This is a genomic window from Pedobacter sp. 22163 (assembly GCF_052045595.1).
In the GTDB taxonomy this organism is placed as follows: domain Bacteria; phylum Bacteroidota; class Bacteroidia; order Sphingobacteriales; family Sphingobacteriaceae; genus Pedobacter.
This window is the reverse complement of record NZ_JBQEPM010000008.1, coordinates 1-230686: the sequence shown is the minus strand read 5'-3', so window position 1 is coordinate 230686 and position 230686 is coordinate 1. Positions and strand designations below refer to the sequence as shown.

198 protein-coding genes and 1 riboswitch (1 of these 199 cut by a window edge) are annotated in these 230686 nt (G+C 38.7%); of the genes, 93 read left to right on the top strand and 105 right to left on the bottom strand.

What is annotated here, in order from left to right:
* The 16 genes from ACTJKN_RS20715 to ACTJKN_RS20640 all read right to left on the bottom strand — a co-directional run.
* Window positions 1-12, bottom strand: partial view of a hypothetical protein gene (locus ACTJKN_RS20715; protein ID WP_440827642.1) — the 5' end (the start) only. The gene continues 1731 nt to the left of window position 1, outside the view; 12 of the gene's 1743 nt are visible here — the first part of the coding sequence; the start codon lies at window positions 10-12; its stop codon lies beyond the left edge, outside the window.
* 90 nt (window positions 13-102) lie between these two features.
* A complete protein-coding gene (locus ACTJKN_RS20710; RefSeq protein WP_440827641.1) occupies window positions 103-858 on the bottom strand; it encodes a hypothetical protein in 756 nt (251 codons plus the stop codon).
* Window positions 855-2357 carry a hypothetical protein gene (locus tag ACTJKN_RS20705; protein WP_440827640.1) on the bottom strand — a complete coding sequence of 501 codons (1503 nt, stop codon included), beginning with the start codon at window positions 2355-2357 and terminating at the stop codon, window positions 855-857. Before ACTJKN_RS20705 ends, ACTJKN_RS20710 begins: the two co-directional genes overlap by 4 nt.
* Window positions 2358-2366: 9 nt before the next feature.
* Entirely contained in the window at window positions 2367-2885 is a 519-nt protein-coding gene (locus ACTJKN_RS20700; protein ID WP_440827639.1) for a hypothetical protein, read from the bottom strand.
* A gap of 214 nt (window positions 2886-3099) precedes the next feature.
* Window positions 3100-6729, bottom strand: coding sequence for a hypothetical protein (locus ACTJKN_RS20695; RefSeq protein WP_440827638.1), 3630 nt, complete (start codon window positions 6727-6729; stop codon window positions 3100-3102).
* A 4-nt stretch (window positions 6730-6733) separates the two neighbouring features.
* Window positions 6734-8263, bottom strand: coding sequence for a hypothetical protein (locus ACTJKN_RS20690; protein ID WP_440827637.1), 1530 nt, complete (start codon window positions 8261-8263; stop codon window positions 6734-6736).
* A 10-nt stretch (window positions 8264-8273) separates the two neighbouring features.
* Window positions 8274-8657 carry a hypothetical protein gene (locus tag ACTJKN_RS20685; RefSeq protein ID WP_440827636.1) on the bottom strand — a complete coding sequence of 128 codons (384 nt, stop codon included), beginning with the start codon at window positions 8655-8657 and terminating at the stop codon, window positions 8274-8276.
* 5 nt (window positions 8658-8662) lie between these two features.
* The gene (locus ACTJKN_RS20680) at window positions 8663-10012 is read right to left on the bottom strand and encodes a hypothetical protein (protein ID WP_440827635.1); all 1350 of its coding nucleotides are present in this window, start codon (window positions 10010-10012) and stop codon (window positions 8663-8665) included.
* Window positions 10013-10046: 34 nt separating this feature from the next.
* On the bottom strand, window positions 10047-10346 hold the full coding sequence (yidD, locus tag ACTJKN_RS20675; protein WP_440827718.1) for a membrane protein insertion efficiency factor YidD: 300 nt from the start codon (window positions 10344-10346) through the stop codon (window positions 10047-10049).
* 5 nt (window positions 10347-10351) lie between these two features.
* Window positions 10352-10591: a hypothetical protein gene (locus ACTJKN_RS20670; protein WP_440827634.1), complete on the bottom strand. Its 240-nt coding sequence runs from the start codon at window positions 10589-10591 to the stop codon at window positions 10352-10354.
* Between the two features lie 187 nt (window positions 10592-10778).
* Window positions 10779-11117, bottom strand: coding sequence for a hypothetical protein (locus tag ACTJKN_RS20665; RefSeq protein WP_440827633.1), 339 nt, complete (start codon window positions 11115-11117; stop codon window positions 10779-10781).
* Window positions 11118-11712: 595 nt separating this feature from the next.
* Window positions 11713-12777 (bottom strand): type I restriction endonuclease, encoded by a 1065-nt coding sequence (locus tag ACTJKN_RS20660; RefSeq protein WP_440827632.1) that lies wholly within the window; start codon window positions 12775-12777, stop codon window positions 11713-11715.
* A gap of 11 nt (window positions 12778-12788) precedes the next feature.
* Window positions 12789-13121, bottom strand: coding sequence for a YegP family protein (locus tag ACTJKN_RS20655; RefSeq protein WP_440827631.1), 333 nt, complete (start codon window positions 13119-13121; stop codon window positions 12789-12791).
* A 327-nt stretch (window positions 13122-13448) separates the two neighbouring features.
* Window positions 13449-14114 (bottom strand): response regulator, encoded by a 666-nt coding sequence (locus ACTJKN_RS20650; protein ID WP_440827630.1) that lies wholly within the window; start codon window positions 14112-14114, stop codon window positions 13449-13451.
* Window positions 14115-14125: 11 nt separating this feature from the next.
* Complete coding sequence (locus tag ACTJKN_RS20645; RefSeq protein WP_440827629.1) at window positions 14126-15787, bottom strand: ATP-binding protein; 1662 nt, start codon at window positions 15785-15787, stop codon at window positions 14126-14128.
* Window positions 15788-15911: 124 nt separating this feature from the next.
* Window positions 15912-16103: a hypothetical protein gene (locus tag ACTJKN_RS20640; RefSeq protein WP_440827628.1), complete on the bottom strand. Its 192-nt coding sequence runs from the start codon at window positions 16101-16103 to the stop codon at window positions 15912-15914.
* 380 nt (window positions 16104-16483) lie between these two features.
* Between ACTJKN_RS20640 and ACTJKN_RS20635 the strand changes: the two genes are divergently transcribed.
* Complete coding sequence (locus ACTJKN_RS20635; RefSeq protein WP_440827627.1) at window positions 16484-17533, top strand: hypothetical protein; 1050 nt, start codon at window positions 16484-16486, stop codon at window positions 17531-17533.
* 93 nt (window positions 17534-17626) lie between these two features.
* On the opposite strand, the gene ACTJKN_RS20630 is transcribed toward ACTJKN_RS20635, so the two are convergent.
* The 13 genes from ACTJKN_RS20630 to thiS form a co-directional block, all read right to left on the bottom strand.
* Complete coding sequence (locus ACTJKN_RS20630; protein WP_440827626.1) at window positions 17627-18178, bottom strand: hypothetical protein; 552 nt, start codon at window positions 18176-18178, stop codon at window positions 17627-17629.
* 588 nt (window positions 18179-18766) lie between these two features.
* Window positions 18767-21487 (bottom strand): hypothetical protein, encoded by a 2721-nt coding sequence (locus ACTJKN_RS20625; RefSeq protein WP_440827625.1) that lies wholly within the window; start codon window positions 21485-21487, stop codon window positions 18767-18769.
* 1 nt (window position 21488) lies between these two features.
* Entirely contained in the window at window positions 21489-23864 is a 2376-nt protein-coding gene (locus ACTJKN_RS20620) for a hypothetical protein (protein WP_440827624.1), read from the bottom strand.
* A gap of 3 nt (window positions 23865-23867) precedes the next feature.
* Complete coding sequence (locus ACTJKN_RS20615; RefSeq protein ID WP_440827623.1) at window positions 23868-24572, bottom strand: hypothetical protein; 705 nt, start codon at window positions 24570-24572, stop codon at window positions 23868-23870.
* A complete protein-coding gene (locus ACTJKN_RS20610; RefSeq protein WP_440827622.1) occupies window positions 24569-25720 on the bottom strand; it encodes an AAA family ATPase in 1152 nt (383 codons plus the stop codon). Before ACTJKN_RS20610 ends, ACTJKN_RS20615 begins: the two co-directional genes overlap by 4 nt.
* Window positions 25717-26352: a hypothetical protein gene (locus ACTJKN_RS20605; RefSeq protein ID WP_440827621.1), complete on the bottom strand. Its 636-nt coding sequence runs from the start codon at window positions 26350-26352 to the stop codon at window positions 25717-25719. The genes ACTJKN_RS20610 and ACTJKN_RS20605 overlap by 4 nt, the downstream gene beginning before the upstream one ends.
* Before the next feature lie 728 nt (window positions 26353-27080).
* Entirely contained in the window at window positions 27081-28118 is a 1038-nt protein-coding gene (gene moeB / locus ACTJKN_RS20600; protein ID WP_440827620.1) for a molybdopterin-synthase adenylyltransferase MoeB, read from the bottom strand.
* Window positions 28112-29236 carry a 2-iminoacetate synthase ThiH gene (thiH, locus tag ACTJKN_RS20595; protein WP_440827619.1) on the bottom strand — a complete coding sequence of 375 codons (1125 nt, stop codon included), beginning with the start codon at window positions 29234-29236 and terminating at the stop codon, window positions 28112-28114. Before thiH ends, moeB begins: the two co-directional genes overlap by 7 nt.
* Window positions 29223-29993, bottom strand: coding sequence for a thiazole synthase (locus ACTJKN_RS20590; RefSeq protein ID WP_440827618.1), 771 nt, complete (start codon window positions 29991-29993; stop codon window positions 29223-29225). Before ACTJKN_RS20590 ends, thiH begins: the two co-directional genes overlap by 14 nt.
* A gap of 11 nt (window positions 29994-30004) precedes the next feature.
* A complete protein-coding gene (locus ACTJKN_RS20585; RefSeq protein WP_440827617.1) occupies window positions 30005-30640 on the bottom strand; it encodes a thiamine phosphate synthase in 636 nt (211 codons plus the stop codon).
* 11 nt (window positions 30641-30651) lie between these two features.
* On the bottom strand, window positions 30652-31254 hold the full coding sequence (locus tag ACTJKN_RS20580) for a thiamine phosphate synthase (protein WP_440827616.1): 603 nt from the start codon (window positions 31252-31254) through the stop codon (window positions 30652-30654).
* 6 nt (window positions 31255-31260) lie between these two features.
* A complete protein-coding gene (gene thiC, locus ACTJKN_RS20575; protein WP_440827615.1) occupies window positions 31261-33144 on the bottom strand; it encodes a phosphomethylpyrimidine synthase ThiC in 1884 nt (627 codons plus the stop codon).
* A gap of 168 nt (window positions 33145-33312) precedes the next feature.
* Complete coding sequence (gene thiS / locus ACTJKN_RS20570) at window positions 33313-33516, bottom strand: sulfur carrier protein ThiS (protein WP_440827614.1); 204 nt, start codon at window positions 33514-33516, stop codon at window positions 33313-33315.
* 64 nt (window positions 33517-33580) lie between these two features.
* Window positions 33581-33669, bottom strand: a riboswitch (TPP riboswitch).
* A 1102-nt stretch (window positions 33670-34771) separates the two neighbouring features.
* Here thiS and abc-f point away from each other — a divergent pair.
* Together abc-f and ACTJKN_RS20560 are read left to right on the top strand one after the other, a co-directional pair.
* Window positions 34772-36358 carry a ribosomal protection-like ABC-F family protein gene (gene abc-f, locus ACTJKN_RS20565; RefSeq protein ID WP_440827613.1) on the top strand — a complete coding sequence of 529 codons (1587 nt, stop codon included), beginning with the start codon at window positions 34772-34774 and terminating at the stop codon, window positions 36356-36358.
* A gap of 51 nt (window positions 36359-36409) precedes the next feature.
* The gene (locus ACTJKN_RS20560; RefSeq protein WP_440827612.1) at window positions 36410-37705 is read left to right on the top strand and encodes a leucine-rich repeat-containing protein kinase family protein; all 1296 of its coding nucleotides are present in this window, start codon (window positions 36410-36412) and stop codon (window positions 37703-37705) included.
* A 121-nt stretch (window positions 37706-37826) separates the two neighbouring features.
* On the opposite strand, the gene ACTJKN_RS20555 is transcribed toward ACTJKN_RS20560, so the two are convergent.
* On the bottom strand, window positions 37827-38489 hold the full coding sequence (locus ACTJKN_RS20555; protein ID WP_440827611.1) for a DUF1349 domain-containing protein: 663 nt from the start codon (window positions 38487-38489) through the stop codon (window positions 37827-37829).
* 181 nt (window positions 38490-38670) lie between these two features.
* Here ACTJKN_RS20555 and ACTJKN_RS20550 point away from each other — a divergent pair, with 181 nt between their 5' ends.
* Window positions 38671-39237: a Crp/Fnr family transcriptional regulator gene (locus ACTJKN_RS20550; RefSeq protein ID WP_440827610.1), complete on the top strand. Its 567-nt coding sequence runs from the start codon at window positions 38671-38673 to the stop codon at window positions 39235-39237.
* Window positions 39238-39268: 31 nt separating this feature from the next.
* Here ACTJKN_RS20550 and ACTJKN_RS20545 read toward each other — a convergent pair whose 3' ends face one another.
* From ACTJKN_RS20545 to ACTJKN_RS20535, 3 genes are all read right to left on the bottom strand, one after another.
* Window positions 39269-39694, bottom strand: coding sequence for a VOC family protein (locus ACTJKN_RS20545; protein WP_440827609.1), 426 nt, complete (start codon window positions 39692-39694; stop codon window positions 39269-39271).
* A gap of 560 nt (window positions 39695-40254) precedes the next feature.
* Window positions 40255-40686: a DoxX family membrane protein gene (locus tag ACTJKN_RS20540; protein ID WP_440827608.1), complete on the bottom strand. Its 432-nt coding sequence runs from the start codon at window positions 40684-40686 to the stop codon at window positions 40255-40257.
* A gap of 126 nt (window positions 40687-40812) precedes the next feature.
* Window positions 40813-41679 (bottom strand): aldose 1-epimerase family protein, encoded by an 867-nt coding sequence (locus ACTJKN_RS20535; RefSeq protein WP_440827607.1) that lies wholly within the window; start codon window positions 41677-41679, stop codon window positions 40813-40815.
* A gap of 151 nt (window positions 41680-41830) precedes the next feature.
* Here ACTJKN_RS20535 and ACTJKN_RS20530 point away from each other — a divergent pair, with 151 nt between their 5' ends.
* The gene (locus ACTJKN_RS20530; RefSeq protein WP_029277971.1) at window positions 41831-42160 is read left to right on the top strand and encodes a hypothetical protein; all 330 of its coding nucleotides are present in this window, start codon (window positions 41831-41833) and stop codon (window positions 42158-42160) included.
* Between the two features lie 76 nt (window positions 42161-42236).
* On the opposite strand, the gene pepT is transcribed toward ACTJKN_RS20530, so the two are convergent.
* On the bottom strand, window positions 42237-43490 hold the full coding sequence (gene pepT / locus ACTJKN_RS20525; protein ID WP_440827606.1) for a peptidase T: 1254 nt from the start codon (window positions 43488-43490) through the stop codon (window positions 42237-42239).
* Window positions 43491-43549: 59 nt separating this feature from the next.
* Here pepT and ACTJKN_RS20520 point away from each other — a divergent pair, with 59 nt between their 5' ends.
* The 3 genes from ACTJKN_RS20520 to ACTJKN_RS20510 are packed head-to-tail and all read left to right on the top strand — an operon-like array spanning window position 43550 to window position 46671.
* The gene (locus ACTJKN_RS20520) at window positions 43550-44281 is read left to right on the top strand and encodes a hypothetical protein (RefSeq protein ID WP_440827605.1); all 732 of its coding nucleotides are present in this window, start codon (window positions 43550-43552) and stop codon (window positions 44279-44281) included.
* Between the two features lie 30 nt (window positions 44282-44311).
* A complete protein-coding gene (locus tag ACTJKN_RS20515; protein ID WP_440827604.1) occupies window positions 44312-46051 on the top strand; it encodes a M14 family zinc carboxypeptidase in 1740 nt (579 codons plus the stop codon).
* A gap of 5 nt (window positions 46052-46056) precedes the next feature.
* Window positions 46057-46671 carry a rhomboid family intramembrane serine protease gene (locus tag ACTJKN_RS20510; protein WP_230143199.1) on the top strand — a complete coding sequence of 205 codons (615 nt, stop codon included), beginning with the start codon at window positions 46057-46059 and terminating at the stop codon, window positions 46669-46671.
* 137 nt (window positions 46672-46808) lie between these two features.
* Here ACTJKN_RS20510 and ACTJKN_RS20505 read toward each other — a convergent pair whose 3' ends face one another.
* Both ACTJKN_RS20505 and ACTJKN_RS20500 read right to left on the bottom strand, forming a co-directional pair.
* Window positions 46809-47792, bottom strand: coding sequence for a hypothetical protein (locus ACTJKN_RS20505; protein WP_440827603.1), 984 nt, complete (start codon window positions 47790-47792; stop codon window positions 46809-46811).
* A gap of 161 nt (window positions 47793-47953) precedes the next feature.
* Window positions 47954-49090 (bottom strand): hypothetical protein, encoded by a 1137-nt coding sequence (locus ACTJKN_RS20500; protein WP_440827602.1) that lies wholly within the window; start codon window positions 49088-49090, stop codon window positions 47954-47956.
* An 80-nt stretch (window positions 49091-49170) separates the two neighbouring features.
* On the opposite strand from ACTJKN_RS20500, the gene ACTJKN_RS20495 reads away from it, so the two are divergent.
* A complete protein-coding gene (locus tag ACTJKN_RS20495; protein ID WP_440827601.1) occupies window positions 49171-50202 on the top strand; it encodes a dipeptide epimerase in 1032 nt (343 codons plus the stop codon).
* A 119-nt stretch (window positions 50203-50321) separates the two neighbouring features.
* On the opposite strand, the gene ACTJKN_RS20490 is transcribed toward ACTJKN_RS20495, so the two are convergent.
* Together ACTJKN_RS20490 and ACTJKN_RS20485 are read right to left on the bottom strand one after the other, a co-directional pair.
* A complete protein-coding gene (locus ACTJKN_RS20490) occupies window positions 50322-50519 on the bottom strand; it encodes a DUF6358 family protein (protein WP_029277955.1) in 198 nt (65 codons plus the stop codon).
* A gap of 130 nt (window positions 50520-50649) precedes the next feature.
* On the bottom strand, window positions 50650-50967 hold the full coding sequence (locus tag ACTJKN_RS20485; protein WP_029277953.1) for a rhodanese-like domain-containing protein: 318 nt from the start codon (window positions 50965-50967) through the stop codon (window positions 50650-50652).
* Between the two features lie 127 nt (window positions 50968-51094).
* Between ACTJKN_RS20485 and ACTJKN_RS20480 the strand changes: the two genes are divergently transcribed.
* The 3 genes from ACTJKN_RS20480 to ACTJKN_RS20470 all read left to right on the top strand — a co-directional run bounded on the left by ACTJKN_RS20480 (window position 51095) and on the right by ACTJKN_RS20470 (window position 55580).
* On the top strand, window positions 51095-52222 hold the full coding sequence (locus ACTJKN_RS20480) for a DUF4407 domain-containing protein (RefSeq protein ID WP_440827600.1): 1128 nt from the start codon (window positions 51095-51097) through the stop codon (window positions 52220-52222).
* Between the two features lie 198 nt (window positions 52223-52420).
* Window positions 52421-54253: a M61 family metallopeptidase gene (locus ACTJKN_RS20475; RefSeq protein ID WP_440827599.1), complete on the top strand. Its 1833-nt coding sequence runs from the start codon at window positions 52421-52423 to the stop codon at window positions 54251-54253.
* 19 nt (window positions 54254-54272) lie between these two features.
* A complete protein-coding gene (locus ACTJKN_RS20470; protein ID WP_440827598.1) occupies window positions 54273-55580 on the top strand; it encodes a M20/M25/M40 family metallo-hydrolase in 1308 nt (435 codons plus the stop codon).
* A 305-nt stretch (window positions 55581-55885) separates the two neighbouring features.
* Here the strand turns inward: ACTJKN_RS20470 and carB are convergent, their stop codons facing one another.
* On the bottom strand, window positions 55886-58723 hold the full coding sequence (gene carB / locus ACTJKN_RS20465) for a carbamoyl-phosphate synthase large subunit (protein ID WP_440827597.1): 2838 nt from the start codon (window positions 58721-58723) through the stop codon (window positions 55886-55888).
* 210 nt (window positions 58724-58933) lie between these two features.
* Window positions 58934-59251 (bottom strand): carboxypeptidase regulatory-like domain-containing protein, encoded by a 318-nt coding sequence (locus ACTJKN_RS20460; RefSeq protein ID WP_057930814.1) that lies wholly within the window; start codon window positions 59249-59251, stop codon window positions 58934-58936.
* 435 nt (window positions 59252-59686) lie between these two features.
* Between ACTJKN_RS20460 and ACTJKN_RS20455 the strand changes: the two genes are divergently transcribed.
* From ACTJKN_RS20455 to ACTJKN_RS20430, 6 genes are all read left to right on the top strand, one after another.
* The gene (locus ACTJKN_RS20455) at window positions 59687-60217 is read left to right on the top strand and encodes an AAA family ATPase (RefSeq protein WP_440827596.1); all 531 of its coding nucleotides are present in this window, start codon (window positions 59687-59689) and stop codon (window positions 60215-60217) included.
* A 1077-nt stretch (window positions 60218-61294) separates the two neighbouring features.
* Window positions 61295-63739 carry a TonB-dependent receptor gene (locus ACTJKN_RS20450; RefSeq protein ID WP_440827595.1) on the top strand — a complete coding sequence of 815 codons (2445 nt, stop codon included), beginning with the start codon at window positions 61295-61297 and terminating at the stop codon, window positions 63737-63739.
* A 247-nt stretch (window positions 63740-63986) separates the two neighbouring features.
* Window positions 63987-64631 carry a thiamine phosphate synthase gene (locus ACTJKN_RS20445; RefSeq protein WP_440827594.1) on the top strand — a complete coding sequence of 215 codons (645 nt, stop codon included), beginning with the start codon at window positions 63987-63989 and terminating at the stop codon, window positions 64629-64631.
* Window positions 64632-64689: 58 nt separating this feature from the next.
* Window positions 64690-65982: a hypothetical protein gene (locus ACTJKN_RS20440; protein ID WP_440827593.1), complete on the top strand. Its 1293-nt coding sequence runs from the start codon at window positions 64690-64692 to the stop codon at window positions 65980-65982.
* Between the two features lie 64 nt (window positions 65983-66046).
* Window positions 66047-66607 carry a thiamine pyrophosphokinase gene (locus ACTJKN_RS20435; protein ID WP_440827592.1) on the top strand — a complete coding sequence of 187 codons (561 nt, stop codon included), beginning with the start codon at window positions 66047-66049 and terminating at the stop codon, window positions 66605-66607.
* Window positions 66604-67098, top strand: a complete 495-nt coding sequence (locus ACTJKN_RS20430; RefSeq protein ID WP_440827591.1) for a GNAT family N-acetyltransferase — start codon at window positions 66604-66606, stop codon at window positions 67096-67098. The genes ACTJKN_RS20435 and ACTJKN_RS20430 overlap by 4 nt, the downstream gene beginning before the upstream one ends.
* 158 nt (window positions 67099-67256) lie before the next feature.
* On the opposite strand, the gene ACTJKN_RS20425 is transcribed toward ACTJKN_RS20430, so the two are convergent.
* On the bottom strand, window positions 67257-69698 hold the full coding sequence (locus tag ACTJKN_RS20425) for an outer membrane beta-barrel protein (protein WP_440827590.1): 2442 nt from the start codon (window positions 69696-69698) through the stop codon (window positions 67257-67259).
* A gap of 320 nt (window positions 69699-70018) precedes the next feature.
* Between ACTJKN_RS20425 and ACTJKN_RS20420 the strand changes: the two genes are divergently transcribed.
* Window positions 70019-71620, top strand: a complete 1602-nt coding sequence (locus ACTJKN_RS20420) for a sensor histidine kinase (RefSeq protein ID WP_440827589.1) — start codon at window positions 70019-70021, stop codon at window positions 71618-71620.
* A gap of 7 nt (window positions 71621-71627) precedes the next feature.
* Window positions 71628-72374, top strand: a complete 747-nt coding sequence (locus tag ACTJKN_RS20415) for a LytR/AlgR family response regulator transcription factor (protein WP_440827588.1) — start codon at window positions 71628-71630, stop codon at window positions 72372-72374.
* 125 nt (window positions 72375-72499) lie between these two features.
* On the opposite strand, the gene ACTJKN_RS20410 is transcribed toward ACTJKN_RS20415, so the two are convergent.
* Complete coding sequence (locus ACTJKN_RS20410) at window positions 72500-74179, bottom strand: dipeptidyl-peptidase 3 family protein (RefSeq protein ID WP_440827587.1); 1680 nt, start codon at window positions 74177-74179, stop codon at window positions 72500-72502.
* 113 nt (window positions 74180-74292) lie between these two features.
* Here ACTJKN_RS20410 and ACTJKN_RS20405 point away from each other — a divergent pair, with 113 nt between their 5' ends.
* Window positions 74293-75129, top strand: a complete 837-nt coding sequence (locus tag ACTJKN_RS20405) for an N-acetylmuramoyl-L-alanine amidase (RefSeq protein ID WP_440827586.1) — start codon at window positions 74293-74295, stop codon at window positions 75127-75129.
* 214 nt (window positions 75130-75343) lie between these two features.
* Here ACTJKN_RS20405 and ACTJKN_RS20400 read toward each other — a convergent pair whose 3' ends face one another.
* The gene (locus ACTJKN_RS20400) at window positions 75344-76999 is read right to left on the bottom strand and encodes a glutamine--tRNA ligase/YqeY domain fusion protein (RefSeq protein WP_440827585.1); all 1656 of its coding nucleotides are present in this window, start codon (window positions 76997-76999) and stop codon (window positions 75344-75346) included.
* 316 nt (window positions 77000-77315) lie between these two features.
* Between ACTJKN_RS20400 and ACTJKN_RS20395 the strand changes: the two genes are divergently transcribed.
* The 7 genes from ACTJKN_RS20395 (at window position 77316) to ACTJKN_RS20365 (ending at window position 82393) form a co-directional block, all read left to right on the top strand.
* Window positions 77316-77735, top strand: coding sequence for a cobalamin B12-binding domain-containing protein (locus ACTJKN_RS20395; RefSeq protein WP_440827584.1), 420 nt, complete (start codon window positions 77316-77318; stop codon window positions 77733-77735).
* Between the two features lie 3 nt (window positions 77736-77738).
* A complete protein-coding gene (locus tag ACTJKN_RS20390) occupies window positions 77739-78518 on the top strand; it encodes an enoyl-CoA hydratase/isomerase family protein (RefSeq protein ID WP_440827583.1) in 780 nt (259 codons plus the stop codon).
* A 151-nt stretch (window positions 78519-78669) separates the two neighbouring features.
* Window positions 78670-80085: a sigma-54-dependent transcriptional regulator gene (locus ACTJKN_RS20385; RefSeq protein WP_440827582.1), complete on the top strand. Its 1416-nt coding sequence runs from the start codon at window positions 78670-78672 to the stop codon at window positions 80083-80085.
* A 64-nt stretch (window positions 80086-80149) separates the two neighbouring features.
* Window positions 80150-81199, top strand: coding sequence for an AI-2E family transporter (locus tag ACTJKN_RS20380; RefSeq protein ID WP_440827581.1), 1050 nt, complete (start codon window positions 80150-80152; stop codon window positions 81197-81199).
* A gap of 72 nt (window positions 81200-81271) precedes the next feature.
* Complete coding sequence (locus ACTJKN_RS20375) at window positions 81272-81538, top strand: YtxH domain-containing protein (RefSeq protein ID WP_025142262.1); 267 nt, start codon at window positions 81272-81274, stop codon at window positions 81536-81538.
* A gap of 53 nt (window positions 81539-81591) precedes the next feature.
* Complete coding sequence (locus ACTJKN_RS20370; RefSeq protein WP_440827580.1) at window positions 81592-81969, top strand: phage holin family protein; 378 nt, start codon at window positions 81592-81594, stop codon at window positions 81967-81969.
* Window positions 81956-82393, top strand: coding sequence for a hypothetical protein (locus ACTJKN_RS20365; RefSeq protein WP_440827579.1), 438 nt, complete (start codon window positions 81956-81958; stop codon window positions 82391-82393). The genes ACTJKN_RS20370 and ACTJKN_RS20365 overlap by 14 nt, the downstream gene beginning before the upstream one ends.
* Window positions 82394-82623: 230 nt before the next feature.
* Here ACTJKN_RS20365 and aspS read toward each other — a convergent pair whose 3' ends face one another.
* The 3 genes from aspS to ACTJKN_RS20350 all read right to left on the bottom strand — a co-directional run bounded on the left by aspS (window position 82624) and on the right by ACTJKN_RS20350 (window position 85461).
* Window positions 82624-84369 (bottom strand): aspartate--tRNA ligase, encoded by a 1746-nt coding sequence (gene aspS / locus ACTJKN_RS20360; protein ID WP_440827578.1) that lies wholly within the window; start codon window positions 84367-84369, stop codon window positions 82624-82626.
* Window positions 84370-84469: 100 nt separating this feature from the next.
* Window positions 84470-85045, bottom strand: a complete 576-nt coding sequence (locus ACTJKN_RS20355; protein WP_440827577.1) for a DUF6882 domain-containing protein — start codon at window positions 85043-85045, stop codon at window positions 84470-84472.
* Between the two features lie 11 nt (window positions 85046-85056).
* A complete protein-coding gene (locus ACTJKN_RS20350; protein ID WP_440827576.1) occupies window positions 85057-85461 on the bottom strand; it encodes a hypothetical protein in 405 nt (134 codons plus the stop codon).
* An 825-nt stretch (window positions 85462-86286) separates the two neighbouring features.
* Between ACTJKN_RS20350 and ACTJKN_RS20345 the strand changes: the two genes are divergently transcribed.
* The 6 genes from ACTJKN_RS20345 (at window position 86287) to ACTJKN_RS20320 (ending at window position 91013) form a co-directional block, all read left to right on the top strand.
* Window positions 86287-86796: an RNA polymerase sigma factor gene (locus tag ACTJKN_RS20345; protein WP_440827575.1), complete on the top strand. Its 510-nt coding sequence runs from the start codon at window positions 86287-86289 to the stop codon at window positions 86794-86796.
* The gene (locus ACTJKN_RS20340; protein ID WP_230151142.1) at window positions 86789-87316 is read left to right on the top strand and encodes a hypothetical protein; all 528 of its coding nucleotides are present in this window, start codon (window positions 86789-86791) and stop codon (window positions 87314-87316) included. Before ACTJKN_RS20345 ends, ACTJKN_RS20340 begins: the two co-directional genes overlap by 8 nt.
* Before the next feature lie 165 nt (window positions 87317-87481).
* A complete protein-coding gene (locus ACTJKN_RS20335; RefSeq protein WP_440827574.1) occupies window positions 87482-88771 on the top strand; it encodes a hypothetical protein in 1290 nt (429 codons plus the stop codon).
* A gap of 68 nt (window positions 88772-88839) precedes the next feature.
* Entirely contained in the window at window positions 88840-89385 is a 546-nt protein-coding gene (locus ACTJKN_RS20330) for a TlpA family protein disulfide reductase (RefSeq protein ID WP_440827573.1), read from the top strand.
* Between the two features lie 156 nt (window positions 89386-89541).
* Window positions 89542-90318: a TerC family protein gene (locus ACTJKN_RS20325; protein WP_440827572.1), complete on the top strand. Its 777-nt coding sequence runs from the start codon at window positions 89542-89544 to the stop codon at window positions 90316-90318.
* Window positions 90319-90383: 65 nt separating this feature from the next.
* Window positions 90384-91013, top strand: a complete 630-nt coding sequence (locus ACTJKN_RS20320) for a Pr6Pr family membrane protein (RefSeq protein ID WP_440827571.1) — start codon at window positions 90384-90386, stop codon at window positions 91011-91013.
* On the opposite strand, the gene ACTJKN_RS20315 is transcribed toward ACTJKN_RS20320, so the two are convergent.
* On the bottom strand, window positions 91010-91900 hold the full coding sequence (locus ACTJKN_RS20315; RefSeq protein WP_440827570.1) for a bestrophin family protein: 891 nt from the start codon (window positions 91898-91900) through the stop codon (window positions 91010-91012). The genes ACTJKN_RS20320 and ACTJKN_RS20315 overlap by 4 nt on opposite strands.
* A gap of 151 nt (window positions 91901-92051) precedes the next feature.
* Between ACTJKN_RS20315 and ACTJKN_RS20310 the strand changes: the two genes are divergently transcribed.
* Both ACTJKN_RS20310 and ACTJKN_RS20305 read left to right on the top strand, forming a co-directional pair.
* Window positions 92052-93575 (top strand): MFS transporter, encoded by a 1524-nt coding sequence (locus tag ACTJKN_RS20310; protein ID WP_440827569.1) that lies wholly within the window; start codon window positions 92052-92054, stop codon window positions 93573-93575.
* A gap of 11 nt (window positions 93576-93586) precedes the next feature.
* Window positions 93587-93838, top strand: coding sequence for a DUF6814 family protein (locus tag ACTJKN_RS20305; RefSeq protein ID WP_440827568.1), 252 nt, complete (start codon window positions 93587-93589; stop codon window positions 93836-93838).
* Window positions 93839-93867: 29 nt separating this feature from the next.
* On the opposite strand, the gene ACTJKN_RS20300 is transcribed toward ACTJKN_RS20305, so the two are convergent.
* Complete coding sequence (locus tag ACTJKN_RS20300) at window positions 93868-94659, bottom strand: rhamnogalacturonan acetylesterase (protein ID WP_440827567.1); 792 nt, start codon at window positions 94657-94659, stop codon at window positions 93868-93870.
* A 4-nt stretch (window positions 94660-94663) separates the two neighbouring features.
* Complete coding sequence (locus tag ACTJKN_RS20295) at window positions 94664-96307, bottom strand: glycoside hydrolase family 43 protein (protein ID WP_440827566.1); 1644 nt, start codon at window positions 96305-96307, stop codon at window positions 94664-94666.
* 291 nt (window positions 96308-96598) lie between these two features.
* On the opposite strand from ACTJKN_RS20295, the gene ACTJKN_RS20290 reads away from it, so the two are divergent.
* From ACTJKN_RS20290 to ACTJKN_RS20240, 11 genes are all read left to right on the top strand, one after another.
* The gene (locus ACTJKN_RS20290) at window positions 96599-97555 is read left to right on the top strand and encodes a pectinesterase family protein (protein WP_440827565.1); all 957 of its coding nucleotides are present in this window, start codon (window positions 96599-96601) and stop codon (window positions 97553-97555) included.
* A 159-nt stretch (window positions 97556-97714) separates the two neighbouring features.
* On the top strand, window positions 97715-99388 hold the full coding sequence (locus tag ACTJKN_RS20285) for a glycoside hydrolase family 28 protein (RefSeq protein ID WP_440827564.1): 1674 nt from the start codon (window positions 97715-97717) through the stop codon (window positions 99386-99388).
* 5 nt (window positions 99389-99393) lie between these two features.
* A complete protein-coding gene (locus ACTJKN_RS20280; RefSeq protein WP_440827563.1) occupies window positions 99394-101325 on the top strand; it encodes a glycoside hydrolase family 88 protein in 1932 nt (643 codons plus the stop codon).
* Between the two features lie 232 nt (window positions 101326-101557).
* On the top strand, window positions 101558-102592 hold the full coding sequence (pelA, locus tag ACTJKN_RS20275; RefSeq protein WP_440827562.1) for a pectate lyase: 1035 nt from the start codon (window positions 101558-101560) through the stop codon (window positions 102590-102592).
* Window positions 102593-102644: 52 nt separating this feature from the next.
* Window positions 102645-104156: a tagaturonate reductase gene (locus tag ACTJKN_RS20270; RefSeq protein ID WP_440827561.1), complete on the top strand. Its 1512-nt coding sequence runs from the start codon at window positions 102645-102647 to the stop codon at window positions 104154-104156.
* 1 nt (window position 104157) lies between these two features.
* A complete protein-coding gene (locus tag ACTJKN_RS20265) occupies window positions 104158-105804 on the top strand; it encodes a UxaA family hydrolase (protein WP_440827560.1) in 1647 nt (548 codons plus the stop codon).
* Window positions 105805-105993: 189 nt separating this feature from the next.
* Window positions 105994-107394: a glucuronate isomerase gene (uxaC, locus tag ACTJKN_RS20260; RefSeq protein ID WP_440827559.1), complete on the top strand. Its 1401-nt coding sequence runs from the start codon at window positions 105994-105996 to the stop codon at window positions 107392-107394.
* A 114-nt stretch (window positions 107395-107508) separates the two neighbouring features.
* On the top strand, window positions 107509-108564 hold the full coding sequence (locus ACTJKN_RS20255) for a PfkB family carbohydrate kinase (protein ID WP_440827558.1): 1056 nt from the start codon (window positions 107509-107511) through the stop codon (window positions 108562-108564).
* A complete protein-coding gene (locus ACTJKN_RS20250) occupies window positions 108557-109219 on the top strand; it encodes a bifunctional 4-hydroxy-2-oxoglutarate aldolase/2-dehydro-3-deoxy-phosphogluconate aldolase (RefSeq protein WP_209434947.1) in 663 nt (220 codons plus the stop codon). Before ACTJKN_RS20255 ends, ACTJKN_RS20250 begins: the two co-directional genes overlap by 8 nt.
* Window positions 109220-109241: 22 nt before the next feature.
* Window positions 109242-110681: an MFS transporter gene (locus ACTJKN_RS20245; protein ID WP_440827557.1), complete on the top strand. Its 1440-nt coding sequence runs from the start codon at window positions 109242-109244 to the stop codon at window positions 110679-110681.
* Window positions 110682-110798: 117 nt separating this feature from the next.
* Window positions 110799-112424 (top strand): NADP-dependent glyceraldehyde-3-phosphate dehydrogenase, encoded by a 1626-nt coding sequence (locus ACTJKN_RS20240; RefSeq protein WP_440827556.1) that lies wholly within the window; start codon window positions 110799-110801, stop codon window positions 112422-112424.
* Window positions 112425-112802: 378 nt separating this feature from the next.
* On the opposite strand, the gene ACTJKN_RS20235 is transcribed toward ACTJKN_RS20240, so the two are convergent.
* From ACTJKN_RS20235 to ACTJKN_RS20215, 5 genes are all read right to left on the bottom strand, one after another.
* Window positions 112803-113543: a rhamnogalacturonan acetylesterase gene (locus ACTJKN_RS20235; RefSeq protein ID WP_440827555.1), complete on the bottom strand. Its 741-nt coding sequence runs from the start codon at window positions 113541-113543 to the stop codon at window positions 112803-112805.
* 16 nt (window positions 113544-113559) lie between these two features.
* On the bottom strand, window positions 113560-114579 hold the full coding sequence (locus tag ACTJKN_RS20230; RefSeq protein ID WP_440827554.1) for a pectinesterase family protein: 1020 nt from the start codon (window positions 114577-114579) through the stop codon (window positions 113560-113562).
* A 257-nt stretch (window positions 114580-114836) separates the two neighbouring features.
* Complete coding sequence (locus ACTJKN_RS20225) at window positions 114837-116483, bottom strand: DUF4957 domain-containing protein (RefSeq protein WP_440827553.1); 1647 nt, start codon at window positions 116481-116483, stop codon at window positions 114837-114839.
* 13 nt (window positions 116484-116496) lie between these two features.
* Entirely contained in the window at window positions 116497-118341 is a 1845-nt protein-coding gene (locus tag ACTJKN_RS20220) for a RagB/SusD family nutrient uptake outer membrane protein (protein WP_440827552.1), read from the bottom strand.
* A 17-nt stretch (window positions 118342-118358) separates the two neighbouring features.
* Window positions 118359-121589 carry a SusC/RagA family TonB-linked outer membrane protein gene (locus ACTJKN_RS20215; RefSeq protein WP_440827551.1) on the bottom strand — a complete coding sequence of 1077 codons (3231 nt, stop codon included), beginning with the start codon at window positions 121587-121589 and terminating at the stop codon, window positions 118359-118361.
* Window positions 121590-121853: 264 nt separating this feature from the next.
* Between ACTJKN_RS20215 and ACTJKN_RS20210 the strand changes: the two genes are divergently transcribed.
* Together ACTJKN_RS20210 and ACTJKN_RS20205 are read left to right on the top strand one after the other, a co-directional pair.
* Window positions 121854-122864, top strand: coding sequence for a LacI family DNA-binding transcriptional regulator (locus ACTJKN_RS20210; RefSeq protein WP_440827550.1), 1011 nt, complete (start codon window positions 121854-121856; stop codon window positions 122862-122864).
* A gap of 152 nt (window positions 122865-123016) precedes the next feature.
* On the top strand, window positions 123017-124201 hold the full coding sequence (locus tag ACTJKN_RS20205; protein WP_440827549.1) for a class I SAM-dependent rRNA methyltransferase: 1185 nt from the start codon (window positions 123017-123019) through the stop codon (window positions 124199-124201).
* A gap of 110 nt (window positions 124202-124311) precedes the next feature.
* On the opposite strand, the gene ACTJKN_RS20200 is transcribed toward ACTJKN_RS20205, so the two are convergent.
* From ACTJKN_RS20200 to ACTJKN_RS20185, 4 genes are all read right to left on the bottom strand, one after another.
* Window positions 124312-124746 (bottom strand): carboxymuconolactone decarboxylase family protein, encoded by a 435-nt coding sequence (locus tag ACTJKN_RS20200; RefSeq protein ID WP_440827548.1) that lies wholly within the window; start codon window positions 124744-124746, stop codon window positions 124312-124314.
* 266 nt (window positions 124747-125012) lie between these two features.
* The gene (locus tag ACTJKN_RS20195; protein ID WP_440827547.1) at window positions 125013-125582 is read right to left on the bottom strand and encodes a Crp/Fnr family transcriptional regulator; all 570 of its coding nucleotides are present in this window, start codon (window positions 125580-125582) and stop codon (window positions 125013-125015) included.
* A 55-nt stretch (window positions 125583-125637) separates the two neighbouring features.
* On the bottom strand, window positions 125638-126420 hold the full coding sequence (locus tag ACTJKN_RS20190; RefSeq protein ID WP_440827546.1) for a GLPGLI family protein: 783 nt from the start codon (window positions 126418-126420) through the stop codon (window positions 125638-125640).
* 5 nt (window positions 126421-126425) lie between these two features.
* Window positions 126426-129230: an outer membrane beta-barrel family protein gene (locus tag ACTJKN_RS20185; protein WP_440827545.1), complete on the bottom strand. Its 2805-nt coding sequence runs from the start codon at window positions 129228-129230 to the stop codon at window positions 126426-126428.
* A 290-nt stretch (window positions 129231-129520) separates the two neighbouring features.
* Between ACTJKN_RS20185 and ACTJKN_RS20180 the strand changes: the two genes are divergently transcribed.
* Window positions 129521-130162, top strand: coding sequence for a GIN domain-containing protein (locus ACTJKN_RS20180; RefSeq protein WP_440827544.1), 642 nt, complete (start codon window positions 129521-129523; stop codon window positions 130160-130162).
* 179 nt (window positions 130163-130341) lie between these two features.
* On the opposite strand, the gene amaB is transcribed toward ACTJKN_RS20180, so the two are convergent.
* Window positions 130342-131883 carry an L-piperidine-6-carboxylate dehydrogenase gene (gene amaB, locus ACTJKN_RS20175; protein WP_440827543.1) on the bottom strand — a complete coding sequence of 514 codons (1542 nt, stop codon included), beginning with the start codon at window positions 131881-131883 and terminating at the stop codon, window positions 130342-130344.
* A 213-nt stretch (window positions 131884-132096) separates the two neighbouring features.
* Between amaB and ACTJKN_RS20170 the strand changes: the two genes are divergently transcribed.
* Both ACTJKN_RS20170 and ACTJKN_RS20165 read left to right on the top strand, forming a co-directional pair.
* Entirely contained in the window at window positions 132097-132975 is an 879-nt protein-coding gene (locus tag ACTJKN_RS20170) for a TraB/GumN family protein (protein WP_440827542.1), read from the top strand.
* Between the two features lie 108 nt (window positions 132976-133083).
* The gene (locus ACTJKN_RS20165) at window positions 133084-135594 is read left to right on the top strand and encodes a M1 family aminopeptidase (RefSeq protein ID WP_440827541.1); all 2511 of its coding nucleotides are present in this window, start codon (window positions 133084-133086) and stop codon (window positions 135592-135594) included.
* A 103-nt stretch (window positions 135595-135697) separates the two neighbouring features.
* Here ACTJKN_RS20165 and ACTJKN_RS20160 read toward each other — a convergent pair whose 3' ends face one another.
* The 3 genes from ACTJKN_RS20160 to ACTJKN_RS20150 are packed head-to-tail and all read right to left on the bottom strand — an operon-like array spanning window position 135698 to window position 141234.
* Entirely contained in the window at window positions 135698-136591 is an 894-nt protein-coding gene (locus ACTJKN_RS20160) for a DUF1735 domain-containing protein (protein WP_440827540.1), read from the bottom strand.
* A gap of 13 nt (window positions 136592-136604) precedes the next feature.
* Window positions 136605-138107 (bottom strand): SusD/RagB family nutrient-binding outer membrane lipoprotein, encoded by a 1503-nt coding sequence (locus tag ACTJKN_RS20155; protein ID WP_440827539.1) that lies wholly within the window; start codon window positions 138105-138107, stop codon window positions 136605-136607.
* Window positions 138108-138123: 16 nt separating this feature from the next.
* The gene (locus ACTJKN_RS20150; RefSeq protein WP_440827538.1) at window positions 138124-141234 is read right to left on the bottom strand and encodes a SusC/RagA family TonB-linked outer membrane protein; all 3111 of its coding nucleotides are present in this window, start codon (window positions 141232-141234) and stop codon (window positions 138124-138126) included.
* Between the two features lie 281 nt (window positions 141235-141515).
* Here ACTJKN_RS20150 and ACTJKN_RS20145 point away from each other — a divergent pair, with 281 nt between their 5' ends.
* On the top strand, window positions 141516-142163 hold the full coding sequence (locus ACTJKN_RS20145) for a hypothetical protein (RefSeq protein WP_440827537.1): 648 nt from the start codon (window positions 141516-141518) through the stop codon (window positions 142161-142163).
* 5 nt (window positions 142164-142168) lie between these two features.
* On the opposite strand, the gene ACTJKN_RS20140 is transcribed toward ACTJKN_RS20145, so the two are convergent.
* Window positions 142169-142624 (bottom strand): nuclear transport factor 2 family protein, encoded by a 456-nt coding sequence (locus tag ACTJKN_RS20140; protein WP_440827536.1) that lies wholly within the window; start codon window positions 142622-142624, stop codon window positions 142169-142171.
* A gap of 250 nt (window positions 142625-142874) precedes the next feature.
* Between ACTJKN_RS20140 and ACTJKN_RS20135 the strand changes: the two genes are divergently transcribed.
* The 7 genes from ACTJKN_RS20135 (at window position 142875) to ACTJKN_RS20105 (ending at window position 148973) form a co-directional block, all read left to right on the top strand.
* A complete protein-coding gene (locus ACTJKN_RS20135; RefSeq protein WP_029276917.1) occupies window positions 142875-144278 on the top strand; it encodes a tetratricopeptide repeat protein in 1404 nt (467 codons plus the stop codon).
* Window positions 144279-144338: 60 nt separating this feature from the next.
* Window positions 144339-145106: a phosphosulfolactate synthase gene (locus ACTJKN_RS20130; RefSeq protein WP_440827535.1), complete on the top strand. Its 768-nt coding sequence runs from the start codon at window positions 144339-144341 to the stop codon at window positions 145104-145106.
* A gap of 83 nt (window positions 145107-145189) precedes the next feature.
* Window positions 145190-145933 carry a shikimate dehydrogenase family protein gene (locus tag ACTJKN_RS20125; protein WP_440827534.1) on the top strand — a complete coding sequence of 248 codons (744 nt, stop codon included), beginning with the start codon at window positions 145190-145192 and terminating at the stop codon, window positions 145931-145933.
* A gap of 55 nt (window positions 145934-145988) precedes the next feature.
* Window positions 145989-146576 carry a gliding motility lipoprotein GldD gene (locus tag ACTJKN_RS20120; RefSeq protein ID WP_440827533.1) on the top strand — a complete coding sequence of 196 codons (588 nt, stop codon included), beginning with the start codon at window positions 145989-145991 and terminating at the stop codon, window positions 146574-146576.
* 52 nt (window positions 146577-146628) lie between these two features.
* The gene (locus ACTJKN_RS20115; RefSeq protein WP_440827532.1) at window positions 146629-147267 is read left to right on the top strand and encodes an MBL fold metallo-hydrolase; all 639 of its coding nucleotides are present in this window, start codon (window positions 146629-146631) and stop codon (window positions 147265-147267) included.
* 88 nt (window positions 147268-147355) lie between these two features.
* Window positions 147356-148591 carry an ABC transporter permease gene (locus ACTJKN_RS20110; RefSeq protein WP_440827531.1) on the top strand — a complete coding sequence of 412 codons (1236 nt, stop codon included), beginning with the start codon at window positions 147356-147358 and terminating at the stop codon, window positions 148589-148591.
* 1 nt (window position 148592) lies between these two features.
* Window positions 148593-148973, top strand: coding sequence for a hypothetical protein (locus ACTJKN_RS20105; protein WP_440827530.1), 381 nt, complete (start codon window positions 148593-148595; stop codon window positions 148971-148973).
* An 824-nt stretch (window positions 148974-149797) separates the two neighbouring features.
* Here the strand turns inward: ACTJKN_RS20105 and ACTJKN_RS20100 are convergent.
* The 3 genes from ACTJKN_RS20100 to ACTJKN_RS20090 all read right to left on the bottom strand — a co-directional run bounded on the left by ACTJKN_RS20100 (window position 149798) and on the right by ACTJKN_RS20090 (window position 154640).
* Window positions 149798-151474 (bottom strand): sodium/sugar symporter, encoded by a 1677-nt coding sequence (locus ACTJKN_RS20100; RefSeq protein WP_440827529.1) that lies wholly within the window; start codon window positions 151472-151474, stop codon window positions 149798-149800.
* Between the two features lie 284 nt (window positions 151475-151758).
* Window positions 151759-153090 (bottom strand): xylose isomerase, encoded by a 1332-nt coding sequence (gene xylA, locus ACTJKN_RS20095; RefSeq protein ID WP_440827528.1) that lies wholly within the window; start codon window positions 153088-153090, stop codon window positions 151759-151761.
* Window positions 153091-153155: 65 nt separating this feature from the next.
* Window positions 153156-154640, bottom strand: coding sequence for a xylulokinase (locus ACTJKN_RS20090; RefSeq protein WP_440827527.1), 1485 nt, complete (start codon window positions 154638-154640; stop codon window positions 153156-153158).
* Between the two features lie 190 nt (window positions 154641-154830).
* Here ACTJKN_RS20090 and ACTJKN_RS20085 point away from each other — a divergent pair, with 190 nt between their 5' ends.
* From ACTJKN_RS20085 to ACTJKN_RS20060, 6 genes are all read left to right on the top strand, one after another.
* Complete coding sequence (locus ACTJKN_RS20085) at window positions 154831-155166, top strand: tRNA-binding protein (protein ID WP_440827526.1); 336 nt, start codon at window positions 154831-154833, stop codon at window positions 155164-155166.
* A gap of 297 nt (window positions 155167-155463) precedes the next feature.
* Window positions 155464-155931, top strand: coding sequence for a nucleoside deaminase (locus tag ACTJKN_RS20080; RefSeq protein WP_440827525.1), 468 nt, complete (start codon window positions 155464-155466; stop codon window positions 155929-155931).
* 260 nt (window positions 155932-156191) lie between these two features.
* On the top strand, window positions 156192-156800 hold the full coding sequence (locus ACTJKN_RS20075) for a superoxide dismutase (protein WP_121285811.1): 609 nt from the start codon (window positions 156192-156194) through the stop codon (window positions 156798-156800).
* A gap of 97 nt (window positions 156801-156897) precedes the next feature.
* Complete coding sequence (locus tag ACTJKN_RS20070; protein WP_108201436.1) at window positions 156898-157359, top strand: hypothetical protein; 462 nt, start codon at window positions 156898-156900, stop codon at window positions 157357-157359.
* A 39-nt stretch (window positions 157360-157398) separates the two neighbouring features.
* On the top strand, window positions 157399-157638 hold the full coding sequence (locus ACTJKN_RS20065) for a hypothetical protein (protein WP_440827524.1): 240 nt from the start codon (window positions 157399-157401) through the stop codon (window positions 157636-157638).
* Window positions 157639-157973: 335 nt separating this feature from the next.
* Entirely contained in the window at window positions 157974-159077 is a 1104-nt protein-coding gene (locus ACTJKN_RS20060) for a hypothetical protein (RefSeq protein WP_440827523.1), read from the top strand.
* 2 nt (window positions 159078-159079) lie between these two features.
* Here ACTJKN_RS20060 and ACTJKN_RS20055 read toward each other — a convergent pair whose 3' ends face one another.
* Complete coding sequence (locus ACTJKN_RS20055; RefSeq protein ID WP_440827522.1) at window positions 159080-160012, bottom strand: LysR substrate-binding domain-containing protein; 933 nt, start codon at window positions 160010-160012, stop codon at window positions 159080-159082.
* 232 nt (window positions 160013-160244) lie between these two features.
* Here ACTJKN_RS20055 and ACTJKN_RS20050 point away from each other — a divergent pair, with 232 nt between their 5' ends.
* On the top strand, window positions 160245-161378 hold the full coding sequence (locus tag ACTJKN_RS20050; RefSeq protein ID WP_440827521.1) for a glycoside hydrolase family 130 protein: 1134 nt from the start codon (window positions 160245-160247) through the stop codon (window positions 161376-161378).
* A gap of 46 nt (window positions 161379-161424) precedes the next feature.
* Here the strand turns inward: ACTJKN_RS20050 and fcl are convergent, their stop codons facing one another.
* On the bottom strand, window positions 161425-162351 hold the full coding sequence (gene fcl, locus ACTJKN_RS20045) for a GDP-L-fucose synthase (protein WP_440827520.1): 927 nt from the start codon (window positions 162349-162351) through the stop codon (window positions 161425-161427).
* A 113-nt stretch (window positions 162352-162464) separates the two neighbouring features.
* Between fcl and trmB the strand changes: the two genes are divergently transcribed.
* Window positions 162465-163115, top strand: a complete 651-nt coding sequence (trmB, locus tag ACTJKN_RS20040) for a tRNA (guanosine(46)-N7)-methyltransferase TrmB (RefSeq protein WP_440827519.1) — start codon at window positions 162465-162467, stop codon at window positions 163113-163115.
* Window positions 163115-163447, top strand: a complete 333-nt coding sequence (locus ACTJKN_RS20035) for an MGMT family protein (RefSeq protein ID WP_440827518.1) — start codon at window positions 163115-163117, stop codon at window positions 163445-163447. Before trmB ends, ACTJKN_RS20035 begins: the two co-directional genes overlap by 1 nt.
* On the opposite strand, the gene ACTJKN_RS20030 is transcribed toward ACTJKN_RS20035, so the two are convergent.
* The gene (locus ACTJKN_RS20030) at window positions 163437-163796 is read right to left on the bottom strand and encodes a hypothetical protein (RefSeq protein ID WP_440827517.1); all 360 of its coding nucleotides are present in this window, start codon (window positions 163794-163796) and stop codon (window positions 163437-163439) included. The genes ACTJKN_RS20035 and ACTJKN_RS20030 overlap by 11 nt on opposite strands.
* Before the next feature lie 51 nt (window positions 163797-163847).
* On the opposite strand from ACTJKN_RS20030, the gene ACTJKN_RS20025 reads away from it, so the two are divergent.
* The 3 genes from ACTJKN_RS20025 (at window position 163848) to ACTJKN_RS20015 (ending at window position 165543) form a co-directional block, all read left to right on the top strand.
* A complete protein-coding gene (locus ACTJKN_RS20025; protein WP_440827516.1) occupies window positions 163848-164201 on the top strand; it encodes a carboxymuconolactone decarboxylase family protein in 354 nt (117 codons plus the stop codon).
* A gap of 236 nt (window positions 164202-164437) precedes the next feature.
* Window positions 164438-165001, top strand: coding sequence for a DNA-3-methyladenine glycosylase I (locus ACTJKN_RS20020; protein WP_440827515.1), 564 nt, complete (start codon window positions 164438-164440; stop codon window positions 164999-165001).
* Complete coding sequence (locus tag ACTJKN_RS20015) at window positions 165001-165543, top strand: GNAT family N-acetyltransferase (RefSeq protein ID WP_440827514.1); 543 nt, start codon at window positions 165001-165003, stop codon at window positions 165541-165543. The genes ACTJKN_RS20020 and ACTJKN_RS20015 overlap by 1 nt, the downstream gene beginning before the upstream one ends.
* A 20-nt stretch (window positions 165544-165563) precedes the next feature.
* Here the strand turns inward: ACTJKN_RS20015 and ACTJKN_RS20010 are convergent, their stop codons facing one another.
* Both ACTJKN_RS20010 and ACTJKN_RS20005 read right to left on the bottom strand, forming a co-directional pair.
* Entirely contained in the window at window positions 165564-166244 is a 681-nt protein-coding gene (locus tag ACTJKN_RS20010; RefSeq protein ID WP_440827513.1) for a hypothetical protein, read from the bottom strand.
* A gap of 47 nt (window positions 166245-166291) precedes the next feature.
* A complete protein-coding gene (locus ACTJKN_RS20005) occupies window positions 166292-167062 on the bottom strand; it encodes a hypothetical protein (RefSeq protein WP_440827512.1) in 771 nt (256 codons plus the stop codon).
* Window positions 167063-167218: 156 nt separating this feature from the next.
* Here ACTJKN_RS20005 and polA point away from each other — a divergent pair, with 156 nt between their 5' ends.
* Both polA and ACTJKN_RS19995 read left to right on the top strand, forming a co-directional pair.
* Window positions 167219-170026 carry a DNA polymerase I gene (gene polA, locus ACTJKN_RS20000; RefSeq protein WP_440827511.1) on the top strand — a complete coding sequence of 936 codons (2808 nt, stop codon included), beginning with the start codon at window positions 167219-167221 and terminating at the stop codon, window positions 170024-170026.
* A 153-nt stretch (window positions 170027-170179) separates the two neighbouring features.
* Window positions 170180-170518 (top strand): hypothetical protein, encoded by a 339-nt coding sequence (locus ACTJKN_RS19995; protein ID WP_440827510.1) that lies wholly within the window; start codon window positions 170180-170182, stop codon window positions 170516-170518.
* 144 nt (window positions 170519-170662) lie between these two features.
* Here the strand turns inward: ACTJKN_RS19995 and ACTJKN_RS19990 are convergent, their stop codons facing one another.
* The 5 genes from ACTJKN_RS19990 to ACTJKN_RS19970 form a co-directional block, all read right to left on the bottom strand.
* Window positions 170663-171340 carry a metal-dependent hydrolase gene (locus ACTJKN_RS19990; protein WP_440827509.1) on the bottom strand — a complete coding sequence of 226 codons (678 nt, stop codon included), beginning with the start codon at window positions 171338-171340 and terminating at the stop codon, window positions 170663-170665.
* Between the two features lie 78 nt (window positions 171341-171418).
* Window positions 171419-171724 (bottom strand): YbaB/EbfC family nucleoid-associated protein, encoded by a 306-nt coding sequence (locus tag ACTJKN_RS19985; RefSeq protein WP_057930731.1) that lies wholly within the window; start codon window positions 171722-171724, stop codon window positions 171419-171421.
* Window positions 171725-171747: 23 nt separating this feature from the next.
* On the bottom strand, window positions 171748-172731 hold the full coding sequence (locus ACTJKN_RS19980) for a hypothetical protein (protein WP_440827508.1): 984 nt from the start codon (window positions 172729-172731) through the stop codon (window positions 171748-171750).
* A gap of 5 nt (window positions 172732-172736) precedes the next feature.
* Entirely contained in the window at window positions 172737-173969 is a 1233-nt protein-coding gene (locus tag ACTJKN_RS19975; protein ID WP_426326598.1) for a serine hydrolase domain-containing protein, read from the bottom strand.
* 68 nt (window positions 173970-174037) lie between these two features.
* Complete coding sequence (locus ACTJKN_RS19970) at window positions 174038-174589, bottom strand: cupin domain-containing protein (RefSeq protein WP_440827507.1); 552 nt, start codon at window positions 174587-174589, stop codon at window positions 174038-174040.
* Window positions 174590-174880: 291 nt separating this feature from the next.
* On the opposite strand from ACTJKN_RS19970, the gene ACTJKN_RS19965 reads away from it, so the two are divergent.
* Window positions 174881-175150: a GxxExxY protein gene (locus ACTJKN_RS19965; protein WP_440827506.1), complete on the top strand. Its 270-nt coding sequence runs from the start codon at window positions 174881-174883 to the stop codon at window positions 175148-175150.
* The gene (locus ACTJKN_RS19960) at window positions 175095-175259 is read left to right on the top strand and encodes a GxxExxY protein (protein WP_440827717.1); all 165 of its coding nucleotides are present in this window, start codon (window positions 175095-175097) and stop codon (window positions 175257-175259) included. The genes ACTJKN_RS19965 and ACTJKN_RS19960 overlap by 56 nt, the downstream gene beginning before the upstream one ends.
* A 108-nt stretch (window positions 175260-175367) precedes the next feature.
* On the opposite strand, the gene ACTJKN_RS19955 is transcribed toward ACTJKN_RS19960, so the two are convergent.
* The 3 genes from ACTJKN_RS19955 to pdhA form a co-directional block, all read right to left on the bottom strand.
* Window positions 175368-177146, bottom strand: a complete 1779-nt coding sequence (locus ACTJKN_RS19955; RefSeq protein WP_440827505.1) for a DUF885 domain-containing protein — start codon at window positions 177144-177146, stop codon at window positions 175368-175370.
* A 146-nt stretch (window positions 177147-177292) separates the two neighbouring features.
* Window positions 177293-178984, bottom strand: coding sequence for a 2-oxo acid dehydrogenase subunit E2 (locus ACTJKN_RS19950; protein WP_440827504.1), 1692 nt, complete (start codon window positions 178982-178984; stop codon window positions 177293-177295).
* A 30-nt stretch (window positions 178985-179014) separates the two neighbouring features.
* Window positions 179015-180010, bottom strand: a complete 996-nt coding sequence (gene pdhA, locus ACTJKN_RS19945) for a pyruvate dehydrogenase (acetyl-transferring) E1 component subunit alpha (protein ID WP_029274973.1) — start codon at window positions 180008-180010, stop codon at window positions 179015-179017.
* A gap of 495 nt (window positions 180011-180505) precedes the next feature.
* Here pdhA and ACTJKN_RS19940 point away from each other — a divergent pair, with 495 nt between their 5' ends.
* From ACTJKN_RS19940 to ACTJKN_RS19930, 3 genes are all read left to right on the top strand, one after another.
* Entirely contained in the window at window positions 180506-181063 is a 558-nt protein-coding gene (locus ACTJKN_RS19940) for a C40 family peptidase (protein ID WP_029274974.1), read from the top strand.
* Window positions 181064-181253: 190 nt separating this feature from the next.
* On the top strand, window positions 181254-182354 hold the full coding sequence (locus ACTJKN_RS19935) for a CapA family protein (RefSeq protein ID WP_440827503.1): 1101 nt from the start codon (window positions 181254-181256) through the stop codon (window positions 182352-182354).
* 288 nt (window positions 182355-182642) lie between these two features.
* Complete coding sequence (locus tag ACTJKN_RS19930) at window positions 182643-182825, top strand: hypothetical protein (protein ID WP_086548182.1); 183 nt, start codon at window positions 182643-182645, stop codon at window positions 182823-182825.
* A gap of 128 nt (window positions 182826-182953) precedes the next feature.
* On the opposite strand, the gene ACTJKN_RS19925 is transcribed toward ACTJKN_RS19930, so the two are convergent.
* Entirely contained in the window at window positions 182954-183139 is a 186-nt protein-coding gene (locus ACTJKN_RS19925) for a hypothetical protein (protein WP_029274977.1), read from the bottom strand.
* Between the two features lie 113 nt (window positions 183140-183252).
* Complete coding sequence (locus ACTJKN_RS19920) at window positions 183253-185295, bottom strand: M13 family metallopeptidase (RefSeq protein WP_440827502.1); 2043 nt, start codon at window positions 185293-185295, stop codon at window positions 183253-183255.
* A gap of 89 nt (window positions 185296-185384) precedes the next feature.
* Between ACTJKN_RS19920 and ACTJKN_RS19915 the strand changes: the two genes are divergently transcribed.
* The 3 genes from ACTJKN_RS19915 to ACTJKN_RS19905 all read left to right on the top strand — a co-directional run bounded on the left by ACTJKN_RS19915 (window position 185385) and on the right by ACTJKN_RS19905 (window position 188338).
* Window positions 185385-186317 (top strand): SPFH domain-containing protein, encoded by a 933-nt coding sequence (locus tag ACTJKN_RS19915; RefSeq protein WP_440827501.1) that lies wholly within the window; start codon window positions 185385-185387, stop codon window positions 186315-186317.
* Window positions 186318-186515: 198 nt separating this feature from the next.
* The gene (locus tag ACTJKN_RS19910; RefSeq protein WP_440827500.1) at window positions 186516-187409 is read left to right on the top strand and encodes an SDR family oxidoreductase; all 894 of its coding nucleotides are present in this window, start codon (window positions 186516-186518) and stop codon (window positions 187407-187409) included.
* A gap of 8 nt (window positions 187410-187417) precedes the next feature.
* A complete protein-coding gene (locus ACTJKN_RS19905; RefSeq protein ID WP_440827499.1) occupies window positions 187418-188338 on the top strand; it encodes a helix-turn-helix domain-containing protein in 921 nt (306 codons plus the stop codon).
* A gap of 62 nt (window positions 188339-188400) precedes the next feature.
* On the opposite strand, the gene ACTJKN_RS19900 is transcribed toward ACTJKN_RS19905, so the two are convergent.
* From ACTJKN_RS19900 to ACTJKN_RS19885, 4 genes are all read right to left on the bottom strand, one after another.
* Window positions 188401-190566 carry a carboxy terminal-processing peptidase gene (locus tag ACTJKN_RS19900; RefSeq protein WP_440827498.1) on the bottom strand — a complete coding sequence of 722 codons (2166 nt, stop codon included), beginning with the start codon at window positions 190564-190566 and terminating at the stop codon, window positions 188401-188403.
* Between the two features lie 270 nt (window positions 190567-190836).
* A complete protein-coding gene (locus ACTJKN_RS19895) occupies window positions 190837-191526 on the bottom strand; it encodes a hypothetical protein (protein WP_440827497.1) in 690 nt (229 codons plus the stop codon).
* 29 nt (window positions 191527-191555) lie between these two features.
* Entirely contained in the window at window positions 191556-192398 is an 843-nt protein-coding gene (locus tag ACTJKN_RS19890) for an isoaspartyl peptidase/L-asparaginase (protein ID WP_440827496.1), read from the bottom strand.
* A 71-nt stretch (window positions 192399-192469) separates the two neighbouring features.
* Window positions 192470-193345, bottom strand: coding sequence for a cyanophycinase (locus ACTJKN_RS19885; RefSeq protein ID WP_108201357.1), 876 nt, complete (start codon window positions 193343-193345; stop codon window positions 192470-192472).
* A gap of 295 nt (window positions 193346-193640) precedes the next feature.
* Here ACTJKN_RS19885 and cphA point away from each other — a divergent pair, with 295 nt between their 5' ends.
* The gene (gene cphA / locus ACTJKN_RS19880; RefSeq protein ID WP_440827495.1) at window positions 193641-196256 is read left to right on the top strand and encodes a cyanophycin synthetase; all 2616 of its coding nucleotides are present in this window, start codon (window positions 193641-193643) and stop codon (window positions 196254-196256) included.
* A 261-nt stretch (window positions 196257-196517) separates the two neighbouring features.
* On the opposite strand, the gene ACTJKN_RS19875 is transcribed toward cphA, so the two are convergent.
* The 6 genes from ACTJKN_RS19875 to ACTJKN_RS19850 form a co-directional block, all read right to left on the bottom strand.
* The gene (locus ACTJKN_RS19875) at window positions 196518-196973 is read right to left on the bottom strand and encodes a PA2169 family four-helix-bundle protein (RefSeq protein ID WP_131029501.1); all 456 of its coding nucleotides are present in this window, start codon (window positions 196971-196973) and stop codon (window positions 196518-196520) included.
* Window positions 196974-197076: 103 nt separating this feature from the next.
* Complete coding sequence (locus ACTJKN_RS19870; RefSeq protein WP_440827494.1) at window positions 197077-197994, bottom strand: glycosyltransferase family 2 protein; 918 nt, start codon at window positions 197992-197994, stop codon at window positions 197077-197079.
* A gap of 107 nt (window positions 197995-198101) precedes the next feature.
* A complete protein-coding gene (locus tag ACTJKN_RS19865) occupies window positions 198102-198512 on the bottom strand; it encodes a GxxExxY protein (RefSeq protein WP_440827493.1) in 411 nt (136 codons plus the stop codon).
* Between the two features lie 257 nt (window positions 198513-198769).
* Entirely contained in the window at window positions 198770-199531 is a 762-nt protein-coding gene (locus ACTJKN_RS19860; RefSeq protein WP_440827492.1) for a class I SAM-dependent methyltransferase, read from the bottom strand.
* Window positions 199532-199759: 228 nt separating this feature from the next.
* A complete protein-coding gene (locus ACTJKN_RS19855; RefSeq protein WP_440827491.1) occupies window positions 199760-203857 on the bottom strand; it encodes a gliding motility-associated C-terminal domain-containing protein in 4098 nt (1365 codons plus the stop codon).
* Window positions 203858-204241: 384 nt separating this feature from the next.
* The gene (locus tag ACTJKN_RS19850; RefSeq protein ID WP_440827490.1) at window positions 204242-204385 is read right to left on the bottom strand and encodes a hypothetical protein; all 144 of its coding nucleotides are present in this window, start codon (window positions 204383-204385) and stop codon (window positions 204242-204244) included.
* Between the two features lie 308 nt (window positions 204386-204693).
* Here ACTJKN_RS19850 and ACTJKN_RS19845 point away from each other — a divergent pair, with 308 nt between their 5' ends.
* The gene (locus tag ACTJKN_RS19845) at window positions 204694-206073 is read left to right on the top strand and encodes a M57 family metalloprotease (RefSeq protein ID WP_440827489.1); all 1380 of its coding nucleotides are present in this window, start codon (window positions 204694-204696) and stop codon (window positions 206071-206073) included.
* 641 nt (window positions 206074-206714) lie between these two features.
* On the top strand, window positions 206715-207398 hold the full coding sequence (locus ACTJKN_RS19840; RefSeq protein WP_440827488.1) for an FkbM family methyltransferase: 684 nt from the start codon (window positions 206715-206717) through the stop codon (window positions 207396-207398).
* Here ACTJKN_RS19840 and ACTJKN_RS19835 read toward each other — a convergent pair whose 3' ends face one another.
* From ACTJKN_RS19835 to ACTJKN_RS19790, 10 genes are all read right to left on the bottom strand, one after another.
* Complete coding sequence (locus tag ACTJKN_RS19835) at window positions 207399-208724, bottom strand: flippase (protein ID WP_440827487.1); 1326 nt, start codon at window positions 208722-208724, stop codon at window positions 207399-207401.
* A 76-nt stretch (window positions 208725-208800) separates the two neighbouring features.
* Window positions 208801-209418, bottom strand: coding sequence for a hypothetical protein (locus ACTJKN_RS19830; RefSeq protein ID WP_440827486.1), 618 nt, complete (start codon window positions 209416-209418; stop codon window positions 208801-208803).
* Window positions 209419-209463: 45 nt separating this feature from the next.
* Complete coding sequence (locus ACTJKN_RS19825) at window positions 209464-209976, bottom strand: hypothetical protein (protein WP_440827485.1); 513 nt, start codon at window positions 209974-209976, stop codon at window positions 209464-209466.
* Between the two features lie 19 nt (window positions 209977-209995).
* Entirely contained in the window at window positions 209996-210694 is a 699-nt protein-coding gene (locus ACTJKN_RS19820; protein ID WP_440827484.1) for a DUF4476 domain-containing protein, read from the bottom strand.
* 77 nt (window positions 210695-210771) lie between these two features.
* On the bottom strand, window positions 210772-211461 hold the full coding sequence (locus tag ACTJKN_RS19815; protein ID WP_440827483.1) for a YjjG family noncanonical pyrimidine nucleotidase: 690 nt from the start codon (window positions 211459-211461) through the stop codon (window positions 210772-210774).
* 125 nt (window positions 211462-211586) lie between these two features.
* Window positions 211587-211904 (bottom strand): low molecular weight protein tyrosine phosphatase family protein, encoded by a 318-nt coding sequence (locus ACTJKN_RS19810; protein ID WP_440827482.1) that lies wholly within the window; start codon window positions 211902-211904, stop codon window positions 211587-211589.
* A 38-nt stretch (window positions 211905-211942) separates the two neighbouring features.
* Window positions 211943-212587 (bottom strand): uracil phosphoribosyltransferase, encoded by a 645-nt coding sequence (upp, locus tag ACTJKN_RS19805; protein ID WP_440827481.1) that lies wholly within the window; start codon window positions 212585-212587, stop codon window positions 211943-211945.
* A gap of 87 nt (window positions 212588-212674) precedes the next feature.
* Entirely contained in the window at window positions 212675-213943 is a 1269-nt protein-coding gene (locus tag ACTJKN_RS19800) for a DUF7033 domain-containing protein (protein WP_440827480.1), read from the bottom strand.
* A 135-nt stretch (window positions 213944-214078) separates the two neighbouring features.
* Window positions 214079-214585 carry a DUF6702 family protein gene (locus tag ACTJKN_RS19795; RefSeq protein ID WP_440827479.1) on the bottom strand — a complete coding sequence of 169 codons (507 nt, stop codon included), beginning with the start codon at window positions 214583-214585 and terminating at the stop codon, window positions 214079-214081.
* Window positions 214586-214634: 49 nt separating this feature from the next.
* Entirely contained in the window at window positions 214635-215300 is a 666-nt protein-coding gene (locus ACTJKN_RS19790; protein WP_440827478.1) for a class I SAM-dependent methyltransferase, read from the bottom strand.
* A 254-nt stretch (window positions 215301-215554) separates the two neighbouring features.
* Between ACTJKN_RS19790 and ACTJKN_RS19785 the strand changes: the two genes are divergently transcribed.
* Both ACTJKN_RS19785 and ACTJKN_RS19780 read left to right on the top strand, forming a co-directional pair.
* Window positions 215555-216139 carry a HupE/UreJ family protein gene (locus ACTJKN_RS19785; protein WP_440827477.1) on the top strand — a complete coding sequence of 195 codons (585 nt, stop codon included), beginning with the start codon at window positions 215555-215557 and terminating at the stop codon, window positions 216137-216139.
* An 11-nt stretch (window positions 216140-216150) separates the two neighbouring features.
* A complete protein-coding gene (locus ACTJKN_RS19780) occupies window positions 216151-218523 on the top strand; it encodes a M1 family metallopeptidase (RefSeq protein WP_440827476.1) in 2373 nt (790 codons plus the stop codon).
* Window positions 218524-218841: 318 nt separating this feature from the next.
* Here ACTJKN_RS19780 and ACTJKN_RS19775 read toward each other — a convergent pair whose 3' ends face one another.
* On the bottom strand, window positions 218842-220002 hold the full coding sequence (locus tag ACTJKN_RS19775) for an ATP-binding protein (RefSeq protein ID WP_440827475.1): 1161 nt from the start codon (window positions 220000-220002) through the stop codon (window positions 218842-218844).
* Window positions 220003-220282: 280 nt separating this feature from the next.
* On the opposite strand from ACTJKN_RS19775, the gene uvrB reads away from it, so the two are divergent.
* From uvrB to ACTJKN_RS19750, 5 genes are all read left to right on the top strand, one after another.
* On the top strand, window positions 220283-222325 hold the full coding sequence (uvrB, locus tag ACTJKN_RS19770; protein ID WP_440827474.1) for an excinuclease ABC subunit UvrB: 2043 nt from the start codon (window positions 220283-220285) through the stop codon (window positions 222323-222325).
* A gap of 77 nt (window positions 222326-222402) precedes the next feature.
* Entirely contained in the window at window positions 222403-223695 is a 1293-nt protein-coding gene (locus ACTJKN_RS19765) for a DUF3472 domain-containing protein (RefSeq protein ID WP_440827473.1), read from the top strand.
* A 56-nt stretch (window positions 223696-223751) separates the two neighbouring features.
* Window positions 223752-223949 carry a YwbE family protein gene (locus tag ACTJKN_RS19760; protein WP_440827472.1) on the top strand — a complete coding sequence of 66 codons (198 nt, stop codon included), beginning with the start codon at window positions 223752-223754 and terminating at the stop codon, window positions 223947-223949.
* A gap of 129 nt (window positions 223950-224078) precedes the next feature.
* A complete protein-coding gene (locus tag ACTJKN_RS19755) occupies window positions 224079-224333 on the top strand; it encodes a DUF4834 family protein (protein ID WP_440827471.1) in 255 nt (84 codons plus the stop codon).
* Window positions 224334-224784: 451 nt separating this feature from the next.
* Complete coding sequence (locus ACTJKN_RS19750; protein WP_440827470.1) at window positions 224785-225234, top strand: nuclear transport factor 2 family protein; 450 nt, start codon at window positions 224785-224787, stop codon at window positions 225232-225234.
* Between the two features lie 6 nt (window positions 225235-225240).
* Here the strand turns inward: ACTJKN_RS19750 and ACTJKN_RS19745 are convergent, their stop codons facing one another.
* The 3 genes from ACTJKN_RS19745 to ACTJKN_RS19735 form a co-directional block, all read right to left on the bottom strand.
* Window positions 225241-225690 carry an SRPBCC family protein gene (locus ACTJKN_RS19745; RefSeq protein ID WP_440827469.1) on the bottom strand — a complete coding sequence of 150 codons (450 nt, stop codon included), beginning with the start codon at window positions 225688-225690 and terminating at the stop codon, window positions 225241-225243.
* A 238-nt stretch (window positions 225691-225928) separates the two neighbouring features.
* Window positions 225929-226435 carry a GbsR/MarR family transcriptional regulator gene (locus ACTJKN_RS19740; protein WP_440827468.1) on the bottom strand — a complete coding sequence of 169 codons (507 nt, stop codon included), beginning with the start codon at window positions 226433-226435 and terminating at the stop codon, window positions 225929-225931.
* Between the two features lie 62 nt (window positions 226436-226497).
* On the bottom strand, window positions 226498-227583 hold the full coding sequence (locus ACTJKN_RS19735; protein WP_440827467.1) for an alginate lyase family protein: 1086 nt from the start codon (window positions 227581-227583) through the stop codon (window positions 226498-226500).
* Between the two features lie 129 nt (window positions 227584-227712).
* Here ACTJKN_RS19735 and ACTJKN_RS19730 point away from each other — a divergent pair, with 129 nt between their 5' ends.
* Window positions 227713-230376, top strand: a complete 2664-nt coding sequence (locus ACTJKN_RS19730; RefSeq protein WP_440827466.1) for a YfhO family protein — start codon at window positions 227713-227715, stop codon at window positions 230374-230376.
* Window positions 230377-230686: the final 310 nt, after the last annotated feature.

Here is a 230686-nt window from a genome sequence, read left to right as displayed (position 1 = left end):
ATATTTTAACATAACAATATTGAAAATTAGATAGATAGTAAAGCTTAAAGCATTTGGAATAATAAATTCGGATTTGAGAATGAACGATTTGGCATAATCCTATTAGTAGGTATCAATATTGAGCTCGCCCGTACAAAGCGATTTGGTAAATGGATTATTTGCCGACCGCGTTGCTTCCTGTTTTACTTCATAATAGTATTGAATACTATTTGTGATTACTTTACCTCTTTTTCCTGACAATGCATATTGCCCCGGTTGGGGGATAAAAATCGATTCCCAGTCGCTCCATTCGCCGTCTTTAATTTTTGCGGTCCTAAAAAAAAGTCTAACACTATCAGACTTTACGGTGAGACTTACCTGAGTAGTTTTATTAATGCAGTTGAGAACTGGTATTTCTTTTTTGATTTTTTTTTGTTGTGGCAGCTTTCTTTTAGGCGTAATGGCAAAGGTATCGGTAATGATTACTGCAGAATCTACTGTTGAAAGCTCTTCATCTGTTTTTGCCTGTAATTCTGTTCTGGGATAAATAGAAGATAACGGGCCTGCATTAACTAAAAACAGGATCAATATCATTGCGATCGGCAATGCTGCAAATAAGCTGATTTTACGGTTTAACTGGAATTTGCGGCAAGCAATAAAACTACCAATACAAATACCGATAAAACCTCCGGTAAACCACCATGTAAATATGGATGAGTTTGCCCCAGATGCTCTTAAAACATTGTCTATAATAACAAACGTATTGTAAGTAATCGCACCAAAAAAATTATGAAGAACAACAGAAAAAAAAAGCGCTGCAATTATATATTTCCAAAGATGGCTTTCCTGGGGCTTAATAGGTTTAAATGTGCTTTTCATATCTTTTCGATCTTTTTAATTTTTGGCCAAAGTAAAATGGGAATAGCAACAGAAAGGGTAAAAATGGCGATGTAAGCTACATGATTAGTTGGAACCTGGGCACTTATATGTCTCCACACAATTTCAGGTTTAAGCCAAGTATTACCACCATTTGCAGCACTGATGAGTATCCGGATAAACCCAAAGAAAACACTTGTAAAAAAAGCATATTTTAATAAGTAGAATAAAAATGTTTTTAACGGGAAAACAGTTTTAACTGAAATAGGGATGCTTAGTGTTTGATAATTGGTTTTAATATTAAGGTTTAAGGTATATAACCTATTCTTTACCAATTTTAACGGATCTATATTTAGATGAAGGGTTATCGATTTTGCGCGTTCTAAATCAAAAAAGCTAACATATCCTTCTTCAATTACAATTCCATCTATTTTTTGATCAAGCGATACAGTTGCTTTTACAAAGCCAGTATTACTTAAAGAAATTGTGATAGGCTGAAAAAGTGGTTTGGATTCAATACCTAGAAAGCTAAGTTGATCAACAGAAACAGCAAGACTTGGTAATTCAATTTCAGGTTGGATAATTTCTATCAGTTTTTGTATCAGGCCGCAGACCAGATCGTGTTGGTTTTTTTCCTGATCAATTAAAAGTTTAGTCTGCACTTGGTAATCAACAATTATGTTATTCCTGCCTGTTCTTTCCAACCAAGTAAATAAATGCTCATCCTGTATCGATTTTAATAGAACCGGCCAAAACCCACTTTCCTTTTTCGCCCTTACCGCAATATCTTCGGGTGTAAGGAATAACTCTTGCCCGATATAAAATGGGTATTCGGAATTAAATGAGTAAATAAAATATATAAAGTCTTTAAAAGATTTTCCTCTGGGCAAAACATCTGCCAGTTCAGGAAAGCATTGTTTAATCCACAACTGTAAATGCCCCGCTACAAACTTGTTATATATGGCCTCAAAGAAATCGTAATTGTGCCAACCTTTTTGGAGAAGATCGTTAAGTGTTGTAAAGCTTTCGTGCCCAACTTTAAATGGCAAACTTTTATTTAGCTGATAAACAATTTTCAGAAACCTTTTTTCTGGATCGCGTTCAGTACTATAGATATCCAAAAACCCCATAGTAAGGTCTACATTCTGGTTACTGAGGTAATTGATATTTTCTTTAAGAAAAATATGATCCTCCAAATACCGAAGCGCTTTGATCCTATCATTAAATAGAACTTCTCCCAACTTGTTCAAACTCTTTACCTGCTGTTCAAACAAATTAACTGGAAGGCCCATCACACGGTCCTTTCCCTCCTGCTCATCCCGAAGTTTGACCCAGTTGATGCTATTATGAACTTCTTGAAGTAAAAGACCAAATTGTTGGTTATCTAAACCAGTTTCTAGAGCCCGCTTTCTGATTAAAAAAAGATCAGCATCATTAACTTCTCCCATCCGATCTACTAGCAGATCATGGATAACCTTTTTTATTTCGTGCAAATCTTCCATTTACAGTATTTATTTAAAAGAGATTTTGGCCGGTTCGATAATTTCCCACTTCCCGCCGGAGAGCGATAGCTGTCCTTCCTTTTCCGTTATAATTTGTCCAAAAGGCACTACATCATACATACAGGTTTTTTGCAGAAAATAATCGGCATTGGTTAAGGCGTATTTTTGTGCTGCTGGATTTTCACTCACCTTAAAGAATGCCTTATTGGGTGATTGTAGCCTGATCTCGAAAATAGTTTCGTTGTTTTCTTCTTCTACCAACTCTGCTACAGAAAAGCCATCAATCAGATCGGCGTATTTAGTGTAAAAGTGTTCTGGTTGTTTAATTATTTCCGGTTTGTCGATTTGCCATTCTATGGTATTTACATTACTTGGTTCTTCTGGGACTAATTCTTTTAATGGTGTTTCTTCTTTCAACCTAATTAGATTCATTTCTTCTTCCAACTTACCGTTCTTGGCCTTTAAATCCTCCAATTCAGTTTTCAATTGGGCCTTCTCCCACGTTGTATTTGTGGTTTCACTTTTCAAAAATGCCAGTTCTTTTTGCCTGCTTTTCCTTTTCTTTAAAACAATAATTAGATAAATCAATAGACATAGAATGATGATAGATTGTAAGTATGTTATATTCGTTGGGGTAATAAGCTTTGTATCGCTAAGCCCAGAAGTCAGTGACTGCGCCTTTAACTGAAAAACAGATAATACTAAGATTAAAAAAAGGTAGATGGTTCTTTTATACATATCATTATAATGGGTTAGCTTCGGTTAATATTTTAGAAAGCCTGTAAAGTGAATCTTTAAACGCAAAGAAGAAAAGCGACTCGGAAAGTTGGTTTTCACCATCCTGCTTATGGAGATCTTTCAATACTTTTTTATAACTATCGTAAATAAGCCCTTCGCCATTAAAAATATCTCCGTTCCATTTTAGCGAATCGAGTACCAGCTTGGTATTCTTAATCTTAAAAGCATAGAGAAAATCTATAATCTGTTTATTACCAAAAGTGAGTTCTAAAAATCTGTTTACATTTTTTAAAACAGCTAAATTGATTTCACTATCCAGGTTCTGTGTATCTTTAACTGCAAATTCGTTGGGAGTAATCAAGTCATCGTTGCCTGAACCGGCGTGTACAAAGTCCTGGTATTTTTTTCTTTGATCATGATCTAAACTTTCGAAGGTTTCGCCTCTAGGAACTTCAACAAACTGATCCTGGATATCGGCTTTTGCATATTCTATAACGCCATTTGCTGTTATTACTTTAGGATCTTCATTAATGTGAACTTTAAAAGAAGTTGGTAGTACTTGATTGGAATAAGTACGAAGTAATAATTTTGTAAACTCATTTAATTCATTTTCACTCCCGTTGCAAAGCAATTTTAGGTATTGGCTGCCCTTGCCTGTAAAGGAAAGATAACGGGGTAAAGGATATTGTTTGGCTGTAATGATCTGACAGATGTGATAAACAATGGCGCTATAATGTAAATATAAGACGATTGAAAGATTAGTATTTCCATCTGTAATCGAATCGCTATATTTTGATTGCTTATCATATTTAAAAAGCAAGCTAATTAAATCATCCGAACTTAAATTGTTGTCATTTTCTGCATGTTTGAAATACCGCATTTCATCGTGCTCTATATTGTTGGCGGATTTGTAGAACAAATAGTTGTTAATAAAGCCATTATTTTTCAAGCTTCCCTTATAACCACTTCCCCAGATATCGTTTCCGGCAAACCTGAATGAGGTAGTAAGATATTTGTCTTTTCTATTGCCGGTTGCATCCATAAACATCATGATATCAGTAGTACCACCACCAATGTCGATATTGATGATATTTGTCTCCGCTTGAATTCCGCTGTCATTCTTGGTAAGAAAGAAATATGGTGCGATTGACTCTTTAGTTGGAAAGCCCAATTGTGCTAGCTTTGTTATGTCAACATTATCAAACACGGTAGCATACGCCTCCTTTATAATTTTAGTTAATTCGGCCGCTGTTTGTTTATCCATAGAAGATGGAATAGACCAAAGTACATCTACCTGCTCAGGCAAACAGAAATTGAGAATAGCTTTAGCTTTAATCTGCAGCATTAACTGTGTTAGAAAAAAGCGAACCCTCGATCTGTTTGATACACTTCTGCTTACATCCGAATTGTTTTCTAACAACCACTTAAGATTAGTTGTATAAATCGAATCACCACTAAATTCACGGTCGATGTTAAAACCAATGTTGATGTGGCTAAAAAGTTCTGCTTTTTCTTTGTCCAGGTTATTAAAGGTTGATACCTCGCAGGTAGCAGTTTTAAAAGGAAAAGATACAGTTGAGTGGCCCTTAGATTTAATAATCCTCGGCATAAACTCACGGTTAACTGTCAAGGCTGCTTCCGGCATCTGTCCGAAATGATTATAGCTGTTACCTAAATCCCCAGATAACAGCGGTTCATTTAACATTACCATCTGTTGATCTGCTTCATCAATCTCGAAAGGTAGCGGTAATGGGAAACCATTTTGTTTATAGGCTATGTGGGTGTTTGAGGTACCGAAGTCAATAGCAAATGTCATCGACTTATTGAGGTTTGACTTATTAAAAACCCTACCTTCAAAATTCGGGATAATGATACCTGATATTTCAAGCTGATCGCTTACATATTTAAGCTCTAAGTAATCGAAAGACTTTTTTATCTTATAATATTTAGAAGCGGCCAATGCTACTCCCTCTGCATCGGCATAAGTTGTTCGTTGCGTAGCGGTAGATTTAATCTTATCAGCATGGCTATTGTCGGTATATACTACTCCATCATAAGAATAAAAATTAAGTGCTTCTAGTTTAAGCGTATCATTACGTTCGGCCAGCAGTACCGTAAAATCGTTTAGAAAGTGATACTTTGGATCAGATTCGTTAATCTTATAAAAAGGAAATATACCAATATCAGCTTTGCATTTAATAATCTGGTTGGTAGAATACGTTTTTACAAAAGCAATTTCATTAATACCCTTTTTATTGTTTATTGGTACTTTTAAAGTTACGGTTACGTCGTTACTTACTATTTTGATATCGAGGTTTTTTTTTAGATCCTCGAAGTTGAAAAAGTTAAAATACTCCTTTTTGATGGGAAGCAAGTATTTAAAATCACCATTTACACCGGTAAAGAATTTAGTTTTATTGATTTTAAAAGGCATTTCCATTAGGGTGTCTTCTAAAAAATCATCAGTAGTGATAAACGGATAGTTTACTGTTAAAGAATCGCCCTGAGGGAGTTTTCGTTCGAATATTGGTGTATGCTGATGAAGATAGTATCTGATTTTGGTTGTAGAGTCCCAGGCTGCATTTTCCTCCATATAATCGCCTGGCAAATTCATCCCATCTACCAGTACAAGCGGTGCTTCTACCTTTATATTATTTCCCTCCCTATCTTTTTGACTGGCATATTTATTATTGGATGCCCTGATAACAAAATCGCTGATCAACCTGATTTTTTTACGTTTTACCTCTTCACTTTGGTGATAAAAGTATATACCATTTACGGTGAGGAGTTTACCACCGATATTGGTTTTAAGCGCCAAATATTCGTTATTCAGGCTGTTGGTTTCGTTTCTACCCCAGTCCATAAATTTATGCTGAAGATCTGGAAAATGGGTTTCGATGGTTCTGTTAATGTATTGTTTCAACCCCATACACTTTTCAAATCCTTGTGGATTTTTTAGCAATACCTTATATAAATATTCCACAAACGAGCGGTCGCGTTCGAATAAGGCCTTGTAATCATCGCTAAAAAAGGTACTTCCATCATTCCCTTTAGGAAGATGAGCAATCTGTTTATCTGTAACATAGCGGTCCCAGTTTGGCGAAGTAAAAAACAATGTAAGTGGCGAGGTGCCACCCATAAGCTTATTTTCATAATAAATCAGATAAATACTTTCGGTACCCGCAAATTCTGGCTGTGCCGAATGCCCATCAAAAACAAGCGAAAAAGCTTTAGCAAGGAGTTGATGGGGGTGGTTTTTTGCTGTTGCACTAAGCTTATTCAAACTTTCTTGTACACGCCATTCTTTAAACCATATTTTCTTTCCTGGCCCGATGTCTGATTCGTTGGTATTAAATAAAAGTTGCATCATATCCAGGCAGTCCGATACCAATTGATGATAGGTAGATGAGCCTTTTAGCGTGGTTTGGTTATCTGAAGAGACCATTTGAAAGGCCGTTTCAAAAAGTTCCATTCTGGCCATCGGGGATGGGATTGATGTTCCGACCTTGGATTTACCCCGCCTGGCAAAAGTTTCGCGGATTTCAAAGTGGTCTACTTTTATCTGATTGGTAAGCGACCAGCACTTTACCTCATTGGGATTAAAACCCCCGTATTTTCTAAATGTATATGCCATATCTTTATTCTGTCATAGTGGGTAATGAATCTAAAACCTTGTAGCAATCTTGTGCAACTTGATTAAGGAGCTGTAGCAGTCTTTTTTCCTTTTCGGGGTCTGGTATCGTTTTTTTAAGTTCGTCTTCTATTTTACCTAGCCTCTCTTTTATAAAAAGCTCGCTCAAGCCCGAGTTTATGGTCACACCCAGCACTTTTTTAATTGGTATAATCTTACCCGTTATGAACGAATTAAGCTCCTCATTTAACTGAAAGGGTTCAAATCTTCGCTCGTTATCTGCCATTTCCTTAAGCCATCCTTTAAAATGGGTGCCTAGAAATGTTGATAAAGTCTGATAAAAAATATCCGAATGGATTTTATCTGCCAAAAGATCTTTATAAAAGGCCATATCTTTAAACTTGGGAAAATAGTCTAGATAGATTTTCATGGCATAAGAAAATAAAGCCAAGGGCTCCATAATCTGCTTGGAGGACCACTCGTAAAAATGTCTAAAATCAACAGCAGCACTTTCCTGGATAATGCCATAATCAAAATATTTCGTTGTGCTATTTTGATTAAGCATTTCATCGGGTTTGTTGATAAAATCGATAACTGCAGTAGCACCTATCATTTCAACTAAGTGAGCCGGATCTAGCTGTGCATCACCACCTGCATTGTAATCGTATTGTTTAATCGGATTATCCCAAACATGGTAAAGCGCATTCAGTTTGCCTGCAAGATGCTTGGAGTAATAAGTTAATGCAGCTTCTGTTTTAGCATCAAAACTTCCTGATTTTATATTACCATCGCCACCAGCTTTGTTTTTATCGGCAATTTTATAATAGGGCATTACCGTTAGTGCACCAAGTTTGATATTACGTAATCTATCGTCCCCTTTTATCAACTTAATCAATTGCGGAAATCCTGAAGAGCCTGTTCCACCAAAAATTGAGCTTACAATAAATATCCTATCATCCGGGTTTATACTCTTAACTACAAACTGGTATTCTTTGAGGTTTGATAAACTATTAAAAACTACACATCCAATATTTGGATTTCCTTTAAAACCTTCATCTAAACGGAGATTAAGTTCGGTATTTTCGAAATTGGTATGGCTCGACGGTGTATCATCATACAATGCCCTTAAAAAATCCATTGTTACATCGTTAACTAGTTCCTCTTTTGGATCGATGTATTTGATAAAAGAAGTTTCTAGATTATCGAATTTAAGCTGAAAGGAATCATCAATCTTTTCGGCACCTTCGGTCTGTAATGAACTTAAGGTATTAAGGTTTGTGTTAAAAAAACCAGTTGCAATATCCGATCCATCAACATTTTTTTGAGTGATGTAAGCTTTTTTCCGAATGGTTTTATAGGCTTCGAGTGCTTTTAGCGTACGTGTGGTATCTGCGTTTTTTGCATCAACATCTATAATAACTGGAATAACCTTGTTTGTATCGTTAAGCTTTGTACCTGCTGCCAGCAACATGGTTAAAGAACGGACTACTCTTGCTCCTGTGCCACCAATACCGAAAATAAATGTATTTCTAATCATGTCTTTTTTATTAAAATGGAGTGCGTTTGGCAAAAATGGAAAGCCTTTTCAGGATAACTGAAAGGATAAAAAACAGGATAGCAGAGAAGATACCATTCATCAGGGAGAACCTAAACATGTAACTATCTGCTTCCCCTATTACTTTCATTGCACTTGCAAAGGCAAATGCTGCTGCAATTATTGCAGTAAGTAATAGCGTAAATACCCAATGGCCAGATTTAAAGAATATGGGCTTCCACCTGCCTAATAACAGGTAGAATATTGCTGTGATAATGGAGACGATAATTAGTGTAGGTACCCCTACATTATCGTAAACTTCATCCACATAGTCGGGAACGCTCTGATGAGCACCTGAAATGAGCTGATAAAGGTCTGAGAAAATACTTAAAAGCATATTTATTATTGGTTAATTTGAAATTTTAGATCAATGAAGTTTTTATCGACATTGTTATAGGCTTCCATAACGCCTTTAACCAAGTACTCGAAAGCAAAGGTTTTTTTACCCAAGGTTTTCACGTGCTTATCATCCATGGTACTCCAAACCTGGTACCAGGTATCGTATTGTAAGGGTAGGGTGAGCTGTAATAATGCCTTATCTAACTGGATATCTTTAATCTTTACTTTAATGATATGAGTTGCCTGCGCAAAAAACATTTTCTGTTTTTTGCTTTTCAATTTATCGCTATTACCCTTTATAGATACACTAACCTCTGCAGTACAGCCACTTTGATTAAGTTTCAGGTTTTTAGCGATATAATCTAGCTTTTGAGCGTAGGGTGGCAGAGCACTTAAATCAACAGCCGCATAAAATTCCTGAGGGTTATTCTTTTTTATGGTTACTTCTTCAATACCTATGTCGCCTTTCAGGGGATCGCTTTTAATCGGCGCCCAATCGCCGGTCATGCCAAGTTGAGTAAGAATATGATATTGGTTTACCTTATTATCCATCAGACCAAAATGTAGGGATTGTTCCGGTTTGAAATTTGGGATCTTTATGAGTTTATCATCGAAAATTGGTAAAATATTATTTTTTGCTATTACCCATATATAAAATGGCCTTAACGTGCCTGTAAGCTTTGTTTTTACATTCTGGTAATCGTAATAAGTGCCAAAAAACTGTGAGCTGAAAGCATACAAACTGGCAGCCTGTTTATTATTTTTGAAATCGATAAATGTGGCATAGATATTATTTTTTAAAGTACCATTTGCCGAGGTTTTGTTTATAGTGGGATTTGCTTTTATCACTTTATTTGGAAAAGAAAGAATACAGTCGGATATAAAAATTGAAATATCTTGATTTTTAGTGTTTAATGCGATCTTTTTGAAAATTTCATGAAGCTGGGAGCTTTTATCTATGGCAAGTTTTGTTGTTGCGATATGACTACTAAAAGCAGTAGCATTGTGAGGAAAACCCCTGATTGTATCCGATATAAAGCTGATGCTAACCGGAGAAATTTCTTTATCAATCTTTACAGCGAGGTCTGTCACAACCTGTTTATATTCTGCAACACCACCAAGGTACCCATTCATGCTTGCTGATGTTTCGAGATACAGCCTTACCTTTCCAATTTTAGGTGATATTGGACAGCCTTTCGGCTTTTTCCCTTTTACATTAATGCATTGATCAACCTGATCGTTTACTCCATCGCCGTCGGTATCTTCCGGTTTGCAACTGATACATAAACAAACAAGGAATGTGTAAAGAATAAAGGATTTTACTTTTCTATATTGGGATTGAGATTCATTCATTGGGATTTATTGAGTAATAGATGGATAGAATTAATTATTTCGATTTGGAAGTAAATAGTCGAGATTTGATAAACCTTTCCGAAATTTCACTTTCCATAAGTAACTGACCGCTGGGTAATATCATCATCTTACTTTCATCCACAGAATTTTCAAAAACGTGAAACCCACTTCTACAGTTCTGATAACGATATTTTAAGGCTATAAGACCTTTGAATAAGCCTTCCTCTTTGGTAACCTGATAAACATATTTGGAGCAACTTGTTCTGAAAATGCATCTTCGTCTTTTATCTTTAGGAAATATTACCCAATAAGTCTTGATAACCAAGAGTAGCATTATTTTCATATAGAACCTTTGCTAAAAACCATCATTTGGTAGGATGCTAGATAACCTGGTTTGGCACCTAAGCCAAAACATCCTGGATCAGGTTGCACATAGGTTGAAACACTTTCTAGTCTGATGTATTCCCAGCCCTGACCATGATATTGTTTGATTAAGTTTTCTAGTTGATTGGCGACCGCGGCAGTGGTTTCATTTTTTTGATTTAAGGTTGCAGTGAAGGGTACTACTTTATATTCCATGACAAGTTTGTTTTTAAGTTTATACTTCAAAAGTATACAAGCCCAGCTGCCATACCTTACGGGAAACCGTAAAGCCGACAATTATTTAAATAATGATTTTATTGGTGTAATTTTCAGTTAAATCAATTCATTACCAGTTATTTGTAAAGCTGATTTAATGTGGTGTAAGTTGGCAGATGTTCCTTTGTCAGTTGGTTTTTGGCTTCATATAATCTTCTGATTTTTCCTTTTTCCACCAGCTATTATCGAGGCGTTTAATGGAATAGAAAGCGCGATTTACGCCAGGTTTCATGGTTGCGGTATCAAGGTGTCTGCGCCATACGTGGATAATGGTATCGGTGCCGATTACTGCCCACCAGAAAGTTTTGCCATAACGTTTTGTAGTGTATACCTCACTAATGGTTCCTTTAATTACTTTGGTGTTAAAACCAGGCTCCATCAACTGATAGGTGATCACTTTTTGTTTTTGTGCCTGGGTGTTACCCAATGTGAACGTTAATAATAGCAGTACAACGAAATGTTTCATGCCACTAAGATATTTGGGCTAAAAACGGATTCCTTACGGCTAACCTTAAGGCAAGCATATTAGGTAAAACTTTAGATAGATCAGAGGAAAACAATTGGAGCAATGTCTTTTTATAACCAGGAGCACCTTGGCTCAACCTAATCTTCACAACTTTCGAAACCTACCCTTCGACTACGCTACCATTGACATTATTTTGCAATTACTTATTAATAAGATATTTGCGGCACTATACATTTTCACCCAGCTAGGCCACAACACCGCATCCCCGTTCCACTTAAATCCGGCCTAACAAATTTTTCGGGCTGCACTGCCCAAGCCTACCTGCTGGCTTCGAAAGAAAAATTTTCAGCCGGCAGTTTTTGTTTCTTTTTGATGCCAAAAAGAAAGAGCCCTTCGGCGGCGGCGAGCCGAGGCAAGAATGAGCCTCTGGGCGAAAAAAGGATATGCGTCATTCTATTGATTTTTATCCAATAAATTATCCCTCAGGATGACAGATCACCGAGGATTTTTCGTGTTTAAAATGAGAGATTGCCAAGTCTGCTCCCAACACAGACAATAAAGCAACCTCTACATTTTTTGAGAGATGAGCGGATAATTAGTAATTTTCTATAGTCTGATGCAGCTGGTTTCTGTAATCGTAAAGCTCGTCGAGGTTTAAAAGCTGCTTTTTCTCGCCGGCATCTTTCCCTTTCTCGAAAGTTTCGATGTATTTGTTAACGGTATTAAAATGGAATCTGCAAATTGGTTTACGGTTATTGTCATCCAGCAATACGCCAAAGTAAGATTGGGTATCTCGTGCAGCAATTCTGGCAGATGGAATCTTCTCGCGTAAAATGGCCTTTACAATTTGGAAGGCTTCTAATTCTTCTTCGGTAGTTACGATTTTAGAAACATCTGGATCTTCATTAACGGGCATCACTTTGCCCTCCTCTTTTTTCTCAATTTTCTCGTTAATATTCAATGCCGATTTTAAGCGATCGCTAATGGACTCGTTGATGGAAATGGTAAGGGCCTTTTTGGCATAATCTTTAAAAGCAACCATCCGGTTTGCGGTTAGGGGTTTATCGAAGAAACGGTTAACCAATAACTTCACCATTTCGTCGGAAGGGCTGTCTATTTCTTTTTCAAATTCCTTTCTGATGGCTTTGATGTATTTTAAACCTTCGGCCGAATCGAGAATCGTTTCTAAATTATATTCGTTTTTGGTAAAGCTTTCGAGAATTTTAATGGCGTTATCTTTCAGGTCTTCGATATCGATGGTTAAGAATGGTTTCTCGTCCATAATATTCGGTTTTTCCAGATCGGCGTAAAAATTGTAAACCGTACCGTTGGTTAACACCCCAAAACGCGCTTTAGACACATGGTAGTAGCGGTGTAATTGAGAATTATGGGCATCGGCACTTTCTTTCCAATGTTTACATTCGAAGATGAGGATGGGCTCGTTGTTTTTACGGATCACATAATCTACTTTCTCTCCTTTTTTGGTGCCGATATCGCAGATGTGTTCGGGTATAACTTCTGTAGGGTTAAAAATATCGTAACCGAGGATTTGAATAAAGGGCATTACAAATGCATTTTTTGTAGCTTCTTCGGTATTGATCTGCTCTTTTAATCCCACCACGCGCTGATGAAGTTGTTCTAACTTTAGTTTAAGATCCATAACTTTTTGCATTAAATGGTTTCATCTTTTACTGATGCATTCGGCCCATTTTCTTTGACCGATTCGATACCATTATCTCTGGCATCAGCAGTGGTATACATTTGGCTGGTACCGATAATTTCGCCATTCGCAGCTTTTAAATTGAAATAGTAGGCTCCGTTTTTGGCAATTTTTCTGTCGTACCTGGCATCTGTTGGTGCATTGGTTTTTACCGATTCGATACCTTTGTTACAGCCTGCTTTTGTGGCATAGCCCTCGCTGGTTAGGATAACCCTGCCGTTTGCTGCTTCGAGATTAAACTGGTATTCGCCGTTTGTTCTTTTGGTAATGATAAATTTTCCCATAGTTATTTTTTAAGCTGCTCAAAAGTATGAGAGGAATATGGTGCATCCTTACGGGAAACCGTAGGTTGGTTCATTAGTCACTAGTTCATTGGTTGATAGTCTTAACGATTATCCATGTTAAACACAAGCTTTTTTTAAAAGGTTCGCAACGACAAAAACAAGGAGAATGCAGCAACGCAAGAAGAACCGGTTGCAGATTCTGACCTGTAGCGAAGCGGAAAGCTACGCAGTAAAACAAGTTCAGAATGACTGATTTAGGGAGGATAACCAAGTGAGTGACTAAACGAAGTTAATCTATTTATGTTGGTAGGAGATACTTTAGGGTCATTAAATGATCCCGATATCTTTACAATAGGCGATAAGTTGTTCGTTTTTGGAGAAACCCAGCACTTCTTTCATCAGGTTAAGGCGTTTTTCGATACTGCTTAGACCTGAGGGTTTGATGTTGTTCTCCTGCAAATAGTAAGGGATATTTTTTTGTGGCATTCCATCAACCAGTTGAGAGATGATTGCAATATCGAGGTCGGTAAAATCATGAGAATTATTTTCTTTCCTGGCCTGTTTTAAATCGGGCGAAAGATATTTTTTATGGTTATGGATAGCAGATATGGCTAGTCGTAAGTACTGACCGTCATGACGGGCTTTTCGCACGTATCCATCAATATGTATTTCTTTAAATAACATGTCGATAACCGCGGGCCTGTTTTCTCCGGAAAACACTAGGGTTTTTAAGTTGGGCTGTACCTCTTTTGCGGCTTTGATGAGTTCGGCACCTCCGTCGATTTTTTGCGGATTATGATCTTCTTCGAAATAGAGGTCGGTGATTAACAGATCATAAGGCCGCTCTGCTTTAACGGCATTTTTGATCCACGTAAGTGCATCATCGCAATAATATACATATTCGGGTTTTTCGGCACCCATTTCGGCCAATGTTTTTTGTAGCGAAATATTCTGTGTTTCTTGATCTTCGGCAATAAGTATTCTTTTAAACATATTTAATACAATTAGGAAACCGGAAAAGAGATTTTGATTTTGAGTCCCTTTTCTATATTGGTATCAAAGGTAATTGTACCACCAATTGTTGCAATACGGGTTCCCGTATTCGTGAGCCCGTTATTGGGTTGCACTTTACCCGAAATGCCGATGCCGTTATCGGTATAATAAATATTTATTTTTTGCTGTGCCTGTTCAAATTTGATCACCACATCGCTTGCCTTGCTGTGTTTATCCATATTCACCATTAGTTCCTGAAGGATATGTTCAACTTCATCCTTCGCCTGTTCGGATACCATTTCCCATAATGGAGGAGAGTTTCCTACGAGGATAACTCTTGTACTTTCTGAGGCGAAAGACTTTAGGGTATCCGCTATTTTTTCGTTAAAAGCCTGATTTTTGGATTTTGGTTTTTCGTAAGAGAGGTCACGCGATTGTTCGTAAAGTTCTTCTATCTCGTTAACAATAGGATTGTCTTTTAGAGTTTCCTGATTATCGAGTTTGCTCATGATTCTGTACAATCCGTTGGCAACCACATCATGCACTTTTTGGGAGGTTTTAAGCTTGTTATCGCGGATGGTATTTTGAGCTTCGAGTTCTAATCTTTGTTTTCTTTTTTTGTACCAAAGGGTACCAGCAACAATTAATAAAACAATACCAAAGATAAGTATAATGATCTGGTATCTTTTGCCTTCATTGTCTTTTTGTAGAACAAGATTATCGGCTTTGCTTTTTTCAGTGTCGTAACGGATCAGTGCAAACTGGTTTTTTGCAGCACTGCGGGCGGTTTGTACACTATCATTTAATTTTTCGTAAACATTGAAAAAATGTTTAGTTTCTTTGGGTGGACTTAGTTTGATGAGTTTTTGTAAGGCCTCTATTTGATTGTCGGGACTTTTTATCTTTTGTGCGATATGATACATCTGAGTAGCATAAAAAAGAGCCGAGTCTGGATGGCTTTTTAGGTAATAATCTGCGAGATGTGAATAGCTTGAGTTTAAACCCCAGCTATCATTTTCTCTTTTTCTAATTCGTAATGCTTCCAATAGCTCTGGTACAGCATCATATTTTTCATTTTGTTCCCATTTAGCCGATGCCAAATTTGTTAATGTCATAGCATATATTTCTGGACTAATGATTTTTTGCTGTAAAACCTGCTGAAAAATCTTAAATGACTTTGCATATTCTTTTTTGTTCTTATATGCATTTGCAATATTGTTCTTGGTTGCTAATGTAGAAGCACTATCCGGAGCATATTTTAAAGACAGGCTATAATATTTTATGGCCTGATCATAATTTTTGAGATAAAAAGATGCCAGTGCAAGTTCATGTAGATTCGACTCTAAATATGTAAACTGCTTTTTCTCATTTACATTAAAATAATGTAAAGCTTCCAATGAAAATTCCTGACCACCAAAATAATCTCCTCTATCAATAGAAATCATAGTCATATTTACCAGACATTTTGCAATACCTAAACTATCATTTTGTTGCGAAAATAATTCTTTGGCCTTATTAAAATATCGAAAGGCACTATCAGGGATTTTCTTTTCTCTGAAGTCAAATGCCTGATCGTAGTAAGGATTAATTGTTTCCTTTTCTTTTTTAGGTCTATTTTGAGAACAAGAAAAAAGAATTAATGAAGAGACGAGCGTTAAATAGCAGTATTTCAATTTATTCGGTTTTACTCTAAATTATGAAATTAATCACAGTTATTCTGATTTAAAATAACCCATTAAAATCATTAGTAGTTTAAAAAAGAAAAAGGGCGACATCATTGTCGCCCTTTAATGCTTATTAATCTCCAATTTTTGGAGGAGGTAAGTGCCCATTGTCACCGCCTGTGTCGCCATCATCACCTGGGTCGGTATCGCCAGGATCGGTATCATTGGTGCTTACTGTTGTACCACCGTTGTGGCTGCAATTGTTATTTGTATTTGTAGGCGTTGCCAATCCTAGTAGGATAGCAATAAATAATGGTAAAAACATTACTCAAAAATTTAAAGTGTGAATACTGCGCAGAGTACCCGCGACACGTCCGCGGGCCTTTCTGCAGTTTGGTATTCAGAAGGCCTTCTGAAATTTTTGGGAAGTATTTGAGTGTCTGTCGCGGGAGCTAATAACTGCTTCCCTAACCAGCTAATAACGACCGCGATTTCTACTCGTTTTTAACATTTAGTTCTTGCTTGGATTATCGTTTAAATCGTTGCCTGAATTAATTGTTGGGACAAATATCTTAGCTTTAAACCGCTAGTTTTCAGATAATTCCAGAGATTCTAAATAATTCTTTTTAAATTCCAAGGAATTCCGGAAAACCGTAGGGATTCCAAAGATTCCATTTCTATTTTTACGCTTAAATTTTTTGAAGAATGCCTGAAGATTATCAAGACTTAGTATTAGCTGCCTATAAAAAGATGAGAGATAATGGGGAGCTTTACACAATTTTACCTAAAGAAACCACTACAAGATTAAGAACAGCTTGTTTAAAAGTTTATGATAGTAGATATATTCCCAAGGAAGCTGATGTACTACCAAATGATGCTGATATACTATCAGTGTTTTTTGAAATAGATAAGATGAAGTGCGATGATTATGGGAAGGTTATTAATGATTCAGAGCCAGATGATTTTAAGGCTTTATGCAATCACATTAAAGGTGAAACAGGAAAAACTAGTGAAGAGAATACTGACCTTTTAGCTTGGTTAATAGATTTGGAACCTAGGCCGAGAAGTTCTTATTATTTGAGTCCCGATAAAACAATTAAAATAGGTGGAAAACCTATCGATCTCTTTCTCCCCCCATCAACTCCACCGGACCAGCCAGAGCCACCAACTCCCTCTAAATCATTTTATATTCCGCGCTTCTCCCCTCGCTACATCATCCTATCCTGTATCATCTTACTTTTTGTTTGCACCGCTTCTTTTGCTGTTTGGGAACGTTGGGTCAAAATTGTTAGAATGCCCGAGTCGGGCGAGAAATACATGTACTGGGATGGTGACCATTATGAACCAGTAAAAGAAGGTGAACAAAAGGCTGGTGTTCCTATAATCAAATTAAACCTTCAAGCACTGAAACGGCAACGCAGAATTAATTTACATGATACGATGACGAATTATTCGGTAGGGAAAGTTTGGCATATTAAGATTGGAAATAATCCGGAGTTTTATACTGATAGTGGAATACATCCTGTAGATACAGCCAGGCGATTAAGGCCCATGAGTTCATATGTGCATACCAAATATAATTCTTACCCAAGATATATATTAACGCATTTAGTCTGGTTTATCTGCGCTGCCTTTCTAATAAGCATCTGTGGCTTTGGGGCAAGTAGAATGAAGAGAAAAATGAGCGCTCAAAAGAATGGACAAACAACTAATGATAGTTTGCTCCATTTTTCCAAAAGGAAATTAGCCCAATAATAGCTTAACTATTACTGGGCTATAAAGCGTATTTAGCCGCTAAGCGATGGTTTAAACCAAATGCATAACCACCTGAGTTAAACCATTACCTATTTATTTTCCCCAGTTTACCTGGATGTTGTTTAGTTGGGCATAGGTTTTACCTTTTTCCATTAGGGCATTAAAATTTTGCTCAAAACGGGCGCCATATTTCTGGTCGATGCTGTTGATGATTTCATCTTTGGCGCTTTGGCTGCCCTTGCTGTCGCACAGTTTGGCATAAGCCAGGTATTCGTTTTTATAAACGGGGATGACCAGTTCGTACAATTGCTGCGAAAGGGCTTTAATTTCTTTTTCTTCATCGCCAGAGGCAGAGAGCTTTTTTACCTTTTCGAGCGATTGCTCGAGGTATAATATTTTGTTGTTGAGGTTGGTGGCGGCTTCGTTGCCTTTCTTTTTGCTAGATGGGATATCGGGATATTCTTTGGTTTCGTCGTTGATGTGGCGGGCCAGATCGGCGCTGGCAAAATCGTTGATCATGTTGGTGTTTAAGATGGCGATATCGAAAAAATGTTCTGGTGTTTCGGAACAGGCAGAGAGGAAAAGGCTAAGCAGGATTAAAAGGGATACGAATGGTTTTGGGGATAGTGCTGGTAATTTGTTCATGATCTAAATGGGTTTTCCTTATAAAATTTAAGCTTCGGTAAGAGCAAAGATTGAGCCGAGTTTTTTAGTCCGAAGTCGTGAATTCGAAGTCGATAAAACGAAATCGGCAGGCTTTTTTGCCACGGAAACACGGAATGCACAGCGTTTTTGAGCGAACTTGTACTGAGCGGAACAGAAGTGAAGGATCTTTTTGATTAACCATAAGACATGGACGATCACATAAGCTCAGGGGGCTTATATTTTCTTATATTCCTTAAATGGCGTTATGCTTTAAGGTTCGCGCCTGCGCGGGAATGACGGTCGCTTTTTACACCCGACTTTGCGGCCTTTGCGCCTGCTCTTTGCGACCTCTGCGGTTAAAAATTAGTCGTAGTTGAAAGATCTCTCCACTCCGCGTTGCTTCGGTCGAGATGACGATTTTTCTATTGGAATGTTAGTCCGAAGTCGGGTAATTTAAACCATGTAAGACATATAAGGTCCATATAAGCTCAATGCCATTATTTTTACACCCGACTTTGCGGCCTTTGCGCCTGCTCTCTGCGTACTTTGCGGTTAAAATTAGTCCTTTGGTCTACTAACCTCATTCAATTATTCTTCTATATCGATGATGTGTACCGAAATCCGGTTATCGGCCTCGAGTAAACCAAAATGATGTCGTTTAGGAACGTTAAAAATACGTATAATAGCATGGTCGGTAATAACCTCAGATAGTAGCTGTGCCTTTTTTCCGCTGATATCGTATACCTGCGCTTTTTCGCTGTTGGCTACAACAAGGTGATTGTCTGGAAGTATCTGTATACAACGCGCACTTAAGTCTGCCGCGAAAAGCGGGATACTGATGGGCATTTCTTTTAGTGTAGGGCTAACAACCAGGCAGCCATCGTTGGTTAATACCGCTATTTTTAATGCCGTATGTACACTGCTTACCGAAAAGTTGATAATGGGCGATTCGACAAATAACATTTCGAGCATTCCGGTATCAGCCGTACGCAGCAACATATCGCTCCCCGTAAAGTAGAGGTGGTTTTTGCGCCAGTACATTTTGTTCTTCTTTGAGAAAATCTGATAGGCATTAATCGATGATTTATCCCAGGTACAAGTAACAGAAGTTAAGAATTCTCCTAATACTGTATAGCTATTTAACCGGATGTCTTCACCATGTGTTAAAAGAATAGATACTGTTTTTTGGTCTGTTGGCTCAATGGCACTAATCATATTCTGGCCTAACCAGCTGATTTGATGGAGATCAATTTTCCGCTCAAAATCGTCGGTTTTTGGCAATTTGCTGTATTTGTTTTCAACGGTATCCCCACTGATCAAAATGTGGTCCGATATACCCGAATCGGCGGTTAAAGTATAAGAATCGTTAATATTGGCTTTAAACAGGTATAAATAATCCATACAGTCTTCCCACTTCATGCGGAGCAACTGCATGGTTTCATTTTTGATCCCAATACCGATCAGCTGATCGTGGAAACTACAGAAATCGACCCACTTTATTTCACGGTCCAGTTGGATATAATAATCAGCCTGCTGCTGTTTAATCTCTTTATAATGGTTAATGGCATAACGGTTTATGTCCTGAACGATCATTGGATCCTGGTGCATGAACCGATCCATCATTTTTAAGGCACTAAAATCGCCTGCTGCGGTTTGTTGGCTTACAATTTCGTAACAGATGTTTAAGGCTGTTTCTCGAAAGCTTTCATCTTCACTGTTTTCGGCAAGATGGGCAAGTACCCTTAAAAAACCCGTGCTTTTGCCCTTGCTTAGCTGCGCTGTATAAAAGGTGTTAACTGTTTTATTTAAAGCGATTCCGTTTTGTGCCGTAATTTCGAAATAGTGTTTTAAACATTGTTCTGCCTGGTTGTTGTTGTGCCAGCCCTTAAGTAACACTTCTTCACTTCTTTTAGGGTCGCCAATTTTGAGTTCGATTAGGCTTGCAGCCTTTAAATGATCTCTGGCACCCAGCGATTGCAGCACTACATCTTCATAATATTTTAGGGCCTGCTGCTGTTGCCCCGTTTGCACATACAGATCGCCAACTTTCTCATAATTGGCCAGTTCTACATATAAATTTATGGCTTCGTTTAAAAGCCCGCCTTTTTCTAAACAGTCGGCTGCCAGGTTTTTATTGTTAAGGTGATCTTTATAAATTGCTGCAGCTTCGCGATAATGTTTGCCTTCACGCAGGGTTCTTGCTGCCCTGTCAAGATCGCCCAGCAGGTGGGCATAAATATAGGCGGCCTTTTTAAAATCGCCATCTATTACGGCCTGTGTAGCCGTTTTTTCGTAACGTTGCTGAAGTTCCCATCTGTAACTGCTCAGATCCCATAGATCGGCAGCTAATCCATTGCCAAAATTCTTAAAATTTAAGTTTAAGCTTTGCCTGCTTAATTTGCCCGATGGGGCTGCGGTACCACGGTTTAAATATGCACTATTTAATGGGATGGCATACTGTAAAGCAGTGTCTTTATCTTTATCGAATAGTTTTACCAGCCTATTGAGTTCGCTATCACGCTGTTTTTCGATGGAGGCCATTTTTTGATTGATCCAGGCATCTAATTGTTGTAGAAAGCCGGGGCTTTGCATATTGGCCATTTCAATGGCCTGTTTAGGAAATAGAAAGGCAATAATTTGGAGCAGAAATTTGCCGATAAAAGCAAAGCCTAACAATACCCAAAGCCCCAGGTTGCTTAAAGGTTTTAAAATTTTGCCCCACTTATTGTTATGCTTTTGATCTTCTTCTATTGCTGGGATATCGGATAGCGGCTGTGTATTGATCAACGCTTTTAAATCATCAATGGCATTGGTAATGTGCAGCGGTTCGATCATTACCGAGCGGAGCTGAGGAAGAGCGGGTGCCAGAGGCAAATTGTGGAGCCAGTGCTTTGCTGTTGTTTCTGGTGTTTCAATCAGATCTGCCAATTGGTAACGATCTTGTTGTTCGAATCCAACCAGGCCAATATTGGGATGAAAAAACTGTACATCCCATAGTTTTACTGCACTTAGTTCGCTGTTGAGCAGTTGGGGGAAGAGCTTGGCATTTAAAGGAATAAAAAAGCCCTCAGTGAGCTGGGTATAGGGATGCCTGATCTGATCGCTTTTCTCGATAGCGGCTCCAAAAACCACAAACAAGCCGGTACAGTTGTTTTTTGCCACACTTTCTGGCACGAGATAGGCCTTGATGGATAAAAAATCTACAGGCCAGTTGGCCATTTCTGCAAACCAATCGGCAGGGCTGCCTGGTAAATAAGCGCCCCAGATTGCATGAGTAGAATTTGCCTGATAGTGGAGTTGAAGTTTCATATTATTTTAGTCCATCTACAAAAGCCTGAATATATTTTTTATAAAATTCGCTGGGTTTTAATTTCCCCGCACTGGTAATCCCTGTAAAATAGGTTGAGCCACTAACCTGTCCATCGGCGCTCCAACAGGCAGTTGGCTGACCAACGATCATGATAATGCAAATTTCGGGAATATGCAGAATACTGCTTTTTAAATGGAGTATACCTCTCGAATCCATAGTGGCCGTGCTTCCGTCTTTCCATGTAAATTTGGTAAACCTGATAAAGGACAAATGATCGACCTTTAAAATGCGTTGCGGTGGAGAAGCTAACCAGTTAACCGTGGATCTTTGATTATCTTTCCAATAAAATTTATCATTAACCAGCAGGAATTCTTTCTTATCGGAATAAATTATTCCTGTGGCGTTTACATGGATATTTTTAACAGAATTAATGGTGCTATAGCCGTTGTTGAGGTGCCTTTTTAACTGGCTTTGAAAAACCCGTGAAGCGCTCTCCTGGCGCGAGATCAGCTCATTGGCCCTGTTGTTGGAGGGGATAACCGTTCCATTACGCGGATCGATAATGCTGAGTTGTGTTTTACTTTTGAAATAAAAATAAGGCCTGATAAACTGAATATCGGTTGCTGCTTTGTGCGGAACGTTTATTTCGGTTACACTATGGGAAAGTGTCTTTGCATCGATCCTGTATATTTCTATTGCGGTATTGTTTTCGGGAATGAGCATCATAAAAATGGTATTTTCCATCTCTCCGAAACAATATTTGCCCCGTACCAACTGCACGGTCAGTTCTTTTGCGCCGAGGTTTTTATCTGGCCAAAAAAGCAGGCGCGAATCGACTGAAACGCCAATTGCGGTGCTGTTTGCTAACATGTACAGGTTACTGAAGTTAACCCTGATCTTTGAAGTAGGGTAATAAAGTGGAAATTCAGGTTCGTACAGTACTGCAGGCAGATCGGCCTGGTTAATATGTTTAATCTTTTTCTCATAGTCGTGGCTTACAAGATCGGATAAATCGATATGCGCCGCTCTGATGAGTTTCGACTGGTTTTTACTGAACTGGAACATCTGTAGGTGTCCGTCGGCAGATATGGTGATGAGGTAATTTAACCGATCTCTGATTTTTAAAAAATAAGGTGCAGGAGCAGCATCTTTTAAAAAATGGGCAGAGGTGATTAATATATACCTGCCATTTTTTTCTGCATGTGTTGCGAAAGCTTTAAGCAGCGGTTCGCCGCAGTGCAGCGCCGGATCCATTTTTTCGAGTAAGGCCTCTGTATCTTTTTTGGTTTCGAGTTCGGCTATGCTGAGGTCTTTTCCGCCCAACGACCATACTTTTAACTGCTGGTTTTTTTCTTTACTTTCTCTAAAAGCCAAAGCGGCTGCAACAGCGAATACCCGTGCAGATCCCCACATTTTCAGGGTAGAATCGATAATTATACCCAATTGCTGTACCTGATGGTTTGGTGCTGTTTCGCGTTTTAAAAAAAGGGCTTCATTGTTGGCCAACCGGGCGGTGAGCAGAAGATCGTCTTGTGCGAGTTCGCTCAGTAATAGTTTATCGTAAGTGCCTTTGTTTGCGATATCAGAAATGCCGCCCAAACTTTGTTCGTTATTTCTGTTCAGGTACATCGGGATACTTAAAGCAGCCATAATCTTTCTGGCCAGCTGGCTAACTGTATTCGTTTTTTTATCGTTTTCCAGTTCGGCCAAAAGATCTTTGCCAACAGGTTCGGGCTGAGGAATATCAATGGACCTGGGCAACGCGATAAGGCCGGTACGCTGTTTAAGCACTAAGCTTTCTACATCTTCGAAAATAGCGAGTGCCGCTGCCAATGGTGCGAGATCCTGAACCAGGTTTGTCTGTTTAAGCACTGCCTGTTCGCCAAAAATATCCTCGTCCATTTCGCCACTGTTAAATTCCTTTAATATGGGCAAAAGGCCCATGTGGTATCCTTTAACGCTTAATGCATCAAAAATAGACTGGAGCAGGAGTGCTCTGTTCATTTCTGAACGGTACTGATGTGGCAATTGGTTAACAATGCATAAAAACTGGTAGGCCTGTGTTTTAAGTCCGTGGTCTGGATCCTCAATGGCGCTATTGGTATCCGTACTGCTGTAGCGGATATCGAACAAAGTTTTTTTGGCATTATAGCGGGTTTCCCAATCATCTTTACACGCGCACAAAATCAAAAGAATAGTGCCTAAAGAAAGCGAGGTAGTTTTAGGAAGGTTTTTTAAAATATTGGATAAGTCTTCCCGGTAGCAGATGGTTTTTTGGTTGGCAAATTCGATTACCTGCCCACGTTCTGCCCACCTCCAAAAATAATTTTGATAGGCCCTAAAATAGTCGACGGTATTTTGTGAGGAGTAAGCCATATGTTAAAATGAAACCTGCCTGATTACTGCCCGGTCAGCAGGTTTAAAAAGATCAATTGGGATGGTATTTTGCCTGCCACTTTCGTTAAAAAGGATGTATGATGGTGTAATTGCTTTAAGCTTTTGGTTAAGCAGATCGCCTAAAAATGGTGGGTCGAAATTGTACCCTGCCGGAACAAGCAGATTTCCGTTTAGCCAAAAAGTTTTGCCAGGTATGGGCGGAAGCGGATCGCCAATAATAAGTACTTCTTGCGCTGCTGATGCCACAAATTTTAGCTTCTGCAAACGCACCTGCGGAGCGCCATCTACATACTTTTTCCATGCTATAAAATTGGTTTGCAAGGCATATGCGGGGAAAGGATTTTGGCTGCGCAGCAGGTTTACAGGCATTAGTGTTGCCTGTTGCGCCGGAATTGCCGATACAGGCATTTCTAGAGGCATAAATTCAGGCAATGTTTTCCATTCCATAACCTCGAGCAGGGCAACGGGGGTTAACTTTCCATCAGGAAAAAGACGGTTTTGCCCATCGAGTTTATAGCTGGCCAAAATGGGCAGAGAATCGATCAATACCTGGTGGTGTTTATTATCCAAAGGTCCCTTCAGCCAGATCAGCTCATCCTGCCTGCAGGCACTCCAGCCCTCAACCGCCCTGATATTACCAATCTGATCTTGGTATTTGAGTTCTAAAACCAGTGCCCTCATGTTCATGCAGACTGCATAATCTGTTTCCAAAGCAGATCTATCGGCTCCTGTACATATTTGCGTTGCGCTTCGTTGCCAATCCACTCGCAACGGTTATTCAGGTGTACCAATCGGTCTTTAATTGATGATCTTTCTGCCATTGCAATTTCGGGCAATGCCCATTGCTCGGTTAAATGCTGTACCTCTTTATAAATTTCTTCTGCATCAGGTTTGGTGTTTTCCTTTACCCTGGGGTGCTGGTTTTCAGAAATATCGGTAACGATGATAACATTCACAATATTGGCGATAATTTCGCGCTGCTCTTCTGTATCCCAAATGTGCTTTAATATCCAAAGATCAGAAGGGATGGCTTTATTTCGTTTGCAGATCAATGCACTTGCGGCAATCATCCGTTGCAGTTTTACAGCCCGGCGGTCGGAAACCTGTAGTCCGGCATTACGCATTTTATGGATCAGTTCGATATAGGCAGGCCTAACTTCCTGAAGGTCTACTTTTGCGGTGAGCGCTTGTAAACTGGCAATTTCGGCTACCGAGATAGCAGGTTTATCACTTCCATGTTGCTGTTCGAGTACCCAGCCTGCGTTTAATACGGCATTAAGCTCTTGCGGATCAACATTATCTGATTTTACACGGATGAGAAAGCGGTCGAAAAGTGCTTGCAGGGCTTCATCTTCGGGCAGGTGGTTACTGGCGCCAATTACCATCAGTGCAGGTAGCTTACGGGTTTCTCTTCCACGCCTGAAAATCCGCTCGTTAAGTACCATTAACAAACTATTTAATATGGCGCTGTTTGCATTTAAAAGTTCATCTAAAAAGATGAGTGATGCTTCTGGAAGCATACCCGCTGTGTTGGTTACCAAATCTCCTTCCCTGAGCTTGCGGATATCGAAAGGACCGAAAAGTTCATTCGGCTCTGTAAAACGGGTAAGCAGGTATTCAAACGTCTGTCCGTCTATCAATTTGGAAAGCTCGCGTACGGTTGCACTTTTGGCAGTTCCCGGAGGGCCTAAAATGAAAAGGTTCTCTCTGCCCACCAGGCAAATGCCCATTAGGTCGATGATTTCATCTTTGCCTACAAAAACCTTTTTTAAATGCTGTAGTACCTGCTTCAGCTTATCGATGGTTAAATGCGTGGCTAGCTGGGTTTCGTTCATATTGTTTCTTCGTTAAGGATCAGGTTTAAACCGGGCCATAGTTTTGCCTGGTATGCGCCCAATGCTTCTTTCACTAATTTTAATTCATGTTTGCTATTGATCCTGCCCATATCCTTTTTCAATATAAGCCGGTCAATGTAAGCCACCCTAAGTGAGGAGTGATCGAGTATTGTATTTCCTATGGCCACGTTTATATCGGTTATGCCAATGGTTGAAAAAGGCCAATGCCGGGCTATTGCTTTAAGTTTGTAGATTAAAGGATCTTCTGGCGATAGGCCGCTCGCAAACCTGAAAATATCGGGCAGGAAACGCAGCATCAAATCTGCTGAATATACTGCTTCGGATGTATATTGGCCATTGTAATCGACTAGTAATTGATTTAATTTTTCTTCGCCGATATCTCTGAGCAGAACCAATTGTATGGTGCTGAAAATATATTTCGCAGCCCATAAAGCTGCTTCGGGGTCAAAATCTGGGGCAGTATAGGGCATAGTTAAGGCATCTGCCCGGTAATACTCCTCTAATAAGATAATTGCTCGATCCGAGGCATCAGCATCAAAATCTACAATTTGGTTAGGTACGGTTACCTGTCCGGTTTGGATAAGATCTATTAAAAAAAGGTCAAGCATCATCCTCGAGTATTGTTAATTTAGAAAAGCAAGATATAAAATTACCGAGACAATTTTTGGCTTTGCTTGGGAAACATAGAATTTTTAGTTTGAAGTCGGGTAATTTGAACCATGTAAGACATATAAGGTCCATATAAGCTCGATGGCGCTATTTTTACACCCAGCTCAGTGGTCTTTGTGACTTCTCTTTGTGCCCTCTGCGGTTAAAAATTTAGTTCTGGTTTAAAGATCTCTCCACTCCGCGTTGCTTCGGTCGAGATGACGATTTTTCTATTGGAATGTTAGTTCGGAGTCGTGTATTTTGAACCATGTAAGGCATAGAAGTTTCATATAAGCTCATGGGTCTTATATTTTCTTATATTCCTTAAATGGTGGCACGCTTTAAGATGCGTGAGAATGACGACTACTTTTTACGCCAGCGCTGTGGCCTTTGTGCCCTCTGCGGTTAAAAATTTAGTTCTGGTTTAAAGATCTCTCCACTCCGCGTTGCTTCGGTCGAGATGACGATTTTTCTATCGGAGTTTTAAGTCCGAAGTGGGGTGATTTGAACCATGTAAGACATATAAGGTCCATATAAGCTCAATGCCATTGTTTTTACGCTTACTTTGCGGCCTTCGCGCCTGCTCTCTGTGCACTTTGCGGTTAAAATATGGAATGATGATGGGGATGGAACCAGTCAGGTGTTTGGCCTACAATTAACCGAATAAACCATTGACTAATGAACAACTGAACTACATCCCCTCCTTCAAACTATATACTTCTCCTTCATAAACTCCAGACAATAACTGCACGGCCATTTTGCTCCTTTGCCCGGTTTGGCAATAACACACTACTTTTTTGTTTTTGGGGATAGCTGTAAGCGATGCCGTTAGTTCGTATAGTGAGAGGTTGAGGCCTCCAATATTGCCGTCTTCGTGTTCGTAATCCTCGCGTACATCAATTAAAAAAACTTCGTCAGCAATTGTTTCCAGCCAGCGATCTAATGTTGTTTTATCGATTTCTGGTAGCGCTTTATCGGTTTTGGCGGGCGCTGGTTTTGCGGGATCAGCTGGTTTTTTTGAGGCAATTTTAAATACCAGCATGGCATTGTTCAATGCATTAACGGTCATCAGTTTGCCCGCAAGTGTTTCGCCAATGCCGCAGATTAGTTTTAGGGCTTCATTGGCCATGTACAAGCCTATTAGGCCGGGTAAAATGCCAATTACCCCTCCTTCTATGCAGTTAATATTTTCAGTTGGTGGTGCCGGATAAAGGTCTCTATAGTTTGCACCGCCCTGGTGGTTAAATACCGCAACCTGGCCTTCGAACTGTAAAATAGAACCGAAAATAAGTGTTTTACCTAAAGCCACACAGGTATCGTTCACGAGGTAACGGGTGGTAAAATTATCCGAACAATCGATCACCAGATCATAATCCTGGCAAATGTTTAGGGCATTATCAGTCCTGAACCGCTCGTTATAAGCACTGAAGCCCACATGCGGATTAAGCAATTGGAGTTTTGTAGCGGCAATTTTTGCTTTAGGCTGTCCAATATCTGTATGATTATATAAAATTTGCCGGTGCAGGTTGCTCAGTTCTACCACGTCATCATCTACAATTCCGATTGTCCCTATACCCGCTGCGGCCAAATACTGCAATATGGGGCAGCCCAAACCACCAGCACCAATAACCAGTACTTTGGCTGCTTTTAGCTTTTCCTGCCCGGCGGGGCCCAGTTCAGGCAGGATCATTTGCCTGTTGTAACGGTTCAGTTCTTCTTTTACTAACATGATTTTTGGATCAAACTCATATCCCAATCTTTCCAAATAGGCTCGTAACCCTGTTTTCTGATCATGGCTGCAATTTCCTGGGCCGAGCGTTCGTCAGATATTTCGAACTGCTCCAGCGATTGAGGTTCTACCTGGTAACCACCAGGATTGGTTTTAGAACCGGCACTAATGGCGGTAATGCCCAACTTAATTACCTGGTTGCGGAAAGCTACGGTTTCGCGGGTAGAAATAGATAGCTCTACTTCACTGTTAAATAAGCGGTAAGCACAGATCAGTTGCACCAATTCCTTATCGTTCATCACCACTTTAGGCTCTAAGCCTCCGCTAAAAGGCCGCAACCTGGGGAAAGAAATACTGAATTTACTTTGCCAATACTGTTTTTCGAGATAAGAGAGGTGCAGGGCCGTAAAAAACGAATCTGTACGCCAGTCTTCCAGTCCAATTAAAACACCAAGCCCCATTTTATGGATCCCGGCCTGCCCTAACCGATCGGGGGTTTCCAAGCGGTACAGAAAGTTAGATTTTTTGCCTTTAGGATGGTGCTTGCGGTAATCATCCTGATGGTAGGTTTCCTGGTAAACCAATACCGTATTTAGCCCGTGCGGAATAAGGGTTTCATAGTCGGCTACATCCAGAGGCTGCACCTCCATGGATATATGGGAAAAATGTGGACTGATGAGGTCTAATACTTTTTTAAAGTAATCGGTGTGTACACTCTGGTTGGCTTCGCCCGTTACCAGCAGCACGTGGTCATAGCCCATACCCTTAATTACGGCCACTTCCTGCATAATTTCCATTGGGTTGAGCGTTCGCCTCCTTACCTTATTATCATAACTGAAACCGCAATAAGTACAGATATTATTACATTCGTTGGAGAGGTAAAGCGGTATATACATTTGTATTACCCGACCGAAACGGTCTAAAGTTAATCGCTGGCTAATCTGCGCCATATCTTCTAGATAAGGCAATGCAGCAGGAGAAATAAGCGCTTTAAAATCTTCCAGATCGCGCTGTGTATTGCGCAATGCCCGCTCTACATCTGCAGCCGTTTTATCGTAAATACTGGCCTTGGTATCGTCCCAATTGTAGGATTCGAATACTCCGTTAAAACTCTTCATCTAAAAATGCGGTTAGTGGACTGCTTGCTGCAGCATAATGTGTTTGGGCACCCAATTTAGACTCGAAAGCCATTCTGCCGGCTTCTACAGCCATTTTAAAGGCAATGGCCATATTGGTCGGATTTTTGGCTATGGCAATGGCGGTGTTCACCAAAACGGCATCGGCACCAATTTCCATGGCTTTGGCCGCATCAGATGGTGCACCTATGCCGGCATCAATAATTACGGGGACCCTGCTCTGGCTGATGATGATCTCTAAAAAATCGATGGTTCTTAATCCCTTGTTACTGCCAATTGGAGAGCCCAGCGGCATTACTGCTGCCGTGCCCACATCTTCCAAACGTTTACATAAAACAGGATCGGCATGGATATAAGGCAAAACCACAAAACCGAGTTTAACCAGTTCTTCAGTGGCTTTTAAGGTTTCGATCGGATCGGGCATGAGGTATTTCGGATCTGGGTGGATTTCCAGTTTGATCCAGTTGGTTTCTAAGGCTTCGCGTGCCAGCTGTGCAGCAAAAACGGCTTCTTTTGCATTGCGCACACCAGAGGTATTGGGCAATAAATTAATGTGCGGGTATTTGAGGTGATGAAGGATATCATCATCCTTGCCTTTTAAATCTACACGTTTGAGCGCTACGGTAACCAGTTCGGAGGCCGAGGCAATTAAGGCACTTTCCATCTCTTTGGCAGAGCTGAATTTTCCGGTACCGGTAAAAAGGCGGGAGCTAAAGGTTTGATCTGCTATGGTTAACATATCTGTAAGTTTTAAATCGAGTGAATACTGAACTTGCTGTTGATTTCTTCAAGAACCGCAGCCGTTTGTGTTTGGTTGGTGAGCGCTGCCGAGATGGCAATTCCGTAAATTCCGGTTTCGAGTATAGCCGGAATATCAGTTGCTTCAATACCGCCTATGGCAATAATGGGGGTACTGATTCCAGCTTTTCGCACTTTTTCCATCAATTTTTGGTAGCCCTCCAGGCCCACAACCGGGCTCAGGTTTTCTTTGGTCCGGGTAAACCTAAATGGGCCGAGACCAATATAATCGGCACCCTCTGCTACCCTTTGTTGTATATGTTCGAAGGTATTGGCTGTACCGCCGATAATCTGGTTTTTTCCGATAATTTTTCTGGCTTCCAGAATGGGCATATCCTGCAGGCCCAGGTGTACACCATAACTATTTACGGCTTTTGCCAGGTGCGGAAAATCGTTTACAATAAGCTTGGCGCCATATTTTTCACATAAGGCCTGTGCTGCTTTTGCAAAGGGCAGTATTTCCGCTTCGGCCTGGTTTTTAATGCGGAGCTGGATCCACTTTCCACCAGCTTGAAGCACCTGCTCAATGGCATCGATATGGGTGCCTGTTTGAGGTGCTTGCGAGATATATTGTAAGGGCTGAATCATTATTGATATTTTTAAAACGGTTGATGGTGCGCCAGGCAATGCTGCTGTGCTTTCTTAAAATTGATTAAAGCTTGAGTGGGATCGTTCCAGATGTAGCCCAGTAGCGCAATACCATCGAAATTCATTTCTTTTACCTGGTCGATCTGGCTGAGGCCAATGCCGCCCAAAGCAATTAATTTGGTATTGTTGTTAGGCTTGTTTAAATGAAAACCTGCAGGAATAACCCCCATGTAACCTGGTTTGGAAAGGCTGTTGAATATCGGGCCATAAAAACTGTAGTGATAGGCTGCAACAGCATCAATAGCCGATAATTGGTGGATGGAGGTGCTTAATACCTGGTTTTTTGGCAGTATAGCAGGTGCTAAATTTTTTCTGAAACTTTCGGTATGATGGATTCTATGGATATTATAATCGTTGGCCAGTGTATGGAAATGGTGTAAGGCAATGCGTGGATGATATTCAGGTAAAATCCCTTCTACAATTTTACGGTATCCGGCTTCATCGGCATTTTCCTTACGTAAATGAAAAACCTGTAAACCGGCTTCGAAAAGTTGATTTACAAGATGGCATTCTTCCTTAAAAAGGGTCGGCTTGGCAATTACAATCAGTTCCATAGCGGCTTAAGAATAAATTTCGCTTCCTTTCTGGGTAAACTCTTTCGATTTTTCCTGCATGCCCTGCGCTAAAGCTTCTTCTGCTTCTACGCCTTGTTTTGCGGCATATTCCCTCACATCCTGCGTAATTTTCATGGAGCAGAAATTCGGACCGCACATGGAACAGAAGTGTGCAATTTTGGCACCCTCTGCAGGTAAGGTTTCATCATGGAATTCTTTTGCAGTATCCGGATCGAGTGAGAGGTTAAACTGATCTTCCCATCTAAATTCGAACCTGGCTTTACTTAAAGCATTGTCACGGTATTGCGCACCTGGGTGGCCTTTGGCCAAATCGGCTGCGTGGGCGGCAATTTTATAGGTAATTACACCGTCTTTAACATCTTTTTTATTCGGCAGGCCCAAGTGTTCTTTCGGGGTTACATAACAGAGCATCGCTGTGCCAAACCAGCCGATCATGGCTGCGCCAATGGCCGAGGTAATGTGGTCGTAACCTGGTGCAATATCGATCGTTAGCGGGCCTAAAGTGTAAAATGGCGCTTCGCCGCAATGGTCGAGCTGTTTTTCCATATTGGCTTTAATCAGGTGCATGGGTACATGGCCAGGACCTTCAATAATCGTTTGTACATCGTGTTTCCAGGCTATTTTAGTGAGTTCGCCAAGCGTTTCGAGTTCCGAAAACTGTGCGGCATCATTTGCATCGGCGATACAGCCAGGCCTTAAGCCATCGCCTAAAGAAAAGGCCACATCATAGGCTTTCATAATTTCGCAGATCTCCTCAAAATGGGTATACAGGAAGTTTTCTTTGTGATGGGCCAGGCACCATTTGGCCATAATGGATCCGCCGCGCGAAACAATACCTGTAATCCTTTTAGCGGTTAAAGGCACATAACGGAGCAGTACACCGGCATGGATGGTAAAATAATCTACGCCCTGTTCGGCCTGCTCAATCAACGTATCGCGGAAAATTTCCCAGGTGAGGTCTTCGGCTTTTCCGTTTACTTTTTCTAAAGCCTGATAAATGGGAACGGTACCGATGGGCACAGGCGAATTGCGGATAATCCATTCGCGGGTTTCGTGGATATTTTTCCCTGTTGATAGATCCATAATGGTATCTGCTCCCCAACGGCAGGCCCAAACGGCTTTTTCTACTTCTTCTTCGATGGTAGAGGTTACGGCCGAGTTACCGATATTGGCGTTAATTTTTACCAGGAAGTTTCGGCCAATAATCATCGGCTCGAGTTCGGGGTGATTGATATTGCAGGGAATTACCGCTCTGCCAGCTGCTACCTCTGCCCTTACAAATTCGGGTGTGATGTAGCCTTTTGGTGTATTTGCGCCAAAGCTATTGCCCTGGTGCTGGTGGTTCATTACATCGTGCCGATCGCCCAATTGCGCATTTAACAGTTCGATCTGTTGGTTTTCCCTAATGGCGATATATTCCATTTCGGCCGTAATGATGCCTTTTTTTGCATAATGCATTTGAGATACATTGGCTCCAGCCTGTGCTTTATAAGGTTTATTGATGAAATTAAAACGTAGGGCATCAAGCTTCTCATCGGCCAGGCGCTGTTGTCCGTAAGCAGAAGATAGTTCAGGAAGTTCTATCACATCAAGCCTGTCTTTTATCCATTGTTCCCTTAGGCGTGGCAAGCCTTTTTTTACATCAATAACAGCATTTGGGTCGGTATAGGGTCCGCTTGTATCGTAAACGGTTACAGGTGGATTAGGCTCGGTTAAGCCAAAGCCATTATGGATTTTGGTTTCCGATAAACTGATTTCGCGCATGGCCACCTGGATATTGTGGATCTTTCCAGGCACAAAGATTTTGCGTGAGGCCGGAAAAGGACTGCGGCTGATTACCTCTTGGTTCGGTGTTTTTTCTTGTTTCATATTGGTAGAATCAATTATTGAGTGGTTGAATGAGAGTGGGATTGAGTTATTGAATGACAGAATGATTGAATGACAGAATGATTGAATGATTGAATGGCAGCGGGAGTGAATGGGCTATACTTTGCATTCAATCATTCTGTCATTCAATCATTCAAAATTCATTCATTTCTATCCTCCCTGCGTGGCTTTTATGAGTATAACCTGATCGGCCGGATTCAATACATGGGTTGCCCAGTCTGATTTGGGAATAATGGTTTGGTTTACCGCAATGGCAAGGCCATTTGTTTCCGTTGAAAGGACAGCAGCAAGCATCTGTTCGATGGAACAGGCTTCGTTAAGCAGATAGTTTTGATTGTTTATAGTTACTTCCATATTTTAAAAAATTGGAAAAACTATAGAGATTGCCCCAAAATGGAGATCGAAAAGACAGCAATGTAAGATTGCTTTCACTTTTCCCTTCGGCAGTACTAACTGCATCAGGTTCAAAGGGTATTTCTCAGCACGTAGGCACCCCTAAAGTTTTTTGTAAATATATGCGATAAAATTTCTAATGCAAATAAAAAAAATAAATCCGGCTATGTTGTTAGAAAAGATGCACTGGGTTTTATTGTTGCTGCTTAAGATGTTGAGGTAAAATATATATAGATGAAATCTATTTGATTTTGCTTGTAATATAGAGGGTTTCCTAATATTGATAGGAAGTCATGATCAATTCCATCAGCAGCCTTACATTTTCCCATCTTTTTAACCACAAAGTGCACAGAGTGAAGGTGCAAAGGTCGCAGAGCGTGGGCGTAAAAAGCAGTCGTCATTCCCGCGCATGCGGAATCTTAAAGCTCAATGCATTGCCATATAAGGAATGTAAGAAAATATAAGCTCCCTGAGCTTATGTGAATCTTCTATGTCTTATATGGTTCAATAAAAATATCGGTGAATAACACGTTGTTCGACTCATGCTTCAGACATAACCCTCCCCATCATCCATCTTACATTTTTCATCTTTTTAACCACAAAGTGCACAGAGTGAAGGTGCAAAGGTCGCAGAGCGTGGGCGTAAAAAGCAGTCGTCATTCCCGCGCATGCGGGAATCTTAAAGCTCAATGCATTGCCATATAAGGAATGTAAGAAAATATAAGCTCCCTGAGCTTATGTGAACCTTCTATGTCTTATATGGTTCAATAAAAATATCGGTGAATAACACGTTGTTCGACTCATGACTTCAGACATAACTCTCCCCATCATCCATCTTCCGTGTTTTTTTACCGCAAAGTGCACAGAGTGAAGGCACAAAGGTTGCAGCGCTGGGCGTAAAGTTTTTACCATTTAAGGGATTTAAGAAAATACAATGCTATTAAGCTTATATGAACTTTCTATATCTTATATAATTAATTAAAAAGATCCTTCACTTTCAACTCTGCTCAGTATAAGTTCGCCTACCGACTTCGGACTAAAGACTGTGGACTAATTAACCAATCAACGCCAACCGCTTTTCGCAAAATGTAAAAATTCCTTATCTTTGCACCATCACCAAATCACCCCATACATGTAAGATTCATTTCTTTTCAGAAAATAGATAACAAGCAGAGCGGTTCCGTTCCTGCAATTATTTACCTTAAAAAAGAAATTTATGCTTATTCTACAAGGGGCTAGCTATATCCATCCCAATGGAGATTTACTGTTTACAGATTTAAATCTTACCATCAATAAACACGAAAAAATTGCACTCATTGGCCATAACGGCACAGGCAAATCGACACTTTTAAAAATTTTGTCGGGCAAACTCAGGCCAACTGCCGGCTATGTTAAAACGGAATCGGTGCCTTATTATGTGCCACAGCTTTTTGGTCAATTTAATGATTTTACCGTTGCGCAGGCCCTCAAGATTGAAGACAAACTAAAAGCGCTGAACGAAATCCTCAACGGAGAAGTAACAGACGAAAATCTGGCCATGCTCAACGATGACTGGACCATTGAGGAACGTTGCGCGGAAGCTTTGGATTATTGGCAATTGGAGGGTTTAGACTTGAACCAAAAAATGGAAAGTTTAAGCGGTGGACAAAAAACCAGCGTATTTTTGGCGGGCATCGCGATACACCGTCCGGATATTGTTTTGATGGATGAACCGACCAATCATTTGGATCTGGAAGGTAGAAACAGGTTGTACGATTATATCCGATTGACCAGGAATACGTTGGTGGTGGTGAGCCACGACCGTACTTTATTGAACCAGATTGAGAAAATTTGCGAGTTAAGTAAGCGGGGAATAACCATTTATGGCGGAAATTACGATTTCTATACCGCGCAAAAGAAAATTGAAAATAATGCTTTGAACAATGATTTAAAAGCAAAGGAAAAAGCGCTGCGCAAGGCTAAAGAAGTAGAACGGGAATCGATAGAGCGGCAGCAGAAGCTTGATGCCAAAGGGAAGAAAAAACAGGAGAAAGCTGGATTGCCGACCATTTCGATGAATACGTTAAAAAATAATGCAGAAAAAAGTACGGCAAAATTAAAGGCTGTTCATACCGAAAAGCTCGATCATATTTCTGCTGAATTAAGCCAGCTCAGATCTGCGCTGCCTGATGCAGACAAAATGAAGATCGGTTTTAACCAAGCCAGGCTGCACAAAGGAAAAAGTATTGTCGAGGCTAGGGAGGTCAATTTTGCTTTTCAGGATGAGTTACTTTGGAAGGAGCCACTTAGTTTTCAGGTTTTTAGTGCGGAGCGGTACGTGATAAAAGGCCGGAACGGATCGGGCAAAACCACATTGATTAAGCTTATTTTAGGGCAGCTCCAACCCTCGGCGGGAAGTTTAAACAAAGCAGATATTAGCTCCATGTATATTGATCAGGATTATTCGTTGATTGATAATCAACTTACCGTTTACGAACAGGCCCAGCAATACAACTCGGGTGCATTACAGGAGCATGAAATAAAAATCCGTTTAAACCGGTTTTTGTTTGGCAAAGCCGATTGGGACAAACCTTGTTCAGCCTTAAGTGGCGGAGAAAAAATGCGGTTGATCCTTTGTTCGTTAACCATTGGCAACCAATCGCCCGACCTGGTTATATTGGATGAGCCTACCAATAACCTCGATATCCAGAATATAGAAATTTTAACGGCAGCCATTAATGAATATCAGGGAACGCTTCTGGTCATATCGCACGATGAATATTTTCTTAGCCAAATTTATGTGGAACACAGCATTGACCTTTAAAATAAATATATAGCCTTATCTTCGTTATAAATTATTAAAACCAGTACACCTATGCAAAACCTGTTAGCACTACAAAGCGGCGAACTTAAAGGAGCAGTATCGTTAAAACTTTCTGAAAACCTAACCGAGTTTCCAAACGAAATATTCGAGTTGGCCGATACTTTGGAAGTGCTGGATTTATCTTTTAATAAATTAAGTGCATTACCTGCAGATTTTGGCCGTTTAAAGAAATTGAAGATTTTCTTCTGTTCAGAAAACCTTTTCACGGTTATGCCTGAGCAATTGGCCGACTGCCCTTTATTGGATATTGCAGGTTTTAAGTCTAACCAGATTAAAACGGTGCCTGCGAAATCACTGAATCCTAATCTGCGCTGGCTGATTTTAACAAACAACAACATTGCCGAATTACCAAAAGAGATTGGGCAGTGTAAACGGATGCAAAAGCTGATGTTATCGGGCAACCGTTTGGTGCAATTGCCCGATGAATTAAGTAATTGCCAAAATTTATCGTTACTGCGGATTGCTGCTAATAAACTGCATGAACTGCCCCAATGGATTGCCAGGATGCCTAAACTTTCGTGGATTGCATTTTCGGGGAACAACTTTAGTAAAACACCGGCTGTAGAAACACTTTCGTTAATTAATTGGCACGATTTGGAGATTAACCATTTATTGGGTGAAGGCGCATCGGGTATAATCTCAAAAGCAAATCGGACCATTGGTGATGAAACCCAAGAGGTAGCCGTTAAAATATTTAAGGGAAATGTAACCAGTGATGGCTTGCCGGAAGATGAAATGACGGCCTACATTGCTGCTGGTTACCATCCCGGCTTGGTTAATTTAATCGGACAGATTACCCTGCACCCAGAGGATAAAAAAGGACTGGTGATGGACCTCATTCCTCATCATTTTTATAATTTAGGTCAGCCGCCGAGTTTGGAAAGCTGCACCAGGGATGTTTTTCCTGAAGGTATGCAGCTGTCGGAAAAACAGTTGCTGAGTATTGCCAAAACCATTGCCTCCTTAGCTGCACAATTGCACGAGGCTGGGATTATGCATGGCGATTTATATGCACACAATATACTAATTGATGATGAGGGCAGTACCTTGTTCGGCGATTTCGGCGCCGCAAGTTTTTATGATCAGGCTGATGATGCGCTCGCCTTTGCGCTGGAACGGATAGAAGTTAGTGCTTATGGTTACCTGCTCGATGATTTACTTTCTTTAAAAAACGAAACGGTAAGCAGCGCATGTTTGAATACTTTGAGCGCCCTAAGAGATGCCTGTTTAGTTGCATCGCCATTAAACAGGCCTGGTTTTCAGGATTTGGTTGAAGCGTTCCAATAGAAAAATCATCATCTCGACTGTAGCGCAGCGAAACGGAGAGATCTAAGTCAAAAAATACCCTCTATATAGATTCTCGGCTGCGTTGTACTTCGCTCGAAATGACGGCCACTTTATAAAAAAATTAATTCTGCTGTTTTTTTGCCCAATCTAACCTGCGCTGATCTGGCGTGGGTGTAACCTTGAAATTTTCAAATGTGGCGTTAAAACCCTTGCCATCAGGACAGGCAGCCACAAGGCCCACCATTACAGGCGCATTATCCTTAAAATAACACGTACGGATCATGGTATATTTTTTATCATCCAGGGAGTAAAAAATCTCAACTGCATCAAGTTTTCTAACAGCTTTCATCCAGATAGATACCGGCGCCTGTGCCAATTCTACTACGCTCCAGTCGCTTGTTTTATGCGTAACCACCGCACTTACATTTTGTTTGCCATTTACAAATTCTACTCCCGCCTTAATCCATTCTTCTTCATTAATTCGGAGCATAATACCCATCTGATCGAAAGTGGTTACATAGTTGCCGGTAATTTTTACTTTTACCTCAAATTCACCACCATAAGTGGCATAATAAAAAGGGGCATCATCAACGGTAAAGCCATAATGCGAAATTCGCCAGTAATCTGTTTTGGCAGGAACAAATAAGCTAAATGTATTTTTATCCTTGATTTCCCACTTTTCAGGTTCGTTAAACCAGTTCATTTTGGCAAGGCTCTGGGCAGCTGATTTTTGTGTGTTTAATATCGCCAGTAAGGCTATGGCGGTTAGTAATTTAAGTTTCATTTGTGTGTTAGCGGTTGGTTTTGCGTGTTTGTGTATTGCAAACTTAAAGCAAGCATCAGCTTTTGGAAAGGACATAGATCACTATTTTAGCGTGATTATTATCACGTTTGCCAGATAAGGACAATTGTCCAAGGTTCATAAATCTTCAATAAACAGTACATTTGTGCATTGTATCAGAAACATGGAAACAAATTTTTTAAGGGCGCATATTGATCAGATTGTTTGTTTAACAGATGAAGAATTTCAATATGCCGAATCTTTTTTTACCAAGCGGAAATATAAAAAACATCAATATATAATTCAGGCAGGTGATGTAGCCAGTTGCGAACATTTTGTACTGAAAGGAATTGTGAAGTCTTCTTATACCGACCATGAGGGCAAAGAATACATTTTACAACTTGCCATGGAAGAATGGTGGTTCTCAGACCCGAATGCTTTTAACACCGGAATGCCGGCAACCTTAAATGTAGATTGTATTGAAGATACCGAAACCCTTTCTATCTCTTTTGAGAACAAGGAAAAACTTTGTGCCTCTTCCCGGAAAATGGAATACTTTTTTAGGAAAAAGTACACCACAGGTAACATGGCTTTGCAAAAACGGGTATTGGCGCTATTGAGTAATAATGCGGGCGAGCGTTACAAACAATGGCGCAATCAATACCCATCTTTACAAAAGAGGATTTCGAAAACCCTTATCGCGTCCTATTTGGGGGTTACCAGAGAAACTTTGAGCCGTTTATCGCTCTAGTTATCGTAGGGGGAACAATAAGGGCTTTATTTTATTTTTGGCTGCTAAAATTAACCATCCATTGAATACCGAACCTGTCTTTAAAGCTACCGAAGTAATCGCCCCAGAACATATCGTCCATTGGCATTTCGATGGTGCCACCTGCAGAAAGTCCGTTAAATAAGCGATCGGCATCTTCGCGGCTCTCGGCATTAAGGTTAATGTACATGTTATTGCCTTCTTTAAGTACATGCCCTGCAGAAGGTACACAGTCTGACGCCATTAAAACCGTATGCTCATTAATGGGTAAGGCTACGTGCATTACACGGTTTTTTTCCTCATTGGTTAATTTATCCGATTCGGGTGCATCGCCCATTTTTGCAAAGAAGGTAAATTCTCCGCCAAAAACCGATTTATAAAAATTAAAAGCTTCTTCGGCCTTGCCGTCGAAGTTTAAGTAAGGGTGCATGGTAGCCATAATCTTATTTATTTTGTTTGCAACTAAGTTACTGCACCTTTTAAGGATAAAATGGGTGTACTTGAGACAAATGTAAGGGCGTTTTCGACATCCTCAAATAATAACCTTGTATGGTTCCACCTTGTTGCGACGAGCTTATATAGGGTGCCGATCTTGAGAAAACACTGTTTTTAAATAGACTAAAATGTTTTATTCATTTTATAATAGCATTTTGGATAAGTTATTCTTATACAGATGAATAAAACTGAACGGAAATAAATCCCTGATCTTTTTCATATTTGTATCAGGGTATTAAACATTTAATGAAATAATTCTCAATCGTCCCAAAATAATTTTAGATTTGAGTAGACACGTCCGCTTTTGAGGGCGTGTTTTTTTTTGCAAAAAAAAACCTTTCATTGCTGAAAGGTTTCGCGTTTTAATCTAAATCGTCCCGTTGATTTAATTTTAACATTATAAATATAGTTATCAACATGTTAACATCAAATTAAAAGGTAAAAATACCCCTTTATGGGTAGTGGTTTTCACCACACGCGAAACATAAATTTTAATGTGGATAATTATTTGTTTGCTTCAATACTCCATTTATAAGAAGGCAAGGTTGCTAACAACAAACTGGCGGCACTTACTACGAAAACAGAATAATTAAAAGGGGCCCTGTAATTTGCAAAGATGAACATAGAGAGGGCAAAGGCAAGTGTTAGTAAAAAACTACCCATAGCCGCCAACTTAATTTTGTACCCAACGATAAGCAATACCGCAAAAACCAATTCGCCGGCGGTGGCAATAATAGCCATTACATTGGCTGCTGGCCTTACTAAAAAAGGCATTAAAGTGTTGGTATAATCTAAAAATACCGACCAATTGCCCCAGCTAACTGTTGGCGAGCCTGGTGTGCCCAGCCAGCCAAAGCGATCCATAACGGGTAGAATAAAACCGATGCTTAGGGCTAGTCGAAGAAATAATTGTGCAAAATGCGGCGTATTTTTCATCTTGTTTTAACAGCTTATTGTTGTATTCAATGTACTGCAATTTAGTACTTATGTATTACAACTTTCTTAATGTGGATTAAGAAATGAAGGCTGCCGGGCTATTTTTCCTTACGCATGGTAAGCCACCTAGAAACACTCTACTTCCCAAAACCGCAACCAGTTTTCGCCTGCCCCGAGCTTTACTATTCCCTCTTTGCGTGTTAATTCCTGATCGTGGTTAACGCCATCGGCCACGCCACACCAGGGCTCTAAACAAATAAAAGGGGCATCGGTAGCTGCCCAAATGCCAAAGAAATGGAAATCTTCAAAATGGAAATGCAGGCCGTAATCGTTTTTGTTGTTGAGCAAGCTGATGCAATTGCTCTGCAGGGTTTTAAAAACCAGCGCATCGTTATAAAACAAATCGTGTTTAAGGTTTAACCTGTGGCCGCCAAGTTCAATCAGCGCTGTTTCGTCGGCCACTAAACCCTCTTCGAGTTTCCAGAAAGTTAATTTCTCATCGGCATTAAAAGCCAGATAATAATCTTCGTAAACAGTATTGGGGGTATTGGGCACCGCAAATGCCGGGTGTGCACCAATTGAAAACAAAAGCTCGGCAGTACCTGTGTTTATTACCTCGTAAGTTAAATTCAGTTTCCTGTCGATTAGCCGGTACCTCAGTTTCAGCTCAAAATAAAAGGGATATATTTTTAAGGTATCTTCATTTTGGGTTAAGCTAAAAATGGCTTCGGTCTCACTTATTTTTTCGATATTAAAAACATGATCGCGGGCGAAACCATGGCGTGGCAGCTCATAGCTTTTACCTTGATAGGTAAAACTGTTGTTTTTTAATGAGCCAACAATGGGAAATAAAACCGGACTGTTTTTTGCCCAATATTTTGGGTTGGCATTCCATAAATATTCCAGCTTGGTTTCTTTACTAAATAAGCCTTGAAGTTCTGCGCCTTTAGCCGCCAGGCTAACTTTTATATAATCGTTCTCGAGAGTTATCATTTGCAGTCTAAATTAACAAAAAGATGTATTTTAAAAATATCTTTTTTATTAATTTTGATCACTACTAAAAGCTTAAGCAAATGAAAGCTTAAAGCGTTATTTATTTTATTACCCGCGCATTTACTTTCGCTTAAAATAAAATCAGAAACCCATGGCGATAGATTTAACAAAATTATCAAATGCAAAAGTGAAGGCCGCTATTACCGCATTGCAAAAAGGCGATGAAAAAACATGGTTTCCTTTATTTGCTATCGATGTTGCCTTTTACGACGACGGAAACCAGATGAAATTTAATAACTTCTTTAAGAAAGCGCTGGGGCATGAGCGTTTTACCAGTATAGATAAAGTTGAAAACAACGGATTGGAGGTTTATGGCCATTTCCACTCCGACCAATGGGGCGATTTTAAAACCTGCTTTAAATTTAAGGTAAACAAAGAAGGAAAAATAGCGAGGTTGGATATTGGACAAGCCTCCTATTGAGTTTGGGGGCTGGAGTTGGGCGTTTGGAGTTGGATACGGCTCCGAACTCAAAACTGCCAACTCCGAACTGTTTCAACTACCCACGCTCTTCCCAAATACAGGCAATGTTAATAATGGTTTGTACCGCTTTTTCCATGTCCTGCACACTTACCCATTCCTGTTTACTATGAAAAGCATGTTCTCCGGCAAAAATATTGGGGCAAGGTAAGCCCATGTAAGAAAGTCGCGAGCCATCGGTTCCGCCACGGATACTTTGTTGTTTTGCCACCACACCTGCTCGTTCAATGGCTTCAATTCCGTATTGTACAATTTTAGGATGCTGATCCAACACCTGTTTCATGTTGCGGTACTGTGCTTTAATATTAATTTTATAGGTAGACTTTGGGTATTTAGCCATCACCTTTTTTACGGTTTCTTCTAAAAACTGCCCATGTGAGGCTAGTTTTTCATCGGTAAAATCTCTGATGATAAACTGTGCTTCTGCCTCTTCTACCTGTCCGTTCATGCTTACCGGGTGGATAAATCCTTCTTTTTGATGTGTAGCTTCTGGTGTGAGGGTATTTTTTGGCAGTGAATCTAAAATTTCGGCAAGGATCTTAATGGCGCTTTCCATTTTGCCCTTGGCAAAGCCTGGGTGAGTGCTTACGCCATAAATTTTAAGGGTGGCGCCATCGGCAGAAAAAGTTTCATCTTCGATTGAACCCAGCGTTTCCCCATCTATGGTATAGCCAAAATCGGCACCTAGTTTCTTTAAATCGGCTTTATCTACGCCGCGGCCTATTTCTTCATCAGGGGTAAAAAGTAGCTTTATGGTTCCGTGTTTTACATCAGGATTGCGCATTAAAAAGGCAGCCGCTTCCATAATTTCTGCTAAGCCTGCTTTATTATCGGCCCCCAATAAAGTTGTTCCGCTTGCCGTGATAATATTGTTGCCAATCTGGTGCTTTAGGTCTTTGTGCTCAGACAATTTTATGATAATATTGTTGTCATCTGGCAGAATTAAGTCTTGTCCTTGATAATTGTCATGAATAATCGGTTTAACATTTTCACCGCTACAATCGGGCGAGGTATCCATGTGCGAACAGAAGAAAATTACCGGCAACTGCTTGTTTGTATTTGACGGGATTGTACCATACACATAGCCGTTATCGTCCATTTCGGCATCAGTAACGCCAATTTCTAACAGTTCCTGAACCAATTCTTTACCTAAGTTTTTTTGTTTTAGGGTTGATGGGCAAGTTGGAGAATTTGGATCAGATTGGGTATCAATCTTCGCATATTTTATAAACCGCTGCTCCAGAGATTTGTTAAAGTTGGTGTATGTGCTCATAATTCAAAGGTAAAAGTTATGGATATTCGATAAACATATTATTTTTGTAAAAAAACGATATGATTTTTAATCTGCTGAGAGCTACATATATAACCCTTCTGCTTGTTTTTATAGGAAGTTTTTCTTTTGCCCAATCTAATTACTTTAAAATGTCGTATGGTTTTGGTGGAGGAATAAACAAATCTTATACCGATGTGTACAAAGGAAGTTTTGGTTACACAGCGTATGGCGTATTCGATTATCATATCACGCCATTTGTAACGCTGGGTTTAGAAGGGCAGTATGGTAGGATTCAAGGTGGAGATATTGAAACCGATCCGCACAACCGTCAGTTTATAAACCAATATACCGCCATTACAGCCAATGTAAAGCTAATGCTTGGTGAGGTGGTGAACTACGATAAAAGCGAGTTTTTATACAATTTAAGGGGTTTGTATGTGGGTTTGGGTATAGGGATAGTTAACAACAAGATTACCGATATTGTGCGGTACAAACCAAGCTGGGCAGCATACGATCCTGGCTATGGTCCTTTCCCTGGAAAAGATAAAGGCCTTAACATGGCGGTACCCTTAAACTTCGGATTTAACTATTTCATCAACGATGGTTATGGCTATATGAGGTACGTTATAAACATTAATGCACAGTCGAACTATACTTTTGGCGAAGGTTTGGATGGTTATAACGATTCGAGCGCCAAGTTCGCGAACAATTCGCCGGATGTTTACAACGTTTATACCATAGGCTTTAAATATATGTTGGGAACGATTAAATCTTATCGTAAAACCCTTTAATAACATCATTTCATTTCTTAGATTTAAGGCATGAAAAAATTCTTTGTGTTTTGTTTGCTTTCGATGAGATTAAAAGCTGACGCACAAAAAACACCTTTCGAGCTGAGCGGAAAAATTGAAACTTCCACTTACAATGCTGCTATAACCTATTACGAAAACCTGACCAAGACTTATCCACAGGCCAAATTGTTTACCTATGGAAGTACAGATTTTGGTAAGCCTTTACATGTATTGGTTTTGTCGCGCGATCGGGTTTTTGATCCTTTGGAGATTAGAAAGCAGAATAAAAGGATTTTATTGATCAACAACGGCATTCATCCGGGCGAACCAGAGGGGGTGGATGCATCGATGATGCTTGCCCGCGATCTGCTTAAGACAGGTAAACTGCCAAAAGATGTGGTGATCTGCATTATTCCCCTGTACAATATAGATGGCAGTTTTAACCGTAGCGGAACATCAAGGGCCAATCAGAACGGACCGGTTGCTTATGGTTTTAGGGGCAATAGCAAGAACCTCGATCTGAACCGTGATTTCATTAAAACCGATTCGAAAAATTCAGCGGCGTTTCAGCTCATTTTTAATACCTGGCAGCCCGAAATATTTATAGATACACACACCAGCAATGGCGCAGATTATCAATATGTAATGACGCTTATCCCTACACAAAAAGATAAGCTGAACCCGATTCTTTCGGGTTATTTAACTAAAACATTGGTGCCTGATCTATATAAGGGAATGGAGAAGATGGGTTACCCGATGATTCCCTATGTAAACTCGATAGGCGAAACGCCAGAAAGCGGAATAACCGGATTTATAGATCCCCCACGTTATTCTACCGGATACACCACGCTGCACAATACTATAGGTTTTATGCCTGAAACGCATATGCTAAAGGCATACGATTTGCGTGTGGATGCTACTTACAAGCTTTTGCAAACCTATATTCAACTTGTAGAACGCGATGCTAAGGTTATTGGAGAGAATAAGCGGAAGGCCGACGAACTTGTTGCTGCACAAAAGGAATTTCCTTTAGAATGGAAACTGAATAAAAGCGAGGTAAACGATCTGACCTTTAAAGGCTTTGAGGCCGGGCAAAAACCCAGTACGGTAAGCGGCGCTGATCGTTTATATTACGACCGCAGTAAACCTTACACCAAAACCATTAAAGAATGGAACAAGTTCGAACCTGCGGTGTCAGTTCAAAAACCGGTTGCCTACATTATTCCGAAAGCCTGGGACCGCGTAATTGCCCTGCTTAAACTGAATAATGTTAAACTGCGGGAACTTAAAGCCGATCAGAAAATTGAAGTAGAAAGTTATTATATCGGCGATTTTAAAACCGGAACAAGGCCCTATGAAGGGCACTATCTGCACTCAGCCGTAAAATTGAATACGCTAAAACAGAACCTTCAGTATTACGCTGGCGATTTTGTGGTTTATGTTAACCAGCCTGTTAACCGGTACATTGTAGAAACACTAGAGCCACAGGCTACTGATTCTTATTTCAACTGGAACTTTTTCGATTCAATTCTGGATATGAAGGAACATTATTCGGCATACGTTTTTGAAGATACGGCAACAGCGCTCCTGAACAATAATCCAGAACTAAAGCATAAACTGGAGGCGAAAAAAGCTTCAGACGCCGAATTTGCGAAGAATGCGGCCGCACAACTTGATTTTGTATATAAAAATTCTGATTATTACGAAAAAACACACAATAGATATCCGGTAGCCCGTTTGGTTACAGACATAAAACTCGATTTAAAATAACCCCCATGGAATACTTCAATATTGCACCAGTTGCCTCCGTAATTTTCGTTTTTACCATTATTACTAGCTTATATGCTTTTTACGATCACTCCATTTACGGAAAATTTATGCTGCATCCGTATAGTGTTTCGAAAGGACAGAATGTATATACTTTGATTACCAGCGGGCTTGTACATGCCGATTGGATGCACCTGTTTTTTAATATGTTTACCTTCTATGCTTTTGCCTTTACACTGGAAAGATTAATGGGGAGTTGGCAGTTTGGATTACTGTATTTTTTGGGGCTGGTGCTGAGTGATTTACCCACCGTTATTAAACATAAAGATCATTTTAACTACAATAGCCTTGGTGCATCCGGAGCGATTAGTGCAGTGCTTTTTAGCTATATTTTGTTTAATCCAATGTCTAAAATTTACATCATGTTTATTCCCATCGGCATTCCTGCTGTAGTTTTTGGGATTCTGTATTTAATTTATTGCGCTTATGCTTCCCGCAATTCAAGAGATCACATCAATCATGATGCACACTTTTTTGGCGCGTTAACCGGATTGATTTTTACGATCATTTTTGTTCCGGGCATTTTGCAGAACTTTATAACCATGTTAACTGGCGGGAGGTAGTTTTCGCATGCGACCGTCATGCTGAATTTATTTTACAAGTAGGATAGTGTTTTCAATTGTCTTGTAGCTACTTCGTGGTCAGCATCTTTCATGCAAGATAGGCCCTGAAATGAATTCAGGGTGACGACCTGAATTTATTACCCCGCCGTAGGCAAATAAGGCTTCTCGAAGAAACTCATCGGCTCATCAGGGTTTTTTATAATCTCGAATACCACATAACCCCATGGTTTCCAGAAGTTTTCCAACACCTGGGCATATACTTTATGTTGCCAAACATCAAAAAGGGGTTTGGTCATGTTGCCCCGTAAAGGCATAGCCTCGATGTAAGTGGTGCCTTCTACTGGCATAAAAGTATATTCTGGCAAGCGGTTAAACAGATAGGCAGAGTAATAAAAACGCGCACTTAGCTCTTCAAACTGTTCGGCGGTTAAAGCTTTTCCTTTTATTTCGTTGATGATATCCTGATGATAGCGTTTATTGGTGCCATTATCCTGTAAACAGGCGATGATACCAAAATCTTTCATTTTTAACGAGAAGGTTAAAGTGTTTATCTCATCACGGAAACTGAACGGTGTTTCTTCGTTTTCTAATTTTACGACCGTGATAGACCATGGCGAAAAATCTTCAAACTCCAGGCTGGTATACAGGTTCTGCATCATGAAATTCAGATTGGCAAATTTCATCATTAAAGATTGCGACATATTTAAACCGTCGGCAGTCATTTCTTTACGTAAGGCCGAATGCATTTCGATATAGACAAAGCCATATAAAAACTTGCCGATCCAGTTAAAAAGATCCAGTTCGGGCAATGCAGAAACGGCATCGTATCCAGTTGCAAAGGCCGTTTCGATCTTGTGTTCAAGCGGGGTTAAAAACTGCTCGTTTACCTCGCTGTTTACCGGGATAACCAAGGTGTTATACGAACGGATACTCTCATCCAAGAACTGGATCTGTTCTTCGCCGCTTAAACCAGCTTGCTCTAACAACCATTTTGGTATTAACGGCACCTGAACAACAGGCGAATTAAAAGTTTTGCCGCTTAGGAAGCAGATTTTGTATAAAAAATCGAAGTTTTGGAAAGGATTGTATAAGCCGGTATTCATCACTGCAATATTAGCCATTATATTTTTAGGGCTTTGCAACGATATTTTATTTTAACGCAGGGATTACAACCACCTCACCATGTTAGCAGTGGTAGTATAGCAATGTCCTCCGTTTCCCTCTCCTGCAGGAGAGGGATGCACAGGTAGTGCGCAAAGCAGTTCCTCAAATAGGGTGAGGTTTAGTAGTTGTTGTAATAATAACTGATATCATCAACCAGCTGGTTATAAATGGGTTTGGTAAATTCTAAAAACAAAGCACTTGGTGGTGGGGGCAGTTGCTCCCTCCTTCGGGTAATGGCCAATTGCTGTTTACTCAGCGCCCTGTCATCACCTTTATAGGTTGCCCAATTATCTCTCCATACATAAGTTCCAGGGAATTTCTGCTGGCGTACCAGTTTTTTTGTGCTCCAATCGGTAATGCTCATATCCAATAATCCCGATGAAGAGATGTTCTTTTCGAAAATGCTTAAGGTGGCTTTTACTGTACCGTAAATTGGTTTTTTTCCACGGGTTTCGCCGATTACTACGCTGTCGCGTTTCAGCTTTTCTACCCTTTCTTTTACATAGGTTTGGCCTACCACAAAATCATCAAAGTTTAAACTCAATACCTGATCGGGAACAATTTTTTGGTTGGTTGCCTGAGCCTCGCCATAAAATATCACAAACTTATTTCTTGAGTAATTTCCGATAAACTGATCAATCTGCTGCTGAAAATAATCAGCGCTTAATTTGTACATGCCGCTGTTTACAATAATCGGCTGAACAACAACCCTGGTTACCGCAGCCCAATAGGCATCGTCCATTTTAGCCTTTACATCTTTATAATTTGGCTGAAGATTCTGTGTTTTCTCAAATTCGTAATATGCCTTTTTAGCCGATTGGCGGTTGTTTTCTCTTAAATAGCCCAAACCTGAATTATATCTTGCGGCAGCTGCATTGTATTTACTATCAGCAAGTTCATTGATGTATTTTGTCGGACCTGGAACAACCGTTAAACAGGCTGGGCAGCTATTGATCTCATCAGCCAATTGATTGATTTTTTGATAATCGTACATCACCGATTCCCATCTGAAAAGGTCGTTAGATGCCTTTGCCTCTTCAATTTTTCTTAAATGATCCTGTAAGGCCAAATCGTATCCTGTTTTTAGCACCTGCATGGCTTCGCTGTTTTTTGGCGAGTTTTGCAATCTGCTTACTGCTTTAGCAACCGAAGCATCGTAATCACCTTTTTGTAAGGCTTTTTTTCCTGTGGTACATCCCCCAATAATTATTAAGGATAAATAAATAAAATACCGTAATCTTGAAATGTTTTTCATGGCAGTGGTAGTTGCGTTAATAAAAACAAAGATAATTTGCAAAGCGATAATTACCTTATTTATTTAGAAGACGATTGATAATGAAGATTAGTTGCAGACAATTTGAATTAGAATTAAAACATCCTTTTTCGATCTCGAAATTTACCCGTACCAGCACCCCCTTAATGCTGTTAAAGATCGAACATGAAGGTGTTACAGGTTATGGTGAGGCCTCTATGGTACCTTATATGGGCGAGAGCTATGAAAGTGCTGCGGCATTTCTTAGCCTTGTAGATTGGGATAAAATCCAGTATCCATTCGATTTCAAAGAAATGATTAGCTATCTGGATAGCCTTGCTCCAGGTCAACCTGCCATTAAAGCGGCAATAGATATTGCCCTTAACGATATCAATGGAAAGCTGTTAAATAAACCCTGTTATGAAATTTACGGCGCAGATCCTGTTAATATGCCGGTAACTTCTTATACCATTGGGATTGATACGCCTGAAGTAATCCGCGAAAAACTGAAAGATGCCGAAGCTTTTAAAGTGATCAAAGTTAAACTGGGGAGGGATAACGATCAGGAAATTATTGAAACCATTAGGAGTATGACCAATGTACCCTTATATGTGGATGCTAATCAGGGTTGGGCAGATAAAATTAAAGCAATTGATTTAATTTATTGGCTGCATAACCAGGGCGTGGTGTTAATTGAGCAGCCTATGGACAAAAACAACCTCGATGGGAATGCCTGGCTAACAGAGCGCAGTCCGATTCCTTTGTTGGCTGATGAAGCCGTACAGCGTTTAGCCGACATGGACAAACTGAAAGGCGCTTACCATGGCATTAATGTAAAACTGATGAAAAGCTGCGGCATGTATGAAGGGCATCAGATGATTTTGAAAGCCCGTTCTTTTGGGATGAAAGTGCTGATTGGCTGTATGAGCGAAACCAGTTGTGCCACTTTGGCCGCAGCGGCTTTGGCTCCTTTATGTAACTGGGCCGATTTGGATGGGCCATGGCTCACCAAGAATAACCCCTTTACTGATCCAGCTTTCGAAAACGGTAAGTATATTTTAAAAGAGTTGCCCGGTTTAGGCTTAGCAGGTGCTACTCCTGATCTTTTTCTTTAAAGTAGAGTTATTGAATGACAGAATTATTTAGGAGCCTGGGCGCGTATGATATATAGGTTTTAGATGTTATATCATAATATTCACTCATTCAAAAACTCACTCATTCTATCATTAAATTGCTACTTCTGATCTTTTTCTTTAAAGCTTTTTCTGATGTCTTTGGTAAGTTGGTACTTAAAGTAGAACAAACAAGCCGTTGTGCCTACCAAAAAGCCAGCTGGAAGATATTTAGCATTGTTATAACACCAAACCAATCCGAAAATAGAAAGGATAATGGCCAGGTTATAAAAGATATTTAAAGCAAATTTTTTACCCACGGTAGAAATGATTGAATGACGAAATTAGAGAATGATTGAATGACAGGCTGAAGGCAAAGAAAAGATATATGAATTTTGAATAAGCGTATGCTAATAACATTCACTCATTCAAAACTCACTCATTCTATCATTAGTAAACCGGCATGCTCGGATCAAAAGCTTCTTGCCAAGCTAAAATACCGCCTTTTAAGTTATAAAGATTATCAAATCCGTATTGTTGCTCCAACTGCATTACTGCTGCTGCGCTTCTTTTTCCACTGCGGCACTGAATAATTACCGGCTTATCTTTCGCAACTTTATCAGCCTCAATTAAAATTCCACCTAAAGGGATGTTCTCGCCTTCAAGATTGGAAACCTCATATTCGAATGTTTCACGAACATCAATCAATTGAAAATCTTCTTTGTTATCGATTTTCTCTTTTAGTTCTTGTACCGATATTTCTTTCATTTTATTAAATGTATTTATGCAAATATAGGAAAATGAACTTTACCCTCCCCATCAAAAAAAGCCATAAAATTTTGTGTGAAGCTGTAACAACTTTAACCCTTAGGCGTTTAATTATAAATAGTTACAAATGGACAAACTGAACCGTTTCTTTTGGTTTTGCTCTGGCGCTCATATCCCGACACTGGAAAAGTATCCTTCAGAACAAAATAAATATACTGGCATTGGTGCCACCATCTTTTTTACAGGCTTATTTGCTGCTCTTTCTGGAGGCTATGCTATGTATTTTGTGTTTAAGGGGGATGATCTGGCGGTAATTTTTGCCATTGTTTTCGGCTTTTTATGGGGAGCGGCCATCTTTAATATGGACCGCTATATCGTATCGAGCATTAACAAAAGCGCCAGCACCAATAAACAGTTGTTACAGGCAACACCACGTATTCTGTTGGCCATTATGATTGGTATGGTAATTTCGAGGCCAATAGAGCTTAAAATTTTTGATAAGGAAATTAAAGAACGCCTAAAAGTAAGTTATTTAAACGGCCAGCGTTCTAAAATCGATACCCTGAACAAAGCTTTTGAGAAAAAATATCAGGTAGAATTTGGCAGATTAAATCAACAGAAAGCTACCAGAGATTCACTTGAAAAAGGAATTAAAACGGATAGACAAAAGCTTAATTTCGAAATTTTTGGAAACAAAACCACCGAAACATCTGGGGTAATGGGCTACGGACCCTATGCCAAGCGCAAGGAAGCCGAAATTGCACAACGCACGGCAGAATTAGATTCGTTAAAAGCTGCCATCAATACATCGGAAGGTTTTGTAGATAAACGAAAAGAATTTGATGGGCTGTTTACCGAAAAGCTGTACACTAAAAAACAGTTAGACAGTTTATCGGATATTGCTGGTTTTGCCGACCGCAACTGGGCATTAGGGCAACTTAAATTTAATGTAGATGGCACACGGGATAACAATACGGCAATTGCGGTTACTTTTATCGGGCTGCTGTTTATCTTTTTTGAATGTTTGCCGGTGTTTGTAAAACTGATGAGTGCAAGAGGGCCTTATGATTATGCTATAGCGGATGGAGATGAAGTTTCGATTTATCATTCTAAAAAAGACAAGGATTTCCATTTTGAAGTAGCCGATAATATTCATGAAACTAGGGTCGATTCCGAATCATCTAAAAAGAAGGAAATTATAAAAGGAAAAGCTTACCGCGATCTCGAAAAACACGATTGGGATAGCGAGGGCTAAGGGAAAATGTAAGAAGGAAGTTGGGAGCGGATGGTTCATAGATCATGGCTTAAACTCCTAAACTATTAAACCGAAAAAAATCAACTGTGAACATTAGGCTATCAGTTATTGACTATCAGACCATCAACTATTATCCATCGTACATTTTACCTCAAACATCTTCCATTTTTATTAAATTGCCCTTATAATCCCGATTTTATGAAGAAATTTTTAGGTGCTGCGGTATTTGGTCTACTATCGTTTCAGGCTTTTGCCCAAAATGAGATCAGTTATACGGTTTCCTTCCCAAATGCTATCCATCATGAAGCTGAAATCAGCATGGTTGTCCCAAATGTTCCTATGGGAACGCTAAAGGTTAGAATGAGCAGGTCATCTCCGGGCCGTTACGCTACACATGAGTTTGGAAAAAATGTATATCACCTGAAAGCTTTCGATGCATCAGGAAAACAGCTGGTTATTAAACAAACAGCGGGCGATGTTTATGAAATTCCCAATCATGGTTCAAGCGTAAAAGTAAACTATACACTTTTTGGAAACTGGATTGACGGAACCTATGCTGGTTTTGACGAAACCCATGCACACATGAATATGCCGGCAACTTTTGCGTTTCCGGTAGGCATGGATAACAGGCCGCGACTGGTGAAGTTCAATTATGCCGAAAAACAGGACTGGAAAGTAGCTACACAGCTTAAGCCAATGGCCAATGGGACTTATTTTGCGCCAAATCTCCAATATTTTATGGATAGTCCTACCGAAATTGCCAATTATAAAACGGCAAGCTGGCAGGTTAAAAATACCGATGGTAAAGTACAGACCATCCATTTAATTACGCACGCTAACGACGATCAGAAAACCATCGATAATTATGCTGAAATGCTTAAAAAAATGGTTGATGAACATTTTGCCGTTTGGGGCGAATTCCCCACTTACGATTACGGTAATTATTATTTTCTGGATGATGTATATCCGGAGAATGCAGGCGATGGAATGGAGCATAGAAACTCTACTTCGATTGTGCAGCGCACACCAAAAATTGCGGGTTATGAATCAAACCTCCTGGGTACTTTTTCGCATGAATATTTTCACAGCTGGAATGTAGAACGTTTAAGGCCAAAAACCTTAGAACCCTTCAATTTCGAGCATGCCAATATGAGTGATGAACTTTGGCTGGCTGAAGGCTTTACCCAATATTATGGCAATCTGCTATTAACAAGGGCGGGTTTAAAAACTGCCGACAATGCCATACAAACTTTTAACGGCATGGTAAATGCTGTTTTACTGTCTCCCGGAGCAAAAAACTTTTCACCGATTGAGGCCAGTAGGTACGCGGTGTTTGCCGATGCTGGTGTGGCTATCGATCAGACCAATAAAGGCAACATATTTACCTCGTATTATACCTATGGTGCTGCAACTGCCCTTGCTTTAGATCTTCGCTTAAGAACCGAATTTAAACTCAGCCTTGATGATTATATGCGTGCGCTTTGGAAAGCCTACGGCAAGCCAGAAATTGCGTACACCGTACCTGATTTAGAGAAAACCCTCGCAACGCTGACTAAAGACCCTGCTTTCGCTGCCGGTTTCTTTAAAAATTATATTTACGGCACCGAAAAGAACGATTATGCCAAACTGCTTTTAAATGCAGGTCTTGTTTTGCGCAAAGCAAATCCTGGTAAAGCTTTTGCGGGCTTTGGCAAGATTAACCTGCTGGATGGGAAATTGATTGTAGGGCAGACGCTGATGGGTACGCCAGCATATGAAGCAGGTTTAGATGTTGATAATGTATTGCTAACCATCGATGGTGAGGTATTAAAAGATGTTGCTGCGGTTACGGCCATTACTGATGCCCACAAACCCGGCGATGTGCTGAAGGTTACTTATCTTTACCGTGGAGCGCAAAAAACGGCACAATTAACCTTAATAGAAGATCCGGCTTTAGAGATTGTTCCCATTGAAAAAACAGGAGGAGATTTAACACCAGCCATGCAAACTTTTAGAGATAAATGGTTAACATCGCAGGTAAAATCTAAATAGCAAAACTAATACTTATTATATGAAGAAAATGTTCTTTTTTACGCTTGTCGGGATGGCAAGTTTGCAGCTTAAGGCGCAAAACATAGATAAAATCATTACCCGCGAATACACCGATCACCTGATTAAAACCTTAAGTGCTGATGATATGCAAGGGCGTGCAACCTTTACGCCTGGTATTGATAAAGCGGCTACTTTTATCGAATCTGAGTTTAAAAAGATCGGCTTACAGCCATTAGCTGGTGAGAAAACTTTCCGCCAAACCTTTAACAAATATCAGGTTACCAATCTAAGTACAAGTGTTAAGATTGATGGACAAGAAGTTGCCGCAGAAAATTTAATCGTTTCAGGCGTAACTTCAGAAAGTGTTACCCTAGATAAATCGAACACCACTGTTGTTAAATTAGATCCCGATAAAGCATTTGTACCTCAGCTAAGGACAATGATGGGTGCTCAAAAAAATCAGATTGTTCTGGTTGACAATAAATTTGCTGATCTGTTTAACCGCTATAGAAGTTATTTCGGTAAACCGGCAACCGTTGATGAGAAAGACGTTAAAGCAACAACAAGCGCTGTACAGGTTTTTGTTTTGGGTAAAGATGCCGCAACAGATTTTTCGGCAACATTTAAAAGTAAGGTAGATAAAATGCCTTTATTTAATGTTGCAGGGGTAATTCCAGGTAAATCAAAAGCAAAAGAAATTGTAATTTTCTCTGGCCATTATGATCATTTAGGCTTTTTAAAAAGTGTTGATGGCGATAGTATTGCCAATGGTGCGGATGATGATGCTTCTGGTACAACCGCTATGATTGCACTTGCCAAGTATTACAAAGCGCAGAAAAACAATGAGCGTACTTTAGTCTTTGTTGCTTTTACTGCCGAAGAAATCGGTGGTTTCGGTGCAAAATATTTCTCAGAAAAACTAAATCCTGATGATGTAGTAGCCATGTTCAATATTGAGATGATTGGTAAGGATTCGAAATTTGGCAAGAATACTGCATTTATTACCGGTTATGAAAGATCTGATTTTGGGAAGATTTTGCAGAAAAATTTAGCTGGGACCGAATTTACTTTCCATCCAGACCCGTATCCAGATCAAAACTTGTTCTATAGAAGTGATAACGCAACTTTAGCTGCTTTGGGCGTTCCGGCACATACCATTAGTACCGATAAAATTGATATCGATAAATTATACCATAGTGTGAAAGACGAATATAGTTCTTTGGACGTAGAAAATATTCTTTCCACCATCAAAGCGATCGCAAAGAGCGCAATTACCATTGTAAACGGAACGGATACACCAACGAGGATTCCGAAGTTGAAGCAATAAAAGTGGTTAAATTGGAGCTTGTATCATATAGATTTGTCATCCTGAGCCTGTCGAAGGATCTGTTAAATACGCTTTAAGGTGTTTCGACAAGCTCAACATGACAGTATCTGAGGTTCAATCTAGATCGTCATTTCGACCGAAGTGGAGAAATCTTTTCCACCAGTAAAAAGATCTCTCCATTTCGCTGCGCTTCAGTCGAGATGACGAAACAAAAAATGGCCAGTGAAATCATCACTGGCCATTTTTATTTTTTGCAGACTTTCGAAGTTCTCCTAAGCTGAGCCTTTCGAAACTTCTTAAGTAGCTTACTTACTCAAATACATTGATTTGTCTTTGTAAAGCTTGCGGAAGTAAGGATCTTCCAAATCTTTGATGAAACGGATGGCCTCACCTGTAGATTTCATTTCAGGACCTAATTCTTTCGCTACCTCCGGGAATTTCTCGTAAGAGAAAACCGGCTCTTTAATGGCATAACCTTCAAGCTTACGAACAATCGTAAAATCTTTCAGCTTCGCTACACCCAACATAATTTTAGCTGCGATGTTAATATATGGAACATCGTAAGCTTTTGCAATGAAAGGAACCGTACGTGATGCCCTTGGGTTTGCCTCGATTACATAAACTTTCTCATCCTTAATGGCGAACTGAATGTTTAATAAACCACGTACATCTAATGCTTTTGCAATTTTGATCGAGTATTCTTCCATCGCTTTAGTTACCGTTTCTGATAAGCTGAATGTAGGTAATACGGCAAATGAATCTCCTGAGTGGATACCTGCAGGCTCGATGTGCTCCATCATACCAACAATGTGTACATCCTCGCCGTCAGAGATCGAATCAGATTCTGCCTCTTCTGCCCTGTCTAAAAAGTGATCGATCAATACACGGTTGCCCGGTAAATCGCCCAATAATTTTACTACTGCTTTTTCCAGGTCTTCATCGTTGATTACGATGCTCATGCCTTGTCCACCCAGTACATAACTCGGACGGACCAATACAGGATAACCTACTTCGTTTGCTACAACGATTGCTTCTTCAGCATTCTCTGCAACACCATATTTTGGATAAGGAATATCTAATTCTTTCAACAGGTCTGAGAAACGGCCACGGTCTTCAGCGATATCCATATTCTCGAAAGATGTTCCGATAATCTTGATGCCTCTTTCGGTTAATTTCTCAGCCATTTTCAAAGCTGTTTGTCCACCCAATTGAACGATAACGCCCACTGGTTTTTCCAGCTCGATAATTTCGCGAACATGTTCCCAGAAAACCGGCTCGAAATATAATTTATCGGCCATGTTAAAGTCTGTAGAAACTGTTTCAGGGTTACAGTTAATCATGATGGCCTCAAAACCTGTTTCTTTGGCAGCCAATAATCCGTGCACACAAGAGTAATCGAATTCGATACCCTGACCGATACGGTTAGGGCCTGAGCCCAATACAATTACCTTTTTCTTGTCAGATGGAACAGATTCGTTTTCCTCTTCGAAAGTAGAGTAGTAGTATGGTGTTTTGGCCGGGAACTCCGCGGCGCAGGTATCAACCATTTTATATACCCTGTTTATACCTAAAGCTTTACGGCGGTCGTAAACTTCATCTTCAGTAACATTGCCTAACAACCAGGCGATCTGGATATCAGAGAAGCCTTTTTGTTTAAGCGTTACGAAGAAATCTTGAGGGATATTGTTTAGCGAATATCTTTTTAGTTCAGTTTCGAGCAATACCAGCTCCTGAATCTGGTTTAAGAACCATTTGTCAATTTTGGTTACCTTACGGATAGACTCCAAAGGTACGCCCATTGCCATGGCATCTTTTATTAAGAACAAACGGTTCCATGAAGCGTGCTCCAAACCGTCCATAATCTCTTCAATATTGCGCACCTGTCTGCCATCTGCACCTAAGCCTGCGCGGTTAATCTCTAAACTCTGACAAGCTTTTTGTAGTGCTTCGATAAAAGTACGGCCAATTGCCATTACTTCACCAACCGATTTCATCTGCAAGCCAAGCTCTTTGTTAGCGCCTTTAAATTTATCGAAGTTCCAGCGCGGTATCTTAACGATTACGTAATCTAAAGTAGGTTCGAAATATGCTGAAGTGGTTTTGGTAATCTGGTTTTCAATTTCATCCAGGTTGTAACCGATTGCCAGTTTTGCTGCAATTTTTGCAATTGGATAACCAGTTGCTTTACTCGCCAAAGCTGATGAGCGTGATACACGTGGGTTAATTTCGATGGCGATAATTTCATCGTTTGCCGGGTTAACCGAAAACTGAACGTTACAGCCGCCGGCGAAGTTGCCGATTGCACGCATCATTTTGATCGCCTGGTTACGCATATCCTGGTAACAACGATCAGATAAGGTCATTGCCGGAGCAACAGTGATCGAATCTCCAGTGTGGATACCCATCGGATCGAAGTTTTCGATCGAACAGATAATGATTACGTTATCATTGCTGTCTCTTAATAACTCTAACTCATATTCTTTCCAGCCTAAAACAGCTTTCTCTACTAATACTTCATGTGTTGGCGAAGCCTCTAAACCACGTTTTAAAGCGGCATCGAACTCTTCTTTTTTGTGTACGAAACCACCACCAGAACCACCTAGGGTGTATGATGGACGGATTACCAATGGGTAACCGATTTCTTGTGCTGCTTCTTTACCTTCTAAAAATGAGTTGGCAATTTTCGATTCTGCAACACCTACACCGATATCAACCATTAACTGGCGGAAAGATTCACGATTTTCGGTTTTTTCGATTGCAGCAACATCTACACCAACTACTTTTACACCATATTTTTCCCAAACACCACGCTCTTCAGCTTCTTTACAAAGGTTTAATGCTGTTTGGCCTCCCATGGTAGGAAGTACCGCATCAATTCTAGGTAAATCTGCAGAGTCGATGTGCTCTTGTAAAATAACCTCTATTGAATCAACAGTTAACGGGCGCAAATAAACATGGTCGCCGATAACCTTGTCCGTCATAATTGTAGCCGGATTAGAGTTGATAATGGAAACGGTAATCCCTTCTTCTTTTAAAGAAAGAGCCGCTTGCGAACCCGAGTAATCAAATTCACAGGCTTGGCCAATAATAATTGGTCCAGATCCGATAATCAGTACTGAGCGTATGGAAGTGTCTTTAGGCATGATAAAGCTTAAACAATAATTAAAATTCTAAAGTGTTGGTTCTTTTGAAACCCTGAAAGCAACGAGATTTTGTGCTTGTAAGAAGAAAAATCCCAACTGTTCTGTCGGGATGCAAAGATACATCTTTAGCATGATTTTTAGGCGTTTTTTTTAAAATAAAAAAGAGCACTATTTAAGTGCTCTTTTTAGATTTTTCTTTTGCGAAATGAACTATTGCTGTAATTTAATTTCGCCTAAATCTGTGGTGGCGCTATCTTTTACGGCAACCTTTTCTATAACAGCATCTTTGTATGGTGCGTTGGCTTTTACAACGACAGTATAAACGCCTTCTTTGAGGTTAGTAAAAGTAAAAACACCTTGACTAATCTGCGCTTTTAGCGTGTCTGTCGCCGCTACAAGCGAAACAGCAGAAGCCGCATCACCCGGCGTAATTTTTCCGATTATTCCACCCAATTTAATATTAGTAAAGGCAATTGAGCCTAAAGCAAATACAATTAGAAGAGATAATACAACACATAACTTTTTCATGGTATAACGTTTTAGTTGTTGATGTCTTAAATAAATAACACCATTTAGTACAAATAGTTTTAAATAATGAACACTAATTTTCAGATTGTACTATAAATTATACATGGCTGTCAAAATCAAATATACGGTTTTATTGTAAATGTTAATTAGTGTTAAAAGAATTTCGTAAAAGTGGCGCTACACGTCAGAATTAAGTCACGAAGTTGTGATATTAAAAATATTGGCAATAATGTTGTAATAAGCAGAACATATATGCGTTTTGTATATACTTTAGACAATGATCTAAAGCTTCCTCCGCGGATTAGTTACCCGCCATGAGGATTTCTTCATAAATAGTTTGTTTGGTTTATTATCCGGTTAGAGGAGCCCTCCTCAACCGGATTTTTTCTTTTAAGGCTTTTTCTTTTACATTTGACCATATTCAGAAAATATATCGTGAATAAAAATATTAAAAAGATCGCTATTGTTGGCCCGGAAAGTACGGGAAAATCTACTATATCTCAATCGCTGGCAAAATATTATAAAGTTTCATGGGTGCCAGAATATGCCCGCTATTACTGCGAAAACCTGGTTGCCGATTATACGCTGCAAGATGAAGTGAATATGTATTACGGGCAGGTAGCTTTGGAGGATGCTATTTTAGTAACTACCGAAAGCGATTTTATTATTTGTGATACGACTTTTATTACGGTAAAGATCTGGAGCGATGAAGTATTAGGCGAAACACCACAGGTAGTGCTGGATGCACTGCCTAAGCGACCGTACGACCTGTATCTGTTAATGGACATCGATTTACCCTGGCAGGATGATCCGCTGCGCGATTTCCCCGATAAGCGCGAATATTTTATGCAGGTTTGGCATAAGGAACTGAAAGCACTAAATGCGAATTATAAGGTAATTGGTGGATTGGGTGATGACAGGTTAGAAAATGCAATTAAGGCAGTAAATGAATTTCTTGTTGTATGATAAAACATACGTTAATTGATTAAATTGACGACTTTATTTTTGGCGTTATCAAAAGCTCAGTGCCACTTATTTCCAATTAATAATAAAGTGTTTTTTCTTTTTAGGAAACGGAGCGGCAGTGTTTCATAGATGCTGTAGCCCCGCCATTCGCTTTACTTCGTTGCACTACGTGTTCGCTACTGTCGGGTTTAGGTACAAGGGTTTGTTTTCCAGGCACCAGCCTAAGTAAAATAAACCCGATTGTCGGGAAGAGCTTCCGATCCTTAATCGGAACTCGTACCAAAAGCGGGGCTGAAATTGCCAAAAGCTCGGAACCGCTCATTTCCGATTAATAATAAAAATGGTTTTTTTAGGAAATGAAAGGGTAGTATTTCATGGGTACTGTAGTCCCGCCATTCGCTAATTCCGATGAAGGATCGAAACCGCTACTGTCGGGTTTATTGAACAAGGGTTTGCTACCGTGGTGCCTAAAACACGAAATGTTCCTACGGAACGAAAAAATAAAACATTTTTTTTCTACCTAGGAGTCGTCCCGTAGGAACGTTTGGTGATCATCCAGTAAATTTATACCTGCCTGGCCATTTAAACCCGATCAAAGCGGGATGCTGCCGATTTAAGCACTATTTTTGCTTTTTATGGTGTGCTTGCTTGTTTCACAGGTTTCGTCTGCAGCAGAAGCGGGACTGAAGATACCAAGCACACAGAACCTTCATTTTCTAAACCTAAAACTGCACCAAATTCGTTAAATAATACTATAGAGTTGTTATTTTTTTGCCCAATTAACCCAGAATACATCAAACAACACACTTATTGTTAAATATTTTCTACATTTGCACCATCATTAGGGGTGCCTTGTTTAAATAAACACAAAAACAGGCTGAGATCATACCCATTTTGAGGTGAAAGGTAGAAGGTAAAAAGGTAGAGGGGTAATGCCATTCAACCTTAAAACCCTCCAGCCATCAACCTCGAATGCACCTGATCCGGGTAATGCCGGCGTAGGGATTGGAGTTATGGAAGTTTAACTGAAAATCGGCAATGCCCCTTTTCCGATGGGTTTAACTAAAAACAATAAAATTGAAAAATTTACTTTTTGCAGCGCTTGTTGCAATGTTGCCTTTCTTTGCATCGGCACAGATTACTGTTACCGGTAAAGTAACAGATCAAAACCAGCAGCCACTTCCCGGCGCTACGGTTAAATTAAGAAACCAAAAAACCGCAGTTGTAAGTGATGCCTCAGGAAATTACAGCATCACTAACCTCGTTAATGGAAAATACACGATTGTGGTAAGTTATGTAGGCTATAAAACAATCGAAAAAGCTGTAGAACTTAAACAGCATACCACGCTAGATTTTAGCCTTTCGCCTCAAAATTTCCTGGCAGATGAGGTGATTGTTCGTGCAACACGGGCAACAGAAAAGTCGGCTACTACATACAAGAACATCAGCAAGGAAGAAATGCAACAGAATAACTTCGGACAAGATCTGCCTTTCATCCTTCAGAACACACCGGGAGTTGTAGTTAATTCTGATGCTGGTGCCGGCGTAGGCTACACAGGTATCCGTATCCGTGGTAGCGATAATAGCAGGATCAACGTAACGGTTAACGGTATTCCAATAAACGATAGTGAAAGCCAAGGTACGTTTTATGTAAACATGCCCGATTTTGCTTCATCTGTGGATAACATACAGATTCAGCGCGGTGTAGGTACTTCAACCAATGGTGCAGGTGCATTCGGTGCGAGTTTAAATATCCAGACAACTGCCAGCGAAACGGAGCCTTATGCTGAAGTAAACAGCACCTACGGCAGTTTCAATACCTGGAAAAACACCGTTAAGGTTGGAACAGGTTTGATTAACAACCGCTTTAGCTTTGATGGCCGTTTATCAAGAATCAGTTCTGATGGTTATGTAGACCGTGGTTCATCACTGCTTAAATCATATTTTCTCTCAGGTGCTTACCACGGCAATAAAGACCTGCTGCGCGTAAATGTTTTTTCAGGGAATGAGAAAACCTATCAATCATGGAACGGTATTCCGCAATCACGTTTGGAAAATGATGTGGTTGGAATGAATGCCTATATTGCCAGAAACGGATTAGGAGCAGAAGATGCCGCAAATCTTTTAAACTCGGGAAGAACTTACAACAGTTTCTTGTACAATAACCAAACGGATAACTATACACAGAACCATTACCAGTTAATTTATGCCAGACAGCTTTCTGATGCGTTTTCTTTTAACGGCGCTTTACACTATACTAAAGGCGAAGGTTATTATGAAGAATACAGGGCACAGGATGAACTGAAAAATTATGGATTAAATCCGGTTGTTATTCCGGGAGGAGCACCAGTTACCGAAACGGATTTAATCCGTAGACGGTGGTTAGATAACGATTTTTATGGTGTTACCTATGCCTTTAACTACGTGCCTCAAAAGAATTTAAACTTTACTTTGGGCGGTGCGTATAACGAATATAAAGGTGCCCATTTTGGGCAGGTAATTTGGGCACAATATGCTTCAAATGGGAATATAGACAGGCATTATTATGATAACGATGGTTTTAAAACCGATTTTAACGTTTATGGTAAAGTAAATTATAGCCCCGTAGAATCGTTAAGTTTATTTGCCGACCTACAGTACCGCCGGGTATATTTCGATGTTGCCGGAACGGAAAACAAACTAAACACTTTGGCTATTAACGAAACCTTGAATTTCTTTAACCCGAAATTTGGTGCAACCTATTTTATCAATCCACAGAGCAATGTTTATGCCTCATTTAGTGTGGCCAACAAAGAACCTAACCGCGATGACTATACAGATGCTGCTGTTGGTATTTCCCCAAAACCTGAGCGTTTGAATGACGTAGAGTTAGGTTACCGTTTTAAAAACGATAAATTTAATGTCGGTGCAAATGCTTATGGAATGTTTTATAAAAACCAATTGGTAGTTACTGGGAAAATAAATGATGTGGGCGGAAATTTCCGTCAGAATGTAGACAGAAGCTACCGTTTAGGGATTGAGGTAGATGGTTCTTATACCATCTCTTCTCAATTTGTATTAAACGCCAATGCCGCATTGAGCAGAAACAAAATCAAGGACTTTACCGAATATTATGATGATTATGATAATGGTGGACAGGTAGTAAACAACTACAAATTGACCGATATCTCCTATTCTCCAAATGCTGTTCTTTTTGGGGAGTTGGTTTACAAACCTGTTAGTGGTTTTGCTGTAGCCTTACAGGGCAAATATGTAAGCAAACAATACCTGGATAACACGCAGAACAACGATAGAACCATTAACGGCTACTGGGCAAGCAATGCACGTTTGGGCTACGACTTTAAATTTGCAGGTGTTAAAAACGTAAACCTGGGCTTATTGGTAAACAATGTTTTCGATAAGAAATACGAAAGCAATGGTTATACTTATGGCTACCAGGCAGGTGGAAGCAGGGTAACCGAAAATTTCTTTTACCCACAAGCGGGAACTAACTTTTTGCTAAGCTTGAATGTGAAATTTTAATCTGTTATTCAGCGTTGACAACTTTCCAGGCAAATCGCCTAAAAGTTGTCAACTCTGAATCATTAATTGTTGGCTCACTAAACAAGATCCTATTCAGATGGTCTGTGCGCCATATAACATGAAACTGAAAAAAGATTAAAGCTAAAACAGGATCGTCATTGCGGAATATACTTGCAATGGCGATTTTGTTTATATTGCCCTCCTGACCTTAGAATCAAATCATTCTTAAAAATCCTGTTCACCCAGTATGAAATATATAGAGAAGCTTCATTACATTACGCACGATATCCCCTATTTAAGCCATATCGAACAGGCACAACAGGCCTGCGAGGCAGGCGCAAAGTGGATTCAATACCGTTGCATGAGCAAGAGTGATGAAGAACTCTTACAGGAAATTAACGCGATAGCCGAAATCTGTGATGATTGGGGTACCACCTTAATCGTTACCGACCATGTTCATTTAAATGGAAAGGCCGATATACAGGGTTTTCATATAGAAAATATGGAAGCCGATTTTATCGCCCTTCGCAAACTGGTTGGCAATGATATTACCCTTGGAGGATCGGCAAATACAGTAGAAAATTTAATCAGACTTGCCCAAGAAGGAGCCGATTATGCGGGCTACGGTCCATTTGCAGAAACTGAAACCAAACCCAACAATTATACGCTTTTAGGTATCGAGGGCTATCAACAGGTAATAAAAGAATTGAAGGCTCAGTCTATCAATATTCCGGTGTTGGCTGTGGGTGGGATAAAAACCTACGATGTAGAAGCTTTAATGCAAACCGGTATTTATGGTATAGCTGTTTCTGGAGCCATTAATTTTGCTGATGATTTTATTGAAGCCTATCAAGATTTTTACACGTTAGTTAAAGAAAGCGCTGTTAATTAACATTTTATAATTTGAAGCCCACCAGATAATATTTAGTTTTGGATAAACCCTAACTAATATGTCTGAAAACGCTCTTCAAACCAATGCTCCCTGGAACAGTTATAAAAAAATCTCTTTCAGGTTTTTTTTCCTCCTCTTGTCTCTTTTCATCATCTTGAATAACAATGGAGCCTTTACGTTCCTATCAAGTGTACTGCAGTTACCAAACCTGGTATTGCACGATCTTATTCCCTGGTTCTCTAAACACATTATCCACTATAATTACGATTTTACAATTTACACCAATGGCAGTGGCGACACCTCTTATGATTGGGTATTGCTACTCTTTATATTTTTAGTATCGGTAATCGGTAGCATTATTTGGTCAGTTTTAGACCGCAAACGCAAAAGCTATAATTCTGCTTATTACTGGCTTGTAATACTGGTAAGATTTTATTTAGCCTTTACCCTGATATTATACGGCGCTATAAAAGTAATCAAACTCCAGTTTCCTGATCCTTCACTAATGAGGTTGCTTCAACCTTTCGGAAATGCATCGCCAATGGGTCTTGCATGGACCTTCCTTGGCTTTTCTAAAGGTTACAATATCTTTATGGGCATTATAGAAGTTTCTGCCATCATGCTTTTGTTCCGTAGAACGGTTGTTGTGGGTGCCTTTCTATCCTTAGCTGCAACAGCGCATGTAATGTCGATGAATTATTTTTTCGACGTTCCTGTAAAACTACTCTCAACCGCACTTGTGGTGATGTGTGTTTTTATTTTGGCCCCACATTTCTTGAAATTATATCGCTTCTTTATCAGGTATGAAAGCCAGCAGCTTGAAAAAATGTATCGTCCAAAGTTTAAAAAGAGATGGCTTTACTTTACGGCTTATGGTGCAAAATATCTATACATTACTGCTTCGCTGGTATTCTTGATATCATCATTAATTGAACAGCGAAAAACTTATGGTAGTGCGGCACCCAAACCATTTATGTATGGTATTTATAATGTTGAAAGTATGAAAGTTAAAGGTGAAACTTTAGCACCTTTAACTACTGATAGTACGCGATGGAAACAGATGATTATTAATTATTCAGGGTATGTAAGGATAAAGAAGATGAACGATAGTTCCGCTAATTTTACTACTGTTTTTGATCAGAAGAAAAAAGAATTGTTGCTAAAATCAACCGGTAAAGACTCCACTAAATATGTTTTAAACTATAATGTTATTGGGCAAGATAGGCTGATTCTTTCGGGCCTAACAGAGAAAGATTCCATATTGGTAAGTTTTAAGCGAAAAGATCTTAAAGATTTTAAGCTCATCAACAGGGGTTTCCATTGGGTGAGTGAATATCCGTACAATCGTTAATCATTTTTACCCCTAGCTGATTCTTCCTATACGGTACTTAAAGCGAAATTTCTATATTCGCAGTATGTCTTCACACCATATTGTAAAAGAAAAACAAGAGCCAGCTTTATACATCGATGAGCTTGGGAATTTTAATGAAGAGCTTTTGGGGCAACTGCTCGAATGGAGCCCAACGCTTTTGGTTAACGGAGAAAATTATGATAAAATTTTTTCTTTAGGTTTAAAGGTAGATGTGCTTGTAAACGGGAATGGACAGGAAACACAAGAGGATACAAAAGTAATTCAAGGCCCTGTTGATGCTTTAATGGTGGCTATTAATTATTTGTACGAAGAGAAATATCCCGCGGTAAATGTAATTGCAAAGAAATTTGATCTGGAGAAGTTTGCCGGATTTGAAGACAAAATTAATTTGGTGGTATTTACCGAAAGGGCAAAACATTATGCAATAAAATCGGGTTTTTCTGTTTGGAAACCTGCAGGAAGTGAATTCCTGATCCATGGCAACCGATATATCGAAGTAACTAACCTGGTGCAGAATGAAGAAGAAATTTTTACTGTAGTTAAAGATGGCTTTGTAGAATTTACCTTTTCAGGACAACCAATTTTTATTAGCGAACCAATATGATTACCCTCAGAAAAGCAAAAGAAGAAGATATAGAAATCATCAGGGCTATTGCTGCGGCAACCTGGCCATCAACCTACCTCGATATTATCGGGCAGGAACAGATTGATTACATGTTGGATAAAATGTACAACAAAGGGGAGCTCCTAAAGCAATTTATGGAAGGGCATATTTTCCTGATTGCAGAGGAAGGCGAAAATCAGTTCGGTTTTGCAGGATATTCTATTATAGGGCACGAAGAGCGTATTTACAAACTGCACAAGCTTTATGTGCTGCCATCTGCACATGGTAAAGGTGTGGGGAAAATCTTAATTAACGAGGTTTTTAACCAGGTAAAAGACGCCGGAGGAAGTGCTTTACAATTGAATGTGAACAAACATAATAAAGCCAAAGATTTTTACCTAAAAGGAGGTTTTACCATTAAAGAATCGGTAAAACTTGATATAGGCGAAGGTTACTTTATGGATGATTATGTAATGGAATATAAATTTTAATTTTTGTAATGATTTGGTCTGTGGGGACACAGATCAAGGGCGAGGTATAGTCGGATTGTCATTTCGACTGAAGCGCAGTCCCGAAGCTTCGGGAGAGAAATCTTTTAACATAGTCCAAAGATTTCTCCACTACGGTCGAAATGACGATAAATCACCCCCTAATTTTTCATCCTACCTTGTTCTGCTTCGGTACCCGTTGCACGGCGGCGCGCCGGTTTAATTTCGTTTTTACCAAAACGATAGGTAAAACTGATTCTACCAATTTGGGTTTCATTTTTTTGATGTACTGAGTAAGTTAAACCTGGATAGGCGCTTGATAAATTGTTTTCAGATATATTAAATACATCAGATAAGGCCAGTTTTAAACTTGCTTTTTTGTTGAAGAGTGATTTGCTTAAACCCGCATCCACGTAATAACGGGCTTTTAAACTTAAGGTACCGTAATCAAGCGGTGATTCGTAGCTGCCGTTTATCTCTGCAGTAAAACCATCCATAATGGTAAAGGTTTGTTGCGATTTAAATTGGAAAGAGGTTTTTCCGGTTTTTAAAGCGCTCCCGGCCAAATCCGGCGATTTGAAACTGAGGTAAAAAACATTTAAGTTATTATTGGTCTGCCACCATTTTGTAATCTGAACAGGTACGTTTAAATTGGCGTTGTAGCTAATGTTGGTGGCAATATTTGCATTGGTTTGATATAAAGATTGATTCGCTGCGTCGGGCAAAATTACCTCTGCAATTACATCGTTAATTCTGCTATAGCCAATTGAGAGCATGTATTTTTGCAATAGTGTATAACTAAGTTCAAAATTGTGTGTATACTGCGGATTTAAAAATGGATTTCCTTTACTATAGGTGAATTCATCTAAGTAATAAATAAAGGGATTTAAAGCATCGTAACTTGGGCGGTCTATCCTTCTGCTATAAGAAAAGCCCAACTGATTGTTTTTTGAGAGCGTTTGTTGAACAAATAATGTTGGAAAGAAATCCCAGTAATTTCGTTCTACAACTGTGTTTTTGGTAATCAGATTTCCTTTCGAATTGGTTTGCTCAACCCTTAAGCCAATTTGTACGCTGGTATTTTTAAACTGCTTGTTTATATTGGTATAAGCCGCATTTACATTTTCATCGTATACGAACTGATTGCTTCGTTTTACATCGTTCTGCCAGGCATTGCTTACCAACTCTTCCGCCTGAAGGTCGTTATCGGTTTTAACCCAGCTGCTTTTAATCCCGGCTTCAAGTTTAACGGTTTTGTTTAACGAGACGTTATAGTCGACTTTAAATGCTTTGATATCAATTATCGATGGCGTGTTATTCCGGGTATACCTGATCGGGCGGATGCTGTTTCCATTGGGAAACCGATAATCGTTCTCATAATTAGAACCATCGTTTCCTTTGTATTTGGAATAATCTACATCTGCCGAGATTTCTGAACCCGCGGTATCCAGAACAGACTTATAATTTAAGTTATAAGAAACATTATTGTATTTGTTTGCCTGCAATGAATTGGTTATCAGGCTCGAATCTACCTGGTTAAAAGATGGGCCAATTAAAGTGTTGTTTCCCGCAGTTTCATTTCCATGGTTAAAATAGCCATTTACCAATATACCAATGGTGTTTTTCTTATCGATAAAGTAATCTAAACCTGCTTTAAGGTTATTGTTATATTGTTTTCTTTTGCTTTCACCTACCTGCATAAAGTAAATATCGGGTGTACCATTCGAAATCCGGTCGATAGCGATCAGGTTATCACGCTCAAACTTACCATAGTTGTAGTTACCAAAAAGATTAAGTTTCTGTGTACGGTGGTTCAGGTTTAAACCCGCATTTGCCCTTAGGTTTTTACCATATCCTAAAGATCCGTTTATACTGCCGTTTGTTCCGCCGTTTTTGTTTTTCTTCGTTTTGATGTTGATAATTCCTGAGTTTCCTGAAGCATCGTATTTTGAAGACGGATTAGTAATCAGTTCAATGCTCTCAATCTCTGAGCTCTGCATGTTACGCAGTAGGTTCGCCACATCGGCACTGCTCATATAGGTCTGTTTTCCATCCAGTTGAATTAGCACGCCTTGTTTACCCATCATCGAGATCTTATCATTCTGATCTACCGTTACACCTGGTGCTTTTTGCAAAACTTCCAGCGCAGTAGAACCTGTCATAACCGAACTGTTGGAAACATTCATCACGATCTTATCCATTTTTCTTTCGATTAATGGTTTAGTTACAGCTACATTCACTTCTTTTAAGTTTTGAGTGCTTGCAGTGAGCTGGGCCGTTCCGAAATCTACCTTTTGATTATCTTCTGTTAAAACGATGGTTTTACTTTTAAGCGTTTTATAACCCATATTACTGGCTTTATAAAAATAACTCCCCTTACCCGAAACATTAAAATTAAATGCTCCATTTGCATCGGTAAATGCCGTTTTAACTACGCTCGAATCGGATGCTTTAAAGAGCACAACGGTAACATAATCTGCAGGTTTTTTGGCTTCATCTAAAATTACCCCACTAATGTTTGGTTTAGGATTTGTTTGCGCAAAACCCGCCGTAACGGTAAAAAGGAAAGTAACGATAAGTAATATTCTGTATAATGTTTTCATTTTTAGGTGTTTATTCTTAAAAAAATAGGCAAAAAGATTTCTATACCGCATGTGCATGCGCTTTCAATTTAATTGCTTGCTTATTTTAAAGTTTAGCCCGGAAACGAAAGGTTTCCGCTTGTTTAGTTATAGGTAAGACGACCGTTTTTTAAAAAGGTTACAGGGAAAGTGAAAAAGTCCGGAGTCTGGTTATTTCCATTGATCATATTCAAATACTGCGCAAAACAATACATCTGCTATTTCAAACGCTACCTTTCCTGTTTTATGGTTTTAGTTTTGCTATTATTGCTAGAAGTTTGATGAAAATTAGACTTAACATTATGAAAAAGACAATCTTCATATTTCTCAGCCTCATTGTTGCGGTATCTACCGTAAATGCACAAAAAGGCATCAACTTTAATCTTATTTATGCTGCTGGCGGGAAAATGCTCATGTGTGTTGACAGCTCAGCTAAAAATGTTGTATACTCACTGGGATTTCCAAACCAACCCTATACATCCTTTAATTATTTGCCCGAAGTAAACAATGTAAGTATCTCGATTAATTTTAGAAAGAATATTAGTGTACAACACTATCGGTACACCATTTTAGTAGACAATAAACCAATTGTGCTAAATAAGTCGATCGACATGTCGCAACTGAAAGATACCCATGCAGGAGGGGATGAAGAAATATTCCGTTCTACAACTTTTGGTATCTTCCCTATAAAAGATAAAATCATTACAATAATAACTTATGACATCAAAAAGCCACAGGATGTTTACAAAAATATTTTTTACGGAAAACCAATTCCGAGAGCAAAGATCTTATCTTTTTCAAAGCGTTTCAAAACTGACCAAGGCGTTGATTACAAATGGATCATCAATCCAAAAGACAGAACAAGAATTGCTTTAACCGAAAAGGAAGATGAGCTAACCATTGTTAAGGACATATCAGATATTGATTATCTCTACTACACCACGATAAAAGACAAGCAAACCAATAAAATAATTTTTGAATCCACTATTTGGCGATATGGCGGCATAATTAGTAAAGAACATGAGCCTTTACCTGATATAAATATTGACAAAACTATTTTTAAAAAGTCAGGAGATTATGAAATTATCATTCAGCCGCGAATTAAATGGACTGTTTCGCCAAAGGAAATAGAAAAATATATTACCAGATATACACTTTCAGTCACTTTAGCTGAAGAAAATTATACCAAAAAAGAATTTTTTATTTATACGCTTATTGTAGCTTTTGCTATTGGATTAGTATTTCTTATTGTCCTTTACTTCGTCAAAAAAAGAAATAAGAAAAAGATTGTGGAACAGGAGCAGCAAAAAAACACGGCAAAACTTCAACTTAACTCCATCCGTGCGCAATTAAACCCTCATTTTCTGTTTAACGCACTCTCTGGCATTCAAAACTTGATGAATAAGAATGAAATAGACAATGCCAATAAATACCTGTCTAAGTTTGCCCGCTTAACCCGTAACGTACTTGATGATAAAGAACTGATTAGTTTATCACAGGAAAAAACGCTACTAGACGATTACCTGCAAATGGAGCAATTGCGGTTTGGCTTTAAGTACGAAATTAACTGTTCCGAAAACTTAGATTTGGATAACGTAGAAATACCCAGCATGCTGCTACAACCTTTTGTAGAAAATGCGGTGAAGCACGGCATATCGAAAAAAGCAACCGACGGAAAAATTGTAATCACATTTACCAAGCAGGCAAATGATTTGGTGTTAACTGTTATCGATAATGGAAATGGATTTGACACAGAAAAAAAGAACAATGGTTTAGGTCTTCAATTAAGTAACAGTAGAATAGCACTCTTAAATAGTATTTATAAGGAAAATCGCTTTACTTTAGCTATACAGCCAAGCACAAACGGCAGTAAAATAAGCTTAACATTAACCGATTGGCTATAACATTATAATGAAGGCAATTTTAATAGACGACGAAATTTCCAACTTACAAAACCTGCGGACTTTGTTAGAAAAGCACTGTCCGCAGGTAACTATAATGGCAACAGCGCAAAATATTAATGATGCGGTTAATATTATTGAAAAATATTCACCTGATTTGGTATTTCTGGATATTCAAATGGGCAAGCAAACAGGTTTTGATGTACTAAAGCTGCTTCCAACCCGTAATTTCGAAGTTATTTTTGTTACCGCATACGATCAATATGGGATACAAGCAGTAAAATTTGCCGCCTTAGATTATCTTTTAAAACCCGTTGATATTGAAGAATTGATAAAGGCAGTAAATAAAGCCGAACATAAACTGGCAACACAAATACAAAATCTACAGCTTGATTTTTTACTGCAACAATTAAAAAAGCCTGAAACGAATGTTAGCAAGATTGCCCTACAGATGCAAAGCGAAATAAGATATGTTGCTTTATCAGAAATTATACGTTGCGAGGCAGACAATACTTATACCCGCTTTTTTCTTTCAAGTAATGAAAAAATTTTGGTTTCCAAATCACTTAAAGAATATGCAGATTTACTGCGCCCCAGCGGATTCTTAAGAACTCACCAAAGCCATTTAGTAAATCCAAAATATGTAAAAAGCTGGCTAAAAGAAGACGGTGGTATTTTACTATTAAGCTCTGGGGAAAAGATACCCGTTTCTAAGCCCAACAAAGACAGTGTAAAACAAGCCTTGCAGCAGCTCTAGGAGAATAAAAGCCTTTATTATTAACCAGTTTCAGCAGTAAACCTAATTTATAAAGAAAAAAGCCGCAGATAAACAAGCTTACGCATGCATATCTATGGCCTTTTAATTCCTAAGTAAAAAATCTTTTATTTCACGCCAAGTACATCAACACCTTGTTCGAAAACAACATCAACCGGAATATTCTTTTTGGTTAACCGGTCCAGATCTGTCTGAAGTTCTGTATGAATAACCGCTTTTTCCTTTTGTGCTTTTTCTACCGCAGCTTTGTCGCCGTTACCCTGAAGGGTAAGAATGAATGCGCTTAAATCGTTCATGGCAGTTGCAAATTTTTCGAAGTTTACTTTATAAGTGCCTTTAGCGGTACGCTCAAAAGCACCTTTCTCCTGAAAATAATTAAAGCATTGCATATTGGCTTTTCCATGCGCTTCAGAAATACCGAAGCGAACAGAACGTAAAATACCAGCCATAAATGTGGTGTAATAATCTTTTATGTCACCTTTCAACTCCCCCTTTTTAAGTAAGCCTGTTACCATATACAAGCCTAAAATATCGGCTTTGCCTTCTTCCAACCAGCTATACTGTTCTTTTAATGCCGCACGTACAAAACCTTTTCCGGTAATGGTTTTTTTAATGCCTAAACCATGAGCTACTTCGTGAAACATTACGTTTGCAAAAAAAGCATCAAATTTAATGTATTGTTGCTGATCGGCTTCAATTAATTCTTTTGAAATCGGTACCAGGATCTTATCAAATTTCGCCTGCATAGCATTTTTCAACTGCGAACGGCGTGTACCTTTTTCCTGTTGAATTTTTTCGTCGTTCGGAAGATTAACGGCAATGGTTTTCGATCCGGCATTACAGTCCCCTGCATAATAAACCACATCATATGCATTTAACTCAGAGTCGGTTCCAGGTGTTTCGGTTTTGTATTTCGCCGCTACCGGCAGGTTTTTCTGTAATTCAGGAAGCATTTTTACATACTTTGCCAAGCGCTTGCTCCACTCTTTATCTTTGATTAAAACATAAGCTTCGTAACTGGTACGGGCATTAAACAGTTTATCCTCGTAATTTTCGATCGGGCCGATAATAATGTCCAAACCATTGGTTTTCATATCTAACCAGGCATAATCACTTGCGGTAAAATTATCCGTTACCAACGCATCGGCCCTTAAGTTTAAATATTTTTTTAAACCGGCATCTTCAGCAATTAAAGCGGCCTGTTTTAATAACGAGCTTGCTTTTTGTAATTCTGAAGCAAATAATACGTGATAGGGTACAGTTGATAATTTGCCAGTACTGTCTTTTTGAATAACCGAATATGCGCCAAACTTATCAGCAAGGTCCGATTGCTCTATGGCTTCTTTTGTAATACCGTACGGATAAAAAAATGCGCCCTCTGGTTTGGCGCCAACACCTTCAACAAAAGGTTTATCATTATTTAGTCTATCCCAGGGACCATAATTGATGTTAACAAATTCGCGTGTTTTTTCATCTTTAATAGTAGCGAGTAAGCTATCTCTTTGTGGGTAGGCTTGCTTCCAATATAATTGATCCATAATTTCTGCTGCCTGAATTAATAAAGGCAAAATTTTACGGTCGTTAACACTTAACTCGTTTATATTAGTGGTTAATTTTACCCTTTCGTAAATAGGCAGGCGTTGTGCAACATAATTGGTCAGACTATCTTTTTCTACTACTACAGCCTTTTCATCTTTAGATTTATTATTGCCGGTACAAGACGATAAGGCGCCTACAGAAATAGCTACTACCGATAAAAACAGGGTTGATTTGTATAAATTCTTCATATTAAAGTATATGGCTGCTAAATTAGTAAAATTTGAAAGCTTTGTATAAAGTTTGATGCATTGGGTGAAGTTTAAGATAACTTTGTAACTTCAACTTGCTAACCGTTCATACCATGTTATTTTCCAAGTCATCGAAATTATTATCTATTTCCGCTTTTTCTCTTGTCCTTATTTTATCTGCCTGCGGAAGCAGCAAATATGCTGCAACGGAAAAAATCTATAAAGAAAAGGCAAAGGATTTTTCGAAAATAATCAATGCCACGCCACCAGCTGGTCAACTTTACGATTCATTAGGAGCAACAAACCAGGAATGGATTGGTTCTGTAAATTTTGGGATACGTAAACCGAATTTTGTGGTGATCCATCATACGGCGCAAGATAGTTTGGCACAGACCATAAAGACATTTTTCTCCACTAAGGCAGGTACAAGTGCCCATTATGTGATCAGCCGCGATGGTAAAGTAGTGCATATGGTGAATGACTATTTAAGAGCAAACCATGCTGGCGTGAGTAAATGGGGGAAAGATACCGACTTAAACTCTTCATCGATAGGAATTGAACTGGACAACAATGGCTTGACTGACCCATGGCCTGATGCACAGATCAATAGCCTGCTAAAGTTGTTGGCCACTTTAAAGAAAACCTATGGTATCCCGACAGCGAATTTTATCGGTCATGCCGATATAGCGCCTAAGCGTAAAAATGATCCTAAAAATTTCCCCTGGAAAAAACTGGCGGATAAAGGCTTTGGCTATTGGTATGATGATGTGCTGAAAAACCCTCCGGTAGATTTTAATACCGAAATGGCCTTAAAATATATTGGTTACGATACCAGTAATCTATCTGCAGCAATCACCGCTTTTAAAATCCATTTTATCCAGAGTGATATTACACCAACTTTAACACCGGTAGACATATTGGTTTTGTATAATGTATATGCGAAGTATTAAGTGGAGGGATTTGGCGTAGATTACACTCATGCCGTCATCCTGAACTGGTTTCAGGATCTTTAAAAGTGGAATAAGCCCGAAGTTTATAGTGCAAAAAACAAATGCTAATATTTACTAGCCCATATTCTCTTCTCAGGCATTGGAATACAAATTGTAAAAAAAACACGGATAAATCTGTGTTCATCCGTGTTTATCTGTGGTTTAAAAACGCTAATTAATTTGGCTTTTTAAATGTATCTTTCAGTGTTACTGTTCTATTGAAAACCAATTTATCTGCAGTAGAATCTCTATCTAAACAGAAATAACCTTTACGGATAAATTGATAACGGCTTTCCAGATCTGCATCTGCCAGGGCTGGCTCGATATAAACGTTAGGTAAAACCGTTAAGCTTTCAGGGTTTAGGTAATCTTTAAAATCTCCTTCTTCAGCATCTGGTGTTTCAGAAGTAAACAACCGGTCGTACAAACGGATTTCGGCAGTTTTGGCATGTGGAGCACTTACCCAATGGATGGTTCCTTTAACATTTATGCCGCTGGTATCATTCCCACTTTTTGATTCAGGGATGTAAGTACAATGAATTTCGGTAACGTTTCCGTTTTCATCTTTCACAAAATCTTCACATTTAACAATGTAGGCAAATTTTAAGCGGACCATTGCACCGGGTGCCAGACGGAACCATTTTTTTGCGGGTACTTCCATAAAATCGTCACGTTCTATCCAAAGTTCGTTGCTGAAAGGGATCACACGTGTGCCACCACCATCTTCAGCCTCTGGATTGTTTTCGCCGATTAAATCTTCTGTTCCTTTTTCGTAATTTGTAATCACTAGTTTAATCGGATCTAAAACCGCCATTACACGGTTAGCCGTTTTATTTAAATCTTCGCGGATACAAAATTCCAGTAAACTTAGCTCAATTAAATTTTCGCGTTTGGCAATACCAATACGTTCGCAAAATTCGCGTACGCTCTTCGGTGTAAAACCTCTCCTACGCAAACCACTAATTGTAGGCATGCGCGGATCGTCCCATCCATTTACTAAGTTTTCGTTAACCAGTTGAAGTAACTTACGTTTACTCATTACCGTGCTGGTAAGGTTTAAACGGGCAAATTCATATTGTTTCGAAGGAAAAATCTCTAGTTTTTCGATAAACCAATCGTACAGTTCGCGATGTGAAACATATTCTAATGTACAGATAGAGTGCGTGATGTTTTCGATACTGTCGCTTTGGCCGTGAGCAAAATCGTACATCGGATAAATGCACCATTTGTTACCGGTACGGTGATGTTCGGCATGTTTGATGCGATAGATAATCGGATCGCGCATTAACATATTCGGACTGGCCATGTCGATTTTTGCTCTCAAAATATAAGCGCCATCGGCAAATTCGCCATTTTTCATTTTCGTGAAAATGTCTAAATTTTCTTCAATGCTGCGGTTACGGTATGGGCTATCCTGTCCTGGTTCTGTTGGCGTGCCTTTTAAAGCTGCAATTTCATCTGCAGAACTCTCGTCAACATAAGCCAAACCTTTTTCGATCAGTTTAACGGCAAAACCATACAGCTCATCAAAATAATCTGAGGCATATAATTCATTTTTCCAGTTAAAACCCAACCATCTGATATCTTCTTGCTGACTGTTTACATATTCTGTTTTTTCTGTTACCGGATTGGTATCGTCAAAACGCAGATTGGTATAGCCTCCGTATTTTTGTGTTAGTCCGAAATTTAAGCATATTGCTTTCGCGTGGCCGATGTGTAAATAACCATTAGGTTCTGGCGGGAAACGCGTAACCAAAGTTTCATACTTACCACTATTTAAGTCGTTCTCAACAATTTCTTCAATAAAGTTCAATGACTTCTCTTCACTCATAAAAACCTGTAAATTAGGAATGCAAATGTAAAAAGATTGAGCGGATTTATACAATGATTATAGGTTTATTAGCCCATAGTTGATAGCCGATAGCTTAAGCGTGCATTAATTACGATTAAAATACAGATAAACAGTGATTGAATAGTAAAATGACTGAATCATTGAATGGAAGAATTGGCTCATTCAGTAAAAATAACCATGGCTAATATCAATACTTTGCACTAATTAGCAAAGGCAGGCTCATTGCATGTTCCATCAACTATTACTTACATTGCTTAATAAATTCTATACATTTACGTCAACTTAATATTCATTTATGAGCAAAGTATTAAATCGGCCTATCCGCGTTTTAGTAGCTAAAGTTGGATTGGATGGCCACGACAGAGGGGCTAAAGTAATCGCAACTTCCTTACGGGATGCAGGCATGGAAGTAATTTATACCGGTTTACGCCAAACACCAGAAATGGTGGTAAACACAGCGCTTCAGGAGGATGTTGATGCCATCGGGATTTCCATCCTATCGGGCGCACACATGACGGTTTTTCCAAAGATTATTCATTTTATGAAAGAAAAACAGTTAGATGATGTGTTGTTAACCGGCGGAGGGATTATCCCGGAAACTGATCGGTTAAAACTGGCAGATATGGGTGTTGGGGAGCTATTTCCTCCAGGTACAACAATGGCAAGTATTGTAGAATATATTCAGAATTGGGTTACAGAAAATAGAAATTTTTAAGTTATGGCATACCAGAATTTAATCTCAGAGATAAAAGAAAACATTTTATACGTTACCATCAACCGTGAAAAAGCGCTGAATGCTTTAAACAAAGATACTTTGGCTGAACTGGCAGATGTAATTGCTTTCGCAGGTAAAACCGACGAAGTAAGAGGCGTTATCTTAACCGGAGCAGGCGAAAAAGCCTTTGTTGCAGGAGCTGATATTAAAGAGTTTTCTGATTATAGTGGTAAACAGGGAGAAGAATTAGCAAAACGTGGTCATGATCTGGTTTTTAATGCCATTGAAAATTCTTCAAAGCCATTTATTGCAGCAATTAATGGATTTGCTTTGGGTGGAGGACTGGAGTTGGCCATGGCCTGCCACATACGCATCGCATCAGATCATGCGAAATTAGGTTTACCTGAAGTTACGTTAGGTTTAATTCCCGGTTATGGCGGTACCCAGCGCCTTACACAGTTGGTTGGAAAAGGTAAAGCAATAGAAATGATTACGACTGCTAATATGATTACAGCTTCGGATGCAGAAAAAATAGGACTTGTAAACTATGTTGTTCCACAGCCAGATCTAATTAACAAGGCTGAAGAGCTGCTGAATGTTATTAAGCAACGTGCACCACTGGCTGTTTCGGCAGCAATAAAATCTGTAATTGCAGCTGTAAATAACAGCAATGGTTACGCTACCGAAATTGAAGAATTTGGCAAATGCTTCGAAACTGCCGATTTTAAAGAGGGCGTAACTGCATTTGTTGAAAAGAGAAAAGCAAATTTTTCTGGAAAATAGCATGCCCGTGTAGTATTAATCCGATATATGGTGTAACGAAAGTGTTGCAAAAATTTTTCAATGCAATTTATTTTGAGTAATTATGTTAATTAATTATTAACCCTCATGTGTTTATCACTACATATGGGTTTTTATAATAATAACGCTACTCATGAAAAAGATACTCATTGTTGACGATGAAATTAGCATCGGTTTATTGCTCTGCAAGTTTTTAACTAAAAATGGATTTGAAGTTTCGAATGTAACAACTGGTAGAACGGTTTTACAAATTCTTGAAAAAGAGAGATTCGATTTGGTATTATGCGATTATCGTTTGGATGATACGGACGGGAAAGAGATTTTAATCCACGTTAAAGAAAACTATCCGGCTACCAGTGTGATTATTATTACAGGTTATTCGGATATTAAGCTTGCCGTAGAATTGATAAAACTAGGGGCTTACGATTATATTGTTAAACCGCTCTACCCGGATGAAATTTTAAATACCATAAATAAAGCCCTTGAAACGCAAGAGGCTTTAAAATCACCTAAAAATTTTGAACGCGCTGATAGTAATGTTATTTCCGATTTTCTAAATGGTCCGGAATATATAAATGGAGAGAGCGATGCATCGGCACTTTTACTGAAACAAATCCAACTCATAGCACGAACAGGGTACACCGTCATTTTAACGAGGCAAAGTGGAACAGGGAAAGAATGTGTTGCTAAAACCATTCACCAAAATAGTTCGCGTAGCAGAGAACCTTTCATCGCCATGGATTGTGGTTCTTTAACAAAAGAATTAGCCGCCAGTGAATTTTTTGGACACGAGAAAGGGGCATTTACCGGAGCAGCCTTCACTAAAATCGGTCACTTTGAGCAAGCTAATGGCGGTACATTATTTCTTGATGAGATCGGTAATTTATCATATGAGATCCAGGCAACTTTACTCAGGGCCGTTCAAGAACGGAAAATAAAGCGGATTGGAAGTACGAAGGAGATTGATCTGGATGTGCGGCTTATTGTAGCTACAAATGAAAATTTAGTGGAAGGGATTCAAAAGGGTATATTCAGGGAAGATTTATATCACCGTTTTAATGAATTTTCTATACATGTTCCATCACTGAAACACCGGGATAATGATATCCTTATCTTTGCTGAACGTTTTCTGGCCGCAGTAAACAAAGAGTTGAACAAAAAGATTAAAGGCTTTTCTGATGAAGCGATGAAATGTTTATTAGCATACAATTGGCCAGGTAATGTACGTGAGCTAAAGAATGTTATCAGACGGATTGCTTTATTAACCGATGGTGATCGCATAGAAACGCATGTTTTACCATTGGAGCTTAGAATGACTGATTATCCTAAGACACAGCATGAAAAAAAAGCGCTTCCTTTGCAGCTAAAATTAAATAATGATCAATCACTTAATTTGCGAAATACGGCTAAAGAAGCCGAATATATGGCTATTTTAGAAGTGCTAAAAGCGGTTAATTTCAACAAAACCAAGGCGGCAAAAATATTAAATATCGACAGAAAAACACTTTACAATAAAATCAAATTTATCGAGGTTGATGATGGGATATAAATTTTAAATATAGAAAACAAAATCAGCCATTTTAGCATTTAAAGAATACCCTTATGATCTAAATATGTCAGTATTCTCTTATAAACAACGCAATAACATTAACCTGGTCATTATTATTGCGCTTGGGGTGTTAATTGCGTATTCTTTGCAAAGTATTTTTAGTGCTATTTTAAGTACTTTGGTGCTTTATACGATAATGCGGCCGGCCTATATCCATTTAGCAGAAAATAAGGGATGGAATAAAAGAGTAACGGCTATCTTTCTTATCACCATCAGTATCATACTCATCGTAATGCCTTTTTATGCATTAAGTAGTATGGTTATCAGTAAAATTTCGGAATTGCGGAACAATGAAGTGTTTTTCAGGAACCTATTGGTTAAATTACAGCATCTTATTCCGGTTAAAATTAATCAGGATCTTATTCAGGAAGGATTAAACCGCTTAGGGAATTGGGCCACTCAGCTTTTCCCATCCTTAATATCGAGTGCAGTAAATATTATATTAAGTTTATTGGTGATGTACTTTTTACTCTACTTTATGTTAATAGAGCGAAGAAAATTCGAATTTTCATTAATTAAATATGCGCCTTTCAGAGAACAGAATGCACTTCGTTTTGGAGATGAAATGCGAAATACAACTTACGCAAATGTATTAGGACAAGGGCTGATCTGCCTCGTTCAGGGTTCGCTTTTGAGTCTTTCTTTTTATGTTTTGGGCTATAAAGACCCTGTATTTTGGGGGGTAATTACAACATTTATTTCTTTTGTGCCCGTTTTAGGGCCACCTGTTGTTTTTGTTCCAGCTGCGATTTTGCAGATTGCGAACGGGAATAATTTTGCTGGCTGGGCCATGCTTATTTTTGGTTTTGTAGTTATCATCAATATCGATAATGTGCTCAGGTTTATTATTGCAAAAAAAGTTGGCAATATTCACCCTATAATTACAGTAATTGGCGTAATTATTGGTATCCCTTTATTTGGAATATTGGGCCTTGTTTTTGGCCCGCTACTGTTATCTTATTTTATATTGCTCGTTAAGATTTACGAAACCAGTACGCTTGCATCAGAAAGATTGGAAAGAATTAAAACAAATAACGAGCATACGGAGTTATAAATATAGCTTAACAATAAATAATGTAGTAGTTTTATATTGTACATAATTGTTAAACCCTTAAATACATTAATTATGAATGATAACTCAAAAGTTGTAGTTGCGCTTTTAGCAGGATTAGCTGCTGGTGCGGCGCTAGGAATTTTATTCGCACCAGATAAAGGTGATGAAACCCGCGATAAATTAAGCCAGTCGCTAAAAGACCTGGGCGATTCTATCAAAGATAAAGCTGCTGATGAAATTAACAACCTTGCCAGCTTAAAGGATAAAGTGGTAAGCTCCATCAAAACGAAATTAAGAAGCGTAGAAGAAGAATACAGTGACGACGTAGAACACGCGTAATAAAATAAATATTGCATAGCCGGGCAAAGCCCGGTTAAATATCAATCTGAATTATGCAGGAAAATAAAGATAAAAGCATTGAAGATCTTGTAGACGATGCCAAGGGGTTTTTAGAGGCCAGGGTTGAGTATACAAGACTTTACCTCGTAGAAAAAGTCTCTAAAGTTTTTGCCGATTTAGTAACCAGTACGGTAGTTATTGTTTGTTTTATATTGGCCTTTTTATTTGGCTCGGTAACTTTGGCGCTTTATCTGTCTGAGCTTTTGGGTAGCTATGCCGGAGGCTTTGGTTGCGTTTCCTTGTTCTATATTCTATTGGCACTGGGTGTTTATTTAACTAAAGATAAGTATATCGAAAAGGCAATTATTAATGTAGCCATTAGAAGATACTTTGATAAGCTTGCAGATAAGGAGGAAGATGAAAAGGTATAAAGACATCCGTAACCTAGAAGACCTGCAGGCTAGAAAATTAGAACTTAAGGTTGAGTACACCCTTAAGCAGAATATGCTTAAATCGGATACGAAAGCTTATTTTAAACAATTTACCTTAGGCGCGCTGATCAAGCGGTATGCTACGCCAAGTAACCTGTTTAAAGCCGATGAAAAATTAAATATTAGTGGAACCGCCATGTCGTTGCTTTTGCCAATGTTTATGAATAAAACCATATTTAGAGGCGCTGGTTTTTTAACCAAAGCGGCTGTAGGTCTGGTTTCAGGAAAAATTGGTAAATCGCTTGATGCGGAACATTTGTCGGCAATCTTTAATTCTGTGAAGAGCTGGTTGGGGAAAAAGAAAGAGAAAAAAGAAAAGAAATTTGTAGACTACGGCATCCCGCCTGATAGTGAAACTTACTAGTTAAATGGTTCATCATTCATTTGTTCATTAGTGAGCAAGGTGCGAAAAGGACCGTAAATTTAAAAGCCTCAGAATTTAAATCCTGAGGCTTTCTTATGTGTTGCGTCACCCTGTCCCGATTTAACATCGGGATCAGCGTCTCCTTAAAAAGATGCTGACCACGCAGTAGCTACAAGGCAATTGAAAATACTACTTCTACCTGTAAAACAAGTTAAGCATGACAGATCCGCCTATAAATCTGTTTTAATTTTTAATTCTTTCAATTGCTTCTCGTCAATAGTGCTTGGACTATCGATCATCACATCTCTGCCTGAATTGTTTTTAGGGAAAGCAATCACATCACGGATTGAATCTAAACCTGCGAAAATTGAAGTTAAACGATCGAAACCAAAGGCAATACCGCCATGTGGAGGTGCGCCAAACTCGAAGGCATCCATTAAGAAACCAAATTGTTTTTGTGCTTCTTCTGCACTGAAACCTAAATGTTTAAACATTAAAGCCTGTAATGCTCTGTCGTGAATACGGATCGATCCGCCACCAACTTCAGTTCCGTTGATTACCATATCGTAAGCATTGGCACGTACGTTTTTAGGATCGGTATCCAATAAGGCAATATCTTCAGGTTTAGGCGAAGTGAAGGGGTGGTGCATGGCGTGGTAACGCTCTGTTTCCTCATCCCACTCTAACAACGGAAAATCCAATACCCAAAGGGCAGAAAATGTGTTTTTATCGCGTAAACCTAAGCGGTTACCCATTTCTAAACGAAGCTCATTTAACTGTTTGCGCACTTTATCGGTAGCGCCAGCTAAAATCAACAATAAATCGCCTTTTTCCGTTTCAAAAACCTCACTCCATTGTTTAAGGTCTTCTTCGTTGAAGAATTTATCTACTGAAGATTTAATGGTTCCATCTTCGTTATGACGCGCATAAATCAAACCTGTAGCACCAATCTGCGGACGTTTGATAAAATCGGTTAATTCATCTAACTGCTTACGTGTATAATTTGCAGCGCCTTTTGCATTGATACCCACTACCAATTCTGCATTATCAAAAACTGGGAAGCCTTTACCTTTTACCAAGTGGTTAAGCTCTACAAACTGCATCGCAAAACGGGTATCAGGTTTATCAGAACCGTATAAACGCATCGCATCTGCATATTGCATACGCGGTACTTCCGGTAAGTCGTAATTACGTACTTCTTTAAACAAAGTACGGATCAAACCTTCGAAAGTGTTTAATATATCTTCCTGTTCGATGAAAGACATTTCACAATCAATCTGGGTAAACTCAGGTTGACGGTCGGCTCTTAAATCTTCATCTCTAAAACATTTTACAATCTGGAAATAACGGTCGAAACCTGAAACCATTAACAATTGTTTGAAGGTTTGTGGCGATTGAGGCAAAGCATAAAACTCGCCTTCATTCATGCGGCTAGGCACCACGAAATCTCTCGCACCTTCTGGTGTAGATTTAATTAAAACAGGCGTTTCTACTTCGATAAAATCTAAAGCATCTAAATAACGGCGAACCGATTGTGCCATTTTATGACGTAAAACAAGGTTATTACGAACCGGATTACGGCGTAAATCCAAATAGCGGTATTTCATGCGCAATTCATCACCACCATCAGTTTCGTCGTCGATCATAAACGGAGGTAATTTTGCAGCATTTAAAATCTCTAATGCAGAAATTTTGATCTCCACATCACCGGTTGCCATTTTTGGATTTTTATTGCTTCTTTCTACAACGGTACCAATTGCTTTAATTACAAATTCGCGGCCTAATGAACGTGCTGCTTCGCAAAGCTCACGATTATCGTCCATGTTAAAAACCAACTGAGTAATGCCATAACGATCACGGATGTCTATAAAAGTCATACCGCCTAAATCTCTTGATTTTTGTACCCAACCACATAGCGTAACACTTTCGCCTAAGTTATTTAGGTTTAATGCACCACAAGTTACTGTTCTTAACATATAATGTAATCTAAATTGAGCGGCAAAAATACCGATTTTGTTTTAAAGTTTAGAGTAGAAGATTTTATGTTTTTTCTATCAAATGAAAACATCTAAACTGCTATTTCTTTTTGGGTAAAGAATCTACGACAGTAATCTTTTTGAAAAGCATAAATGAAAACAACTTATTATCATGACTTGGAGTACGATAAACACCCTTAGCTTTCAAAATATATGCTGAAATTGCAGCCATATCCCAACCATCAACAATGTCAGCAGACCATTTGGCTTTTAAAAGACTTTCAAATCCTCTCTTAATACCATAAGTTCTAATGGTTGTGATTTCTTTTTTTACATTTTCTTCTATGGAGGAGTTACCCCAAGCCCACAACCATGTATTTGATTTTAACGAAACGGATCCGACTTCCTCATAGTCAATAATAACTTTCCGCACACCCTGATCACTAAATATGAGTTTACCGGTCCGTTGGTCGTAATCCCATCTTTCATATTTACCAATTTTATATTTTTCCATGCAATGAGCTTGCTGGTTTTTAAGATACTCACATGAAATTTTTGAAAGCTCTTCAAATGAAACCGTATCCAACAGTTCGATCTTTTTTGAAGAAGTTTTATTTTTGCAGCTTGCAAAGGAAACTGCTAGCACTAAGGTATATACCTTTAATATTCTTATCATTTAAACGAGCGCTAATATTTTTCCTCCAAGGTAATTTCAATAGCGATTACTTTCCATTCGCCTTTAATGTTTTTCCAATGGTAAATTTCCTCAGTTTGGATAGTTTGTTTTTTAGAAAAAATAAGCAGATTCGGCTTTAAAATAACTGATTTCCGGGCAATTTTTTCTGTAAAAACTTCGTTTTCAAAAGAAGATTTAATGCGGTAATGACTGGTATGGATTTCCTTAATATGACCAAAATATTTTTTTAAATCAATTGTATAATCGCGTTTATTAAGCGCTATACCTTCTGCAGGGGTATAAGTTAAGCTATCATCAAACATCGCAGTATAGGCAGTTATATCCTTACTTTCTAAAGCCTGATCTGCTTTTTTGTGTATCTCGTTTATTGCTGAAATGATTAAATCGGTTTCCATGGCATGAAGTTAATTGTTTGTATCAGGGATTTCAAATTTATGATGGTTAGCTAGCTGATTTTCCACAAATATCAAAACATGAAACTGCTTGTTTTGTATTGAGTATAAATTATTTTTAGGTTTTGGAAATGAAAGGTTAGTGTTTCATAGGTGCTGTAGCCCCGCCATTCGCTAATTCCGATGAAGGATCGGAACCGCTGCTGTCGGGTTTAGTTAACAGCGGTTTGCTTCAGGGCACCAAACTTTGTCAAATAAACCCGATTGCCGGGAAGAGATTCCGATTCTTCATCGGAACTCGTACCAGAAAGCGGGGCTGAAATTGCGAAAGGCACAGAACCAATCATTTCCAAATATTATTCAAGACTTTTACATTCTGGAAATGGAAAGGTAGCGTTTCATAGGTGCTGTAGCCCCGCTATTCGCTAATTCCGATGAAGGATCGGAACCGCTGCTGTCGGGTTTAGTTAACAGCGGTTTGCTTCAGGGCACCAAACTTTGTCAAATAAACCCGATTGCCGGGAAGAGCTTCCGATTCTTTATCGGAACTCGTACCAAAAAGCGGGACTAAAAAGCCAAAAGCACAGCACCAATCATTTCCTATTACATATAAAAACATTTTTTTACCGGAATGAAGAAGTCAATTTATGCTTCGCTCCTGGGCATAACCGCACATTTGATTCTATCTTAATACTGTATTAACATATTTTTAAACTTTTTTTCTACCTTGATGCAACGTTTTAAAATCCCTTATGTCTTATAATCAGAATATTCGAAATTTTGGAAGCCGTATACATCGATAAGAACCTAGAACTAGTAAAAAAATGCATGCAGGGCAGCCGCGCAGCACAGTTTGAATTGTACAAGCTGTATGCAAAGGCCATGTATAATGTAGCGCTGCGCATTTTAAATTACGAAGAAGAGGCAGAAGATGTTTTACAGGAAGCATTTTTAGATGCTTTTACCAGAATTGTAGATTTTAGGCAGGAAACCACTTTCGGACTTTGGTTAAAGCAGATCGTGATCAACAAGTCCATCAATTATTTACGTAAACGTAAGATGGAGTTTGTAAGTACCGATGAGGTATCGGAAGTGCCTGATGAGGATAGTTTTGATGACAGTGAAGTACGGTTGCAAGCTGATGAAATTAGAACAGCCATTACCGAATTGCCAGATGGCTATAGAGTGGTATTGAGTTTATACCTTTTAGAGGGTTACGACCATGAAGAAATTGCACACATTTTAAAAATAAGTGAAAATACAAGCCGCACACAGTACATGAGGGCGAAAAAGAAGTTAAAAAGTATTTTAGAACAGAAAGGGATGAGAGATGAATAACAGATTAGAAACCTTTGTAAAGGAAAACCGTAAAGCTTTCGATGTAATGGAGCCATCGGCAGGACTTTGGGCAAAGATTGAACAGGAATTAGACAACAAAAAGAAAAAAAAGCCGGTAAAGCTGTATTTATGGATGAGTGCAGCAGCAGCTATCGTGGTGGTTTTCGGTTTAGCCTGGTTATACGTAGGAAAATTACAAAACAAAGATTTAGAAATAGCCGACGTTAGTGCTTCATATGCAAAAAAAGAAGTGCACTTCGCTGGTTTAATTACCGAAAAAAGAGATAGTTTGGCCATTTTCGCTTCTGCGAATCCAGAGTTGTATAAAAAATTTACTGCCGATCTGAAAAAGCTTGATGAAGATTACGAAAGATTAAAAGCAGAGCTGCCAACCTCGCCCAACCAAACTTTTGTGGTAAAGGCCATGGTTAAAAACCGCGAAATACAACTGCAGTTATTAAAACAACAATTATTAATTATTAACCAGGTTGACGATTATAAAAGGGTTAACCAGATTTAATTTAAGAGGAATTTTACACCTAACGTAGAAAACGCAATAATAGTAGTCAATCGGTCTCGAAACCTGATTTAACATACTGATACAAATTAGGGAACGCTCACCACATTAAATTGCTTATTGCCGGCCGGCAGGTTTTGAGCTATTAAATGTTTAACAATTAACAACATGAAAACAATAAAAATATTTTTAGCCTTTATGGCTTTAATCGCCGTAAAAACCAATGCGCAAGAAATTGCGGTAAATAGTCCATCGGAGAAGGTAATTGTCGAAAGTGCAGCGAAATCTTCAACACTGGCGATGGTCGTAAATCACGTAAAACACAATCAAACAGGAAGTGATGCCGAACGTTCTAAATCTTTTAGCAAGAGTTTTAGTGTAGATAATAACGACAAAATTAATTTAAACAATCAATACGGATCGATGACCATTAAAACCTGGGATAAGAAAGAAGTACGTGTTGATGTAGATATTAAAGCTTACAGCAGTTCGGATAATGATGCGCAAAAACTGATTGATGGGATAAGTATTGATGCGAATAAAAACGGTGATGTAGTTACTTTTAGAACGAACATGGGCGATAGAAACGGACGTTATGGCCGTGGGATGAAAAATGGAGTGACCACCTGGCGGAGAGAAGTGAAAGTAAATTATGTGGTGTATATGCCAGCAGTAAACCCATTAACGGTTTCACAAGAATATGGCAACGTAGAATTGGGTAATTTTTCTGGTCCAACTTCCTTAAAGGTAGAGTATGGCAATCTGGTTGCTGGCAATTTAAGCAATGTAAATAACTACATCAATGTTCAATATGGTAAATGCGATATCCAGGATCTGAATGCTGCAGTGGTAAAACATGAATATAATGGCCCGGTAACCATTGGTGCTGTGGGCACTTTACAACTTGATGCCGAGTATGTTGCTGTAAATATCAATACCATCAGGAGATCAGCCGATATTAAGGTAGAATATGGTAAAGGTTTAACCATCGGCACTATTGGCGGCAATCTACTTTTAAATGCAGAATATGCCAAAGTAAACATCAATACGGTTAAAGGTAATACGGTTGTTAAACAAGCTTATGGTGATTTAAATATTGCATCAGCTGGTAAAATTGCAGTAAATGCAGAATATTCTAACGTTACTTTGGGTGCGTTAAATGGTGATGCCAACATCAACATGGATTACAACCGCCTTAGCGTAAACGAAATTACACCGGCTTGTAAAAACTTCACCTTTGGTGGCGAATATGTAAGCGTTGGATTGGGCTTTGCAGATCGTTATAATGCTAATTTTAATGTTTCTACTTCGTATGCCGGCTTCAAATATGGGTCAAACGTAACATCAAACCTGGTAAGTAAAGATGATGAAACCAAAAAATATGCTGGTAAAATTGGTAGTGGCGGTGCTGCAAACGTTTCCATTAAAACAGAATACGGTTCAGTTACCTTTAAATAAGATTTTCTAAACCAAACAAATCTTGAAGTCCTGCCATATTGGTAGGACTTTTTTTATATTTAGCGCTGATGAAAATTTACCTTATTCTCCTGTTTTTTGTTTTTTCTTTCACAGCATTAGCTCAAAATGCTCCTGTTAAATGGGCAACGCAGGAAACTTTTTTTGAAGATTTAATAGGCAAAGATTTACCTCCATTTAACGGTTTAACCATCAATAAAAAACAACTCTCCAATACCGATCTAAAAAACCAGGTAGTGGTGATTAACTTTTGGTTCGAAAAATGCCCGCCTTGTATAGCCGAAATGCCTGAATTAAATAATTTAGTGGCTAAATATGGTAAAAAGGCTGTAAGGTTTATCGGGATTACCCATGATAGCCCCGCCAGTGCAAGGCGCTTTCAAAAACGAAACGGTTACAAATACGAAATTGTATCATTAAGCAAAGATGAGATTCGGAAACTGAATATTAATCACGGTTTTCCATCGAATGTTTTGGTGGGAAAAGATGGAAAGATTATTTACGCCACAGCAAATATTTCCTTTTTTGACCCACAGTTTAAGGCTAAGTCGGTACTTTTCGAAGCGCAATTAATTGGAGCATTAACAAGAAATTAACTATCCAACACCGAACACAGTGGTTATTACCTTCGGATTTCAACAGGTAATGGGTAACATAACAATTTTCACCTGCTGCAAACTAAATCCCGAAGTAGCTGTTGTATAAATCATAATGCACTTTTATATCTTAATCCTTTCAGATAAATTAAAAATATGGATTTCTTAAGTACTCCGGAAGCTTGGATCTCTCTTTTAACGCTTACTGTGCTCGAGATTGTATTAGGCATTGATAACATTGTTTTTATTTCCATTCTTTCGGGTAAGCTACCAGAAAATAAACAGAAAAAAGCCCGGCAATTGGGTTTGGCTTTAGCCATGATAACCCGAGTATTGTTACTGCTCTCTTTAAGTTGGATTATGACATTAACTGCCCCTCTATTTAATATAGGTAGTTGGTTTGGAATAGTTGATGGAGGTTGGCTTGAAAAACTGGCTATTTCTGGGCGCGATTTGATTTTAATTATCGGGGGCTTGTTCCTTATTTATAAAAGTACCCACGAAATCCACAATAAACTGGAGGGCGAGGAAGACGAAGAGGGGAAAATTAAAGTCCATTCGTTTTGGGCTACCATTGTGCAGATATTGATTTTGGATATTGTATTCTCATTAGATTCAGTAATTACAGCTGTAGGTATGGCAGATCATATTGAGATTATGATTGCAGCTGTGGTAATTGCCGTTATTATTATGATGTTCTCTGCCAGTTCTATTAGTAATTTTGTAAATAAGCACCCAACGGTGAAAATGTTGGCTTTATCGTTTCTATTGCTGATTGGAGTTTCACTTTTAGCCGAAGGCTTAGATCAACATATCCCTAAAGGTTATATTTATTTTGCCATGGCATTTTCGGTATTGGTAGAAATGTTAAACCTTAAGATGAAAAATAATGACAAAAAACCTGTCAAGCTTAAAAACACACCTAAGAACTAAAGATCATTAAATTTTATTCATCCACATTAATTCCATATTTTTCTATCACACTTTAGTGTTAGCTTATGGATTTAAAAGAAAATTTCAGGCCCTTTGTTATTTGTGCCGCTATTGTGGTGTGGTTTTCCCTGGCACTGCAATTCCGAGTAAGCTTACAGCTTTTGAATAATGATTATGCTGCAACGCTTAAGGTATTTTTATCATACTTTACGGTATTAACGAATATTATGGTAGCCCTTTGCTTTACCTGCTTATCTTTTGTTAAACGAACTGAATCAGGGCATTTATTTACTCAGGCATCTACTTTAACTGCGATAACGATCTACATTGTAGTGGTAGGTCTAATTTACAATATCACATTGCGTGGTTTGGCATCGCCTGTAGGCTGGGCCAGGTTGGCCGATGAGCTTTTGCATGTGGTAAGCCCTTTGATCTTTTTATTTTTCTGGATTTTCTTCGTTAAAAAATCAACATTACAATACAGACAGGCCATCACCTGGTTAACTTATCCATTGCTTTATGTGGTATTTATTGTGGTTAGGGGTTATCTGATTAATAAATACCCATATCCATTTATCGATGTAGTACAGCTGGGTTATCCAAAAGCTATTCTGAATGCGATTGTGATCCTGTTTGTCTTCTGGCTTTTATCTCTTTTATTCATATTTATAGGGAAGAAAACAGTTAAAGCTTAAAGCACATATTCGTCATTAATCGGCTTAACAGGCTCCGGGATCTCGTCTTCATCGAGCATCTGCAAAAGATTGATCTCTATCGTTCTCGTAATCTGGTTAAGCGGAACACCTGCTGAATTGTTCTCGAAAGGATTAACCAGGCTCATTCCATTAATCTGTGTAGATACAAATACGAAACCAATTAACCAACCTAAAAATATGGCTGCAGGCCCTGCATCCTGACTGATTACCAAAGTAAATGTTACCACAAATAACCAGATAAACACTTTAGTCAAATAGGTATAGGTAGTAGGGAATATGGTGTTTTTAATGCGTTCACTCATGCCCATTGAATCAGAAAACCGTGTTAACATCTCGTTAATTTCGATAAAGCGAAAACCATCAATGGCATTGGCTTTTGATAATTTCTGTAAATCTCTCGATTGTATATTTAAAATCGCATTATGTGTATTGTTATGTTTATTTATTTCCTTTAAATCTGCCTCAGGTAAATATTTGGTGTAAATTTCGTCTACCGTTCCCCTTAAACTTGCCTTTAAAGCATATAAAAATGCAATATGCCTGCAAATCATACGTTTTACGCTTTCCTCATCCTCATCAACATAATTAATCAAAGCCCTTGCAAAAGAACGGGAATCGTTCACCAAAGCGCCCCATATTTTTCGGGCTTCCCACCACCTATCGTAAGCCTGGTTATTGTTAAAACCAATAAAAAAGGCGATAGCTGTACCTAAAACCGTTGGAATAATGGATGGAATGGAGAAATGATGCGCAATTAAATACTCGCGTACAAAGTAAGCCGCGGTGCAAGAGGCAATCATGATCAGATCAACGTGCCACGTATTTCTTAAAATTCTACTTAACCTGATGTTTTGTATTAAAAGCATATAATCAGAATGGGAAATAAATTCGTTACGGTTGAAAATACAAAACTAAAGCCAAAATGTTTGATAATGTAACAAATTAAATGACAGACAGTACAGGTTGCCGATTGTCATTCAAATGTTTATCTTGGGAAACCAAATATTCTTATTTCTTATGAGCGACACTTTACCCAAGAACAATATTTTTAAAGTAATCGGTGCATCATCGTTAGGCACGCTGATTGAATGGTATGATTTTTATATTTTTGGTAGCCTTGCAGTTATCATTGGTCACCAATTATTTCCAGAAGATGCAGGGGCATCCGCCCTGATCAACACTTTGGCAATTTTCGCGGCAGGCTTTATCGTTCGTCCCTTTGGCGCATTGGTTTTTGGCAGACTTGGCGATTTAATCGGCAGAAAATATACTTTTTTGCTCACATTGGTGCTGATGGGTGGATCGACATTTTTTATCGGCTTAATCCCATCCTACAAAAGCATTGGTTATGCCGCACCAATTTTGGTTTTAATACTAAGGCTGATTCAAGGATTAGCCCTTGGCGGAGAGTATGGTGGAGCTGCAACTTACGTAGCAGAGCACGCACCCAAAGATAAACGGGGCTTTTTTACCAGCTGGATTCAAACTACGGCAACCTTAGGACTGTTCCTTTCATTAGGGATTATCGTAATCACGAAAAATATTTTAGGCGCCGAGACTTTTGGCGATTGGGGCTGGAGAATTCCTTTCCTGCTGTCAATCGTGCTCGTTGTGGTGTCGATTTACATCCGCATGAAAATGCACGAATCGCCAATGTTTTCTAAGTTGAAAGCTGAAGGAAATATCTCAAAAAATCCTTTAAAAGAAAGTTTTAACAACAAAGCGAATTTTAAAATGGTACTGCTGGCTTTATTTGGTGCTACCATGGGGCAAGGGGTAATCTGGTATACAGGGCAGTTTTATGCACAATCATTTTTAGAGAACACCTGTAAATTAGATTTTAACGACTCGAGGTATATTTTACTTTGGGGAATCGCTTTTGCCACGCCATTTTTTGTGGTTTTTGGTGCCTGGAGTGATAAGGTTGGCCGGAAATGGATTATGCTAAGCGGTATGCTTTTGGGTATTCTTTTCTACCGCCCAATCTATCAAATGTTTTTAGATGATACCGATTATACAAAAATTGAACAAACTGATATTTTATCTGCTAGCCCAGCTCCGGTAACTTCTGTTTTAATTGCGAATTCGACTGATAGCTTGCGAACGGTTTCTACTAAAATAATGCTTAAAAACGGTGCATCCTTTAATAAGGTGCAAACCGATACGGTTTCTGCAACCAAAGGGATCCTCTTAGGTAAAGAAGTAATAAAAGATAAAGTTTTGCCTACGCCGATATTCTGGAAATTTGTCGGTTTAATCTTCTTCCAGATTTTGCTGGTAACGATGGTTTACGGGCCAATTGCGGCTTTCCTTGTCGAGCTATTCCCTACTAAAATCAGGTACACCTCTATGTCTTTACCTTACCATATCGGCAACGGCGTTTTTGGAGGGCTTGTACCATTTATTGCAACATTAATCGCAAGCTTTTCTGGTTCTACGCCACTATCAGGTCTTTGGTATCCGATAGGTATAGCGGCATTGAGCTTAGTCATTGGCACAATTTATTTATCGAATAAAAGAGACGAAAATATTAACGACTAGATACGAAGAAGATGAATACGTTAAAGAAATTTTTAGGCTTGGTTTGGATGGTTTTAGGACCATTAACAATGACATTTTTGTTTATCCAGGCGATAGATAAAGTGGGCTTGACCCATTCGGATATCGAACGTACCAATACCATTTTGCAATGGGCAATTATCCTGTTTATTTTCCTCCCGATCAGTTTGGGATTGATGATATTTGGTTTTTATGCATGGAAAGGTGAGTATGACCGCTTGCCGGAAAGTTCGGAGCAATTGTAATTTGTATGCTGTTAGATAATATCTTTTCCTTAATTAGCCTTGCGGTTGATGTTTTTTAGTTCATTGTAAACCAACTGCGCAACTGCTTTGGCTCCTTCTGGTTGGAAGTGGGTATTATCTTTTTGACCTTTTGGATAAGCCTCATATTTGGCTGAGTCTAAATTCATAAAGTAATGTTTGCTTACAAATTCATTGCCCTTTGTCGTGAAAAAGCTCGCCGAAAGTGAGGTTAGATCTATAATGGGTGTATTTAATTCTTTGGCAACATCTTTCACCGCTTGTGGATATTCGCCATGTGCACTGCCCAATTTACCATCTTTCCAGGGGTAATTGCGGGTAACTGGTGTAATCAGGACTGGTACAGCACCTTTTGCCCTTGTTTCTTTCACATACATCCTTAAAAAATCTTTATAGCCCGGAATATCAACATAACGTTCAGGTTTATCTTTTGCGGCATCATTGTGCCCAAACTGGATCAATACCAGGTCGTTCTTTTCCAGGGTTGATAAAACTTCTTTCCACCTTCCCTCTTCAAAAAAAGTTCTGGTACTTCTTCCCCCTTTTGCTTTATCAATAACCAAAGCGCTGTCGCTTTTAATCAGCCTGTTTAATTTTTTTAAACTGTCTTTTTTTAAGAATTGCTGAAAAACCTGTCCCCAGCCTGTAATGGGATACTTTTTCTGCAGATAACCTTCGTCTAAGGTATAATCTGCCACGGTAGAATCGCCTATTAAATAAACCTTAACAGGTTTGGGTTTTACAATGAAAGACATCAGTAAAACGGTGCCAAGGGCTGCGATAGGGTATTTATGTTTTTTCATCTTGTTATTTTAATGCTTGTACACGGAACCAATCATATTCGGCAATTCCTGAATCATTGGTTTGGGTATCTCTGGCGGCAAATAGTCCCATTTTTGCGCCGATCCACTGGCCTGCGGTGGCCTGGAACTCATCTCCTACATCCGTAAAACGGGTTCCATCTTCGCTGTAACTAAACTGGCATTTTGCACCAGTAGTAACTTTAACCCTGAAATATACCGAGCCCGATTTTAGTTTGGTAATTTCCTTTTCATTTTCGGTTTTTCCCTTGTCGGCACTTTGGCAAACACCGTACATCAGGTACAATCCGTCTTTTTTGCTTTTAATGCTAATCTGCGCATAACTTCTCCCCATTACTACCAAACCCGTTTTTTCGTTCTCCAATTTTGGGTTAGGTTTAAATAAGAGTTTTGTTGTTGCCATAAATTCATCGGCAGGGAATTTCTGCATCAACAGGTTCGGGACATCCCAAAGGTTTTTGGCATCATCAGGAATTTTCGAAGTGTATAACTTTAATAAACCCCTGTCTGCATCAGTAAATAACCAGGTTGGTTGTGGATTGGCCTGCCATTGCCATTGTAAGCCTAGTTTTGGCGTGGTAAATTCATCGCTTTCTTCAGGCGTTTCTACCGGATATGTTCTGCCCACGTTTGGTTTTTTATAGGTGATAACCGGTTCGCCTTTGCCGTCGCCATCTGCATCAAGCCCGATAACTGGCCAGTTATTGATCCATTTCATAGGCTGCAGGTGCACCACGCGACCATAAGCATCTTTATCCTGAAAATGAAGAAACCAATCTTCGCCTGTTTGCGTATTTACCCAGGCACCCTGATGAGGGCCATTTACCGAAGATTTCCCTTGATCCATCGCTACTTTCCGCTCATATGGGCCGTAGATATTTTTACTTCTCAAAATTAATTGCCAGCCTGTAGAAACTCCTCCTGCTGGTGCGAACAAATAATAATAGCCGTTGCGTTTATAAACTTTTGGACCCTCAATGGTTGGGTCGAGTTCGTGGCCATCGTATACAATTCTGCCGGACTCTGTAGCTTCTGATCCGTCGCTGCTTAATGGCATAATGGCCAACACACTTTCTATGCCTGCACGGCTCCCTGCGTATGCGTAAGCGAGGTAGGCCTTGCCGTCTTCATCCCAAAACGGACAAGGATCAATCAATCCTTTACCTGCAGCGACCAATTTTGGTGCAGACCATGCTCCGGTTATGGTTTTAGCTTTTGTTAAATAAATCCCAAAGTCAGGGTCTGGATAATAGATATAAAATTCGCCATTGCGGTAGCGGATAGAAGGTGCCCAAACACCATTGCCATGCTGGGTTTTTTCGAAATGCTCAAATGGAGGCTGGCGTTTTAAGGCATGGCCGATTATTTTCCAGTTCACCAAATCTCTCGAATGCAGGATCGGCAAGCCCGGAATGGCATCAAAACTAGAGGCGATCATATAAAAATCATCTCCTACACGGATGGCATCGGGATCAGAATAATCTGAGTTGATAACCGGATTTTTATAGGTTCCGTTACCTTGATCAGAAACCCAAACTTTAGAAATGTACCCACTTTTTTTTGGAGCCGGTTGGGCAAAGGTATTTATGCTAAAGCTTAAAACAAGGATTAAACAAAATAGATGTTTCATTATACAATGATGTTTTTAATATTTGGTCAGTAATAGCTCACAAACAAGATGCTGAAACAAGTTCAGCATGACGTTTTGGGTAATAACAAGGTTAAGTCTTTTTTTATTTTTAGGCAAGTTGTTATTGTGCAATCGTTCCCGACATCGTTTGCAGTGTTTAATCTTGAAAAAACTTCTTTCTGATGGATATTAATGTTTAAAATTGTTCATCATATATTTTAAAAACACGGCTGCGTTACAAAGGTTATACTTTTACGTGGCCGATTTTAATTTAAGCCTAACCAAATTGATATGAAAGCAATCATCTTATTTTTTCTGATAACCGTTTCATCAGCAGTTTATGCCCTAGATGTTAAGCCCGATTTTGTGGTAGCGGCCGATGGAAGCGGAAACTTTAAAACGGTACAGGAAGCGATACATGCTGTGCCTGATTTCAGGAACAAAACAACCATAATTTTTATCAAAAAAGGCATTTACAAAGAAAAGCTAATCTTGGCGGCCTCTAAAAAGAATGTGAAATTTATTGGAGAGAGCCTAAACGAAACCATATTAACTTATGATGATTATGCGCAGAAGAAGAATGTTTTTGGCGAAGAAAAGGGCACTTCGGGTTCTTCCAGCTTTTATATTTATGGCGAAGGCTTTTCTGCAGAAAACATCACCTTCGAAAATTCATCAGGTCCGGTGGGGCAAGCAGTTGCGGTTTGGGCCGGGGGTGATAAATTAATTTTTACCAACTGCAGGTTTTTAGGTTTTCAGGATACACTTTATACCTACGGAGGCAATAACCGTCAATATTATAAAAACTGCTACATCGAAGGAACGGTCGATTTTATTTTCGGCGCTTCTACCGCCTGGTTCGAAAGCTGCACCATTTTCTGCAAAAAGGCGGGTTATATCACCGCGGCATCAACTGCTGATACTACAAAATTTGGTTATGTATTTAATAAATGCAAAATCAAGGGAGATGCACCGGCCAATAGCTTTTATTTGGGTCGCCCATGGAGGCCTTACGCAAAGGTTGCCTACCTCAACTGCGAACTTTCTGATTTTATCCGCCCAGAGGGTTGGAACAACTGGGGCAAGGAAAGCAACGAAAAAACGGCCTATTACGCTGAATATAAAAGTATTGGAAAAGGAGCCGATCCAAAAAACCGGGTAAACTGGTCGCATCAATTAACAGACGAAGGGTATAAAAGTTACATTTTGGAAAACGTTTTCCGTGGGTGGAATCCAGAGGCGAAATAAGTTGGTTAAGTAATTGATATACAGGTGTTAATCGACTGTTTGATTGCGATTTTTTGTGTCGTTTTCCGGTAACGATTGCATAGATTTCTCTTCTATTTTAAGTGCAAACAACGTACACTTGTTATTACAATAACCAAGTATAATTTAACAGCACAAATAATGAAACATATTTCTGGTCGTTTATGCCGTATTAAAGTAGCGCTGGCATGCTTAATTTTATCTTCTGCAAGTGCTGCCATAGCGCAACAACAGCAAAGCCTTCCCATTATCCAGCAGGTTAAATTTAAAAAAGATACCACTAGCATTATCAGTTTTGGCGCAAAGGGCGATGGGATTACCTTAAATACGCAAAGCATCAATAAAACCATAGCCAGTGTAAGCCAAAAAGGTGGTGGTGTGGTTTTAATTCCATCAGGCTTGTGGTTAACCGGTCCTATTGAGTTAAAAAGTAATGTAAACCTACACCTTAAACGCGATGCAATTCTTCAGTTTACCGACGACTTTAACCAATACAAATTGGTACAGGGAAATTGGGAAGGTCAACCAGCGTGGAGAAACCAGAGTCCGATTTCGGGTGTTAACCTCGAAAATATAGCCATTACCGGAAGCGGGATTATCGACGGGAACGGTGGTGCCTGGCGCATGGTTAAAAAAGATAAACTTACCGAAACACAGTGGAAAACCTTGGTGGCATCTGGCGGCGTAGTGAGGGCTGACGGAAAAATGTGGTACCCATCTGAGAAAACCGTTAAAGGTTCGAATACTAAAAATGCAGGCGTAATTGAGGCTGGTAAAACAGCAGCCGATTATGAAGATATTAAAGATTTCCTTCGCCCGAATCTGTTGGTGTTAACAGGTTGCAAAAAGATTCTTTTAGAGGGTGTTACCTTTCAAAATTCACCAGCATGGAATTTACACCCTTTACTTTGTGAAGATTTAACCTTAAGAAACTTACAGGTAAAAAACCCCTGGTTTGCGCAGAATGGTGATGGTGTTGATGTAGAATCGTGCAAAAATGTATTGATTGAAGGCAGCACTTTCGATGTGGGTGACGATGGGATCTGTATTAAATCGGGAAGAGATGAAGCAGGCCGCAAACGTGGCGTACCTACAGAAAATGTAATTATTCGGAATAACGTGGTTTACCACGCCCATGGTGGTTTCGTAATCGGAAGCGAGATGAGTGGTGGTGCAAAAAATATCTGGGTATACGACTGTTCTTTTATCGGCACCGACATTGGCCTGCGTTTTAAAACGACCCGCGGCCGCGGCGGTGTGGTAGAAAATATTTACATCAACAACATCAACATGATCGATATTCCGGGCGAAGCGATTCTGTTTGATATGTATTATGCTGCGGTTGATCCGGTTCCTTTGGCAGGCGAAAAACGCGAAACCATTAAAACGGTAACGGTTCCGGTAACCGAAGCTACCCCTCAGTTCAGAAACTTTTACATTAAAAATGTGGTAGCCAATGGTGCTGAGAAAGCCATATTTTTCAGGGGATTGCCAGAGATGAACATCAAAGATATCCACCTGGAGAACGTAACCATAAAAGCGAAGAAAGGCATTGAAATTATTGAAGCCGCTGGAATTTTCCTTAAAAACATAAATGTAATTACTGAAGATACCAGTCCGGTTGTAATGATCCAGAATGGTTCGAATATCAATATCAGCAACCTAAAATACCCTGATAACAGCAAGGTTTTGTTTGATGTATCGGGAGAAAAAACAAAAGGTGTAAAAATTAGCGGAACAGATGTTTCTAAAGCAAAAATGGCTTCACTTTTAGGTATAGAGGTAGATAAAAAAGCACTGGAAATTTCAAAATAACAAACATGAAGAGATCAATTCTATATACAGCAGCTGCGCTCATCGGTTTCTCTATTTTAACACAAAGTGGATTTGCCCAAAAGAAATTGTCAGAACAGTTAACCTTAACTGCAATGGAAAAACTGTTTCAGGATACTACATTGTTAAAAGGTGCCAAAGGCCCTAAATGGACTTATGACATGGGTGTGGTACTGGAAGGTGCTGCAGCGGTTTGGCGGAATACCGGCGATGGGAAATATTTTAAGTACATCCAAAGCTCAATGGATGCCTATTTGGATAAAGAAGGAAATATCAATACGTATAAACCTGATGACTTTAATATCGATAACATTAAAAATGGACGTTCGTTATTATTGTTATACAAAGTTACCGGACAACAGAAATACCTGTTAGCGGCAACCAAATTATATGATCAGCTACAAAAACAGCCGCGTACCCAGGAAGGTGGCTTTTGGCATAAGAAAATTTATCCGAACCAAATGTGGCTGGATGGTTTATACATGGGCGAACCGTTTTACGCGGAGTATGCCAAGCTGATGAAAAAAGATGCAGCTTTCGACGACATTGCCAAGCAGTTTATCCTGATGGAGAAAAATGCCCGAGATGCTAAAACAGGATTACTTTATCACGGATATGATGAGAGCAGAGCAGAGCAATGGGCCGAAAAAAAAACAGGTCGCTCAGCAAATTTCTGGGGAAGGGCAATGGGTTGGTACATTATGGCATTGGTAGATGTGCTGGATAATTTTCCGGCCAATCATCCACAACGGAAAGAATTAATCGTCATTTTAAACCGTACAGCAACTGCTACCGTAAAATACCAGGATCCAAAATCGGGTGTTTGGTTCGATATTTTAGATATGCCAACCAGAAAAGGAAATTACCTCGAAAGTTCTGCGTCGAGCATGTTTGTATATGGCTTGGCCAAAGGTGTACGTAAAGGTTGGTTGGCACCATCATTTATGGCTGCTGCAAATAAAGGCTACGCAGGCTTAATGAAAGAATTTGTTGAGCAAGCAGGAGCAGAAAGAATCAACCTGACCAAAACCGTTTCAGTATCGGGATTGGGCGGAAAACCTAAATACCGCGATGGAAGTTTCGACTATTATATCAGCGAAAAAGTAATCACCAACGATCCGAAAGGTGTAGGGGCGTTTATCTGCGCCGCCTCAGAAATGGAAATTGCCGCGCTCCCTAAAACAGGTAAAGGTTTAACCGTTACGGTTGATAATTTCTTCAATAACGAGTATATAACCGGCCCAACCGGAGACAAAATTCCCTTTCATTACGTATGGGAGGAAGATGATAATAACGGTTTTTCGTTATTCGGTAAAGTATTTAACGATGCAGGAGTTAAAACCGCTACCCTTAAAACTGCACCAACAACAGCAAACTTAAAAGGAAGTAACATTTACATTATTGTAGATCCTGATACGGAAAAAGAAACTGCAAACCCAAATTTCATGAATGCTGCACACGCCAAACAGGTTAGCGAATGGGTTAAAGCGGGTGGCGTATTGGTATTGCTATTAAATGATGTTGGCAATTGCGAAATTTCAAAATTTAACGTATTGCCAGAAACCTTCGGCATTCACTTTAACGAGGATAGCCGCAACAAGGTTCAAGGTTCGAACTTTGAACAGGGCGCAGTAAAAATCCCTACCGGAAATTCAATATTCAAAACGGCTAAAAAGGTTTACATCAAAGAGATTTCCACTATTGTGGCAAAAAGCCCTGCGGTTTCGGCCTTAAAGGATAATGGTGATGTGCTTATTGCAACAGCAAAATATGGTAAAGGAACTGTTTTCGCGGTAGGTGATCCGTGGTTTTACAACGAATATATCGATGGCAGAAAATTGCCTGCAGATTTCGAAAACTTTAAGGCAACGAACGACCTAGTAAGCTGGTTGATTAAACAGGTGCCGGGTAAAAAGTAGGCATACATAAATTAATGTTAGCCACAGAGGCACGGAAAAGGATTTAACCACAGATAAGAGGATTAGCACAGATAAATAATATTGGCCACAAAACACAGAGACACAGAAATAGCTAATGGTCTGTGGGACACAGACCATGGATAAAGAGAGAAAAATACTCCGTGTTAGTCCGTGCTTCCGTGGCAAAAAATAAGATAATCAGTGTTTGCACTTGCAAAAACTAACAAACAAAATGATGAAAATAAAAATATTGTTAACCCTGATCTGTACAAGCTTAATGCTATCGTGTTATGCGCAGCAGCCTACCGATTCTACTGCAGAAAAAATGCTTGTATATCAACTCGGCAATGGCGGTTGGCCTAAGCAGTTGGAAGATAAAAGCGTGGTTAACTATGGTGCAACTTTAACACCTCAGTTGTTGGCTAAGATAAAAGCAACTACAGATCTTCATGCCACATTTGATAACAAAGCCACTAGCAGAGAAGTGGTATATCTGGTTAAAGCTTATAAAAAAACACAGAATAAGACTTATTTAGCTGCAGCTGAAAAAGGATTGGATTATATTTTAGCTGCTCAATACGCAAATGGCGGCTGGCCGCAGTATTATCCGGATAAAACTTTATACCGTTCAGAAATTACCTATAATGATGATGCAATGATCAATGTGTTAAATATCCTACAAGATATTGCTACACAGAAAAATGATTTTGAGGTCGTGAATCCAGCTTACATCAAAAAAGCAGAGAAAGCTATTCTTAAAGGAGTTGATTGCATTATTAAAACGCAAATAAAGCAAAACGGAACGCTAACCATCTGGGCTGCGCAATACGATAAAGACTCGATGTTGCCGGCAAAAGCAAGAGCATTTGAGCCGGCATCGTTAAGTACAAGCGAATCGGCAGGTATTGTCCGTTTCCTGATGAGGCTTAAAAACCCATCGCCAGAAGTAAAAAGTGCAGTTGCCGCAGCGGTTAAATGGTTCGATACCTATAAAATTGCCGGCTATCGTTTCGATAGGCCGAGTGATCCTAAAACCAATATTAAAACTGCGGCTTTGGTTGCAGATAATACAGCCAATACCTGGGCGCGTTTTTACGATATCGAGAAAAACATTCCGATTTTCGGTGATCGCGACAATACCATTAAAACAAAATTGGAAGAGTTAAGTCCTGAACGGCGAAACGGTTATGCCTGGTATGGTAACTGGGGACAGAAATTAATTGAAAAGGAATACCCGAAGTGGTTAAACACAAACGGAAATAAATAATTATAAAAATTGTCATTGCTAGGAATAAAGCAATGATGGAGATCGCAAGGATATGATTTTAAACAAAGAAAATTTAGCAAACATTAACGGCGACAAGGTTACTAAACCAAGTGCCGAAATTTTGGCTTTACCAGAAAAAGTAATTCAGTTTGGAACAGGCGTTTTATTGCGTGGTTTACCAGATTATTTTATTGATAAGGCCAACCAGAATGGTATTTTTAATGGTCGTGTTTTAGTAGTTAAATCTACTTCAAAAGGTGGTGCCGATGCATTTTCGAAACAGGATAATTTATACACGCTTTGTGTAAAGGGGATCGAAGATGGTGTTAATGTTGAAGAAAATTCAATCAACTCATCAATCAGCCGTGTTTTATCGGCTTCGCAAGATTGGGCCGAAATTTTGAAAGCTGCCCACCAGCCAGAAATGCAAATTGTAATTTCGAATACAACTGAAGTTGGGATTGTTAAAAGCGAAGATAAAATAACTGATAATCCACCGCAATCTTATCCAGGGAAACTACTGGCGTTTTTGCACGAAAGATACACTGCTTTTAATGGTTCGGCTGAAAGCGGAATGGTGATTGTTCCAACGGAATTAATCAGTGACAATGCCGATAAATTGAAAGAAATTTTATTGGATCTGGCGATCCAGAACAAATTGGGCTGGGATTTCGAAAACTGGTTAAAAACGGCTAATCATTTCTGCAAAACTTTGGTTGATAGGATTGTTCCGGGAAAACTTCCTGAGGCCGAACAAAAAGCGATTGAAAGTGAGCTGGGTTATGAAGATGAACTCATGATTATGGCCGAACCCTTCAGACTTTGGGCTATCGAATCGTCAAGCGAAAAAGTGAAGGAGATTTTATCTTTTGAAAAGGCAGATAAAGGGGTTTTTATTGTTCCATCGATCGATAAATTTAAAGAGCTAAAACTCCGTTTACTTAACGGTACGCACACCATTAGCTGCGGATTGGCCATTTTAGCAGGCTTTAATACCGTAAAAGAGGCTATGGCGAATGAAGATTTCTCCGCCAATGTGTTAAAACTGATGAAAGATGAAATTGCCCCTGTTGTGGTAAACGAAGATATTACCTATGATGAAGCAATTGCCTTTGCAGAAAGCGTAATTGACCGTTTTAGCAACCCATCCTTAGAGCACCAGTGGCAAGCCATTACGCTAAACTTCACCTCAAAGATGCAGATGCGTAACATGCCGTTAATCAGAAGGTATTATGCTTTAAAAAATGAAGTACCTCAACTTACCGCTTTAGGAGTGGCAGCATATATCCTTTTCATGAATGTGAATAAAGATGGTGATACTTACACGGCAAGTGCAAACGGGAAAACCTTTCCGATACAGGATGAATTTGCAGAAATTTTATACGAATACTGGAAAAACCCTGAAACGGTTATAGATAATACCCTTGGCGACAGACGTCTTTGGGATAAAAACCTGAATAACTATCCCGGCTTTAACGCGGCCGTAAAATCTTACGTTGATTTATTACAGAACAAGGGTGCAAAAGAAACTTTAAGTAACTTGCATTCAGAAAGAACAATTTAAAATGGTTACTAGAATTTTAAAAATCCATCCTAACGATAATGTACTTGTTGCCCTGCAAAACCTGGCAAAAGGCGAAACCGTTATTTACGATGGGCAGGAATATATTTTACAGGATGATATCCAGGCAAAGCATAAGTTTTTTATGCAGGATATGAATGCAGGCGATCACATTATTATGTATGGCGTACTGGTAGGAAAGGCACAGCATTTCATCCTAAAAGGTGGTTTAATGGATACTGAAAACACTAAACATGCCTCAGATCCATACGAATTCCGTCCGTACCATTACGAATGGCATGCACCAGATGTTTCTAGATTTGAAGGCAGAACATTTAACGGTTATATCCGTAGTGATGGCCGCGTAGGAACTGCAAATTACTGGTTGTTTATTCCGACTGTTTTCTGCGAAAACCGTAATCTGGATGTGATCCGTGAGGCTTTGCACAATGAATTGGGCTATGCAGTAACCGATAAATACAAATCTTACGCCCATGAGCTGGTTGAGGCTTATAAAAACGGCGAAATCCTGGAAGAAGCTTATCCAGGTTCAATTGGAATTGCAAATCCATCAGCCAACCGCGTTTTTAAAAATGTTGATGGCATTAAATTTTTGAATCACCAGGGTGGTTGCGGTGGTACCCGTCAGGATGCTGCTGTATTAAGTAAATTATTGGCCGCTTATGCCGATCATCCTAATGTTGCCGGTGTTACGGTATTGAGCCTTGGTTGCCAGAACCTACAGGTTAAAGATTTTATGGATGATTTAAAACACCGCAGTCCAAATTTCGATAAACCTTTATTTATTTTTGAGCAGCAACAATCGCAGAGTGAAGAACAACTGGTTAAAGAAGCCATCAGGAAAACCTTTATCGGTTTAACCGAGATCAATAAAATTGAACGTCAGCCAGCGCCATTAAGTAAACTGGTTTTAGGTGTTAAATGTGGCGGTAGCGATGGCTTTAGTGGAATCAGTGCTAATCCTGCAGTAGGTTATACATCTGATTTATTGGTGGCTTTGGGTGGTACTGTACTTCTTGCCGAGTTCCCTGAACTTTGCGGCGCTGAACAACAGTTAATCGACCGTACAAAAGACGAAACCGCAGCACGTAAGTTCATCCAGTTGATGACTGCTTACAATCAATCTGCAGAAAATGTAGGTTCTGGATTTTTCATGAACCCATCACCCGGAAATATAAAAGATGGTTTGATTACCGATGCGATTAAGAGTACCGGCGCAGCGAAAAAAGGCGGAACATCGCCAGTAGAGGATGTTTTGGATTATACTGAGCCTGCTACAAAACCAGGATTAAACTTAGTTTGTACCCCGGGAAATGATGTGGAAGCTACTACAGGAAAAGCAGCGTCTGGAGCAACATTAATCTTGTTTACTACAGGTTTGGGCACACCAACAGGAAACCCTGTTTGCCCCACTATCAAAGTTTCAACCAATAATGCATTAACCAAACGCATGGGCGATATTATTGATATCAACTGTGGGCCGGTAATCGAAGGGGAAAAAACCATCGAACAAATGGGGGAGGATATTTTGGAATATTGCATTAAAGCAGCCAGTGGCGAAGTGATACCCAAAGCGGTGTTGCTTAACCAGGATGATTTTATTCCATGGAAACGGGGAGTTAGTCTTTAGTGAGTCTGGAGTAGTGAGTCCCAAGTCGTGAGTCTTGGAACCGTATTCCGTGGTCTGTGTCCTCACAGACCACCAAGCGAATAAAACATAAATTGAGTTCCGATCTGTGAGGACACAGACCGGGATAAATAAAAAATGAATAGATAAGCGGTTTGATCATCTCAAAACTCTTATCTCAAATCACATAGAATGAAACCTTTTTTAGACGAAAATTTTCTTTTGCAAAGCAAAACTGCTGAAAAGCTTTATCACAATTTTGCAAAATCATTGCCGATTATCGACTACCATAATCACCTTATTCCAGAGCAGATTGCAAATAACACGCAGTTTGCCAACATCAGCCAGGTTTGGCTTGCCGGCGATCATTACAAATGGAGAGCCATGCGTGCCAACGGTGTTGATGAAAAATACATTACAGGTATAGGGTCAGATTATGAAAAATTTGAGAAATGGGCAGAAACCGTTCCTTACACTTTACGCAATCCTTTATACCACTGGACACATCTGGAACTTCAACGCTATTTTGGTATAACTGATTTACTTTCTGGTAAAACGGCACAGAAAATTTTCGACGAATGTTCTGCAAAATTGCAAACACCTGAATATTCTGTACGTGGTTTGCTGGCCAAAATGAATGTAGAAGCTGTTTGTACTACTGATGACCCTTTGGATAGTTTAAACTATCACCAGCAATTGGCAAGAGAAGGCGCTAACCTAAAAATGTTGCCGGCCTTCCGCCCGGATAAAGCGATGAACAGTGACGATATTGAAGGTTTAAATGAATATATTGACAAACTGGAAAGTGTTGTAGATAAAACAATCAGTAGCTTTCAGGATTATATCGATGCTTTAAAAAGCCGTCACGATTACTTTGCGGCAAATGGCTGTTCAGTTTCTGATCATGGTTTAGAGCAGATTTACGCTGAAGATTATACAGAAGCAGAAATCGCATCAATTTTCGATAAAATTCGCAGTAAACAACATATTTCTTACGAGGAGAACCTGAAATTTAAATCGGCCATGCTGATTTATTTTGCAGAATGGGATCACGAAAAAGGCTGGGTGCAGCAATATCACCTGGGTGCATTGCGTAACAACAATGCCCGGATGTTAAGACAATTAGGCCCAGATACCGGCTGGGATTCTATCGGCGATTTTAGTCAGGCCCGGATGCTTTCTAAATTCTTAAACCGTTTAGATAATCAGGATAAACTTGCAAAGACCATTATTTATAACCTCAATCCAGCTGATAATGAATTAATTGCAACCATGATCGGAAACTTTAACGATGGTTCGGTTGCGGGTAAAGTGCAATTCGGTTCGGCATGGTGGTTTTTAGATCAAAAAGATGGCATGATCAAACAATTAAATGCATTATCAAACATGGGGCTGCTAAGCCGTTTGGTGGGTATGCTTACCGATTCGCGAAGCTTCCTTTCTTTTCCCCGTCACGAATATTTTAGAAGGATCGTTTGTAACCTCTTTGGGGAAGACATTGAGAATGGCGAATTACCTAACGACTTGGAGTGGGTTGGTAAAATTGTGCAGGATATTTCGTACTTTAACGCAAAAAATTACTTTAAATTTTAACCAAAATAGGGCTTTAAAGAGGTATTTCGTTGGAATCAAATCATTTCAATCGTTTTCCTTCCATTTTCATACCGTTGCAGAAAACAGCATGAAATATGCCAATAAGATACAAAAATGAGCACCCAAATATTCGCTTCATCAAAAAAAGGAGAAAAAGTTTTAAGCTTTGGTGAAATACTTTTGCGCATCTGTCCCGATATGGACGGCCAGTGGTTAAAGGAAAATAAATTACCATTTTATGTAGGCGGTGCAGAGCTCAATGTAGCAACAGCGCTGGCACTTTGGAATGTTCCTTCAACTTACTTATCGGCTGTGCCTGATAATTCGGTAACCCGTGAGATTGTAGATTATCTGGATGCGCGGAACATTGATACTACGCCAATGGTTTATCATGGCGAGCGCTTGGGTTTATACTATCTTCCGAAAGGGAAAGACCTTAAAAATGCAGGCGTAATTTACGACAGGGCAAATTCAGCCTATGCAGATTTAAAAGTTGGCCAGATTAACTGGGATGAAGTTTTTGAAGGTGTGAGCTGGTTTCATTTCAGCGCCATTTGCCCGGCAATCAATCAATCTATTGCTGATGTTTGCTTAGAAGCTTTAAAAGCGGCAAGTGCGAAAAATATTACCATTTCGCTCGATTTAAACTATCGCGCCAAGCTTTGGAAATATGGTAAAGATCCGATTGATGTGTTACCCGAACTGGCTCAATATTGCACCCTGATTATGGGTAATGTGTGGGCCGCCAATAAAATGTTGGGCACTGCACTTCACGAAGATTTAACACCAACTGAGGGTTATGCAAAGGAAACGTTACTGCAACAGGCAACCGATACTTCTAAAGAAATATTAAGTTTGTTTCCGGCATGTAAGGCGGTTGCCAATACATTCAGGTTCGATCATGGCAAAGGTATCAGGTATTATACTGCCATTTATACTGCCAATCAATTAACAGTTTCTGAAGAATATGTTTCTGAAGAAATTTTAGATAAGGTGGGTAGTGGCGATTGTTTTATGGCTGGCCTGATTTATGGCTTTTACAACCAATTATCAGCCAAAGAAACCTTAAATTTTGCCACTGCAGCGGCATACGATAAATTATACATTCCAAGCGATGCTACAACCAGTACTGTAGCCGATATAGAAAAAAGAATAATACGCAATGATTAGCAATAAGCACAAAATTTTAGATGCCATTTTAGAGCAGGGCATGTTACCCCTTTTTTACCAGGATAGCGAATCGGGTAGTGTAGAAATATTACGCACTTTGTATAAAGCCGGTGTTCGTGTTTTTGAATATACCAACCGGGGTAAATCCGCCCTGCCAAACTTTAAAAAGTTAAAAGAAATCCGTGATGCCGAAATGCCCGATCTTTATTTGGGTATTGGAACCATTAAAACGCCTGCTGATGCAAATGCATTTATCGAAGCTGGAACAGATTTTATTGTGGCACCAATCGTAAATCCGGCAGTTGCCGAAATTGCAAACAAAATTGGTATGCTTTGGATCCCTGGCTGTATGACGCCTACCGAAATCAGCGTTGCGCAAGAGCACAAAGCCATGCTGATCAAAATTTTCCCTGCCAATATTTTAGGTCCTGAATTTATTTCATCAATTAAAGATCTTTTCGCCGGGCAGCTGTTTATGCCGACTGGTGGTGTAGAAATTAATGCCGACAACCTAAAAACCTGGTTTAAATCAGGCGTTTGTGCTGTGGGTATGGGCAGTAAATTAATCAGTAAAGATGTGATGAGCAAAGGTCTTTACGAGGAATTATTCGACAATACAAAATTAGCGCTTGACTTAATTCAGAAGAGCAAATAAAAATTTAACACACCCTAACCAAATGAACCAACCCAAAACAAGCAAATACAGATGGACCATATGTTTGCTGTTATTTCTAGCTACGACCATAAATTATTTAGACAGGCAGGTACTTTCTTTAACCTGGACAGATTTTATTAAACCAGAATTTCATTGGGATAATAATGATTATGGAAATATAACCGCCCTGTTCTCTATTTTCTATGCGATATCGATGCTTTTTGCAGGTCGTTTGGTTGATAAACTAGATACCAAAAAAGGTTTTTTATGGGCAATAGGCGTCTGGTCTGTTGGGGCCTGTTTACATGCCTTTTGCGGCATTGCAACTGCCGGGATCATCAATGGAAACTGGTTTGTAGGATTTGAGGGTGCTAAAGAAGTTATTGCCCGTGTTAACGATACCGGATTAATTGTTTCGGTAAGTGTTACCCTGTTTATTTTTGCCCGTTTTGTATTGGCTGTTGGAGAGGCAGGAAATTTTCCTGCTGCAATTAAAGCTACGGCCGAATACTTCCCTAAAAAAGACAGGGCATTTGCAACCAGTATTTTCAATGCAGGCGCTACTGTTGGTGCACTAGCTGCACCGATTACCATCCCTTTTATTGCAAAAGCTTATGGATGGGAAATGTCGTTCATCATTATCGGTGCACTTGGTTTTGTATGGATGGGGCTATGGGTGTTTGTGTATAACAAACCAGAGCTGCATAAAAGAGTTAGCCCTGAAGAGTTGGCCTATATTCAGCAGGATGTGATCAACGATCGTAAAATGGCTGACTATGTAGAAGAGACTAAAGAAAAAGTTTCTTTTATAGACTGTTTTAAATATAAACAAACCTGGGCTTTTGCTTTCGGTAAATTTATGACAGATGGGGTGTGGTGGTTCTTTTTATTCTGGACACCTGCCTATTTAAAATCTGTTTATGGAATGGATTCTACGCAAAGTGCACTTCCTTTATTTGTACTTTACATGATTACCTTACTGTCTATTATCGGTGGATGGTTACCAACCTATTTCGTTGATAAAAAAGGCATGAACCCGTATGAAGGTAGAATGAGAGCAATGCTGATTTTTGCATTTTTCCCGCTTTTAGCCTTAGCGGCACAACCTCTTGGGCACATTACCTATTGGATTCCGGTAATCATTATCGGTATTGCAGGTGCGGCTCACCAGGCATGGTCGGCAAATATATTTTCAACCGTTGGCGATATGTTCCCTAAAAAGGCAATTGCTACCATTACGGGTATTGGCGGTATGGCAGGTGGATTGGGCTCTTTCATTATCAATAAAGGGTCTGGTTTATTGTTTGATTATACAGGCAAAAACGAGATTGTTTTTATGGGCTTTAAAGGTGAAGAAGCAGGTTATTTTATCATCTTCTCTATCTGTGCGGTATGTTACCTCATCGGCTGGACTGTAATGAAAACCTTAGTGCCAAAATATAAAGTTATCGAACTAAAATAGACTAAAGGCCGGGGCTAAAGGAGCGTAAACTATCCTGATACCCGGCTTTTTTTAAAACAATAAATCTATACTTAAACCATAGACTTAACATTAATTTAACCCTAACAACAACCCAAATTGAGTACATCGCTAAACCTCGAAAGTATTTTCGTTGAAGAAAGCCAGATTCCAGATGAATTTAGGCTTAAGGAAGAAATCAATCAAAAAGAGTTTCTTTCAAATGGAGAGATGAAGCCATGGAATGGACCATTTAATGAAGTGTTTTCTCCGGTATGCATAAAAACCCCTGAAGGCCTAAAACGAAAGCGTATTGGTAGTTTTCCTGTTTGTACAGAAAAAGAGTCGACTGAAGCTTTAGATGCAGCTGTAGCCGCTTATGATAACGGCCGTGGGCAATGGCCAACCATGAGCGTTGCCGATCGGATTAGCTGTGTGGAAAACTTCACTCATAAAATGATTGAGCAAAAGGAAATTGTTGCGAAATTAATTATGTGGGAAATCGGTAAATCTTATGCCGATTCGGTTAAAGAATTCGATCGTACGGTTGAGTATATCTATGCAACCATCGATGCATTGAAAGATATCGATAGGCAATCGTCGCGTTTTGAAATTGAGCAGGGAATTGTTGCCCAGGTACGCCGTTCTCCACTGGGTGTGGTGCTTTGTATGGGGCCGTTCAACTATCCGTTAAACGAGACTTTTACTACGCTTATCCCGGCTTTGATTATGGGCAATACGCTTTTATTCAAACCACCTAAACACGGTACTTTATTGCACTATCCTTTATTAGAGGCTTTCCGTTCCAGCTTTCCTAAAGGGGTTGTAAATACCATTTATGGCCGTGGCAATACCATTGTACCGGGACTAATGAAATCGGGAAAAATTAATGTACTTACTTTAATCGGATCGAGTAAAGTAGCCAACGAATTGAAGAAACTGCACCCTAAAGTGAACCGTTTAAGGGCAATTTTAGGTTTGGATGCTAAAAATGCTGCAATTATTACTAAAGATGCCAATCTTGATTTAGCGGTTTCTGAAACGGTTCTGGGTTCGCTTTCTTTTAACGGACAGCGTTGTACTGCGATTAAAATCGTTTATGTTCACCGTAGTTTAGCACAGGAGTTTTTAAAACGTTTATCTGCCGAAGTAGAGAAACTGAAATTTGGCATGCCATGGGAGAAAGGCGTAAACCTTACACCACTGCCTGAGCTGAACAAACCTGAATACTTAAAGGAATGTATTGATGATGCAGTTTCGCATGGCGCAAAAGTGATCAATAAAAATGGTGGACAAACCTTAGAAACTTTTGTTTATCCAGCCATTATGTATCCGGTAAACAGCAATATGAAACTATACCGCGAAGAGCAGTTTGGTCCGATTGTTCCAGTTGTTCCGTTTGATGATCTGGAAGAACCTATAGAATATTTAATTGGTTCGCCACATGGCCAGCAGGTGAGTATTTTTAGCAACAACGCTGCGGTAATTTCTTCATTGATCGATCCTTTGGTTAACCAGGTAAGTCGTGTAAATATCAACTGCCAATGTCAACGTGGTCCAGATGCTTTCCCTTTTACCGGTCGTAAAGACAGTGCTGAAGGAACACTTTCTGTAGTGGATGCATTGCGTTCGTTCTCGATCCGTTCTTTGGTAGCAACCAAATTTACAGATGATAATAAAAAGTTATTGAACGAAATTGTTAAAGGAGATGATTCGAACTTTTTAAGTACGAAGTATATTTTTTAATAAGGATAATCGTCATTGCGAGGAGGAACGACGAAGCAATCTTAACACGAAGAATTAATTGTCAATTCTAGAAGATTGCTTCCTCGAAAGGTCTGGACAGGTTCTCGGCTGAAAAGCCTTTTCGCAATGACATTTTTAAATAGTTTTATATAGTCCTCGTTTGTAACGAGGATTTGCGAGATCCGCATTTGTAATGCGGGTAATGCGCTATTTATCGGCGATACAATCGCCTTTCTCATGCATCCTCGTTACAAACGAGGACGATTTTTAAAACACCCAATTCCGTGTGTTCTGTGCTTCCGTGGCAAAAGCGTGTACTATAAAACATCTGTGTTTATCAGTGTGCATCTGTGGTAAAATTCATTTGAAAACGATTATTTACTTCAAACTCTTCACCAAGCTCAACTTTAACTCTTTAATCCCTTTTACCACTAAACCTGCAACTTGTTTAGCCCCCTCAGGGCTTAAGTGTGTATTGTCTTTCTTGCCATTTGGGTAGTTCACATTTCCCGAATCAACGTAATTGAATAATTTAATGGATGGTTCTTCACCTAAGCGGTTTAATAAACTTTCTGTTTTCACCAGCATATCGATCAATGGTACATTTAACGAATCAGCTACCAGGCGGGTTATGCGTGGATAATCGCCATGTGAATCCATCAAAACTCCATTTTTAAAGCTTCTGCGTGAAATTGGCGTAAGTAAAACCGGGAAAGCTTTTTTGCTTCTGGTTTCTTTTACATAATTAACCAGATTGATCTTGAAATCTGCTAAGGATACACCGACAGCTGGTTTATCAACTTTCTCATCGTTATGCCCGAATTCGATGAAAACATAATCGCCTGGGTTTAACTCGGCCAATATTGGGTCCCAGCGTTTCTCTGCCCTGAAAGATTTTGTACTCCTTCCGTTTAAAGCCCGGTTATCAACAGTAACATCAGCCTTAAAATAAGATTGTAATGCCATGCCCCAGCCTGTTTCCGGATACGCCTTTTCTTCTTTATTTGCTGCGGTAGAGTCGCCAATGATATAGAGTTTTGTTTTCTTTGGGATGAATGTAAAAGAAAATAAAACGACTATAGTTCCTGCCGCTAAGATTTTAAAGAAATTCCTGTTCATGTTTTTATCAATTATTTTATTTGGCGGGATTCCATTGATCCATTCCACCTAGTATATTTTTTAAAGTGTAGTTTTTTGCCTCTTTATCTGTTAATTGTTTTGTCCAGGGCAACCTTGTTTTAGGTGATGCGCCATCGCCCTTACTTTTATATTCTGCATAAAAAACGGTCAATTCCTTATTTGGGAACATCAGATCGCCTTTCCATGGATTCCAACCTTCGGGTAAAATATGTTTGCCCAGATCGCAGCTGATGAATACCGTTTTTGCATAAGGCCTCCAGGGTCTGCCGAGATAAGCCTTTGTTACAGTTTCATCTGCAATGAGCGTACAATTTATAAAAACAAATCCAAACTTTTGTGTCGCTGAGGTTGAAGCTGCGGTAATATAAGAATCGCTTAGATTTTTGATAGTACAATTTTGAAAGACTACCGTAGCCTTGCCGAAAATAAAATCAGTTGTGCCCTCAATATAACAATCCTGATAGTATTGCCGGCTATTTTCAACCGCGGCATATAGTGTATCCTGATTACCTAAAAATCTGCATTTTTTTGCTTTAAAACGATCGCCTTCTACATGTAAAGCTACCGCCTGTCCGACTCTTCCTGATGAGTTGATAATGGTTAAATTTTCAAGCTGGATATCATTTCCCTGAACAAGTACTGTGAATGAGGTATAAGTGCTGAATTTAGCATTGCCAAAAGCATCCTTACCTGATGAATTGGACTTCCCTGAGTAATCATCAAAGGTGATGATGGTATTTTCAGTATCCTCTCCGATAATAGAAATTTTGATCTTCCAGGAGGGAATAATCAGCTTCTCTTTATAGGTTCCGTTTTTAACATAAATTTTAACTGCTTTCTCGCCTAAATCCCTCACTGAATTTACAGCTTCCTGGATGGTTTTGTAATTTCCGTTGCCATCCTGTGCAACGGTTATTTCGGAAGGGTATTTAGGATCTTGGGCATGGGCGTAAAGAATAGAAAAGGTACTTATAAAAAGTAGTGTGATCAGCTTAAAACAGGATATTCTTTTCATTTTGGTCAATAAAGATCTGAATTTAATTTTATTTAACAACTCCTGGATTGTCATTACCAAGAGTCTTCATCTCAAGCGCAGTGCAACGTAGCCGAGAGATCTATCTGGGCAGATCTCTCCTCCGAAGGAGTTCCTTAGGAACACTTCGCGATGCTCCGGTCGAGATGATGATTTTTCTATGGAATCTTTAGATATATATCCTATCGAGAGATATTCTCATTAAAAAGGGCAGATTAAAACCTGCCCTATAATTTTTGTTAGTATGTCCACCTTGGATCGCCGATTGGCCCTCCGGTGCTTCCCGCACTTCTTAAAGGTGAACCAGCAGCTAAGGTAAAATCAGTAGTTGTGGTTGTCCAGCCTGTGTTTATGCTTTGATTACTGGACAAAGTTGCTGTTCCAAAAGTTAGTGCTGTTCCGCCGGTTAGGGCGCTGAACAGGTTGAAGTAATTACTGTTCGAAATCTTTAATGTACTTCCTGCACCTGTGCCCCTGATGGCAGCAGCGTTAACCGTACCCGATTTTGGTGTATTGGCAAAAATGCTGTTTAAAATGGTAAAGTTAATCGGGTTTGCATTTGCATCTAACAGGGCGTACTTCGCATTGCCACCAAAACCATTAAAGGTCGAATTCGTGATCGCAACTGTCGGGGTAACATCTCCTGTGTAAGTGGTGCTCGCTGTAACCAGACCAGGGCCTGCATTGTAAAAAGTAGATTTAGATATGGTAAGGTTATTAAACTGCATTTTATTTAGGTGAAAAGTATAATATGCAGATGAACCATTTAAGCCCATGTCGTAAACAATTGAGTTATTAACCGTAATGCCTGTGATTTTAAAATCGCGGGCGGCCGTGCCCCTATCGCCTCTTAAAAACGACGTTACGGAGCCATGTGCAATACAGTTATCCACCACTACATTGGTAAAAGTTGCTGCTGCACCATTGGCTGCCTGTGTACCAATAAAATTAAGGAAATAAAGCGATGCGCTGGCTGTTCCATCAAACTCAATACCGGAAAGCGTTACGCCTGCACCAGTACCCTCTAAATCAATTTCTCTATAATTTACCTTTGTATCGGTTGGGTTGCCTGATATTGATTTTATGGTAATGGTTTTTTGGGTGATGAAAGTGGTGGCCGATAAGGTATAGGTGCCTGGATTTAAACCAATAATTGCGCCATTTGCCGCACTGGTAATCGCAGCAGCCAGGTCATCACCAGGATTTAATTTTACCGTATATGTGGTTGGTGAAAGAGTAGTAAAAGTGGCAATTCCTTTGCTTTTCGTTCCTGCAAATAGTTCGGCGGTATATTTTGTTCCTGCTGTTAATCCTGTTATGGCTTTTAATCCTGCGGAGGCATCGGTGCTACTCAAGGTTATTGTGGTTGCGGTTCCGCTTTCAGGGCTTAAAACAATGGATGTTAAACCAACGGTTGGGGTATAACGCAGTGTAATGTTATTCTCTTTAATTTCATTATCTCTGATTGCTGCAAAAAGTTGAATTCCGGTTAACTGAAAAACGCTGCTACGTATATATTTCGATTCAGGCTGGCTTTCGGTTGCGTTGGCTTTAACCCTTGCGTAATATTTGGTTCTTACCGCTAAATTCTCTTCAGTTACCGTTACACCTGCCGTATCGGCTGTAGTGGTGTAATTCACTGTAGCAAACAGCGAATCTGTTGAGAAATCGATACTGTATTTAAAGGTTTTTCCAGTCGACATTAAAGGAACTGTCCAGGTTAATTTCGCTGAAGTTTCGCCAGCGATAATTTTTACATCGCTTGGCTTAAATATCCGTGCTGGTTCTGTTGGAATATCTTCTTCCTTTTTGCATGAAGAAATTACCGCAACCATCAATAATAAAACGACGAATTTAAACCCTAATTGATTTATAAATGTTTTCATAATTAATATCTAATTAATAACCAAAGTTTTGAGCCATGCTCGGATTTTCGATCAATGTTGTTTTAGGGTATGGGAAAAGTTCCTTTTTATTTGCTTCGAAGTAAAAAGCAATTCCCGTAGAAGTGCTAGTTATGGAGTTTTCTTCTGTAACAGCCTTTCTCCAGTTTTTAGTGGTATATCCGCTCGGCGCTGTTGAGGTGTTTAATCCTGGTGAGGCAAACACATTATTTGGTACACCACCATAGAGATCGAGTGTGGCTACTTCGTTTACGCTCGTTCCCAACAAGTAATTCCCCTCTTTTGCATAAACATAATTTGGTACACTGGCATAATCGCCCGTTCCTGCAATCAAAGCACGTATTTTAGTGCGTGTTTCTTCAAATTTACTGCCCAATAAATTCCAGCGGATTAAATCATATTTACGGATACCTTCTCCTCCAAATTCCAATAACCGTTCTTTCACAATAGCAGTAAAAAAGTTGTTTTTATCCATTGGTGTTACCGGGATTTGACCTTCAAAGCCAGCATAAGCACGTTTCTGTACTTCTTGCAAGCCCGCAACCGCAGTTGCAGATGGCGCTCCGTTAATTTCATTATCAGCTTCTGCATACATTAATAATATATCGGCAAAACGTAACATTGGCCAGTTCACCCCGAAAGTTTGAGCAGCAGAAGAATTGTTAAAAGCTGTCCATGATTTACGGAATTTTCCATCGGTCATGTTAAACAGGGTATTGATAATTTTCTTTGATGTTGCGGTAATTTCGAAAACACCGATGGTTACATCCCTGCGGCAGTCTTTGGTTACATCAAATTCGTAAAAGTAAGTAGGGATAGCATTCATCCCACCGCCACCTGAACCAAAAGTTGAGGCAGAGTTAAAGCGGATACCATTATAATAGCCTAATTTACTATCAGTAGAAGCATTGCCACCAAAAGCACCCACCTCAAACATCAGTTCGTGGGCATCATCATACCGGGTTGTGGTATGCAAGGTTTTGAATACATTTTCATAAACCGGATTCAGGCTATGCTCCGAACGGTGGTTCATGATATCCAAACACTCATCAAAAGCAATTTTATAATAAGTTAAATAATCAGCACTGCGTTCCATAGTATGGTTGGCCGATCTTAAAGAATAACCACCTCGGGCTAAGGCGATACGGGCCCTTAAACCTTTAATTGCACCTTTGGTATAACGGAAACTGCCATATTCAGAAATTCCACTTCTCCATGGCACCAGGTCCTCAGCCATCTTTAAATCGGCGATGATCCGATCATAGGTTTTATTGCGGTCTACATTTGGGCCATACAATGTTTCGGCATCTGCAGAAGGCACGAAAGACGCAGGAACATCACCCCAGTTACGGATCAGCTCATAAAGAAACTGTGCCCTTAAAGTTAAAGCCTCGCCGTAATAGCGTTTCATAATTGTTTTGTCAGCCTCAGAACCATTGGTATAAAGATTAGAAGCCGGGATAAATTTGATGCAGATGTTTGCACGTTCTACGCCCGAATAGAGTTGTAAAAATGGATTGACCAAATCGGTATTGTCTGAACTTGCACCATACATGCTAATTCCCCTGCGATCGGAAGAGCTATAACTCCCCGAGGTTTTAAAATCATCAGCGGTTAAACCAAATAGTGTAGATATACGGCTTCCGTAACCATTATCACCGCAAAGGCGGTTGTAAACCGCAATAATTGCCGCATTGGTGTTGGCTGTACTTTCAAATACAACGTCCGGACTTGAAGTAGATGGCGATTGTACATCTAAATACTTTTTACAGGAAGTGGTTATGCTCAATGCTCCAACAGCAATTACCATTAAAGCCGATTTTATAAATTTATTGTTCATTTTCTTTAATGTTGAGGTTAAAATACCATGTTGATACCAGCAAGGATATATCTGCTGCGCGGATAGGCAGCGTAATCTATACCTGGCGTAAGCGGATTCGATCTACGGGTGTTTGCTTCAGGATCATACCCTGTATAGCCCGTTATCGTATATAAGTTATTAACTGTTCCGTATACCCTTAATTTGGATATAAACCCTGTTTTTTTGATTACACTTTGTGGTAGGCTATAGCCCAGTGTTACATTGCTGATTCTTAAAAAAGATCCGTTTTCGATGGCATAAGAGGTTAAGGCGTAATTTCCTCCAGTTGGTGTCCATAAGGAAGTATTAGCATTCATTGCAGTTAATACTGCCGGATCGGTTACTTTCACCCCGTTGGCATCAAAGTTCTGCCAGCGATCGTTCATCACCGCAAGTAAATTGTTGTCTTTTACGTTGTATTGAGAGGTAAACTCTATTTTGTTGGCGTTGTACACCTTGCTTCCATAGCTAAAGTTTACAAATACAGTTAGATCGAAATTTTTATAGGCAAATTGATTGTTGAAGCCGCCAGTGAATTTTGGCTGTGCTGTACCTAAAACCGTTCTGTCGTCATCCCCGATCATCATACTTGATGAAGACGATAATTTTTGAACCTTCATGTCGCCTGGCTGAGGATCACGGTTACCCAATAATACCCTGCTATTTGCAACAGTTGGCTTAAGTGTATAGGTATAAGCACCAGTAGTTGTATTTTGGACGTAGGTGAAATCATCAACAGTATATCGTCCGTCCGAAACAAAACCGTAAAACTGACCAACCGGCTGGCCTACTTCGACTTTAAAATCGCCTAAGCTGTTTACCCAGCCTGATTGTGTGATGTATGAATTTACGCCATTTTGCAGTTCGACAATTTTGTTCTTGTTGAATGAAATGTTGAAACTGGTATTGTAACTAAAGTTGCGTGTTTTAATCGCCTGGTAATTCAATTGCAGTTCGAAACCTGTATTTTTGGTTTTACCCACATTTTGCTGTTGAGTAGCGTATCCCGTAGTTTGTGGTACATTTGCATTTAAAAGCAGGTTTTTTGTTCTGTTGTCGTAATAATCCAAATTAAGCGATAACTTGTTTTTAAATAAATCGATATCAATACCCAGGTTTTTAGAAATATTGGTTTCCCAGGTAATGTTCGGGTTAGATAAAATATTTCCTGTAGCTGTACCTGAAATTAAACCAGTTGATACTGAGCCATCTGTATCAGCATAACCACCGGTGGTAGAACTTAGGTAAAACAAAGTTCTAAATAAATCCTGACCGATGCGGTTGTTCCCTGCTGCACCATAACTAAACCTAACTTTAAAGTTATCTAACCAATCGAGGTTCATATCTTTTACAAATTTCTCTTCCGTTACCCTCCAGGCAACCTGTGCCGATGGAAAATAACCCCATTGTTTCCCTGCCGCAAATAATGAAGAAGCATCTGTTCTGAAGTTTACAGTGGCCAGGTATTTATTTTTAAAGCCGTAAGAGGCCCTGCTAAATACCGAAAACTGTCTGGTGCCAGAAATTAGTGAAGTTGGCCTATCCTGAATGGTATTTGCCGGAGCGCTGCTCACAAAAGCATCATCAGGAGAAATGTTTATGGGTAAAAATTTAAGTACTGTTGTTCTCGAATCGATATCGACCATGTTGATTTCCTGGCCTACCAATAAATCTAAACTATGGTCTTTACCGAGATTTGGTTTATAGTTAATGGTGTTGGTATTGATAAAAGATTTTTGGGCTACCGTGTCTAGTTGGATGGCAGGTAAACCCGCATTGTTTCTCGCCACATTACTTACAGGGCCATTAAAGGTGTTAATATGCCTGTTGGTTCTGTTATAACCAACGGTACTCTTTATTGTTAAGTTTTTAAGAATAGAATATTGTACATAACCGCTCGAAATTAAATCGTTGCGGTAATCATATTTCAATTCCTGGTTGGCCAAAGTAATTGGGTTAGTTAATCCGGTGGTTAAATAATCTGCGTCAAACAGATCGCCAGAATCACTTCCGCCAGAGTAGGGTTGATAACGCACCGAATTTCTTAAACGGTTAGTACCTTGCGAACCCGTAGAGCTTGTTCCTACCCCATCAATACGCTGACCGCTGTAACGGGCATTTAGGCCTACCCTGAATTTGTCTGAAAATTTATGATCCAAACGCATCGAAGCAAAAGTTCTCCGATAACCAGAATTAAGCATAATGCCATCTTCTTTTGTATTATTTACCGAAACATTGTAAGTGGTTTTAGAAGTACCGCCTGATAGATTTAAAACTTCAGTATTGCTCCATGCCTGACGGCCGAAAACTTTGTCCTGCCAATCGATATTTGGAATATTTTTGTAAATGTCCAGATCTTCAAACGTGCCATATTTTTTGGTAAAAGTATCTTTTACATCCTGATTAGTGTTGTTGTTATAGAGTTCATATTGATATTTAATAAACTCATAAGGATTCATTACATCCAGCTCGTTTACAATCTGCCGCGCACCTGCATAAGCATCAAATGAAACAATCGGCCTTCCTTTTTTACCACTTTTTGTGGTAATGATTACTACTCCATTAGCACCCCTACTGCCATAAATTGATGTTGATGCCACGTCTTTTAACACATCAATAGACTGGATTTCGTTCGGTGATAAAATCGATAATGCATTTTCAACCTGGATTCCATCTACAATGTACAATGGCGAATTATCACCCGTAAGTGAGCTACCACCACGTACTTTAATTACAATTTCGGCGCCCGGGCTTCCTTCTGTTGTGGTAACCGATACACCTGCCAGTTTACCCGCCAAAGCCTGGGCTGCGGTGCTTACCGGGAACTGATCAATATCTTTTCCGGTAATGGAAGATACTGAGCCCGTTAAGGCTTCTTTACGCACAGATCCGTAACCGATGTTTACGGTAACCTCTTGTAAAGTGTTGGCATCTTCTTCAAGTGTTACGTCTATTTTGTTTTGCTCACCTACAGCAACATTTTTTGTTTTGTAACCTACATAGGTAAAAACTAGGGTGGCGCCTTTAGCCGGAATGGTAATTTTGTAAACTCCATTCGCATCAGTACTGGCTCCAATTTTCGAATCCTTTATCGATACACTCACGCCTATTAGTGGCTGCCCATCAGATTTATCCTTTACAGTTCCTGTTAATTGTCTGTTTTGTGCTTGAGCAACAGATAATCCAAAAAAAGAGAGAAGTGCTAAAAAGAGTAAAACTCTGCTCATAGTTATTTATTTATTTGAAGTAATTTGGTTTTTTAAGATGCTGCAATCGCTTGCAGATAGAATATAATTCTATTTCGGGGTGTTATAGTTAGTTTATATTTGGTTACGTTGATGTAACAATTTTACAAACTAAAAAGCAATTGAAACCAGATTTAACTAAAAAACTGTGCAAACGTTCCCAAAAACGTAGATGTGACGTTTATTAATGTTGCTCATCCAATCCCCTTAAAGAGATATTTTTTGTAACTTGTACGCACTACGAAAATGAGATTTGAAACATCTACCATAAAGGATATTGCTAAAGCGTTAGGATTGTCAACTTCAACAGTCTCCAGGGCTTTAAGAGACCGTTACGAAATTAGTGAGGAAACCAAAAAACTGGTTTTAGCTTATGCCGAAAAGGTTAATTACCGCGCTAATCCAATCGCCAGAAGTTTAAAGGAGCGCCGTAGCTATTCTATCGGCATTATTGTGAGCGAAATTGCCAACAACTTTTTTTCTCAGGTGATAAATGGTATTGAATCCATCGCTTATGATAAAGATTATCACGTTATCATCTCTCAAAGTCACGAATCTTATAAGCAGGAGAAACTGAATGTTGAGCACCTTGCATCACGTTCTATTGATGGCTTGTTGATCGCGCTATCGTCTGAAACGCAGGATATCGATTACCTGCGGAGTTTATATGCCAAGGGCTTACCAATTGTTTTTTTCGATCGTGTGCCTAAAGATTTTGAAACCCATAAGGTAATCGCGAATAATTTTAAAGGTTCTTTTGATGCCACAGAACATCTTATTTTATCTGGAAAAAGAACCATTGCCCATCTAACAAATTCCGAAAACCTTTCGATAACAAAAGAAAGATTAGAAGGTTATAAAGCGGCACTGGCTAAATATCATATCGAATTTAGACCTGAGCTGGTTAAATATTGCCAGCATGGCGGTATGCACAGTGCAGAGCTGGAACAGGCGGTTAAAGAACTTTTGCCATTACAGCCTGATGGGATTTTTATTTCGAGCGACCGCTTAACTACCGGTTGTATTATGGCCCTAAAGAAAACCAACCCTGAGGTGGCACATAAAATCGCAATTGCGGGTTTTACAAATTCTAACCTGGTCGAATTGTTTTCACCATCTCTAACCTCGGTTAAACAACCCGCATTCGAAATGGGGCAGGTAGCCACCGAACTGTTAATCTCGATGATAGAAGCTAAAAGACCCGTAACTGAGTTTGAAACCAAGGTTTTGGACACAGAGTTGGTGAAGAAACGCTGAGCGCCAAGCGGTTGGCGATTTGTGCAAGGCGTTTAGCGGTATGCGGCCGATGCATGGCACGCTAAACTTAACCCTCAACTCCAAATTTATCATCCTTCGCTTAGCGCCAAACGCGCTACACCAAACTCCCTACAAATTATTACCTTTGCAGTATGGTAGAAATCACATTAAAAAAGGGCAAAGAAAAAGCGGCATTACAGAGACATCCATGGGTATTTTCGGGAGCATTGGAGAAAGTTAAGGGCAAACCTGAAGATGGTGATGTAGTAAAAGTTTTTGCTTTCGACAATGAATTTCTGGCCTATGGTTATTACAACAGCAATTCGCGTGTTGCCGTTCGTCTTTTAGAATGGGATGAAGTGCAAACTATTGATAACAGCTGGTACCACAACCGCTTAAAACAGGCTATCGCTTCACGTCAGTTTATTTTAGGCGAACACACTAATACCTGCCGACTGGTTTTTAGCGAAGCCGATTTCCTGCCAGGTTTAATTGTTGATCAATATGCTGATTTTCTTTCTCTTCAGATTTTAAGTTCAGGAATCGAAAAAGTGAAAGCAGAAATCGTAGAAATTTTAAAAACTGAGCTAAATCCAAAAGGAATCTTTGATAAAAGTGACGCTACCGCGCGTACCCATGAAGGTTTACCCATCGAAAACGGATTGCTCTGGGGCGAAAACCCACCAGAATTTTTGGAGGTAAAAGAAAATGGAATTATTTACCACATTAATATCGCAGAAGGACAAAAATCAGGATTTTACTGCGATCAGCGAGATAACAGAAACATTTTAGCCAGTTATACAAAAGGTAAAAAAGTTTTAGACTGTTTTAGTTACAGCGGTGGATTTAGCTTAAATAGTTTGGCTAATGGTGCTGCAAGCATTACCAGTGTTGATAGTTCGGCTTTGGCTGTAGAAACACTAAAACAAAACGTAGCCTTAAACAAATTTGATACGGATAAAGTAACAGCCATACAATCAGATGTAAATAAACAGCTCAGGGCTTTCAAAGAATCGGGAGAATTATTTGATGTGATAGTGCTCGATCCACCTAAATACGCGCCATCGCGTTCGGCATTAGACCGCGCGGCAAGAGCTTATAAAGATTTAAACCGTTTAGGCATGTTATTGTTAGAAAAGGGGGGCTTATTGGCCACTTTTTCTTGTTCCGGAGCGGTTGATATCGAAACCTTTAAACAGATCATCGCATGGGCGGCACTTGATGCTGGCAAAGAAGTTCAGATTATTAAACAATTCTGTCAACCAGAAGATCATCCTGTTCGCATTTCTTTTCCGGAAGGAGAATACCTGAAGGGATTGTTGTTAAGGGTGCTATAAATTACCCCTTACCGGTCTACTTTAAAGCACAAAGACACAAAACACCAAGGTATTTTGAATATTAACCAGGTGTTATCGTGTCTTTGTGATCAGCTGAAATCAGCATCTGGTTATCCAACCATCACTTTAGCGGTAATGGCCAGCCTGTTCCAGGCATTAATGGTAACTATAGCCATAATAATCTGTGCTAATTCCTGCTCGTTAAAAAAGCTTGTCGCTTTTTGATAAGTTGCATCAGAAACGTGGTGGCTAATCAAGGTTACTTCTTCTGTTAAAGCCAAAACAGCTTCTTCTTGTGCCGTAAATAAGGTTGTTTCTCTCCAGGCATTTAATAAATACAAACGTTGTTCGGTTTCGCCTATTTTGCGGGCATCGGTTGAGTGCATATTTAAGCAAAATGCACAGCCGTTAATTTGCGATGCACGCATTTTAATCAGTTCTAAAAGAATTGGATCTAGTTTGCTGGTTGATAAATATTTCTCTAAACCGTACATGGCTTGGTAAGCTGCAGGTTCTACTTTTGGGATATCAATTCTACTTTCCATTTTATTTGTTTTTTGATTACGATGTAAAGGTCTGCAACTTAATGAGCAAAAAACTTAATGTAGTTTAAGAAATGATTAGCTAACGCAAAGGACACATTTTTTTGCTACGGAAGCACGGATTAACACGGAGTGTTTCCAGGGTCTTTGTCCTCACAGATCATATGTTTTCTTTTTCGATACCCGTACTATATTTATCCGTGTTTTCTGTGTCTCCGTGGCCCATGTTAAATGAGGTTAACGCTGTGTGTTCTGCGGTTAACAAACGATTATTTCTTAGCCCTGATTTTACTCAAAAATTCTGGTGTAAAGCCGAGGTAAGAAGCCAGCATATACTGTGGCACACGCTGTACAAATTCAGGGAATAAACTATTAAAATGACGGTATCTTTCCTCCGCTGTTTGGCTGTACAGGAATTTTATCCTCCGTTGTGAAGCTTGATGGTTTTTTTGCAAGATCAGTCTGAAGTACCTTTCCAGCTTAGGGAGTTTATGGAACATCTCATCATAATGGTGATGTTCGATGGCAATCACCTCGGTGGTTTCTGCCGCCTGGATATAAAATTCAGATTGCTCATGAAATAGAAAGCTGGTTAGATCGGTAATCCACCAGTTTTCGATGGCAAACTGTGTGGTTTGCTCAGCGCCCTTTATATCAATGAAATAAAGCCTCAGGCAGCCTTTTACTACAAAATAATTCGCCCTGCAGGTTTGCCCTTCTTCTAATAGAAAAGCCTTCTTTTTAACGGAAAAAGATTTGAGTAGCGATGCAAGGGTTTCTTGTTCATCGCTACTCAAATCTATAAATCTATTGATATGGTTATAAAGTGCACTATACATAGCTCTACTAATGATTAGCTAAAATAGGTATTATTATAAAAACGGAATCAATATCTTAAAGTGAAAAAGCCTTATATATCGGATGTGCATATTCGCCCCAGTTTTTCATCGCGCCAAGTAATATTGCTTTTAAACCTTTGTTATCAGTTGGCTTTCCTTTTGTAGGGGGTGCTAAATCTTTCTCTGGCACGGCAACTTCTGTTACTTTAGTTGCAAACCAGGTTACATTCTCGTGGGGTAAAGCTAAACCTAAAATCATACCAGGCAATCCGGTAAAAGATTCTGGACCGCCTGAAACTGCAATCTGATTCGAATAATAAGCCACAACATAAACCGAGTCCATAATGATTGCATTTGCCCTGCGGCATTCGTAACCTGCAATTTCTCTTGTTTCGTCGGTAATTTTCCAGTTAATTTTACGCACGCTATCTTTAACCAGATAAGTATCCTCGTAAACACTTTTTTGTGTAGTACTGGTTTGCGAATCGAAATTTGTAGCAATTGTATTTTTTAAATCAGCCAGCACATCTGTTGATAACCAGTTGTTATTTACAGTTTCTTCTATAGTGGGCCATTTATATAAACTTTTATCACTGTTAAAGCTAAGTGTGCTCTTGGCAACTTTAAATTGAGGATTATTCTTCTTGTATTGCTCAAAAGCCTCTTTCATATAAGTTTCATTGTCCTTATCAATCCTCTTTTTAATCAAAGCATACATATTAGACCTTTTCTCAAATTCGATCACCCCATTTTTTACGAAGTGTATATTTTGAGCGGATAAGCTCTTGCTGATGAAAATAACAGCAAATAAAATGATATATTTCAGTGTAGTTTTCATGATAATTATTTTTGTGTTTTAATACCGCCGCCCATTTTGCTAAAATCCCATGATACCGAGAACATTAAATATCGCCTTATAGTGGTATAACTGCTTTGGCTAATGGTTGTATTGTTGGCCGAACGGTTGAAGCCGATATTCTGGTTAAGAATATCATTTACAGTTGCTGAGAATCTTAAATTTTCTGCTTTGAAGAATTTTTTACTTACTGATGCATTCCAGATAAGTCGCTCAAAACTTTCGGCAAGTACTTGTGTTTTTCCGTTGTATTGGTATTCTGCATCTGTAGATATTTCAAATTTTCCTGGTAGTTGCACATTACCTGATGCATAACCAGTCCATCCCCATCCATCACTATTCCTACCAATACTTGCTCTTGCCATATTATACGATGGGCCAAAGCGGGTATAAAAACTATAACTTTTATCTTTGTATTTCGAAATATTGATGCCCCCATTGTAGGTATAGTTTTTGGTATTATTTAAGGTTCTGCCTAAATCGGTGGTAATAAAGTTATAAGAAGAACTCCCGTTTGCATTTGCATTTAAACCTATATTTATTTCGCCAAGTGTGTTTATTTTCCTGCTTATCTGTCCATATAGATAGAAATTTGTTTGCATTTTATCATTGTAATTGATGTAACGATAAGTGCTTTTACCAACACTATTAGTGGTTACATCACTAATAATTGGATTTGCAGTAAAGCTGTAGGAGCCGCTTAACCAAACCGATTGGTTAGTTAAAACTTTGTAAGCATTATAACTCGCATTAATATTGCTTCTGAATGATGGTCTTAAATCTTGATTTCCTTCCACAACATTAAATGGATCGTTATTTATTCTAACGGGCTGAAGCTGATCAAGTGAGGGCTGATTGGTATTACCATTATAACTAATCCGTAATGATTTTTGCTGAGAAAAACGATATTGGTAAGTTGCCTGGGGCATATAATTAATAAAGTTTCTTACATAGGTTTTGTTACGGTAAATATCATCCTGCTTAAAATTTACCCCACTAAATTTCGATCCAAAATTGATAACCGTTTTACCTTTTTTATAATTGAAAATTGCACCTGCCTGGTTGATGGTCTGATTCAGTTCAAAGTTGTTACTGTGGAGCGTATCTAAAATATCATATCTGCCACTTCCAGATTGATTAAATGATAACCGATCTGATTTTCCGTTCATTAAACTTAGGCCATAGTTAATAATTACGGTTAAGGTTTTTGAAAGGGGTTCAGTGTAAGCCGCATTTAACTTAAAGGCACTATTTGTGATATCGTTAGTCTTTAACTGATTGGTAAGACTATCTATTGTTCCTGTTCCAACTGTATCCGCTCTTTTATTAAAGGAATTTAAGTACCCTTCGCTATTACTTTTGTTGATCGATTGATTTAAGTTTAATGATAATGTACGCCCTGTTTTCTTTAATTTTTTGGTGAATAAAACGTTCATGTTAAAACTTTGATCATCTACCTCATTGCTTAGCGTTCTGTCTGATGAATTAAGGAATTTATCATTATCACCGGAAGTTGAAGTTACAAAATGGTTTGAGGTATTACTTTTTTTCAAAGCGCCATCAACATTAACTTTCATGGTTAGGGTAGTATCGATTTTTAGCTCATACATCACATCCAGTTTTTGTCTGAACATGTCATTGTCAAATGATTCATTTGAGGTGTTATTCTGTACTCCCGATTCTAAATTGTTCTGATTTATTGAGTTTTTATCACCCTGAACCCTGATTGATCCAATTTTATAATTGGTGTTTAACGATTCCTTGTCTTTGTTCCATTTGTTATCAAAATGCAAGCCCCCGGTTCTGGCTACAGGTAAACCCTGACCATTATATTGTCCGTCATAACTATCAAAATCATCACCTCCACTACTAAAATACATTCCACCGTCGTCACTCATCGTCAGGCTGCTCGATCCGCTGTATTTATCGCGGTCATCCCAACCTAAACCTACTGTTCCGTTATTGCCCAAAATGCCATAGGCCGAAAATTTCTTTTTGCCCCAGAATTTATTAAACATTCCCTGCCCCTGATAAAAATCTTTTGTTCCATAACCACCCTGGACTTTGCCAAAGTAGCCGTTCTTTTTATCTTCTTTAAGTTTAATGTTAAGTGTTTTGGTTTTTTCGCCATCATCAATGCCTGTAAAACTAGCCTGATCGCTTGCTTTATCATAAAGTTGAACAGATTCTACCATATCTGCCCGAAGATTTTTGGTTACCAGTGTTGGGTCGTCACCAAAAAATTCTTCACCATCTACCAATACCTTTGGTACTGTTTTGCCCTGAGCCGTAATTTTACCATCTTTATCTACCTGAAAGCCCGGAAACTGTTTAATGAGGTCCTCAACCTTTGAGTTCGGTTCGATATTATATGCTTTGGGATCAAACTCTGTCGTATCGCCTTTAATTTTTATGGCTGTTCTGTTTCCTTTAATAATTACATCGGCAAGAATTTTGGCCATCCCTGTTAGATTAATCTTTCCATAATCTTTAACCTGAGTGGTAGAATCGAGCGTAAAATGATCTACAAAATCTGCATACTTAGGGTAAGAAACCAATAAGATAAACTTCCCGTTTTTAATTCCGCTAAGCTCGAATGAGCCATTTTCTGCTGCCCGGGTAAATTTTACCAATGTAGAATCTTTTGCATTTAATACAGCGATGGAGGTTCCAGATAAAAGCGTTGTCGATGCAGTATCAATCGTTCGACCTTTAATGGTATGGAGGCTTTGTGCTTTAGAATAAGTGGAGATAAAAACAAAAAGACACAACGAGAGTAATAGGCGTTTCATAGATAGGATTTGGTTTTGTTTGTCGAATATAAAACTAATATGTTAGTTGTGCATAATGCTTTAACCTTTTTTAACATTATTGCCTAATACTCAATTCTTTTAATCTCTCAGGTTTTACAACAAATCGTTTTTCATATAGGTTAATTCGGCGTTCATCTATAAATACAAGCTCATGGTATAATAGCGGGTAACTCGCTGAAACGTTTTTGATAAACCACAGTCTTAATTACAAAATCACCTAGTAGTTAGGTATTTAAATAAAAAAATATCACAACATAAAATATAAAGTCATGAGAACTTCTATTAAAAATTTATTCGCAGCTGCATTAGTAATGGTTACTATAAGTAGCGCAACAGTAGTAGCAAACGCTACAGAAAACAATGCAAATTATACCGCGATAACTCAGGTTAAAAATATCGGTAAAATTGTAGTATCCGGAAACGTTAAATTGATCCTTGTTCAGGATGCCAAAGAAAGTGTTGAAGTTTATGATCAATATTATACCAAAAATGCCTTGGTACAACAGCAGGGAGGAGAACTTAGAATCAGTTCTTTTGAAAAAAATACCTTAACTGTAATTGCCCACGTGAATAATTTAACTGCCATTGAAGCATCAAACACAGCAACAGTAAATACAGTAGGGAACTTTAACCTGATAAATTTAAATGTTGTTCTAAACGACAAAGCATCAGCAGATATAACAGCCAATATTGTTAACCTATCTACTACGGTTAAAGATACTGCATCATTAAAGTTAACAGGTTTTTCTGAAATACATTCAGCATTAATTGGATCGGGTTCTGAAATTAAAATGGGCGATTTTACTGCCCAGCAAAGCACGATTAAAGTAACAGATAAACCAATTTTAGTAAACAACAATAAATCACGCTATGATGATTTGCAGGTAGATTTATTAGAAAGACTATTCTAATCCTCCATCATATATTTTACCACAAATGCGCTGAATTTAAGTTCAGCGCATTTTTTATTTTAAAAGATGGTCCTCGTTTGTAACCAGGATCTACGAGTCTGCGTTTGTAATGCAGGTAAGAAATCTGACTGTGATAAAATCGCTTTTCTCCTGCATCCTTGTTACAAACGAGGACGATTTTACAAATCAAATTTTATCCCTTGTGCTAAAGGCAGCGTGTTCGAATAATTGATGGTATTGGTTTGTCTGCGCATATAAGCTCTCCAGGCATCAGATCCACTTTCCCTGCCACCGCCTGTTTCTTTTTCTCCGCCAAATGCACCGCCAATCTCTGCGCCCGAAGTGCCAATATTTACATTGGCTATGCCACAGTCAGAGCCTTTAGCCGATAAGAATTGCTCTGCCTCTCTTAAATTCAAAGTCATAATGGCCGATGATAATCCTTGTGGAACAGCATTTTGCAAAGCAATGGCCTCATCTAATGTTTTGTATTTAATCAGGTATAAAATGGGGGCAAATGTTTCGTGCTGAACAATCTTAAAATCATTCTGAACTTCGGCAATACATGGTTTTACGTAACATCCGCTTGTATAGGCATCGCCCGATAAAACGCCGCCCTCTACCACAAAATTGCCGCCCTCTTCCTTACATTTTGCAATCGAATCTAAGTATGCCGCAACCGCATCCGTATCAATCAGTGGTCCTACATGGTTATTTTGATCTAAGGGATCGCCAATACGCAACTGTCCGTATGCTTTAACCAGTTTAGCGGTAAAGGCATCATATACACTTTCGTGGATAATCAGTCTCCTGGTAGAAGTGCAGCGCTGGCCCGCGGTACCAACAGCACCGAATACCGCACCGATTAAACTCATATCTAAATCGGCATGTTCTGAAATGATGATGGCATTATTGCCGCCAAGTTCCAGCAAGCTTTTTCCTAATCTTGCACCAACAGCAGCACCAACTGCTTTACCCATACGAGTAGATCCGGTGGCGGAAATTAAAGGGATGCGGCCATCATTTGTCATGAGTTCGCCAACTTCCCTGTCGCCTAAAACCAGGTTGCAAACCCCTTCGGCTATATCGTTATCTTTAAAAACCTTTGCAATAATATGTTGACAGGCGATTGCGGTTAGCGGTGTTTTTTCTGATGGTTTCCAGATGCAAACGTTACCACAAACCAATGCCAAAGCGGTATTCCAGCTCCAAACCGCTACAGGAAAATTAAATGCAGAAATAATACCTACAATCCCTAACGGATGCCATTGTTCGTACATGCGGTGGCTTGGGCGTTCGCTGTGCATGGTTAAACCGTAAAGCTGCCTGGATAAACCTACTGCAAAATCGCAGATATCGATCATTTCCTGTACTTCACCAAAACCTTCCTGCAAACTTTTCCCCATCTCGTAAGAAACCAGAGTGCCCAAAGCATCTTTATTTTGGCGTAGCGCATCACCAAACTGGCGCACAATTTCTCCTCTTTTTGGAGCCGGAACCGTACGCCATGTTGTAAATGCTTCCTGCGCTTGATGTACAACAGCATCATAATCAGCAGCACTTGCAACCTTTGCCGAAGCAATCAGTTTGCCATCAACAGGAGAAAAACTTTCTAATGTATTTACATTAAGTTCCCCGCCCCAATTGCTGCCTGTACTATAGGCGGCATTGCTTGTATTAATACCCAGTTTGTTTAAAATGGATTGAATATCTGTAGTCATATATCTAACGATTTACACAAAAAAACAAAAAATTAACAGAACGGAGGTCAAATTCTGGTCTTTAAATTATTTCCATAATCAATATTTCCCTTTAAGCATAATCAGGTGTAAATAAGGCTATAAATTGTGCTCTTTGCTTTGCAACATAAATAGCGTAGTTTGCCATAAGAATAATGATATCAATTTAGGCTTCAGTTGTTATAAAATAGAAAGATGAAAATAAAATTATTACTCGTTGCTTTTTTAGGGTTCAGTATTACCCTTTCGGCACAAACAAAAAAGGCAACTAACTCGCTCTTATGGGAAATTTCTGGTAATGGATTAAAAAAGCCTTCCTATCTATTTGGCACCCATCATTTAATAGGGGCCAAATTTGCTGATACGATGAAGGTTCTGCAGGAAAAATTTAAATCGACCGATGCAGTAGTGGGTGAGATTGTTATGGACAGTACTACGCAAACTAAAATGGCGCCGTTTTTAGTGATGAAAAATAATACGCTGGATAGTTTATTAACAAAATCAGAATACAAGGAAGTAGAGGCTTATTTTAAAAGTAAACAACCCGGTTTTGAATTAAAGCAACTGAACAATTTCAAGCCCGCAATGATAGCAATAATGATGATGCTTTTTGAGAGTCCAGATATGTTAAAAGATATAGGTGAAGGTATGGATGATAGCTTTCAGAAATATGCCAAAAAAAATGGGAAATCATTATATGGTTTGGAAACAGCCGAATATCAGGGCGCACTTTTATTTGACAGTGATCTGCAAAAACAAAAAAAAGCATTGCTGAAATCGATCCGGGAAGTGGATAAAAGCAAACAAAAAATGGAGGAACTGAAAACTTATTACATCACTCAGGATATAGATAAATTAACCGAACTCTTTAAAAATCAGGATGAAGAATCAAAAGAATTTATGACTGAGCTCTTAAAAAACCGAAATAAAAGATGGTTAGATCAGTTGCCGGCCCTAATGCAGAAGCAATCGTTATTTATTGTGGTTGGAGCGGGTCATTTAGTGGGTACTGAAGGTTTAATAAAAGGGTTGCAGCTTAAAGGTTACATTTTAAAACCGGTAGCGACCAATTAAATATTTCAATGTGTTTGTAAAAAACAAAAGAAAGGGAGCTACATTTGCGTTTTTACTTTAGCACAAACATCCGTGTTCAAAATAAAACTAATTTGTAAAAACATAAAAATGAATAAAAAAATTATTGCCTGTGGCTTGATGCTGGCTTCTGCTTTTATGGCTAATCCACTTTTTGCACAGGAACAGCCCGTAGAAAAATCGAACAACTTAAATGTTTACCGTGTAACTGCAACTAAAGTTAACGATCTGGTGCATACCAAACTCAATGTATCTTTTGATTATGCAAAGCGATACCTGTACGGTAAAGAATGGGTTACTTTAAAACCTCATTTTTATCCTACCGATTCTTTAACCCTCGATGCGCAGGGAATGGATATTAAAACCATTGCATTGGTTGGCGCAAAAGGAAATACCCCGCTTAAATATGTTTATAAAGATAATAAGCTTTACATCACCCTAAATAAAAAGTACACCAATACCGAAAAGTACACGGTGTATATTGCTTACACCGCTAAACCCGATGAATTGAAAGTAAAAGGGAGTGCGGCCATAACCGATGCTAAAGGTTTATATTTCATCAACCCAGATGGTACCGATAAAAACAAACCAACGCAGATCTGGACCCAAGGTGAAACAGAATCGTCTTCGGCATGGTTTCCAACTATCGATAAACCTGATCAGAAAACCACTGAAGAGATTTCGATAACGGTAAAATCGAAATATACAACGCTTTCTAATGGAAAACTAGTGAGCCAGAAAGCCAATGCAGATGGAACAAGGACCGATACCTGGAAGATGGATCTGCCACATTCGCCATATTTATTTATGATGGCAGTGGGCGAATTCAAAATCACAAAAGATACCTATAAAGGTAAGGAAGTGAGTTATTACCTGGAGCCAAAATTTGCGCCTTATGCCAAGCAGATTTTTGGTAAAACGCCTGATATGATCCAGTTTTACAGCAATCTGTTAGGAGTAGATTATCCATGGAACAAATATGCACAGGTGGTAGCCAGAGATTACGTTTCGGGCGCAATGGAAAATACTACGGCTACTTTACACGGCGAGCAGGTGCAAAAAACGGATCGTGAGTTATTGGATGAAAATGAAGAAGGAACCATTGCTCATGAACTTTTTCACCAGTGGTTTGGTGATTATGTAACTGCAGAGTCGTGGTCCAACTTAACCATGAACGAATCTTTTGCCACCTTTGGCGAAGTGATCTGGCATGGGCATGATGCCGGGCAGGATGCAGAAGATAAATCACGTTACGATAAATTACAATCTTATTTAGGATCGACCAAAAAAGGAGAAAGCCCTGTTTTAGCCCGTTTTTATTATGGCGACAAGGAAGATATGTTCGATAACATCAGCTATGCTAAAGGATCGATTATCTTATATGCCCTAAAAAATCAAATGGGCGATGCCGCTTTTTACAAATCACTTAACCGCTACCTCACCACCAATGCCTTTAAAAATGGCGAAACACATCAATTGCGTTTGGCTATGGAAGAGGTTACCGGGAAAGACTGGAGCCCTTATTTTAATCAGTGGTATTACAATGGTGGCCATCCGGTTTTAAGTATCGATTACGGTTACGAAAACGGCAAGGCAACAATTAAAATTAAACAAACACAGGATTCGGGCGTGCAGATTTTTACATTGCCGATCAAAATTGATATTTATGCAGGAGGCAAAAAAATCAGAAAAGAAATCCTGATCAATAGCCGAGAGCAGAACTTTAGTTTCGAGGTAAGTGCTAAACCCGATTTAATCGATTTTGATGTAGATAAAATTTTAGTTGGAGAAACCAACGACAATAAAACTGCTGAAAACTATTATTTCCAATACAAAAATGCGCCTAGTTATGCCAATAGAATTGAGGCCCTGCAATTTATTATGCAGAGCAAAGCCAAAAGTGGCCAATTGGTGTTGCTAGAGGGTTTAAAGGATAAATCTGCAGATTTACGGGCTTTAAGCGTTGATGGCATTAACCTGGATGATGCTCAGATTAAAGCAGCAGCTTTACCGGTTTTACTTCAGATTGCCAAAACAGATAAGAATACCGAAGCAAGATCAGCTGCAATTGTGAAATTAGCTGAAACTGGCGATCAGGCTTATAAAACTTTAGTGTTAGAAAGCTTAAAAGATCGGTCGTATAGGGTAATTGCTGCAGGTATTGATGGTTTGGCCAAACTGGCTCCACAAGAGAGCATTGCGGCTTTAGCATCGTTAGATGAAGATACGAAAGCGCATATAGCACCTTCTATTGCAACGTTATATATCAACGAACCAAAAGATGAGTATCAGGCATTTTATGATAACATTATGCTTACAGGTGACAGGAATAGGGTTTTTGCAGTAGTTGGTCAGTATTTTCAGTACCTGAGGGCCAATAATAATCCTGCAGTTACGGAAAAAGGCATTGCGAACATTGGTAGCGCCATTGAAAGATTAAAATTACAGACCTATTTAAACAAGCAACTTGCTGGTGCTTATACTGCAGCTGCGCAGGCTAAAACCCAACAGGCTGCCGCAATAAGCGGAGAGGTTAAAACAAAGCTGATCAAACAGGCCGAGTTATTTAAAAAAGGCGCGGCAGATTTAGTAAAGGAGTAATATTATTGCCGCAACCAGCCATTGTGTTTTAAATATAGGATTAAAGCAAGAGGCCAGTTTGATTTATCAAACTGGCCTCTTATTGTTTGTAATATGTTGCTAATTATCTGGCTGATGTATAGGTAAGCGTATCAGTAGCCGAACGGCTTATTGGACTTGCTCCCCATTTAAAAGAGATATAAAAGGTTTTGGTAGCTGGATCGTAGCGGTTATCATAAGCCGGATCATTAGCTAAAGTTGCATTACCCTTGCTTTTCATCGTTACCTTGTTGGTTGTGGGATCAACATTAATGGTTAATCCATCAATACCGCCAGCTCCACCACCGTCTGCCCAGATTTGAGCAAAATTGACAGCATTTGCACCATTACTTGACAAATCTTTACTTAAGCCTTTATAAAAGCCAGTTAAGCCGCCAGTGTCACCTTCTCTAAAAACATAGCCTTTTAAGGTGTATTTTCCATCATATTTGTTTCTAACCGCTACATTAATAACCACAGCGCCAAATTTATTACTGATTACTTCTCCAGAAGCATCTTTGATAATTACAGGTAAACCGTAACCAACAGCTGGATCAAGTGCCGTACTCACAAACTTTACCGGAACCTGTACCCTGCGTTCATTCGCAGGAATCGTAATTGTTGTTGGCATTATAAAAGCATTCGATGGCACTATTGTTAAAGGTGCATCAGTATGAGCCGCATTATAAGCAGCAAGTACAGTCGGATCAACCGATAAAGTTACCTTAATATCAGTAGGCTTCGTACTTGAGGCCGCGTAATTGATATAATAATAGTAGTCAGTAGGCGTATCTTTTTGAATAAGTGAAGTGCTCAACGAGTTGATTCCACCATCGCCAACGGGCGAACCAACAGGAATTTCTACAACAGGTGTTGTTGATGAGAAATCAGGTTGCTCATTTTTGTTCTTCAAACAAGAAGATAGACTAATTACGCATAATGCTGCAATAAATCCTTTGAATATATTTTTATTTTTCATTGTTCTAATTGTTTTATTTAACATCCCAGAAAACTCTAGAAGTAAATTGGTTAATTGTTCCTTCTGCAATTACATTTGCCGAGTTGGTGTTATATTCTCTTTGTGGATATAACATTCTTACCGGGATCTTTTTGGTAGTTACCGTAGAAGAAATAGATATTGGCATATCTGCAGGAAGCTCTAAACGTCTGTAATCTGTCCAGGGTTCAATATCATTTGTACCGTTCATTGCTGCCCATTTCTGTTTAATAATCAAGGCTATTTTATCAGTATTGCTGGTCCAGTTTGCAACAGGTTGATCATCAAGATAGGTGGTTGCTTCTGCTTCAGTTAACCCAAGGTAAACAAAGTTAGCTTTTACAGCGGCCTCATAATTTTCTTTTGCGCTGCTTGGTAGGTACCCTCTTTGGGCCGCTTCAGCCTGAAGGAATAAACTTTCAAAATCTGTCATGATGGGCTGAGATTGATCAAATGATTTTAGCACACCTTCACCAATGCCAGAAACTGTAGTAAGTGTTTGATCGAAATTTACATCCTGTCCCCAAACCAAGCTCACATAGGCGTTTCCTGCTCCATCATTAACTGTGCTGTAGAACTTACCTAATCTTGGATCACTATTATTCTTAAGGAAATCCATACCGTAAGTACTGGCCAGCATATAGGTGTGTGATGCAGTTTTGTCGCCATTGGCAGCATAACCATATACTCCCCAGAATGGATTTTGCTTGCCGGATGTATTTAAATATCCTGGATTGTTAAACATTCCCTCTCCAGCTCCAATATATCCAAATCCATTTGCCGTAATTTTTGCAATCTCATCTTTGATATATTGTTCCCTTCCAGGCATTTCCGATTGACGCAAAAGAATCCTAAGTTTTAATGTATTCGCAAATCTACCCCATTTTTTCACATCTCCTTTGGCGTAAATATCTGCTGAAATGTCCGATGGACTTACATTTGCTGTTTTAAATAAGTTTGCTGCTGTATCTAATTGCTTGACAAGATCTTCGTAAACAGCCTGTGCTTTGTCGTATTTTGGGTTAAGAAAGAGAACCGATTTTGATGCCTGCGTGTAAGGCACATTGCCATAAAAATCTACCAGATATTGGTAATCCCAGGCTTTCATTGTTTTGGCTACAGCCACAAAGAAATTTTGCCCTGTCGCTTTACCCTGTTTTTCCAGGGAGGCGTAATCGTTAAGGTTATCATAAAGATTGCCCCAAAGTGTTGTGGAACCACTCCAGTTGGTAGTAAAATTGTATGAACGCTCTTCATACCATCCAGAAACACCACCAGGTGTCATCCAATAATTCATCCATAAGGCTGCAAAACTGTAAAAAATAGAACCGCCAGTAGTGTACGCGGCAGTATTGTTTAAAGCACCCGTTAATATTAAAGGAGGCTTAACATTTGTAGCGTTGTTAGGATTGTCATTAATATCTAAAAAACCCTTTTTACAGGCACCCAGCATTAGTACTGCCGACACCATAAACACATATATTAATTTCTTTTTCATGTTTTTTTGTTAATTGTTAAAAGCCAATTGTAGCGGTAAAACCATAAATTCGCGTAGGAGGCGTTTGATTCAAATTATTCACACCCTGTGCATTTCCTGTTCCAACGTTAATCTCCGGATCTGTGTAAATGTTATCGCTCGGTCTGAACATAAATAAGTTTCTGCCTACAAAAGCAATGCTCGCATTTTTAATGAATTTGGCGTTGCCTTGTAACCACTGTGTTGGCACTTGATAAGCCAAAGAAAGTTCCCTGATTTTCCAGAATGCAGCACTCATTACATAGTTAGATGCTGTATTGTTACGGATACCATCAGCCCAAAAAGATCCATTACCCTGTATAGTTGTAGTATTGATATTTGGTACAAATACGCCTGGTGAAGTTTGAATTACTGAATTTGGATAAACAAAGCGCTCGCGTCCGGCCTGTGCAGAAGTATAACTAACACCCGCAAAATCTAGTGTACTTGCAAAACTATTATAGAAAACATTACCGCTACGGTATTCTGCTACACCCGAAAGGGTAAAGTTTTTGAAAGTAAAACTGGTATTAATTCCCAATACACTGCTTGGGTTGGTTTGTCCGAAGTCTTTGTTAATTGGGTTTGAAAGTGGTAAACCTGTGTTAGCATCTACAATAACACGGCCCTGAGGGTCTGTTTGGTAGCTGCTTACCTGTAATGAAGGGAAACTCTGGCCTACTACGATATAGTTGTTATCGCCAATACCCAATTGATTTTGACCTTGATATAGCGATAGAACTTTATTGGTGTTGTATGAATAGTTTACACCTACATTCCATCTGAATCCATTTGAAAAACCAATTACCGGTGCTGCGTTTAAGCTAAACTCAATCCCTTTATTTTGGCCTTCACCAGTATTAATTACAGCACTTGTATAACCTGTGGTAGCAGATAAATCTATCCCGTTGATGATTTCCTGATCTTTGGTATTCTGCAAGTAAGCCGAAGTTTCTAAGGTAATACGGTTATTTAAGAAACCGATATCCACCCCAATTTCTTTTGAAACCGTTTGTTCTGGCTTCAGGTTAGGATCATACACAGCGTTATCAATAGAATATCCTGCAGTACTACCATAAGGGAAGTTCCCTGCCGGACTGGTAGTAGAAAGCAATTTATATGGATCGATCTGTACCGCGTATACTTTAGAAATACCTCCACGGATTTTTAAGTTACTGATGATTTTGCTTTCTTTTAACGCAGGGATTGCATCTGTAAGTGTCAAAGCTGCATCAATGGCTGGATAAAAGAAAGAGCGGTTACTTTTCGCTAATCGAGAATCCCAGTCATTTCTACCAGAGATGTGAATAGTTAAGTAATCATGATAAGTAGCGGTTAAATCTCCAAACAAACCCAACTGACGGGAGTTGCGTTCGTTTTCAGAACCAACAATTTCACCCGAACGGTTATTAAGGTTAAAAAGATTATCTACCACTAAATCATTTCCAGCTTGAGTCATGTACTTATAGTTCTTCTGAATCACCTGCGCTCCACCAATTAACGTGAATTTAAATTGGTTAAACGTTTTAGTAGCTGTTGCAAGAAAATCACCTGTATACCTGCTTTCAAATTCATTGTAATCACGTACTGATGATTTTGTGTATTGGTTAGCTGCTATGCCTTTGCCAGAGTTATGTGCAAAATCCGAATAAGTGTAAGCATAGTTCTTGTCTTTACCTTGAGTATTTTTTGTGCTCAAACCACCTCTCGCCAACAGGCTTAACCAATCAACAGGCTTATAGGTGAATGAAACATTACCCAATAAATCATCTCTTCTTTCATTGTTGCGGTTCTGTTGCAAGCCGAAATAAGGGCTATTATAATAATCATTGTAGTAATCGTTAGGATTACCATATTTAGAGTTTAAATCACTATACTCCGTCAATGGTACGTTTCCCGGTGTATTAATTACGTTGTTATATACCTGATTAGTACTCTTATCGTAATTTCTCTGGGTATAGTTAAATGAATAATCAGCTAAAAATTTGTTCAGTTTACGGGTTCCGTTAATACGGATTGCTGTTCTGTTAGATTTATCTCCCGGTACATAACCTTTACTGTTCACACGCTGAAGGTTGATATAGGTTGTTCCGTTTTCATTTCCGCCAGAGTAAGTAAGGTCGTTCTGCTCATCAATACCTGTTTCGAAAAAACTTTCTTTCTCGCCCTCTTTGTAAGTATAGGGTACCATTTGGTAAGTGCCATCTTCTAAAATACGGCCCAATGGTCTGATAGATCCATCAAACCGCTCGCCAAAGGTTTGGTTCTCAAAAGGAGTATACAACCCAAACCCAAAATCATCCTGCGTTGTTCCGCCGCCAAACTCAGTTTGCAGCTTAGGAAAGTAACTTAAACGATTTAGTAAAGTGGAATTAGTAAAAGTTATGCTACCTCCATCAGCAGATCCCCTCTTGGTGCTCACAATGATAACACCGTTGGAAGCATCTGATCCATAAAGCGCTGCGGCATTTGCACCCTTTAAAATATTTACATTATCAATATCATTTGGGTTAATAGAGTTTAACTGACTTAAAGGCACAATTATACCATCCAATACCAAAAGCGCCTGGTTGTTTCCGGTAAATGATCTGTTACCACGCAATACCACCCTAACCTGGTCGCCGGCATCAATCTGATTATTCGCCTGATTAATCTGTAAACCTGCAACTTTTCCTGATAAACCAGTAGCCAAGTTGGTTGGCCTGCTCGAGGTTAATGCTTTACCCGTAACCTGTTGCGTGGCATAACCAATTTCTTTTGGCTTACGCTTAATACCAAGGGCAGTAGAGATGGTTACTTCGCTTAAACTTTTCGAGTCTGGCGCTAAGCTAATGTTAAGCGTAGATTGAGTACCTACGGCAACTTCTTTACTTACAAACCCAATATAGGAGAACTGAAGCACCTCGTTTGGGTTAACACTGATGGCGAATTTTCCATCCGACCCGGTTGATGTGGCCTTTTTCGTGTCTTTTACACGGACACTAACGCCTGGCAGAGGTAGCCCATCATTTGATGCAACTACTTTTCCGGTAATATTTTTACTTTGGGCATCTGCTTGTACAATGCCACAAAATAAAAATATGAATAAACACAGTACGAGTTTTTTCATAGTTTTTAATCTTGGTTTAAGTTAATAATTCCGCGAAGTAACAATCTTTTTTGTTAATAAATCAAAAAAAATAACGTTTATGTTAAAAATGTTATAAATTGCGTGTAAGCATTAACTAAAATGTTTTAGTAATTTGATTTTATCTTAAATTTTTATGGTAAAATCACCTTCTTTTTAGCTTGTTTTTCTATTTGTTTTAGTTTTGATTTTTGAATAGCGATTTGTCAAAAAGAAACCAATCGAAAAGAGCTTAATTTTTCTGATTTTTATAAAAAAACGCAATGAAAAAACTTTTCTTAGCCCTTTTTCTCTTCAGCATTTCCGCTTACGCTTTTGCCCAGAATGTTACCGTTGGTCCAGGTGCAAAACCTCTTTTAAAATCAATAATTAAAACCCCAGTAGAAGGAAGCCCTTATTTTAACACCAAGTATGTCAATGGAAGTATAAAAACCGTTAGCCAGAAATCCTTTGACATAAAAAATGTAAGATATAATTTGGAAAACCAACAATTGGAATACACCGAAAATGATAACATGTATGCCATTCAGGATTCTGTCCAATCATTCACCCTGCTCGATTCGGCAGGCAACGTGCACAATTTCACTAAACTGAAGTCAGATCAGTCAAACGGGTTTTACGAAACCATGGCCGATGGCAACGCTGCACTTTTAAAACAATACACTGTGAAAAAAGAAATAGTTGAAGACTGGTTTACAAAGAAGAAAACCAACAAGTTGATACAGCATACAGTGTACTATATCAGTAAGGGAGGTACATTTCAAAAATTCGTACCCTCAGCAAAAAACATTGCCACAGTTTTGACAGATAAAAAAGTGCTTATAACCGCTTATATCAAAAACGAACAGTTGGATCCAAAACAGGACGATGACCTCATTAAAGTGTTTAAATACTACAATACTTTAAACTAATACACTTAATTACACCCCGTTTTCCTTCTGGTGTCTATAATATAAACAATCTGCCAGCCCTTATCTCCTTTTACCAACTGAAAGGAATTAACCCCACAATGACTAAATTTTTCGCCCAGATAAAATTTATAGTCTGTCCAAACAGAAGCCAAAGGACCATCGATTAGTATTTTGGTAAACACAATACGCTCATCATATTTTTCCTGGTGCGGAGTGCCGATAAATTTGATAAAGTCGTTGACAGATTCTGTACGTATACCCGTTTTACCTTCTTTGTTCGTAATGGTTTGCATAATTGCTGCTGGTGCAAAAGCAGTTCGGGTTAAAGTGCTGTCTCCAGTCTTCATACCGGTAAAAAGGTTATTTATGGTTTCTTTGATGGCACTTTCTTCATCGCTTTGCGCAAAGGTGTTTGTAGCAAAACTTAGTAAAAACAGGGCAAAAATGACTAATCCTTTCATGACTTCTTAATTACGTATATACCATAAATTTATAGTATTTTTGTCAAAGAAGGGAAAAGGAACCGCGATGTTGCAAAAAATCTATAGATTATCCACACATCTTAATCACAGTCAATACGCTTTATAGTCAGTCATTTACGCTGTTTTAGCCTATTGATGTTAATAATTATTTTAAAAACGGATAATTAAAACTTGTAAACTTATAATGTGTTTTTCTGCTAATTGGCACGGTTCTTTAATAGTATAATATATGGAAGAAGAATTCTTTTTTGAATCCAACGAAGATGCACAACGCTCGGTAGAACGTTACGAAGAAATGCTCCGCAACCAGGATCAGTATTTCTTCGATGCAGGGGCATTCGAATACATTGTAGATTTCTACATTGAGAAAAATGATCCGGTCAAAGCTTTGCAGGTTGTTGATTTTGCAATCAGTCAGCACCCTTATGCAACAGTATTTTTAATCAAACAAGCTCATCTTTACATTTTAACCAACAACCACGAAAAAGCTTTTATTGCTTTGCAAAAGGCCGAGCTTTTAGAACCGTCAGAACCAGATATTTATTTGCTTCGCGGTAATATTTTTCAAAATACCGAACGTTTTGACGAGGCTTTGGAAAATTATGAAAAAGCTTTAGGGCTTGCAGAAAGTACAGATGAGATTTTATTACAGATGGCTTATGTTTATCAGAGCATGAGCGATTATGAAAGCGCCATTACCTATATTAAGCTTAGTTTAGAGCAGAATATGGAGAACCAGGATGGTTTATATGAGCTGGCTTTCTGTTACGATGTGTTAGATAAACAAGAAGAAAGTATCAAGTTTTATCAGCAATATATCGATACAGATCCGTATTCTTATGCAGCATGGTATAATTTGGGCAACAGTTTCCATAAATTGAATCTTTTCGAAAAAGCGATTGATGCTTACGATTATGCGATCCTGATCAAAGAAGATTTTAGCTCTGCATATTTCAATAAAGGTAATGCGCTGGTTCAGCTCGATAAATATGACGAGGCGATAGATGTTTATAAACAGACTTTCGAATACGAACAGCCTAACGCCGATACTTATTGTGCCATTGGCGAATGTTACGAGAAACTGGAGAAAATGGACGAAGCCCGTTCTTACTATAAAAAATCGGTAAAAATGGATCCCAAAATGGCAGATGCCTGGTTTGGGATTGGTGTTACGCTGAATTTTGAAGAACGTTATTTCGAATCGCTACACTTTTATAAAAAAGCAATCGATTTAGAGGCCGAGAACCCTGATTTCTGGTTTGCAATGGCCGATGCTTATTATAAATTAGGCCAGATTGATGAATCGATCGAAGCTTACGAAAAGGTATTGGAGTTTAATCCTGTGGATATCGAAGCCTGGTTAGATTTTAGTACTGTGCTTTATGAGCAGGGGAAATTGCTGGAAGCATCAGAAACGATGGCAGAGGCGATCAAGAACAATCCGGAAGCAGCAGAACTGTATTACCGGATGGTAGCCTATCTTTTTGCCCAGGGGAATTATAGCGATGCGCTGGGATATTTGGAAACGGCTTTAACAACCGACCCTGATAAACACTATATTTTATTTGAATATTTGCCACAATTGCAGGATAATAGTGCCATTTTGAACGTTATAAACAGATATATTAGGTAACGACCTTGTGAGAAAAATTTAACAAATAAATCTCAAAATTTTTTTCACTTTTGTACGCATATGAATTATCCATTATTAAACGTTCCCGAACGTCCAGCTAAACCACGCCAAAAAGGCTTAACAATGGTTATGGATAAGGGATTGAGCCTACGCCAGGTTGAAGATTTTATTGAAGTTGCCGGCGTACATACAGATATCGTAAAATTAGGTTGGGCAACATCACACGTAACACCAAACCTTAAAGAAAAATTAGCTTTATATAAAAGTGCAGGCATTCCTACCTATTTCGGAGGAACGTTATTTGAGGCCTTTATCATCCGCGACCAGTTTTCAGATTATCAACGTGTTTTAGACCAGTACGGGATGGAATATGCAGAAGTTTCTGATGGTTCTATTGAAATTGAGCACGATAAGAAATGTGAGTTTATCCGCGAACTTTCTAATCAGGTAACCGTAATTTCGGAGGTTGGAAGTAAAGATGCTGCTAAAATATTTGCCCCATATAAGTGGATTAAATTAATGCAGGCTGAAATTGAGGCGGGATCGTGGAAAGTAATTGCCGAAGCCCGCGAAGGCGGTAATGTAGGTATTTACCGTGGAAGCGGCGAAGTACGTGAAGGATTGGTTGATGAAATTTTAACCCAGATTCCTGAAGAAACCATTATTTGGGAAGCGCCTCAAAAAGAACAGCAGGTTTGGTTTATTAAATTAATCGGTAGTAACGTAAACCTTGGTAATATTGCGCCGGCAGAAGTAATTCCTTTAGAAACCATTCGTTTAGGTTTACGTGGAGATACTTTTGATTATTTCCTGAACCAAACTAAATAACTCAACCCGCTATTGCGGGGTGCATAGTTAAATAAACCTTGCAGGTTTCAGAAACCTGTAAGGTTTGCTTTTTTATATAAATAATGAAAACATACGGCTTAATCGGATACCCACTTTCTCATTCTTTCTCGAAAAAATATTTCACAGAAAAATTTCAAAATGAGGGAATAGCCGATCATCAATATGAGCTTTTTCCTATTGCCGATATTAAATCACTGCCCGATCTGCTGACTGAAAATCCATCACTTTGTGGGCTTAATGTTACGATTCCGCATAAAGTTAACGTGCTTTGCTATTTAAACGACGTAGATGAAGCTGCGGAAAAAGTTGGGGCCGTAAATTGTATTTCGATCAAAAGTTTTGAAGGTGCGACCTATTTAAAAGGCTATAACACCGATGCATACGGCTTTGAAGAATCGCTAAAACCATTGTTGGGGCCGCAACACACCAAAGCACTGGTTTTTGGTGATGGTGGGGCAGCGAAAGCGGTAAAGTACGTTTTAGAGAAATTAAATATCCAATATCAGGTTGTGGTACGAACGGCTGTTCCCGGTGCTATTCTATATTCGGAAGTTACGCCAGAAATTTTAGCCTCGCACCAGTTATTGATCAATACCACGCCCCTGGGGATGTCGCCAAATGTGGATACCTTTCCCGAAATTGATTACAGTTTAGTTGGGCCAGGGTATTTAGCTTACGATTTAGTGTACAATCCGCTGGAGACAGTATTTTTGGTTAAAGCTGCCGAGCGCGGTGCAGCGATTAAAAACGGTTTGGAAATGCTGTACAAACAAGCAGAAAAAGCCTGGGCAATTTGGAATAAATAATTTAACTTATCGTCATTGCAAGGAGGAACGACGACGCAATCTTTGATAAAATGTTATGAAACTAAAACAACTGATCTGCCTTCCCTTTGTACTGCTTTTGTGTATAACAGCTTGTCAGAACCACGATTATAGCCCAAAGCCCAAAGCTTATTACAGGATAGTATTCCCTAAAAAAGATTATACCACATTTATCAAGCCTGTTCCCTTTACCTTCAAATACCCTACTTATGCTGTGGTAGAACAAGATCAAAGCCGCGATGCCCAAAAGAACTGGTACAATTTGCACTTTAAGCAGTTTAATGGCTTTTTGCATTTAACGTATTACGATGTTTCGGGTAAAGGTGAATATGATGAAATGGTAGAAGATGCCCGAAAACTGGCTTTTAAACATACCATAAAAGCCAGTGCGATTGATCAAAAACTCATCAATTATCCCGATCATAAAGTTTATGGCATTTATTACGCTATAGAGGGGAATACCGCATCATCAGTTCAGTTTTTTTTAACCGATAGTGCTAAGCATTATTTCAGAGGGGCTTTATATTTTAATGAACGCCCACAATACGACTCTATCGAACCCGTTGTTAAATTTATTAAAAAGGATATCGATACCTTGATTTCTACCTTTAGGTGGAAAAATTAATTTATTATTTTGTCATCCTGCTCTTGGAAACAGGATTTTTTCTAAAATTTTTATGATTACAGTAAAAACCTTCACATTTAACGCCTACAGCGAAAATACCTATGTGCTTTTTGATGAAACCAAAGAATGTGTCATTATCGATCCGGGCATGTACGAAGGTTTTGAGCAAAATGAATTGGCAGCTTTCATAAAAAATGAAGGGTTAAAACCGGTCTTATTGCTCAATACACATTGTCATCTCGATCATGTTTTCGGCAATAAATTTGTGTTCGAAACCTATGGCTTAAAACCACAGTTTCATGCGGGCGAACTGCCAATTTTAAATGCAGTTCCCGGTTATGCACCGTCAATGGGTTTTACCCGTTATGATATATCTCCTCTGCCCGATACCTTTTTGTCTGAAACGGGGACAATTTCTTTCGGTAACAGTACACTGACCCTAATTTTTGCCCCGGGGCATTCGCCGGCACACCTGTGTTTTTACAGTGCGCCTGATCATATTTTAATAGGTGGTGATGTACTTTTTTATGGGAGTATTGGTCGTACCGATCTGCCTGGAGGTAATCATCAGCAATTAATCCAAAACATTTCCGATAAACTTTTTGTCTTACCTGATGAAACCAAAGTTTATCCTGGCCATGGACCAGCTACAAGCATTGGTTTTGAAAAACAACATAATCCATTTTTTTAGCAGGATTAAAGGTTCATAATTGTTAAAGGCTTTACAACCTGAAGCCTTTTGCCTTAAAACCCTAAACCTTTTATTTATCTTTGCCGCTGTGAATACATCGTTTTATATTGCCAAAAGGTATCTTTTTGCCAAAAAATCTACCAATGCCATTAACCTGATATCGGGCATATCCATGGTAGGTGTTATGGTTGGTAGTGCTGCATTGATTATTATCCTTTCGGTATTTAACGGTTTAGAAACGGTAGTATTGAATATGTTCGATACCATTACCCCACAAATTGCCATTACACCCGCTAAGGGGAAAACTTTTGATCCGAACACAGGCTATTTTAATCAGCTTAGAAAAAATAATGATGTTGCCGCTTTTACCGAGGTGCTGCAGGAAAATGCTTTATTAAAATACAACAACAAACAAGCTGTTGGAATGGTTAAGGGTGTAAGTTTAGACTATTTGAAGAACATCAAATTAGATAGTACCATAAAAGAAGGTCATTTTATCCTGCACAACAGAAGTGGCGACAATGCGGTAATTGGTTCTGCCCTGCAGAGTTATCTGGCCGTAAATACTGTCGATCCCTTTACAGAACTGGAAATCTATTCTCCAAAGAAGGATATCGCTGCAAATAGCTTAAACCCTGCCGACGATTTTGTGGTAAAGAACATTCGGGTAAGTGGTGTTTTTGAAGTGCAACAAGATTTCGATAATGGTATTATTGTGCCATTGAATTTTGCCCGCGAACTTTTAGGCGAAGAGAAAAATGTGTCTGCAATAGAGATCAATCTCCAGCCTGGTGTTGATGTAGATGATTTTCAAAAAGAGGTAATCGAAAAAGCTGGAAAAGATTATGAAGTCAGAAATCAGGCCGAGCAAAATAAATCACTCTACCACATTTTAAATACCGAAAAATGGGCGGTATATATTATTCTTACTTTTATCTTGATTATTGCTATATTTAATATCATAGGGTCGTTAACCATGTTAGTAATCGATAAAGTGAAGGATGTAGCCATTCTGAGCAGTTTAGGCGCAGGCAAGAAATTAATCAAACGTATATTTTTATTTGAAGGAATGATGATCACCATGTCTGGCTGTGTGCTGGGCTTAATTATCGGCCTTATATTTTATTATTTTCAGCACACTTATGGTTTTATCAAAATGGGTGATGAAGTAAATAAAACACTGGTAAGTTCTTATCCGATCGGATTAAAATGGAAGGATTTTGTTTTAGTTTTTGTTACAGTAGGCATCTTCTCATTTTTGGCATCTGCTTTGTCATCCAATTTAAGTGTTAAAAAGATAGATCAAATTAATCAAACTATATAAAATGAAGTTATTTAAACAAGCAATTGTATTTGTTGTGCTCCTTGGCGTAGCCGCTACAGCTTGTAGAAACGATAAAGCCGAGGGAGAAAGAAGTAATCTGAAAACAGTTAAAGGTTTGTATAGTTTTGGCCCTGAAATGAAGTCTTTTACCTTATGTGAGGATGGACGCGAGTTTTGGGTTACAGACAGTGTAAAAAACTTAGAGCTCTCTTACAGCAACCTGGGCTTCGAGAAGCCTTACGAGCCCGTATACGTAGAGTTAGAAGGTTATTTCGAAAAGTCTGATACCGCTACGGTTTCACCTGATTTCGATTCTACCCTGGTGGTGATGAAAGTACTTAAAATCAGTAAAGAAATCCCTGACGGGCCTTGTTCACAGTAATTTATTCAAAACCTACAGGTCGTCATGCTGTCAAGAATTTTCGGCATCAACCGCCTTGGTTCGTGTCTCCACGAACTAAACAAAAGATATAGATAAATATTATAAGATTGTTAGATTCAAAGGCTAGCGGTGAAATAATCCCCTTCATTTCCTGAAAAACGTTTTGTTATTAATGGGAAATGAGTGGTTCTGCGCTTTTGGCTTTTTCAGTCCCGCTTTTGGTACGAGTTCCGATGAAGGATCGGAAGCTCTTCCCGACAATCGGGTTTATTTGACAAAGTTTGGTGCCCTGAAGCAAACCGCTGTTAACTAAACTCGACAGGAGTGAACATTCAACGCCTTGGTTCGTGTCTCCACGAACTAAACCAATGGTATAGATAAAATAACTTATACAATTGTTAGATTGAAAGCCTAGCGTTTTAAAATAGTTTTTTCTTGAAGCGCAATTGCAATGCTAATCGTTTACGGCATTCTGCTTTCCGTTACAAGTCCTCACCCGATGAAGGATCGGGTTCCGGGCTTTACACTTCAATCAGGGCTAATTTTCAGCGCTTTTACCGCTATTAATGATTTGAAGCGCAATTTAGAATGCCCTACAACCACAAATAGTAGCACCTTCTCTGCCACCTAAACCTGATCGGAGTGGTTCTGATCCTTCATCAGAAAAAACGCAGAGCAGGACGATTTTCTCCTAGTTGCCACTGTATCTGCTTTCCAAAAAAGATAGCAATTTTATTTTCGGCACACGCTAGCCAAACTTGTCTAAACAAAAAAGCTTTCCTGTTTCCAGAAAAGCTTTAGAAATTATAATAAAAGAATATCGTCTACCAGTATATACTGTAAAGGGCTACCAATAAACCGATAATGATCAATGAACCAACAGCGAAACCTGTAGTGGTTTTGAACATTTTCGAATCAATTTCCAATCCTTTTGGATTAACACCGTTTTTGTTTTCGAACAAGCTGATAATTACCATACCGATAATACAGAACACGAATACAATACCCATTCTATCTAAGAAAGGGATTTCGTAAATACCAGTTGCATTTTTAACCGAGAAGCCTACTCCCGATAACCAGGAAAGATCGGTCCATGTAGGAAGAACCTTTAACAATAATGATAATCCGAAACCACCAATTGTTGCAAAAAGTGCTGCATTTGAAGTGGCTCTTTTCCAGAAGAAACCGAGAATGAACATGGCAAATATACCTGGAGAAACAAAGCCTGTATACTCCTGGATATATTGGAATCCGCCTTTTTTATCGATACCCAAGTATGGTGCAATAATAACGCCCAATACCATGGCTACAACTACCGCAATTTTACCTGTAAAAACAAGATTCTTTTCAGAAGCATCGGTTTTTAATACTTTTTTGTAAATATCCAGCGTGAAAATGGTTGCAATACTGTTTGCTTTACCGGCTAATGAGGCTACAACCGCTGCAGTTAATGCTGCAAACGATAAACCTTTTAATCCGGCAGGTAATAAATTTAACAGTACCGGGTAAGCACGGTCTGGATTAACAGCTCCGTCCTGCAGCATTTCCGATTGGAAAGCACCGTCTTTATATAGTACATAAGCCGCAATACCTGGCAATACCACAATAATTGGCATTAATAACTTTAAGAAAGCAGCAAACAAAATGCCCCCACGGGCAGTTTTTAAATCTGCACCTAAAGCACGTTGCGTGATGTATTGATTACAGCCCCAATAGTTAAGGTTTACAATCCACATACCGCCAACCAATACGCTTAATCCCGGTAAATCGATATAATTCTCATTTTCAGGTTTTAAGATCATGTGGAAGTGTTCTGATGCTTTTGAAGTCATAAGGCTATAACCTTCAAAAATGCCTGAGGTTCCATAATGGGTAGAAACCAGGTTTAACGCCAGGTATGTTGTGGCCAAACCACCCAGAATTAAGAAAAATACCTGAATAACATCGGTATAACCAATTACTTTCATTCCGCCCAGCGTAATTACAATAGCAAAAGCTGCAATGGCATACATACAGAAAGTTAAATCGAATCCAGAGATACTACTAACAGCTAAAGCACCTAAATAAAGAATTGATGTTAAGTTTACCACTACGTACAACAATAACCAGAACACAGCCATAATCATGGCAACGGTTCCGTTGTAGCGTTGGTGTAAAAACTGCGGCATTGTGGCGATCTTGTTTTTCAGGTAAACCGGAATAAAAAAAACAGCAACAATAACCAGGGTAAGGGCAGCCATCCACTCGTAAGTTGCAATTGCCAATCCCATCTTAAAGCCCGATCCGCTCATGCCGATAAACTGTTCTGCAGAAATATTCGATGCAATTAAAGATGCACCGATTGCCCACCATGTAAGTGAACCTTCAGCTAAGAAATAATCTTTTGAGCCTGTGGATGCGGATTTTTTCTTATTGTAGATGTACAGACCGTAAGCAGCCACAATAACGAAGTACACCGCAAATACAATGTAATCCTTCGTGTCCAATAAATTGTTTTTCATTAATATAATAGTGGTTATTTGGTTTAGAAATCTAAATGTAGTAAAATCATAAATTAATCTCTGCTTTTTTTTAAATTAAAAAGTGTTAAAGTAACGTTTATTAATTTGGGCTGCTAAAAATTAACAGCTATTCTACTTTCCACACGTAGCTGGGATGGTTAAATTAATGGAGGTCGCCCCGCTTCTCATCCATGGCCTGTGTTCTCCACAGATCATGCTAATTAAATCAAATGTAGTGGTCTGTGAAGACACAGACCACGGAGATTACATTTTATAAAAATACATTAAATATACCTGTTAATTAAGTTTTCCAGATATTCTTGCTTTCCGCTGCGTACCTCTGGTTCGCCGTTTTCTGCAGCGTAATTTCTCAAATCTTCCAAACTTAGTTTGCCTTGTTCAAATTCGGCACCCTTTCCACTATCAAATGAAGCGTAGCGGTCTGTTCTTATTTTTTTGTAATCAGATTTTTGAAGAATGGCATCTGCAGTGATTAATGCCCTTGCGAAGATATCCATGCCACCAACGTGTGCATAGAACAGGTCTTTGGGATCTGTAGAGTTACGGCGGATTTTCGCATCGAAGTTTACACCCCCGCCCTGTAAGCCACCACCTTCTAAAATGATCAACATGGTTTCCGTTAGTTCGTTAATATCATTTGGGAACTGATCAGTATCCCAGCCATTTTGATAATCGCCACGGTTTGCGTCGATAGAACCTAATAAGCCATTATCTACTGCAACCTGTAATTCATGCTGGAAAGTATGACCGGCCAAGGTAGCGTGGTTAACTTCTAAATTTAATTTGAAATCGGCAAGCAGATCGTATTGTTGTAAAAAGCCTTTCACTGTTGCCGCATCGTAATCATATTGGTGTTTAGAAGGCTCACATGGTTTCGGCTCAATGAAGAATGTTCCTTTGAAACCCTGTTTGCGTGCATAATCTTTAGCGGTATGTAAGAATTTTGCCAAGTGTTCCTGCTCACGTTTCATGTTTGTGTTCAATAAACTCATATAGCCTTCTCTTCCTCCCCAGAACACATAATTTTCTCCACCAAGGGCGATGGTCGCATCTAAAGCTGCTTTAACCTGTGCAGCTCCGTGTGCCAGCACATGGAAATCGGGATTGGTAGATGCACCGTTCATGTAGCGCTTATGGCTAAATAAATTCGCTGTTCCCCAAAGTAATTTTACACCGCTATCTGCTTGTTTTTGCTTGGCATATTCAACTAGGGCCTGTAATCTGCGCTCGTTTTCGGCAATATCGTCGCTATAATCTACCACATCCACATCATGGAAACAATAATAAGGGATCTGCATTTTAGTGATAAATTCAAATGCTGCGTCCATTTTATCTTTTGCCCTTTCTACTGCATCTTTTTTTTCATCCCAAGGGAAAATGTGCGTTGCGCCACCAAACGGATCTGCACCGTTGCCGTTAAATGAATGCCAATACGCACAGGCAAACTTAAAATGTTCGTTCATGGTTTTGCCTGCTACTACTTTGTTGGCATCGTACCATCTAAAGGCTAATGGATTGTCGCTTTCAACGCCCTCGAACTTAACCTGTTCTATGCCTTTAAAAAATTCTTTTGCTCCTGTTACTACTTTTGTCATGTTTTTTTGTTTTTTGGTTGGTGGTCTGTTGGTCAATAGTTCGTCTCAATATGAACGATCAACCATTAACCAGTTGCTAATTGTTTCTCTAATATTTTTTTCCAATCCTGATAAATGGGTTCGTATGCTGCCGAATGTTGCGGAATTAAAGTTTTAATTACTTCATGGTTGTTAAAAGCTTCTTCTGCGTTTTTAAAAATTCCGGCACCTATACCTGCACCTAAGGCTGCGCCAACACTACCGTCGTTTTCGTAAAGTTCTACCGGAATGCCCGTAACGTCAACAAAGGTTTGTGCAAATACATCACTTAAAAAGAGGTTGGCCCTCCCAGCGCGGATTACTTTAGGTTTCATGCCGTTTTCTCTCATAATATCCAGTCCATATCGGAAAGAAAAGGCAATCCCTTCTTGTACTGCCCTAAAAATATCTGATTGATTATGAAGATTTAAGTCGATGCCTAACAACTGGGCTCCGGTATATTTGTTGTTTAACATCCGCTCGGCACCATTTCCGAAGGGAATTACTTTTAAGCCATTGCTACCTATTGGCGCTTTTAAGGCCAGGTTATTCAGTTCAGGATATGTAGATTGTGGTGCGAAATTGTATTTTGCCCAACGATACATGCTGCCAGTGCCATTAATGCAAAGTAAAACGCCGGTGTGTTTTTTCTCCTCCGAATAGGTTACGTGGGCAAAGGTATTCACCCTCGACTGTTTATCGTAGGTAAGATCGTTGCTTACCCCGTAAATTACACCTGATGTTCCGGCCGTTGCAGCAACTTCTCCAGGCTTTAATACATTTAAAGAAAGGGCGTTGTTAGGCTGATCGCCGGATTTATAAGCTACAGGGATACCGGCTGACAGGCCTAAAGACGCTGCAACATCAGCTTTTAAATAACCGTGTTCGGAAAATAAAGCTTTCACCTGCGGAATAACGTTGCCTGAGATTCCGTAATAATCCATTACATCTTTGGAAATTTCATGATTTTCAAAATCCCAGAAAATGCCTTCAGATAGTGCAGAAATACTTGTTGTAATTTCTCCTGTTAATTTCATTGAGATGAAATCGCCCGGCAGCATTATTTTATCGATGTGGTTATAGATCTCTGGCTCATTTGCTTTTACCCAGGCTAATTTTGATGCAGTAAAGTTTCCGGGGGAGTTTAACAGGTGTTTTAAGGATTTCTCCTCTCCAATGGCCTCAAAAGCACCATTGCCTAACTCAACGGCCCTGCTATCGCACCAAATAATACTATCACGCAGTACGTTTTGGTCTTTATCTACTACAACCAGCCCATGCATTTGGTACGCAATGCCAATGGCTTTAATCTCTTTAGGGTCAAATAAGCCGGTGGCATTTAATTTAAAGATTGCCTGTTGAACATTTTGCCACCATTCATTTGGCGATTGCTCTGCCCAGCCCGATTGCAAAGATTTAATTGCTGTTTCCTCTTCCGGGTATTGTGCTGTCGCAATGTTTTTCTGTGAAGCTACATCAACAACTGCAACTTTTATAGATGAGGTTCCTAAATCAATCCCTAATAAATACATGGTTTTAAATTATTTTAATATTTGGTTATGCAAACGGTTGCATAAAGATAGTGCTTAAAATATAAAACGCAAATTTTTGTTACATTTATTCCTTTTTATGCAATCGGTTGAATTGAATTTTCTTTCCTAATTTAAACTGCAATCGAATTATTTTAATTTATATTTTTGCAACAACATTTAAAATTAAGTTATGGAAGAGATTACCTGGAATGATTTTGAAAAGGTAGAATTGAGGGTAGGCACCATTTTAGAGGCCTTCGAATTTCCTGGAGCCCGGCGACCTGCTTATAAAGTTAAGGTAGACTTTGGCGAATTCGGTATTAAAATGAGCAGTGCGCAGATTACCAAACATTATTCTTTAGACGAATTACCCGGGAAACAGATTGTAGGGGTGATCAACTTCCCTAAAAAACAGATCGGCAAATTTATGTCCGAATTTTTGGTAACAGGTTTTGCCGACGAAAATGGTGATATTGTATTGGCTGCCGTACAAAGTAAAGTTCCTAACGGGAGTAAACTTGTGTAAGGTTTGTAGGCTTCTGAAGTTTTGCTTGCCCCTCAGCCCTTGAAAACTTTGGAAATCTGCGCGTTATTTGTTTACCATTAGCACAGGTTTTGTTCGATAGCCCTGATTGACGCGTAAAGCCCGCATCCCGATTCTTCATCGGGAGAGGACTTGTAGCAAAAAGCAGGACTGAAGCAACCGATTAGCGCTGTAACTGCGCTCCAAAAACCTAATCAGAAAAAATTACCTACAGACTTCCGAAGTTTCGCCTGACTGTTACCTTTGGAAACTTCGGAAGTCTTACCCTATATTTGCCACATGAGTTTTTACAACTTCGAAAATACCGACCCTGAAGAAGAGGATATCCATTATATGAAATTGGCTTTGGAAGAAGCAAAAAAAGCTTTGGCTGAAGATGAAATTCCAATCGGCGCAATAGTGGTTAGTAAAAACAGAATTATTGGCCGGGGCTACAATTTAACTGAGCGCTTTAATGATGTTACTGCGCATGCTGAAATGCAGGCGTTTACCTCTGCAGCGCAAACGATAGGCGGGAAATATTTAAGGGATTGTACCTTATATGTAACCATCGAGCCTTGTGTAATGTGTGCCGGTGCAAGTTACTGGACACAGATTGGCCGCATTGTGTATGGTGCCAGAGAAGAAAAAAGAGGCTTTATCTCCAAAAACGCGAACCTGCTGCATCCGAAAACGGTGTTAAAAGGAGGAGTAATGGCAGAGGAATGTGCATTATTGATGAGGGATTTTTTTGCAAAGAAAAGGTAGAGGTGATAAATTAATGGCTCATGGTTTATAGTTCATTGGCTAGCGGCTATTTTACTATTGGCCATCAACTATTGACTAAATAGTAAATTTTTTCATTAAAACTGTTTGGCTATCGCCCTGAGCCTTACAACTTTTAAACCTTCCAACTTTACAACAACAGTACAGAAAACGATTTGATGATAATAACATGAACAAATCTTAACGTTCTAATGTTATATTTGCTACAAGAAACATTTTTAAATCTTTAAACATAAAACATTATGGCTTTTGAATTACCTGCGTTACATTACGCAACCGATGCATTAGAACCGCATATTGATAAAACTACCATGGAAATCCACCATGATAAACACCATCAAGCTTACGTTACCAACCTAAATAAAGCATTAGAAGGTAAGCCAGAAGCGAGTTCTAGCATCGAGGAAATTGTAAAAAACATTTCAAAATTCCCAGCTGCTGTGAGAAACAACGGTGGAGGTCACTATAATCACTCTTTGTTCTGGAACATTTTAGGCCCAAATAAAGGTGGTGAGCCAACTGGCGATTTAGCTAAAGCAATTAACGAAACTTTTGGTTCGTTTGCTGATCTTAAAACTAAATTACAAGAAGCTGGTGCTACCCGTTTTGGTTCTGGCTGGGCTTGGCTATCAGTAGGTGCTGATAAAAAACTTCAGGTTTCTTCTACACCAAACCAGGATAACCCTTTAATGGATGTTGCTGAAGTTAAAGGAACGCCAATTTTAGGTATCGATGTTTGGGAGCATGCATACTATTTAAAATACCAAAACAAACGCCCTGATTATTTAGCGGCAATTTGGAATGTAGTTAACTGGGATGCAGTTGCTGAGCTTTACAAAAAAGCTTTGTAAGCTAAACATTCAATAAAATTTAAGAAAGTCCCGATGCAAATCGGGACTTTCTTGTTTTAAGATAATTAAGTAACTTCGCAGATATAAAATGTTCGAAATGAAAAGGCTTGTAATTTTATTTTTAATTATTGTTGGTGTAAATGGATTGGTGCGTGCACAGCAAAATAAAGTACCTACTCCAGGGGAAATTGCACAGAAGAATGTGGAGGATCTGGATAAACGATTAAAATTAAATGGAACGCAAAAAAGCGTAATTTACAGCTTTACCTATAACCAGGCGAAAGAACAGGCTGATTTAATCAAAAGACAACAGGCAGGCAACTCGCGCGAAGAGGATGTAGATAAATTTTATAAGCTACAGAACGAAACCTCAAAAAACATCCGTAATGTTTTAAGGCCAGAGCAACAAACCGAATATGATAAAATTATCGAAGAGCGTTTAAGCGGTAAAGGCCTTAAAGCAAAAAATAAGAAAAAGAAAAAAGGCGAAGAGGAAGAAGTGGAGAGCGATATTAAAGGATTGTTATCAGCACCTCCGGTACAAAAACAAGATCTTTAAACAAGCTAGTGCTCTCGTAATCGATTAATTCAATAACAAATGCCAGAGATAATCGTAGGTACTATTGTACTCGGACTACTATTGTCGCCGCAGTTACTTGCAGGTTTTTTGGCTAAGCGAACAGGCCGGAATTTTTGGTTCTGGTTTTTTATTTCCTTTTTAATCCCCATTGTTTCATTAATTGTTTTGATCTTTTTAGAAGATAAAAATCCAGCTGCATCAGGCTATAAGTTGGCTGAGCATGTAGATAGAGACCGTGAGCTAATTCACGAAGTTTAAATGATTCTTTTATTGATTTAGGCTCTTACTGATTATCTTCCCAGCTGTTCCTGTTTTACATCTCTTTGTAATTGGCTTTAATTTGTTGGGCTGGTTATCGGAAAAAACTAGGCTTTGCATTTGTTGGTTGCCATGTACCCTTTTCTGTTAGACTATAATTGAGACCAATGGTTCGGTATTTACTATTGCCCATAACCGATTGGCCGTGGCAGATTAAATTTTGCAGCCAAATTTTTTCAAACTAATTTTAATGCAGATTTGATCAATGTGTTAACGCTCGACTTATTCTTAATTGCAATAGGCACTTCTGTGTGGCTAAGTTTTTTTAAAAGAAAATGATTAATTTCACACCTAATATGATGAAAAAAAGATTTGCATTATCGGTCGTTTTAACTTTATATACAGTATTTAGCTACTCTCAGGGCATAGCAGATGTAAAGGTAGAACTAACCCCTTTCATCTACGATAAAATCTTTGAAATCAATCAATACAAACCAGTGAAGTTAGTTACCTATCTTGAAAATGTTTATTATAATGATGCCATTGTAAAAAGAGATACCCTTTACCAAGAGCATTTAACGGCGGATAACAAGAGGCTTTCTTATACTAGTTTTAATAAGAACAAAACAAAGTTAACGGCATTATATAAATATTTTCCTGAAAAGCATTTTCAAGAATGGAGAGATCAGGATCTAAATGAAATTAACTATAATCGATTGATAAAAAATCGTTTAGGTAAGAATCTAACTTTATACCAAGCTAGAGTTTTTAAGGGCGATACCACTAGCCGTACTTACACTAAGTTCTCTTATAATTCTGATGGTTTACTTGTGAAAAAAAGCTTCGAAGGCAGCTACGGAGCTAATAAACTTGGAACATCAGCTACAACTTACGATTACGTAAATAAGAATATGGTTTTGACCAAATCTTATTATGATACAAGCAAATCTAGTTTTTATCAGGCGATTGCTTATAAATACAATGCTGAAAATCTACCAGTTGAAAAAAAAGCTTATCAGGTTCGTAATAATATGCCCGATACTCCGGCACTATACACTTATTATACTTATGATAGGGGGTTATTGGTAAATGAAAAATATGAAGATTTTAATGACAAAGCAAAAAAGATAGCAACAACTGTTGATTACTATTACAACTCAAACAAACAATTGATTAAACTCCATACCAAGTCAGACACTTTATTTAAAACTGTCGTTTATGAGTATGGCGGAGAAAAATTAAAAAAAGTAACCATTCAGACAAATACATTAATTGGACTTAATAGAGAGGAGCGCGTTTATGTATATGACAAATCCAAACTACCTCTTACCTTTGTAAGGCTATTTGAATATGATGAATTCGGAAATGTAATCAGATTAAAATATTTTCTAAATGGTCAACGTCAGCATGAGTTCGTTAAAGAGCTTGTGTATTATTAACTCTAGATTCCTACTACGTCTTTTTTCTTTTTTTGCTTCATGGCTTTTGGGATAATTTCTAAAATCTCATCTTTTAAAGCATTAAGCATCCGTTTTTTAATAAAGTTTTTATGGGTTACCAGGCTGATCTCGCGCACAGGCTCAGGTGATTTAAAATGTCGGATTTTACTAGTCTGTTTTGCATTTAATTCTGCTATGGCCAGCTCGGGCAATAATGTTGCGCCACCGTTTAAATCAACCATACGCACCAGGGTTTCTACACTGCCTGTATTGTATTCCAGTCCCTGTAATCTGTTGTTTTTTGTAGAGCGGCAAATGTTCAATACCTGATTGCGCATACAATGACCTTCGTTCAAAAGCCAGATGTTTTCATCGTTCAGATCTTCGGCATCAACGGCCTTCTTTTTATAAAGCTTGCTGTTTTTGCTGATATAGCTTACAAAGTTTTCGTAATATAATGGAAGTTCGGTAATGTTCGGATCGGTAAGTGGCGTGGCTAAAATACCACAATCCAGTACACCTGTTTTGAGGTGGTGAATAATATCTTCGGTGGTATATTCCCAGATTAAAAGTTTTAATTCAGGATATTTATCCAGCATAGCAGAAATTACTTCGGGAAGCAGGTATGGTGCAACAGTTGGAATAACGCCTATTCTTAGTTCGCCTAAAACATCCTGCTGCTGACTGCTGATCAGTTCTTTTATTTTTCCACTTTCCTGTAAAATAATCCTGGCCTGGGCAATAATCTGGGCGCCAATTTCGGTCGGGCTTACCGGTTGTTTGCTCCTGTCGAAAATTTTAACGCTGATCAGTTCCTCTAGTTTTTGCACCTGCATACTTAAGGTAGGTTGCGTTACAAAACACTTATCTGCAGCGGTAACAAAACTTCTGTAAGTATCTACAGCAACGATATATTCTAGCTGAACTAAAGTCATATAGTTAAAATTTATTTATAATACCAAATATATCAATTTTGACTATAATAGAAAAATATTTGAGACACTGATGGATGGGTAATTGAGCTGTGAATGATTTGGATGAATAAGATTCTCCGTTAAATGAGACATTTAAACAAAACGTTGAATAGAATATTTAAGTAGGATTGATTTAATTAGTGATAATCCAAATCATCACCGGTTTTCGAGATTAATTAGGTATTTTAGTTTTATGAACAGAATCGCTTTACGCTTTGTCCTTCTTGTTATTTCTCTTCCGCTGGCCTTTGCGGCAAATGCCCAAAACCAATTTCCCGATTGGGCATTAGGGCCATTTATACGACCGGAAAACGTTAATCCCATTATTTCGCCAAAAGCCCAAAGTGTTTTCTTCGACCCGATGAGTAAACAAAAAATAGCTTGGGAAGCAGGCGATGTATTTAATCCTGCTGCTACTGTATACAAAAATAAAGTATATCTGCTCTATCGTGGAGAAGACAGGTCAGGTAATGGAATTGGTATGCGGACTTCCAGAATAGGTATTGCTGAGAGTAGCAATGGCATTACAATGAAGCGGAATCCAGCGCCTGTGCTCTACCCTGATGAAGACAATCAGAAAGCATACGAATGGCCGGGTGGTTGCGAAGATCCGCGAGTTGCGGTTACCGCAGAGGGTATGTATGTGATGCTGTATACCCAATGGAACAGAAATATATTCCGCCTGGCTGTAGCCACTTCCAAAGATTTAAAACACTGGACCAAACACGGCCCTGCGTTTAGTAGAGCCTATAATGGTAAATTTCAAAATCTCAAATGCAAATCTGGTTCAATTGTAACCAAGGTGGAAAATGGAAAACAAGTGATCGCCAAAATAAATGGCAAATATATGATGTACTGGGGCGAACGTTTCATGAATATTGCGACCTCGATCGATCTTATCAACTGGGAACCAGCTTTAAATGCAAAAGGTGATTTAGATTTAATTGTGAAACCCAGGAAAAAATATTTCGATAGCGACCTGACCGAGTGCGGTCCGCCGGCAATTGTAACCGATAAGGGTATTTTAGTTTTATATAATGGTAAAAACAGGAGCGATGCAGAAAGAGATACCAACTATGTAGCCAACACCTATTCGGCCGGGCAGGTGTTGTTCGACCTGAAGCATCCTTCAAAAGTGATCGCACGGCTTGATCAACCTTTTTTCGTACCTACAGCGCCTTTCGAAAAAAGCGGACAATACCCCTCAGGTACGGTTTTTATCGAGGGACTGGTTTATTTTAAAGAGAAATGGTTTTTATATTATGGCTGTGCCGACAGCCGGGTAGCAGTAGCCATTTATGATCCTGCCGCTAAAAATAAGCCATAAATAAAATTGCGCAGGATAACATCCTGCGCACCATTGTAAAACTTATTTAGTAACGGCTTTCGAAATCCTGATAAGCCAGGGCAATACCTTCGCGAAGTTCTATTTTATGTTTCCAGCCTAAATTATGAAGTTTGCTTACGTCCATTAATTTACGCGGTGTTCCATCAGGTTTGCTGGCATCGAATACCAATTCGCCTTCAAAGCCCAATACATCTTTGATTAATAAAGCTAAATCTTTAATGGTTAAATCGTGCCCTGTACCAACATTGATCAAATGTGGTTCGTTGTAGTTTTGCATCAGGAAATAACAGGCATCCGCCAGATCATCTGCAAACAAAAATTCGCGCATGGGTGAACCGGATCCCCAAACCACAATCTCTTTTTCGTTATTTGCTTTTGCTTCATGTACCTTACGGATCAAAGCAGGTAAAACATGCGAATTTTGAGGGTGATAATTGTCATTAAAGCCATATAAATTTGTTGGCATTACCGAGATGAAATTACAGCCATATTGATCGCGGTAGGCATCGCACATTTTAATCCCCGCAATCTTTGCAATCGCATAAGGTTCGTTGGTATGCTCTAAGGTTCCGGTTAAAAGGTAATCTTCTTTCAAAGGTTGTGGGGCCATTTTAGGGTAAATACAGCTCGATCCCAAAAACATGAGTTTCTTAATGCCATTTACATAAGCATTGTGGATCACATTATTTTGTATAGCTAAATTCTCGTAGAGGAAATCGGCCCTGTATGTATTATTGGATACAATGCCACCTACCTTTGCTGCGGCAAGAAATACATAATCTGGTTTTTCTGCTGCAAAGAAATCGGTAACCGCCTGTTGGTTGCGTAAATCTAGCTCGCTCGAAGTTTTGGTTATAATATTCTCGTAACCCTCTTTTTGCAGTTTGCGGTAAATGGCCGAACCCACCATACCACGATGACCTGCAACATATATTTTAGCGTTTTTTTCCACGGTGTTTTTTATAGGTTACAAAAATACGATTCCTAAATAAGAATGACATTAATCTTTCTGGCAAAAGAAACTTCGATTATTGATTTAATTGTATTTTTGCAGAAAAAAAACTTTTGGGTAAAGATAAACTTAGGCGTTTTGCAGAAATTGAAACATTTGCAAACGTATATCAATTAGAACAAGGAAAAACTTTAAAGGGAAACTGGGCTTCAGAACATTTTAAAAATACGAATCCCATTGTACTCGAACTGGCCTGTGGAAAGGGCGAATATTCGGTAAACTTAGCCAGGTTATTTCCTGAAAAAAACTTTATAGGTGTTGATTATAAGGGTAACCGCATTTGGAGAGGTGCAAAAACAGCTATTGAAGACGGAATTAACAACGTTGCTTTTTTAAGAATCCAGATTGAAAATTTATTGGATTATTTCAACGAAGGAGAAATTGACGAGATTTGGATCACTTTCCCCGATCCGCAACCACAGGATAGCCGTGAGAAAAAACGCTTGACTTTCCCTGCATTCCTGAACCGTTATAAACTTGTTTTAAAACCAGGTGGCAATGTTAATCTGAAAACGGATAACGACCAATTGTATGCTTATACTTGCGAAAAGGTTGCAGAATTAGGATTGCCTGTACATAAAAATACCGATCATCTGTATACTTCTGAGCTGGTTGATGAAGTATTATCGATCAAAACCTATTACGAGAAAAAATACTTGTTACACGATAAAAATATTAATTATATTCAATTTTCTTTTGAATAATGGATACCAACTTTTACGAACAGGTTTATGAGATTGCCCGATTAATTCCGAAAGGGAGGGTTACATCTTATGGAGCTATCGCGAAAAGTTTAGGTGCAGCGAAATCATCAAGAATGGTTGGACATGCCATGCTCTATGCCGGAACAGCCCATCCTAATGTACCTGCCCACAGGGTGGTAAACAGTAGTGGTTTGCTTACCGGAAAGTTTCATTTCAAACCGCCTGAGCTGATGGAGGAGCTGTTAAGGAAAGAAGGTGTTGAAGTGAAGGACGATAAGGTTGTAAACTTTAAAAAAGTATTCTGGAATCCACTCGAAGAAATTACAATATAACGGGCAAACTTCGTTTATAATCAGTAAGGGTAAAAATAATCAGAATCAATAAGCCTAAACAGGCATAGAAAATTTCGTCAGTTAAATTGCCTTTAAAAATTGTAAATGCTAAAATAACAAGAACAATACTAACGAAAAACTCGATTAGACCGTGTAGTTTAAGATTAATGATTTTAAAAATACCACCGCTAAAACTTGTAGTTATCGTTAATAAAAAATGAATGATGCCCAATGCGTATGCCAGCGTTGAGGCGGTTTTAGAAAGGCCAAAAATATCAGGCGAAGCCAATAAAAGCATTACCAATAGGTAATCTAAAACGGCATGAAATTTTGGAGATATCATTTTCATAATTAAATGTTTATATCACTAACAAATAACAGTTAAAAAAGATTTTAAAATATGGGAAAGCTTGTAGAAGAATTTAATGGTTATCGTGAAAAAATGAACGATAGAATTATGGAAACGGCTAATACAAATATTAAACGATTTTTTGCGCTCGATACAACCTCCTATGCCGACGGAGCATTAGATGTTAAAACGAAAGAGATGTTAGGCCTGGTAGCCTCGATGGTTTTACGTTGTGATGATTGTATTAAATACCATTTGGGCAAGTGTTTCGATGCCGGTGTAAGCCATGATGAGATGAACGAAATTTTTATGATCGCCAATCTTGTAGGCGGTAGTATTGTAATTCCACATTACAGGAGAGCTGTGGAGTATTGGGATGAGTTGAGTTTGGAGGCGGGAGTTTAGAGTGATATTTCCTAGAACAATCACAATACACAAGCCGTCATTTCGAGCGGAGTGCAACGCAGCCGAGAACCACGTAGTGCTCAGCGAAGCTAAATCTGCCTAGATAGATCTCTCTCCCGAAAATTCGGGACTGCGCTTCAGTCGAGATGACGACCCCATTATATAAATCAGTCATTGTTAAATTATTTCAGCATCTTATCTAAAAATGTTGAAATAAAATCTCACTTAAATACCGTATGCAAGACTCAATAACCCGCTGCGCCTGGGCAGGATCCGATCCACTTTATATCAAATATCACGATGAAGAATGGGGAAAGCCTGTTTATGATGATAAAATTTTATTCGAGTTCCTGATCCTCGAAGGTGCGCAGGCTGGTTTAAGCTGGATTACTATTCTAAGAAGACGGGAAAACTACCGTAAAGCCTTTGCCAATTTTGAGGTTAACAAGGTAGCCGCTTTTACCGAAAAAGATGTAGAACGGCTGATGAACGATGAAGGTATCATCCGCAATCGTTTAAAAGTTAACGGAGCCATTACCAACGCCAAACTGTTTATCGAAATCCAGAAAGAATTTGGAAGCTTTTCTAAATACATGTGGAGTTTTGTTCCTGATGGTAAACCGATCCAAAATCAGATCGAAAAAATGAGTGATGTTCCGCCAAGAACCGAACTTTCCGATCAGATCAGTAAAGACATGAAGAAACGTGGCTTCAAATTTTTCGGCACCACCATCTGTTATGCACATATGCAGGCAACCGGCATGGTCAACGACCATTTATTAAACTGCTGTGCGAGGTAATGTTTGCTTCAGCTACAATACACACGGATAGATTTTTATTGAGGCAATTTTGTTCTGATGATCTGGCATTTGTTTTTGAAGGATTATCCCATCCGGATGTGATTCGCTATTATGGTGTGCGCTATGCAAGCCTGGAGGACACCAATGAGCAATTGGCCTGGTTCGATGACCTTCAAAAAAATGAAACAGGTATCTGGTGGGCAATCTGTGATAAAGAAAACCTTGGTCGCTTAGGGGCCATAGGGTTTAATGATTTAAGTAAAACGGATCAAAAGGCTGAAATCGGTTTTTGGCTGTTGCCCGAACATTGGGGAAAAGGCATCATCAAAGAAGTAGCAAATCCCATTTGCAATTATGCCTTTGAGAAATTAGGCTTAATAAAGATCGAGGCTATGGTTGAGACTCAAAATGAAAACAGCAAAAAGGTGCTGCAAAAACTTGATTTTGATTATCAGAAAACAATGGAGAACTGTGAAATTAAAAACGATGAGTTTATCAGTTTAGCCATTTATATAAAGTTAAAGCGTGAAGATATGAGTTAAACGATCTTGCAATCCTGATTCTATTTCTTTGTGGCGTTATATTCCTTAACCCATTCAATTACATCTCTGCTATTAAAATCTGTCCCGGCTTCAACTTTAGCTTTTAAAGTAGGTTGGTCGCCCATTTTTTGCAATAAAATATTTTTAACTTCAGTTTTTTTGGTGTCTTCGGTTATCGCTTTCATCGGCACTTCCTGTAAAGGACCAGCGCCTGGTTTTTCAATAAAGTAACGAACAATAGGCGCCCCTGCGGGTCTTTCTGGTGCAGCATTACGGCCACCACCAATGCTAATGCCTCCACCCATACCCATGCCGCCATAACCGCCGGTTCCTGTTCCAATACCAATTGATGGCCTGAATTTTACTTTTTTCTCTTTTACTGCAGGAACTAAGGTGCCTCCGCCAAAAGAATAAAGATTAACCGTTCCCATTTCGATTACTTTAACAAAACGGTATTCGAAATTGCGCCCATTTGCAAAACCCTTGCTCACAAAGCTATCACCGTTCCAGAAGAAGTTCTTAACATCCTTTGCCGGTAAAATCACATCGGCTTCATCATTGGCGCTAATAAAAACCGAAAAATAATCGGTGCCCTTTATCGTTCCACGGATGACATCATCGTTGTTTTTAACAATAAAATCCTGGGCTGAAAGTTGATTTAGCGTAAGTAAGAAAAGAAAAACAGATAATAGAAATTTCATATGCTCAATTGCTTTTCACAAATAACGTAACTTAATTCCAAAACATACTAATTCAAATTAATTTTGATATTTCCAGTCGCAACATCAGAATGTTCTTTTTGAAAATTGATAAATGATTCTTTCATTTTATTTAAAGCATAAGCCTTTGTATTGACAATATTCTTGCCCAATGCATAAAACTTATTCAAAACATAAAGCTTAAACAAATAATTCTTTAGCTCTGGATCAGCTTGGGTATCAGTCATCACTTTACGCAGATTTTCCCGATCAATAAAATTAACCAGTCCGATATTACTGGCAATGTAATTGGCGAGCTTGTTTATGTTTTCCTGCTCGTTGCTAAAAGCGTCTTTAGCGGCGTTAATATCTTCGATTGATTTTAGCTGTATTGCAATTTCTTTTGCCAAAACTTCTTTGCTGACGGCAACCAATCCCTTTGGAATATAAAATGTAGAATCGGTTTTATAAGGATCAACAAAGAGAAATAGCGTATCTTTTGTAGTTGGATTTATCAAAGTGTAGCGATCTACAATACCCGTACTCGAATGCTCACTACTTCTTTTCGTAAAGTCGATTTTTGATCCATCAGGCCAGCGGTAAGAATTTTCGAGTTTGGCCATTCTTACCCTTAAGTTATCCCGATCTGCGATGTTTTTAAAGGCACCACTACCTATTGGGCGATTAATTGATGCGCCATAACCATCATCAGATCCTTTTAGGTTTTCGAAAGTGATGTAGGTAATCAACGTATCGGATGGGAGCTGAGCCTTGGTTAAGCAGGCAGTCATGCAAAAAATTAAGGTAAAGAAAGTTTTCATAAAAGCGTTTTTTATAAATGATGCTTAAAGTAAGAGATTTCAATAAATAATTTATTTTTTTTGTTGATAAAGCATTTTAGTGATATGACTAACTTTGGTTACTTTTATCATCCGATAAATCTATTTGTCGGTATAATCATTAATCGGTGTAATCACATGAATAAAAAACTCTTTCTCCTAGATGGTATGGCGCTGATGTACAGGGCGCATTTTGCATTAAGTAAAAACCCTCGTTTCACCTCAACAGGCATTAATACATCGGCAGTAATGGGCTTTACCAATACTTTGTTAGATGTTTTGAAGAAAGAAAAACCAACACATATTGCAGTTGTTTTTGATACCGAGGCGCCGACTGAAAGGCATACTTCTTTCGAAGCATATAAAGCACACCGTCAGGCTATGCCCGAAGATCTGGCTGCTGCAATGCCTTATGTGATTAAATTAATTACAGGTTTTAATATTCCCGTAATTACCTCTGATGGTTATGAGGCCGATGATATTATTGGTACACTGGCTAAAAAGGCCGAACAAAAAGGCTATCAGGTTTACTGTATGACGCCAGATAAGGATTTTGCACAATTGGTTTCCGAAAATATTTTTATTTATAAACCTTCCCGCATGGGTAACGATATGGAAATACTGGGTGTAAAGGAAGTATTGGCCAAATGGGAGATCGAAAATGTGTTACAGGTAATCGATATTTTAGGATTATGGGGCGATGCGGTAGATAATATACCGGGCATCCCAGGCATAGGCGAGAAAACGGCAAAAGCTTTGATCAAACAATACGGCTCTATGGAGAATATTATTGCAAACTCCCATGAGCTAAAAGGAAAACAGCGTGAAAATGTAGAAAACTTTGCAGAACAAGGTTTAATCTCAAAAAAACTAGCTACTATTTTATTGGACGTTCCGGTTGAATTGGATGAAGCCAGTTTGGAACTCTGCGATCCAAGCCGCGATTTATTAGAACCGCTATTTACCGAATTAGAATTCAGGACTTTAGGTCGCAGGGTATTTGGCGATGAATTTTCGGTTACTACAGCACGCTTTCAGGAAGGTACGCAGACAGATTTATTCGGAAACCAAACTGGTGAAGCCATTCAATACACCAATACACTTGAAGAAGAACCAGCAGAAAAGCTTCCGGCTAAAACCATCGAAAATACAGAACACGATTATCAGTTGGTTGATACTGCTGCGCAACGTGCAGATCTGATTAAATTATTGCTTGCCGAGAAACGGATCTCATTTGATACAGAAACTACCGGTACCGATGCAAACATGGCCGATTTAGTTGGTTTATCTTTCTCCATAAAACCGGGCACAGGGTATTACATTCCGGTTCCGGCAGTAAGAGAAGAGGCTCAGCTTATCGTCGACGAATTTAGAGTTGTGTTGGAAAATGAAGAAATTGAAAAAATTGGGCAGAATACCAAATACGACATTTTAGTGCTGAAATGGTATGGCGTTCAGGTGAAGGGTAAACTTTTTGATACCATGCTTGCGCACTATTTAATCGACCCTGATACCCGCCATGGCATGGATGTTTTATCAGAGAACTACCTTGGTTATTCACCAATTTCTATTACCAAATTGATTGGTGCAAAAGGCAAAAACCAAGGCACCATGCGTGATGTGCCTGTAATAGATGTGGTAGATTACGCGGCCGAAGATGCTGATGTAACATTACAGTTAGCGCACATATTTGAACCAAAATTAAAAGAGCTAAATGCAGCGAAACTAGCCGAAGAGATTGAGAACCCTTTGGTTTATGTTTTGGCAGATATAGAAAAAGAAGGTGTTCGCATTGATATTGAAACCTTAAAAGCTTATTCCAAAGAGCTCGAAACTGAAATTATCAAGTTCGAACAGAATGTTTACGATAAAGCAGGAGTTAAATTTAACCTCGCCTCGCCAAAACAATTGGGAGAGGTTTTATTTGATAAACTTCAGTTAGATCCGAAAGCAAAAAAAACGAAAACCGGTCAGTATCAAACCGGAGAAGACGTTTTAATGGCCTTAGCAAGCAAAAGTGATATTGTACAGGATATTTTAGACTTCCGCCAGTTACAGAAACTTAAATCAACCTATGTTGATGCATTGCCACTAATGGTTAACCCTAAAACAGGTAGAGTGCATACATCCTACAATCAGGCTGTTGCAGCAACAGGAAGATTAAGTTCTAACAATCCGAATTTACAGAATATTCCGATCCGTACCGAGCGTGGCAGAGAGGTGCGCAAAGCCTTTATCGCAAGGGATGAAAACCACATTTTGTTATCTGCCGATTATTCGCAGATAGAATTGCGCATTATTGCCGAAATCAGCAAGGAAGAGAACATGCTCGATGCTTTTAACAAAGGGATCGATATCCACACCGCAACGGCAGCTAAAGTGTATGGCGTAAGCATCGAAGAGGTAGGTGGAACCCAGCGAAGAAATGCCAAAGCCGTTAACTTCGGAATTATTTATGGTCAGTCTGCTTTTGGCTTATCCCAAAATTTAGGTATTCCACGTAAAGAAGCTGCCGAAATTATAGAACAATATTTTGCACAATACCCAGGCATTAAACGCTACATGAGCGATACCATGAACTTTGCACGCGAGAACGGATTTGTAGAAACCATAATGGGCAGAAGACGTTATTTAAGAGACATTAACTCTGCCAACCAAACCGTAAGAGGTTTTGCAGAACGAAATGCCATTAATGCACCCATTCAAGGTTCTGCGGCAGATATGATCAAGATTGCGATGATCAATATCCATAAAGAAATGAAAGCACAGAATTTACAGTCAACCATGACCATGCAGGTACATGATGAGTTGGTGTTTGATGTAGTGAGATCGGAAAAGGAAGCGATGAAGGCAATTATTCAAGATAAAATGGCCAATGCCATTAAACTTGCTGTACCCATTGTGGTAGAAATTGGTGAAGGAGATAATTGGCTGGCTGCACATTAAAAAAATAAAAATATTCGTTATCTTCATTAAAACTTCATATCAATTAATCAATTTTATATCAACAAATAACGAGTAAACAAAAATTAAAGATTATGAAACCTCTGAGTGAAACGAAGAAGCTTCATGGTAATTAAAAAAACAAATCTAAAAAACATGAAAAAATTATTGAGTTTAATCGCAATCGCAGCATTTGGTTTAACAACAGCATTTGCTCAGACACCAGCTACGGCTACTAAAGCTAAAACTGTTGCTAAAAAAGAAGTAAAAACTACAACTGCACCAGTAAAAGCAGGTGTAAAACAGGAGGCTAAAAAAGTAGAAACTAAAACAACTACTACAGCTGCTAAAGTAAAAGCAGATGGTACACCAGATATGCGTTTTAAAGAAAATAAAGCAAAGGCAGTAACTAAAGTTGCTGGTCCAACTAAAAAAGACGGAACAGCCGATATGCGTTACAAAGCAAATAAAGCTGCTGCTGCTAAGAAGAATTAGGTTCAGGTTTATAATTTGAAGGGTCTCCAATGAAAATTGGAGGCCCTTTTTTGTTTTAATGGCTACGATTGATAGACTTCAATAAAAAAGTCGTCATTGCTTCGTCGGCTGAAAAAGCCTTCTCGCAATGACGACCTGTTGAAACTATAAACTTATCGTCTCACCAATTTCTGGCAACAATAAGATTTTGTTTTCTCGTTTAAATTTATCCAGGGCCACTTTGGTATCAATTTCGATTACCGGAAAAGTATTATAGTGTACGCCGATTACATTGTCACAGTCGAAATATTTAGTCGCAACCAAAGCATCATCAACATCCATGGTATAATTTCCGCCGATAGGTAAAATGGCATAATCCAGGTTGTAAATATCAGCCAAAACCTTCATCTCGATGGTTAAACCTGTATCGCCTGCAAAGTAAATCTGTTTGCCATCTACTTCAAGCACAAAACCTGCAGGGTTTCCACCATAACTTCCATCCGGTAAACCCGATGAGTGGGTTGCAGGCACCATGCGTACAGTTCCCCAATCGAAAGTAAATTTGCCAAAATTCATTCCGTGTACTTTTTCTACACCTTGTTTACTTGCCCAATCTACTACTTCTGGCATAGCAATAACAGTAGCTTGGGTTTGCTTTGCCAGCGCTACCAGATCGGCCACGTGGTCGCTATGGCCGTGGCTAACCAGGATATAATCGGCCTCAATGGCTTTAATATCTATATTTTTGGCTAATGGATTGTGTGATATAAACGGATCGAACAATAATTTTTTGCCGGCTGCTTCTAACAGGAAGCAAGATTGGCCGTAATAAGTGTATTTCATAATAATAGTATCAAGATTTGAATCTCAAGTAGCAAGATCGATTCTTCTTAAGATGAACAGTTTAGTTAACTAATGGTTTTATTGTCCAAACATACCGCCTAAGCCTCCAAGCATATCTTGCGCTGATGCCTGCATTTCGGCGGCACTAACTTGCTCAGCACTTGCCATAGCTTTATTAATAGCTGTTAATAAAAGTTCTTCTAATTCTTCCTTATCAGCATTTTTCAAAAACTCCTCATCAATAGAAATTCCGGTGATGGCCTTGTTTGCTGTAGCAGTGATTTTTATTGCACCATTTTCAACTTCGCCAAATACCGAAATGGTATCGAGGCGTTTTTTAATTTCTTCGGCTTTTTGTTGCGCCGCAAATAATTTATCGAACATAACTTGTTGTTTTTATTATAAAACTAAATCCGGCCTAAAATCGTATTGGCTTCATCAAGAAATCGCTCAATCCTTTTAGTACCTGTAAAGTGTTTAAGGTTTAAGGTGGCTGTTTTGTTTTTGGCTGGCAGTAAAATTTCTGCCCTAACTTCAGTACCTGAATAAATAAGATTGGTTGTTTTACGGATAATATGAAAACGGACCAGGTCATCAAACGGATATTCTTTTAACACGCGGCCAGCAAAAGTGGAACGGATAATTTTCCGCTGGCTTTTATCAAAACGGATGTTGGAGGTTGCTGCAAAAAGAAGTGCTAAACCAATAACCGCCGGAAAATAGGTGAGTAATATTTTTTGAAAAGAACCTTCGTTTGTTAAAAAATCTGGGTTAAGCAATATCGCAACGGTAACTCCTATCAAAATCAATCCAATGATTAAGCTGCCTATCTTATTATCGCGCAATAGGTACACGCCACCCTCTTCTTTAAAAAACTGAAAGTCGTAAATAGTTTGTTTAGGAATTACCGGTGCATTTGCAAAAACAAGTTCGTCGATTTTTGGAAGAACTTCCTGTTGAAATTGAATCAGATTCGGATTGTTGGCTTTGCTATAACCGCTTGAGACGATTACACCCCTGCCATGCCGGTTACTTTTTTTAAACAATCTGTAATTATATCCACTACCCATGATTTCATAAGCCTGTACTGAAGCAATATCCTCAAAGGGGATTGAACCTGTTGGCAAAAAACCGATCTTCTTATATAGAACCCTGCTGTTGCCATCAAAAATTACTTTTGTTTCAGCAATAAAAATCAGTAGTAATGGAATTAATAATAGGCAGCCATAATATCCAAGAGTGAAACCGGCAGAATAGCCCTGTACTGATCTCGATAAAAAGAAAATAAAGGCCGCAATTAATACAAAAAATATAACACCAACTATCCTTAAATTTCTTTTCGGATAGATAATCAACTTGCTTGGCTCAATAATCCATTTAGTTTTTGCCATAAAAATTAATCTTCATCAGAACCAGGCAAACTTCCGTTGCCATGGTAAGCCCCTTTACGGATAACCGGCATATTGAAATGTTTGTAAAGCTCATCAAGATGCATCAAACTTCCATTAGTAAGGTTACCTAAAAATATGATTACAATGTTCTTGTTTAAATCCCGCACATAAATATGGCGGAAACCATGCCACCAACCCGTATGATAAACTACTTTGTCCATATTTTCGCCGTCGAACATCCTCCAGCCATAGCCATAGTTAAAATGCCCGTTTATAGGTTTATTGCGACCTACATACGCTGAATCGAGACTCTTTTTGGTCAATAATCTTCCGTTTTTCAAGTATTTATCAAATAATACCAGATCGTGTACCGTGCTATAAATGCCTTTATCTCCAACAGGACCATCTAAAAAATTCTGCGCAACAGAATATCTGAAACTATTGCGGTCATGACCAACCACATCAACCGGAATTTTTTCATATTCAGTGGTGCTATACACATGCGTGTGCTTTAATCCAGCTGGTTTAAATACATGCTCCATCATGTATTGCGAGTAACGTTGTCCGGTTACCTTTTCTATAATGGCACCCAAAACCATAAAGTTTGAGTTATTGTAGTGAAAACGGTTATCGGGTTTAGTATATGGATTTGGTTTCCGCTCGGCAATAACATTCATTACTTCCTGATTGGTTACACCTTTTTTCATGTTGCGTTTTTCCTTACGCCAGATATCGTCAATGAAATAAACATAGTTCATCATGCCGCTGCGGTGAGAAAGCAATAATTTCACTGTTATGCCCTCGTATGGAAAATTAGGATAGAATTTCTTTACATTATCGTTTAAGGAAAGTTTTCCGGCTTCTACCAATTGCATAATGGCTGTACCGGTAAAAGTTTTGGTAATTGAAGCCAACTCAAATTCTGAGTTGATGGTTAAGCTATCGCGATGCAGGTAATCGGCCCATCCAACAGCTTTTTCGTAAAGAATTTTTCCGTCTTTAGCTACCAGCATATTTCCGTTGAAATTGAATTTCCGGTGTAGGTTATCTACAAAATCAGCAATCCATTTATCACCTTTTTGCGGATTATAAACCAATAAGAGGCTATCGGCTTTATCATCGTCTTTGGTGCGGATTTTTTTTTCAGCGGCCTTTTTCTCTTCAGATTTTTTGCTTGAACATGCGGTTAGTAAAGTTACAGAGAGGGCTAATGCTGAACATATATATCGAAAATTCATTTATATTAGGGATAGTGTATTTAAAACCCGAAAATTAAAGAATTTTAGACGGTTAAAACGAAAGAGTTTTACACATTTTCGCAATTTTGATTGTACCAGCACTCAAACAAGTGACCTTTACTTCCATAAACGGGATCGCTGTCTGGATTTTTCACTTTGGCTATGGTTTCATCTGCTTCAGGCCGCTCTTCGGCTTTGCCATATTTAATATCGTAGTCTGAGCCATTTGGATATGCACCAACAACAGTGAAGTCATCGGTTGAGTTCAGTTTTTTATGTGCTACACCTGCAGGGATGATAATTACATCACCTTTATCAAGCTCTATACAAACGCCATGCTCACCTCCAAACTGTACATCGGCCTTGCCACAAAATACGCCCATTACTTCGTGCGTATTGCTGTGGTAGTGGTGGTAATCAAAAATACCATCAACCCAGGCATTGGTATACCCGTTCTGTGCGAAAACTTTCTTAATTACTTCTTCGGTATCATCAGGATGCAACCTAAATGTACCTTTGTAAATCATTAACGGTAAAGTAGGATTGTTTGGAAAATTACCATTCTCCTCTATTTTATGTGCAACCAAGTAGGCTTCTTGTATCAATTTTTCTTTGTCCATGATTTGGCGGTGTTTTAATAGTAACAAAGTAATGGGCAAAGGGTTTAGAGATCGCGATCTTTTCTCCCGCAGATCCAAGGAGATTATCGCAGATTGTGGTTCATTTATTTATCCGCGTCCTTTGCGATCTCTGCGGGAAACAATTGCTACTTGGGTTTTCTCCCGCAGGTTTAAGAAGATAGACGCAGAGCTGCTCTCTTTTTTAAACTGATTTATATTTTGATAATTACAGAGATTATAATATTTTTAGTTAATCATCCTCAGTTAAGAATACCCATTAAATTTTTCTACATGGATGAGAACGATATCTCCTATCAAATAAGGGGTGCAATATTTACAGTTTACAATGCATTAGGCCCAGGCTTATTAGAATCTGTTTATGAAACGGTACTGGCTTATGTTTTAACCGAAAATGGCTTAGATGTTAAGCAACAGGTAAAATTGCCAGTTGTTTTTGAAGGTATAACCCTCGATGCCGGCTATCGGATAGATTTATTAATAAACGATCTGGTCATTTATCGAAATAAAATCAGTAGAAACACTTGCGCCTGTTCACCATAAGCAGGTACTTACTTACCTGAAGCTATCTGGCTTACGGCTTGGAATGCTTGTTAATTTTAATTCTTCAAACATATCACAATCAATCTGGAGAAAAGTGAATGGCCTTTGATAAGTGTTTCCTGCCGATCGCTACGAAAAACGCTGAGATGAATGATTTATCTGCGTTCTTTGCGAAATCTGCGGGAAACACTTTCTAGTATCAATAAAAAGATATAAACTACTTCTGACTTTCGGCCCAGGTATCCATCTTCGCTTCAAAAACAGACAATGGGAATGACCCATCTTTTAAAACTGCAGTATGAAAAGCTGCCAGTTTAAATTTAGGGCCTAATTCTTTTTCATATTTGGTTCTCAATTCCCTTATTTTCATTGCACCTGTTTTATAGCCTAAAGCTTGTGCAGGTATGCCCATATAACGTTCAATTTCTGCTGTTGCACCCTCTGTACTAATGGCCTCATTGTCTGTCATGTATTTTATGGCCTCTTCTCTGCTCATGTTTTTGGTATGGATGGCCACATCAACCACTAAACGGATGGCCCTATGCATCTCATCGCCCAAAGCACCCATATGCTGGTAAGGATCCTGGTATAGGCCTAGTTCTTTACCTAACGATTCGCAATATAATGCCCAACCTTCTACATAAGCATTATGTCCGCCAAAACGGCGGAAATTAGGAAGTGATTTATTTTCCTGCGTTAAAGAAATCTGATAATGGTGACCTGGAATTGCCTCATGTAGAAAAAGAGATTCCATGCCCGAAGTGGTGTTAAATGTTTTAGCATCTAAAATCGGCACATAAAAGATCCCTGGACGCGATCCGTCTGCTGAACCCTGATTGTACTCTGCACTGGCCGATGCTGCTCTGAAAGCTTCTGTTTGGCGGATTTCGAAAGGTGTTTTAGGCTCAACATCAAACATCTTTTTCAAATTTGGTTTCATGCGCTGGTGGATATTTTCAAAAGCAGCTAAAACTTCTTTTGGTGTTTTATAAGGCATGAATTTTTTATCTGTTTTCATGTATTCGAAAAAAGCCTTCAAATCGCCCTTAAAGCCAACTAAGTTTTTGATGCTATCCATTTGGCCCTTAATCCTGGCAACTTCTTTTAAGCCCGTTTGATAGATCTCCTCGGGCGTTTTGTTGGTGGTTGTTTGTTGTTTAACCAAATAAGTGTACCAGGCCAAACCACCTGGCATGGCAGAATAGCCTGAGGTAGCTCTTGTTTTTGGCAAATATTCGTTCTGCAAATAATCGCCCAGTTTTTTATAGGTAGGGATAATTACTTTAGTGATCGAATTGCGGTAAGCTTCTGTCAACTTTTGTTTATCAGCTGCAGAAAAACTTTCAGGCATTAATTTGATTGGGCCATAAAACAAACTTTCTTCAGGTGTGGCCACAACCATACTCTGCATTTGAGGGATCATTTTAATCACCAATGCTTTTGGCAATACAATACCGTCAGCAGCACCTTTTTTAAAATTGCCAATGGCGGTATCGGCCCATACCGAAAATGCATCAATACGTTTTAACCAATCTTCATAATTTTTTACCGTTTTAAAAGGCTGGATGCCCGTTCCAGCGCCAAACTGACCAATGGTTAAAGGCAAAGCAAACATCTGGTTAAAGGGCAGGTATTCGAAATGATATTTAAGTCCTTCGATATTAATATCCAACTGATCTTTTAAATAATCGAAAGATAATTTGTCGTTTGCACTTAGGCTTTCTCTATCGTATTTGCCCAGGCTATCTAAATAACGTTCATTATAGCTTTTAAATTCTTTTATATAAGCTTGCGACCCATCATTAGCTAAAAGGTCATTATAACGCTCGTCGCCGATATAGGTGGCGTTAATGGGATTCAGTTTTAATCCTTCCTGATAGTATTGTTCGCACAGGGCTGCAAAAGCCTTGTTTTCGGAGCTATTGTCTGAACTGCTTTTTTGCTTACAGGCAGAAAACGCTGTAATACAGGCAGCAAAAAGAAATATCTTTTTCATTTATTTTGGGTTAAGGTTCTAATCAAAAATAGCAAATTATTAGCCATATACGAGTGGCGCTCCTTAACGCAAAAAAGCCATCCCCTTTTAAGGATGGCTTTAATATATAATCAGTACTAAACTGAAAACTGCGAATTGCTAACTGATTATGCTAATAACCTGATCGGCTCTTCCAATAAACCTTTTAATGTTTGTAAGAACTGTGCCCCGGTTGCACCATCAACCACACGGTGATCGCAACCTAAAGTCAATTTCATTACGTTACCAGGAACAACAGCGCCGTTTTTAACAACAGGAACCTGTTGTATAGCACCTACTGATAAAATTGCACCGTCAGGAGAGTTGATAATTGAAGTAAACTCATCAATACCAAACATACCTAAGTTAGATACGGTGAAAGTAGAACCTTCCCAGTCTGCTGGTTGTAATTTTTTAGCTTTTGCTTTAGCACCAAAGTCTTTTACTTCTGCAGAGATGTGTGATAAAGATTTGCCATCAGCGAAACGCACTACCGGTACTAATAAACCATCTTCAACAGCCATAGCTACACCAATGTTGGTATGTTCGTTAAATCTGATTTTATCGCCACCCCATGATGAGTTAACAGCCGGGTGTTTTTTCAATGCAACAGCAACCGCTTTAATCACGATATCGTTGAAAGAAACCTTAACCGGAGCAACAGCGTTGATTGCCGTACGGGCAGCCATTGCATTGTCCATATCAATGCTGATGGTTAAGTAGAAGTGTGGAGCAGTAAATAAACTTTCTGCTAAACGTTTTGCAATTACTTTACGCATCTGCGAAACCGGAGCTTCGGTAAATTTAACTTCACCAACAAATTGAGGAATAACTGGTGCTGGTGCAGCAGCTTTCTCTGCAGCCGGAGCTGATGCAGATTCTGATTTTGCTGGTGCTGCAGTTGGTTTGAAGTTTTCGATATCTTTTTTAATGATACGGCCACCTTCCGCGCTACCTGCAACCTGTGCTAAATCGATTCCTTTATCTTTGGCAATTTTCTTAGCTAAAGGAGATGCTTTAACACGGCTATCTGATGAGCTTTCCGCAACTGGAGCAGATGCACTTGCATCAGCAGTTGTAGCTTGTTTTTCTTCTTTAGGGGTCGCAGCTTTCTCTTCGCTTTGGTCTTTAGCCTTTGGACTTTGAGCTCCTCCAGCTAAAATTCCACTCACGTCAGTTCCTTCAGGGCCAACGATGGCGATAATTCCGTTCACTTTTGCAGCAGCGCCTTTCTCTACACCAATGTGTAATAAAGTTCCGGTTGCATAGCCCATTACCTCCATAGTTGCCTTATCGGTTTCTACATCAGCAAGAACATCATCATCTTTTACTTTATCGCCAACTTTTTTATGCCATTCAGCAATAACGCCTTCAGTCATGGTATCACTTAATAAAGGCATACGGATAACCGTAACACCTTTTGCAGCTAATTCTTCTTCGCTTAAGCCACCACCCTGAGCTGGTGCTGCCTCTTCTTTTTTCTCTTCAGCTTTTGGGGCTTCCTCTTTGCTTTCAGACTTCGGACTTCCCGACTCCTGACTTCCCGACTGTTCTGCCTCTAATGCTGCCTTATAATCTTCGCCTTCTTTACCAATAACGGCCATGATTGCATCAACGGGAACAGCTGTTCCTTCTTCTACACCTACGTATAAAAGAGTCCCATCCCAATAAGATTCCATATCCATTGTTGCTTTGTCAGTTTCTACTTCTGCTAAAACATCGCCGCTTTTCACTTTATCGCCCACTTTTTTATGCCACTTCGCCAAAACCCCTTCGGTCATGGTGTCGCTCATTTTGGGCATTTTAATTACATCAGCCATTATATCTAATTAATTGAAATCTTATTAATATTAGTCCATTACGTAAGGGTAGTCCTGTTGCATATATACATCTTTGTATAATTCAGATGCATCAGGCCAAGGAGATTCTTCAGCAAATTTTACTGCCTGATCTACAATTGCTTTTACTTTAGCTTCTACTTCCTCAATCCAGGCTTGATCTGCATACTTTTCTTTAAGAATCGTTTCTCTTGCATGCTCAACAGGATCTTTTGCCTTATAATCTTCTAATTCTTCTTTGGTACGGTATTTTGCCGGATCTGACATCGAGTGACCACGGTAACGGTAAGTTCTCATTTCTAAGAAAGTAGGTCCTTCACCTTTACGTGCACGCTGGATCGCTTCGTCCATTGCATTGTGAACAGCAACCGGATCCATACCATCAACTGGTGCACATGGCATATCGAAACCTAAACCTATTTTATAAATATCGGTCATGTTGGTGGTACGTTGTACTGAGGTACCCATTGCATAACCGTTGTTTTCGCAAACAAAAATAACAGGCAATTTCCAAAGCATGGCCATGTTAAAAGTTTCGTTTAATGCACCCTGGCGCACAGCACCATCGCCCATATAACAAATGTTAACATTATCAGTTCCTTTGTATTTTTCTGCAAAAGCAACGCCAGCACCTAATGGAATCTGACCGCCAACAATTGCATGACCGCCGTAGAAGTTATGCTCTTTACTGAACATGTGCATTGAACCACCTTTACCTTTAGAGCAACCTGTAGCTTTACCGTACATTTCTGCCATAATACTATCAGCACTAACTCCCAAAGCTAAGGCATGAGCATGATCACGGTATGTTGTAATCATTGAATCACCTTTTTGCATCGCAGATATTGCACCTGCAACTACAGCTTCTTGTCCAATGTATAAATGACAAAAGCCACGTATTTTTTGTTGTCCGTATAACTGGCCAGTTTTTTCTTCGAATTTGCGCATAAGCAACATCGACTCAAACCACTTTAACCAGGTATCTTTATTTATTTCTACTGCACTCATTTTAGGGTATTTGTTTTTTGCGACAGCAAATCTAATTTTTTTATTGTAATTTTTGGCACTTTTTAGTGTAAAAACATCATAGTATTAGGGTTGTAATCAGATTTAACAGTTGTTTTACAATTAAATATAAACCTTGGCCGCCGATATTAATTTAACAGCGATTTCTTATAATTAAATCAACACCCTTTATCATAATATGGAATCAATTTATTCTGAAATTTAATTCTGTATATATGCTTATTCTCATAATTTAAAATAAAATTGGTTTGCTCCTGTGTTGCGGATTGAAGTAAATCGTTTTTCAGAAAAAATGAATTTTTTAGGAGGTGTTTATCACAAAAAATGAAGGCAGAAAAACAAAAATGTTAATAACTTTCGTTTTTTAACGTCTAACATTTGGATAACATTTGTATAATTAATACTTTTGATGACCAACAATAAGCCCATGTGGTGTACGTTAATGTGTAAGTGAATACCCAAACATAACTGTATAACATGATTAAAAAATTTTTGTTTTCTACTCTAATTGCTATTTGTACGCTCTCAGCCGCATTTGCGCAAACAAAAACAAAAGAATCTGGTAAAGAATTAAATGATCCCGACAACCTTGCGTCACAGTATTTTTCTCAGGTTATGGGTGTTGCGGTAGATGCAACTTCGAACTTAAAACTGTACAAGTTTATTTACGAATGGATCGGAACGCCTTATAGTTATGGCGGAAACACCAAAAGAGGGATCGATTGCTCGGCTTTCACTAAAGCGATTTACGATAAAGTTTTCAACACCACGATCAGAAGAAATTCGCGCGATATTTTTAGTATGGTAGATCCACTGTCTAAAGAAGATTTAAAAGAAGGCGATTTAGTTTTCTTCAAGATTAAAAGCAGAAGTATTTCACATGTTGGTATTTACCTGGGCGATAACAGATTTGCACATGCATCAAGTTCTCGTGGTGTAGTAATCAGCAACCTGAACGAGCCTTATTACAGCCGTTATTTTTACAAAGGCGGCCGCGTTTTAGAATCGTTTAAGAAAGAATTTACAGTAGAATAAATCAGTTTGACATTTTTCAGTTAACAATTAAAAACATACACAATCCTCCTAAAGAAATTTTGGAGGATTTTTTGTTGAACCAGCATTTTCTCTCAAGCGATCGTCATCCTGAATTTATTTCAGGATCTTTCTCGCTATCTTTCTATTTTTTATTTAAGACGGCGAAAAATATTTTAAAATAAAATTACTAATGAAGCTCATCAACACCATCTTAGTCCTTCCTTTTGTCCTTATTGTCACAATCAGTTGCACGAGCAATAATGCCCAGATTATTACTACACCCCTAGTCAAACAGGATACAGTACCCAGAAAAATAAAAGATACCATCTCCATTACTGCTGTAGGAGATATTATGCTCGGCTCCGCTTTTCCGTCTAAAACCAACCTCCCTCCTGATGATGCTGTAAACAGTTTCCAGGCAGTTGATAGTTTATTAAAAGGAGATATTGTTTTTGGAAACTTGGAGGGCTGCTTTCTCAACTCAGGTAATTCGAACAAATGTAATGGCATTAACCCGAACAACTGCTATGCTTTTAGAATGCCGGAGCGCTATGCCGGGATATACAAGGATGCAGGATTTAATGTTTTAAGCATCGCCAATAACCATGTTGGTGACTTTGATGCCAGGGGAAGAAAAAATACAGCAAGGATTTTAGATTCACTGCAGATCCATTATGCCGGGCAGGTAAACAAACCTTTTGAAGTTTTTGAAAAAGATAGTGTAAAGTATGCGTTCTGTGCCTTTGCACCGAATGAGAATACGGTATCGATTAATAAAATCGACAGTGCCAAGGCTTTGGTTGCCCGTTTAAAATTGATGGCCGATATTGTGATTGTTTCTTTTCATGGTGGCGGTGAAGGTGCAAGGTTTGAACATGTTCCCCGTAAAAATGAGATTTTTTATAAAGAGAACAGAGGTAATGTTTATGCCTTTGCTCATGCAGTTATAGATGCCGGTGCAGATGTAGTACTTGGACATGGCCCTCATGTAACCCGTGCTGTTGAAGTGTATAAAAATAAATTTATTGCGTACAGTCTAGGTAATTTTTGCACTTACGGTATGTTCAGCTTAAAAGGCAATAATGGTATTGCGCCCTTGCTTCAGCTAAAAATAAATGCGAATGGCGATTTTCTATATGCAGATATCGTATCAGTTAAACAGGATAAAATTAATCGCTTAACCCTGGATGAGAATCATGGTGCCTTTAAAAGAATTAAAGAATTGACAGATATTGATTTTGTTGGCCATCAGCTAAAATTCGCCGATCACAGAATCAGTTTAAAAGATTAATCTTCTGCGACATCAATTTCAATTTATTTCAGAATATTTGCCTTATGAAACCATCATGATTTTTTCAAATCACATAATGGGATGAATAAACGGCTCAAGCCTTCCTGAACACCGTTACAACATCTACATTGGTGAAAAATCTGATAGCTTCATCACCTTTGAAAACAAACCGGGCTTTTGCGAGCTCATTAACTAAGCGGAGCGTTCTCTTGAACACCATTGAGGAAATAAATGCAAGTGAAAAATGCCATTGAAAACAATGAGCAATAAATTAATAATTATATAACGATGAAAAAAGGATTAATACTTCATTATATTATAGGTATTGCAGCTGCAATTTTAGTATTGGCAGCAGCCTACTACATCAACCAAAATCCCGATAACCTGTTGTCAGCAGGTATTATTATCCTGGCGGGTTGCCTGGTTGCTTTTAGCCAATACCAGATCATCAAACACAAAAAGAAGCAATAGTATGATTGCCATTATCCTACATGCTACAAAGGCTGATAACTTTAAAGATGGGATCTATCTTGGTTTAGCGATCGGAGCTGCAGTCGTATTGTTTGTGCTATCTAAAAAGTTTAGGAGAAAAGCTTAGGTTAACTTTCATCCTTTGTGTTCTTTACCAGGCCAATTCCCGATACAAAGAATATAAGTCCAATGATGCCATAAACCATTAATCCCCGTGTATTTTCGCTGTGGCTTACAAAACCGTAGCCTGCGTATATTAAACCAATTATACCAAGTACGGTTAAGATGGTTCCGAAAGTGCGTTTTACATTCATAAGGTTATCTATTAATAAGATTAAGACAAAATATTGCAGTTTTTGTTTTAAGGAAACAAAGAAGTCCATCTCATTGACTGAAATGGACTTCGTTTATTAAATGAAAGGGTAACTTACCAAACACCTAATCTGTTTGCCGGAGTTATATACATTTTTGCTGTTGTAGGGATGTTGAATGCTTTATAAAATGCTTCCATATTATAAACAGGGCCGTTTACCCGGAACATCTCGGGGCTATGCGGATCTGTTTTTAACCTTACACGCATACTTTCATCGCGGTTTTTGATTCTCCATACCTGGGCAAAGCTTAAAAAGAAACGTTGGTCAGGAGTAAAACCATCAATCTTTTTATCGCCTTTTCCTTGCTCAGTTAATTTAAAGGCATCGTATGCAATGTTTAAGCCACCAATGTCGGCAAGGTTTTCGCCCAGCGTTAAAGAACCATTTACATGCTGATTATCCAACAATGAGAAGTTATTATAAAATGTCTCTACTTTACCGGCTTTAGCTTTAAATTGATCGGCATCGGCTTTTGTCCACCATTCTTTTAAATTACCTACTGCATCGTACTGGCGACCCTGATCGTCAAAACCATGCGTCATTTCATGACCAATTACAGCACCTATTGCACCATAGTTAATGGCATCATCTGCAGCAAAATCAAAGAATGGGAACTGTAAAATCCCTGCTGGGAAAACAATTTCGTTGAAAGACGGATTGTAATAGGCATTAACGGTCGGTGGAGTCATTCCCCACTCGGTTTTATCAACATTTTTGCCGAGTTTATCCATCATTTCTTTGTAGGCATGTTTGCTTGCCGACTGAAGGTTTGCATAATAAGTGTTTTTCGAAACCTCAACATCATCGTACTTTTTCCATTTGTCAGGATAGCCGATTTTTTTGATAAATGCATTTAGTTTTTCTAAAGCTTTCTTTTTGGTTTCAGGTGTCATCCAATCTACCTTCTGAATTCTTTCTGCATATACTTTCTGTAAATTGTTTACCAGGGTTAACATACGCTCTTTAGCCTCAGGCTTAAAATACTTTTCGGCATATAACTGACCTAAAAGCTCACCTAAATTACGATCGGTAGCATTTACAATGGCTTTCCATCTTTCTGTTGGTGCTTGTTGACCATATAGTGTTTTGGAAAAAAAATCGAATTTAGCATCTCTGAATTTTTTGGTAAAGGCGTTGGCTGATCTGTTTAAAGCATCAAATTTTAATTTTTCTTTCCAGATTTCGATGGGCTGGCTTTTCACCAGGGCTGATAAGGTTTGATAATATTTTGGCTGCCTCACAATAACGGTATCGGTACTTGCCCCCAGTTTACTCAAAACAGATTTCCACTCAATGTTCGGCGTCTGCTTTTGAAAGTCAACCACAGTCATTTTGTTATAATTTTTCTGCGGATCGCGTAGTTGAACAGGAGTAGAGTGCGACTGCGCAATAGCCGTTTCCAGCTTTAAAATATTATCGGCATATTTAGCTGCGTTGGCAGAATCGCCTGCCAGGCTAAAAATTTTTGTGATGTATTTGATGTACTCGGCTCTGATTTTTTTTGCCTTATCATCTTGTTCTAAATAATAACTGCGATCAGGCAGGGTAAGGCCGGCCTGCGAAAATGATAAAGCATTTTTAGTACTTAATTTATCATCTGGTTCTACACCAAAGCCCAATAAATCTCCCTCACCATCTTTATAGCCGTCGGCAACAAAATTGATTAAATCTTTATCATTTTTAATCCCATCTATTTTGCTTAGGAGCGGCTTTATAGGTTCGATACCCAATTTCTCAATGGTAAGTGTATCCATTCCACTGGTATAGAAATCGCCAACTTTCTGTTCGGTACTTCCTTTGGTTGCATTGGCTTTTGAAGCATTTTCAAGAATACTTTTCAGGTTTTTCAGGTTATCGTTATATAAAGTATAAAAAGAACCCCAGCCTGTTTCTGTTTTAGGAATTTCAGTGTTTTTCATCCATTTCCCATTGGCATACAGGAAAAAGTTATCACCAGGTTTTACAGTGGTATCCATGCCGGCTTTATCGAAAAATTCGGTACGTGCATTCGCCACATCTGTATCTTGATGGCTTTTATTCTGGCAAGCAGCAAAAAGCAATACGCCGGCCGCCGGAAGAAATAATTTAGTTTTCATTGTATATAAGTTAGTTAGAAAAGCTTAAAGCTACAAAATGCCTGATGTAGTTTGTATGAATTTTTATAACTTCATAAAAAAATCTAATTATGCAATACACCATTTACATTATAGCTGCCGTAGGATTTATTATCCTGCTTAGCTCGTTTGTTACTGTTAAACAGGGGACTATTGCGGTGGTAACCGTTTTCGGCAAATACCGCCGCCAGTTAAGGCCAGGCTTAAATTTTAAAATCCCATTAATAGAGCAGATCTATTCTCGCATTTCCATTCAAAACCGTTCTGTAGAGCTGTCGTTTCAAGCGGTAACACAAGATCAGGCCAATGTATATTTCAAGGCCATGCTATTGTATTCTGTGGTGAACCAGGATGAAGAAACGATCAAAAATGTAGCTTTTAAGTTTGTAGATGCGACCAACTTAATGCAGGCACTAATCAGAACGATTGAAGGTTCGATCAGGGCATATGTGGCTACGCAAAAGCAGGCAAATGTACTGGCCCAACGCAACGAAATTGTGCTTCATGTTAAGGAACAGATCGATCAGGTTTTAGATGGATGGGGTTACCATCTTCAGGATCTTCAATTGAACGATATTACCTTTGATGAGGAAATTATGCGTTCAATGAGTCGTGTAGTAGCTTCGAACAACTTAAAAGCAGCGGCTGAAAACGAAGGCCAGGCATTATTAATTACTAAAACCAAAGCTGCCGAAGCCGATGGTAATGCGATTAAAATTGCCGCTACAGCCGAGCGAGAGGCTGCACAACTTCGTGGACAAGGTATTGCTTTGTTTAGGGAAGAAGTTGCAAAAGGTATGACCAATGCGGCCCATGAAATGCAACAAGCTAACCTTGATACATCGGTAATTCTTTTCACCATGTGGACAGAAGCCATTAAACAATTTGCAGAGTATGGCGAGGGTAATATTATTTTCTTAGATGGTAGTACCGAGGGAATGAATAAAACCATGAAAGAAATGATGGCCATGCAGCTGAGCCAGAATCCTCCGAAGAAGGACTAGAAGTGTTTTTATCATACAAAAAAGACTGTTGCGGGTTTGCAACAGTCTTTTTTTTGCATTAACTATTCGTTTTGGCTAAATGAAGAATTGATTAGCCTAAATTGTTTCTATAAAATTAATTGAATTTTGAGTGATGATAAAATGCGGTTGATATCAGATCGAAGCATAATTGTTGTACACTATTTAAGATTAATTATAATGAAAATTTTTGTAACAGGCGCAACCGGATTTGTCGGTTCTGCGGTAGTAAAAGAATTAATTAGCGCAGGCCACGAGGTTTTGGGTTTGGCAAGGAATGAGGCGGCTGAAAAAGCGCTTGTGCTCGCTGGGGCTCGAGTACATAAAGGCGATTTGGAAGACGTAAAGCGTTTGCAGGAGGGCGCAAAGCTGGCTGATGGTATCATCCATACTGGCTTTATCCATGATTTTTCCCGATTCGCAGCAGTTTGCGAAATTGATAGACTTGCAATAGAAGCCATTGGGAACTCAATTGCAGGAACCAATAAACCTTTTATTGTAACTTCTGGAACTCTCGTGGTTAATCCCGGCATATTCGCCACAGAAGATATGTTGCCCAATTATAATGGCGGGAATCCCAGGTTAGCTTCGGAAAAGGCAGTTGACGCCCTTGCTTCTCAGAATATTCGCGTATCAGTGGTTCGTTTATCGCCATCTGTACACGGTGAAGGTGATGATCATGGATTTGTACCGATGCTGATCAATATCGCCCGCAAAACGGGTTCGTCGGCTTACATTGGTAGCGGAGAAAACAGATGGACAGGTATTCATCGGTTGGACGCCGCGAAACTTTATAGGTTGGCTTTGGAACAAGCTACACCAGGAGCACGTTTTCACGGGGTAGCCGAAGAATCAATAACCCTTAAATCAATAGCAGAGGCCATTGGAGAACAGCTCGGTTTACCTGTTGTTTCTATATCTAAAAACGAAGCAGCTGCACATTTTGATTGGTTTGAACATTTTGTAAGTATAGATGGACCGGCTTCTGGACGTTTAACCAGGGAACGTTTAAATTGGGAACCTCAATATTCCAGTTTGATTCAAGATTTGGAGCAGGGAGTTTATTTTAAGTAAATTGTACCATGGAACCTTCAAACCGTTATCGTTTTAAAACAATATCAGAATACCATAAACTTGCAGGATTGCCTCAACCAGGTCATCCTTTAGTTAGTATCGTTAATATGGAGGAGGTTAATATGCCATTCGATGGCCGATCAAAAACAATAATTTTTGATTTTTACTCCATTGCGCTCAAACGTGTTCCAGATGCGAAAATTAAATATGGGCAACAAATGAGTGATTTTGATGATGGTGTATTGTTTTTTATGTCCCCAGGGCAGGTTTTTACAGTCGAAATTGATCAGCATAAAACCCATCGCCCAACTGGCTGGATGATACTATTCCACTCCGACTTACTTTGGCAGACACATTTAGCCAAAGCAATTAAGGATTATGAGTTCTTTAGTTACTCGCTATTTGAGGCTTTACATGTTTCTGAAACTGAAGAAGCAGTGCTTAATTCGATCGCCCAATTGATTAGAAATGAAACCAATAACAATATCGATCATTTTACTCAAAATGTGGTGATCGCGCAAATAGAACTACTGCTAAACTATGCACAACGTTTTTATGGCCGTCAATTTATTACACGTAAAGCAATCAATCATCAGCTGCTCGATCGATTAGAGCATGTTGTTAGCGACTATTTTGAACAGGATGATCTTGGCAATAGAGGGTTACCAACTGTAACTTACATCGCCGAAAGGCTCAATGTTTCGCCAGGATATCTATCCGGATTGTTGAAAACACTTATCGGACAAAATACCCAACAATATTTACATCAGAAACTGATTGATTTAGCAAAAGAAAAACTTTCTACAACAAATCTTTCTGTAAGTGAAATTGCTTATGCCCTTGGCTTTGAACATTTACAATCCTTTACTAAGTTGTTCAAATCCAAAACAAACCTTACACCTTCAGCATTTAGACAATCATTTAATTGAAAAAGGATAAAAAAAAGCGAGCTATCTTATTTAGATAGCTCGCTTTAAATATATTTCTTTTATTAAAGTTTAGGTGCCATTACACCCAGATTCATTACATAGTTGCCAGATTGTTGCATAAAATCGCCCATTACTTTTAACGATTCATCTTCAATAAAATCGAAAGCATCTTGTTTGGTAATTTTATCTCCTTTTTTAATGGCAGGTAATCCCCTTAATGCTCTTAATTCATTCTGTCTGGCAAGTGTTTTAGCTTCCTGCGCATCGCGCTCAGCTTTAAGTTTTGCCTCATTTAAGGTGACAGAAACTTCATTGTCACGTTTTTTAAGATCGGCAATATCTTGTTTCAGGTATTTAAAATCCAACGAGTTTGCGATACGCTGCTCACTGTTTTTAACCAACTGTGCTTTAACAGGGGTCAAATTCGCAACTGCTTTAAAGCTGGAGCTCGGAATAACGTCCCATGGTAAGGCAGATGATTCAGTATCTTCTCCAATTTTATCCATCGGATAAACTGAAGGGAAAACAACATCAGGCGTTACACCTTTATGCTGCGTGCTGCTTCCTGCTACACGGTAAAATTTAGCCATGGTTAGGTTAATCTGACCTAAGTTAATATCAGCCGGGCTTGCTCCGCTTGGAGATGTGCCAACGGTTTTATCTTTAGAAATTAATCCTGCTACCCTTTGCAACATACTTGGATTTACCAATTTGTTTAAATCGATAGAAGATTGAACGGTACCTTTACCATAGGTTTGGCTACCCATAATAATACCACGGCCGTAATCCTGTATTGCACCCGCAAAAATTTCTGATGCAGATGCACTTAAACGGTCTACAATTACACCAAAAGGCCCATCCCAGGTTACACCGCTATTTTCATCCTCGTCTACTTCAATTTTACCGCGTAAATCTTTCACCTGAACTACTGGTCCTCTATCGATAAATAAACCAGTTAATGAGATGGCTTCAACCAATGAGCCTCCACCATTTCCACGTAAATCCATTACGATAGCATTTACCTTATCGTATGTTTTTAACGAGTCGATTAATTTTCTAACATCGCGGGTAGTGCTTTTGTAGTTTTTATCACCTGCATTTGCTGCTTTAAAATCAGCATAGAATGCTGGTAGGGTAATAATCCCGATTTTATAATCTTTACCATTACTGTTAATGGTTTTAACTTTTTTCTTGGCAGATGTTTCTTCCAAAACAATTTTATCGCGAACCAATTCGATAATAATCGGTTTAGAAGACATTTCTTTTCCAACAGGGATAACTTTTAAACGCACCTTGGTTCCTTTAGGGCCCTTAATTTTCGATACGGTGTTATCCAATCTCCAACCCACTACGTCAACAAATTCTCCATCACCCTGGGCTACAGCAATAATACGATCGCCAGCACTCAGTTGTTTTCCTTTAAATGCAGGTCCACCGGCAATAATTTCAGAGATTTTAACCACCTCATTTTCTAATTGTAAACGGGCACCAATACCTTCAAAAGAACGGGACATATCTTCGTTAAATGCTGCTGCATTAGTTGGGTTAAAATAATTGGTATGTGGATCAATAGATTCGGTAAAAGCATCCATCAAAATCTGGAATACATCCTGATTATTGGTTTTTGAAGTTTGCGACTGTAGGTTCTGATAACGTTTAGTTAATGTTTCTACGTTTTTGGCTTCAGCTGTTCCAGCTAAATTTAAATTGATTAGTTCGTATTTAACACGTTTTTTCCAGGTATCATTTAATGCTGCAGAAGAAGTTGCCCAAGGCTGTTTCTCCCTGTCATATACATAATTGTCGGTTTGATTAAAATCGTATTTGGTTTTAATCTGTGCTAAAGAATAAGTAAAATATTCGTTCAACCTTTTGGCATAAACGTTATAGATGAAAAACGGCCCGCTTAAATCGCCATTTTTGAAATCATCATCCAAAGTATATCTGTATTTTTCAAATTCCTTGATATCTGAAGCCAAAAAGTAATTTTTGCCCTGATCTAAAGACTTGATATACTTATCTAAAATGATTGAAGATATAGAATCGTTGATCTGAATTTTTTTATAATTATAACTCTCGATCAAATTTACAACCTCTTTTATAACAAGTTGCTGCTGCTCATCAGGTTTTACGTTGGTAACACCCTCAACCATTGGCTGAGTTTTAGGTGCAGCATGACAAGCAAGTACTGCCGCAGTAAAAATTACAAAAAATATTCTCTTTAACATCTCTTTAAATGATTTAAAATCCATTTCCAATTCTATATAGCCAATATGATACCATTTTAGCAAAAAAACAAAAAAGAGACAGCATTATTACCGTCTCTTGTTAAAACTTTATCAAATCTAACTAAAAGCTTTTTATTTAACAATTTCTTATGTAGAACGTTGGGCGTTATTTTTTGTTTTGATCGGTAATCAAAATTTGACCAATTACAGACCTTTAATGGCTATATTGTTAGTGATGTAGGAAGATTTTAAAAAAAACAAGTACCTAAACTAGCTTGGGTTTACCTTTTTACTGGTGGTTTTGCTGGCGATCATTTCCCTGGCATCTTTGATCTGCGTTTTGTATTGGGTGGTTTTGATCGAATTGGCAAGCCATTCGGCCGATTTCAGATCTCTCAGTGCAAGTGTAAAATCTTTCTTTTTAATTTTAACCTGAACAATGCCTAAAATAGATTCGATGTAAGCGTTGTTGCTTTTTAACTGTTTTGCCAGTATACCTTGCTGGGTGTAAAACCACATCGATTGGGTATACTTGGTATTGGCCAGATAAACTTTGCCTAAAAGGTTATAGGTGTTCATTACGCCAGCTCTGTTTCCGGTTTTAGAATAATTTTTTAAAGCTACATTTAAAAGAATCTGCTCAGCATCAGTAAAACGGCCAAGTTGATAATGCATACTGCTCATCTTAATAACTGCCTGTCCGTACCTGTTGAAGTTTTTTATGGCATTATATTCGAAAGCGGCTTTGCCAAATAAGGTGAGGGCTTCGTTGTAATCGCCTTTTCGCTCTAAATCTTCTGCTTCCTCAAAAAAAGAATTCCCATCCTCCAAATCAAATTTAGATACTGCTATATTTATAGCGCTACCGTTAGGTTCTTGGATCTCAGATTTATCTATATTTTGAGCTTGTAGTTGTAATGATGCAAAAAGGCTTATTAAAGCCAATACAATCTTGGTCATGCAACAAAAATAATACTTTAAATCTAATTCTAGCTAAATACCTGTAAATTAACATCAAAAGATGCCCAAACCATGTATGGATGCGAGTCGCAATGGTACACTTCGCCTGTTGCAGAAATGCCTACAACGCCTGCAAAGCCATCAAAAGCTTTAAGTTCGGCAAAAGATTTATCTGATGCTTCCTTTAAAGAAAACCCATCGGTAACACGGGTTACAATTTTTGCGGCTAAGGCACCGCTTACAATATCTTCACCTACTCCGGTACAAGAAATACCTGCATATTGATTGGCATAGTTGCCTGCCACGGTTGCGGAATCGCTCACACGGCAAGGGATTTCGAATCCTTTTCCCCCTGTGGAGGTTGCAGCTGCTAAATTTCCATCTGCATCGAGTGCTACACAGCCTACCGTTCCTTTATTGTTCTTTTGGTTTAATTTAGCTTCGTATTCTGATTGTCGCTGCGGGGTAATCGGATTGAAATATTCAAATCCATTTGATCTTGCAAATTGCTGGGCACCATCACCGCTTAATACCCGGTCATCATATGTTAACAAGTTCTGCGCAATCTGTATGGGGTTTTTAACATCTTCTACATTAATTACACCACTAAATTTTTCTGTTTTACCATCCATTAGGGCAGCACTTAACCTCACTTTTCCATCGCTTTGGATCTGCGAACCGATACCAGCGTTAAACAGCTCGTTATCTTCTAATAGCGCAACAGTATATACCACGGTTTCTAAAGCAGTATGTGTTTTTAGATATTCGTGTCCAAGCATAACAATCGAAGCCAAAGCATCTTGTTTAGCCTTTTTCGTTTCCTGGTTGGTAGACGATTCGCTGAAGAAACCGCCATGTATAATTAGTTTCATCTGTTATTTGAGTATTGAGACATTTGATATGAGACTTGGGCCTTAAACCCTCGATCCTCCACCTTAAACCTTTAGGCTATCGGAACAACCTTTGGATGATGGATCACTAAACTATGGTCTGTTAAATCATAAACGTCGCCATCGCACATTACATGTACCACCATGTTTTTAATAGAAACAGGCTGGCCCATTTCTACATCGGTTAAATTGGTATCGGCCATATTACGGCCATCTACTAAAATTACCATGCCAGAACCAATGGCTTCCATCGTATGGCCATCAGAAATGAAAAGCCCGGTATCTTCACCCAGACCAATCCCTAGTATACCAGGATTGCTGGCAGCAGCATATAACAAGCGACCAATTCTTCCGCGTTGAACAAAATGTGTATCAACAATAACATCATCAATAAAGCCTAATCCACCAGTAATTTTAACCTCTCCTTTAAGTAAAGCATCTTTGCTGCTACCCTGATAAATCATGTTTTTAGAGCTTGCTGCGGCTCCGGCTGAAGTGCCTGCAATTACCACAGGCTCGTTTCTATATTTCTCTAGTAAGATCTGATGGATTTTTGTTCCGCCAAAGATTGAAGAAAGACGGAGCTGATCGCCACCAGTAAAAATAATTACCTCTGCTGCTTTGATACGTTCATAATTTTCATCAGAATTGGCTTCTTCACGGTTGGTAATATTAAGAACACCCACATTGTGCACATCTAATTGTGCATAAGCCTTGATATATTCTTCACCAACCTTTTCGGGCATTAATGATGCCGTAGTGATGATCTCGAAGCGAGATTGAGTATCTCTTAATGATTCTGTAGTAATCCGTTTTAAAATTCCACGCTCAAAAAAATTCATATTCTCAGGCAGTCCAAATTGCGTTTCTGCGAAGCTACCTGTGTTTATTGCGCCACCAATGATGATGAGTTTACCTTTCGGAACCATTCTTTGTGTATTATAATTGTATCAAAAAACCCAAATATATAGGCTTATGATAAAAAACACGACTTTTTTTGTCAAGAATATTCAATTTATTAACAAACGTTAAAATATTATAACCTAAAATTAACAGGATTGTGCTTGAAAATAAAACAAATACACCTTAAAATTGATTTAGCTAAATGGAACGTCTAATTTCAAAATAAATGCATAATTTACCGTCATCAATTTTATTCTAAAAATTGAGTTAAAAAGGCTGTCCCAAACGCTTGTTTAAATAAAAAAACGAACAAAACATTACATGAAGATATCAAACATACAAGTATTAAGAGGGCCGAACATATGGTCAATTAGCCGAAAAAAATTGATCCAGATGCGTTTAGATCTGGAAGATTTAGAGCAAAAACCAACCAATGTAATAGAAGGATTTAGCGAAAGGATTGAGAAACTCTTGCCTAGCATGTTTACACACCGTTGTTCTAAGGGGGTTGAAGGAGGTTTTTTCACCCGGGTAAAAGAAGGCACGTGGATGGGGCATGTAATTGAGCATATTGCTTTGGAAATCCAAACATTGGCCGGAATGGAAACTGGTTTTGGCAGAACACGCCAAACTAAAACTGAAGGTATTTACAATGTTGTATTCAGTTATCTGGAAGAAAAGGTTGGTGTTTATGCTGCTGAAGCTGCAGTTAAAATTGCCGAAGCCCTGATTAATAACGAAGAGTACGATTTGGAGCACGATATCCGAAGGATGAAGGAAATACGTGAGCTGGAAGCTTTGGGGCCAAGTACAGGATCTATTGTGGAGGAAGCCGTAAGTAGAAGTATTCCATGGATCAGATTGAATAAAAGCTCTTTGGTGCAATTGGGATACGGTAAAAATCAGGTACGTTTTAGGGCTACCATGACCGAAAAAACCAGCAGTATAGCCGTAGATATTGCCAGCAACAAGGAAGAAACCAAACGTTTGCTTACCGAAGCTGCCATCCCGGTAGCCTCTGGAGTAACGATTTCAAATCCTGATGACCTGGAAGCATCGGTTAAAAAAGTGGGTTTTCCACTCGTTTTTAAACCACTTGATGGCAACCACGGTAAAGGTGCCACCATCAACGTGAAAACAATGGAGGATGCGGTTGCGGCTTTTGAATATGCCAAAACCTACTCGAGAAAGGTTATTATAGAAAAATTTATTACCGGATACGATTTTCGTGTGTTGGTAATTGATCATAAAGTTATTGCTGCCGCACAACGCGATCCTGCGCACGTTAAGGGGAATGGAATTCATACGATCCAAGAATTAATCGATAAGGAGAATGAAGATCCACGCCGTGGTTATGGTCATGAAAATGTGCTAACAGAAATTGCTGTTGACCGGGATACTTTGGATCTACTGGCCAAAAAAGAATATACCTTAGAAACTATTCCCGAAAAGGGAGAAGTGGTTTATCTAAAATCTACTGCAAATTTAAGTACAGGCGGAACATCTATTGATGTAACTGACATTGTACATCCACAGAATATTTTTATATGTGAAAGGATTTCGAGGGTAATCGGATTGGACATCTGCGGTATCGATATCATGGCGCAGAACCTTACCCAACCCTTAACCGAAAACGGAGGTGTGGTTTTGGAAGTTAATGCAGCACCAGGATTCAGGATGCACCTTGCACCAAGCGAAGGCTTGCCTAGAAACGTAGCTGCATCGGTTATTGATATGCTGTATCCGCAGGGAAAATTATCACAGATCCCGATTATTGCTGTAACCGGAACAAACGGAAAAACTACTACTACACGGTTAATTGCGCACATTATCAGAAGTAATGGTAAACGTGTAGGTTTTACCACCAGTGATGGTGTGTATGTGCACAACACGATGCTAATGAAAGGCGATACCACTGGGCCGGTAAGTGCTGAGTTCATTTTAAAAGATCCGACAGTTGAATTTGCGGTACTAGAAACCGCACGTGGTGGAATTTTAAGAGCAGGACTGGGATTTAATGCATGTGATATTGGCGTAATAACCAATATCCAGGAAGATCACCTGGGTATATCTGATATCCATAATCTTGATGATCTGACACGTGTTAAAGCGGTTGTGATTGGGGCGGTACGCCGTAAAGGTTGGGCAGTATTGAATGCCGACAATGGTTATTGCGTTCGCATTGGCAAAGATGCGCGCTGTAATGTTGCTTATTTTAGTATGGATGAAAATAACCCTGTGATTAAAGAGCATTGCAGAAAAGGTGGAATTGCCGCCATTTATGAAAACGGATACATTACCATTAAAACAGGCGACTGGAAATTAAGGGTAGATAAAGCCACGCACATTCCTTTAACTTTCGGCGGTTCTGTGAATTTTATGATTCAGAATGTGCTTGCGGCAACGCTGGCCACCTATTTATGGGGTTATAAACCTGAAGATATCCGTTTATCGTTAGAAACATTTATACCTTCTGCAGCACATACCCCAGGAAGGATGAATATTTTTAGGTTTAAAGATTTTAAAGTACTGGTCGATTTTGCGCACAATCCTGATGGATTTAACGGCGTAAAAGGTTTCTTACAAGGTGTAGAGACCACCGAACATGTAGGTATTATTTCGGCAACAGGCGATAGAAGAGATGAGGATATTATCGAAACAGCCCGCATTTCTGCTCAGATGTTTGATAAAATTTATATTTGTCAGGAGAAATATCTGCGTGGCAGACAACAACAAGAACTGGTTGATCTGCTGGTAAAAGGCATTAAGGAAGTTGATCCTGATAAAGAAATTATCATCAACAATAAAAGCACGGAATGTTTGCAGATCGCAATCGAAACTGCTAAAAAAGGCTCTTATTTAACGATTCTAAGTAACACGATCGACAATACGATCCAACGTGTTACTGAACATTTAGATAGGGAATTGGAAGCGTAATTCTTAACTGATTTAGTTCCTAAGAGATCGTCACCCTGACCTGTAGCGCAGCGGAAAGCTACGCAGTAAACCGAGCCTTAAGCGAGCTCACCGAAGGTAATTTATTTCAGGGTCTTTAAAAAAAGATGCTGACCACGTAGTAGTTACAAGACGATTAAAAATGCTAATCTACTTGTAAACAAGTTCAGCATGACGGAAATATAAAAAAACCTCCTCCGATAATAAATCGAAGGAGGTTTTTCTGTTTTATATCTCAGTTACTTATGCCTGAGCATCACGTAATCTTTTAATTTCATCATGCGATACTCTTAACGATGCTTTTTGATCAGAGATTAAATCTCTGATATTTGAAGGAAGATCTTCTTCCTCTAATGCCATTTTATATGCATTTTGTGCTGCATCTTCTCCAAACTCACAGTTGTTTAAAACAGTTTTACGGTCGTGGCCGGTAAATAATGCCTTAACATCCATCCATGCCCTGTAAATTTTTCCCGAGTTTGTTGTTCCGGTTTCAATGTCCTCACCCAATGCAGCTACCTCTGCAGCCAAAGCCATTTTATATTTTTGACTCTCGGCGATCATATTTAAAAATAGCGTTTTCAGATCGGCATCTCCATCCTTTAATTCTTGACGGGCTTTTTCATAACCTTCAATACGATCGTTATTAATTTGAACCAGATCGTTTAATACCTCTGCTGTTGCTGTTGTCGTTTTCATGTCTTTTATTTTTATAGTTTCGATGTATAAAAGCAACATGCTCAATTAAAAAAAGGTTTGTCATTTTTTTTAATTGCTTACAACAGTTAGCTATATCAGCTGATTATTTCTTTGAAAAGTATTGTGCCAGCTTTTCTTTTACAAAGCGCCTAACACGGGTTACCATATTGCCTTTCCGTTTAATCAAAAAGCTTTTGATGGCCTTATATGCGATAGGGTCTTCGGCTATTGTGGTCGGAAATTCGACAATAGGTTTGGGGTTGATAACCACGTTATAAATATCATTTATTCCTGAATGCACGCCAGTGCCATCATGGCCAATATTATTAACGAGTGATTGCGATGGGTTAAGTGTTAAACCTCCTTTTAAAAAGATAGAAGCATACCATCTAATGGCCCAGCTATTGTTTTTTCCTTTCTTAAACGCTAACATCTGCTTCCAAAAGTTCATTTTATTATCGATGGAAAATGCAGCTCTTTTCTTTTTATCAAACTGTTTTATAAGGATGTCGATATCCGGTTCGAAGTTTTTCCATGCCCTTCCCCATGTGGCCCAGCCCCAACTTGTGGCTGCCCTGTAGAAAAACGATTGCGAAAGGTTATCTAACTTTAAGGGATACATATAGGCCCCTATATGCATTACTCTTTCCTCTTCGCGGTAATGGTTTAAAGCATTGTTGAAATAGGCTAAAGTATGGGGAGAGGTAACCAGGTCATCTTCAAAAACAATTACCTGATCGTATTCTGCTATTAATTGGGTTACACCTGCAATTACCGAATTGGCTAAGCCAGCATTAGCTCTACTTTCGATTACTTTAACCGATTTAAAACCATCTGCTTTTTTGATGATTTTTCTTACAGCAGCAACTTTTTCTTTATCCTGGTCTGTTTTGGCACCATCAGAAAAGATATGCAAATGGCTCTGTGCTGCCAATTCATTTTGTTGCAGGAATTGTAACGTACGCTCGGTGTGCTGCGGACGGTTGTATACGAAAAGTGCTATTGGGGCAAGGTTTTGCATTTTTGTTTTACGATTGAAGCTTTATAGGGTTAACCATAATAATGAGTTGGCTACACCTTTCACCATATAAGAAATTTAAGGTTCATATAAGTTAAAGCAAAAATATACTAATAAATTGATTCATATATCTCGTTTACGTATGTTTTTTGCCCTTCTGAAAAGATATGCAAACAATTAAAATTTATCATCAGTCCAAGAGGCAATTTTAGTAGTTTCATATAAGTTAACAGTTGGGCTATATGGATTGGTGCAACGTTTTCAATAGCTTTAAATTCAACGACTAGGGAGTTTTCAATTAATAAATCACACCTTAGTTCTGAATCAATTATTAATCCTTTATAATCTATTGGGATGGTTAACTCAGATTTGAAATTAATATTTCTGATTTTTAGCTCGTGAATCATGCATTTATGATAAGTGCATTCTAAAAGCCCTGGACCCAATGTTCTGTGAACCTCAATAGCTGCTCCGTTTACCTTGTAAACCAAGTCCTTTAAATAATTTCTAGTTAATAACATTCCTTTTTTATATTTATTAAATATTTAATTAGGGATGTACTTTTAACAGAATTTAATTTCTATTGCAATATATTAAATTAAAGTTTGGCGAAAGAGCGATACACTTATATTTTCTTCTATTCCTTATATGGTTATGGTCAGAATAAAATTCCAATTATTAAGATAACAGTATATCGAGTTACAATTTCACCATATAAAAAGTTTAAGGTTCATATAAGCTTGGATATATCTTGCATTCTATATATCCATTTAATTACCTAAAATATATGTAGATTATGGTCAGATTTTTTGGTTAACACGGTATAGGCATTGGAAAACTGTTCTTGCTTTTTCTTCCCAAACAAATTGCCCAAGGTTTTTTTAATCCGGTATTCCAGTTCAATTTTTAAGTTTTTAGCCAATGTTTTAGGTGCTTTTTTATTGATAAATTCATTAAACTTTACCGTTTCTGGTGCAGTCATCGAAACTTTATCTTCCAGGATTTCTAAACCCTCACTCTGCAGTAAAAACCTCAAGGAAGTTGGGGTATACATGTTAATGTGTCCATAATCCAGAAAATGATTCATTCTTTGGTCTACACCAAAACGATAATCTTTAGGTACTTCTACTACAATATATTTTGCTACCCTTTTCAATTCACGGATCAGGATCCTTTCGTGTTCTACATGTTCTAGAACGTGCGCAAGAATAATCAGATCAAAAGCATCATCTTCATAAGGGATTTTATACCCATCAAAAGTTTGTGCTTCTTTTAAACTGGCCAGGTTGCGGTCTTTTATAATATCGACACCACTCTGTGCAATTTCTAAAGCATACAGCTCTGGTGCGAAATGCCATTCATTTAAAAAATGTAAAATACTGCCATCTCCGGCACCAACCTCAAGCACTTTTTTAGGCTTTAACCCTTTACAAACATCAACAATGTTCTGTGCTTTATATTTTGCGCCAAGCATTCTCCATGCTACATCGTTATTGGTATAAAAATTATCGTAGGCTGTTTTTACTTCTTCGCTTAACATTGGGCTTTGTATTGTTAATTGCGATAAAAATAGTTAAAATTAGCAAATACCATCTATGCATACAGAAAACAGTTCATCTGGTAATGCCAAGGTTGCTAGGGACTGCATAAAACTTAAATGATTATATTTCTTTAAAATGATGGATTAAACTCCTTTATAATTACTTTCAATTACATTTCCGCTGAAAATATCTTTTAACGGAAATGCTACAATACAAACAGCAATCTTTTACTGTAGCACCATAATGCTTCCATTATAAACAGAATTATATTTATCCTTAAGTTCAATAACGTAGTAATACACGCCAACAAGCACTAGCTTACCTTTATTCGTTCCGTCCCAAGCTGCCAAAGTATTTGTGTTTTGATACATCAGCACCCCGTACCTGTTGTAAACCGATATTTTAGAACCAGGATAATTTAAAATGTTTCCAATGTTCCAGCTATCGTTAATGCCATCGCCATTTGGTGAAAAGCTTTTCGGAATATCTATTGTGTTTAAAACAATTACCTCTATCGGAATTGATTTACTGCAATTAAGTCCATAATTAATTTTTAATGTATAAGTGGTATTTTCTCTCGGACTGGCATCGGGGCTTAAGCTATACTGATTTTTCAAACCAGTTTTGGGTAACCATTCGAAAGTGTAGGGTTCGTCCCCTAAATCTGTAATTACATTTAAATTAACCACTTTACCATAATCTATGGTGAGCTTGGCAGGGGCGGTTACAGAAATGTCACGGTATGAAATGATTTCCACTTCATCTTTAGTAGTTGTATTACAATTATTGTTTGCAATTTCCCACTGAAGAACAACCTGTTGACCGGATGGAAGATTATTGATAACAGCATTAGGATTATTAATATTTGCAGCAGTAAATGGATTAAAATTTACGGGCGAAATAACAGACCAAGTGCCCACTTCGTTCCCGCCAGGTTTATTTCCGCTTAAAACAATAAATGATTTTCCACATAAACTCAGATTTTCTCCGGCATCGGCAATGGTTGGTAGTGGATTTAAAGTAATTTTTAATACGTTACTTAGTGATACACAGGAATTACTATACGTTGTTCTTCTAAAATAACCTGTTTGTGTTAGGCTATTCAATACAATATCTTTCCCAGTTTCGCTACCGATAATACTCCAGTTTTCCCCATCATTGCTCAATTCCCACGCATAACTTACGGCTATGTCAGCTGCCCCAGTGGGATCTGAACCCATAATGCTGAGCGGTACTGTTGGCTTGCCGCAATAATTTAAAGTTTCGGTACTAATGATGTTATTTCGCGTATGTGGAGAAGTGCTTATCTCATATTTTGAGTCGAAATAGCTTGTACCTCCCGTGGTAATCATCCTTCTGTAAAGCATAATGATGGGCGTGTTTTCAAAATGCTCAATGGTTTTTAAAGAAAAATCTGCATTGTTACCGTTCTGGATATTTACCCAGGTTCCAAAATCAAAAAATTGCCATTGAATAACTGGGCTGCTTCCAATAAAAGCTTCTCCTGTAAGCTGCACTGTTTCGCCTGAACAAATTGCAAGTTTAGTTGTTTTATCAATACCGATTCTAATATCTTTCTCAATAACACAGCTATTTCCATAGGTAATTTTGAGGTGGTAGACCGTTGTTTTATCAGGTTTCGACGTAGGCGTTAATACATCAGGATGATCAAGACCGGTGCTTGGGCTCCATGTAAATGTGTAGTTATTAATAACAGGCGTTATTGTGGCAGGAATTTTTACCGATTGACCTTCGCTAATGGTTATATTACTGGGTAAAGTTAAAATGGCCTCACTGTAATTGTGGATGGTAATAGTAGATGACGAGGATGTTGAGCATATATTCTGGCTGATTGTCCATTTTAAAACCACATCAACATCAGCTGGTATATTGGTAATCTGCAGGCTAGGATTATGTTCATTAACAGCATTAAAAGGATGATAACTTGCCGGGCTTACCACCTGCCAGGTACCAGTTTCGTTCATGGCAACCGCATTTGCATTTAAGGTAACCATATCGTTATTGCAAAGGGCAATATTATTGCCAGCAATCGAAGCCGTAACCTGTGGTTGAACTTCAATTTTTAATGTATTGCTATAACTAATGCAACTTGCAGAGAAAGTAAGTCGTTTAAAATATTTGGTTTTGGCAACGCTAACCGAAAGGTCTATCCCTGTTGCGTTATTTATATCCCGCCACGTTAACTCATCATCACTTTCCTGCCATTTATAAACCGCGGTTTCATTTTCTGCACCTTGTGGAACTGTTCCGGTGATTACCACATTGGATGCACCACTACATAGCACATTTTCCGTTGTGCTGATTAAATTATTAGTGGTTGCAGGATGGATTATAATATTTATGTCCGGTTCAATAAGTTCGGTATTTGCGGTAAACACCTTCCGTCTAAACTGATAGGTTATATCCTGATTGGTAAAATTGGTAAGCCCTTTCAGTTCATAATCGATACTCGCACTAGCGTTGGGTGCAGCTATCCAATTGCCAGCCGGATCTTTAATCTGCCATAAGTAGGTGTATGATGGCCTGGTATTGGCCGCAACACCTACCAAAATCTGCGTAGCCCCTGAGCAGATTGTTATTTCGTTTGTTTCTTCTGCCTGTACGGTAACCAACCAGGTATAATCCTGGCAGTTGGATGTAATGATATATTTCTGTGGCTGGGTAAAATTGTTGGCTACGCCCGATAATGGTGCAACAACGCCTATATCGGTTGTTAACGTTGGTTTAAGTGCCGTAACATTGGTTCCGGCCCTTACCTTAATGGTTATCGTTTTATCCTGTGTGTTTATTAATGCAGGTGCTGTTTGTTCTGCTAGCTCAAAGGAAATAATGTTTGCATCACCGGTAAACTTAATCTGGTTATATTTTGAGATGTAACCATCTGATGTCCCATTTTTTGCAGTAATCTTTAATTCGCATATTCCGGGATTAAAATCTACAGTGCTACAAAATGAGCCGCCAAGCAAAACATTTTTTTTCGAATCAACTGCAATTTTATGTCCGAAGTTGCCCGAGCAGCTACTGCCAAAATTAAATGCCCATACATATTTGCCCGTTCCTGTATATTTTCCAAAAAATGTATCCCTTACACCGTGGAAGGTTAGTGTTTTATTTAAACTGGCATCACCAAAAATCAGGGTTCCATCAAAGTAACCTCCAATGTATACGTTGTCATCTATATCAGCGGTAATATAATAACTGTAAGGCGTTGAGCTGTTGCCGCCGATGTTTTTGCCCCATAATGCTGCACCTGCGGAACTGTACTTTCCAACGAACAGATTTTTCCCTCCCGTTGATGTTAAGGCAACATTGTTTGTGGGAGAACTGAGGGTTACCGTACCACTATAAACACCGGTTAAGTAAATATCGTTGTTTGGGCCTGAGGCTAAAGATGATACAACAGCAGTAGCCCCATCAATTTTGTCGGACCATATTAGCTGACCAGTTCCTGTGTATTTTGCAATAAAGTAATTTGGTGAAGTGCCGGTAATATTGTTGGCCGGACCTTTGGGATTTAAATCGATGCCGGACGAAAAATATCCCATTATAATAATCTCGTTGTTGGTATTGGTTATTACATGCCGGATCTCATCTGTACCGAATGAACCGAAACCATAAGCCCATTGAATATTTCCATTTTTGTCATATTTGACCATAAAGCCATCCAAACCTCCTTTGGGTAGCAGGTTAAAACCGCCAAGGCTTATATTAGATGAATAGGAGCCTACAAATATAACATTACCCAAACGATCAGCGGCAACAACATGCCCATATTCGGTAGATGAGCCACCAACATTTTTTGCCCATTTAAAATTGCCATCCAAATCTAACTTTACAATAAAAGCATCATTTCCGCCAGCATTGTTAAGATTGAAGGTGCCTGATCCTGGATCACAATCCATGCTAAATGAACTAAACTGGCCGCCAAAAATTACATTTGATTCATCATCAACTGTTAAATTATTCACCTGGTCAAGCTCTGACCCACCAATGCTTTTTGCCCAGATTAATTTTCCATCAGGTGTATACTTAGCAATAAAAACATCATAATCACCGTTCGATGTCAGACTAACCGGAGCAGAAATGCCCGATAAATCTACAGTGATCGTACTTCTAAAGTTTCCAGCAATGTAAACATTATCAAATTTATCAACAGCAACGCCGCTCACCTTACTTTCCCCAAAACCGCCAATATCTTTAACCCAATCTGGAATGGGCTGCTGTTGTGCAAAACTGTTAGAAGGAAGGATAAAAAATGCTAAAAGATATAATAACCTGTAAAATAGCCGAATTTTATTGTGCATTATAAGAGCGGTAAAACAGTGTGTTTAGATTCTGTAAAAAATAAAAATAATACAAATCTACAACTAATTAAAATAGCAGGTTAATTATCGCTTAATGATTTTTTTTGTTGATTTTTCTTACTGCAGTAAATTTTTCTTTATCCAGATCGGTTTTGGCACCATCAGAAAAAATATACAAATTGCTTTGTGCTGCCCAACTCATTTTGTTGCAGAATTGTAATGTACGCTCGGTATGCTGCGGACGATTGCATGCGAAAAGTTCTATTGGGCAAGGCCTTGTATTTTTATATTTTATAAATAAGCGGGCCAGGTATTTTTTACCATATAAGATGTTTAAGGTCTATATAAGTTTGGATATATCTTGCCCTCTGTATTCACATTTAATCACCTCAAGTACTTTTTTAGGTTTAGTCCTTTGCATACATCAACGATGTTCTGGGCTTTATATTTTGCATCCAGCATTCTCCAGGCCACATCGCTATTGCTATAAAAATTATCGTAGGCCGTTTTTACTTCTTCGCTTAACATATAAGTTATTATGCATAAATATAACTTTTGAGAAATAAATACCTATCACTAATAATAAATCAGAAATATAAAAGTTTTATGCTGTCTATACATTAACGTGTTATTAATAATACTTTAACGTAAAAAAAATTTGTATTGATGTAAAACTTTAGTTTATTTGTATGTAGATTTTCGCAGCATAATGTTTTCTTAAAAAACAGTATACGTTTGTAATCTGATTAATTAAAATAAAGAAAAACTAAAAATTCTTCTGATGCTAAAATGAATGCTCAGTAGATATAATTATCTATAAATCTAAATTAACCATTATGAAAAACAGAAAAATGATTGTGAGGTTGCTCATGATCTCCGCTATTTCTATCTCAATTTTCGCCTGTAAAAAAGGAGAAAGTAATGTTAGCCAGGAGGAAGTAAAAAAAACAGATGCTGTTTACTCCTACATTAGAAGCCTAGGTTTCCCAGCATCAGCTATTAAAGATCTCGGCAAAGAATATCTTGTAGAAGAAGATATTGCCTTCTCAAAGGATATGATTATCCCTTCAACTTCAGGGCCAAAAACAGAACAGTATTATACTGGAAATCTCGTGAGTTCTGCTAACAGAACCAATATCAGAATTTATGTTGATGCATCTATGGCATCTTTAAGTGCGGAAGTCAATTCTGCAGTTAATCAATGGAATACAGTACCAAGTTCTAACATTCATTTTAATCTTGTAACAAGTGGTAGTTATGATATCCTAATTATGGATGAAAATTTAGGAAATGGTTATTGCGGTGTTGCCCGTTTTCCTATTAATGGAAATGCCGGAGGATTAATCAAGATTAACAAGACTTATATCTCTGGAAATAGTTTTGACCAGAGACAGCGGACAATTGCCCATGAAATAGGCCATTGCGTTGGATTCAGGCACACAAATTGGTCCGCAAATGGCGAACCACAAAACGGTACTGATGATATTGGAACTCCAGCAAGTGCGATAGACGTTCCGAATGTTGGTGGCACAGATCCATCCTCTATAATGAATGGAGGTCAATGTGGTATCGGTGCTGCTTATTTCTCAGTTAAAGATAAACAAGCTATTGCTTCATTATATCCTGTAGTAACTTCAGGTCCATCAGGAACATTAACCACAATGGCGGGGATAGACATAGGCGTAGATGATGGTGTATATTTTTGGGGTTTATCTGGTTTAGTTACAAAAGGTAATTCTACATCAATAAATGGCCCTACTCAGCAATATTTTCTGCCTTCCGGTAAAAACTTCAGTGATGTTATCGATATGGCTATTTCTAATGCTGGCCGTGGTTACGTTTGGTACAAAGATGGTACAATGTCTGTAGGCCAAAGTATTGGTAACTTTGGAGATTATATTCTCCCTAAAAGTTATGTCCTTCCTGCTGGCAAAACACCTCTGGATATTGTTGGGATTGCAATTTTAAAATCTAACGATCACTGTTTTGCATTTTATAGTGATGGTACATTTTCTGAAGGAAACTCCACAGACCTTGGTGCATATGTTGGGCTTCAAAATTATGCACTTCCTCCAGGAAAAAATTATAATGAAATCGTTGATATAGGTATTGCAGCTAGTTCAGGGTGGTTTTATGCATGGTATTCTGATAATAAAATGTCTGTTGGAACATCAACTGATTTAAACTATTGGATCCCACTAAAATCTATGGATTAAATCATTGATTTTTTTCAGTAACATATCTTATTCAAAGATAAAATAGTGCAAAGTTTAATTAAACGAATGAACTCGATGTATTTCGGGTTCATTCTGTTAAGTTTATGTAGATACTAATCGAGGTATAAAAAAGTTATAAGTTAATTGAAAAGGTTATACTTATATTATAGAACGCACACCTAACCATGAAAAGCTAGGATTTAGTAATTTTTAAGCAGTATTTAAAGCATAATGCTTTTTTAGTATCAAAAATTTAGGGCTTTCGACATGCCACCACTGACGTTATTTAACAATCAGTACTTTAGCTGCTTATGTGTCCAGATCCAGTTAAGCCCATAGCACAGTATCCTCATTCTACTTAAATGCGGCCTAACAAATTTTTCGGACTCCACATTCCTCGCCCTGCTGCTGGCTTTGAAAGAAAAATTTTCATTCGGCGTTTTTTTGGTTCTTTTTGACGGCAAAAAGAAGAAGTCCATCGGCAGCGTCGAGCCGAGGCAAGCTACTTGCCGTAAGGGCAAAGAAATCAATATACGCCACTCATATTTATTTTTAAGAATAAATTATCCCTCAGATCGGCATAGTAATTATTTTTTATTAAATTTTAAACAGGCTCTTAGTTTATATTTATATTTTTATCCATGATTAAATCAATAAAAAAAGCACTATTAAAATACTTACCTGTTAATTATTTCGCCTACAGTAAATCATACTCACAAGATGGTGAGGACATGATACTTAAAGCGATTTATGAGCAGAAAAAAGGGTATAAAGGCTTCTTTGTAGATGTTGGCGCACATCATCCCGTAAGATATTCCAATACCAATTACTTTTATAAACGTGGATGGAAGGGGATTAACATTGAACCTACACCATCGGCTATTGGCGCTTTTAATACCTTTAGAAAAAGAGACATTAATTTAAATATTGGTATAGGTCCGGAAAAAACCAAACTTAAGTTCTACTGTTTTAACGAGCCTGCATTGAATAGTTTTTCTGAAGAGGTTTCTAAAAGGATCGACGCCGAATCCGCTAAATATAAAATTATAAAAGAACTTGATATTGATGTACTGCCTTTGGGTGATGTTTTGGATCAACATCTGCCAGCCAATACCACTATCGATTTTTTGAGTATTGATGTGGAAGGTTTGGATTACCAGGTTTTACTTTCCAATAACTGGGATAAGTATAAACCAAGTGTTATTTTGGTAGAAGAGAATGTTAATGTTGATGAGCTGAATAATTCGCCGATATACAAATTTCTAAAGGATAAGGGTTACGCCTTTTTTGCAAAAACCTTACGCACCTGCGTTTATCGCCTATAATTATTTGTTAAATATTTTTTGGAACGCGGTAATAAGGAACAGTGATTTTAACATCATCAAGCCTTGTTGCCGCGTTTTTTTGAATAGCAAAATAAAAAAAGTAGAACAGAAATAAGCAATTACCGTAGCTATAGCCGTACCGATCATACCCATTTTTGGGATCAGCATTAAGTTTAATACAATATTAACGGCTGCTCCAAAACCCGTACGGATAAAGGTAAGACGGCTAAATCCCTCCGCAATCAGATACTGACCACTCGCTACACCTAAGAAAACAAAAATGCTCCCCCATACATGTAAGGCTAACGCTGGCGCGGCAAATGCGAATTCAGGGTTATATAACCTATAAATATAGGGTGCAGCAAAAGTTACAAATAAGGCAAATGCAAGACTTAGCCAGGCCATTAAATCGTATAAATTTTGAAGCCTTTTTTGATAACGTTCAGGGCTATCTCTTCTTGCATTTAGGATGGCGGGGAAAAGCGAACTTACAATTGCCACAGGTACAAAGTTTAAGGCTTCGCTTAAGCTAACCGCGGTTGCATAGGCACCAGCCTCTGCAGTTCCCTTTTGCCCCATAATTTCTTTCAACATCAGCAGATCTATTTTCATGTAAACCGAAACCATGATCCCCGAAATAATTAATGGCCACGAAAAATGGAGCAATTTGAGCGCTAATTCTTTATTAAAAGACCATTTAAAAATGTTTCTGCCCTTCCGCTGGTAAACGTAAAAATAACCTATTGATAGCAGGGCGGTATCAAAAAGAAATGAATACACGAAATAGATCAGGTTAGCAGAAAATACAATCAGCGCAATTTTGGTAAGCGCTGATATGACATTTCCAACAATCTGTACCTGCATAATGTATTTCGACTGTACTTCGGACTGGAAATAAGAATCGATTACGGTTAAAGATTGAAATAAGCCCGTAAAAGATAATATTAAAATAATATGATATGGAATATCAGAAAGCGGGCGGATGGTCCAGGCTAAAAAAATAGCAGGTATGCAGACCAGACCAGCAATAACCTTTAATAAAAATGCAGTTCCTAATATGGTATCTCTATTTCCTGGAAACTGATGAAGCTCTTTTACGATGAACTGATCGAGGCCAAGGCCTGCAATAGATGCAAAAAGATAGGTATATGTAATTGCACTTGTTAAAATACCATTGTTAAAGGCAAGCAGGTAGTTGGCTACCATAATGCTAACAGCCATTTTAATAGCCAAACTGCCAACTCTGCCCAGCATTAACAACCCCGTATTTTTTAAATACTTGTTAAATGCTTCTTCGTTAAAACCTTTTATGGCGGGTAATTTCATTAACGCAAAGATGTAAAAAAATGTGCGTTAAGTTAGGTGCTGAAAATTCAAAATATTAAGTACACAATATATACTATTATTTCCCTTCGCTTTTGGTCTCCAGTGTTTTTGTTTCTGAAGTTTTAGTTTCAGGAGCTGGTAGAGGAACTGTATTTACAGCTTGGGCAGGCTTGCTATTTAAAGGCGCGCCAACAGCAATATCACAGCGATGGTTGGGCTGGCCGTGAGGTGGGTTCAAACCCTTTCCTGTTTTTATCGCTACAGTCTGCTTTACTGCAGGCTGTGTGGTAACTACTTGTGTTGGCTTGCTGTCCAGCGGTGCGCCAATAGCAATATCGCATCTGTGGCCGGGCTCTCCGTGTTTAGGATTAAGTTTTTTGCCTGATGTATTTACTGCAACGGGAGGCGCCGGAACAGTTACTGGTGGTGAACCAGCACTTTTTTGTGGTTGAACGGCAGCTGTTTGATGTAAGGGCGCGCCAACTGCTAAAGCACAGGTATGGCCGGCATCGCCATGTGGCGGATTGAAAATAAGGTTAGTTTTAGCATTTTGCGCTGCGGGTTGAACAGCGTTACTTTTTTGAAGTCCCTGTATTCCTGTAGGTGTTGGGATAACCGCTTGAGCAGTTTCTTTCTTTTCGCTATTACAGGCGCAAAGTACGGTTAAGGCAAACAGATAAAAAGCATGTTTCATGGCGCTGAATTTAATTTATCCAAATATGGCGAAATTAATTTATGTCTAAAAACTCTCTTCTATCCTTTCTAACTGCTTGAGGTGATGTTTTAAATGAATTTCGATAAACCTTAGCCATTGCCTGGCATTTAAGTATCCTAGTCGTGGGTGTTTAGTTTTGCAATCGGCTTTTGCATGGGCAATTATGGTATAATTATCGTCAAGACCTTTTTCAAACTCTAAAATAAAATCGAGCGCTTCTGTTTTGCTGATTTTTTTAACACGCTCGGCCAGTCTTTTCGGAACTTTATATTTTTTTGACGGCGGCAGGCTGCCTAAAAGCAAAATCAGTTTTACGATAAAATGTGTGGGCTTGTTTTCGCCTTTACCACTTGCTGCGCGTTCGAGTGCAATTAACGAGAGCAGGCTTGAATCGAAAATATGCGAATATACTTCGCTGTAACTCCATCCGGCAATGGGTGGCGTGGTTTGAAAAATATCCTCAGAATAGTGAGATAATTTCGATTTATAGGCATCGACAATTTTATGTATCGATGCCTTTATTTTTGCAGCCGTCATTTAATAAAGATAAGTTGAATTACTGTTTCTCCAAATATTTTAAGAAGTCGTCTTTATAGTTGAAAAATTCGAATGTTTCGGCGATTGTAAAATAATTTTGTGGATCTACAACCGTTTGATAGAGGTTTTTGGCAGTTTTTAAACGTTCAGTATCGAAAGTAAATGCTTTGAGTATGAGTTTGCATTGACTACTGGAAAATGAAGCTTTCTTATTTACAGCGTTGATGAGTCCCACCCTTTCATTATCAAAACTTGATTTTTTATAGCTGGTATAAAATTCTTGAAAAGCTTCAGGCGATAATAGCCTATAGTTTAGGTCAGCTAGAGTTGGTTGAATAGGCCCCGTATTGAGATCTCCCATATAATCATAAAAGTCATCAAGAGCGTATTGATTGTTGCGAAACAGGCTAAGTTGTTTAATTACATTCAGCCTGCCGTTATCGTACCCTAAAATGAGACGCTCCTGTGCATTTACGTTAATCTGCTCTCTTAGGATTAATCTATCGCCCTGCATTATAGACAGCTCGGGTTTAGAATTATGTACATCGTAAAAACGAAATCTGCCCGTAGCTGATCCCACTACTTCATCGTCTAAATATACTGTATACTTACCTGGTTTGGTAATTTGCAGAAATACTTCGGCTGTACTACGGTTGTTTTGAGCGAAACTTAGGGTAGCAAAAAGCATTGCCAATCCTAAAAAGATGGTTTTCTTCATTTTAATTAAGGTTTCATTTGTGTGTGTGTTATGCTAACACCAAACGAATGCCAAAACCAAACAAAAAAGGATTAAAACTAAAAAAGTTTCAATAATTCTTCGAGATGTACAATTTCTTTCTGCACATCATTAGGTTTTTCTTTTTGTAAAGGATTGAAAAATATAGCCTCCATACCAAAATTTAAAGCACCATAAATATCAGCTTCAAGACTATCGCCAATCATAATGCTTTCAGCCTTTAAGGCTTTGGCCTTATCTAAGGCATATTCGAAAATAATTGGATTGGGTTTGTTTACACCCACATCTTCTGAGATAATTATATTTTCGAAATATGGGTTAAGATTGGAAAGGTTCATTTTGGTTAAGGTTGTTTCCTTAAAGCCATTAGAAATAATATGCAGGGTATATTTTTGCTGTAGGTAGCCCAAAACATTTTCTGCCCCATCGAACAAATTGGTTTTGGTGGGTGAGATACTTACATAATCGTCCTCAAATTGATGAGGTACCGCATCAGGATGAATACCTAATTGAATGAATGTTTTGTTGAAACGTTCCGATCTTAAAAAATCTTTGGTAATTTTTCCCAAATGGTAATCGGCCCAGAGCTGATGATTGTTTTCGGTATATGTTGTAATAAAGTCCGCACACGATTTTAAGCCAAGTTCCTCTAATTTATAGGTTTGGTATAGCTCATTTAATGTTTCTTCGGCATTACGGTCAAAATCCCAAATGGTGTGGTCAAGGTCGAAGAAAATGTGCTTTTTCATCATTATATATATTAGCTGCAACGGTGATGAAGCTATCAGATTTTTCTAATCCCCTACGTGATTTGAAAAATCATGATGGTTTCATGAGTGATTATTTTCACAAAGGTAGCCTAATGATTTTTGATTTATAAATAATCGGCAACTCTTGCATTTAGTTCTTCAATAAGTTCTTCATCCATATACTGATAATCATCCGGGATATGAAGCGTAATAATTTCCTTATCAGCGGTTTCTTCAGGGAAACGTTCAATGATCCTTTGTTTGTGCTTTTTCTCCATCACAAAGATGAGATCGGCCCAGATGATTAGTTTTTCATTGATTTTAATCCTGGCCGATGGCGCTGTTCCTGCTGACCTTACCTGATGATCGGGATGGGTTTTGTAGATATTTTCGGCAGTGGCACTACGCCATTTATTTCTGCTGCATATAAAGAGGATGTTCACTGACTCTGGACTTAAGACTAAGGACTTTGGACTAAAAACTAAACCTTCTCTCCGTAGGCCAGATCGCCAGCATCGCCAAGTCCAGGTACGATATAAGATTTACTGGTCATTTCTTCGTCGATTGCTCCAAGCCAAAGTTTTGCTTTTGGCAGATTAGCACGTACATGTGCAACACCTTCTGTACTGGCTATTGCGGCAACGATATGAAGTTCTGCAATTTTGTAGCGGTTAATCAGTTCTTTACAGCACATCACCATGCTTTGTCCGGTTGCCAACATTGGGTCGGCCATAATCAAAACTTTTCCTTCTAAATCCGGGGTAGAAATGTAGTCCATCTGAATCACAAAATCGCCACTTTTCTTTACTTTTCGGTAAGCAGAAATAAAACAGCATTCGGCTTTGTCGAAGATGTTAAGCAAGCCTTGTTGAAGTGGCAACCCAGCCCGGAGTATAGTAGCTAAAACAGGCTGCTGAGTTAAAACCTCACAAGGCGATACACCTAAAGGCGTTACGATTTCCTGAATGGTATATGCTAATGATTTGCTGATTTCGTAGGCAAAAAACTCACCAAGCCTTTCCATGTTTTTACGGAAACGCATCGGATCTTTTTGGATGTTCTCATCCCGAAGTTCGGCAATAAAGGTATTGGCGATAGATTTTGTCTTGCTTACATCAAAAATCATAATGCTTCCGGTATCTTACAGGTTTATTCAAGTGGGACGTTTAATTACTAAAATTAGCAATTTTAAGCCGGATAAGTTAAATTAAAATCAATTTCCGGCGTATTCGAGCATTTCTTTAAACAGCAATTTTAGTTTTTTGTATTTTGCATTTGAAGATAGACTTTTCAGGCTCCAACTGCTATAAAAGGTGCCATTTACCACCTTTACTGCATCGATATATTGGTGTATTGTTTTAGTGGCTGCCTCATGTGTTAAAAACTGAAGGATATAATCGGTGAAGCAATAAGAATTAACGATTAAAGGGGTTACTTTTTCGAGCTGAAGATCGTACCAGTTAAATGGCGTACAGGTTCCGGCCCTAAAGCCTGGTACATTACTATAACCCATAGAATAATCGGAAGTAATACCGGAATTAAGAATATTTAAGTAACAAATGGGGAATTTTAATATTTCTAACTGCTGACTGCTTACGGGCGCAGGATTTGGGTTGATTTTTTTGAGCTTAACCAGGCCTTCTTTAATCTCGAGCATTTTTTGCTTGTCGCTGGCACAAGGTCTTAATAGTCCAACTGATTGATTACTGAGTATTTTTGAAATGCCATTTATCCTGATGTAATTTATCGGCACGTCAGGGAAATCGACAAAATAAAGAGGATTACTTTTTTTTGAAGAAAATAACTGGTTTACCTCATCTAAAACCTGCTCATTATTAATCCCTACCCCTGTTAACCGGTCAAATTTCGAGCTCAGGTAATTGTTTTCTTTTTTAAAGATGGCACTGAAAATAAATTTGGTCCTATTTAATAATCCCTCAGGTAGGTTGGGCAAAATATTAAAGTGAACGGTTGGCTGGTGCTGAAAATTCTTTTCGTGGAACTTAAAATGTGGATGCTTTTTTTTGATCAGACTTTTAATGATCAATGCCCATTCATCAATAACCGGTTTATCTAAAATCTTCCATTTATGCTGATGGCTTTTTGATGGCCTAAATTCCTCTTCGTTTTTTTTTGGATAAAAATATTCCTCATAACGGCTTAGTATAAAAAATGAGGCAGCAAAAACATCAAATGGCAGGGCTGATTGTGCAACCGGGAAAGGAGCCTGATATTCGCCAAAAAGAATGGTTTTTGGCTTAATTTCTTCTAATTTGTTGGAGAAGAGTAAAGCGGTACGTTTAAAAAAAAGTTCATCACCTAATGGTTCCTCACCATAACTGATTTTAATGTGCTCGTTTTGTAGAAAATATTGGCTATTGCCCGTAAATTCCAATTCTGCTTTAAGAATATCTTTAAAAATAAAGTTAAAGATATATTTTATCCGAGGCGTTAATATATTAGAGAAGATGATTAGATGCATAACTTATTTTAACAACACGGTATTTAAAAAAAGATTACAAGAAATATTTCTCAGCAGATATTAACTTAGATAATATTGCCTTCTAAAATTAACGGTAATTTAACATTGAGCCGTAATTTAATACAAAAATTACAATTAAAAGTTTGCTGTGAACTTTTTTTCAGGGTAAAGGATTTTTGTGCTTTTACGGATAGGAGCTTTTACAATATGTACAATGCTCATCTGATCGTCAAACATATCATATAAAATAGTGTTGCTCACCTCAACAGATTTTACAGACGGAATTTTCTCCACCTCAAGATAAATATTGGTAGCTTCATGATCAATCTCAAATCCGATATAGTTCATTGAAGCCGCTTTGCCATTGGCTTTTAATTGTAAATGAGAAAGCAGGTATTTTTTTACCAATTCATCCATTGCCTTCTTCATATTCGGATTGCTCAGATCGGTTTTCTGTTTATATAATCTGGCTAAAATTGCTTCAAAGTCATCTGAAAAGATTTTACAGCTTACTTCTAAGGTTTTATCCTTTGCATTAAAGTTTACTTCAGTTGTGCTTACATGCAAAGGGTGTTTTATTCCTGCTCCAACAGAAAAAAAAGCAACACACAAAAGCAAAAAGCTATATTTTAATTTACGCATCAACATATTAAATCCTTCCTTAAAAGGGTAAAGTTAACACATAATTAGTCTACTTGTTAAATGTAATTATGGTGTTATGTCCACATTGTTCTAAATGTAAGTGCCTGAAATTTAAGCGGGCAAATATTCTGCTTAGTTTCTTATGGGATGGATGGACATGTGTAAGCTTAATATTAAAATTTTCATTGAGCCAGAAACTCATTTTAATGGCCAATTTTCTAAAACCTGATTCTTTTGCAAGTTCTTCACGAAGAAATTTCTCATTGTTAACTACAATAAAACCATACCCGTTTTCTTTGATTAAGTTGTAGATACAGTTTGCAAAACGGTAATCGTTAATGCAATAATACCAACATATTCGGTTAAAAATAATATCGAACTTGCCATGGGCTTCTTCTAAATAGCCCAATGAAAAATTTACGGTTACATTTTCATCCTTAGCTTTAGCTTTGGCTATTGTTAAATAATTCTGGCTAATGTCGTGCCAGGTTACTTTTGCGCCCCTCCTGGCAAATTCGATACTATATTGCCCGGGCCCGGCACCCAGATCAAGTAAAGTTTTGTTTTCGAAATCACCTAAGTGGGTTTTTATAAAATCTATTACCTTGCTGTCAATTTTTTTATATTCATTAGCCGCATATATTTCAGCAAAAGCTTTTGGAACAGGATCGAAACCTTTTTCTGGTTTTTGTAAATAATATTTTAGCCAAAGCATAGTGTTGAATAGAAGACAAATAGTTATAAGCACCAAGTTACCGTATTGGCTATGTACATTAAACAACAATTTTGTTTACAACTGTAAACTCAGTTGTTTGCGATAAAACTTCGCCAAAGCACTAAATAACTTAAAGAATAGTAACAAATTTGGTATTTAGGCTTTTGTTTACAAGATATTTGGGGTTTTTATAATTAAAAATATAATTTTAGCTATTGTAAACTATTTTATTCTCAATAGTTAGCTTATTATTCATGCCGTTACAAGATTTTATCTTTTATTTTAAATTGGGATGGGCACATATCATCAGTGCCGATGCTTTAGATCACCAGCTGTTTGTTTTGGCACTGGTTGCCATTTACAGTTATGTCAATTTAAAACAGGTGCTCATATTGGTTACGGCTTTTACCATTGGCCATTCCTTTACCTTACTTTTAAGTGTATTGGATATGATCAGGTTTGATAGCAGGTGGGTAGAATTTTTAATTCCCTGCACCATTGTAATTACCGCAGTCAGCAATTTGTTTAGAAAGAATTTCTCCTTAAAATCAATTAAGATCAATTATTTTTTGGCACTTGGCTTTGGTCTTATTCATGGAATGGGCTTCGCAAACTCCATCCGGATAATGCTGGCCAAAGATCAGAATATTGGCTGGGGCCTGTTTGGGTTTAATGTAGGCTTAGAAGCCGGACAGGTTTTTATGGTAATCATTATTCTTTTAATTACCTTCTTAATTTTTAATTATACCCGCATCAAACGCATGAGCTGGGTTTTATTTATATCAGCAGCCGTATTTAGCCTGGCTTTAAAAATGGCTTTAGAACGAATTCCTTTTTAATAAACCATATCATGAATAAACTATTTACTTTAACCGGCCTGCTGTTCTTTTCTGGTAGCTTGGCTATGGCCCAAAATACGCAGAATAACCCAGGGAGTAACCATGGGAATAAGTTTGAGCAGTTGGGTACCATTTTACCAACACCTAACGAACAACGTACAGCCAGCGGAGCGCCCGGTGTTAAATATTGGCAGCAACGTGCCGATTATAACATCAAATGCGAGCTGGATGAAAAAAATCTGTTGTTAACCGGATCTGAAACAATCACTTACACCAATAATTCTCCTGATCCGTTAACTTATATCTGGTTACAGCTTGATGAAAACGAGCATAGCACGGATAAAAATGCCAATTACCAGGATGCGACTAAAATGCCTGCTACCGGAACCACTAAAAATTTAGATCAGTTAAGTGCAACAGGAAATAATGGATATGGCATAAATATTACCAAATTAACCGATGCAACAGGTAAAAACTTACCCTATACGGTTAATAAAACCATGATGAGGGTAGATTTGCCCGTAGCGCTGAGAAGTGGACAAAAATTTATCTTCAATATCGATTGGAACTATAAAATTTCTGACCGGATGAGTGTTGGTGGCCGTGGAGGTTATGAGTTTTTTCCAACCGATGGGAACTACCTGTTTACCATGACCCAGTGGTACCCACGCTTATGTGTATATAGCGATTTTCAAGGGTGGCAGAACCATCAATTTACAGGTAGAGGTGAGTTTGCCTTAACCTTCGGCGATTTTAAAGTTCAAATGACTGTTCCGGCTGATCACCTGGTGGGTTCAACGGGGGAGTGTATCAATTATAGCGCTGTTTTAAATCCAACTCAATTAAGTAGGTATAATGCTGCTAAAACTGCTGCTGCTCCGGTAGAAATACAAACCTTGGCTGAAGCTAAACTGGCAGAAACCAAAAAATCTACAGCTAAAAAAACATGGGTTTTTAATGCGAACAATGTCCGCGATTTTGCTTGGACATCCTCACGGAAGTTTATCTGGGATGCGATGCCTCAAAAAATTCAGGCCAATAACAATACCGTAATGTGTATGAGTTTTTATGGAAAAGAAGCGTACAACCTTTACAGTAAGTTTTCTACCCGGGCGGTGGCACATACCATTAAAACCTATTCAGATTTCACCCTACCATATCCTTACCCTGTTGCACAAAGTATCGAAGCTGCAAATGGAATGGAATACCCAATGATCTGTTTTAACTATGGCCGTACAGATACCGACGGAACATACAGCGAAAGCACAAAAAATGGGATGTTAGGTGTAATTATTCATGAGGTTGGGCATAACTTCTTCCCGATGATCGTAAATAGTGATGAACGCCAGTGGACCTGGATGGATGAAGGACTAAATTCTTTTGTTGAGTATTTAACTGAAGAACTTTGGGACAACAAATTTCCAAGTAAAAAAGGACCGGCATATACCATTGTTGATTACATGAAACTGCCTAAAGATGAGCTGGAGCCAATTATGACCAACTCTGAAAATATTACCCGTTTCGGTCCGAATGCGTATTCGAAACCTGCTACCGGTTTAAATATCCTTCGCGAAACCATTATGGGAAGAGAACTTTTCGACTACGCATTTAAAGAATACTCGAGAAGATGGGCTTTTAAACATCCTGAACCTGCTGATCTTTTCCGTACCATGGAAGATGCCAGCGGCGAAGATTTAGATTGGTTTTGGAGAGGTTGGTTTTACGGGACCGATCCATGCGATATCTCTTTAGATAGCGTGAAATTTGCGAAAGCCGATTTTCCTAAAGATTTACCAGAAGCCAAATCGAAAATGGTTAAAATTGATAAACCCGCTGTTAATGCCTTTGAAGATATTTCAAAAATCAGGAATCGTGAGGATAAGAAAATTAATTTTTACGTAGATAAAACGCCTGCAGCACAAGATTTCTATTATAAATATGACAGGGGAATGGTTACAGTTGATACCACTGTTGCTACTAAAACAGAAACTGCCGCAGCACTAGAAGCTGTTCCGTCTGCAGAGCAGGACCAATATAGCAACAAATTTCTTTACGAACTGAGCTTTACCAACAAAGGTGGCTTGGTAATGCCTATCATTGTTGAGTTTACCTATAAAGATGGAACAAAAGAAATAGACCGTATTCCAGCTCAGATTTGGAGACATAACGAATTGAAGACAGCTAAGTTTTATGTTAAAAATAAAGAGGTAGCCTCTATTTTGATAGATCCGTTGCGTGAAACTGCAGATATCGACACCTCAAATAACACTTGGGGCGGTAAAGCAAAAGAAAGTAAGTTTAAGGTATATAAAACTAAAGTTGGTGGAGCCGTAAGAGGCCAATCGGTCGGTAAAAATCCAATGCAGGCCGCAGCGGGTAAATAGTAATACTAACCTTCATACCGGAAGATCGTCATTCCCAACTTGATTGGGAACCACGTAGTGCTCATGAATGCCTTTGAAGAGAAGAAAGCTTATGAATAATCGTACTGCCTTGGTGGGGTTTGTAGGTTGCATTAAGATTCCCGCCTGCGCGAGAATGACGACTGCTCTTGGAATCTGTCAATCGTAGCTTTTAGAAAGGACTGTATAAAGCTCATATGTGATAAAGACCCTGACCTGTAGCGAGCGGAAAGCTACGCAGTAAAATGAATTCAGGGTGACGACACAGGAGAAGATCTCCGTTGGATTTCAACGGGGATCTTATTGTATCTGAGGTAAAATATTCACTAAGAAATTTTTCAGGTTGATTACTGTTACATCATTTGATGTCAGATAAGTTTCACTTTTTGGAGTGATAATATATTTGTACTTTGGTTCAAGATCTTTGGTGCAGTTTATAAAACCTTGAGACACTGTTGGTGCATTTGATAATTTAATTTCGATACATGCGAGTGGGGTAATTCCCTGTACAATAACCAAATCGCATTCTGCCCCTCTTTGAGTCCGATAAAAAAAAAGTTCTGTTTGTTTTTCTTTTACTTGATAAATCTGTTCAACTACATAGCCTTCCCAAGAAGCTCCTATTCCTGGGTGGCCAAATAAATCACTATAGTTGGGGATATTTAATAGCCTATGAAGAATTCCTGTGTCTCTAATATATGTTTTTGGCGATTTAACCAAACGTTTTTTTGCATTAACAAACCATGGTTGTAATCGTCTGATCAAAAAACCTCCCTCTAAAAAATCTAGATACCTGTTAACGGTTGGTGCGCTAACTCCTAACGACCTTGCAAAGGATTCGCCATTAAATAGGTTCCCGTTTAAATGGGCAAGCATACTCCAGAAGTTTCTTAGCAGAGTTGGTGCTAAATCTACATTAAACATCTTTGCCAAATCTCTTTCCACATAACTCACAATAAAATCGTTAATCCATTCTTTGCTTTGGAAATCATTTTCCGATAATAGTGATTCAGGAAACCCTCCCCGAAACCAATGCTGTTCAAAACTTAATTCATCTGGCAACTCAGTTAATCCGATGGGACATAATTCATTATAAGAAATTCTACCTGCCAGCGTTTCAGAAACCCCTTTAACCAATTCAGGTGAAGCAGATCCTAATAAGATAAATCTTCCTGGTGTTCTTTTAGCATCAATTAATGGTCGTAATAAGGAAAACAATGTTGGCAATAGCTGTACCTCATCAATAATTACAGTATGATCTTGCAAACCTTCTAAAAATGTATAGGCATCGTGTAACTTTGCAATATCCCTTGGGTTTTCCATGTCCAGATAGATATAGTCATTACTTAAACTTTTTGCCAAAGTTGTTTTTCCAACCTGCCTTGGGCCAAGGATTGCAATTGCTGGCGATTTTTTTAAGCGACTTATTAATTGTGCTGCAAGATTTCTGGTAACTAACATATACAAATGTATACTTTTGTGTTGTAAATCAAAAGTATAACTTTTGATTTACAACATTGACATCCATTTTTTAGAGTTTATGGGCAAATTTTTGTTTTACGGCTTATGAATTTAAATAATAGATAAAAATGCATAATTGCCAACTTTCATGACTTTCGCCTGTTTTATTCTTTGCAGCCTAAATCGTATATTTCCTCCCAGCCGTTTATTCTTTTTATAAGCGGAGGAGAGAACATTAAAATTGATTTAAAGATCAATTTTAACTAAGTTTGATTTACTCATGAAATTTAAAATCACCTCAGAATATCAACCCACCGGAGATCAGCCGAACGCGATAAAACAATTGGTAGATGGCGTAAATGCCAATGAACATTATCAAACTTTACTAGGCGTTACAGGATCGGGAAAAACATTTACGGTAGCTAATGTGATCGAGCAGACGCAAAAACCTACCCTGATTTTGAGTCACAATAAAACTTTGGCAGCGCAGCTTTACGGCGAGTTCAAAAATTTCTTTCCTGAAAACTCGGTGAATTATTTTGTCTCTTATTACGATTACTATCAGCCAGAGGCATTTATCGCATCAAGCAATACTTATATCGAAAAAGATCTGAGCATAAACGAAGAGATTGAAAAACTCCGGTTACGCACCACCTCTTCGTTAATGAGCGGTAGGCGCGATATTATCGTGGTATCATCCATCTCCTGTATTTATGGTATGGGTAATCCAGAAGATTTTTCCAGGATGGTTTTCCGTTTCGGCGTGGGCTTAAGGATTTCGAGGAATGCATTTTTGCATAGCTTGGTTGAGATTCTATATTCCAGAACTACAACAGACTTTAAACGCGGAACCTTTAGGGTTAAAGGCGATACCGTTGATATTTACCCTGCCTATCTTGATCATGCTTACCGCATTTCTTTTTTCGGTGATGATATTGAAGAACTTTCTGCAATTGACCCGGTTTCTGGAAAAACCATAGAGAAATTAGAAGATATGGCCATTTACCCGGCAAACCTTTTCGTTACCCCGAAAGATAGATTCAATTCTTCGATCTGGGGAATACAGGAAGAGCTGGAAATCCGTAAGAACCAGTTAATTGCAGATCGGCATTTGTTGGAAGCAAAACGTTTGGAAGAACGTACTAACTTCGATATAGAAATGATGAAAGAATTAGGTTATTGTTCTGGTATCGAAAACTACTCCCGTTTCTTTGATGGAAGGCAGCCCGGCATGCGTCCTTTCTGTTTGTTGGATTATTTTCCTGACGATTATTTAATGGTGATTGATGAAAGCCATGTTACCGTTCCACAGATCAGGGCCATGTATGGTGGAGACAGATCGAGGAAATTATCTTTAGTTGAATATGGCTTCCGTTTACCGGCCGCACTGGATAACCGACCTTTAAACTTTAACGAATTCGAAGCGCTTGCTCCCCAAACCATTTATGTAAGTGCAACGCCGGCTGAATATGAATTGGAAAAATCAGAAGGTGTGGTCGTAGAGCAGGTAATCAGACCTACAGGTTTGTTAGATCCTGTTATTGAAATTAGACCTGCCATTAACCAGGTAGATGATCTTCTAGATGAAATAGATATTACCATAAAAGAAGGTGGACGTATTTTGGTTACCACATTAACCAAACGTATGGCTGAAGAGTTAACTAAATATCTTGATCGCTTAAATGTCAAGACCAGGTATATCCATTCTGAAATTAAAACCCTCGAACGTGTAGAGATTCTTCGTGGTTTACGTTTAGGAGAATTTGATGTGTTGGTTGGAATTAACCTTTTGCGTGAAGGTTTGGATTTACCAGAGGTTACTTTGGTTGCTATTTTAGATGCGGATAAAGAAGGTTTCTTACGGTCTGAAAAATCGCTGATCCAAACCATCGGTCGTGCGGCCCGTAACGATAAGGGCCGTGTTATTATGTATGCTGATAACATTACGGATAGCATGGAGAAAACCATATCAGAAACGAACAGACGTAGGGATATACAGATTGCTTATAACCTTGAACATGGCATTACGCCTAAAACTGTTGGTAAATCAAGGGAGGCAATTTTAGAGCAAACATCTGTCCTTGATTTCTCTCAGAAAGCAAGCGATAACAAAGCCAGGGCTTATGTAGAAAATGCCGAAATCAGCATTGCCGCCGATCCCATTGTACAATATATGGGTAAAGCAGAGCTGCAAAGAGCAATTGATACCACACGTAAGGATATGCAAAAAGCCGCAAAAGATATGGACTTTTTGCAGGCCGCAAAGCTGCGTGACGAAATGTTTGCCCTAGAGAAAATGTTTAACGAAAAATTCGGCAAGTAACGATTTGGTTTTATAGCATGATTTTTAGATAATTTAGCCTACAATTGCTTTAAACAAGTTATCTAAAAATCATTCAAATGAAATCTTTTAAACTATTAACACTGATCGTACTCGGTGTAATGGGGCTAAAAAGTCATGCCCAAAATGCTACAGCAATTTCCCTCCCACTTGGAGGTAATGCCTACAGTTCTTTACATCAGGATTCAGAAAGAACATTATCCAACAGGGGAATTGTAAACTGGTTTAACCCAAAAGAATATTTTACAGCTTATTTTCGGGTTTCTAAACCTGGTACCATAACGTTATCATTAAGCGATAAACCAGTGGTCGATGGGCAATCTGTTCTGGAATTCGCAATTAACAATCAGTCCAAAAAGGTGAGTTTTGATGAAACCAAGCCATTTGACGGTAAGATTGGTGAATGGACCATTAAAGATACTGGCTACGTTGCTTTAACCATTAAGGGAATAAGCAAAAGTGGAGCGAAATTTCCTTCAATACAAACCTTATCCATTAGTGGAACAGCCACTGAAGGCAAAACGGCTTACGTTAAAAACAACGAAGGCAACTTTTTTCACTGGGGCAGGCGTGGGCCATCGGTTCACCTCAACTATCAACAGCCTGAAAATGTAAATGCAGCGTGGTATTATAACGAAGTAACTGTGCCAAAGGGCGAAGATATTTTAGGCTCTTATTTTATGGCGAACGGGTTTGGGGAAGGCTATTTCGGTATGCAGGTAAATAGTCCAACCGAACGGCATATCTTATTTTCGGTATGGAGCCCTTTCAATACCGACGATCCTAAAAGTATTCCAGAATCGCACAAAATAAAAATGCTAAAGAAAGGAGAAAACGTACATACAGGAGAATTTGGGAATGAAGGTGCCGGAGGTCAGAGCTACCTAAACTACATGTGGAAAGCAGGAAATACCTATAAATTTCTGTTGCATGGTGTGCCTGGAAAAGATAGCCTAACCACGTATACTGCCTATTTCTTTGCTCCCGAAATCAATAAATGGCAATTAATAGCCAGTTTTACAAGGCCGCAGACTAAAACCTATTTAAAACGCTTCCATTCTTTTTTAGAGAACTTTTCACCAGTACAGGGAGACCTATCGCGAAAAGTTTTGTTTAATAACCAATGGATCTGCGATGATAAAGGAACATGGACCGAATTAAAATCTGCACGTTTTACTACCGACAATACAGGGGCAAAAGGATATCGGATGGATTATCAGGGAGGAGTAGATAAGGGCGCCTTTTATTTAAAGAACGGTGGCTTTTTTAATGATTACACCACACCAGGAAAAATATTTACCAGAAGCACTAGAGGTAAAAAACCTGAAATAGATTTCAGTAAATTACCGTAACACTCAAAATAATTATGGAATTTTGAGGCTTTAATCATTATTATATTACAGCACAAATGGACGGGCAAAACAGAAAAGACATATATCCGGGATTAGAAGTCGGAATTATTTTGAAGAAAGATCAGCGGTCAGGAAATATCACTTATGGCATAGTGAAAGATCTGCTTACTTCATCTGCATTTCATTCCAGAGGGATAAAAGTGAGGCTCGAAGATGGTCAGGTAGGCCGCGTAGCTGAAATTATTGAAGATTAATAAGGAGATATTAAAACCTTTATAGCCTTATTTGCGTATTATATTTGTAATCGGAATGCAATTAAAGGCCAAAAAAGTAACAAAATAAATTTTGTGACGTCTATATTTGTAACAACAGTAATTTAAATAATGGTATTAGGTTTAGTAAAATTCATTTTTATCACAATATTGGTGCTTTGGCTGATCAGGATGTTGATTAGGTTAGTTCTGCCAATGTTGTTTAATAACCTGGCTAGCAAAATGCAAAATCAGGCTACAGGACAGCAACAACAAAGACGGTCAAAACCTGAAGGCGCTATTTCAATTGATTATATGCCTCCAAAGCCTGATCAAAGTAAAACAGATAAACTCGGAGACTTCGTAGACTACGAAGAAGTTAAATAAAACTAAACCCTGAACTTGATTCAGGGTTTTTTGTTTATATGAGGCTGTATCAGATTGTAATTCAATCGAATTTGTCACGTTGCCTGTCGAAACGCCTTGTAGGACACTTAAAATGAGGCCTCCGACAAGCTACCATTAACACACTCCAGTAGAATGGTCGTCATCTCGACTGTAGCGCAGTCCCGAACTTTCGGGAGAGAGATCTTTGTACTAAGTTATTGAAATCAAATCTCAAAGATTTTGTTTCGCAGAGCCTTGGGGTTCTCCACTGCGGTCGAGATGACCATTTATCTTACCTGTCATTTAACTCCTTTGTTTTTTGTTAGAAACTGGCCCCTCAGGATCACAATTCTATTTAGGATGCAGACTCTTTTTTGTTTGAATTCAAAAAGCAATAATTTAAAGTATATATTTAAACCTCAACCCGAAAACCAAAACTATACCCGCAACTATGAAATATTTTATTGTTTTTATCTCCTTGTGGATGGTAAGCTCGAAATGCTTTAGCCAAACAAAACAGGATAGTTTAGAAATCAAACGTGCAGTCCTTGATTATATAGAATCGCAGCATAGCCCAAACGCTAAACAAATGGAGCTGGCTTTACACCCTAGGCTGGTTAAACGCACATTTTGGACGGATAAGGAAACCAACAAGGATTATGTTCGTGAAACCTCTGCAGAATCAATGGTTATCCTAGCTGAAAGTTATAACCGCAAAAAAGATAAATTCCCTGCTGTTCCTAAAAAGGATGTAAAAATGCTTGATATTTCAGAGAAAACTGCCTCAGTTAAACTAATTGCAGATGAATGGATCGATTATATGCACCTTGTTAAATTAAATGGCTCCTGGAAAATTATTAATGTGCTCTGGCAATTTAATGATAGTGCGAGGCACAAATAGCGCATATTACCATTCAGCTTGAAATTTAATTACCTCATTTCTTTTCTCAATTAGTTTCAGCATATAATTTTTAAAAAATATTTTTTCTACAAGCCGGCCTAACAAGCCAAGTGGCGCCTGAAACTCAAAAACATCAGTCATTTCTGTCTGAGAACCAATTATTTTAAACTGGTGTTGGTGGTGGAGTTTTTTAAAGGGGCCTTTAACCATCTCGTCGACAAAGAATGTTGGGGATTCCATTGTACTAATCTTATTTGTCATTTCGAACGGAATGCCAAAATGTTTGGCTCGCCAGGTAACCGATTCATGTAAACCGATCAATCCATCTTTCTTCCCGGCGATGGCTTGCTCACCAGAACTTTGCATCGATTGTACATGAAGGTCGATACTTCTGGCCAGATCGAAACAGCGTTCAATCGGTGCATCAATCAATGTTTTTAAGATAATGGTAGGCATACACTTAACTTTGGGCGTTTTTTCTATGCTTTCTGCTTTAACCTGTTCGATTAACCCTACTGTTCTCTAGTAAAAAATGAAAGTTTTGGATGGAAATAAAACCAAACTTAAGGGCAAGGCTTTTTAGGGGTTAGCGTTTAGGATGAATATGTCTTGATACTCGATACTTACTACTTGATACTCAAATCATGCTACTCAATATTTCCCTCTCACATCTCAAATCTCCTGTCTCTTATCTCTATTTAAAAACTTTCAACACCGAGCCCCAGAACCAACTTTCTTCGGCTTTAAGCATCGTTTCTAAAGTTTTATCTACATTGACAGCAAGTTTGTTAATATCGCTTACCGATTTTTTAAAGGTTTTAAATTCAGGATCTTTTTCATCGCCAACTACCGTTGATAGTTCATTCAAAACTTTTAAAACAGGCTCTAACTCTCTTTTTTTACGCTCTTTAGCTACCTGACGGGAAATATTCCAAACATCCTTATCGGCAAAAAAGTATTCTTTGCGCTCGCCGGCTTTGTGTTGTTTTTCAATTAAACCCCATCCAATTAAATCGCGCAGGGTCATATTGGCGTTTCCCCTGGAAATACTGAGCGCTTCCATAATTTCTTCGGTGGTAAGCGCTTCAGAAGAAATTAACAATAGCGCATGTACCTGGGCCATGGTGCGGTTAATTCCCCATTCGGAGCCTAATTTGCCCCAAGCTTCTATAAATTTTAATTTTGCCGCTGCTAGTTCCATACACAAATATAAATTTATTTTTAAACTTTCAATAGTTATTGAAAGTTTATTTGTTTCGGAGGCTATTTACTTTCGCGTTGTAGTTTATCCAATACCATCTGCCAGCTGTTATCATTGTTATTCACTTTTTTTAACAGATCAGCCTGAGCCCTATCGAAATAGACAGATAGTTTTAATACCGGTAAAGCCAAATCTGGTTTAAACATCGTTCCGGGAGCAAATCCAGGCTCATTGTTCTTTGCCCGGTCGCGGTCGAATTTTACGGTTGTATTTACATATTCTTCGTGTTGTTTTTCTCCATTGATGTAGGGAATTAACCATTCAACAGATTTTTTGATTGAAGATCCTTTAGGCGACTCGTAGGTATAAAAATTGGTGCCTTTTGCTCTGTCGATCATAATGGCCAACTTTAACATCGGTTCCAAATCGTAAATGTGGTAATGCATGGCATCTCGCTCTTTAAAATCCAAACTGGTGCCATCTGGATATAAATTGATATTGATGTGGCTTTTTAAATTGTCGATGGTCCACTTAATAAAATCCTGATTGTTTAAGGTGTAACCAATTTCGCCAACTTCTTTTAGCCGGTGCGCATTCCAGTTATTAATGGCGGTAGCTCTCCCCGTTTTCATCCGTTTGCTGTTAATTTCTGCCCAAGCCGTTTCGGTAAGCCATTGTTCAATCTGTTTTTTATCAGCCGTTGGAATATCTTTTTTAATCAGGTCGTAAGCTTCAATGGCTTTATCCAGATTGGTATCGTCAATAGGATCGCCATTGGGTTTATTGATTTTGGCCCATGCCCCAAGAAATTCTACACATTTGTTTAAATATTTTTGATCATCGGTAATCCGATATTGTAAGGCCATTGCAAACATTTTGTTCATATCTGCCAGGGCTAATCTGGTTTTTTCTTTTTTTGGATTTCCCTTTAATAATCCTTCAGTTCTGATGGTATCAATTGGGTTGGGTTGTTCGCTTAGATAATTTAATGCTGATTTTTCAAAGCTCAGGTATAGTTTTTTGGTTTCCCCATCATTTTTGATCTGGGTTTTCAGCTTTTTAATTTCATTGGCATTTAAACTTACTAGCTGCGAAAACGAAGAAAAAGATAATAAAGCAAGAGCGATTGTAACGACAAACTTTCTCATAATAAATAGGTTGAATTTTTATTCTTTGATACAAATCTAATTTTTTATTCAGCATGCATTTAATTTATTACTTTTTTATACCGCCCAATTTTTTATTTTTGACGTTCGTTTAAACTTAAACAAACCTTAATGAATAACTGGTTTAATAAAAATGGCGTACACCTGGCCATTATTGCATTTTTTGTAGTCATCACTTTTGCCTACTTCAGTCCTGTTTTGCAGGGTAAAGCGCCACAGCAGGGCGATGTTTTGCAGGCTAAGGCCATGCAGAAAGAAATTATGGATATTAAGGCGAAAGATGGTAAGGGCCCACTTTGGACCAACCAGATGTTCGGTGGTATGCCAGCTTACCAAATTTGGGTACAGTATCCCCTCAATATTACAACGTATGGTATCGATGTAATTAAAGGTATTTTCCCAGATCCTGTTGGAACAGTTTTGTTATATCTTTTAGGCGCATACTTATTATTTTGTGTATTAAAAATAAACCCATGGCTTGCTGCAGCGGGTGCAATTGCTTTTGCATTTACCTCATATAATTTTATCATTATTGCTGCGGGGCATAGCAATAAGGCCCTTGCCATTGGTTTCTTCGCCCCTATTTTGGCTGCCATTATTCTCATCCTAAGGGGCAGGTATCTGGTGGGAGGCAGTTTGCTGGCGCTGTTTATGGCGCTAGAGATCCGCTCGAACCACATCCAAATGACCTATTATTTATTTATAGTGTTATTTATTCTAGGCTGTATAGAACTTTACCATGCCTTTAAAGCAAAACAGCTTCCGGCATTTGGTAAAGCTGTTGCTTATATTGCTGCGGGTATTTTCCTATCGGTTCTGGTAAATGCAGGTACCCTGTGGACAACCTACGAGTATGGCAAAGAAACCATCCGTGGTAAATCGAACTTAACTACCGATAAGGCAGAACCTGCAAATGGTTTAGATAAAGAATATGCCTACCAATGGAGCCAGGGTGTTGGAGAGAGTTTCTCATTTCTGATTCCGAATATTTATGGTGGTGCAAGCAGTATTGACGAAATTATTAAACCTGAAAGCAATACCTATAAAGCAGTTGAAAAAAATCTTCAAGGCGTAGATCCAAAGCAGGCCATTGGTTATGTGGCTCAAAATCTGGGTACCAACCAGTATTGGGGCAATAAACCGGGTACTTCCGGTCCGTATTATTTTGGCGCCATTATCTGTTTCTTATTTGTTTTCGGACTGTTTATTGTAAAACACCGCTGGAAATGGTGGATACTGGGATCGAGTGTTTTATTGTTGGTTTTATCTTTTGGTCAAAATCAATATGGAGATAAGTCAAACTTATTATATACGGGATTTTTCTTGAAAATTATAATAGCCTTGTTATTTGCGTATTCTGGTTATTTATTTAAGAAAAAAGAAAAATACAAATGGGGAGTATTAGGTTTAGCAATATTTCTACTGTTTTTAACCGCATCAGTTAGTCTTTCTGTCACTTTATCGGATCTGTTTTTTGATTACCTGCCGGGCTATAATAAATTTAGAGCGGTAGAATCGATATTGGCCGTTGTAGGTTTATTGGTACCCTTGCTGGCTATACTGGCCATTAAAGAAGCACAAGAAGGAAAATACGATCAAAAATATTTAGTGCAGCGATTAACCTGGTCAGCAGGTATTACCGGTGGTTTTGCTTTAATTATTGCCGTGATTCCTACGGCGTTCTTCAGTTTCACGCAGGCCAATCAGGCACAGGTTTTAGATGCTTTAACACAAACCTTGCAGAACAACCGCGGTGCTGCAATGGAAATTTTAAATGGCATTGTTGCCGACCGTGTGGCTTTAGCACGTGCTGATGCTTTACGTTCTTTATTGTTCGTAGCCATCGGTTTTGGAATTACCTGGGCCTTCATTACCAAAAAACTGAACATGCAATTGGCTTTTGGTTTATTGGCATTATTTGTTTTAATTGATTTGTGGCAGGTAGACCGCCGTTATTTAAACAACCAGAATTTTGTAAGTAAATCCGATTTAGATAACCATTATCAACCCAGGGATGTAGATAATTTTATTGCGGCTGATAAAGATCCAAACTTTAGGGTTTTCGATTTATCGTTGGGCGATCCGTTTAAAAGTGCTGAAACGTCTTATTTTCATAAAACCGTTGGTGGTTTCCACTCCGCGAGGTTAAAACGTTTTCAGGAGTTGGTAGATAACCAATTAACTAAAAGTATTAACCAGGATGTGTTGGATATGTTAAATACCAAGTACATTATTACACAAGATCCTCAGAACGGATCGTATAAAATGCAGCGTAACGCAACGGCTGCGGGTAATGCCTGGTTTGTACAAAGTGTTCAGTTTGCCAAAAACGCCGATGAAGAAATGAAGGCCATTAGCAGTTTTGATGCTAAAAAAGAAGCCATAGTTGACGAAAGTTTCAAAAATTCGATCGATACCAAACGTTTAGGAACTGGTCAGGAAGGTTTTATTAAATTAACCAATTATAACCCTGATCATTTAACTTACGAATACTCAACCGCTAAAGATGTAATCGCAGTGTTTTCAGAGATTTATTATAATAAAGGCTGGAAGATGTATATCGATGGTGTAGAAAAGCCATACTTCAGGGCTGATTATGTTTTACGTGCAGCACAATTAGAAGCAGGCAACCATAAACTTGAGTTTATTTTCCACCCAACATCGTATTATACCGGAGAGAAAATCTCTTTAGCTGGATCGATCTTGTTATTGGCCGGATTAGGTTTTGGGTTTTACGCAGAAGAAAAGAAGAAAAAGAAAGCAGTTAAAGCTTAATATTTCTTTAAATAGATTTACGCCCCTCAAGATCAAAATCTTGCGGGGTTTTTTGTTGCCAGAATTTTTTTGCAACGATTTCTTGCCACGGAAACACTGACTATCCCCTCGGCTTGTCATCCTGAAGGGGTAATTTATTGTATAAAAATCAATATTAATGACAGGAGAATTTAAAAAATTAATCTCCTCAGATTATCGTCCTTTAGATTTGTATAATGGAATTATAGTTTATTTTTATCTATTAATAATATACAAATATTACCTAACTCGGTAGCGGCTCATTAACAGATCGTCAAGGTTTTTATACCTA

Coding starts and splice junctions, on each gene's coding strand:
- ACTJKN_RS20710 (WP_440827641.1), bottom strand. CDS start 858: ATGAAAAGCACATTTAAACCTATTAAGCCCCAGGAAAGCCATCTTTGG.
- ACTJKN_RS20705 (WP_440827640.1), bottom strand. CDS start 2,357: ATGGAAGATTTGCACGAAATAAAAAAGGTTATCCATGATCTGCTAGTA.
- ACTJKN_RS20695 (WP_440827638.1), bottom strand. CDS start 6,729: ATGGCATATACATTTAGAAAATACGGGGGTTTTAATCCCAATGAGGTA.
- ACTJKN_RS20690 (WP_440827637.1), bottom strand. CDS start 8,263: ATGATTAGAAATACATTTATTTTCGGTATTGGTGGCACAGGAGCAAGA.
- ACTJKN_RS20685 (WP_440827636.1), bottom strand. CDS start 8,657: ATGCTTTTAAGTATTTTCTCAGACCTTTATCAGCTCATTTCAGGTGCT.
- ACTJKN_RS20680 (WP_440827635.1), bottom strand. CDS start 10,012: ATGAATGAATCTCAATCCCAATATAGAAAAGTAAAATCCTTTATTCTT.
- yidD (WP_440827718.1), bottom strand. CDS start 10,346: ATGCTACTCTTGGTTATCAAGACTTATTGGGTAATATTTCCTAAAGAT.
- ACTJKN_RS20670 (WP_440827634.1), bottom strand. CDS start 10,591: ATGGAATATAAAGTAGTACCCTTCACTGCAACCTTAAATCAAAAAAAT.
- ACTJKN_RS20665 (WP_440827633.1), bottom strand. CDS start 11,117: ATGAAACATTTCGTTGTACTGCTATTATTAACGTTCACATTGGGTAAC.
- ACTJKN_RS20660 (WP_440827632.1), bottom strand. CDS start 12,777: ATGGATCTTAAACTAAAGTTAGAACAACTTCATCAGCGCGTGGTGGGA.
- ACTJKN_RS20655 (WP_440827631.1), bottom strand. CDS start 13,121: ATGGGAAAATTTATCATTACCAAAAGAACAAACGGCGAATACCAGTTT.
- ACTJKN_RS20650 (WP_440827630.1), bottom strand. CDS start 14,114: ATGTTTAAAAGAATACTTATTGCCGAAGATCAAGAAACACAGAATATT.
- ACTJKN_RS20640 (WP_440827628.1), bottom strand. CDS start 16,103: ATGTTTTTACCATTATTTATTGCTATCCTACTAGGATTGGCAACGCCT.
- ACTJKN_RS20635 (WP_440827627.1), top strand. CDS start 16,484: ATGCCTGAAGATTATCAAGACTTAGTATTAGCTGCCTATAAAAAGATG.
- ACTJKN_RS20630 (WP_440827626.1), bottom strand. CDS start 18,178: ATGAACAAATTACCAGCACTATCCCCAAAACCATTCGTATCCCTTTTA.
- ACTJKN_RS20625 (WP_440827625.1), bottom strand. CDS start 21,487: ATGAAACTTCAACTCCACTATCAGGCAAATTCTACTCATGCAATCTGG.
- ACTJKN_RS20620 (WP_440827624.1), bottom strand. CDS start 23,864: ATGGCTTACTCCTCACAAAATACCGTCGACTATTTTAGGGCCTATCAA.
- ACTJKN_RS20615 (WP_440827623.1), bottom strand. CDS start 24,572: ATGAACATGAGGGCACTGGTTTTAGAACTCAAATACCAAGATCAGATT.
- ACTJKN_RS20610 (WP_440827622.1), bottom strand. CDS start 25,720: ATGAACGAAACCCAGCTAGCCACGCATTTAACCATCGATAAGCTGAAG.
- ACTJKN_RS20605 (WP_440827621.1), bottom strand. CDS start 26,352: ATGATGCTTGACCTTTTTTTAATAGATCTTATCCAAACCGGACAGGTA.
- moeB (WP_440827620.1), bottom strand. CDS start 28,118: ATGTTAGTAAAAGAAGAACTGAACCGTTACAACAGGCAAATGATCCTG.
- thiH (WP_440827619.1), bottom strand. CDS start 29,236: ATGAAGAGTTTTAACGGAGTATTCGAATCCTACAATTGGGACGATACC.
- ACTJKN_RS20590 (WP_440827618.1), bottom strand. CDS start 29,993: ATGTTAACCATAGCAGATCAAACCTTTAGCTCCCGCCTTTTTACCGGT.
- ACTJKN_RS20585 (WP_440827617.1), bottom strand. CDS start 30,640: ATGATTCAGCCCTTACAATATATCTCGCAAGCACCTCAAACAGGCACC.
- ACTJKN_RS20580 (WP_440827616.1), bottom strand. CDS start 31,254: ATGGAACTGATTGTAATTGCCAAGCCGACCCTTTTTAAGGAAGAATGC.
- thiC (WP_440827615.1), bottom strand. CDS start 33,144: ATGAAACAAGAAAAAACACCGAACCAAGAGGTAATCAGCCGCAGTCCT.
- thiS (WP_440827614.1), bottom strand. CDS start 33,516: ATGGAAGTAACTATAAACAATCAAAACTATCTGCTTAACGAAGCCTGT.
- abc-f (WP_440827613.1), top strand. CDS start 34,772: ATGCTTATTCTACAAGGGGCTAGCTATATCCATCCCAATGGAGATTTA.
- ACTJKN_RS20560 (WP_440827612.1), top strand. CDS start 36,410: ATGCAAAACCTGTTAGCACTACAAAGCGGCGAACTTAAAGGAGCAGTA.
- ACTJKN_RS20555 (WP_440827611.1), bottom strand. CDS start 38,489: ATGAAACTTAAATTACTAACCGCCATAGCCTTACTGGCGATATTAAAC.
- ACTJKN_RS20550 (WP_440827610.1), top strand. CDS start 38,671: ATGGAAACAAATTTTTTAAGGGCGCATATTGATCAGATTGTTTGTTTA.
- ACTJKN_RS20545 (WP_440827609.1), bottom strand. CDS start 39,694: ATGGCTACCATGCACCCTTACTTAAACTTCGACGGCAAGGCCGAAGAA.
- ACTJKN_RS20540 (WP_440827608.1), bottom strand. CDS start 40,686: ATGAAAAATACGCCGCATTTTGCACAATTATTTCTTCGACTAGCCCTA.
- ACTJKN_RS20535 (WP_440827607.1), bottom strand. CDS start 41,679: ATGATAACTCTCGAGAACGATTATATAAAAGTTAGCCTGGCGGCTAAA.
- ACTJKN_RS20530 (WP_029277971.1), top strand. CDS start 41,831: ATGGCGATAGATTTAACAAAATTATCAAATGCAAAAGTGAAGGCCGCT.
- pepT (WP_440827606.1), bottom strand. CDS start 43,490: ATGAGCACATACACCAACTTTAACAAATCTCTGGAGCAGCGGTTTATA.
- ACTJKN_RS20520 (WP_440827605.1), top strand. CDS start 43,550: ATGATTTTTAATCTGCTGAGAGCTACATATATAACCCTTCTGCTTGTT.
- ACTJKN_RS20515 (WP_440827604.1), top strand. CDS start 44,312: ATGAAAAAATTCTTTGTGTTTTGTTTGCTTTCGATGAGATTAAAAGCT.
- ACTJKN_RS20510 (WP_230143199.1), top strand. CDS start 46,057: ATGGAATACTTCAATATTGCACCAGTTGCCTCCGTAATTTTCGTTTTT.
- ACTJKN_RS20505 (WP_440827603.1), bottom strand. CDS start 47,792: ATGGCTAATATTGCAGTGATGAATACCGGCTTATACAATCCTTTCCAA.
- ACTJKN_RS20500 (WP_440827602.1), bottom strand. CDS start 49,090: ATGAAAAACATTTCAAGATTACGGTATTTTATTTATTTATCCTTAATA.
- ACTJKN_RS20495 (WP_440827601.1), top strand. CDS start 49,171: ATGAAGATTAGTTGCAGACAATTTGAATTAGAATTAAAACATCCTTTT.
- ACTJKN_RS20485 (WP_029277953.1), bottom strand. CDS start 50,967: ATGAAAGAAATATCGGTACAAGAACTAAAAGAGAAAATCGATAACAAA.
- ACTJKN_RS20480 (WP_440827600.1), top strand. CDS start 51,095: ATGGACAAACTGAACCGTTTCTTTTGGTTTTGCTCTGGCGCTCATATC.
- ACTJKN_RS20475 (WP_440827599.1), top strand. CDS start 52,421: ATGAAGAAATTTTTAGGTGCTGCGGTATTTGGTCTACTATCGTTTCAG.
- ACTJKN_RS20470 (WP_440827598.1), top strand. CDS start 54,273: ATGAAGAAAATGTTCTTTTTTACGCTTGTCGGGATGGCAAGTTTGCAG.
- carB (WP_440827597.1), bottom strand. CDS start 58,723: ATGCCTAAAGACACTTCCATACGCTCAGTACTGATTATCGGATCTGGA.
- ACTJKN_RS20460 (WP_057930814.1), bottom strand. CDS start 59,251: ATGAAAAAGTTATGTGTTGTATTATCTCTTCTAATTGTATTTGCTTTA.
- ACTJKN_RS20445 (WP_440827594.1), top strand. CDS start 63,987: ATGAAATATATAGAGAAGCTTCATTACATTACGCACGATATCCCCTAT.
- ACTJKN_RS20440 (WP_440827593.1), top strand. CDS start 64,690: ATGTCTGAAAACGCTCTTCAAACCAATGCTCCCTGGAACAGTTATAAA.
- ACTJKN_RS20435 (WP_440827592.1), top strand. CDS start 66,047: ATGTCTTCACACCATATTGTAAAAGAAAAACAAGAGCCAGCTTTATAC.
- ACTJKN_RS20430 (WP_440827591.1), top strand. CDS start 66,604: ATGATTACCCTCAGAAAAGCAAAAGAAGAAGATATAGAAATCATCAGG.
- ACTJKN_RS20425 (WP_440827590.1), bottom strand. CDS start 69,698: ATGAAAACATTATACAGAATATTACTTATCGTTACTTTCCTTTTTACC.
- ACTJKN_RS20420 (WP_440827589.1), top strand. CDS start 70,019: ATGAAAAAGACAATCTTCATATTTCTCAGCCTCATTGTTGCGGTATCT.
- ACTJKN_RS20415 (WP_440827588.1), top strand. CDS start 71,628: ATGAAGGCAATTTTAATAGACGACGAAATTTCCAACTTACAAAACCTG.
- ACTJKN_RS20410 (WP_440827587.1), bottom strand. CDS start 74,179: ATGAAGAATTTATACAAATCAACCCTGTTTTTATCGGTAGTAGCTATT.
- ACTJKN_RS20405 (WP_440827586.1), top strand. CDS start 74,293: ATGTTATTTTCCAAGTCATCGAAATTATTATCTATTTCCGCTTTTTCT.
- ACTJKN_RS20400 (WP_440827585.1), bottom strand. CDS start 76,999: ATGAGTGAAGAGAAGTCATTGAACTTTATTGAAGAAATTGTTGAGAAC.
- ACTJKN_RS20395 (WP_440827584.1), top strand. CDS start 77,316: ATGAGCAAAGTATTAAATCGGCCTATCCGCGTTTTAGTAGCTAAAGTT.
- ACTJKN_RS20390 (WP_440827583.1), top strand. CDS start 77,739: ATGGCATACCAGAATTTAATCTCAGAGATAAAAGAAAACATTTTATAC.
- ACTJKN_RS20385 (WP_440827582.1), top strand. CDS start 78,670: ATGAAAAAGATACTCATTGTTGACGATGAAATTAGCATCGGTTTATTG.
- ACTJKN_RS20380 (WP_440827581.1), top strand. CDS start 80,150: ATGTCAGTATTCTCTTATAAACAACGCAATAACATTAACCTGGTCATT.
- ACTJKN_RS20375 (WP_025142262.1), top strand. CDS start 81,272: ATGAATGATAACTCAAAAGTTGTAGTTGCGCTTTTAGCAGGATTAGCT.
- ACTJKN_RS20370 (WP_440827580.1), top strand. CDS start 81,592: ATGCAGGAAAATAAAGATAAAAGCATTGAAGATCTTGTAGACGATGCC.
- ACTJKN_RS20365 (WP_440827579.1), top strand. CDS start 81,956: ATGAAAAGGTATAAAGACATCCGTAACCTAGAAGACCTGCAGGCTAGA.
- aspS (WP_440827578.1), bottom strand. CDS start 84,369: ATGTTAAGAACAGTAACTTGTGGTGCATTAAACCTAAATAACTTAGGC.
- ACTJKN_RS20355 (WP_440827577.1), bottom strand. CDS start 85,045: ATGATAAGAATATTAAAGGTATATACCTTAGTGCTAGCAGTTTCCTTT.
- ACTJKN_RS20350 (WP_440827576.1), bottom strand. CDS start 85,461: ATGGAAACCGATTTAATCATTTCAGCAATAAACGAGATACACAAAAAA.
- ACTJKN_RS20345 (WP_440827575.1), top strand. CDS start 86,287: ATGCAGGGCAGCCGCGCAGCACAGTTTGAATTGTACAAGCTGTATGCA.
- ACTJKN_RS20340 (WP_230151142.1), top strand. CDS start 86,789: ATGAATAACAGATTAGAAACCTTTGTAAAGGAAAACCGTAAAGCTTTC.
- ACTJKN_RS20335 (WP_440827574.1), top strand. CDS start 87,482: ATGAAAACAATAAAAATATTTTTAGCCTTTATGGCTTTAATCGCCGTA.
- ACTJKN_RS20330 (WP_440827573.1), top strand. CDS start 88,840: ATGAAAATTTACCTTATTCTCCTGTTTTTTGTTTTTTCTTTCACAGCA.
- ACTJKN_RS20325 (WP_440827572.1), top strand. CDS start 89,542: ATGGATTTCTTAAGTACTCCGGAAGCTTGGATCTCTCTTTTAACGCTT.
- ACTJKN_RS20320 (WP_440827571.1), top strand. CDS start 90,384: ATGGATTTAAAAGAAAATTTCAGGCCCTTTGTTATTTGTGCCGCTATT.
- ACTJKN_RS20315 (WP_440827570.1), bottom strand. CDS start 91,900: ATGCTTTTAATACAAAACATCAGGTTAAGTAGAATTTTAAGAAATACG.
- ACTJKN_RS20310 (WP_440827569.1), top strand. CDS start 92,052: ATGAGCGACACTTTACCCAAGAACAATATTTTTAAAGTAATCGGTGCA.
- ACTJKN_RS20305 (WP_440827568.1), top strand. CDS start 93,587: ATGAATACGTTAAAGAAATTTTTAGGCTTGGTTTGGATGGTTTTAGGA.
- ACTJKN_RS20300 (WP_440827567.1), bottom strand. CDS start 94,659: ATGAAAAAACATAAATACCCTATCGCAGCCCTTGGCACCGTTTTACTG.
- ACTJKN_RS20295 (WP_440827566.1), bottom strand. CDS start 96,307: ATGAAACATCTATTTTGTTTAATCCTTGTTTTAAGCTTTAGCATAAAT.
- ACTJKN_RS20290 (WP_440827565.1), top strand. CDS start 96,599: ATGAAAGCAATCATCTTATTTTTTCTGATAACCGTTTCATCAGCAGTT.
- ACTJKN_RS20285 (WP_440827564.1), top strand. CDS start 97,715: ATGAAACATATTTCTGGTCGTTTATGCCGTATTAAAGTAGCGCTGGCA.
- ACTJKN_RS20280 (WP_440827563.1), top strand. CDS start 99,394: ATGAAGAGATCAATTCTATATACAGCAGCTGCGCTCATCGGTTTCTCT.
- pelA (WP_440827562.1), top strand. CDS start 101,558: ATGATGAAAATAAAAATATTGTTAACCCTGATCTGTACAAGCTTAATG.
- ACTJKN_RS20270 (WP_440827561.1), top strand. CDS start 102,645: ATGATTTTAAACAAAGAAAATTTAGCAAACATTAACGGCGACAAGGTT.
- ACTJKN_RS20265 (WP_440827560.1), top strand. CDS start 104,158: ATGGTTACTAGAATTTTAAAAATCCATCCTAACGATAATGTACTTGTT.
- uxaC (WP_440827559.1), top strand. CDS start 105,994: ATGAAACCTTTTTTAGACGAAAATTTTCTTTTGCAAAGCAAAACTGCT.
- ACTJKN_RS20255 (WP_440827558.1), top strand. CDS start 107,509: ATGAGCACCCAAATATTCGCTTCATCAAAAAAAGGAGAAAAAGTTTTA.
- ACTJKN_RS20250 (WP_209434947.1), top strand. CDS start 108,557: ATGATTAGCAATAAGCACAAAATTTTAGATGCCATTTTAGAGCAGGGC.
- ACTJKN_RS20245 (WP_440827557.1), top strand. CDS start 109,242: ATGAACCAACCCAAAACAAGCAAATACAGATGGACCATATGTTTGCTG.
- ACTJKN_RS20235 (WP_440827555.1), bottom strand. CDS start 113,543: ATGAACAGGAATTTCTTTAAAATCTTAGCGGCAGGAACTATAGTCGTT.
- ACTJKN_RS20230 (WP_440827554.1), bottom strand. CDS start 114,579: ATGAAAAGAATATCCTGTTTTAAGCTGATCACACTACTTTTTATAAGT.
- ACTJKN_RS20225 (WP_440827553.1), bottom strand. CDS start 116,483: ATGAAAACATTTATAAATCAATTAGGGTTTAAATTCGTCGTTTTATTA.
- ACTJKN_RS20220 (WP_440827552.1), bottom strand. CDS start 118,341: ATGAACAATAAATTTATAAAATCGGCTTTAATGGTAATTGCTGTTGGA.
- ACTJKN_RS20215 (WP_440827551.1), bottom strand. CDS start 121,589: ATGAGCAGAGTTTTACTCTTTTTAGCACTTCTCTCTTTTTTTGGATTA.
- ACTJKN_RS20210 (WP_440827550.1), top strand. CDS start 121,854: ATGAGATTTGAAACATCTACCATAAAGGATATTGCTAAAGCGTTAGGA.
- ACTJKN_RS20205 (WP_440827549.1), top strand. CDS start 123,017: ATGGTAGAAATCACATTAAAAAAGGGCAAAGAAAAAGCGGCATTACAG.
- ACTJKN_RS20200 (WP_440827548.1), bottom strand. CDS start 124,746: ATGGAAAGTAGAATTGATATCCCAAAAGTAGAACCTGCAGCTTACCAA.
- ACTJKN_RS20195 (WP_440827547.1), bottom strand. CDS start 125,582: ATGTATAGTGCACTTTATAACCATATCAATAGATTTATAGATTTGAGT.
- ACTJKN_RS20190 (WP_440827546.1), bottom strand. CDS start 126,420: ATGAAAACTACACTGAAATATATCATTTTATTTGCTGTTATTTTCATC.
- ACTJKN_RS20185 (WP_440827545.1), bottom strand. CDS start 129,230: ATGAAACGCCTATTACTCTCGTTGTGTCTTTTTGTTTTTATCTCCACT.
- ACTJKN_RS20180 (WP_440827544.1), top strand. CDS start 129,521: ATGAGAACTTCTATTAAAAATTTATTCGCAGCTGCATTAGTAATGGTT.
- amaB (WP_440827543.1), bottom strand. CDS start 131,883: ATGACTACAGATATTCAATCCATTTTAAACAAACTGGGTATTAATACA.
- ACTJKN_RS20170 (WP_440827542.1), top strand. CDS start 132,097: ATGAAAATAAAATTATTACTCGTTGCTTTTTTAGGGTTCAGTATTACC.
- ACTJKN_RS20165 (WP_440827541.1), top strand. CDS start 133,084: ATGAATAAAAAAATTATTGCCTGTGGCTTGATGCTGGCTTCTGCTTTT.
- ACTJKN_RS20160 (WP_440827540.1), bottom strand. CDS start 136,591: ATGAAAAATAAAAATATATTCAAAGGATTTATTGCAGCATTATGCGTA.
- ACTJKN_RS20155 (WP_440827539.1), bottom strand. CDS start 138,107: ATGAAAAAGAAATTAATATATGTGTTTATGGTGTCGGCAGTACTAATG.
- ACTJKN_RS20150 (WP_440827538.1), bottom strand. CDS start 141,234: ATGAAAAAACTCGTACTGTGTTTATTCATATTTTTATTTTGTGGCATT.
- ACTJKN_RS20145 (WP_440827537.1), top strand. CDS start 141,516: ATGAAAAAACTTTTCTTAGCCCTTTTTCTCTTCAGCATTTCCGCTTAC.
- ACTJKN_RS20140 (WP_440827536.1), bottom strand. CDS start 142,624: ATGAAAGGATTAGTCATTTTTGCCCTGTTTTTACTAAGTTTTGCTACA.
- ACTJKN_RS20135 (WP_029276917.1), top strand. CDS start 142,875: ATGGAAGAAGAATTCTTTTTTGAATCCAACGAAGATGCACAACGCTCG.
- ACTJKN_RS20130 (WP_440827535.1), top strand. CDS start 144,339: ATGAATTATCCATTATTAAACGTTCCCGAACGTCCAGCTAAACCACGC.
- ACTJKN_RS20125 (WP_440827534.1), top strand. CDS start 145,190: ATGAAAACATACGGCTTAATCGGATACCCACTTTCTCATTCTTTCTCG.
- ACTJKN_RS20120 (WP_440827533.1), top strand. CDS start 145,989: ATGAAACTAAAACAACTGATCTGCCTTCCCTTTGTACTGCTTTTGTGT.
- ACTJKN_RS20115 (WP_440827532.1), top strand. CDS start 146,629: ATGATTACAGTAAAAACCTTCACATTTAACGCCTACAGCGAAAATACC.
- ACTJKN_RS20105 (WP_440827530.1), top strand. CDS start 148,593: ATGAAGTTATTTAAACAAGCAATTGTATTTGTTGTGCTCCTTGGCGTA.
- ACTJKN_RS20100 (WP_440827529.1), bottom strand. CDS start 151,474: ATGAAAAACAATTTATTGGACACGAAGGATTACATTGTATTTGCGGTG.
- xylA (WP_440827528.1), bottom strand. CDS start 153,090: ATGACAAAAGTAGTAACAGGAGCAAAAGAATTTTTTAAAGGCATAGAA.
- ACTJKN_RS20090 (WP_440827527.1), bottom strand. CDS start 154,640: ATGTATTTATTAGGGATTGATTTAGGAACCTCATCTATAAAAGTTGCA.
- ACTJKN_RS20085 (WP_440827526.1), top strand. CDS start 154,831: ATGGAAGAGATTACCTGGAATGATTTTGAAAAGGTAGAATTGAGGGTA.
- ACTJKN_RS20080 (WP_440827525.1), top strand. CDS start 155,464: ATGAGTTTTTACAACTTCGAAAATACCGACCCTGAAGAAGAGGATATC.
- ACTJKN_RS20075 (WP_121285811.1), top strand. CDS start 156,192: ATGGCTTTTGAATTACCTGCGTTACATTACGCAACCGATGCATTAGAA.
- ACTJKN_RS20070 (WP_108201436.1), top strand. CDS start 156,898: ATGAAAAGGCTTGTAATTTTATTTTTAATTATTGTTGGTGTAAATGGA.
- ACTJKN_RS20065 (WP_440827524.1), top strand. CDS start 157,399: ATGCCAGAGATAATCGTAGGTACTATTGTACTCGGACTACTATTGTCG.
- ACTJKN_RS20060 (WP_440827523.1), top strand. CDS start 157,974: ATGATTAATTTCACACCTAATATGATGAAAAAAAGATTTGCATTATCG.
- ACTJKN_RS20055 (WP_440827522.1), bottom strand. CDS start 160,012: ATGACTTTAGTTCAGCTAGAATATATCGTTGCTGTAGATACTTACAGA.
- ACTJKN_RS20050 (WP_440827521.1), top strand. CDS start 160,245: ATGAACAGAATCGCTTTACGCTTTGTCCTTCTTGTTATTTCTCTTCCG.
- ACTJKN_RS20035 (WP_440827518.1), top strand. CDS start 163,115: ATGGATACCAACTTTTACGAACAGGTTTATGAGATTGCCCGATTAATT.
- ACTJKN_RS20030 (WP_440827517.1), bottom strand. CDS start 163,796: ATGAAAATGATATCTCCAAAATTTCATGCCGTTTTAGATTACCTATTG.
- ACTJKN_RS20025 (WP_440827516.1), top strand. CDS start 163,848: ATGGGAAAGCTTGTAGAAGAATTTAATGGTTATCGTGAAAAAATGAAC.
- ACTJKN_RS20020 (WP_440827515.1), top strand. CDS start 164,438: ATGCAAGACTCAATAACCCGCTGCGCCTGGGCAGGATCCGATCCACTT.
- ACTJKN_RS20015 (WP_440827514.1), top strand. CDS start 165,001: ATGTTTGCTTCAGCTACAATACACACGGATAGATTTTTATTGAGGCAA.
- ACTJKN_RS20010 (WP_440827513.1), bottom strand. CDS start 166,244: ATGAAATTTCTATTATCTGTTTTTCTTTTCTTACTTACGCTAAATCAA.
- ACTJKN_RS20005 (WP_440827512.1), bottom strand. CDS start 167,062: ATGAAAACTTTCTTTACCTTAATTTTTTGCATGACTGCCTGCTTAACC.
- polA (WP_440827511.1), top strand. CDS start 167,219: ATGAATAAAAAACTCTTTCTCCTAGATGGTATGGCGCTGATGTACAGG.
- ACTJKN_RS19995 (WP_440827510.1), top strand. CDS start 170,180: ATGAAAAAATTATTGAGTTTAATCGCAATCGCAGCATTTGGTTTAACA.
- ACTJKN_RS19990 (WP_440827509.1), bottom strand. CDS start 171,340: ATGAAATACACTTATTACGGCCAATCTTGCTTCCTGTTAGAAGCAGCC.
- ACTJKN_RS19985 (WP_057930731.1), bottom strand. CDS start 171,724: ATGTTCGATAAATTATTTGCGGCGCAACAAAAAGCCGAAGAAATTAAA.
- ACTJKN_RS19980 (WP_440827508.1), bottom strand. CDS start 172,731: ATGGCAAAAACTAAATGGATTATTGAGCCAAGCAAGTTGATTATCTAT.
- ACTJKN_RS19975 (WP_426326598.1), bottom strand. CDS start 173,969: ATGAATTTTCGATATATATGTTCAGCATTAGCCCTCTCTGTAACTTTA.
- ACTJKN_RS19970 (WP_440827507.1), bottom strand. CDS start 174,589: ATGGACAAAGAAAAATTGATACAAGAAGCCTACTTGGTTGCACATAAA.
- ACTJKN_RS19965 (WP_440827506.1), top strand. CDS start 174,881: ATGGATGAGAACGATATCTCCTATCAAATAAGGGGTGCAATATTTACA.
- ACTJKN_RS19955 (WP_440827505.1), bottom strand. CDS start 177,146: ATGAAAAAGATATTTCTTTTTGCTGCCTGTATTACAGCGTTTTCTGCC.
- ACTJKN_RS19950 (WP_440827504.1), bottom strand. CDS start 178,984: ATGGCTGATGTAATTAAAATGCCCAAAATGAGCGACACCATGACCGAA.
- pdhA (WP_029274973.1), bottom strand. CDS start 180,010: ATGAGTGCAGTAGAAATAAATAAAGATACCTGGTTAAAGTGGTTTGAG.
- ACTJKN_RS19940 (WP_029274974.1), top strand. CDS start 180,506: ATGATTAAAAAATTTTTGTTTTCTACTCTAATTGCTATTTGTACGCTC.
- ACTJKN_RS19935 (WP_440827503.1), top strand. CDS start 181,254: ATGAAGCTCATCAACACCATCTTAGTCCTTCCTTTTGTCCTTATTGTC.
- ACTJKN_RS19930 (WP_086548182.1), top strand. CDS start 182,643: ATGAAAAAAGGATTAATACTTCATTATATTATAGGTATTGCAGCTGCA.
- ACTJKN_RS19925 (WP_029274977.1), bottom strand. CDS start 183,139: ATGAATGTAAAACGCACTTTCGGAACCATCTTAACCGTACTTGGTATA.
- ACTJKN_RS19920 (WP_440827502.1), bottom strand. CDS start 185,295: ATGAAAACTAAATTATTTCTTCCGGCGGCCGGCGTATTGCTTTTTGCT.
- ACTJKN_RS19915 (WP_440827501.1), top strand. CDS start 185,385: ATGCAATACACCATTTACATTATAGCTGCCGTAGGATTTATTATCCTG.
- ACTJKN_RS19910 (WP_440827500.1), top strand. CDS start 186,516: ATGAAAATTTTTGTAACAGGCGCAACCGGATTTGTCGGTTCTGCGGTA.
- ACTJKN_RS19905 (WP_440827499.1), top strand. CDS start 187,418: ATGGAACCTTCAAACCGTTATCGTTTTAAAACAATATCAGAATACCAT.
- ACTJKN_RS19900 (WP_440827498.1), bottom strand. CDS start 190,566: ATGTTAAAGAGAATATTTTTTGTAATTTTTACTGCGGCAGTACTTGCT.
- ACTJKN_RS19895 (WP_440827497.1), bottom strand. CDS start 191,526: ATGACCAAGATTGTATTGGCTTTAATAAGCCTTTTTGCATCATTACAA.
- ACTJKN_RS19890 (WP_440827496.1), bottom strand. CDS start 192,398: ATGAAACTAATTATACATGGCGGTTTCTTCAGCGAATCGTCTACCAAC.
- ACTJKN_RS19885 (WP_108201357.1), bottom strand. CDS start 193,345: ATGGTTCCGAAAGGTAAACTCATCATCATTGGTGGCGCAATAAACACA.
- cphA (WP_440827495.1), top strand. CDS start 193,641: ATGAAGATATCAAACATACAAGTATTAAGAGGGCCGAACATATGGTCA.
- ACTJKN_RS19875 (WP_131029501.1), bottom strand. CDS start 196,973: ATGAAAACGACAACAGCAACAGCAGAGGTATTAAACGATCTGGTTCAA.
- ACTJKN_RS19870 (WP_440827494.1), bottom strand. CDS start 197,994: ATGCAAAACCTTGCCCCAATAGCACTTTTCGTATACAACCGTCCGCAG.
- ACTJKN_RS19865 (WP_440827493.1), bottom strand. CDS start 198,512: ATGTTATTAACTAGAAATTATTTAAAGGACTTGGTTTACAAGGTAAAC.
- ACTJKN_RS19860 (WP_440827492.1), bottom strand. CDS start 199,531: ATGTTAAGCGAAGAAGTAAAAACAGCCTACGATAATTTTTATACCAAT.
- ACTJKN_RS19855 (WP_440827491.1), bottom strand. CDS start 203,857: ATGCACAATAAAATTCGGCTATTTTACAGGTTATTATATCTTTTAGCA.
- ACTJKN_RS19850 (WP_440827490.1), bottom strand. CDS start 204,385: ATGTTAAGCGAAGAAGTAAAAACGGCCTACGATAATTTTTATAGCAAT.
- ACTJKN_RS19845 (WP_440827489.1), top strand. CDS start 204,694: ATGAAAAACAGAAAAATGATTGTGAGGTTGCTCATGATCTCCGCTATT.
- ACTJKN_RS19840 (WP_440827488.1), top strand. CDS start 206,715: ATGATTAAATCAATAAAAAAAGCACTATTAAAATACTTACCTGTTAAT.
- ACTJKN_RS19835 (WP_440827487.1), bottom strand. CDS start 208,724: ATGAAATTACCCGCCATAAAAGGTTTTAACGAAGAAGCATTTAACAAG.
- ACTJKN_RS19830 (WP_440827486.1), bottom strand. CDS start 209,418: ATGAAACATGCTTTTTATCTGTTTGCCTTAACCGTACTTTGCGCCTGT.
- ACTJKN_RS19825 (WP_440827485.1), bottom strand. CDS start 209,976: ATGACGGCTGCAAAAATAAAGGCATCGATACATAAAATTGTCGATGCC.
- ACTJKN_RS19820 (WP_440827484.1), bottom strand. CDS start 210,694: ATGAAGAAAACCATCTTTTTAGGATTGGCAATGCTTTTTGCTACCCTA.
- ACTJKN_RS19815 (WP_440827483.1), bottom strand. CDS start 211,461: ATGAAAAAGCACATTTTCTTCGACCTTGACCACACCATTTGGGATTTT.
- upp (WP_440827481.1), bottom strand. CDS start 212,587: ATGATTTTTGATGTAAGCAAGACAAAATCTATCGCCAATACCTTTATT.
- ACTJKN_RS19800 (WP_440827480.1), bottom strand. CDS start 213,943: ATGCATCTAATCATCTTCTCTAATATATTAACGCCTCGGATAAAATAT.
- ACTJKN_RS19795 (WP_440827479.1), bottom strand. CDS start 214,585: ATGCGTAAATTAAAATATAGCTTTTTGCTTTTGTGTGTTGCTTTTTTT.
- ACTJKN_RS19790 (WP_440827478.1), bottom strand. CDS start 215,300: ATGCTTTGGCTAAAATATTATTTACAAAAACCAGAAAAAGGTTTCGAT.
- ACTJKN_RS19785 (WP_440827477.1), top strand. CDS start 215,555: ATGCCGTTACAAGATTTTATCTTTTATTTTAAATTGGGATGGGCACAT.
- ACTJKN_RS19780 (WP_440827476.1), top strand. CDS start 216,151: ATGAATAAACTATTTACTTTAACCGGCCTGCTGTTCTTTTCTGGTAGC.
- ACTJKN_RS19775 (WP_440827475.1), bottom strand. CDS start 220,002: ATGTTAGTTACCAGAAATCTTGCAGCACAATTAATAAGTCGCTTAAAA.
- uvrB (WP_440827474.1), top strand. CDS start 220,283: ATGAAATTTAAAATCACCTCAGAATATCAACCCACCGGAGATCAGCCG.
- ACTJKN_RS19765 (WP_440827473.1), top strand. CDS start 222,403: ATGAAATCTTTTAAACTATTAACACTGATCGTACTCGGTGTAATGGGG.
- ACTJKN_RS19760 (WP_440827472.1), top strand. CDS start 223,752: ATGGACGGGCAAAACAGAAAAGACATATATCCGGGATTAGAAGTCGGA.
- ACTJKN_RS19755 (WP_440827471.1), top strand. CDS start 224,079: ATGGTATTAGGTTTAGTAAAATTCATTTTTATCACAATATTGGTGCTT.
- ACTJKN_RS19750 (WP_440827470.1), top strand. CDS start 224,785: ATGAAATATTTTATTGTTTTTATCTCCTTGTGGATGGTAAGCTCGAAA.
- ACTJKN_RS19745 (WP_440827469.1), bottom strand. CDS start 225,690: ATGCCTACCATTATCTTAAAAACATTGATTGATGCACCGATTGAACGC.
- ACTJKN_RS19740 (WP_440827468.1), bottom strand. CDS start 226,435: ATGGAACTAGCAGCGGCAAAATTAAAATTTATAGAAGCTTGGGGCAAA.
- ACTJKN_RS19735 (WP_440827467.1), bottom strand. CDS start 227,583: ATGAGAAAGTTTGTCGTTACAATCGCTCTTGCTTTATTATCTTTTTCT.
- ACTJKN_RS19730 (WP_440827466.1), top strand. CDS start 227,713: ATGAATAACTGGTTTAATAAAAATGGCGTACACCTGGCCATTATTGCA.